Raw genomic sequence first — 230686 nt, forward strand, 5'->3', positions numbered from 1 at the left:
ATTAATCCAAAAGATCCAACAGATTTCGCATTTACAAAAGATGAGAGTTCAATCAGAATTTCTTGGCGTTGGGGAAGCTATGATGATGGTGGAGGATTGTTATATGGTAGTTCATCAGCAGTAGCACTTCCGTGCAGCGGTTTTTGCAATTCAGAAACGACTTTTTCGGTAGAAGTATCTGAGGATGGCAGTTCTTTTAGGATGGTAGCTGAAGGATTAAGCTACAATAGTTATTATTTTTCATTGGCAGGATATAGCAAACACATATTTAGGGTTCGAGCTGTAAAAAAAATTAATGGCGAAAATAAGTACAGTGATTATTTAGTTGGCCCTCCCATAATAGTTCACGAAGTAAAAAAACTACCCCCACACTCGACACTTACTACACAAACCCCAGATGATACAAGTAACTTTATTGACACAGTTGCTCCTAGTAGCCAATTAATAGGTACCTTGGAGGGGCAAGCTGGTGTAAGTGGTGGCGCCTCAACGTATCATATTCCAATTCAATTACCGCCGGGCAGAGCTGGCATGCAGCCTGAAGTATCACTTAATTATTCATCTCGCAGTGGTAATGGTATTGCCGGAATGGGATGGTCGCTATCTGCTAGCTCAAGTATTACAAGGTGCGCAGCTACGTATGCACAAGATGGCTTCATGCAAAACCCACAATATAATAGTAATGACAGGCTGTGCTTAGATGGTCAGCGTTTAATTAATACATCAGGTAGCTATGGAAGCTCAGGGACTGAATATCGTACTGAAATAGATAGCTTTGTGCGTGTAACACAAAGTGGTTCACTAAATGGCTCATCTACATGGTTCAGAGTTGAATATAAAAACGGCCGAGTAGCTTATTTTGGTAAAACAACTAATTCGAGGCTAATACATGGAAGTAAAGTGGCGGCTTATTCCTGGTTACTCGAGTATCAACATGATGTTATGGAAAAAAACTATATACATTATGAGTATGAAGAATTTGGTCTAGGTCAGTTAATGCTGAAAAAAATTCTTTATTCTGGTAAGAGCAGAACGGATAAAGGCGACAGGATAGTTGAGTTTAATTATTTTACTGATAGAACTGATACTTCGTTAAACTACTTAAATGGAGGGGTAAGCTACACAACAGTTTTGCTCAAAAGTATTAAAACATATATGGGAAATACTTTAGTAAAAAGGTATGGATTAAGTTACGGCGAGAGTCAAAGTACAGCGCGTTCCCATATAAAAACAATTGAGTTATGTGATTATAGTGGTTCATATCATTGCACTCCTAAAACTCACTTTAGCATGTCGGACCCGGCCCTGAGTTGGGAGGGCGTAAATATCAACTCACTTGCAGATAGTGTATTTTCTAATGTTGGAGGCCTGAATTCTTCATCAAAAGGTGAGTTAAGCCAAAAAAATCGTGTTATTTATAAAGACTTAAATGGTGATGGTATAGCTGAGTTGCTAAAGATTGTTAGAAATGGAGGAGTATCTATTAATGTTGATGTATATACGTTACTGAATGGCAGTTACACCTATTTAAAAACCTTAGATGATAATATAAGCCACTTAATTTTCACTGCTGTAGAGGGTGACATTAATAATGATGGAATAGCTGATTTTACAACTTCTGAAAATGGTTATTTAGTTTATATACAGTATGATGATCATTTTAATGCCACAAGGGTAACTACAAACTTTCAACTAAATCACGGTTATGAAAATATACGATCAACAAATGCACGGATTTTCGATATCGATGGGGATGGTTTGCAGGATATTGTTTTAACAAATTACTTTAATAATGATGAAAGCTATGTAGGGTATTACAAGAGCCGTGGTGAAGGGCAAATTAACTTTTATAGCTTTATTGAATTATATAAATTAAAAAAAAGAAGTTTCAATGCAGGTCAAAGTTTATTTCAACAAGCTAGTTGGGATGATATGAATGGCGATGGATTACTTGATTTAATGCTTACATATCAAGCCGATGATAACATTAAAGAAATTTCAATTGCATTTACAGAAGTAATCAATGGTCAAGTTCAATTAAATGAATACTTCTCTGAAGAGTTAGGTCTACCTATTAACAACTTTTACAACCAGTTTGTATTTGCTGACCTAAATGGTGATGGGCTGAAAGATTTTGTGAGAGCTGCAAAATCTGGAAATTCTTATGAATGGCAAGTGCAACTCAATAATGGTAATTATAGTTTTTTGCCTCTTAGCAGCTTGGGAACTGGTATAGGTATACATGAATGGCAAATCAATAGCCTCTTATATACAAATAACTCGTTGCAATATCGTGTTCAAGCGAAATTTGGTGGGCTACAGGTAGGAGATTTAGACTCAGATGGAAAGGATGAATTACTTGTTGCAACTAATAGTGAAGATGATTATTGCGTCAATATTTTAGGAAGGATTGTACAGCGTGATTATTATATAGAAAGTTGTAACGATGACATACAAATGCACGAGCATCGCAATACAGAAAGCTCAGCCGAAAAATTAGAAATAGACTTAAGCAACCTTGATTTACGTCGTTTTAACTGGACGATGATCGATTTTGAAAATAATAGTAACAGTACAGAAATTAGGCGTAGCTTTGCAAATATAGTTAAAGCTCCAATAGGGCGTACTTCTATTTATGGCAATGAGGTGTTCCAACCTTTAGAAATTACAGACTATAACAATGATGGGTATTTAGATTTTTCTTTTTCAACATTTAAAAATATTACTTTTGCCAATGGCAACTTCACTATAAATGGTTATTCCTTTGAGCAAGGAGGTATGTCAGGTAACCTTCGCTCAACTGGCGTTAATGGTTTTTTTATTAAGACAAATAAGCTAACTGATAACAATGAGCTACCAGAAATTTTGCATAAGGTTACTGACGGATTAAAGCGAGAGTCAACATGGGAATATGCAAATTTATCTACGCCGATGCATGAAAATAACTTATCGCTTTATGATACTCCAGATAATAGAGCAGAGCGTTATTTGAGCGGCGATATTGCTCAAGGGTATATATATTTTACTTCGAGTATGCCTATTGTTTCATCTTTTATAGATTTTGATGGCACCGATATTGCGCAGCATAAAGAGTACTTTTATAGGGAAGCGGTCTATAGCAGGCAAGGCCGTGGTTTTATGGGTTTTAAATCAATTATAGAAAAAGATGTAGATCGTACTTTAGTCACTCAAACTGATTTTGAGCAAATATTTCCGTATCAAGGTAAGCTAAAGCGACAAGCTACATTTACCGAAGATGATTATGCAACAAGGGGAAGCGGGCATCTAGATATTGGTGATAATGAAACCAATGCGATAAGTTATTCAAATACTGAGTGGCAAGAGAACCTAGCTCACAGTGTAACTGACGTTTATAATTTATACCCAAATGAAACTACACAAATTACTCGAGATTTAGTTACTAAACAAGATCTAACACGCATCGATAAAAATATTACTAGGTTAGATCAATATGGCAATGTAACTGCATCATCTACGCAAGTTGAAGACGCTTGGGGTACGTATACCACAAGTGAAACACGCGAGTATGAGGGTAACGAAAGTAACTGGTGGTTAAATAAACTTAATACTAAAATACAAACTAAAGCTCGTGTAGCTGGGCGCAGTACAAACGACCCAATAACGGATGCAGACTTAGATCAAGAAACGAGCATTAGAAGTGAATACAGTAATTACCATGGTAGTAGACAGCCACAAACAATAACAACTACAGCAACACTTGGTGGCTCATCATCTGGTTATGGGAGTGAAATAGATACTATCTATAATGCCTACGGCCTTCCATTATCTGTTAGTCAAACCACAAAAGTGCGTAATAGTAGTGGTAGTTGGATCGACCAAACACGTACAACTTCAACCACCTACAGTAAAGACGGAACTGTTGAAGCTACTGACGGTTATTTCCCATATAAACAAACTAATGCTAAAGGGCATATTAGCTACACCGAAGTAAACCCTGCAACAGGGCAGATAACCCAAACTCGTCAGCAGCTTAGTAGCAATAGCTATCAAGTGACAAACTTTGGTTACGATGATTATAACCGCCCTTACAGTATTCAGACTGATGGCAGTCCGGCCCGTTACAGTGCAATGCAAACACCTGACGCACAAGCACCAGCTAATGCAATAATACAAGTGTTAAATGTCTCAGCAGGGCAGCCTATGCAAAAAATCTATCAAGATGCGCTGGGACGAACATTACGTACAGCTGTGCAGAATTTCGATGGTGACTGGGTGTTTAGTGACGTTAATTATAACAGCCTTGGCTATAAAACGTTTGAATCTATGCCCTATAAAGAAGGAGGTGCAGTTTATGGTACGTCATACACCGAACACGATGCACTTGGCCGCGTAATCGAAAAAGTAACCAATCAACATTGCGGTAACATGACTACTAATTACAGCTACAGTGGACTTAAGACAGATATTGAGGTCTATGATAGTTGTTATGGCATCACCTTGGATATGTCGCGTACCTACAATAGCCTTAAACAGCTTATGCAAACGGTGGATGCTGATAATGGTGTTACTCGTTACAGCTATAATAACCAAGGCTTACCTATTGTTATTCAAGATGCTAATGGCAATAACATAGAGGCAACCTACAACGGCTTAGGCCAAAAAACACAGGTGAATGATCCTAACCAAGGCGTTACTAATTTTGAGTACAACGGCTTTGGAGAGTTACAGCGAGAAGTACGCGTAGGTAGTAAAACATTGACCTATGTTACCGATGTACTTGGCCGCGTAACACGGCGCACCGCCACAGGTGAAAATACGTTAACGTATACCTATGACGGCGCAACGAATGGCTTTGGGCAATTAAACCAAGCCGTAGGCAATGGCGTAACAAAAACCTACACTTACGACAATCGCGGTCGTCCAAGCGGTCAAACCGTTGCAGGCAGTGGTAAAAGCTACACCACAACCACCTTCTACGACAATAATTATGGCCGTGTAAAAGGGCTGCGTTACCCTAACAACCTCACACTCGAATACCGTTACAATGACGTAGGCTATCAAACGCAGGTAAAAAATGCGGCTAGTGGTTATGTGTATAAAAATATAACTGAATTCGACATATTTGGTAACGGCTCTCAAAATACGCTAGGTAATGGACTCACTGAAAATACTGCTTACAGTAACAAAAGTGGGCAAATGCTCCTAAAAACAATAGCTAAAAATAATAGCAACATTATGAACATCGATTACTCCGCGTACGATGGTTTTGGTAATTTAAAAGCAGTTGATATTACGACAGGTAATATTGGCAATCAGCATAGCTTTAGTGAAACATACGATTATGACGCACTACACCGTTTAGAGAGTAATGCCGTTAATGGTATCAGCACCATCAACTATAGCTATGATGCGGTGGGTAATTTGTTATCAAAATCAGACTATGCAACGCAGTATGATTATGAAAACGGCGCAACAGGCGGGCCCAATGCAGTAAAACGTGTTTATCGCGGTGGTTGGAAGTCGTTTGGTTATGATACGAGAGGCAACATGACCAGTGGTGATGGTTTAACCAGCGCTACCTATAACGCTATGGACAAACCCACGCAAATTATAAAAAGTGGTAAAACTCTCAATTTTACTTATGGCCCGCAGCATATGCGCTTTAAACAAGTAAATGGCAGCGTGACCACGTACTATAGTGACAAGCTCTATGAAGAAGAAATAAACGGCACCAAAACCACCTGGCGGGCTTATATAGACGACATTGCCGTGATAAGCCAAGCCACTGGCGAAGGTGCTACCATCCGCTACACCCACCGTGACCGCCTCGGCAGCGCGCGGGTATTTACCGACCACAACGGCCAAGTAGAAGCCGAGCGAAACTTCGACCCATTTGGCAAACCACGTTTAGCCAGTGGTGGCTTAAAATCATTTGGCAATTCAAAACTTGATGATTTAGAGGATGCAAAAACGAATCGTGGCTTTACTGACCACGAACATTTAGGTAGTGTAGAGTTAATCCATATGAACGGTCGGGTGTACGATTATAACCTTGGTCGGTTTATGAGTGTGGACCCTGTGATCCAGTTCGTTGGTAATAGCCAAGGCATTAATCCATACAGCTACATCATGAACAACCCAATGGCCGGAACAGACCCAACAGGGTATGTGATCGACACAATTTGGGATGTGGGTAATGTTATTTTTGATGTTGGTAAAGTCGCATACGGTGCTATTACTGGTGACAGTGATATGGTCAGTGAGGGTTTGACTGACTTGGCAGTGGATGCCGCAGCAACAATGGTTCCATTTGTGCCAGCGGGAGCCAGTAAAGCTGCAAGGGCCGGAGCTGAAAAGGTTGCTGATGCACGTCAGGCATCTAAAAAGTCAGATACAACGCCAACCACTCAAAAGAGTGAAAGTAGTTCAAATACTGATGGCGGCACTAAGACAACTAACGGTGCGGATAACACTCAAAGCGCTAATAGTGCAGGTCAAAAAACAACTGATATTGGAAGTCAGAGTCAAATATCCAAAAAGGATCAACTGGCACAAAATAAAGCTCAAGGTAAAGCAGGTGAAGCCAAAGTTCGTCAGGAGTTAGGGGATGCTAACCGTGGTGAACAAGTTACAGTGGAAACACTTGATGGTGATAGGGCTAGAGTGGACTTTGTAACGACTAAAGATGGGCAGCCAAACCTTGTTGAGGTGAAAACAGGGAATGCTTCACTTTCTAAAGGGCAGCAAGCAGTTAAAGATGCAATTGGTAGAGGAGAACCGGTCATACCTCGGGGAGCTAATGCGGAGAAAGCTGGCTTACCTGTAGGTGAAAAGATTGCGTGTTCGTTTGAAGAGAAAAGGTGTTAGGTGATGTCCGGTAAATTAGTACCTATGGGAAAATTACTAAGCGATACATGTATTTCTCTTTTTAAAGAAATAGGCTTTAAAAAGAAGAAAGAAGGTATTTTTTATAAACAATATGGTGATGATCTGTATCTGAGAATCGGATTTAACGAATCAGACAAGTCAGCTAATTCACTTGTTATAAATCCAATGTTTGGTGTCGGTTGGAGGAAGTTAGAGTCATTTTTGACTGAGTGCAATAAGGGAAAATACTCTCCATACTTGTATGCTAGTTTTTCGTCTAATATTGGAGGATTTGATGATAATAATGATGTCGTTAAATTTACCTTTGAGAGGGATAACATCATCGAAGATGCACAGTCGTTTCAGGAGTATTTGAATTTTATATCTCTTAAAACAGAAGAGCGTTTTGCCAATCATTCTGATTTATTAGACGGGCTTCTGAGGTATACCTCTGTAAGGCAGCAACAAGAAAAATTAGCCTGTTATCATTTCTTACTTGGTGATAAATCAAAGGCTCTTAATATTCTTGACAAAGAGAGGGTACGCTTGAGTTCAGCTCACCCCGTTATGCAAGAAGAGTTTGAAATGTTTGCTAATGAGTTTAAGTCTAAAGTAACCAGTTGATTCTTGTTAATAATTAATGAACAAAGCCCACACTCGTGGGCTTTATTGTTTCTGGGGCTAGGCAGCCAGCTCGTTATCGTTGGTGATCTGCTGTGTGGCCTCCTGCTCTGCTTGTTGCTCAGCAATGTACTCACTGGCCATAGCCTTGTGTTTATTGATGCTCATGCAGCGGGCTAGGGTTTTCAGCCGTGTGGCCATATCGGGCGTTTGGCCTTTATCGGCTTGACCGCTTTGGGCATCCAGCTCTTGGCCATTGACGAACCAATAGCAGCTGTCCTTGTGACGGCTTCCGGCCACGTAGGATGCGACCCTGTCCATGGCGGTGGTATACAGCACAAAGGTATCGCCATCAATCGTGGCACCTTGGCTTGAATAAACGGTACAGGCATAGGCTTGCACCAGTTGCAGCCGGCCTTGCTCATCGGAGTAATCCGATTGATAAAAGCTGACGGTACGACCGCTATCGAGCTTAACAGTAAAGCGAATATCATCCCCTTGTTGCAGCACTTGGGTAATGGTGCCTTGCTCACCGTTGGTGAAATCACGCTTATAGTCGTTCTTGGTAAAGCGTACCCGCTCACCCTTTGAGAACGGAGCCCTTATGGGGTCAGGTCTTGTTTTTTGCTTTTTAGCCGATTAGTGCTTAATCTTTAGTTATTAATTTACTAACATAGATAGGTGAAAAGGTGGCTAGGCCACAAAAAACTTATGGGGTCAGGTCTTGTTTTTTGCTTTTTAGCCGATTAGTGCTTAATCTTTAGTTATTAATTTACTAACATAGATAGGTGAAAAGGTGGCTAGGCCACTAAGATTAGAGTTCGAAGGTGCTTTGTATCATGTTACGTCGCGAGGGAATGAGCGAAAATCGATTTACTTAGATGAGTCTGATTTTGAAGGGTTCTTAAAAGTATTGGGCGACGTGTGCGAGCGTTATAACTGACTATCCACTCTTGCTTAATGCATAACCATTACCAACTCACTAGTTGAAACCCAGACGCTAATTTAAGTAAAAGGTATGCGTCAACTAAATGGTGTTTACACACAATGGTTTAATAGGAAACATCAACGTGTAGGGCATTTATTTCAAGGGCGCTATAAGGCTATTTTGGTTGATAAGGATGCGTACTTATTAGAATTAAATAGGTATATTGTTTTAAACCCAATAAGAGCGAAAATGGTCAAAAGCTTGTCGAAATGGCCTTGGAGTAGTTGGCACTTTATGATGGGGCTAGGGACAAGTTCCAGAATGGTTTGAAATCGACAAAATGTTACTTCAATTTGGAAAATATAAAGGATAGCAAGGCGAAAATTCGCCCAATTTGTTGAGCAAGGAGAGGGTGTGGATCCTTGACTAATATTCGAATCAGGTTTTTTGGGTGATGATGAATTTGTTAAAGAGCATTTAGCATTACTTCAAGAGCAAGAAAGTGACTTATCTGAAGTGCCACATAAACAAATACAAAAACAGGTATTATCACTAGAAGAATATGCTCAAAAATTTGATAATCGAAATGATGCGATAAAAGCGGCTTATGCATCTGGCGGATATATACTAAAAGAAGTGGGTGGTTATTTTAAGTTACACTACTCACGCGTGAGTAGGATAGTGGCAAAAAACAAGACCTGACCCCATGTATTTCTAGTTCAACCTCCAACGCTATGGACAAACCCACGCAAATTATAAAAAGGCGCCAATGGGGTCGCGTCTTGCCTTTTGCCTGTCAATGATTTTAACGCTGAAGGTAGAGTAAAGCGGGTCTACCGCAGCGGTAGTTGGAAAACGTTTAGCTACGATGCACGTGGTAATATGACCCAAGGCGACGGGCTAACAAGCGTCAGCTATAACGCTATGGACAAACCCACGCAAATTATAAAAAGCGGTAAAACTCTCAATTTTACTTATGGCCCGCAGCATATGCGCTTTAAACAAGTAAATGGCAGCGTGACCACGTACTATAGTGACAAGCTCTATGAAGAAGAAGTTACTGGCACAAAAACCACCTGGCGGGCTTATATAGACGACATAGCCGTAATAAGCCAAACCACTAATGAGGGCGCAACCATCCGCTACACCCACCGTGACCGCCTAGGCAGCGCGCGGGTATTTACCGACCACAACGGGCAAGTAGAGGCAGAGCGAAACTTCGACCCATTTGGCAAACCACGCCTTGCCAGTGGTGGCTTAAAATCATTTGGCAATTCAAAACTTGATGATTTGGCGGATGCAAAAACGAATCGTGGCTTTACTGACCATGAGCATTTAGATAGTGTAGAGTTAATCCATATGAACGGTCTGGTGTACGATTATAACCTTGGTCGGTTTATGAGTGTTGATCCTTTGATTCAAAGCCCAACGAATAGTCAGAGCATTAACCCTTATTCTTATATTATGAATAATCCTCTATCAGGTGCAGATCCCACGGGCTACTGTTCGACAGATGACTCATTGAAAGATTGTGCTGGAGGGCTTGAAGAAGGCAAAACGCAAGCGATCACCAACGCTGATGGAAAAACGGTTGGACATGTAGGTAAAGATAGCCAAGGCAATGTGCATATAACCAACAATGGTTCAAGTAAAGGACAGGCCGCTATTGCTGGAAGCCTTAAGTCAATGGATATTGGCAGCCAGAAAAAGGTAGCTCAACAACCTCTTTCAGGAGGTGTTGGAAGGCGCTCGGAAGCTTCGCAGATAATAGCGAACAGTGGAATAGACTTTGAGGCTGAGAAAGAAGCGATTGATAGTGGTGGTCTAGTAGGGGTGCCTGCTGGAGAAATGTTAGCATCAAGATCAAGAAGAACTAGCTCGTCGACGGATTATTTTCAGCCTTTGATTAATGGACAAGTGCAAATGTTAATTAATCAAATTCAATCAATTAATCCAAGTTACCGATATCAAACGGTTAGACCTACCAGTGGTCGAGGGAGTCAGTACAACAGAGGTGATATAACATATTTGCAAGGTGTATTAGCAGGTATGAGGCAGCCTATTGCATGGCCACCTAATAGTGGCTTTCAAGGCCCTGTACAAAATATGACTTTACCAGTTGGAACAAGAATTGATAGGTATGGATCAAATGGTGGTTTTTTTATCTCACCAATTGGTACTCCTTTTGGGCAGAGGTCACTCCCTGAGTTCTCAAGAGGTACACCATATCGTATATTTGAAGTTCTTAAACCTATAAATGTTCGAGGTGGGGCTATAGCTCCTGCATTTGGACAACCAGGCGGCGGTGTTCAATATATACTGCCTCAGAGAGTCGGTGGCTTAGTGCAAAGCGGTCATTTAAGAGTTGTGGAAAAATAATTATTATGAATAAAAAAGAGTTATTGCATCTTTTAAAGTCTGAGGGCTTTAAGAAAGAAGGGTATAGTTTGGAAGGAAGCTCTCTGTTCGAAGGCCATTGTCTCGACTATCGAGATGGTTTGTGGGCTGTATATTACTTTGAAAGAGGAATAGAGTTTGAGCTTGAAGAATTTGATATTGAAGAGCAAGCTTGTCAAAGAATATACGAAAAGATAAAAACAGATCCATTTATGAAGCGTTAAAAAATAAAAAACTTATGGGGTCAGGTCTTGTTTTTTGCTTTTTAGCCGATTAGTGCTTAATCTTTAGTTATTAATTTACTAACATAGATAGGTGAAAAGGTGGCTAGGCCGCTAAGATTAGAGTTCGAAGGTGCTTTGTATCATGTTACGTCGCGAGGGAATGAGCGAAAATCGATTTACTTAGATGAGTCTGATTTTGAAGGGTTCTTAAAAGTATTGGGCGACGTGTGCGAGCGTTATAACTGGACTATCCACTTTTTGCTTAATGCATAACCATTACCACCTACTAGTTGAAACTCCAGACGCTAATTTAAGTAAAGGTATGCGTCAACTAAATGGTGTTTACACAATGGTTTAATAGGAAACATCAACGTGTAGGGCATTTATTTCAAGGGCGCTATAAGGCTATTTTGCTGATAAGGATGCGTACTTATTAGAATTAAATAGGTATATTGTTTTAAACCCAATAAGAGCGAAAATGGTCAAAAGCTTGTCGAAATGGCCTTGGAGTAGTTGGCACTTTATGATGGGGCTAGGACAAGTTCCAGAATGGTTTGAAATCGACAAAATGTTACTTCAATTTGGAAAATATAAAGCGATAGCAAGGCGAAAATTCGCCCAATTTGTTGAGCAAGGAGAGGGTGTGGATCCTTGGACTAATATTTCGAATCAGGTTTTTTTGGGCGATGATGAATTTGTTAAAGAGCATTTAGCATTACTTCAAGAACAAGAAGGTGACTTATCTGAAGTGCCACATAAACAAATACAAAAACAGGTATTATCACTAGAAGAATATGCTCAAAAATTTGATAATCGAAATGATGCGATAAAAGCGGCTTATTCATCTGGCGGATATACACTAAAAGAAGTGGGTGGTTATTTTAAGTTACACTACTCACGCGTGAGTAGGATAGTGGCAAAAAACAAGACCTGACCCCATGTATTTGCTGACCTAATGTATTTGACCCCATGTATTCAAAACTCTGCACAGTAACCTGTGCAGAGTTTGCTATTTGTATAACTTAAATATTTGTACAACTGATATAACCGTGAAGCTTAAAGTGCTTTAAAGCGAATGGCGGTGCCGCCGCTGGTGGCTAATTTTAAGGTTAGCTTGTCATTTGCACTAACCTTACGTTTTTCGATGGTTAAATCGTAAGGGTTATTTTTCCATTCTGCGTTTTTACCATCTTTGTAAATGTGCGCTTCAAACTGTTTACCTTTATCTAAAAAGTCGAGTTTCACCTCTATAGTGCGCGCGTTTTCGTCAGTAACAGCGCCTAAGTACCAGTCATTACCTGTATATTGGTCGCGTTTACGCTCTTTACGAGCAAATACAATAAAGTCGCCTACTTCACCATCAAGCGCAATACTTTGTTGCCAATCGGTTGGTACATCTTGAATAAACTGAAACGCATCGGGCTTAGCTAAATAATTTTTAGGTAAATCAGCCGCCATTTGAATTGGGCTGTACAGCACAACATAAAGTGCAAGTTGCTTGGCTAGGGTGGTTTGTGGGCGGTTTGTATTAGCGCCTAAGCCATTAAAACCCATATCAAAAATCCCCGGCGTAAAGTCCATAGGTCCTGCTAACATTCTGGTAAAAGCAAGCATTGGGATATGCTCTGGCGGATTGGGTGGTGTGCCCCATGCGTTAAACTCTTGGCCACGCGCACCTTCACGGGTGGTCCAATTAGGGTAGGTGCGGCGAAGGCCGGTGTCTTTTATTGGCTCATGAGTATTAATACTTATTTGATGTTTTGCAGCTAGCTTAACGTTGTATAAGTACTCATTAACCATAAATTGGCCGTCATGCCATTCAAAACGAGCAATACCGTTTTCGTCTATGCGTTTTATATTGCCACCATCGGCCACGTAACCGGTTTTAATTTGGCTTACATTTGATTTTTCGTAAAGCGCAAAAGCGTCTTCCATTTGATTGCGATAGTTAGTCACATTACCTGATGTTTCGTGGTGCCCAATTAACTGCACACCTTTTTGTTTTGAGTATTGGGTAAGGGCGTCTAAATCAAAGTCATCATAAGGCTGAGTAAAGCTAAATACATCGCCATTATAAAACCAATCACCATCCCAGCCGATATTCCAACCTTCAACTAATACACCATCAAAGCCATATTTTGCGGCAAAGTCCATGTAGTATTTAGTATTTTTTGTGGTGGCACCGTGTTTTTCGCCACTGCCCCAAGTATTCTCATTGATGTGCATGCCCCACCAAATACCTACGTATTTGCCTGGTTTAACCCACGATACATCACCGAGCTTATTTGGTTCATTCAGATTTAAAATAATATCTGAATTAACTAAGTCTACTGCCTGTTCGCCAATTTGAATGGTGCGCCAAGGTGTATTGAATGCACCGTGCTTTTTGACCGCAATACCATCTGACCATGGCGTTAAATCGGCGCTAAAAGTGCCTGGGCGACGCTGGTTAAGCACCATGCCCGCATAATCTATTAGTGCTGCTTCATGAATGCTGACATGTACGCCGTTGTCATTTTTAAAAGTAAAAGGGGTATGACCAAGTGCGGCATCTTGTAAGGCTGTGGTGTTGTAGACATATTCGTAACGGTTCCAACCACGAGCGGGTATCCACCATGCGGTGGCTTTATCGGCACCGGCGATGGCAAACTCGGTCAGCTCTTTAGTAATTTCTGTTTTTTCAAAACCGGCTTGTTTAGGGACTTCATAGCGAAATCCTACACCGCTATCAAAGGCTTTAAATCGCACTGTGTATGTGCCACCGTGGGGGGCGGGTTTATTAAAGGTAACGGCAATTTCATTGTGTTTATCGACAACAGTTTGGCGCTCTCCCCAAGGCTGTTGCCATTGGCTATCAGTTTGTGAGTGGGTTACCTTATTAATAACAAAGCCTTCGTCAAATGGCGGTTGGCTTTTAAATCTAAAGCCTAAACGTGATTGCTCAATAACAGGCTTGCCATTAAAACTAATAGAGTAGCTAGGAGATGTGGAGTGATCAGAAATAGTGACTTTAATTTTTTGATCAGGCGATTCCAGCATGGCTTCTTTTGCAAAAGCGCTGCTTGAAACTAAAGCAACTAGCAGTAAAGGTAATCTCATTGTGTGTCCTTTATGTCAAAGCGTAAGTAATGAGCATAGAGTGAAGGGCGTGTGATTACGAGATGACTGCAAACGTATTCAATGTAATTAAACACATAAAAAAGGGCTCTAGCGAGCCCTGTTTTGTATTTATAACTTATTATTTTTTATCAAAAGCGCGTTTCATGTAATTAGGTGTTGCGAGTGCACCGTGATGAATGCCGCTATTGTAGTACTCACTGTGCTGTGCAATTTGTGCCGCGGCATCTTCTCTGAAGCCATTAAATGCCTCAGACTTGCGTGCCAGAGTGACAGACCATAGTCCACTTGGGTAAATAGGCTGTGGAAATGGAAGTGTTTGTAAATCGTTAAAACCAACACTTAACATGGCTTCACGCATTTCAACTAACAAAGGCATGTGCATAAGTGGTGATTCGCTTTGTTGCACTAAAATACCACCAGGACGAAGTGCATTTAAACAGCTAGTATAAAATGCATGGTTAAATAATCCTTCACCTGGACCTACCGGATCAGTACCATCAACAATCACGATATCAATAGACTCACCAGCCGCTTCGCGCATATATTTAATGCCATCGTCAAACATCACAGTAGCACGTGGATCGTTATTTGATTCACATAACTCTGGGAAGTACTTTAACGACATTTGGGTAACCACTTCGTCAATATCTATTTGGGTTACGGTTTCTACACTTGGGTGCTTGAGCACTTCACGTAACGTACCGCAGTCGCCGCCACCAATAATAACTACATTTTTTGGGTTTGGGTGCGCTAGTAATGCTGGGTGACTGATCATTTCATGGTAAAAAAAGTTTTCACGGCTACTCACCATAGTACAACCATCAATGATCATTAAATTACCAAAGTCTGTGGTTTCAAACATTTCTACTTTTTGAAAAGGAGACTGTTTTTCATCTAACTTTTTGTTAATACGTAATGAAAATGCGCTGCCATCGCGGTCGCTAATTTCAGTAAACCACTTACTTTGATCTAAATTTGCCATAGTTGTTGTTACACTTTTGGTTGAGTATGAAAAAAAGGAGGCAATTCTGCCAGTGCTTGGCCTATTGCTCAATCAAATTTTACTCTCTTTAGCGAATAAAGTTAGCTATAAAGAGGGGAAAGTTCAATTTTTGTTAGCTTAGCAGATAGTGACGTATTAAAATGCCCCTTTACACCTAATTTAATAAAGAAGAGTTGCCATGACTTGGGGTTTAGAAACAGCACGTGCTACATACAATGTTGCTCATTGGAGCGATGGTTATTTTGATATTAACGCACAAGGTGAGTTGATAGCCTATCCTGATGGCGACCAAACAAAACCTGCCATTTCTTTAAGTCAGCTTACTGAGCAATTTAAGCAGCAAGGGTTAACATTGCCCGTACTGGTGCGCTTTACTGATATTTTAAAAAATCGTGTAGATACGCTCACCAATGCCTTTACTCAAGCGCGCACTAACCGCGAATATAACGGCAAATACACCTGTGTTTATCCTATTAAAGTAAACCAGCAGCGCTCTGTTGTGAGTAAGTTATTAGCTCACCCAAGTGGCCTAGTGGGGCTTGAAGCCGGTTCTAAACCTGAGCTAATGGCTATTTTAGGGGTGGCGAAAGAGCCTATTACTATTGTATGTAACGGCTACAAAGACAGCGAGTTTTTACGTTTAGCCTGCATTGGTCAAGCAATGGGACACAGCGTTAAAATTGTGGTTGAAAAACTCTCCGAGCTAACCACATTGCTTGAAGAAATTGATAATTTAGGCATTGAACCGGCTATTGGCATTCGTATTCGCTTAAATTCGGTTGGCAAAGGTAAATGGCAAAATACCGGTGGTGAAAAAGGTAAGTTTGGTTTAACCGCAGGGCAAGTACTCAGTGCAGTGGAAGTACTTAAGCAACATAATAAGTTGCATTTAATGCAAATGGTGCATTTTCATATTGGTTCTCAAATCGCCAATATTCGTGATATTCATCGTGCCTTGCGCGAATGCGCTCGCCATTTTGCTGAATTAACTCAATACGGTGTACCGCTAAATACGGTTGATGTAGGTGGCGGGCTTGGCGTTGACTATGAAGGCTCAGGCTCACGTAGTGCCTGCTCAATGAACTATACGGTAGAAGAATATGCACGTAATGTAGTGAATGCATTTGCTGAAGTGTGCGAACAGCAGAACTTAACGCATCCTGCGATTATTACTGAATCTGGCCGCGCGTTAACGGCTCACCATGCGGTATTGATCACCGATGTCATTGATGTAGAAAAAGCGCCAAATCATTTAAACCCAGAACCGCCACTGGAAAACAGCGCGTTAGTGCTAGATGAAATGTGGCAATGCTTACAACGTTTAAACCCGCGTATGGCACTTGAAATATACCATGATGCGATGCACTTATTTAGCGAAGCACACGATCAGTACGTGCATGGCTTAGTAAGCATGCTAGAGTGGGCGAAAATAGAGCAGCTTTACTTTACTATTTTACATCGAGTTCGTGCATCGTTAAGCGTTAACGCACGGGCTCACCGTGAAGTGCTGGATGATTTAAATGAAAAGTTAGCCGATAAACTATTTGTGAATTTTTCATTGTTTCAGTCATTACCAGATGTATGGGGTATTCAGCAGTTATTTCCAGTGATGCCTATCGAAAACCTAACGCAGCCACTGACTCAGCGCGCGATTATTCAAGATATTACTTGTGACTCAGACGGGCAAATACGTGAGTACGTAGAAGGTGCGGGTATTGAAACTAGCTTACCTATCCCTGAATATACACAAGGTCAGCAGTATCATATTGCCATGTTCATGGTGGGGGCATACCAAGAAATTTTAGGCGATTTACATAATTTATTTGGTGATACCGACTCAGTTCATGTTGAGCTTAATGAGCAAGGGTATGTATTAACCAATGCTATTAAAGGTGATAGCGTTAAGGATGTATTAAAGTTTGTTGATTATGATAGCGAGTTATTAGCTGATAACTTTGCCACTCAAATTAATAAACTTGATGTATCAGAACACTGTAAAGAAGGGTACCTAGCCGAGCTCAATGCAGGGCTTGAGGGCTACACCTATTTTGAAGATTAATTTAGTTGCATAGTTAAGCGCGGTCACTAGTGGCTGCGCGATGTTTAAAGGAATAGAAGTAATGTCAGTTATTCGCAGTGTATTTAGTATTTTCTTTTACACAATAAACACACTTTTTTGGTTTGTGCCTATTTTTATTTGTGGGATTGTTAAGTTAATCCCAATCAAACCACTACAAAAATTGATGAGCTGGACTGCTAAGCAATGTGCCTCTATTTGGGTGACGTTTAACACGTTAAATCAAACCGTATTTACTCCAACTAAGCTTGAGGTGACAGGTCTTGAAGACTTGAAACTAAAAGATTGGTATTTAGTTATTGCAAACCATCAAAGTTGGGTAGATATTTTAGTGCTGCAGCGAGTATTTAACCGCAAAATACCTTTTTTAAACTTCTTTTTGAAAAAAGAGTTAATTTACGTGCCCGTTTTAGGTTTATGCTGGTGGGCGCTTGATTTTCCATTTATGACTCGCACCAGTAAAAGCCAGTTAAAAAAGAATCCTAAATTGCGTGGTAAAGATTTAGAAACTACTCGTAAAGCCTGTGAAAAGTTTAAAGAAATGCCGGTTAGTGTGGTTAACTTTGTAGAAGGCACGCGCTTTACAGCGCAAAAACATGCGCGTCAAAATAGCCCGTTTCCTCATTTACTCAAGCCCAAAGCAGGGGGGATTGCATTTGTAATGCAAGCCATGGGTGAGCAAATTTCTAAAGTGGTCAATGTCACTATTCATTACCCTGAGGGCATTCCTACTTTTATGGATTTTGCGGCTGGCAAAGTAAATCAGATTAACGTGCATGTTGAAGTAAAAGGAGTCAGTGACGACTTAATTGGTGATTACACTCATGATCCCGATTTTAGAGTACGTTTTCAAAGCGAGTTAAATCGCCTTTGGGAAGAAAAAAATCAAACACTGGCTAATTTAGAACAAAAATAATAAACAGGCTGATAGTTATGCTAAAAAAATGGTTACCTAACTGGTTAAATGGCTTAATTGTTGGCTGTGTTCTATTTACTAATTTAATAATATTTGGCGCATTAGTGCTTACCTTAGGGTTGATTAAATGTGTACTGCCTTTGCCGATAGTGAGTCAACTTTTACACAGTGCTTATAAGGGCTGGTGTAAAGGTAACCGCTTAGGGCTGTGGTTAGGTTGTAATAATATTGAAGTGAATATTAGTGGTGAGGTCAATGCTAACAGTTGGTACTTATTGATCAGTAATCACATTAGCTGGCTTGATATTGCGGTATTGAGCTCGTTGGATGCATTGCCAGCCCCTAAGTTCTTTTTAAAAGATGAGCTAAAGTACGTGCCTTTTATAGGTACTGGTGCGTGGGCGATGGGTATGCCGTTTATGAAACGAGTCACCAAAGCGCAATTGGCAAAAAATCCTAATTTAAAAGGCTTAGATGTCGAGCGTACCAAGCGCAGTTGTCGTCACTTTCGCCATCACCCTACAACCATAGTTAATTTTGTAGAGGGCACTCGTTTTACTGCGCAAAAGCATCAGCATCAACAAAGCCCTTTTCAACATTTATTAAGGCCTAAAGCCGGTGGAACGGCTTTTGCCTTAGAGGTTTTAAACGATCAATTTGACGCTATGCTTAATACCAGTTTAGTGTATAGCGGTAAGTCAAATCATATATGTCGTAACGTTTTAAAGGGCGAGTTAGATTCTATTTATATTACAATTGAAGTGATGCCAATTAATGAACAGATGATTGGTAGCTATCAAACCGACAAAGTATTCAGGATTGAGTTTCAGCAGTACCTAAATAATTTATGGGCAATAAAAGATAAGCAATTAAGCGCTCTTCACATTCAGCAAACTAATACTGAATTAACACCGAGTAAGGAAATTGAAATACCATGACCAAAACACACCTGCAGGAGCTAATTACTCCGTGGTTTGAAAAAGTTCCTGATGCTTTTTTTCTCAGTGCCATTACGAGTTCATCGATAGGCGTTATTTCATTATTATTTGTTTACTTATTTACTCGTCGCTTAATGTTACCGGGTATTCAAAAGGTGGTCACTAAACTCTCGCCTGAACGTATTGGCTCATTGTCACCTATGTTGACTAAATTAAATAAGCGAGTAGCCAGCATGTTGTGCTGTGTATTTTTTTTAGCCACTTTTGATAGTGTTTACCCGGTAAATGCTATTGCTAAAGAAATTCTTACAACGATAGGTCAAGCGTTATTAATCATCTATGTTGGCTTTATTATTAGTAGTATTGTGAGCATTGCAGGGGCTATTTATAACCAATTAGACTTTGCCCGAGAAGTACCTATTCAAGGGTTAATTCAAGTAGTTAAGCTCATAACCTTTATTGTGTGTTCAATATTAATCGTTAGTATTGTGCTTGAAAAATCGCCCACATATATTCTCTCTGGTTTTGGTGCAATTGCCGCCGTTACTTTATTGGTATTTAAAGACACCATATTAGGTTTTGTGGCCAGTATTCAAATTGCTGCTAATCGCTTAGTCACCTACGGCGATTGGATCCAAGTAGATAACTATGGTGCCGACGGTGAAGTGATTGATTTAGGGTTAAATACCGTTAAAGTACGCAATTGGGACAACACCATTACTACCATCCCGACATATATGCTTGTGGCCGGTTCATTTAAAAACTGGCGTGGTATGCAAGAATCTGGCGGGCGTCGCATTAAGCGTTCTTTAAATATAGATATGAATAGCATTTTCTTGGTTGATGATGACTTTAAAGCACAAATAGAAGCGGCTATACCACTGCAAGAATTTATTCGACTAGGAACATTACCTGATCCGGTATCTAATTTAGGGCTGTTTCGCCGATATGCAGAGGGGTATTTAAAACAGCACAGTAAAATTAACACCTCACTCACGCTTATGGTGCGCGAGCTACAACCACTTAATCATGGTTTACCAATTGAGTTTTACTGCTTTAGTGAAGATAAACGTTGGGTATCGTACGAACATTTGCAAGCTGAAATTATGGATCATTTATTGGCTGTGTTACCGGTGTTTGGGCTGCGCGCTTACCAAAGTGTCAGTGGGCAATTAAGCCCAGCTGACAGTAATAAGATGTCAAACAAACCCATTATTAAAGTGTCCAATAATGTTGCCCAAGGGCAATCCCAATAAAGAGTAATAATAGCCACCAAATAGGTGGCTTTTTAATGCGTAACCATGCAAACGCAGCAACTACTAGCGCAATCTGCCACATATTGCTTATCGCCGAGCTCCAAATAGGCGAATATAATGCGGCCGCCAAAAAGCCAACTACAGCAGCATTAAGCGCGGCAATTGAGCTGGCAAAACGAGGCTTGTTGGCTAAGTTAATCCAGCTTTTTTGAAATGCCAGCATCAGTAAAAATCCAGGAGTAAATACCAATAATGTTGCGATTAGCGCACCCACCAATGGCTGAGCAGAGTCTAATTTTGCCCCCAAGAAGGTGGCTATAGTAAACATAGGGCCAGGAACGGCTTGGGCACTGGCATACGCAGTTAAGAATTGATCATCAGTCAACGTAGGCAGACCCGCTTGCAAAACAGGTAATACAACGTGCCCACCACCAAATACCATGGCACCGGCTTGGTAAAAAGGTGCGAATAAAGCAATGCTTTCGCCAAGTGGGATAAAGCTTATGGCAAGCAGTAGTGCAAATAAGCCAAGAGCAATCCAATTGATATTGGTTTTTTCCCTGCTAACATTGTCTGTCGATTTAGTTAAGTTAAGTAAAGGCCATACAGCACCAATAATGGCAGCGGTTACTAAAACGGCGATTTGAGTGCCTAACATAGGAAATAAAATCAGTGCCAAAGTACTCATTATCGCCAGAAGTTTAAGTACCGCACTGGTGCAAAAGCTTTTCGCCATACTGAGCGTAGCATCAGCAACAATAACCACAGCAAATAGTTTCAAACCTGCAATAATAGCAAAATAAACAGCATCAAACTGATGTGCACTTATTGCAATTAGCACCATGATCAAAAACGAAGGTAGAGTAAAGCCTATAAACGCAGCGATACCACCGAGTACACCCGCACGCTCTACGCCAATCGCAAAGCTAACCTGGCTTGATCCCGGGCCTGGTAGGGCTTGACTTAAGCTAATGAGCTGCGCGTAACGCGCTGTGCTTAACCAGCGAAGCGAATCAACAAAGTGGTGCTTAAAATAACCTAAATGTGCGGCAGGGCCGCCAAAGCTCATGCAGCCAAGTAAAAAAAACTGTCTAAAAATCGCAATTAGCATAATGGCAATCGCCTTTTGATAAACCATAAAGTGTTACAAACAAGTATGACATTTTTATGAAACGCTATCACTACTTCCTTATTTGATAGGCAATATCAACGCTTATACGTTATTCTTCATTGTTGGTTCATACATATATTTGCATAATCGCAATAATAAATTCTAAATGAATAGGAAATCACCATGACGTTAACTAAATCACTTTTAAGTGTCACTGTCGTTGCTGTATTACTTTCTGGCTGTGAAATGAATAACACAGGTAAAGGCGCCGCTATAGGTGCTGCAGCGGGTGGTATTTTAGGTAAAGCTACAGGTAACCATAAAGATAAGCGTATTTTTATTGGTGCTGCGATTGGTGCACTAGCGGGGGCCGCTGTAGGTGATTACATGGATAAACAAGAAGCTGCTTTTCGTGATGAACTAGCGGGTTCGGGAGTAGAAGTAGTACGTGAAGGCGATAACTTACGCTTAGTGATGCCCTCTAATATTACGTTTGCGACTGATCAATCTTATATTTCATCAGGCTTTCACGACACTCTAAATGCGATTGCGAAAGTGATGAATAAATACGAAAAAACCTATTTAAGTGTTGAAGGCCACACCGATAGCACAGGTAAAGATAGCTACAATATGACGTTATCAGAGCAGCGCGCGCAAAGTGTCAAAAACTACTTAGTGAACCAGCAAATTATGGCTGCACGAGTAAGCACTAGCGGCTATGGCGAATCACGCCCAATAGCGACTAACGATACCGCCAATGGCCGTGCGCAAAATCGCCGAGTAGAAATTCAAATTGTACCAAACACTCAAAGTTAGCTTTTGTAGTTACAAACCGCGTTTGCGCGCGGTTTGTGTATTTATTTAAAGGAAACTTTTAAGTCAGTTAGTTGTCATAACGAGTTCTTTATAGGGACATGTTTATGACAAAGTGGCGTACGGCAATTATTTTATCGGTATGTTTACATGGGCTAGTTTTGCTTTTTTTAACTACCTTAAAAGCACCTAAAATTAAACAGCCGCAATTAACGCCAATTAAAGCGTATATGGTGAATGTGCCTGCCAAAACTAAAGTAACGCTACAAGCCCCTCAACAAAGCGCTAATAAAAATATTAATACAGAAATAAGCCCAACTAAGCCTGCTCATGCAACCCACTCAAAACCACTAAATGCGACTAATAAAAAAACACAGAAGACGACTGAGCCGGTAAATTTCGCCACTAAAAATACCCACCCTGTAACCGCAAAGCCTTATAAAAAGATAGATCTGAAAAAAGGGCTCAATAGTATTTTGCAGCAACAAACTGGCTATTCTGATACTGCAAAGAATGATCCTCAGAAAAAGCGTATTACCGTGCCAAAAGAGCATGCAGGGAAGGTGAAGCCACTATTAAAAATAGAGCAGCAAAATATGCAATTTACCACTTACCGACGAGGTGATAGCTGTTTTAAAAAGGTATTCGTTGGTGCTGGAGTTATACCAAAAAATGACTTGCCAGATAGTTATTTTGTTGGTGTACAGTGCGATAAAACTAAGCTAACTGAGGCTTACGATACCGCAATGAATAAATGGCTTGATAAAAAGTAACTACTAAAGTGCAATCAATCTAGATTAAACTGTAATTCACATAACTTTTGATACAAAGGGTTACTTGCCATTAATTGCTGATGAGTACCTGTGGCTTTTATTTCGCCATTTTCCATCACCACAATCATATCGGCGTGTTTTACCGTGGCTAGTCTATGGGCAATAATCAGCGTTGTTCTATTTTGCATTAAGTGCTCAAGTGCGGCCTGAACATGATGCTCACTTTGCGCATCAAGCGCGCTGGTAGCCTCATCGAGTAGCAGTATTTCAGGGTCTTTTAAAATGGCGCGGGCAAGTACAATACGCTGCTTTTGTCCGCCCGATAGTCTTACGCCTTGCTCACCTAAGAAGCTGTTATAGCCTTGTGGTAATTGCTTAATAAATTCATCGGCATGGGCATGTTTAGCAGCTGTATAAACTTGCTCGTCACTGGCGCTTGGGTTGCCATAGCGAATGTTATGCATGACATCAGAGCTAAATAAAATCGGGTTTTGTGCCACCATGCCCATTTTGTTGCGTAAGGTGTTTAACGACAATTCTTTAATATCTATATTATGAAACTTAATCGCTCCGCTGGCTGGATCGTAAAAGCGCTGTAACAGTTCAAATAAGGTGGTTTTACCCGCACCGGAAGGGCCAACAATAGCCACAGTTTTACCTGTTTCAATATTTAAGCTGATATTATTTAATGCACTTACATCTGGGCGAGAAGGGTAATTAAAACTAATACCTTCAAGTGAAATTGCACTGTTGCTGGTTGTTGCATGTAACTGTTCATCTTGTGGAATTTCGGGGTTTTGTATTTTACTTTTAACGGCGAGCAGTTCGAGCAATCTTGCTGCGGCTCCTGCGGCGCGTTGTAATTCACCGTAAACCTCTGCAACGGTGGCAACCGACATGGCCACCATAATGGCATAAAATACAAACGCGCCAAGTTCACCGCCCGTCATAGTGCCAGCTAGCACATCACTACCGCCTACCCAGAGCATGGCACTAATAGCACTAAAGGTAAGAAAAATAACAGCTGCAATTAAAAACGAACGTTGTTTAATTCGGCTTTTAGCCACATTAAAGGCCTTTTCGGTTTCAAGCGCAAAAGCAGATTGCTCTTGCTGTTCATGGCTATAACTTTGTACCACTTTTATGTTTTGAATAATCTCACCCGCGTAGGTGCTTATATCGGCAATCGCATCTTGGCTAGAACTGGCGAGTTTGCGCACCTTTTTACCAAACACTATCATAGGCACCAGTACTAAAGGCACACAGGCAACCACCACCAAGGTGAGCTTTAAATTAGTTACAAGCAGCATAATTAAACCACCCACTAACATTAGCGCGCTTCGCAGCGCCATAGAAAATGACGAGCCGATAATAGATTGTAGTAATGTGGTGTCGGTGGTGAGTCGCGACATCAGCTCGCCGCTGCGATTTTCTTCAAAGTAACTCGGGTGCAAGGTAACAATACGATTGAATACAGCTTTTCTAATATCGTTACTGACTCGCTCGCCAATCCACGACATTAAATAAAACCGGCTGAATGTACCCACCGCCAATAAACTTATCAAGCCAATTAATACCAAAACAGCTTGTTGTAATTGCGCTTGAGAACCGGCAATAAAGCCATGATCAATCACAAATTTAACGCCTTGGCCTAGCGATAAATTAACCCCTGCGGTGGCAAGTAATGCCACTAGAGCCCCTAAAACCACCCATTTATAAGGCTTAATAAAATTGAATATAGGGAATAAAGCGCTAAAGGCGGCTTTATCTGAAGCAGACTTGTCTGTAGGCATAGTAGATTCTTATTGATGATTAAGGTATAGATATGGCATCAATAGATTAAAAAGCAATAGTATTAAAAATCAATTGTATTAAAAGCCATCAACAGGAAAAATTATGACAACTAAACAGATAACAGGCGAGTTTACCGTTACATTAGCGCCTTTAGAAGGGTATGCACACGGGCAGCAAGGCGTTAATTTAGGTCGTATGTCGATTGATAAACAATTTACTGGTGGCCTAACCGCAACTAGCCAGGGTGAAATGCTCAGCGCTATGACTCCGACTCAAGGCAGTGCCGGTTATGTAGCTATTGAGCAAGTAATAGGTGAGCTTGATGGTTTGCAAGGCGGTTTTGTATTACAGCATTTTGGCACTATGGATAAAGGCCAAGACAGCTTAATTTTAAATGTAGTGCCCGACTCAGGAACGGCTGAGTTGCAAGGATTAACAGGCAGTATGAAAATACGGATTGAGCAAGGGATTCACCATTACGATTTTGAATACATGTTATAAGGTACACAAGGATTAAAAATGCAAAAAGTAATCGAATTCAGAAAGGCCCGTTTTTTGGGTGGGGTAGATATAGTCGCACTAAATGATCGCATACAGGAATTAAACCAAGACGGCTGGAAAGTAATAAACGCAGTGCCATTGACAGGCTTTTATGGGCAAGTGCATGGTTATGCATTACTTATTGAAAATGAAGAAATATAAGGGTTACTAATGGCATTATCATTATGGTTTAGCTTAGCTCTGGTATGCATGATGGGCGCAATGTCGCCAGGGCCTAGTTTAGCTGTGGTATTAAAGCATAGCTTAAATGGCGGGATGAAAAATGGCATGTTGGCAGCATTAAGCCATGGTTTTGGGGTTGGCTTATATGCTGCGGCCTCATTATTGGGATTAGGCGCATTGATGTTGCAGTTTCCTACTGTGTATCAATTTTTAGTGTACTTAGGGGCAGCCTATTTAGCGTATTTAGGTTTGAAAATACTATTTTCAAAACCTAACGACAGCGAGCTGCAAGTTCAAAAAAGTGCAGTGAGCAGTTCTAAGGCGTTACAAGATGGCTTTGCGATTGCATTTTTAAACCCTAAGTTGGCAATTTTCTTTCTGGCGTTATTTTCGCAGTTTATCGATCCAGAAAACCTTACATTAAACATCGGTATTATTATGTGCTTAACCGTTTTTGTAATAGATACTGGGTGGTATTTATTGGTGGCTTTACTTACTGAGGTGTCTAAAAAGCGCTTTGGCTTTACCAAACAAAATGTGTGGTTAGATAGACTATTAGGTATGGTATTTATAGCTTTAGCAATTAGGGTAATAGTAAGTGTATAGTTTTAGGAAAAAGCGCTGCTGAGCATTTGTTAATACTTAGCATTTTGCACCTATTGCATTCAATTTTTTATTCACGTATTTTGGTTATTCATTTTCATAACAAATAAAATACCATGACCGCACTCATATTAAAAAGCGCATCGTTCGACCCTAAAGTAAAACAATATTGGATGGCGATAGCTGCATTATTTAGTTTATTAGCACTGGTTACTATTCCCTTACTACCCGCTGTATTACTTTTAGTGTGGCTAGTCGCAGGGCGAGTATTAGCGGCTATGTCGGCCGATTTACTAGAACGAAAGCTGGTGGTCAAACGCGGTATTTTTTTTAAAGAAGAAAAATCAATCCCACTTGAAAAAATAACTGACGTCGGGTTAAGCCAAGGCCCGCTGATGCGTTTATTTGGTTTGTACCGTTTAAGCTTTGAAACAGCAGGGCAGTCTGGCAACGGTGCGTTGGTATCTTTATTGGGGGTCGTTAATGCCAGTAAGTTTCGTGAAGCCATTTTAACTCAAAAAGATAACCTAACTGCAGATCAGCCAACACAATCTAATAACGCTGAACCACAAAGCCAAGTAGAGCTTATCCGCTCGCTTACCTATAGCGTAAAAAATATCGAGCAAATGTTAGTCACGTTGTTAAACGAGAGGAAGTAAGATGCAGGTATAGATTAATTCTCAGCGATCATTTGACCGCCGAGTAATCTAATCTTTTTTGCCTTTAAAATACCTGACAAACCTCTTCTGCTTTACAGGTAATTACAGTGACGTTTTCGTAGCCTACGCGTGTCAGTGCCTCAGCGCTTAATGTTGCACGCGCACCGCTGGCACAATGTAAGTAAATAGGGCGTGCTGCGTCTTTTTCTATTTCCATTAGCTTCATTTCAAGTAAGCCGCGCGGAATGTTAATTGCGCCGCTTGCTGCTTTGGTTGCATGTTCAGCCGGTTCACGCACATCAATGAGTAACCCTTTGTTTTCACTGATCTCCTGTTTAGCTTGTTCTGCGTCGATACGACGTTGATTAGGCGTAATAATTTTTAGTAAATCGGGGATAGGTGTAAGCATCGTTTTATTCCTTAAAGCCAAATTTGCGTAAAATTGTGATCATTGGGCACCAGCTAGTAAACGCTGATTGGATTAAATTTACTGCGATAAAGGCAGTAAAATAAATCCTCTTAGGATCGTGATAGATTTGCAATAAAAGTGACATAACAATCATTATGCCGGCGATCAGTCTAAGCGCGTTGTTTAGTTTCATTATAGTAGGCCAATTCTTTAATTCAGTACAGTCAATACATTAGAAAACACTATATTAGAAGGTTCTAATGTTAGACTTTTTTAATCTAACGTCATATACTCAGACTCTATTTTAGAATAAGAGCTTAGTATGAATATTGACTTTACAGCGATGGCAACTAATGTAAACCAAGCCGAACGGCTACTAAAAATATTAGCAAATAAAAACCGGCTAATGATTTTGTGCTCATTACAAGATACCGAAATGAGCGTGTCGCAGCTCAACGAAGCCGTACCGCTAGCGCAGTCGGCGTTATCACAACACTTAGCGACACTGCGAAAAGCTAATATAGTAGCTACTCGTCGCGAAAGCCAGACCATTTATTATCGTGTGATTGATCAAAATGCCGTGCATTTGTTAGGCACATTATATGGACTGTTTTGCAAGGGCTAAAAGTTATGAGCATGATTGATAACGCAGTAAAAAGTAGTTTAAACGGCCGTATTCCGGTTATTATTTTTGTGTTATCAATTTTGTTTGGCTTATTTGCTTTACAACAAACAGCGCGAGAAGAAGAACCACAAATAGTGGTGCCTATGCTCGATATATACGTATCGGCACCCAACGTAGAAGCACCAGAGGTAGCCAGATTGGTTACCCAACCACTGGAAAAGCTACTTGCCCAACTTGGTGGTGTGGAACATATTTATTCCACTACACAAACGAATGCCGCAGTGGTTACGCTCCGCTTTGAGGTAGGCCATGATCGCGAACAAGCAATTTTAGATACCTATGCAAAACTTAATAGTTATCAACATACTATGGCTTCCGTTATCAAAAGTTGGCAAATACGGCCCGTTGAAGTAGATGATGTCCCTATTGTTATGCTTGGGCTATACAGTAAAGACCCACAACTTTATGGTGATTACGAGTTAACCCGCTTTGCTAACGAAATTGCCAACAGTTTACAGCGTATTGAACACACCAGTGAAGTAAAAGTCATTGCTGGTCGTAAACGCACACTCACCATTAATTTAAATGCCAGCGCATTGGCTGCTCACCAAACAACCGTCAATGACGTTTTTTACGCATTAAGTGTCTCTAATCAACTAACGCAAGTAGGTAGTGTGGTTGATGGCCAGCAGCAAATTGAATTGCAAGCAGGTGATGTACTACGAAGTCAATCTGCTGTAGAGCAGCTGGTAGTGAATGTTGTTAATGGCAAAAGTGTGTACTTGCTAGATGTTGCAAACGTGATTGATGGCCCAAGTGAAGCTAAGCATTACCAATGGCTTGCTCAATCGGCAAACCAGCAGCATTTACCCATGGTAACATTAAGTGTTGCAAAACAAACCGGCACGAACGCTGTTGCAGTTGCCAACGATGTTCATCAAATGATGACGCAGCTAACACGCACGCTATTACCCCCTGAGGTGAGCTATGCAGTATTAAGAGATTATGGCCAAACTGCCGATGAAAAAGTAAATAACCTTACTTCAAGTTTAGTATTTGCGGTCTTTACTGTGGTGATATTTGTGGGGGTGTTTTTAGGTTGGCGTCCTGCCGTGGTGGTAGGGCTGGCTGTGCCTATTTGTTATGGCATTACACTGGCTCTGGATTTTGCATTTGGCTATACCATTAACCGAGTGACGTTGTTTGCGCTTATTTTATCTTTGGGCTTATTGGTGGATGACCCAATTACAGGTATTGATAACATTAGCCGCTTTTTGAATAAAAAAGGCGATAAAAAACAGCAAATTGTTGGTGCAATGAGCGAAATTCGAAGTGCCTTACTTATGTCTACACTCACCATTATGGTGGCGTTTATTCCACTGGCGTTTATCACCGGAATGATGGGGCCGTACATGGCACCTATGGCATTTAATGTGCCGGTTAGCGTGATGGTTTCTACCATTGTTGCATTTTTTGTAACCCCTTGGCTTGCGATGAAGTTACTCAAGCCTGATAACGAACAACCGTCCGAGCTTGCTCCTAAAGTTGGTGCATATCAAAGACTATTAAGCCCATTATTGGCTTCTAAGGGGCGAGCTAAACTTGTTTTGTGGCTAACTTTAGTGTTATTTATTATTAGCGCCATGTTACCCGTGATGCGTTTGGTGCCTTTAAAGCTACTCCCTTTTGATAATAAAAATGAGCTGCAAGTACTGATAGATATGCCAGAGGGTACTAATCTAGAGCGCACAGCTGCATTTACTAAACAAATCCAAACACTCACATGGCAATTAAACGAAGTAAGTGAAATAGCGGCCTATGTTGGCCAACCTTCAAGTATGGACTTTAATGGTATGGTGCGCGGTTATTATCGCCGTGAGGCAGCGAATCTCGCCGAGCTTAGAGTATTGTTAGTGGATAAGTCTGAGCGCGATCATCAATCCCATGGGGTGGTTATGCGCCTTCGCGAACAGCTCGCGACGCTAGCAACCGATGGCATTGTAATAAAAGTGGTTGAAGTACCACCAGGGCCACCGGTACTTAGTACTTTGGTTGCTGAGGTTTACCGAGATGCTTTTGTTGATGAGCAAACACATTTTCACGCTGCCCAGCAGTTAGCTGCGCGTTTAAAACAAGAACCTCATGTAGTTGAAGTAGACACCTCAATGGTGTCACCTTCGCCATTACAACGCTTTGTTACCAATAAAACCAAGGCCGCACTCAGTGCGGTTTCAACTCAAAATATTGCACAAACACTCAGTATTGCCTCTCAAGGTGAAAACGTGGGTGTACTTTATGTGAGCAATGAAACAGAGCCCGTTGATATTAAATTACAGCTACCTTATAGCGAGCGAAATCAGCTTTCGCAATTACTTGCACTTCAGGTAAGGGGCGACAGAGATTTAGCTAAAACTAGCAACGAGTTTGGTTTAAGCAGTGCGCCAAGGCCGTTAGTATCGCTTTCAGAGCTCGGTGAATTTACACAGCATCAGGTTGCTAAAACGATTGTACGTAAAGATCAGCGCGACGTGATTTATGTTATGGCTGAGCTTAATGGACGCACACCAGCGGAAGTGATTGCTGATGTGAATGCTGATTTAAATGCATCAAACGATGAGTTTGTTAAAACATCTTGGGTCAGTCGTCACTTTTTTAATAATGGCGGAACTGCTCCATGGCAATTACCACAAGGAACCCATGTCAGCTTTAGCGGCGAGGGAGAATGGCGTATTACTATTGATGTGTTTAGAGATATGGGTATTGCCTTTGTGTTTGCGCTCAGTGCCATTTTTATTATTTTACGCATACAAACCCAGTCGGCGAGTTTATCGCTGATTATCATGTCGGCTATTCCGTTAACAGTGATAGGCATAATGCCAGGTTTTTGGCTGTTAAATCAGTTTGGTGAGCGCGCTATAGCCGATGCCCCAGAGCCGGTATTATTTACTGCCACAGCGATGATAGGCATGATTGCCCTTGCAGGTATCGTGGTGCGTAACTCACTTATTTTGGTTGAGTTTATTAATCAAGCTCGCGGCCAAGGCATGGCAATTAAAGAGGCGCTTGTTGCAGCTGGGGCAGTACGAATGCGCCCTGTGCTCCTAACCGCTGGCACCACTTTATTGGGTAATTTAGTGATCACACTCGATCCGGTATTTAGCGGGCTCGCGATTGCAATTATTTTTGGCATTGTGGCGTCTACATTATTTTCATTATTTGTAGTACCGCTTGTTTATTATTTAGTGTTTGCAAGCACAGAGGATAAAGCGCATGCAGGGTAAATCAAGACTTATAGGCACATTTGCCGCGTTATTTGTCATTATTATGGCTGTACTTTATATGGCAGGCAGCTTTTCTGACAAGCAAACTGCTGGCTTAAAAGAATCACAAACAACGAACTATCACGGTGAGCGAGTAACGGTAACGCTGCAAAGTATTGCAGGCACTGAGCAGGTACCAGGTAGTGTAATAGCAAAACAAAATACGCAAATCTCATCGCATGTTATGGCGCAGGTTGAGCAATTAAAAGTACGTGCTGGCGATAAAGTCGCTAAGGGCGATTTACTTATTATGCTCAAGCAAGATGATTTTAAAGCGGCGTTAGCGCAAAGTAGTGCAAATATTAATGCGGTGCAAGCGTCGTTAACGCAAGCTAAAAAGCAACTAGCCAGAATGATTGATTTAAATGCGCAAGGATTAGTGTCTGTTAGTGAATTAGATGACGCCAAAGCAAAGTTTGAAAACTTAACCGCTAATTTAGCGGTTGCTAAACAACAGCAAACGCAAGCTCAGGTATCGCTTAATTATACGCATATTACTGCTCCTATTTCGGGCGTGGTCGTTGAGCGCCTAACCGAGCCAGGCGATACTGCAACACCCGGTAAACCGCTGATTACTTTGTATAACCCATTACAGTTACAGCTTGAATTTAATGTACGAGAACAACAAGCAGTAAAATTAAGAGTAGGGAATAGTTTAAATGTGGTACTACCTTCTCTTGATATAACAACACCCGCAACGGTGAGCGAAATTGTACCAGTGGCAGATAACGCGGCGCGCAGTCTGCTTATTCGTCTAGAAGCCGATGCGCAACTTGGTTTAATGCCAGGCCTTTATGCTCAACTACAGTTACCCATAAAAAGTACCCAAGGCGTATTAATTGATCCACGTTGGGTGCATGAGTTTGGCCAGCTCAATATGGTGTATGTACTTGAAAACGAAACGCTGGTTAAACGTTTCGTGCGTTTAGGCCGTATTATAAATAATCAGCAACACGTAATAGCAGGTCTAAAAGCGGGTGATGTACTTGCTGTTGACTATATGCCAAGTCAAAGCGACTAAATAAACGAGGCTATTTCATCCAGCGATTTTTTATCTAGGGCGTGCAGCGGCACTGTTGCATGCTCATCTGGGTAACCAGTAATAAGTAACATATAAGGGCGTTCATTGTCTTTATCACGTCCACAAATATCGGTTAGAAAGCTCATTGGTTTTGGTGTGTGGGTAAGTGTTGCAAGACCTGCGCGGTGTAAGGCTTGAATTAAAAAACCAGTGGCCAGTCCTACTGATTCATGCACATAGTAATTCGTGTTTTTATCGTCCGTATTTACACCCCCCTTTTTTGACTAAACACCGCGATTAACCATGGCGCGTGCTCTAAATAGGGTTTGTTAGCATCGGTGCCTAAGGGTTTTAATGCATCAAGCCATTCCTCACCGGCTCTGCCTTCATAAAATGAGCGTTCTAATTTCTCGGCTGCTTCACGAATTTGCTTTTTAACATCACTACTATTAATTGCTACAAAATGCCAAGGCTGGTGGTTTGCGCCACTAGGCGCTGTACCTGCCGCTTTTATACAGGTTTCGATGATTTCTTTTGGCACAGGGCGGTCATTAAAGCTGCGAATACTATGACGGCGTTGACTCGTTTGTAAAAACTCATTCGCACGCGTCAGCATTTCCTCTGGCGGGTATTCTATAAAATCGGCTAATGGTTGGCTTTTATGATTTTGCATGGCTGTTCGCTTCTTATTTTTAGAGTGTTTGGTTTTTATACCCAGAGGCTCATTTCTACGCAAGTGTTATTAGAAGAATTTCTGTTTATTTATTGTTACAAAGTTAACTCATTACTAACTTATGTTCCCGTTTTTAATATGGTATAAAGCAGTACAAAAATAATACTTACAATTCAAGGAAGTAAAAATGCTATCAATAACAGGGTTATCAAAAACCTACGATAACGGGGTGCACGCACTACAAGGGGTTGATTTATCAATAGGAAAAGGTCTGTTTGGATTACTTGGACCAAATGGCGCCGGTAAATCATCGTTAATGCGTACTGTTGCCACTTTGCAGTCAGCCGATGCAGGTTCTGTGATCTTTGACGGTATTGATGCATTTAAAGACCCACAAGCGCTTCGTCAGCGTTTAGGCTACCTACCACAAGATTTTGGTGTTTATCCGCGAGTTTCAGCTTATGACTTACTTGATCATATGGCTGTTTTAAAAGGGCTCGATAATAAAGCACTGCGTAAAGAGTCGGTTGAAGGCTTGTTGGCACATACAAATTTGTATCAGCATCGTAATAAAGCCGTGAGTGGTTTTTCTGGTGGTATGCGCCAGCGTTTTGGTATCGCACAAGCATTACTTGGTGACCCTGATTTACTGATTGTTGATGAGCCAACAGCAGGTCTTGATCCTGAAGAGCGTAATCGTTTTCATAATTTATTAGTAAGCCTTGGCGAGAAAAAAGTGGTCATTTTATCAACTCACATTGTTGAAGATGTCGCGGAGCTTTGCCCTAATATGGCGGTATTAGCCAGTGGCAAAATTTTACTTGAAGGTAACCCAATAGCACTTACTGATAAACTCCAAGGTAAAATTTGGCAAAAAACAACCAACCAAACTGAAGCGCAAGAGCTTGAACAGCATCTACCAGTGATTTCAAAGCGTTTATTCGCTGGGCAGACAATTTTAAATGTGTATGGTGAGCAAGCGCCTGAAGGGTTTACTGCTAGTCATGCTAACTTAGAAGATGTGTATTTTTCTACTTTGCATCAGCATCGTAATATCAGTGCAGCGTAGGGGAGGATATCATGTTTTTAAATATGCTTACCTTTGAGCTGCGTTATTTTATACGTCAGCCTTCATTTTATGTAACCGCTTTAATCTTTTTTTTAGTGGCTTTTTTTGCAAGTAGCAGTGACAACGTCTTACTTGGTGGCAGCAACGTTAATGTGAATTCACCATTTAGTATCTTGATGCTAGTTAGTATTTTGCTTCAGTTTGCTATTTTTTTAGTGGTAAATTTTGTTGCTGGTTCTGCGATTCGTAATGATGAAACGAATATGTCAGAGCTGGTTTTTAGCAAGCCATTCAAGCCATTAATGTATCAATTAGGGCGCTTTTTAGGTTCGTACTGTGTTGTTGCGCTTATTTTTGCGTTTGTACCGCTGGGAATATATTTAGGATCTGGTTTTGGTTTGCTAGTTGGTTGGCTTGATCCTGAGTTGGTAGGAGATAACAAGTTAGGCTATTACTTAACGGCCTATTTTTATATGGCAGTGCCTAGCTTGTTTGTTTTAGCGGCTATATTTAATGGTGTGGCAACGTATTTTCGCTCAATGATGGCAGTATATCTTACCGCGGTTGCATTTTTAATCGCCTACTCTACCGTATCTGTTTACTTTGATGATTTAGCGTTTCGATGGATAGTGGGTTATGCCGATCCTTTTGCAAGTGGCTCATTACTTGATATTACTCGTTATTGGACTGCGAGTGATAAAAATACTCAAACGTTAGAGCTAACAGGGGTTTTACTATTTAATCGTATATTATGGGTTATATTGGCAGCTGTTATATTTTTTGCCTCAGGCAAGCTGTCATCTCGCATTGTTATCAAGCGCGAAAAGAAGAAACTCGCTGCCTCTAATTTAACTAAACAAAAAGAGGCGGCTCTCATTGCTTCTTCGGTAAATCACAAAGCGAGCGCAAGTTCTTTCAAACAACAGCTATTATTGCGCTGTGCTTTTGAGTTTAAACAAGTTGTTATCAGTGCGCCATTTTTGATTTTAGGTATTATTACTTTAGCTGTACTTATGGTGCCATTACTAGCTCCAGTTGGTTGGTATGGCACAGTTAATTGGCCTGTTACTCAAAACATGGTTGGTATCATTCAAAATGCAATAGGACTATTAATTACTATTGTTATTGTGTACTACAGCGCTGAGCTAGTATGGCGTGAACGTAATAGCGGCATGGGTGATATTGTCGATAGCTTTCCGGTGCATAATAGTGTGTTTTGGGTGTCTAAGTTGTTGGCTTTAGTAAGTGTTATAGGCTTGCTTTATGTTTTTAGTATGGTGCTTACAATTACTGTACAGCTAATTAAAGGGCAGTTTAACTTAGAGCTTGGACAATACCTATTTAGGTTGGGTTATTTTTCTTTTTTACCTTTTGTGATGCTCGCTATTTTGGCCTTTTTTCTGCAAATAGTGAGTGCAAATAAATATATCGGTATGGGATTATTTGGCCTGTATTATTTAGTTTCAATGGTGCTGAGTAGTTATGGATTTAGTCATAAGATGTATCATTTTGCGCAGTCAAGTCCTGCCCCCTATTCAGATATTAACGGTTATGGTCATTACTTAACTGGAGTGGCATGGTACACACTTTATTGGGGAGGGTTAAGTGTGGTGCTAGCCGTTATTGGGCTTGCATTGTGGCACCGTGGCCCGTCGCAAAGCTTACGCAATCGTTTTGCGCAGTTAAAATATAACTTAGGTCGAAAAGGGCAAGCGGCGGCAGTACTTGGGTTAGTGGTATTTATCGCTGCGGGCGCACAAATTTATTATAATACAAGAGTGCTGAATGATTTTTATACTAAAGATCAACTTGAAAACTTGCAAGTTGAATACGAGCAACAGTTTGTGCAGTATAAAGATGACCCACTACCGATAATCACTGACGTTGATCTTAATGTTGCGATATATCCACAGCAGCGCAAAATACTCGCCACTGCCAATGTGCTTATTACCAATACTAGTGATCAAGCGATTAAGCGATTTTTGGTGAGTAAACCGGATAACAGCCCACAGTGGAGTGTTAAAATTGCCGGAGGCGACATTACTGAACAATTGCCTGACTATAACTCAGCGTGGTTTGAATTTACTCAGCCATTAATGCCTGGTGAAGTGCGCAAAGGTGAGATTTCAGTCGAGCGCAGCCACCAAGGTTTTGTCGATAGCAACACCGATACTAAGCTTGTTGCTAATGGCACATTTATTGATAATTGGCGCTTATTCCCGCGCTTTGGTTATAACGACAGTTATCAATTAACGGATAAACATGAGCGTCGTAAACGTGGCTTACCTGAGCTACAGCGTGCTAATAAACTTGAAGACACTCAGTATTACAAACAAAGCATGTTTGGCGCGAATGGTGGTTTTATCAACTTTGCTGCAACCATTACTACTGATGAGTCGCAATTTGCAATTGCACCAGGTTATTTAAAAAGTGAAACAGTGACTGACGGACGACGCACGTTCCGTTATGAAATGGATTCACCAATAATAAACTTTTATGCCATTTTATCCGCTCGTTTAGAGTCTAAAAAAATAACGCATAATGGAGTAAATGTTGAAGTCTATTACCATCAAGACCATACGTGGAACGTTGATCGTATGATTGAGTCGGTTACTGATTCAATAGATTATTTTTCTGCGCAGTTTGGCCCTTATCAACATAAACAAATGCGTATTATTGAGTTCCCGGGTTATGAATCATTTGCGCAAAGTTTTGCAAATACCGTACCTTATTCAGAGCAAATCGGTTTTATTACAGACAATCGCGATAGTAGTAAAATTGATGTGCCTTACTATGTTACTGCTCATGAGGTCGCACACCAATGGTGGGGGCATCAGATAATAGGTGCTAATGTGCAGGGTGCTGCAGTATTGTCAGAAAGTTTATCGCAATACAGCGCAATTATGGTACTTAAGAAAAAATACGGTGAGCAAAAGCTACGTAAATTCTTAAAGTATGAACTTGATAAGTATTTGCAAGGTCGCTCGGTTGAAGCGTATCAAGAAATGCCGCTGTATAAAGTAGAAAGCCAAGCGCATATTTATTACCAAAAAGGTTCAGTGGTGATGATGGCCATGCATGATTTGTTTGGGGAGGAGCGTTTAAACAGCATTTTAAAAGAGTTTGTTAGTGACTTTAAATATCAAAGTAATCCTTACCCGACCACGTTAGATTTACTTAGTTATTTGAAACGTGACGCGACTTCCGCAGAGCAAGCGTTCATTGATGATCAGTTTATGTATATCACTTTATATGAGCTGACAATGAAAGAAGCGAAAGTGTCTGATGAGGCTGATAGTGATGGCTTGTACACGGTCACTCTAACGGTTAATGCCGCTAAAAAGCGTGCCGATGGTCAAGGTGAAGAAGCAGAGCAACCACTTGATGAAATGATTGATATCGCATTGTTTAATGATGACCCTGAAAACCTACTCGCAGAAGATTTTGTGATTTACTCACAAAAGCATCGGTTAGTAACAGGCATTAACACCATTGAATTAAAAGTGAAAGAAAAGCCGCTTTTCGCGGGTGTTGACCCATATATTAAGTTAATAGACAAAGACAGCGTCGATAATCTCGCTAAGTTTTAATCCTTTTTTACCTTCGCGTTTTTAAGGCCGCATTTATGCGGCCTTTATTATTAATAGTGAAAATATAAAATGAGAAAAGGGCCTTTCGGCCCTTAGTGTTGCAGCAAGTAACACATTCTTTTATAAGCTAAAGTCTACAGCGTATGCTACATAAGCTTTAACATCTGAGCCGTCCATGTCGTTATCAGATAGACCAAAGGTAAAACCATCCTTAGAAACTGATACGCCATAATCAATAATATTGTCATCACCGATGAAATCACCCGAGTAATGACCTATGTGTAGCGCCATTTCAGTGCCATTGCTACCAATGGCAAAACTGTAATCGGCGTTTAAATACAATGAATCACCAAAATCAGTTCCGTCGCCACTGGCAGCAGATGTTGCAAGTACGGCTGCACCAAATGTAAAACCTTGCACACTAATACTGCCGTACACTTCTGAAAAATCAGCATCGGCACCCGATGCAGCATCCGGATAAGCATAGTAAATATAACCTACGTCGTAACTTACGTTTTCAGTGATTGCGCCACTAAACCCAGCGTAAAAATCAAGTTCATAGGTCATTTCATCGGCCCAAGATGCATTTGACGCCCAAGTTCCGGCATAAAAGCCAGACTCATGAGCGTAATCAATACCGCCAGATACAGCCGCATCGCCCCCAGTTTGCTCTTGTCCGCGCCATAAGTAGTTAGAAGTAGCGGCTGCATTAGCCGTTACTTCGGCAAAGGCCGTTGTTGATGTCATTCCTGTTAATGCCAATGCACTGATGAGTATTGTTTTTTGTAGTTTTAGCATGTTTCATTTCCCATTGTATGATTTTGCACGCCAAGGTTTTTATTATAAACGACTACAACCTTTTGAATGGCGGCGTATTATTAGGTTACTGCAGGGGGAATTGCACTGTATGTGCCAGCTTCCATTTATTTAATAAAAAATAAATTTTATATTATAAAACAAAGTGTTGAAATTATGCGCAAAGACGCTTTGTGAAAAGTATGTAAGGAAAGAACGCACTGCTGGTGCAAAAAAAAGCCTGGCTGCACCATTGGAGCGCTACCAGGCTACCTATATTAGGGTCTTATATGGACTCCCCGAAAATGTCAAAAAGAAAAAGTTAAAATAAATTTAGATGCTAGCTTATATACGGGCTCAAATTGAGGAGCTACCTCTGGCCTCTTATGTATTCGCACCTTCATGACTTTTCTGTTGAGCAGTTTATGAAACTTCAGACCCTAACAGTCTATTGAAGGTTGGTCTTACCTATTTTAAGCGCTCTTTTTTGACAAATTTTAAAGCCGCAAGTAATTTCGGCTGATATTCTTTATTATGCTTTTGCATTGCAAAAGCCGTTCTTATCGTTTTATTCGCTAAAGCAATCGCTGCTACTTTTTCCTCGACGTTCGGTTAATGCTTTTAACCATACATCTTTTCACTGCGACTTTCTCTTTTTCCTAGTTGGGAAACAACAGCTAATGCACCTTTAAACAAAGCACTTCACGCAGCTTCTTATTTCCTATCACTTTAGATATCGAGCCTATTTTTCTTTACCACCACTGCTATGTTGTACAGGTGTCAAACCAAAGCAAGCGGCGGCTTCTCGACCACTTTTGAAATGTGTCGCATCACCTAGTGCTATTTTTATCAAGACTGCACAGACTGGACCGACTCCCTCCAAGGCTTTGTAAGCGATTACAGGTTTTATCTTCTTTAACTATTTCATGCAGTTGTTTTTCAATCTGCTTTGCTTCTTCAATTGTCTCACTTAAAGCGTTGAAAAAGGAGGTCAATTGAAAAGCGAAAATGAGGATGTTAAACTATTTTCTGCGTCTTCTAGTATCTCTGGTATAGCGCAGATTAATGGGGTATCACCTTGAGGCTATTGGGTACCCTAACTCCAAAAGCAAACCTCTGAGTTGGTTGCCAAACTTACTTTTTGTTTGACCAATAAATCACGCATACATTCAATGCCTTGCAGGCATTGCTCCTGCACTGAAAGTAATCGGCTTTCTTTAATATGAGGCTGGAGGCAGTAACAGAAATCCAGCGCATCATTAGCATCTGTTTTTGTCCTTGACGAAACGCTTTTACTTGTCGTGCATTAACTGCTTTTACTTGGTGACCAGCTTGTTTAGCAAAGCGTGCCCAATAATGTGTTCCGCCACACGACTCCATAGCAACTAAAGATTGCTTCTCTTTAATTAATAATTCTTTAAGTTTAGCTCTTGTGATTGCTTTGTTATAAATAACGTTTCCATTTTTATCTGTTTTACAAACCTGGAATAAATTTTTGCTAAATCAATTGCGATTACATTACAATCAAACATGTATGGGCTCCTTGGTAAAAGTTTAGTTGCTTATTACGTTACTCCTGAGGGAAGTGGGAGTCCATACATCTGTTGACCTTTGCAAATTTAACCTTGAAAGGTCAATAGACCCTAACGTTAAGCTAGTTTATTAAAGCTAATTGCGTTTGATATACGTTTTATCCAAAAATGGTACGCATAAGTGTAATTGTTTCGTTTACACCACGGCCTTTTTGTACTTCGCTAATAATAGAATCACGCTTAGCACGAATATGCTCTGGGATATCATCAGCAGCAAGTGCGCGGTCTACTAATATTTCAGCCGATTCTTTTCCTCGGCGTGGCGCTTTACTGCTGCTCGAAGTGCTACGTGTAGGTTTATTAAGTAGCTTAATGTAGTTTGAGTTATTAGCGGTGTTTGTATCTGCGTAATAAAAAAAGCAAGGTATTAGCGCTTTAATACTAACTAGTTTCTCTTCCAATTCATTACCAGCGTTAGCCATTTTAAACCACGACATAGCATGAATACTTTGTACTACATCTTGCCAGTAACGCTCAAAGTCGCGGTTATTTAGTTTGGTGATACCTAAAGCGGAGCACAATGCATCTAGGCGACTATTGCTAATCGGTGTAAATACATCAGGGCGGCGCATTGCTAATAAACGGGTTGCAGGCGCTAGTGTTGGTTTTTCATCACTGCCATTAAATGCACTCAAGTAAGCAATTACAAATTGTTGGTAATTACTTTGCGCTACATCACCCTCAAGTGGGATATTGCTAAGGGCATCGTCAAATGCACCTGGCAAGTCAGCCAGCATCTGGTGAAAGCCTTTAGCACTTTTTGTAGAGGCAAACCATTCTACATCAAAGGTATAAGTACTCGGGTCGAGTGACGCCATGTGCTTACCGCTAAAAGCGAGTAAGTCTTCAGGGATCATATCTTTTAACGGCTTTTCACGCAGGCCTGCAATATAAGTAGTTAAACGTAGCTGCTCATCAAGTGCCACCAGTTCTTTATGTTGTTCTACAAACATACTCACTACTGGCCAAGGCGCTACCCGTAATGTTTTTAACTGTAAAAAGCTAATGGCTGAAATAAGTTGGTCATGCAGCTTTTTTAATAATGGTAATTGTGAGGTTTCGAGTAAGTCGTAATTAATACGATCACGGCTTGCGCTTAATAGCTCGTAACACCAACCTAAAAAATCTTCTGGATGGTTTTCCACTTTCACGGCCATTAGGTTTAGGCTTAGCTCTGAAGATTGCTTCAGAATGTTTTGATAAATTTGACTTTCTTGTTCGCCTAATGCCATTTTTGACGGTGAAATTAGCAGTTTCTTCATGCCTTGTAGACTCTCCGGTTAGATATATTTTTTAGTCGCTACATTTTAGCTTATTTAGGCTAAATACAACAGGGGCGCGCATCATACCGAACAATTGCAGTAATGTAATCAGGATGCGTAATACATGCATCATGATTACATTGCTTTAATCATGATCTTCAATTTCAAATAAGCTTTCAACAGAGGTATTAAAGTGCCTAGCTATTTTAAGCGCAATAATTACCGATGGCGTAAATCGGTTTGTTTCTACAGTGCTTATTGTTTTGCGTGATACATTAATAGCATCAGCGAGCTCTTGTTGTGAAAGCCCTGCCTCTTTACGAAATTTTGCTATGTTATTTTGCACTTTGACTCCTAGTCACGACTTTGCCAAAAAATAGAAATTCCGTACACCAAACACATAATAGCAAGGTAAAAAGTAGCCATCATACTATGAGATATATGTAAAGTTAGGCCTTCAGAGAATAAATAAACCGTGCCCATACTAAATAACAATGCTAATACAACATGTTTATAAGCAATTGTATCTATTGTATTTAAGTATTCATCTTTATAAGTAAGGTGGTATTTCATTCTCCATGTAAAGCCACCTCTAATTACAAACATAAGGAAAGAACCAAGAAATGCGGTGCTTCCTAAAATCAGCAACGGCGCTGATGTGTTTCCGATAATGGGGTAGCCACTGATTATTAGTAAAGTAATACCCATAAATATCGAAAACCATGCGTTGTGACTCATAAATTTTTCTTCAGTTTTAATATCTTGTTGTTTCATAAAGTCCATCCTGTGAAAGTGTTAATTTATATTTTATAACCTACAGGTATCAATGTAACCTTGGGGTATCATTTTGTCAATTATTTCTTGTAACCTAAAGGTATCAAAATGTTTCAGTTACAATTCATATACCCACGTTAGAATGTAGGAAAGTAGCTTTTTAGTTATTGGGCAATGCTTTTAGTGTTAACTCCCGCTATGATAAGAACATTATTTGCACGTTTGAAAGGATGATCATGAAGACCTTATTTAAAATTATTGGTGTCATATTATTGCTATGCATAGCGTTAATTGTTGCTGCACCATTTTTAATTCCTACCGATACCATTTTTAATAAAGTGTCTGAGCAGGTAGAAAAAACAACTGGGCGCACATTAACGATAAAGGGAGATAAAACCCTCAGTGTATTCCCTGCATTAAAATTAGAGCTTAATGATGTACATTTTGCCAATATGTCCAGTGGCTCTCGCGCTGATATGGCAAGTATGCAGCAACTTGCCGTTCATATTCCTTGGCTTTCATTACTCGGTGGCGAGGTAAAGCTAGAAAAGTTTGTCATTAATGAGCCTGATATTTTGCTAGAAACCGATAAAAGCGGCAGAGCAAACTGGCAGTTATTTGATGCAGTGGCTAAACAGCCAGAGCAGCAAACTCAATCGGGTGAGGCAGTCAAATTACCTGAAAACTTTGATATTCAGTTAGGCGAGGTCGCTATTTATGGCGGGTCGTTTACTTATTTAGATGGTCAAACGGGCGCTAAACAGCAAGTTAGCGATTTAGAACTGGCTATATTACTGCCTTCACTGCGCAAACAGCTCGAAGTCAAAGGAGCTATAACTTACATGCAAGAGCGCTTTGTGCTTGATGTAAAACTCGATACACCAGCAAAAGTAATTGAAGGCGCCACATTTAATGTAAAGCAAGCGCTTAACTCACGCTTAGTAGATTTAACGTTTGATGGCAGCATAGCCAAACAAGGCAAAGACATTAAAGGACTTTTAACACTTAACGGTGATTCGGTTAAAAATATTGCTAACTGGCAAGGGGTTGATTTAAACGCGAAAGACAATGCGTTTAACACCTTTAGCATCAAAGCCGAAATGCACCTGCTCGGTGAAGAGTTTAACCTAACCGAATTGGTAGCAACACTCGATGCACTCGAGATTAAAGGTAAAAGTAAGTTAAATTTAGGCAGTCGTTTAGCGGTTAATGCTGATATTGACCTAGGAATGCTTGATTTAAATCCTTACTTACCAGAAACCGTAGCTAAGAAAGAAGCCCCAGTAAAAGACGAGTCTAAGCCGGCAGAGCCGATTGTATGGGATGATACTCAAATTGATTTAAGTGGCTTAAGTGCATTAGATGCAAATGTGATTGTTCGTTCAAGTGGTTTAAAAGCTAACGACATTAAACTAGGCGCTAACCAGTTTACTGTGGCACTTAAAAATAGCATTGCTAAATTAAACCTAGACAGCTTTGCCGCTTACGAAGGAACAGGTAAAGGCGAGCTCACCCTTAATGCCCAAAGTACTCCTTATAAAATAGCAACCAACTTTGATTTAGATAAGATAGAAGCGCAGCCGCTGCTTACTGATGCGGCTGGTTTTGATAAATTAATGGGTAAGGGCTCTCTAAACTGGAGTTTAACTACAAAAGGGCAAAGCCAAAAAACGTTCATTAACGCACTTAATGGTAAATTAGGCTTTAAGTTTGCTGACGGGGCAGTGAAAGGTGCGAACGTAGCGGAAATGGTACGTAAGGGCAAAGAGGTTATTAAAGGTAACTTTAATGCAGTCTCTGAGGGGTTAGATACAGGGTTTGAAGAGTCTGAACAAACTGACTTCTCTGCACTTTCGGGGAGTTTTAATTTTACCAATGGCGTAGGTAAAAACACCGACTTATCGCTGATCAGCCCTTTAATACGTATTTCAGGTGAGGGAGATGTGGATTTACCGCAAACGCACGTTAATTATCGATTGGTAACTGGTGTGGTTGGTTCTATTGAAGGACAAGGCACTACAGATGACAGTACAGGCTTTAAAATTCCTTTGCGAATAAAAGGCCCATTTCATGATGTTGGAATAAAGCTTGATGTTGGCAGTGCGCTTAAAGAGGAAGCAAAAGAAAAAGCCAAAGATAAAATTAAAGATAAGCTAAAAGGCTTGTTTGGCTAATTTTAACGGCAAATAACAAACAAGGCATCGCTAAGATGCCTTGTTTGTTTTATAATCAGCTAAAATTTATATAGATAGCATAAACAACCAAGTTTTAATTTAGCACTTGCAGTAAATTAATTAAAAAATAACCTACCACTCACCCTTCAATGCTGATACAATTGCCCGCCCTTAAGAGACATATAGTATGTTTTTTGAGTGGGATTCAATCGAAATGTCTTGTTTTTAAACAAATTTAAGACAAGTTGTAATTACTACACCGGAGGTCATTAACATGATCCAAATGCAAACTCAGCTGGAAGTTGCTGATAACAGCGGCGCTCGCAAAGTGCAGTGTATAAAAGTCCTTGGTGGTTCACACCGTCGCTATGCAGCGATTGGCGATATCATTAAAGTTTCTGTAAAAGAAGCGATTCCTCGCGGTAAAGTGAAGAAAGGTGATGTTAAAAACGCGGTAGTTGTGCGTACCAAAAAAGGCGTTCGTCGTCCAGACGGTTCATTGATCCGTTTCGACAGCAATGCGGCTGTTATCTTAAACGATAACTTGCAGCCTATTGGTACTCGTATTTTCGGCCCTGTGACTCGCGAACTTCGTAATGAAAAGTTCATGAAAATCGTTTCACTAGCCCCAGAAGTACTGTAAGGAGTCTATCATGGCAGCAAAAATCCGTCGTGATGACGAAGTAATCGTACTAGCAGGTAAAGACAAAGGTAAGCGCGGCAAAGTGCTTTCAGTTGTAACCGAGTCTGGTCGAGTATTTGTCGAAGGCATTAACTTAATCAAGAAACACCAAAAGCCGGTTCCACAGTTGAACCAAGCTGGTGGTATTGTTGAGAAAGAAGCGTCTATCGACGTATCAAACGTTGCGATCTACAACTCGGAAACGAGCAAAGCAGATCGTGTAGGTTTCAAGATTGAAGATGGTAAGAAATTACGTATCTTTAAATCTACTGGTAAAACTATCTAATAGTTGGAGTAGAATGATGGCGAAACTGCATGAAGTATATAAAGACAAAGTAGTTGCTGAACTTCAAGAGAAGTTTGGTTTCAGCTCTGTCATGCAAGTCCCTCAGATCGAGAAGATCACATTAAATATGGGTGTGGGCGAAGCCTTAGCTGACAAAAAGATTTTAGATAACGCTGTTGCGGATCTAGAAGCTATCTCTGGTCAGAAACCTTTAATCACTAAAGCACGCAAATCTGTTGCTGGCTTCAAAGTGCGTGAAGGTTACCCGATTGGTTGTAAAGTAACCCTACGCGGCGAGCGTATGTGGGACTTTTTTGAGCGTTTGGTTTCAATCGCTATCCCACGTATCCGTGACTTCCGTGGTGTGAGTGCTAAGTCTTTTGATGGACGCGGTAACTACAGCATGGGCGTACGTGAACAAATCATCTTCCCAGAAATTGATTATGATAAAGTAGACCGTGTACGCGGTATGGATATCACAATCACTACATCTGCGAAATCAGATGAGGAAGGCCGTGCGTTGTTAGAAGCGTTTAACTTCCCATTCAAGAAATAAGGGTAGGGTTATGGCAAAGAATTCTATGAAAGCGCGCGAAGCAAAGCGCACTAAACTAGTTGCTCAGTACGCTGAAAAGCGTGCAGCACTAAAAGCTATCATCAGTGATGTTAATACATCTGAAGATGATCGTTGGGACGCGGTACTTAAGCTACAAGCTTTACCTCGTGATTCTAGCCCTGCACGTCAACGTAATCGTTGTAACATTACGGGCCGCCCACATGGTTTCCTTCGCAAATTCGGCATGAGCCGTATTAAAGTTCGCGAAGCAGCTATGCGCGGTGAAATTCCTGGCCTTAAAAAGGCTAGCTGGTAATAGAATCATGGGAGTAAGACTATGAGCTTGCAAGATCCTATCGCGGATTTATTTACACGAATCCGTAACGGTCAGTCAGCGAAGAAAGTATCTGTAACGATGCCTAATTCGAAACTGAAAGTAGCAGTAGCTAATGTATTAAAAAATGAAGGTTACATCGCAGACTTTACAGTAAGTGGTGATGTAAAACCTGAGCTTTCTATCGAGTTAAAATACTTCGAAGGCAAAGCTGTTATTGAAAATATCCAGCGTGTTAGCCGTCCTGGTTTACGTATCTATAAGAGACGTGACGAATTACCAAAGGTAATGGGTGGTCTAGGTATCGCTATCGTATCAACTTCTAAAGGCCTAATGACAGACCGCGCAGCACGTAGTGCAGGCGTTGGTGGTGAAATCATTGGTTTTGTAGCTTAAACGGAGGGGAACTATGTCTCGCATAGCAAAGGCACCAATAAACGTTCCTGCCGGTGTAGAAGTTACATTAAAAGGCCAGGAAATCACAGTTAAAGGCAAAAACGGTGAACTTAATCGTACTATCAACGATGCAGTTGAAGTACAAGTTAACGACAACGTTATTACAACTTTACCTCGTGAAGGCGTAGCTAATGCATGGGCACAAGCAGGTACTGCTCGCGCTCTAATCAACAACATGATTGTTGGTACGCATGAAGGTTACGAGAAGAAACTTCAGTTAGTAGGTGTTGGTTACCGTGCTGCAGCTAAGGGCAAAGTTTTAGACTTAACTCTTGGTTTCTCGCACCCAGTTAATTTCGCAGTTCCTGAAGGAATTACGATTGAAACTCCAAGCCAAACAGAAGTTCTAGTTAAGGGCGTAGATAAGCAGTTAGTTGGTCAAACAGCTGCTAACATTCGTGCATACCGTAAACCTGAGCCTTACAAAGGTAAAGGTGTTCGTTATTCAGATGAGAATGTACGCCGTAAAGAGGCTAAGAAGAAGTAAGGTAAGACGATGGATAAAAAAACAGCTCGTCTACGTCGTGCTAAACGCACTCGTAGAAATTATATTGAACAAGGCACAACGCGTCTTGTTATCCACCGCACGCCACGTCACATTTACGCTCAAGTTGTAAACGCTGAGGGTAATGTACTGGCTGCTGCTTCTACTGTTGAGAAAGCTATTAGCGAAACAGTTAAAGGCACAGGCAACGTTGCAGCTGCACAAGCAGTTGGTAAAGCGGTTGCTGAACGTGCGGCTGACAAAGGCATCGAAAAACTTGCTTTTGATCGCAGTGGCTTTAAATATCACGGCCGTGTGAAGGCGCTAGCTGATGCTGCGCGTGAAGCCGGTTTGCAATTCTAGGAGTAGACAATGGCTAACGTAGAAGCAAAGCAACAACAGCCTGATTTAGCTGAAAAGCTAATCGCGGTGAACCGTGTGTCTAAAGTAGTTAAAGGTGGTCGTATCTTTAGCTTTACTGCACTAACTGTAGTTGGTGATGGCGCAGGTAAAGTAGGTTTTGGTTATGGTAAAGCACGTGAAGTTCCAGCTGCTATTCAAAAAGCAATGGAAAAAGCACGTCGTAACATGATCAACGTAGACCTAAATGGCAACACATTACAGCATCCTGTTAAAGGACGTCATGCTGGCTCACAAGTGTTTATGAAACCAGCCTCTGAAGGTACTGGTATCATTGCAGGTGGTGCTATGCGTGCAGTACTTGAAGTGACTGGTGTGCAGAACGTACTTTCTAAATGTTACGGTTCTACTAACCCGATCAACGTTGTACGTGCAACGATCTCAGCTCTTGAGAACATGAATTCTCCTCAGTCGATCGCTGCAAAACGTGGTCTTCCAGTAGATGAGATTTTGGGGTAAACCATGGCTAATAAAACTGTAAAAGTAACACAAGTAAAGAGCTCTATCGGTCGTTTACCGAAGCATAAAGCTACATTACGCGGTCTTGGTTTACGTCGTATTAACCACACTGTTGAGTTAGAAGACACAGCATGTGTGCGTGGTATGATTAACCAGGTTTATTACATGGTTAAGGTAGAGGGGTAATTCGATGCATTTGAATACACTTTCACCTGCTGCAGGTTCAAAAACTGCTCCAAAACGTGTTGGTCGTGGTATCGGTTCTGGTCTTGGTAAGACTGGTGGCCGTGGTCACAAAGGTCAAAAATCACGTTCTGGCGGTAAAGTACGCGTTGGTTTCGAAGGCGGTCAAATGCCTATGCAACGTCGTCTACCTAAGTTCGGTTTCACTTCTCGCAAATCATTAGTATCTGCAGAAATTAACCTATACGAAATCGCTAAAGTTGAAGGCGATGTGGTAGACCTAAGCGCGTTACAAGCAGCTGGTCTAGTTAAAAAGAACGTTCAGTTCGTTAAAGTTGTTAAATCTGGCGAAGTTTCACGCGCTGTTACCGTTAAAGGCCTTAAGGCTACTAAAGGTGCACGCGAAGCTATCGAAGCTGCCGGAGGCAAGGTAGAAGACTAAGGAAGTACTAATGGCTAAACCAGGTCAAGATACACAAAGTGCACAAGGTGGACTTTCGGAATTGAAGCGCCGATTACTCTTCGTATTGGGTGCTATCATCATTTACCGTCTAGGTTCATTTGTGCCGATCCCTGGGATTGACGCCGCTGTACTTGCCGATTTCTTCGAGCAACAAAAGGGCACCATTGTTGAGATGTTCAACATGTTTAGCGGTGGTGCGCTTGAGCGAGCTTCAGTGTTAGCACTGGGTATCATGCCGTATATCTCGGCTTCGATTATTACGCAACTATTAACGCATATGTATGGTCCGTTTATAGAGCTTAAGAAAGAAGGTGAGCAAGGGCGTAAAAAGATAAGCCAGTACACACGCTATGGCACGCTTGTGCTTGCTACTATCCAATCAATCGGTATTGCCACAAGCTTACCGGGCATGATGAACGGGTTAGTTGTTAATCCAGGTATGGGATTCTACTTCACCGCAGTGGTGAGTTTAGTAACCGGTACTATGTTCCTTATGTGGTTGGGCGAACAGATAACAGAACGCGGTATCGGTAACGGTATCTCAGTTCTAATATTTGTTGGTATTGTAGCTAACCTGCCGTCTGCTATTGGTTCGACAGCCGAAATGGCGCGCCAAGGTGATTTGAATGTTTTTGTACTGTTGATGGTTGCGGTTATCGTATTCGCTGTTACTTATCTTGTTGTGTTTTTTGAACGTGGCCAACGACGTATCGTTGTTAACTACGCCAAACGCCAACAAGGTCGTCAGGTATTTGCTGCTCAAAGCACGCACTTACCGTTGAAAGTAAATATGGCGGGTGTTATTCCACCAATCTTTGCTAGCAGTATAATTCTGTTCCCTGGTACAATTGCAAGCTGGTTCGGCCAGGGTGAAGGTCCGGTCGCTGATGTGCTACAAGCAATTGCTACAACGTTGACTCCAGGTCAGCCTTTGTATGCAATGGTTTTAGCTGCGGCTATTATCTTCTTCTGCTTTTTCTACACAGCGTTGGTGTTTAACCCACGTGAAACAGCAGACAACCTGAAAAAATCTGGCGCATTTATCCCAGGTATTCGTCCAGGTGAGCAGACATCTAAATACATTGATAAAGTGATGACACGCCTGACATTGGCAGGTGCTTTGTATATAACCTTTATCTGTCTGGTGCCCGAATTCATGACTATGGCATGGCAAACGCCATTCTATTTTGGCGGTACATCAATTTTGATTATCGTTATTGTAATCATGGACTTTATGGCACAAGTACAGACCCATCTGATGTCACATCAGTATGATTCTGTGCTGAAAAAAGCGAATCTTAAAGGCTACGGTCGTTAAGGTCAGTTTACGGAGTTGAGCAATGAAAGTACGTGCTTCCGTTAAGAAAATATGCCGTAACTGTAAAGTTATTAAACGTGCTGGTGTAGTACGCGTAATTTGCAGTGAGCCTAAGCATAAGCAAAGGCAAGGCTAAGTAAACAGTCGTGCAGGCTGAGGTTTCTCGGCCTGTGTTTTTAGTTGTGATTTGGTCTTCGTTTGAGTATCCTTACGGGCTTTTCAAACAGATGATTACCAAATTCAAATATAGGAGATGTGTTAGTGGCCCGTATCGCTGGCATTAACGTCCCTGATCATAAACATGCAGTTATTGGTTTAACAGCTATTTATGGCATAGGTAAGACTCGCTCTAAGGCTATCTTAGAAGCGACTGGTATCGCCGAGACCACAAAAATCGGTGAACTTTCAGACGAAACACTTGACGTATTGCGTGAAGCAGTTGGCAAGTACACTGTAGAAGGTGACCTTCGTCGTGAAGTTACTTTGAATATCAAGCGCCTTATGGACCTTGGTTGTTTCCGTGGCCTACGTCACCGTCGCTCTTTACCACTTCGTGGTCAAAGAACAAAGACTAACGCGCGTACCCGTAAGGGTCCTCGTAAGCCTATTAAGCGATAAGGGGATAGTAAAATGGCTAAGACACCAATTCGTCGTAAAAAGGTTAAAAAGCAAGTTGCTGATGGTATGGCTCATGTTCATGCGTCTTTCAACAACACTATTGTAACGATTACCGACCGTCAAGGTAATGCACTATCATGGGCTACTGCCGGTGGTTCAGGTTTCCGTGGTTCACGTAAATCTACTCCATTTGCTGCTCAGGTTGCTGCAGAGCGTGCAGGTACTGCTGCTCAAGAATACGGTTTAAAAAATCTAGAAGTTTTCATCAAAGGTCCAGGTCCAGGTCGTGAATCTGCTGTACGTGCTTTGAATGCTGCTGGTTACCGTATCACCAACATTACTGACGTGACGCCAATACCACACAATGGTTGTCGTCCACCGAAGAAACGTCGCGTTTAACAATAGGTTAGGAGAAATAACATGGCAAGATATTTGGGCCCTAAGCTCAAGCTGAGTCGTCGTGAAGGTACTGACCTGTTCCTTAAGAGCGGCGTAAGAGCTATCGACTCTAAGTGTAAACTTGAGACTGCACCTGGTCAGCACGGCGCTCGTAAAGGACGCTTATCTGATTACGGTTTACAATTACGTGAAAAGCAAAAAGTACGTCGTATCTACGGTGTGTTAGAAAAGCAATTCCGTAACTACTACAAAGAAGCTGCTCGCCTTAAAGGTAATACAGGTGAAAACTTGTTACAGCTTTTAGAGCAACGTTTAGACAATGTTGTATATCGCATGGGTTTTGCTAGCACACGCGCTGAAGCACGTCAGTTAGTAAGCCACAAAGCGATTCTAGTTAATGGTCGTGTTGTGAACATTCCTTCATACGTAATTACTCCAGAAGATACTGTTGTAATCCGTGAGAAGTCTAAGACACAAGCACGTATCATCGCTGCTCTAGAGTTGGCTGAGCAACGTGAAAAGCCGACTTGGGTTGAAGTTGACGGTAAGAAATTGGAAGGTAGCTTCAAGCGCCTACCTGAGCGTTCAGATCTGTCTGCGGACATCAATGAACAACTAATCGTCGAACTTTACTCTAAGTAAAGTTAAGAGTTAAGAGAGGATAAAATGCAGGGTTCTGTTACAGAATTTCTAAAACCAAGGTTAGTCGATATCGACGCTATAAACCCAACGCGTTCTAAAGTAGTTTTAGAACCACTCGAGCGTGGCTTTGGTCACACTTTGGGTAATGCCTTACGCCGTATACTGTTATCATCTATGCCTGGATGTGCAGTAACTGAAGTTGAAATCGACGGTGTATTGCATGAGTACAGCGCGAAAGAAGGCGTACAAGAAGACATCATTGAAATACTACTAAACCTTAAAGGTCTAGCGGTAACGTTAGAAGGCAAAGATGAAGTTTTTCTGACCCTGACTAAATCTGGTGTAGGCCCTGTGACTGCGGCAGATATTCAGCACGATGGCGATGTAACAATTGCTAACCCAGATCATGTTATTTGTAATTTAACTACAAATAACAGCGAGATCAGCATGCGTATTCGTGTTGAGCGTGGTCGTGGTTATGTGCCGGCATCTAGTCGTTTATCCTCTGATGACGATGAGCGTCCAATTGGTCGATTGCTGCTTGATGCATCATTCAGCCCAGTTGAACGTATTGCGTACTCGGTTGAATCAGCCCGTGTTGAGCAACGTACAGACTTAGACAAGTTAATCATTGATATGGAAACAAACGGCACTTTAGATCCTGAAGAAGCGATCCGCCGTGCGTCTACTATCTTAGCTGAGCAACTAGATGCATTCGTAGATTTACGCGATGTAACTGAGCCAGAAGAGAAAGAAGAGAAGCCAGAATTCGATCCTATTCTACTTCGTCCAGTTGATGATCTTGAACTAACAGTACGTTCAGCAAACTGTTTGAAAGCCGAGCAAATTCAATATATCGGTGATTTAGTTCAGCGCACTGAAGTTGAGCTTCTTAAAACGCCTAATTTAGGTAAGAAGTCTCTAACTGAAATAAAAGACGTGCTAGCTTCACGTGGTCTTTCTCTAGGTATGCGCCTAGAAAATTGGCCGCCTGCAAGCCTAGCTGAATAATCTAAATCACTATATTAGTTTAGTTAGAAGGATAGGGTCATGCGCCATCGTAAGAGTGGTCGTCAATTAAACCGTAACAGTAGCCATCGTAAAGCGATGTTCAGCAATATGGCAGGTTCTTTGGTGAAACATGAAATCATCAAAACTACTTTGCCTAAAGCGAAAGAGTTACGCCGTGTAATTGAACCTTTAATCACACTGGCTAAGACTGACAGCGTAGCAAATCGCCGTTTAGCATTTGCCCGCACGCGTGATAATGAAGTAGTTGGTAAATTGTTCAGCGAAATCGGTCCTCGTAATACAGACCGTCCAGGTGGTTACACTCGTATTCTTAAGTGTGGCTTCCGTGCTGGTGATAATGCACCAATGGCTTATATTGAACTAGTTGGTCGCCCAGCGGCGAGCGAAGAAGTTCAAGAAGACGCACAGTCTGCAGAGTAAGTCTTTAAAGAGACACCAAAAAGCCGAGCTTATGCTCGGCTTTTTAATACCTAAAATTTATCACACGGTAATAGGGTCGCGTAAAGTCCTCTCCAATTTTTTTATCAATAATAAACAACAGCCCCATATCAATAAAGGCAGTCTATTTGCTACTAACAGAAATATAGTTCGCTTATTTAAATACTTTCTTCATGTTACCCCTGACCTATATATTCTATTTAGCTATGATTGGTAAAAATAAGCTAATTATATAACTTAAGGTTGTGATTAACGTCATAGGTTGAAACAGTAAATACATAAGTAAAGAAAGCCTTAACTATATGCTATGTTTTTTGCCAAATGCTCTTAGTGGTTCTACTAGCTTAAATAGTTATAGCAAGAAATCGGATATTATTTACAAGCGATTTAAACATCAACCTGCAACGCGTTATCATTAAAAAATAACTTATAACCACATTTGAAGCTAAATATGCTTGAGTTTAGTTGTCTTTTTAAGCGTTTAGTTGTAATTTTGTTCGAACAGTCATTTATTTCAAGTTTTCTTCAAAAAAGGGTTGATCTGTTTTCGGATCTCCCTATAATGCGACCCCACTGAGACGGCAGAGCGCAACGCATAGCGAGGCACGAGCTAATCAGAGAGTCGAGTAAAACTTAGTTTCGAAAACTTTCAAGTTTAACAAAATTAAGTGTTGACAAAAAAATAGGAAAGCGTAATATGCGCAGCCCTAGCGAGATAAAGTTTAACACTTTAATCGCAACCGGATAACCGGTATAGCTCTTTAACAATATAAAGCAATCATCTGTGTGGGCACTCGTACAGATTGAGTTCTAACAGCCAAGCTACTTCGTTCTTTATTGAGCAAGTAGCGAGGCAAAAAATTTAGAGTCTCAATGTGATTTCTCGAAAGAGAAACTGAGTGACCAACAGCAATAACTACTTCGGTAGTAATTGCAGCACAGTCAATTCAATATCGAAAGATATTAAATAAATTCAGAATTCATTGAGCTGTCGAAAGACATAAAACTTTTTAATTGAAGAGTTTGATCATGGCTCAGATTGAACGCTGGCGGCAGGCCTAACACATGCAAGTCGAGCGGTAACAGAGAGGTGCTTGCACCTTTGCTGACGAGCGGCGGACGGGTGAGTAATGCTTGGGAACATGCCTTGAGGTGGGGGACAACAGTTGGAAACGACTGCTAATACCGCATAATGTCTACGGACCAAAGGGGGCTTCGGCTCTCGCCTTTAGATTGGCCCAAGTGGGATTAGCTAGTTGGTGAGGTAATGGCTCACCAAGGCGACGATCCCTAGCTGGTTTGAGAGGATGATCAGCCACACTGGGACTGAGACACGGCCCAGACTCCTACGGGAGGCAGCAGTGGGGAATATTGCACAATGGGCGCAAGCCTGATGCAGCCATGCCGCGTGTGTGAAGAAGGCCTTCGGGTTGTAAAGCACTTTCAGTCAGGAGGAAAGGTTAGTCGTTAATACCGGCTAGCTGTGACGTTACTGACAGAAGAAGCACCGGCTAACTCCGTGCCAGCAGCCGCGGTAATACGGAGGGTGCGAGCGTTAATCGGAATTACTGGGCGTAAAGCGTACGCAGGCGGTTTGTTAAGCGAGATGTGAAAGCCCCGGGCTCAACCTGGGAACTGCATTTCGAACTGGCAAACTAGAGTGTGATAGAGGGTGGTAGAATTTCAGGTGTAGCGGTGAAATGCGTAGAGATCTGAAGGAATACCGATGGCGAAGGCAGCCACCTGGGTCAACACTGACGCTCATGTACGAAAGCGTGGGGAGCAAACAGGATTAGATACCCTGGTAGTCCACGCCGTAAACGATGTCTACTAGAAGCTCGGAACCTCGGTTCTGTTTTTCAAAGCTAACGCATTAAGTAGACCGCCTGGGGAGTACGGCCGCAAGGTTAAAACTCAAATGAATTGACGGGGGCCCGCACAAGCGGTGGAGCATGTGGTTTAATTCGATGCAACGCGAAGAACCTTACCTACACTTGACATACAGAGAACTTACCAGAGATGGTTTGGTGCCTTCGGGAACTCTGATACAGGTGCTGCATGGCTGTCGTCAGCTCGTGTTGTGAGATGTTGGGTTAAGTCCCGCAACGAGCGCAACCCCTATCCTTAGTTGCTAGCAGGTAATGCTGAGAACTCTAAGGAGACTGCCGGTGATAAACCGGAGGAAGGTGGGGACGACGTCAAGTCATCATGGCCCTTACGTGTAGGGCTACACACGTGCTACAATGGCGCATACAGAGTGCTGCGAACTCGCGAGAGTAAGCGAATCACTTAAAGTGCGTCGTAGTCCGGATTGGAGTCTGCAACTCGACTCCATGAAGTCGGAATCGCTAGTAATCGCGTATCAGAATGACGCGGTGAATACGTTCCCGGGCCTTGTACACACCGCCCGTCACACCATGGGAGTGGGTTGCTCCAGAAGTAGATAGTCTAACCCTCGGGAGGACGTTTACCACGGAGTGATTCATGACTGGGGTGAAGTCGTAACAAGGTAGCCCTAGGGGAACCTGGGGCTGGATCACCTCCTTATACGATTTAGAACTTATTTGTTCGTAGTGTCCACACAGATGATTGTTAGTTAGTAAGCCGAAAGGTTTATTAATTAATATGCTCTTTAAAAATTTGGAAAAGCTGATAATAAAATTCGTATGAATAACAATGTTATTTGTACAGAGTTTTCAAAAGTAAAAAAGAATGATAGCAGTATCATTCAGTGCCATTTAATGAACGTTTCGTTTGTTGATTGGTATCTACTTTAGTATTCAATATTAACTTCTGGCGAAGTTAAACTGTCACGAAACAAAGACCCGTTTGGGTTGTATGGTTAAGTGACTAAGCGTACACGGTGGATGCCTTGGCAGTTGGAGGCGATGAAGGACGTATTAACTTGCGATAAGCCTAGTCAAGCTAGTAAAAAGCGCTTGAGACTAGGATTTCCGAATGGGGAAACCCACCTGCTTGCAGGTATCGTTAACTGAATACATAGGTTAACGAGGCGAACGCGGAGAACTGAAACATCTAAGTACCCGTAGGAAAAGAAATCAACCGAGATTCCGATAGTAGCGGCGAGCGAAATCGGAACAGCCCTTAAGCTTATTATGTGTTAATGGAAGGCGCTGGAAAGCGCCACGATACAGGGTGATAGTCCCGTACATGAAAACGCATTTTAAGTGAAATCGAGTAGGTCGGAGCACGTGAAACTTTGACTGAATATAGGTGGACCATCATCTAAGGCTAAATACTCCCAACTGACCGATAGTGAACCAGTACCGTGAGGGAAAGGCGAAAAGAACCCCTGTGAGGGGAGTGAAATAGAACCTGAAACCGTGTACGTACAAGCAGTAGGAGCCCACTTGTTGGGTGACTGCGTACCTTTTGTATAATGGGTCAGCGACTTATATTTTGTAGCGAGGTTAACCGATTAGGGTAGCCGTAGGGAAACCGAGTCTTAACTGGGCGAATAGTTGCAAGGTATAGACCCGAAACCCGGTGATCTAGCCATGGGCAGGTTGAAGGTTGAGTAACATCAACTGGAGGACCGAACCCACTAACGTTGAAAAGTTAGGGGATGACCTGTGGTTAGGAGTGAAAGGCTAATCAAACCGGGAGATAGCTGGTTCTCCCCGAAATCTATTTAGGTAGAGCCTCGGACGAATACTTACGGGGGTAGAGCACTGTTAAGGCTAGGGGGTCATCCCGACTTACCAACCCTTTGCAAACTCCGAATACCGTAAAGTACTATCCGGGAGACACACGGCGGGTGCTAACGTCCGTCGTGAAGAGGGAAACAACCCAGACCGCCAGCTAAGGTCCCAAAGTCATAGTTAAGTGGGAAACGATGTGGAAAGGCCCAGACAGCCAGGAGGTTGGCTTAGAAGCAGCCATCCTTTAAAGAAAGCGTAATAGCTCACTGGTCGAGTCGGTCTGCGCGGAAGATGTAACGGGGCTAAACTATGCACCGAAGCTGCGGATTCAAAATTTATTTTGAGTGGTAGGGGAGCGTTCTGTAAGCGGTTGAAGGTGTACCGGGAGGTATGCTGGACGTATCAGAAGTGCGAATGCTGACATGAGTAACGATAATGCGGGTGAAAAACCCGCACGCCGGAAGACCAAGGGTTCCTATCCCATGTTAATCAGGGTAGGGTAAGTCGACCCCTAAGGCGAGGCCGAAAGGCGTAGTCGATGGGAAACGGATTAATATTTCCGTACTTGGTATAATTGCGATGGGGGGACGGAGCAGGCTAAGCAAGCATGGCGTTGGTAGTCCATGTGAAAGTGTGTAGGCTAGTGACTTAGGTAAATCCGGGTTGCTGTTAGGCTGAGACACGAGACGAGTCACCAAGGTGATGAAGTTGCTGATGCCATACTTCCAGGAAAAGCCTCTAAGCTTCAGATTATACCGAATCGTACCCCAAACCGACACAGGTGGTCAGGTAGAGAATACTAAGGCGCTTGAGAGAACTCGGGTGAAGGAACTAGGCAAAATCGTACCGTAACTTCGGGAGAAGGTACGCTCCGATTGGTGATGGGACTTGCTCCCTAAGCTGATTGGAGCCGCAGTGACCAGGTGGCTGGGACTGTTTATTAAAAACACAGCACTGTGCAAAATCGCAAGATGACGTATACGGTGTGACACCTGCCCGGTGCCGGAAGGTTAATTGATGGGGTTATCTTCGGAGAAGCTCTTGATCGAAGCCCCGGTAAACGGCGGCCGTAACTATAACGGTCCTAAGGTAGCGAAATTCCTTGTCGGGTAAGTTCCGACCTGCACGAATGGTGTAACCATGGCCACGCTGTCTCCACCCGAGACTCAGTGAAATTGAAATCGCAGTGAAGATGCTGTGTACCCGCGGCTAGACGGAAAGACCCCGTGAACCTTTACTACAGCTTGGCACTGAACATTGAACCTACATGTGTAGGATAGGTGGGAGACTTAGAAGCAGAGACGCTAGTTTTTGTGGAGTCGTCCTTGAAATACCACCCTTGTAGTTTTGATGTTCTAACGTTGGCCCCTGAATCGGGGTTACGGACAGTGCCTGGTGGGTAGTTTGACTGGGGCGGTCTCCTCCCAAAGAGTAACGGAGGAGCACGAAGGTTGGCTAAGTACGGTCGGACATCGTACGGTTAGTGTAATGGTAGAAGCCAGCTTAACTGCGAGACAGACACGTCGAGCAGGTACGAAAGTAGGTCATAGTGATCCGGTGGTTCTGAATGGAAGGGCCATCGCTCAACGGATAAAAGGTACTCCGGGGATAACAGGCTGATACCGCCCAAGAGTTCATATCGACGGCGGTGTTTGGCACCTCGATGTCGGCTCATCACATCCTGGGGCTGAAGTCGGTCCCAAGGGTATGGCTGTTCGCCATTTAAAGTGGTACGCGAGCTGGGTTTAGAACGTCGTGAGACAGTTCGGTCCCTATCTGCCGTGGGCGTTTGAGAATTGAGAGGGGTTGCTCCTAGTACGAGAGGACCGGAGTGAACGAACCGCTGGTGTTCGGGTTGTCATGCCAATGGCATTGCCCGGTAGCTACGTTCGGAACTGATAAGCGCTGAAAGCATCTAAGCGCGAAGCAGGCCTCGAGATGAGTTCTCACTAGACTTTTAAAGTCTCTGAAGGGCCGTTGAAGACTACAACGTTGATAGGCAAGATGTGGAAGTGGTGTGAGCCATTAAGCTAACTTGTACTAATTACCCGTGAGGCTTAACCATACAACGCCAAACGCGTTTTATGTGATAGTTTAAGCGAAGAAGTTAATAGACTAAAGTAGATTACTTGATTACTCTTTATTATCAGAAATTCCAAATTTTAGTAAGTTCGATTAAATCGACCTTACACCATATTTGCTTGGTGACAATAGCGTTTTGGACCCACCTGACCCCATGCCGAACTCAGTAGTGAAACGAAACAGCGCCGATGATAGTGTAGCATTTGCTATGTGAAAGTAGGACATTACCAGGATCCTAATTAAATAAACCCGCATTAGAAATGATGCGGGTTTTTTATTATTTGAAATAAATCGGCACCAATTCATAGTAACCTGCATAAATATTTGTAACCGTCCGGCTAACCACACCTAGCAACAATGTTTTTTGTATTTGAAAATACCGCCAATCTTTTATTGGAGGTCATTATGTATTCACCCTGCATAAAGATTAAGTCAATTTTATCCAGTCTCTAGCGCATATGCTTTTAACCGTATCAGGAACTGAGATGAATTTATTCCACGCTTGCGATACCTGTTCGACTATTTCTTCATAACCACTAAATACACGATTTGATAGATAGTGTTGCCGTAGTCAACGCCATGCTTGCTCCATTGGGTTTAACTCTGGGGAGTAAGGTGGAAGCTTTATCAACGTTACATTATTAAATGGTTGTACAGTATCAATAGGATGCCAACTAGCACCATCAACGATCACAACCGCATGACGTCTTTATTAATGATAGGGCTGATCAGTTGGGGCACTATCAATATTAATGAGCACGCCAATGAAAATTGATATTCATTATAAAGTGAAAGCAGAAGGAAGGTTTTCTATTAATTTAATTTCCCTAATTGCTGTAGCCCAATTGGTTATAAGTTTAATAGGTTAATTGTTAGGTAGGGGGTATCGCAGGTCAAAGTGTGATACCCCATTATTTTAGCCGCTAAAATTAAAGTTTCACCGGTGAAACTCAATTGTTGGATGAAGGTCTTGTGTTTGATTTTCTGCTATCAGTTAACAAATATAAAAATTAATTATTTATCATTATATTTTAATTTTTTGACAATGCTAAAGGCGTGAGCGATAAATGCCTTTCAATTGATATTAAAAGGAAAATTAAATGACTTTAAAAACAACACTTCTTTCAACCATTATTTTATCTACGTCTACCTTCTCATGCCTCGCTTTAGTCGCTGACGTTGAAGCCGGTGTAGTTAAAAATGTAGTGAACATTAGTGAGTATGATTCATTTGCTGCTGATTATCCTATTGATTATTCATTAATGAACGATCAAATAAATTCAAAAAAGAAAATCTATAGCAAGCCTATATCGACAGATATTTCAGCAAGAGCTCCTGCAACTGGCATTCAATATTTTGAAATATATGGTGTTGGTTCTACTACTCAAGGTTTTGAATATCCACAGCCATCAGCTTCAATCACCACACTAGATCATGGTAGTAGTCAAATTAGAGTTGCGGTTTTGCAATATGGGTATGGCAATGTTAATGATGCCACTTTAAGTGGGCAAACTAAATCCCCTACAGAAACTGAAAATATTTGTGGTACTTTAAACGTTGATGTACATATATGTACTCCTGGAGAGACAGTAACTGGATTACTTTGATTTCTATGGTCCTTAAAGTGGTCAATTTACAGTATCTTCACGTTCAATAGCCTCACCTTTTGGCTATTGGAGTGACTCTATATATATCCAGTGACATTAAGCCTTAATGTTTATTTTGGGGGGTAATTCATACCCCTGATACTCAGCTAAAACGTTCAAAAAATCTTCATATTTTTTACCTGATTCAGTATTCCCTAAACTGTATTCAAAATTAGATATGTTCTTTATTTGTTCTATAAAGTTAATTTTTTTAGTGTACGGGTCTCCTGAACTATGTGGATTTTGGCCTAAAAACGGCATTGAAAATAATAGACGCTCATCTCCAGTTTCCCGTATAAGTGTATTTAGTTCATTCACATCAATATTATTCATATCTATCGTTCTTGATTTTGTATTTCCCTCTGTTACATCAGGCAATTCATTGCCGCTTTTTTGGGGGGCTTTAGGTTGTTGAGCTGACTGGTATTGACTGTAGGTAGCAGTTTGATTGCCGATAATCATGAGGAACATCCTTATTGCTGGTTTTAAGTATATAAAACTAGCAATAAAGATGCTGTTTTTAAGAGAAGATGGCTCTAAAGTAGAGCTTTTATAATTATCCGAAGTTAAAACATAGCTTTTAAATAAGTAATATTAAAGTGAAATATTGGGATCGAGATTGATACAAAGATGAGGGATATAGAAATCAACATCCATTTCAATTTTTTGATTTCTTTTAAGTGATTTGCATTCTTAAGCGATTCATTTAGCCGCTGAATATTTAGTTCAATTTCGTGTACAGTCTCCTGAGAGACGAGCGCTAAATCTTTAATACTATCAACTGTAATGGTCAACTAATTTAGTAAAAGTAGATAAGGATCGGTGTGCGAATTAGATCACATAATTTAGCAGATTGGTATTAGTTAATTTTAAGCGTATGCTTTAATCGTATCACTTTTATAACGATTAAATATACGATTTGCTAGACAGCGTTGCCATATCCAGCTTCATGCATGCTCAATGCTATTAATTGGAAAATAGATCCAGCACAAAATCTACTTAATCAATATTTATTTTAATAGAGGTCCTAATGTCGTATTTATGTTTATCTTCCAAAATTAGGCAATTCGTATATTTAGCTCAGGAAATAAAAGAGCACGAAGGCAACGCTGCCAAAGCCGGTGGTTGCAATTTGTTTAACCTGATGGAGCGAGCAGGGCAGGCCGCCTTTGTAAGTTGGAACTCATTTAATGCACAGCAAACTTTAGTACTAGTAGGAAGTGGCAATAACGCTGGAGATGGTTATATTACGGCTAGTCTTATCAAGCAAGCAGATAGACACGTAGTGGTGTGTGCCGTTGATGAAAATAAAGAATTAAAAGGTGATGCGGCAAAAGCACAAAGACGTTGGATTGATGCCGGTGGTGAAATTTGTAACTTTAGCGTTGATATGCTGGCTGAATGTGACGTTATAATTGATGCATTACTCGGCACGGGTCTTAAAGATATGGTACGCAGTCATGTTGCCACTATAATTAAAACGGCAAATGAAAGCGCTAAACCAATACTGAGCATTGATGTACCATCAGGTATAAATGCAGATACAGGTCACCCTTTAGGTATTGCAATTAAAGCTACTAAAACAATTACTTTTGTAGGGATAAAACAAGGATTAACAACTGCGACGGGTAAACAGTATGTTGGTAAATTGATCTTTGATGACTTAGCAATTGGTGAGCAATTTATTGAACTAGCAAGCCCATCAGGTACGATAATCAATATTAATAGTTTTAAAGGGTTGGGTCCACGCGCTATAAATAGCCATAAAGGAAGCTATGGTAAATTACTTTGTATTGGTGGGAATCAAGGAATGGCAGGCGCTATCAGATTAACCAGCGAGGCAGCGCTTAGAGCTGGTGCTGGAATGGTCAGAGTGTACACCCATGAAAGCTCAATTATGCCAGTCAGTTTTGGCCGACCAGAGCTCATGGTAAGCAGTAACAACTTGCAACACGCATTGGAGTGGGCAAGCTGTGCTGTTATTGGCCCAGGCCTTGGACAAAACGAGTGGGCACAAAATACCTTTAATAAAGTTATTGAGTATTGTACACATAATAATATGCCATTAGTAATTGATGCTGATGCACTTAACTTACTTGCTAAAGACACTTTATTGCATCTACCCAAATACTCTATTCTTACCCCACATTCAAGCGAAGCCTCTAGATTATTAAATGTGACTACAGCAAAAATAGAATCTGATCGGTTCAGCCATGTTCAGCTGTGTGCCAAACGTTATTCAGCGATTTGCGTTTTAAAAGGGGCTGGAACTTTAATCAGTAATGGTGACTCTATCTGGATTTGTGAAGAGGGAGGCCCTGTATTGGCTGTTGGCGGCAGTGGTGATGTTCTTACTGGTATAATAGGTGCGCTGGTTGCACAGGGTATAGGCTGTGAGGAGGCAGCTTGCTACGGTGTAACCTTACATGCTAAAGCCGGTGATATAGCCTGTGAAAAAGCGGGAGAGAGGGGGATGCTACCTAGCGATCTTTTTTATATAGTTAGGCGGCTAATCAATAATCTAAAACCGAAATAAACTTATAGACTGTTTTAGTTATGAAATGGTAAATAAGTTTACTTATTTTTTGATAAATTAATTATTCTTCATATACTCTGTAGAAGCAGTTTATTTGTAATTGAGGTTAAAGATGTTAATACAGAAGAAAATGTACGTAGGAAGCTTTTTACTTATAGTTTTCTCTTTAGTTGTTTTAACCGCAATCATGCAATGGGTAATTACACCAATTATAAAAAATGAGGCTGTTTCTGCAGCACAATTGCAAGCTAAAGTTATTGGTGAATCCTTTGCTAAGGAGCTAGGTAAAAGTGCTGCTTTGACTAAAAGCTTATCTGTTGTTGCGCAAACACTTCCACTTGATAAAAATGAGTTTATTAAGAATTTGGCGCCGCTAATTGCTAGTGGTTCAGGCATTGCGGGTGGAGGAATATGGCCTGAGCCTAATGTGTTAGTGCCATCAGAACAAAAAGCCTCTCTTTTTTGGGCTAAAGGTGATAATGGTCAATACACATTATTAGATGATTATAATCAGTCCAATAGTAGCCCTTATCAACAAGAAAGTTGGTACACAAGTGCAATAAATGCAAAAGCAGGAGAGTGCGTATGGTCTGAAGCTTATGTTGATGCGGTTTCTAATGTACCTATGGTAACTTGCTCAGTTAAAATTGAGCGAAATAATCAGTTTTGGGGGGTGGCTACCCTAGATATAGAGCTCGCTCATATTGAAAAGTCACTACTTGCTGAAAATCAAGCTACAGGTACTTTTAGCTTTATTGTCGATAGTGCGCAGCAATTTGTTTCGATTCCAGGTTTTAGAGATGTTGAATTAGCTATGCTTAATTTCTCACAAGCAGTCAGTAAAGATTCTTCTTTAGCGCCTTTAGTAAATGCTTTGAAAAATAATAATAACTCTGTGACTGAATTTAACACAGGGGTTATAAAAGGCGATAGTTCTATTTTAGTGACATTTTCACTACCGGAACAAAAGTGGCGCTCTGGTGTTATTATTCCAACTGCTATCGCACAAAAAGCAGCTAATACACTTACTTATTACTTATATGGCTCATTTATTTTACTTATCGTAATCTTTATATCAGCGCTACTTGTGTTTGGTAGACGTTTGGTTGAGCAGATAGAGCAAACTACAGTTCAAGTTAGATCATTGATACAGCGTCAAACAGACTCTAAATTACCTGTGTCGGGGGATGATGAAATGAGCCATCTTTGCGAGGCTATTAATGACTATGGCGATCACCTTATTAAAATTCTCGAGTTGATCAAACAAGAGGCAACCTCTGTTAAAAATAATGCCCAATCTATAGATAGCTTAAGTAATAATAGCCAGCAACGCGCACACGAGTTAATGCAAGAAAATGAGTTATTAGCTACTGCTATTAATGAAATGTCGTTAGCAGCTTCATCGGTATCTGAAGATATTGGTGGCGTTGCTGATATCACAGCTAAGTCGTCAGACCTTGTAAATTCAGGATTTAATGTTATTGAGCAAAACGCAGAATCTATTCAGTTATTATTTAATAAATTAGCTGAGTCTGCTAATGCAATATCACAAATATCTGAAGATTCTCAACAGGTAGGTTCGGTACTTGATGTGATCATGAATATCTCTGAACAAACTAATTTACTTGCGCTTAATGCTGCCATTGAAGCTGCTCGCGCCGGTGATTCTGGTCGAGGATTTGCTGTAGTGGCCGATGAAGTAAGAACTTTAGCACAAAGAACACAACAGTCAGCTGGTGAAATTGAAACCATGATAAGCCAGTTACAACAGGCTGCTGCAAAAGGTGTCAGTGTTATCCAAGAGTGTCAAGAGTTCTCAGAGGTGGTTAATGAGCGTTCAAACACTACACGCGCACAATATGAAAATATAGTTGATGCATTTAATGATATTAAAGGGCGCTCAGCGAGTATCGCTGTTGCTACAGAAGAACAAGCGCAAGTAACCGTGGATGTTAAAAATTTAGCTGAACGAATTAGAGAGATATCGGGACAAAACGCTGCAGATGCAGAAGATTTCAGAGAAGTAAGTAAAGCTTCTAATAGCCAAGCGCAAAGGCTATATGATATTAGCAAGCAATAATTAACAGTGAAAACTATTGGGATGATCGGGCAGTAAGTTATTTAGCTGCCTGACCCTCTTTTCTTTAGAGCTATTTATCTACTGAAATGACATTAAGAGACATGAGCCTAGAAAACAGTTCAAACGGCTATTAAGCTTAGCCAATTGTATAAAATCCGTTGTAACACCTCTGTTAGGGCAATTAACGCCTATTTTAACTTGTTACCTGCATACACCTTAATAATTTACGCGTTTTATATTAAAAGTTACAGTTCAAAATGTTAATCTAATTAGTATATTAGTAACGATACGCTCTGCTTACGGATAACAGAATGCTTGAATTAGGTCAGCGTCAAACGATCATAGTAGCAATATTGGTTCTATTTTTGGGTAAGGCACTTAATAAGCAGCTTACCTTTTTACGTGAATATAATATTCCGGAGCCGGTAACCGGAGGGATGTTAGCTTCTATTTTTATTGGTGTAATTTATGCTTCCTCGGGGATAACAATTGATTTTGAGCTTGCAGGACGCGATCAATTTTTGATTATATTTTTTACTTGTGTAGGCTTAAATGCGCGATTTGCTAGTTTACTAAAAGGTGGTTATGCGCTTGTTATTTTGTTAGTGCTGGCAATTGTATATTTGGTGTTGCAAAACACAACGGGCCTTTTAGTGGGGCAGTTATCATCATCAGGCTCTGCGGTTGGGCTATTGGGCGGCTCTGTTTCTTTAAGTGGTGGACACGGCACAGCTATTGCTTGGGCTGATATTTTTGAGAGTAAGTTTTCTATTACTAATGCAATAGAAATTGGCATTGCATGCGCTACGTTTGGGCTCATTTTTGGTGGCATTATTGGCGGGCCTATTGCTAAATTTTTAATTAAACGCTACCAGCTTAATCCTGCAGACAGCGCCGTCGTTTCTCTTGGTGGTGAGTATAGTCAAGGTGAGAGAATTCATATTGATACGGTATTACATTGTATTTTAGTCATTAGTATAGCTATTGGAATTGGGCTACAGCTAAATCAAATTTTATTGTCTTTTGGTTTAATCTTACCTGAGTTTGTCACTTCCTTGTTTGCAGGCATTATATTAACGAATACAGTTCCTTATGTTTTTAATAAATGGAGTTGGCCATCAGGTACACGCTCTTTAAGCCTAGTTAGCGAGTTAAGTTTAGGGTTATTTTTAGCAATGTCGTTAATGAGTTTACAGTTATGGTCACTACTAGAACTAGCTGTCCCTATATTAGTAATACTTTTAGCGCAGGTATTTGTTATAACGATTTTTGTTATCTTTGTGGTATTTAAGTTATTAGGTAAAGATTATGATGCAGCAGTTATTGCTGCAGGTTATGCGGGGTTAGGTTTAGGTGCCACGCCGACGGCTATCGCCAATATGAATGCGGTCACGGAGCGATTTGGTCCATCTGAGAAAGCATTTATCGTTGTCCCTTTGGTAGGAGCTTTTTTTATTGATATAGCCAATACATTTGTGATTCAGTTCTTCATAAGTGTGCTATGAAAGGTATACCAATTCGGTTAATTAAGTGAGTTATTTTAAGGTAGGAAAACTGTGTCAATAGAAAGGCAAACGTTTAGTTGCTCTGATCGGAAAAATCTTAATGTGGCTAGCTGCCCCTTAAAAATGATGGAGTGTGATTGCGAATTGGTATGATACCTGGACTATTGTAAATACTAATACCAATCTTATTAAAAACATGGCCATTCTAGCGTATTAAATAATCTCCCACCTGCGTTAAAAATTATTTATATAGAACAATACTATGTCATAATTTTTTTCCTTGTTATCTACTTATTTCTTTGTCGCTATAATAGTTCACTAATTTAATGCAATGGGTATAAAATTACCCATTTAGAGAGCCTTATATGTAGAGTAGGGATTTTTAACAAGCTAGAGAGTCAAAAAGTGATTTGTACTGTGTTATTGACTTTTCATTGCGCCAATATGCTTTAAACGCGAATATTTTAGATAATATTGATAGCAGGTTAACTGCAGGCCAGCTATCAATATTAACCTATGAGCTTTATTGCTCTTGGTATAAATCGTTTTTAGCGATATAGCATTCCTGCTCGCTCAGGCTGGTAAGTAACTTCCTTTATTTTCACTTTAAGTACACCTCCGCCAGGCTTAGGCCACTCAATTTCTTCACCCTGAGATAGGCCAAGTAAGGCGCTACCAATTGGCGCTAAAATAGATATTTTATCTCCAGTTGTATCAATGTCCTTAGGGTACACCAGTGTTAATGTGAATTCTTCTTGGGTAGATTCAACGATAAAATTCACTGTTGAATTCATGGTTACCACGGTTGAGGGAACTTCGTGTGGCTCAACGATGTTAGCTCTACCAAGTTCTGCTTCAAGTTCTTTCTCACCCGCAAAACTGTTTGCAGGTAACGATTCCATCAGCGCATACAATCTATCTGCATCCAGTGATGAAATGATTATTTCAGGTTTTGTATTCAACTTAATATCCTTAATCATGTTAAATAAAATTTACTCTGGGTATAGCTTGCAGGAACTCAGTTGCATTGGAATACACTGAGGTAATTTTATTGTTGTCTTAGTGAATTTATTTTATCTCTATTGCTAAAAACCCAGCCGAAGCTGGGTTTTTATTTGAGCTAGGTGTGTGAGGGGATGATTACATCATGCCGCCCATACCGCCCATGCCACCCATATCGGCGCCACCAGCTTCTTCTTTAGGGATTTCAGCGACCATTGCTTCTGTGGTGATCATTAGACCGGCAATCGATCCTGCAAATTGTAATGCAGAACGCGTTACTTTAGTTGGATCTAGGATACCCATTTCAATCATGTCGTTGTATTCGCCAGTGGCTGCGTTGTAACCGTAGTTACCTTCGCCGCCTTTCACTGCGTTAATAACAACAGATGCTTCGTCGCCTGCGTTTGTAACGATTTGACGAAGTGGTGCTTCCATCGCACGAAGTGCCACTTTAATACCGTGGTTTTGGTCTTCGTTATCGCCTAGTAAGTCTACTAATTTGCTAGCAGCACGTACTAAGGCAACACCGCCACCTGGTACCACACCTTCTTCAACCGCTGCGCGAGTTGCATGTAATGCATCTTCAACACGGTCTTTTTTCTCTTTCATTTCCATCTCAGTAGCGGCACCTACTTTGATTACTGCAACACCGCCAGCTAATTTAGCCATGCGCTCTTGTAGCTTTTCTTTATCGTAGTCTGAAGTCGCTTCTTCAATTTGTGCTTTGATTTGTGCAACACGGCCGTTGATACCGTCTTCTTCACCAGCACCATCAATGATTGTTGTATCGTCTTTAGTGATTACTACACGTTTAGCTGTACCTAAGTCTTCAACTGTTGCTTTTTCAAGCTCAAGGCCGATTTCTTCAGAAATCACAGTACCGCCAGTTAATACCGCGATATCTTGTAGCATTGCTTTACGACGATCGCCAAAACCAGGTGCTTTAACCGCTGATACTTTTACAATACCACGCATGTTATTAACGACCAGTGTCGCTAACGCTTCACCTTCAAGGTCTTCTGCGATGATTAGTAGAGGTTTACTTGCTTTAGCAACCGCTTCTAATGTTGGTAATAATTCACGGATGTTAGATATTTTTTTATCTACAAGTAAGATAAATGGGTTATCTAGTTCAACCGCGCCTTTTTCAGCGTTGTTGATAAAGTATGGAGATAAGTAACCACGGTCAAACTGCATGCCTTCTACAACATCTAGCTCGTTTTCCAGTGATTGACCTTCTTCAACCGTAATAACACCTGTGTTACGGCCTACTTTTTCCATTGCATCAGCAATGATTTCACCAATTTCTTTATCAGAGTTAGCTGAAATAGTGCCTACTTGTGCAATCGCTTTAGTATCAGCACATGGAACAGAAAGCGCTTTAAGTTCTGCAACTGCAGCAATGATTGCTTTATCAATACCGCGCTTAAGATCCATTGGGTTCATACCCGCAGCAACCGCTTTAAGACCTTCGTTTACAATAGACTGAGCAAGCACAGTTGCGGTAGTGGTACCGTCACCAGCAGCATCATTTGCTTTAGACGCTACTTCTTTAACCATTTGTGCGCCCATATTTTCAAACTTGTCTTCAAGTTCGATTTCTTTTGCTACAGATACACCATCTTTGGTGATCACTGGAGAGCCAAATGATTTGTCTAATACAACGTTACGACCTTTAGGGCCTAATGTTACTTTTACTGCATTTGCTAGAATATTTACGCCAGTTAGCATTTTTGCACGTGCGTCGCCTGCAAACAGTACTTCTTTTGCTGCCATGTTTAATTTCCTCTAAATTCTTAAAATGTGTGTTAAACGAAAAGTAGGTTTAGCCTACAATGCCTAAAATATTGTCTTCACGCATGATCAGGTACTCTTGACCTTCGATCTTTTCTGTTTTTTCAACATATGAGCCAAATAACACAGTGTCACCGGCTTTCACTTCTAATGCTCGAACGTCACCGTTTTCTAAAACGCGACCATTACCTACGGCAACAACTTCTCCGCGAGTTGATTTTTCAGCTGCAGAGCCAGTTAATACAATACCGCCAGCAGACTTGGTTTCTTCTTCTAGACGCTTGATGATTACGCGATCTTGCAAAGGACGAATGTTCATGTTTTTAGTTCTCCTAACAGTTTCTGAACAGTACAGAAAAAAGTGTATCTAATTTGCTTTCATTAATGGGGGTGGAGTGAAAAATTCCAAGAGAAAAAATGATAAATTTTTAATCTTTTCGCTCGTATTCACCATCTATGGTTTTAGGGCGGTTTTCATCTTGCTCGTGATGCATTGATTGATGAGTTTGCGAAAACCCTGAAGTGCCAGTTTGATGCATGCTAGCGCTCATTCTTACAGTTGCTTGACTAGCAAGTCCTGCAGCTAATTTGTTACGAATAGCAGGGGTAAGGAGTAGTAAGCCAAATACATCAGTCATAATGCCGGGTGTTAATAAAAGTACCCCTGCAATAATTACGCAAATACCGGTAAACAATTCTTTAGCAGGCATTTGTCCTTGAGCCATTTGCACTTGTACGTTTTGTAGTGCGCCCATTCCTTGCTGTTTCACCATTTTCGCACCCACAATCGCGGTTAGTACCACTAAAGCGATTGTTGCGAAGCCACCTATCACGTCACTAACCTGAATTAGTAAGGCAATTTCAATAATAGGGATGATGATAAACAGCAAAAATAAAATTCTAAACATAAGACTCTCTAAAAAAATGACACTTATTAAGGTGCTAATGAAATATAAGTGAGGGTTGTCGGGTCTATTTTCAAGCTAATACAAGCAAGTTCCAAACTTTAATGTTAGTTAGGTTATAAATAGTGGGTTTAAATTAATACTCAAAATGTCGATATTGCGAGTGTCTACACATTATACCCGCTATCAGCTACTATGGGGCTAGACCCCCGCAAACAAGTAAAGGTTCATTATGACAACGCAATTTAAACTTATTTTTACCACTTGCAAAGATAACGATGAAGCTCGTTTATTGGCAATGGCGCTAATTGAAAAGAAACTAGCTGCATGTGTAAATATTTTACCAGCCATGACTTCTATTTATATATGGGAAGGTGAGGTAGCGGAAGCAACAGAGGTAAAGCTACTAATTAAAACCAAGTCTGACAAAATGAACGATGTATTTTTAACGTTAAAAGATCTGCACAGCTATGAGGTACCAGAGATACAAGTTGTTGATGTGACAACTGGTAACTTGGCCTATTTTAATTGGATGGATGAGGTGCTTAATTAATGCGCTTTATTTTATTTTTTTTATTAAGTATTTTAATGACGCCGGTGTTGGCGACGCAAAATACACTTAATGATTTTCTAAAGCCAACTCAACACACTTTTTTACCGGTAGATGAAGCATTTGTATTTGACTTTGACCAGCAAGGCAGTACGTTATTTATCGGTTGGGATATCGCTGATGACTATTACTTATATAAAGACAAAATAGAAATTATTGCCAAAGGTGCCAATATTGAGGTACCTAAGTTGGGCTCTGGTGAAATAATTGAAGATGAATTTTTTGGCAAAACTGAGGTGTTTTTTAATTCTCTTAGCGTTATCAGCAAACTAAGTAATGTGAGTGAAGATGGCGTTGTGAAGGTGCGTTATCAAGGCTGTGCAAAAGCAGGGCTGTGTTATCCACCTGAAATCATCAGCATTCCATTAAGTGTACTGGCAAGTGAAACTAATACTAATGACAATACCGCAGCAAGCAGTGCATTTGCGGCACTTAGCCAATCTGCAGAAAAACCAGCAACTGCACCAATACCCGATAAAGATCTGACATTTACAGAGCAGTTAGCCAGCCAAAGCTTAATGGTCAATTTAGCTATATTTTTTGCCGTGGGCGTGGGTTTGGCATTTACACCGTGTGTATTTCCGATGTTTCCTATTTTATCTAGCTTAATTGCAGGTCAAAAGAACCTGTCTACCAAAAAAGCATTTGCCCTATCATTTGTTTATATTCAAGGTATGGCGGTGACTTATGCCGCATTAGGATTAGTGGTTGCTGCATTAGGTGGCCAAGTGCAAGGCTACTTACAGCATCCATATGTGTTAATAAGTTTTAGCTTACTGTTTGTATTGTTGGCTATGTCGATGTTCGGTTGGTACGAAATAAAACTACCCAGTAGTATGATGAACAAACTAACCCAAGTGAGCAACAACCAAAAAGGGGGCAACTATATTGGGGTGTTCTTGATGGGGGTTTTATCAGGGCTTATTGCATCTCCTTGCACTACAGCGCCTTTATCAGCCGCATTATTATTTGTGGCACAAAGCGGCGATTACCTAGTAGGCGGGCTAACACTTTACGTACTGAGTTTAGGTATGGGGCTACCGCTGTTATTATTAGGTACATCGGGAGGTAAGCTATTACCGAAAGCTGGCGGCTGGATGGAACAAGTTAAAACCTTATTTGGTTTTATTATGTTAGTTGTGCCACTTATTTTGCTAGAGCGCATTATAGATATTGAAATTATTATGCTTATGGCAGGCTTATTAGCTATCGCCACAGCGCTTTATTTCCATTATTGGCAAAGCGCCCAAACTCAAGGCAAATTAAAAACCTTATTGTGGTTTATGGCTGTTTTATTGGTGTTTTTAGGATTTAACTTAACCAAAAATTATTTTTGGCCAACGCAAACAGTAAGCTTACAAGCGACTACACAAAGTAATGAGTTTAAGCTCGTTGCCAACTTAACCCAGTTGAAGCAAGCAGTATCGCAAGCAAATAGCGAAGATCGTATGGTCATGGTCGATTTATACGCTGATTGGTGTGTGGCGTGTAAAGAGTTTGAGCGTTACACGTTTCCTGATCCAAAAGTACAAAGCGAGTTTAGCCACTATCAGTTAATTAAAGTTGATTTAACCCAAAGCGATGATGACACAATTGAGGTGATGGAAGAATACTCTGTGTTTGGTTTACCGAGTATTTTGTTTTTTAATACCCAAGGTAAAGAGTTAAGTACACAACGTGTTACTGGCTTTTTAAATGCGGATGATTTCGCTAAGCACCTTGCTACAGTGCGTAGCAGCGCTGAATAACCATTCAGTATGGCGCAACATGATTGTTAATGTTGTGCCATTATACTTCCTTAAGCATGTTCCCATAATAGAGATTAGACCAGTATTTTGCTGCTATTTACTTCGAAATCACTATAATAGTTGGTTAACGTGAGAAAATGTTGCTATCTTAGTTTTTTCTGTATACTTTTTAGAAAAAACTAGTTAATAACTGCTTAACTCATTACTTATAGGATATATCGCGTATTATGGCTGCAAAATTAAAGATTTTAGTTATAAATGGCCCAAATTTAAACATGCTAGGAAAGCGTGAGCCTGATAAGTACGGTTCACACTCTTTAGAGCATATTATGAGCGATTTAAACAACGCTGCTAATAGTTTAGATGTGGCGTTAACGCATTTTCAAAGTAATAGTGAGCAAGCACTCATTGAACGCATTCATGATGCTTGGCAAGCGGTTGATTTCATTATTATTAACCCTGCAGCATTTACGCACACAAGCGTCGCATTACGTGATGCATTGCTAAGCGTTGATATTCCGTTTTTTGAAGTGCACTTAAGTAATGTGCATGCACGTGAAGCGTTTCGCCATCACTCTTATTTTTCTGATGTGGCGCAAGGCGTTATTTGTGGATTAGGTGCAATGGGCTACCACGCTGCGTTACATGCAGCGGTGAGTCGACTGCAAAACTCAAACTAAATTTAAACTAACAAACTAATAGGCGGGTCGTTTATGGATATTCGCAAGATCAAAAAACTAATTGAATTAGTCGAAGAATCAGGTATTGCAGAACTAGAAATCACTGAAGGTGAAGAATCAGTACGTATTAACCGTAATAATATGAGTGCCGGTCCAGCTTACGCACAATTTGCACCACAGCAATACGCTCCAGCACCTGCTCCAGCAGCGCCTGCACCATCAGCACCTGTAGAGTCAGAAGTAGCAGCAGGTCCTACAGGTCACCAAGTTAAGTCACCTATGGTGGGTTCTTTTTATGCAGCGGCTTCTCCAGAAGCGCCAGCATACGTTGAAGTTGGTTCACAGGTTAACGTTGGTGATACATTATGTATTGTTGAAGCGATGAAAATGATGAACCAAATTGAGTCAGATAAAGCCGGTACAGTTAAAGCTATTTTAGTAGAAAACGGCGAGCCAGTAGAATTTGATCAACCTTTATTCATCATTGAATAATAGCGCAACGTAAAAGGCCAACTCTTATGTTAGATAAAGTAGTCATTGCAAACCGAGGTGAAATTGCACTTCGTATATTGCGCGCCTGCAAAGAGCTTGGGATCAAAACGGTTGCTGTTCATTCAACGGCGGATCGTGATCTTAAGCATGTATTGCTAGCAGATGAAACCATCTGTATTGGCAAACCGGCAGCAACTGAAAGTTACTTAGACATTCCACGCATTATTGCCGCAGCGGAAATTACTGATGCGGTTGCTATTCACCCAGGGTATGGTTTTCTTGCTGAAAATGCTGACTTTGCCGATCAAGTTGAACAAAGCGGTTTTGTATTTATCGGTCCTCGTGGCGACACCATTCGGTTAATGGGCGATAAGGTATCGGCAATCGAAGCTATGCGTAAAGCGGGTGTTCCATGTGTACCGGGTTCTGATGGACCGGTATCGGATGATAAAGAACGCAACATGCAAATTGCTAAACGTATTGGTTATCCGGTTATTATTAAAGCAGCTGGCGGCGGTGGTGGTCGTGGTATGCGTGTTGTACGCAATGAAGGTGAATTAATTAATTCGATTGCGCTTACGCAGCAAGAAGCAAAGCAGTTCTTTGGCAATAGCATGGTTTACATGGAAAAGTACCTTGAAAACCCTCGCCATATAGAGGTACAAGTACTTGCCGATGGTCAAGGTAATGCAGTTCACTTAGGTGAACGTGATTGTTCAATGCAACGTCGCCATCAGAAAGTAGTTGAAGAAGCCCCCGCACCAGGAATTACTGCAGAAGTGCGTAAGTTCATTGGTGAGCGTTGTACACGTGCATGTATTGAAATTGGTTATCGTGGCGCGGGCACGTTTGAGTTTTTATACGAAAATGGTGAGTTTTACTTCATTGAGATGAATACCCGTATTCAGGTTGAACACCCAGTAACTGAAATGGTTACCGGTGTTGATTTAATTAAAGAGCAATTAAAAATTGCTGCGGGTCAACCTTTATCTTTCACGCAGGAAGATGTTGTAATTCGTGGTCACGCCATTGAATGTCGCATTAACGCTGAAGATCCAGAAACCTTTATTCCATCGCCAGGTAAAATTACTCGTTTTCATCCAGCTGGTGGTTTAGGTATTCGTTGGGATAGCCATATTTACGCTGACTACACGGTACCCCCACATTACGACTCTATGATTGGTAAGCTTATTACTTACGGTGAAAATCGTGATGTCGCTATTGCTCGTGCGCGTAATGCATTGAATGAACTGGTAATCGACGGAATTAAAACAAATACCCCACTGCATAAACGTATTCTTGCAGATGAAAACTTTAAAAATGGTGGCACTAATATCCACTACCTTGAAAAAAAGCTAGGGTTATAATTACTTCGATTTCACAAACCGGCCTAGGCCGGTTTTTTTATCTTTAAAAACGAGGCAGTATCGTCTTAAATAAATAATCTGGTATGATTAACCAATATGCGCTTTTTGTTAATTTTGAGGTAATCATGTCGTGTAGTTTTGATTTTCATTTAGTCGATGAACATGCCACAGTTGCTATGGGTAATAAATTAGCTGCCATAATAGAGCAAGGCGCAGTTATTTATTTACATGGTGATTTGGGGGCAGGTAAAACGACATTTACCCGTGGCATAGTGCAAGGCTTTGGCCATACAGGTAAGGTTAAAAGTCCAACGTATACGCTAGTAGAGCCTTACGAGCTTGTGCGCGGTAATGTTTATCACTTTGATTTATACCGGCTGGGCGACCCTGAAGAGCTTGAATTTATGGGGATCCGTGATTATTTTTCGGCAACGGCAATTTGTATTGTTGAGTGGCCGCAGAAGGGTGGAGAATTTATTCCTGTTCCTGATTTAAATGTTACGCTAAGTTATGTAGGTGACGAGCGTAAAATTGTTATTAACAGTGCCAGTGAGCGCGGCGTAGCAATTGTCGAAAAACTAACAAATTAATAATAAAATAGTTAAGGCAGTGATTATCAAAATGAGTCGTGGTTTAGTTAAACTTTTTATTTACTGCATGGTTTTTACAGTGAGCTTACCATTGTGGGCGCAAAACACCATTAATAGTGTGCGTGTCTGGCCATCACCTGATAGTACACGGGTGGTATTTGACCTTGATGATAAGCCCGACTTTAGTTATTTTATGTTGAAAAACCCGAGTCGTTTGGTGGTTGATTTGGAAGGTACAAATAAGTTAGAAACCTTGCCAAAAGTACCCTCAAAACATCAGCTTGTTAGTAAGTTGCGTTATTCAAAACCAAAAAATAAACATAGCGTACGCTTAGTATTTGAATTAACAGGGGCAATTAAGCCCGTTATATTTTCACTCGCCCCCACAGGTCCATATAAAAATAGGTTGGTCGTTGATTTATATGATAGAAGCCAACCTTCACAGGTGGTTACTCCAGCGCAAACTGCGGCTAAAAAACGTCAATTAAACCAAGAACGCGACATTGTAATTGCAATAGATGCAGGCCATGGTGGAGAAGATCCTGGTTCAATCGGCCCTTCAGGTACATATGAAAAAGACATTACATTACAAATAGCGAAGCGTTTAGAGCGCATGATTGATGCTGAGCGCGGTATGATATCTCGTATGGTTCGTAGTGGCGACTATTTTGTAAAACTTGACACGCGCACTAATCGTGCTCGTCAAAAAAAAGCTGACTTTCTTGTCTCGATTCATGCAGATGCCTTTACTAGCCCGGGGCCAAATGGTGCTTCTGTATGGGTGTTATCGCTTCGACGCGCTAACTCAGAAATTGGTAAATGGATTGAGGATAAAGAAAAACACTCAGAGTTACTCGGTGGTGCTGCCGATGTAATTAAAGATGCTGCTAATGAAAAGTACCTAGCGCAAGCTTTACTCGATATGTCTATGGATCACTCAATGAAAACAGGGCTAAGTGTTGCAGACGAAGTGGTCAAAGAATTAAGAAAAGTCGCTAAAATGCATAAAAAACATCCACAACATGCAAGTTTAGCCGTATTGAAGTCGCCAGATATTCCGTCTATTTTAGTTGAAACTGGGTTTATTTCTAATCCACGTGAAGAGCAATTACTAAAAAGTGCTAACTATCAAGAGCGTCTTGCTAAAGCTATGTTTACCTCCATTAAGAATTATTATTTACGTAACCCACCGGATGATTCGTTATTTGCTAAATTAAAATCACAATACCCTACAAAACATAAAGTTCGTCCAGGTGAGTCTTTAAGTATGCTTTCAGGGCGTTATGGGGTAAGTATTAGTAAAATAAAACAAGTTAACAAGCTCAGTTCAAATACGTTATTTATTGGCCAGGAACTTGATATTCCACAAGGTTAATTTAAAAGCGCATAACATTTAAGGTTTTTATGAGTATTGAAATATTACCTGCGCGCTTAGCAAACCAAATTGCCGCAGGTGAAGTCGTTGAACGGCCAGCCTCGGTAGTTAAAGAATTAGTAGAAAATAGCCTTGACGCCGGTGCTACACGTATTCAGATTGACATTGAACGTGGCGGTCACAAACTCATTCGTATTCGTGATAATGGAGTGGGAATTGCAAAAGCTGAGCTTACTTTAGCGCTTTCTCGTCACGCGACCAGTAAATTAAAATCACTGGATGATTTAGAAAATATTTGTTCTCTTGGCTTCAGAGGTGAAGCCTTAGCTTCTATTAGCTCGGTATCTCGCTTAACTTTGAGTTCAAAACCTAGAGATCAAGAAGCCGCATGGCAAGCCTATGCACAAGGCCGCGATATGGCGGTAGAAGTAAAGCCAATAGCGCACCCTGATGGCACAACAATTGAAGTTAAAGATTTATTTTTTAACACCCCAGCGAGACGTAAGTTTTTACGCACCGAAAAAACCGAATTTAGTCATATTGATGAGCTTATTAAGCGTATTGCGCTGAGCCGTTTTGATGTATCAATTACATTGACCCATAATGAAAAAGTGGTGCGCCAGTATCGCGCTAAAACTGATCCCGCTCAAGCGATTACGCGAGTCGCACAAGTGGCGGGTAAAGCGTTTGCCGAGCAAGGATTGCATATTCAATCGGGTGAGGCTGGGTTGCAACTACACGGTTGGGTATTGCCAGTTGGATCGGCTAATACTACTCAGTATACCTATGTGAATAATCGCATGATGCGCGACAAACTTATTTTGCATGCTATTCGTCAAGCATTTGAAGAGGTCAGTGGCGAGCAAGAACTTCCTGGATTTGTGATTTACATTGATATAGACCCACGCCAAGTGGATGTTAATGTGCACCCGGCAAAGCATGAGGTACGTTTTCATCAAGGTCGTTTGGTACATGACTTTATTTTACAAGCTATTAAACAAGTTGTGGTGCCACTTCAAGCTGAGTTTGTTAATTCGCCAGCCGCTCACGCTCATCATTCACCAGTTACATCGTTTAACCAAGAACACACTTGCAGTAGTGAACTTTTTGATTATCCTAAGTCGTCATTACAACCAAGTCATTCGCCATCTACAAGTAGTGCCTCTTATGGTGGCAGTCGTCAAGGTGGGGGTAGACAGGTGCGTACTGAAAGCCAAAATTACCATGATGTGAATGCGTTTTATCAGGGCGTGAATGAGCAACAAGCGCAGCACTTTGATACTGCGGCAGCATTTGTACAATCTAATGAGACGCAAGTATCAGATACAGCACTGCGTACTGTCGATATAATAAGCATTGAACAGGGCGTTTGCGTGTTCAATGATGAAAATCAACTTTATTGTTCACACTTTAAATACGCATTAGCGGATGATTGGCATACACAAATAAAAGAGCACGGCAGCCTTGAAGGTAAAGCACTCCTATTGCCAGTGCGTGTTAACGTATCAAAACAAGACACGGAGCTTCTTGCTGCTCAGCAGTCTTGGTTTACCTTACTAGGTTTTGAGTTATTAATAGAAAAGCAGTTTGTTATGGTAAAGAAGCTGCCTACAAGTCTGTACTTATTAGATGTAAGTGCTGCAATAGATGCATTGCTTGAGGGATGTAAGGCTCAGTTAGAAAGTATTGAGCAGTGGCTACAATGGCTGGTGAGTATCATTCCCGCTCGGTTTTATGCAAGTAATGCCTTTTTAGCTCAGCAAGCGCGCTTGCAAAATAATCCGCAAACAATTGAACGCTTGCGAGAAAAAGCAGTTAAAATAGATCTAAATTCTTATCTAACGCAATTTTAATTAAGGTATTCGTGTTGAGTAATTTACCGGTCATATTTTTAATGGGCCCGACCGCCGCTGGTAAAACAGCATTGGCAATTTCATTGTGTGAGCATTTAAATACTGAAATAATTAGTGTTGATTCTGCGCTTATTTATAAAGGTATGGATATTGGTACTGCCAAGCCTGATGCAGAAGAGTTGCGACGTGCTCCACATCATTTAATTGACTTACTTGATCCGAGTGAAACGTATTCGGTTGCTGACTTTAGACGTGATGCCATCGAAAAAATTGATAAATTTCATCAACAAGGTAAAGTACCTGTATTAGTTGGAGGTACAATGATGTACTTCAAAGCACTTATTGATGGGTTGTCGCCTTTACCTGAAGCGGATGAAAAAATTAGAACACAGCTTGAAAAACAAGCTAAACAACATGGCTGGCCTTATTTATATAAAGAGCTAGTTGAAGTTGATCCTCAAGCCGCACAAAAGATAAGTGAAAATGATTCTCAGCGAATTAATCGTGCGTTGGAAGTATACCGTATAACAGGTAAAACGATGACTGAATTGCAAAAGCAAAAACAGCCAGTATTACCCTATACTTTTCATCAATTTGCTATCGCACCTGATGAGCGCAGTGAATTACATCGTCGAATTGAAGAAAGGTTTAAAATAATGATTGCACAGGGGTTTGAAAAAGAAGTTTCGACCCTATATCTACGTGAGGATTTACATCCCAATATGCCTTCTATTCGTTGTGTAGGTTATAGACAGATGTGGGATTACCTTGCGGGTGAAATTACGCATGATGAAATGATTTTTCGCGGCATCGCAGCCACACGTCAACTGGCTAAACGTCAATTAACGTGGTTAAGAAGCTGGCCTGACGTTACATGGTTAACAACAGGCGATGAAGAAAACTTGCATCGTGTAGTAAGTTCGCTAAGCTAGTAGTAGTTGGACAAAATTTAGTTTTACTAAATCGGTTCAGCCACTTAATTATAATAACACCTAGAACGAAGGAATAATAACATGGCAAAAGGCCAATCGTTACAAGACCCATTTTTAAATGCACTACGCCGTGAGCGCATTCCAGTATCAATTTTTTTGGTAAATGGCATAAAGTTACAAGGTAAGATTCAGTCATTTGACCAATTTGTAATTTTACTGGAAAACACTGTTAACCAAATGGTGTATAAACATGCAATTTCAACAGTTGTACCTGCACGCGCAGTCAACTTCCAAGGTGTACAAGGAAATGAAGACACTGAAGAACCTGAAGCTGGAAACTTTTAAATTAGGAGCGTAATGCTTGTTTGACCGCTATGAATCTGGCGAACAGGCAATTTTAGTCCATATCGACTTACCTAAAGAAGGGGATCGTGAAGATCTCCACGAATTAGAAATGTTGGTATCTTCTGCTGGTGTTAGCAGTTTGGCGGTTGTGCAAGGCAGCCGTCAAGCGCCACATCCTAAGCTATTTGTCGGTACCGGCAAAGCAGAAGAAATAGCTGAAATTGTCAAAATCCACAATGCCGATGTTGTCATTTTTAACCATCAGTTAAGTCCGTCTCAAGAACGTAATTTAGAGCGTGTTTGCCAATGTCGGGTGCTTGATAGAACCACACTTATTCTTGATATTTTTGCTCAACGCGCACGTACTCATGAAGGTAAACTTCAAGTTGAGTTAGCGCAGCTTCGTCATATGTCTACACGTTTGATCCGCGGCTGGACTCACCTTGAACGCCAAAAGGGCGGAATTGGTTTACGTGGCCCTGGTGAGACGCAGTTAGAAACCGATCGGCGCTTGTTACGCGCACGTATTAAAAATATTCGTGCACGCTTGGCTAAAGTTGCCGTTCAGCGCGAGCAAGGTAGACGTGCCCGTACGCGCAACGAAATACCCACGGTGTCTTTAGTTGGTTATACAAATGCGGGTAAATCAACCTTATTTAACCGCATTACAAATTCTGATGTGTATGCTGCTGATCAGTTGTTTGCAACACTAGACCCAACCTTACGCAAATTAGATATTGGCGATGTTGGTTCGGTTATTTTAGCGGATACTGTAGGGTTTATTCGCCACTTACCGCATGACTTAGTGGCTGCATTTAAAGCAACGCTGACAGAAACGCGAGAGGCTGATTTACAATTACACGTGATAGATGTAGCCGACCCTCGTCGAAAAGAAAATATTGAACAGGTACAAGAAGTACTCAAAGAAATTGAAGCTGACGATGTACCGCAATTACTTGTATACAACAAAATTGATGCGCTGGATGATGTAACCCCACGTATTGATCGCGATGACGAAGGTCAACCTATAAGGGTATGGTTATCAGCAAAAACAGGTGAAGGTTGCGAGCTGTTAAGTGAGGCTATTAGTGACCTACTAGTTAAAAAGATGTTGAGCGAAACTTTACTACTGGCACCTCAGTATGGACGTTTAAGAGCATCGTTATTTAATTTAAGTGCAGTACACAATGAACGCTTCGATGAACAAGGTAATTGGCTGTTGGATGTACGGTTACCTATGGTTGAGTGGAACCGATTACTTAAAGATTTTGGTCCTGAAATTAATAGTTTTATTAACAGTGACTAAAAAATAAAAGATTAATGTCGGTTTTAGTATAAGAAATGCGGAAGATTTGTTAGATTTGACACAATTTCTTAATTTATTTAGATAACAATGGAGTATAGCTATGGCCTGGAATGAACCGGGTAATAATGGCAATGATAAAGATCCGTGGAATAATAAAGGCGGACGTGATCAGGGCCCACCAGATTTAGACGAGGTGTTCCGTAAATTTAGTAACAAGTTCAACGGACTATTTGGCGGTAAAAAATCCGGCAATAGTAGCGGCGGTGGACTTGGTGGAGCCGGTATTTCATTTATACTTGTTATTGCCTTTATTGTATGGGCATTAAGTGGTATTTACACTGTTAAAGAATCTGAGCGAGGAATTGTATTGCAATTTGGCCAGTACGATCGTATCGCAGATCCTGGTTTACGTTGGAAAATGACCTTTATTGAAACGGTTGTACCGATAGATATTGAAGCAGTGCGTTCTTTATCTACCTCTGGTTTTATGCTTACTGAGGATGAAAATCTTGTAAGTGTTGAATTTGAAGTGCAATACCGCGTTATTGACCCATTTACTTATAAATATAGTGTAACAAATGCTGATAGCAGCTTAGCTGAAGCTCTAGATAGTGCGCTTCGTTACGTTGTAGGCCATTCTAAAATGGACCAAGTGTTAACGGATGGCAGGGAAGTTGTGCGTCAAAATACCTGGGATGAACTCAATAAAATTATTGAACCATATAGCCTAGGATTAATTGTTACCGATGTTAACTTTAAAGATTCTCGTCCTCCTTCTCAGGTAAAAGATGCGTTTGATGATGCCATAGCAGCTCAAGAAGATGAGCAACGCTTTATTCGTGAAGCAGAAGCATATGCACGTGAAATTGAGCCTAGAGCACGCGGTCAAGTAAGCCGTATGACGCAAGAAGCTGAAGGTTACCAAGAGCGTATAACGCTTGAGGCACAAGGTGAAATTGCTCGTTTTGAGAAACTTCTACCTGAATACCAACTTGCTAAGCAAGTAACACGTGAGCGCTTATACATTGACACTATGCAAGAAGTACTGAGCAATAGCTCAAAAGTGTTAGTTGATGTTAAAGGTGGCAATAATATGATGTACTTACCGCTTGACAAAATTATGGAAAAGCAAGGTACAGCAACACGCGTAGCTCTACCAAGTTCAAGCGATATTAATGATTTACGTAATAAAGCAGATACGTCGCGCAACAGCAATGTTAACAGTGGTGGTGACCGCTTTAACAACGACCGCTTTAATGATGGGAGATAAGCATAATGAAAAACTTTAGTTTAGTCGTCTTAGTAGTTGCTATTGTTATGTCATTCTCATCAGTATTTGTTGTATCTGAAGGGGAAAGAGCAATTGTACTGCTGTTTAGCAAGGTACAAAAAGGTAGTAATGATGAGGCGGTTGTTTATGAACCGGGTTTAAACTTTAAAGTTCCGTTTTTTAGCCAAGTTAAAATTATAGATGCACGTATTCAAACCCTTGATGGTGCACCTGATCGATTTGTAACGAGTGAGAAAAAAGACTTAATTGTAGATTCGTTTGTGAAATGGCGCGTTGTCGATTTTAGTACCTTTTATTTACGTGCTCGTGGTGACAAGCAATACGCTGAAACATTACTTAAGCAAAAAGTAAACAATGGTTTACGTACCAACTTTGGTTCACGTACTATTCGTGAGATTGTCTCTGGTGAGCGTAGTGAGCTGATGGAAGAGGCGCTAGTGCAAGCATCGGAAAGTGCTGGCGAGTTAGGTATTGAAGTGCTTGATGTGCGCGTGAAGCAAATTAATTTACCACAAGAAGTCAGTGAGTCTATTTATCAACGTATGCGCGCTGAGCGAGACGCGGTAGCTAAAGAGCATCGCTCTGAAGGTAGAGAGCAGGCTGAAATTATTCGTGCGAACATCGATCGTCGTGTAACTGTTATGCTTGCTGATGCTGAGCGAAATGCACGCTCTGTACGTGGTCAAGGTGATGCTGATGCTGCAGCAATTTATGCAGGTGCTTACAATAAAGATCCTGAATTCTTTAGCTTTGTTCGCTCTTTAGAGGCTTACAAGCAAACTTTCAAAGGCAAGCAAGACGTGATGGTGTTATCACCTGATAGCGATTTCTTCCAATATATGAAAGGCGCTAAAGTACAGTAAATTCTACTTTGCATGATTTTGAAAAGCCCTGCAATTGTAGGGCTTTTTGTTATCTGATTTTAGGATTATAAATGACTGTTATTTATGTGGTTATTAGCTAAACATCGATGTTTACTCAATGCACGAGGAAAAAATAAGCTAAACGGGGTGAACATTGCTTTAGTTTTCTGGTAAAATCTCGTCCTAATTTTCTACAAGTGAATTTGCAATGGGTAAAAACGTTGTTGTACTAGGCACCCAATGGGGTGACGAAGGTAAGGGTAAGGTAGTTGACCTCCTTACAGATAAAGCATCTTTAGTAGTTCGTTATCAAGGTGGTCATAATGCTGGCCATACCTTAGTGATCGACGGTGAAAAGACAGTTCTACACCTTATTCCATCGGGTGTATTACGTGACAATGTTAAATGTGTGATTGGTAATGGTGTTGTTTTATCACCAGAAGCGCTAATGAAAGAAATTGGTATGCTTGAAGAGCGTGGCGTCCCTGTACGCGAACGTCTTTTGATCAGTGAAGCATGTCCGCTAATATTGCCTTTCCATGTTGCATTAGATGTAGCTCGCGAAACAGCGCGAGGCGATAAGCCAATCGGTACAACGGGTCGTGGTATCGGTCCAGCGTATGAAGATAAAGTAGCACGTCGTGGTTTACGTGTTGGCGATTTATTTAATCCTGAATTATTTGCGGCTAAGTTAAAAGAAGTATTGGAATACCACAACTTCACATTAGTGAACTACTACAAAGTAGATGCAGTAGATTTTCAAAAAACGTTTGATGACGCAATGGCTGTTGCTGACATCTTAAAAGCAATGGTGGTTGATGTAACTGAGCTTCTAGATCAAACGCGTAAAGCCGGTGACAACATCTTATTTGAAGGTGCACAAGGTACATTACTTGATATCGATCACGGTACTTACCCTTATGTTACATCTTCAAACACTACTGCTGGTGGCGTTGCTACAGGTGCGGGTTTTGGTCCATTACACCTTGATTATGTATTAGGTATCATTAAGGCATACACAACACGTGTAGGCTCAGGTCCTTTCCCTACAGAGCTATACGACGGTCTTGAAAAACAAGATCCAGTAGGTAAGCATTTAGGTGATAAAGGTCATGAGTTTGGCGCTACTACTGGTCGTTTACGTCGTACTGGCTGGTTAGATGCAGTGGCTATGCGCCGCGCAGTTCAAATCAATAGCATTTCAGGATTTTGTTTAACTAAACTTGACGTTTTAGATGGTTTAGAAACACTTAAAATTTGTACTGGTTATAAGCTTGAAGATGGTACAGTGACTAATGTAACGCCATTGGCTGCTGAAGGTTACGATAAAGTGACGCCAGTATACGAAGAAATGCCTGGTTGGTCTGAAAATACAGTGGGTGTAACAACGCTTGAGGGCTTACCAAAAGCTGCGATTGACTACATTAAACGTATTGAAGAAATTACGGGTGTACCTGTTGATATTATTTCTACAGGCCCAGACCGTGTTGAAACCATGATACTTCGTAGCCCATTTGCATAATTGGGTTTATGTTGAAAAGAAGCTGCCATGTGCAGCTTTTTTTATGTCTATAAAAAAGCATACCTATTAATAGTGGAACGATCTTTGTATATTATTTGGTAAGTTTATTTTTAAAGTGGTTAATATGCGTTTATCTTCTCGTTGCTCAGTGTGGTCATTATCACTACTTACACTGTCTTTATTTAATATAAGCAATAGCTTAGCTGAAGAAAGCCCTGCAGCTGTGCCGCTGTATACTGAATCTGAGTTAATCGCTCTAATTAATGAGAATACTCATTTGGCCCGCGTAAAGGCAGATGATTGCCAGTTAGTACAAGACATAGAAGCGCGAGCCAATAAAATGGCATTACCGTCCTACCAATTTTTATACGGTGATATGCTCGCTTATAAGGTCTGTGTTGAACGTGATGTAGCGCTAGGTGTGTATTACATGAAAAAAGCGGCTGAGCAGGGCTTAGCGGCGGCATTAGAGCAGTTAGGGCGCTACTATGATGTAGGGCAGCTGGTACAAAAAGATAAAGCGATGGCAATTACTTACTTACGTGAGGCATCAGCACAAGGTAATTTAAAAGCGCAATTACGATTAGTCGGCTTGTTTAATCAAGGCTATGGTAGTCCAAGGGACTTTGAAGATGCTTATCGTTGGCTGTTTAACACCACGGTAGCCGATAAAGCGACACATAATAAAATAGAGCGAGCATTAACTAAACTTGCTGAAAAAATGCCAGCTAGTGTCGTAACCCGAGCGCGCTTACCTAGGTAACCTAAACTCTAAATAATAAACCTATTTCAAGCGGCTATTTTGAGTACTAACTGCGTTGAATTTACTTGCAATAGGCCAGCTATTGACGCGAAAATTCGCTTTTTTCACTGAAAATCTCTGGCTAGAGAAAATAAACCTAATTATGACTATGATTTAGTATGTTAGTAAATCCTTAACCAGAGTTCAGTCTATGTAAATAAAAAAGCGAGAGTGCTTTTTTAGCACTCTCGCTTTTTAGTTATTACTCGTCTTTTTTATTGTCTTTGGCTTTGTTATTGACCGGATCTTTTAATAGCGATATTTTAGGCGGTTGCAATGCAACTACTCGTTCACCCTCTTGTGGTGGCTTTTCCATATCACTGGTAAAAGGCCTCATTTTCACTGGTGCGTCTTCATCACTGTCTTTATCCCCTTTGAGAATAAACAGCGGGATCGCTTCAGCATTCATTTCTAAATACTGCTGCCAGCTAAACTCTTCCGATATTCGGGTTGCACTCACCTTGCCGCCTTTGGCAATAACGCTACTTAAACGGGCGTATGATCCGTTTTCACCAAACAGAATTTGCCGTGATAAAAAGGTCGCGCTGTCTTTATTTGCTTTGGCATGCGAAGAAGATGAGCGTAGTGAAAATACATTCTTTTCATTTAATAAATGAGAAAAATACTGCACACCTAGTGCGTTGTGGTGGCGATTAGGTGAAAGCGCTAAAACACTGCGAATAGTGGTTAAAGGTAAATAACGTTCAGCATGCTCCGATTGCGGGTTACCGTAATAACAAGGCAGGCCATCCATACGCGCCATTCTGCAGTTCTCCCAAGCAGGATCTGATAGATGAACAGGAATATTTTGCTCTTTTAAGCCACGTGCAATTGCACGCGATACATGGTTGGCACCAATGATTAAAATAGTATTAGGAGAGGGTTGACGCACTCCGAGCAATTTAGCAACAGGGATAGCCGTTAAGCTTTGCAGTACCACAGTAACAATAATGACGGTAAATATAAGTGGCACCATTTTTTCGGCATCGGCCACACCTGCTTCCATCATACTCAGTGCAAATACAGAACCAACGGCTGCTGCAACAATACCGCGAGGCGCAATCCAAGCAAGTACTAAGCGCGATTTCATCGGTAAATCTGTGCCGAATGTTGAAATGGCAATACACAACGGGCGGGCAATAAATAATACGATAGCTAAAAATATAAACACATCACTGTCGAGCATCATTAAGTCAGAGAGTTGTAATCTTGCGGCTAATAAAATAAATAAAGTCGAGATTAAAATCATCGACAAATCTTCTTTAAACTCGAGTACCGAATCTATTTCCAAGTCATCTTGATTAGCTAACCAAATGCCAAACACCGTCACAGCCAGTAAGCCTGACTCATGGCTTATGTAGTTTGAAATAGAAAAGCTAATTAATACCAACGCTAAAATACCAAACTTATGGAGCTCAAATGGCAACCATTCGCGGCGCATTAATTGCGTTGTGATCCAGCCCGACACCACACCAATACTCAAACCAACACCCACAGTTTTAACGAGTGCAATTATAGTGTGGCTAAATACTTCACCTTGACCAACCAACATGACGGCTTCAAACACTAATACTGCAAATAAAGCGCCTATAGGGTCAATTACTATGCCTTCCCAGCGTAAAATACGATCGATATCCTGGGTAGGTCGCATCGAGTTAAGTAATGGCGCAATAACCGTTGGCCCAGTCACTACCAGCACAGCGCCAAGCACTGCAGCTACTCGCCAATTTAACTCCAATAACCAATAAGCACTTAAGCTGATAACAACGCAGGTGGTGAGCATGCCAATGGAGCAAAGATTTCTTACGACCTTACTGATCCCTTTAAGCTCTCTAAAGTGTAAGGTTAATGATCCTTCAAATAAAATAACAGCGACGCTTAAAGACACGACAGGGAAAAGTAAATCACCTAATAAGGCATCTGGATCTAATACGCCACTAAATGGCCCTAATAAAAGCCCAGTAAGCAATAAAAACAGAATAGCGGGTACTTTGAATGCCCAAGCGACCCATTGGGCTAGCACTGAACACAGTGCAATACCGGCTAAATAAATTGCTGACATAGAGTAAAAACTCCTTAATATTAATAATGTTTGAAAGTATAACGATTAGTCCGCACTAATACAGTGGGTATACGCATGTAAATTAAATTTAGCTAATAAATATTAATTATTTATTTAGTGTTAATGCTGTTTTTAGCGGTGTTATCAAATTTATAGTCTGTATAACTACTATTTATAATGGTCTAACTTTATGATATTAAATGTAAAATATACTCACCTTACCAATGTCAACTTCATTAGCTTGAATTTTAGCCTTGATCTAAACCGCTATTTTAGCGTATTATATTTCGTGTTCTAACAATTTGTTATCTAATAAATTTTATTGTCTAATTAAATAAATATGTTAGATACACATATCTAAATACACTTAGTGGTTGTTTAGACTATGTTTTATAATGTTTGAACATAAGATATCATTTACCGAACTCTTTGGTATGGTTTTGCTTAAGGTGTTTATTTGCGTAATGCAGATAAATAAATGTTTGAGTTGAACTATTACCTTTCAATATTTAATCCCCATCGTGGCGGTTAAATCTCGGTCCTTAAGTCATCACCCTATCTGTTGGTGTACCAGACTTAAGAGGCTCTATGTATGTTGTTAATAAAAAAGCCGCACACAGCTTCTTACAGCGATACATAAACAACACTTTATATTCTTTTAGTTAGTACGAGCCAATTTTTTATTGGGTTAATGCTATTTATTTTTTGCATTGAATTTAAAACAATGGTTTTAGAGGCGGTGTACGTGTGTATAAAAAGTGTGGGCAATGATAAACAAATTCGACGCTGTGTTTTACACATAGCGACCTGGTTTCATTCATCTGTGGGATGAATATAAATAAAATGGAAAGTTGAGCATTTATGCAAAAGTTAAATTGGCGACGTATCGTACTTAAAGTGGGCAGCGCCTTAATCGCACCTGATCAAGATGGCTGTCGTTCACGTTACTTATTAACCATCGCACAGTTTATTGTTCACTGTCGCGCACGTGGTATTGAAGTTATTTTAGTTTCATCAGGCTCTGTGGCGGCAGGCTCACATTTATTTCCATCAGAGAAGCCGCGTTCAGTGGTAATGAAAAAAGCCATGGCGGCAGCAGGTCAAACTGAAATGATGGCGATGTGGGATCGTTTTTTTGATTTTCCTTCAGCGCAATTATTATTAACCCATGGTGATTTACGTGACCGCGAGCGTTACCAAAGTATTCGTGAAACAGTATTTACATTGCTAGAGCACGGTGTACTGCCTATCATTAATGAAAATGATGCGGTGACAACAGATGATTTAAAAGTAGGTGATAACGATAACTTATCAGCCATGGTTGCTGCCGCTGCGGATGCGGACGCATTAATGATTTTTTCAGATGTAGATGGCTTGTATGATAAAAATCCAAATTTACATGATGACGCTGTGTTACTGCCTGAAATAAAATCAATTGATGATTCTATTTATGCTATGGCAGGATGTGCTACCAGCGCTGTGGGAACCGGTGGCATGAAAACTAAAATTGAGGCAGCAGAAAAAGCCACCTCACATGGTATTGCAACCTACATTATTAATGGTTTTAAAGAAGAAACCTTTACTCGCTTATTAGCAGGTGAAAACCCAGGGAGTGTGTTCTTGCCTTATGAAAAACCAATGCAAGACTCTATCCACTGGATGACACATACTGCCAATGAGCAAGGTGAAGTGGTTGTTGATGGATCGTTTGATGATTCATTAGAAGGTGAAAGTGGCTGTTTACGTGGTGATGAAATTAGGGAAGTACATGGCGAATTTGCTGTGGGCGATACTATTTTAGTGCGAAGTGAAGATGGTACGCGTTTAGCTAAAGCCACAGCAAATTATAGTAGTTGCTTGTTAAACTTTATCGCAGATAACGAGCAGAGTGAATTCAGCGAAAAAATGCAGGATTCAATTGGACCAATTATTTCAGAAAAAGATATCGCATTATTGGAGAAGTCATGAGTTTAATTACGGACATATCACGCCAAGCAGCAAAAGCTGCACATACACTTGCTTTACTCGATACCGAGACTAAAAACAACGTGTTAACCGATATGGCAGCGGCATTAAGAGATCAAAAAGAATTTATAATCAAAGAAAACGAAAGTGACCTAAGCGCAGCCCGCGACAATAATTTAGCGGCATCAATGATAGATCGCCTAACGCTTAATGATGAACGCATTGAAGCGATGGCTGAAGGAATCGAAGTGATTGTTTCGCTGGATGATCCTGTTGGCCAGTTACGCGATATCACTGAACGGCCAAATGGCATTAAAATTCGTAAAATGCGTGTGCCACTTGGTGTGGTATGCATGATTTATGAAGCACGCCCTAATGTAACGGCTGATGCGGGTGCATTGTGCTTTAAATCAGGGAATGGGGTTATTTTACGCGGTGGTAAAGAAGCACTTAAAAGCTCGCAGGCGATTGCCAGTGTAATGCACAGCGTGCTTACTAAACATGGTTTGCCAACGGCGCTAATTTCAGTTATTCCAGATCCTGACCGTGCTTTACTAATGGAATTAATGCAGCAACGCGACAGTATTGATTTAATTATTCCACGTGGCGGTGAAGGGCTTATTAACTATGTAACAGAAAACAGCACAATTCCTGTTATTCAGCACTTTAAAGGCGTGTGTCATTTATACGTAGATAAAGATGCAGACTTAGAAGTGGCACTTAATCTACTACTTAACGGTAAAACTCAACGTACTGGCGTATGTAATGCCTTAGAAGGGTTAGTAGTACACCAAGATGTTGCTGATGAGTTTTTAAACCTGTGCGCGGTAGTGCTTCGCCAAGAAGGCGTAAAAATAAATGCTGATGCCAAAGCGGCTGAGTATTTTGATAATGCCACTGTGCTTGCAGATAACGAATTTGGTGAAGAATATTTAGATTTAGAAATTGCTATTCGTATAGTGCCAAGCTTTGATGCAGCCGTTGAGCACATTGCTCAATTTGGCTCAAATCATACCGAAGTTATCTGTACTAAAAACGATGCTGCGGCAGAGTTATTCCAACGTAGTGTGGATGCATCGGTTGTTATGGTTAATGCGTCATCACGTTTCTCTGATGGCTCACAACTAGGTTTAGGCGCCGAGATTGGTATTGCAACGACTAAGCTGCATGCTTATGGTCCTATGGGGCTTGAGTCACTAACGACTGAAAAGTATTTAGTCAATGGTGTTGGTCAAGTTCGCGAATAACTTACCCAACCTAATAAACGATAAAAATGCCGAGCTTTTGCTCGGCATTTTTGATCTCGATTTAGCAAAATCAAACAACTAAGCAAACATAAAGATTAAAACAGGGCAAAAAATTATTAACAGAGAAATTTATTTAGAATATAAAAATAAGGATATTACTTAAAGGAGAGAGTAGGAAAGTGGTGGAGCTAAGCAGGATCGAACTGCTGACCTCCTGCGTGCAAGGCAGGCGCTCTCCCAGCTGAGCTATAGCCCCACATTCCAAATTTACATGCTATGTAAATGCTTAAGTGCTGAGTCTTAAGCGGGATGAACTTTAAATATTTTTGCGTTTTTGGTCAAGTATTTTTTCACAAATTTGTCCGTTTTAACTAATTTTTGTTAAACTCAACCTCACTACTTAATAAAAACGACAATCAATAATGAAAAAATACGCGTTAATTTTCATGGTTTTTCTTTTTGGCTGTACCAGCTCGATTAATGAGCCGCCTTACGAAATTAATCAAAAACAGTTTTATGATGCTCTTGATGAACAAGGTAATAAGCTTTTTGCTTATGTGGTTTCTGTGAAGGCGAAGACGCGCGAGCAAATTAATCTCAATAAAAAGCTAACCCGAAGTGATATTGAGCGTTTTGCGGAGCAAGAGCATTTTGAAGAGTCGACTGTTTTAAAATTACAATTAGAAGATCAAGCCGTAGAGTTTCTTAGTAAAGAACTTGCACAGCGTAATTATTGTGAAGACAAGTATAAAATAAACGAGGTGTTATGGCGTGATTTAAGTGTGCAATTAAGAGGGCGTTGTTTGTAGTATGTTGGCGGATAAAGAAAAACTAGCGGCAGTGTTAACCCAGCTAAATATAGAGTATGACGTAATAGAGCATCCGGCGCTACATAGTAGTTTAGACGCCGATGAACTGATGGTGAATCGCCCTGGAACACGTTTAAAAAACCTATTTTTGCGTGACAACGAAGGTAAACGTCACTTTTTAGTGATCACCGCCCACGATAAACAGCTCGACTTAAAATTGCTCTCTAAGCAACAAGGGTTATCGCGCTTGGGGTTTGCCTCTAATGAGCGTTTAGCTAAGTATCTTAAAGTGGCGCCAGGGTGTGTGTCTATGCTCAGCTTAATGAACGATAAGCAATGCGATGTAACGCTCTGGCTTGACCAAGATATTTGGTTTGGTGAGTTATTCCATTGCCATCCGTTTGAAAACACTCAAACATGGCTATTAACTAAGCCTGATTTACTGCGCTTTTTTGATTTTACAGAGCATCAGCCACGGGTGATGTTTTTGCCATCGTGCTGAGCCCACATAATTAGGGCTAGTCCACACAAGCAAACCGCCAGTAATGTTGCCATAAATTCGGTTTGTCCATAGTGTTGATAAATCACCCCTGGTAATAATGAGCCTAGTGCACCGCCGCTGTAATAAAATGATACATAGCACCCATTGGTAACGCTTGGCGGTGCGTGACTGATTTTATTAACCAGTGGGGCCGCTGTGGAATGAATGACAAACATAGCGCCACAAAATAGCGTAAATGCAATTAAAAACAACAACAGAGAATGACTCATCAATAGCCCAATACTTAGGTTGTAAACGACGAATGCAGCGATAAGTAAACGCCATGCAGAGGTTACCTTTTTTAATAACCATGGGGTGAAAAAAGAAGCTAAAGCGCCAATTAAATAACCACTATAAACAATACCAATATCGCGCGTGTTATTAATTAAAAAGGTATTTTTTAAAATAAAGGGCAAGTAGTTTAATAGTGCGGCAAAACAAAAAAACATACAAAATATGGCTCCATAAAGTTTAATTGCAGAACCTTTTTTAAGTTGTTTAATATAATCTATCGGCGATAAAGCCTCGGTTGATTTAGTGCGATTAAAGCGTTTATGGGGAATACTTAATGCTAGAATTATCAGCATAGTAGCTATTAGGTAATAAAAACTCTGCCACGACCAAACATCACTAAAGAGCGCAGCCAATACTCGACCCAAATAGCCACCAACAATGGTACTGCCTATGTAAAGCGTCATCTTTTTTTGCAAGGTATCGGCTTGATAGTTCATACCAATAAAGCTGGTCATGGCGGTCAATGCGGCAGGCAAAGTCAGCCCTTGCAAAAATCGAACGAGTAACAGTAACTCAAAGCTAGGTGCATAAATAAATAATAAACAACTGATGCCGAGAAACAACATCGCAATGCGTAATATTAGTAACGGGTTTCGCTTAGCTAAAAATAGCCCGTACACCAAAGGAGCAATAGCTAGAGGCAACATAGTGGCTGTCATTAAGCTGCCTGCAACAGCGGGGGTAACATTAAATTCACTAGCAAATAAACTTAATAATGGCTGTGGTGCGTATAAAACAAAAAAAATAAAAACAGAACATATGAGTAAATGAGGAAAACGCATTAGCTACCATTTATATCGCTTAATAGTTATGTCGCATTATATGTAAAACTAACAGGGGTTTCATAAATTAATCTTTATTGCGCTAAATCATGCTTTGTTTTCAGGAGTTTGTTAGATTAATACCGATAGCGCTGTTATTTACGCTCGTTGGTGATTAAAATAACATTAATATTCGTTTTTAGTAGGAACACGCCATGGGGTCACTACAAGAGCAATTGCTCCAAGCTGGTTTAACAACATCACACAAAGCTAAAGTTGCTAAAACAGAAAAGCGCAAACAACAGAAAAAGCAAAAGAAGGGAGCGACGAGCAACCCGAACGATTTGCAAAAGCATATTCAGCAAACCAAGCTAGAGCAGCAACAAAAAGCAGAAGAACTTAATAAAGCGCGTCAAGAAGAGCTTAAGCAACGCGAGCAAGTTGCTCGTGTTAAGCAAATTTTAGAGCATCATAATCAAGAGTCGATTCGCGGTGAGCGCACCTTTAACTTCACTTATGAAAATAAAGTGAAAGGACTTGATGTGAATGAACAAACACAAAAATCGTTATCTGGCGGGCGTTTAGCTATTTGTGTATTAGAAGGTCAGTTTTACGTATTAGAAGACGAGCCTGCACGCAAAGTGGCTGAGGTTGATGAAAAGTATATTGTGTTTCATGTCGAACCTGAGAACAAAGCCAAGGACGAGGACGATCCGTACGCTGATTTTGAAGTACCAGACGATCTTATTTGGTAAGGTGTTATTAAGTATCTGCTCAGCTAAGGCAAGCTAGTATTTGTTTTATGAGGGATACACGTATTTGTTCTGATTGATCGTCAAACCTTACCAAGGACGTATGCTTTTTAAAGATTTATTGACTACAATAATCACAACCGTTTTTTTAACCGAAAAAAGAAGAGTAAATACAATGAGCAAGATAAAAATACTTTTATTAGGCGCGGGTATTAGTTTAGCCGCAAGTTTTTCATTTTCAGCAGTTGCTGCAGATGGCGCGGCACTGTACACAGCTAAAAATTGTCAAACATGTCATGGTGCAGAAGGTAAAGCACCTATTATGGCGATGTACCCTAAACTAAATGGTCAAAACAAAGAATATTTAGTAGCGCAAATGAAAGACATCAAGTCAGGCGCGCGTAATAACGGTATGTCTATGGCAATGAAAGCGATGACCGCCACTGTAACAGATGAAGAATTTGAAGCGATTGCCGATTACCTATCAAAAGTACAATAATCGCGAATGCAAATTAAAAAGAGCCACACCTTTGTGTGGCTTTTTTATTTGGTGATTGCCATCATGCTAATACTAATTTAGACTTCTAAACATCTACAATCACTAGCGCTATGCTGTGTTTTAAAAGGCTTGTTATGTTTGATTTACCCCAGTTCGATTTAAAAAATAAAGTATCAGAACAAGAGTGGCAACTACGTGTTGATTTAGCCGCATGTTATCGATTAGTTGACCATTTTCGCTGGGGGGATTTAATTTATACGCACCTTTCTGCTCGCCTACCGGGCACTGATCATTATTTAGTGAATGCCTTTGGTTTAACGTTTGATGAGATCACTGCATCTAACTTAGTCAAAGTAGATTTAAATGGCCGCATTATTGACGATACACCCTTTAATATTAACCCTGCAGGATTCACTATTCACAGTGCCATTCACGAAGTACGTGAGGATGCACATTGTGTTATACACCTGCACACCAAAGAAACCATTGCGGTTGCAACACAAAAAGAAGGGCTGTTACCGCTAAGTCAGTATGCAATGTTTTCATTGCCGTCTTTGTCTTACCATGGCTATGAAGGTTTGGCGGTAAATGACGATGAACGTAAACGCCTGCAAACAGATTTAGGCACTACCAACCATATGTTATTAGTGAACCATGGAGGCTTGACTGTTGGGTCTACAGTAGGCGATGCGTTTATGCACTTTTATGACCTTCAGCGTGCATGTGAAATACAGTTAGCCATTCAATCAAGTGCGCAAGAAGCGATTGCTGTGCCTCAAGCTATTATTGATAACATTTATAACCAAGCGAACGTTGTTCACAGCGGCAGTACGGGGGGGCAATTAGCATGGCCTGCCATGTTACGAAAAGCGTATCGTCTTGATCCTAGTTTTGCAAAATAACCCACTGAAGGTTAATAAGGAATTTTTATGAAAGTAAATCGCGTTGAGGTTTTTGATATTCATTGCCCTGATCGTCCTGCATGGACGCCGGTATTTGTTCGAATTCATACCGATGAAGGTATTAGCGGTGTGGGTGAAGCAGGCCTTGCGTACGACCTAGGACACAGTGCTGCAGCGGCAATGATTAAAGAAATGGCCGACGCCTTTTTGATTGGCCATGACCCGTTTCAAACTGAAAAGCTGTGGTCGCGTATGTTGCGCGAAAGTTTTTGGGGGTTAGGTGGTGGACCTGTGGTTTATGCAGCAATGAGTGCGATTGATACAGCGCTTTGGGATATAAAAGGTAAAGCATTGGGTTTACCGGTTTACCAATTGCTTGGCGGCAAAGTTAACGACAAATTACGTACTTATGCATCACAGCTACAGTTTGATTGGGACAGTGAATTTAAAGCCTTGGTGCAGCCACAAGAATATGCAGAAGCGGCACTTAAAGCGATTGCTGAAGGCTATGATGCGGTAAAGGTCGATCCAATTCAATATGATAAAGACGGCAACACCTATTACGATCGTACCAACATCATTTCTCGCCCAGAGATGAAGCTATACCGCGCACGCATGCAAGCTATCCGCGAAGCAGTGGGTGACGAAGTGGATATTATTTTTGAGTGTCATAGCTTACCAGGCGCGACATCGGCAATTCAAATTGGTGAAATTGCAGAAGAATTCGATTGTATGTATTTTGAAGAGCCAGTGAATTATTTAAATCACTCTCTACATGCAAAAGTGGCTGACAAAGTGGCTGTGCCTATTGCAGGCGGCGAGCGCTTGTATAATCGTTGGGGTGTGCGCCCGTATCTAGAAGATCAAAGTATTGACGTACTGCAGCCAGACATCGGCTTATGTGGTGGCTTTACCGAAACTAAAAAAGTATGCGATTACGCTGATATTTTTGATGTGCGTATTCAGGCGCACGTATGTGGTGGGCCGGTTGCAACTGCAGCATCATTGCATTTAGAGACCGCAATCCCTAACTTTTTAATTCACGAGCATCATACTTATGCGATTAAAAAGTGGAATAGAGAGCTATGCTTACAAGATCCACAACCTAAAAATGGCTTTTTTGAAGTATCAGAAGAGCCAGGTTTGGGAATTGAACTTAATGATGACATTGTCATGCGCTCACAACGCGTTGAGATAAAATAGTAATGAAGACCAATAAAAAGCCCAAAAGGGCTTTTTATTGGTTTAATTTGCATTTCACATTGGGTAGTGGTTCAGTGGCTTTACTATCTAAATGGCGTAAAAAACACAGATTTTTTTTGATTAGCAACTCAAAGCGATCGGGTCTATTGAGTTGCTTGCCCATAATTGGGTTACCATGTCCATCCCGCTGCTCCATTGCATCAGTCACTAAAAGGCTCCGCTGCATAAATACATCATTGTCTACAGCAATCGCATCACTATGCATCAACCGCGCAAGTCCCTGAGCGATGAGTTCGCTTTGTGGCTCAGTGAGTAAAGCATGTTGTAGTTTCGGTGTTAATTCTGAATTTGGAGCATTACAAGCTACTAGCAGCCATAAGAGACTAATACACATTAATTGCTGATAGAGGCTACGGTTTTTCATTGGCCTAAAATCCGATTATTATTAAATATATTATTAGCCCTATCATCTTCTATATGTGCTGAATCATTAGTTAAAGCTGGCACAAAGCCTTGTTTCCCGATAGTTGAGGATGCTGTAGGGCACAGGCCTGTACTTCGATAATTAAGCGCCGCGGCAAGCATGGCCTCGTTTGGATCACCAAGTTTATGAGTAAAGTCATCTGCCACAGCGCAGCCTGGAATCATCACAGGTTGAAATTCACTTTGAGTACTATTTTTTGGTGCAAAACCATCCGAGTATTCACCAAAGCCTTTATTATTTACACCGGTAAACTGAATGGTGAAATAGGTAGTACCGCAATTATCAGCTGGGTAAAAACCGTAAGGCTTACCGCAGGTATTACCACCAATTTGTATTACCTCTACTTCAGCGCCGCGTAAGCCATTAATAACAGCTTCACTTGCTGAACAGGTATTATCTGTGGTTAATACAAAAACCCGATCTAGATTTAAGCTTGGTAGAGGGGTACCCGGCGTTAAAGCTGGGTTATCTGCAAAACCGACAAATTCATCAGTAAATAGCAGTGGCTTTAAGCGCTCCCCTGTAATAGGGTTAAAATTAGGGTGTTGGTCGTTAAAAATCGTTTGCTCGAATATTTTACCTTGAGTATTAGTACGTCCTGCAACCATATAGGCCACCTGACTGGCCATTTGTAAAAAACCACCACCATTGTAGCGCATATCTATTATTAGCTCTTTCACTTCGCTGGCTACTAAGTTATTAAAGGTATCGAAAAGTTGCTTTTCAGCTACAGCATTATGGCTATTAAATAAAAAATAACCTACTTCACCATTGGCAAAAGTTGTCAGTTTTTTTACCGGTTGAGCGGAAATACTTTGCGATGTAAACGTTACATCAAATACATCACCAGTGTTTATATCACGAAATACAAACTGAGTTTGTTTACCATTTTCACGAGGAAATAAACCGGCATTAATAGTGTCTACTTCAGCTTGCGAATTAGCGTTTATAAAATCGATGCCATCAACTTCTAACAGCTCATAACCGCGGCTTAAACCAAAGTTACTGGCAGGAGTATCAGACTCTGTATCGCTAATTATTGCCTGACGAGGTGCACTGGGACTAAGCAGCTTTATTTTAAAGCCATAACCAAAACTCACTCCTGACTGACTCTGTGCTTTCCATTGTTCAGTTGGTAGGTTGGAATGAAAATTATCTTTCTTAGCACCTGAATCTGTAAGTTGCTCAGTTTTTAAAAGATCAAAGTAATTGATAACACCGGTTGTTTTTGCAGGGTCGCGATCAATTATTTCATCATACCATAAATACGTTTCGTTGCTCCAAGAGCGTAACCAGTGCTTTTCGTTTAATGCTTGGCATTGTTGATAAAAGTTACTGGAGGGTTGAAATACACCTTGAGTCCAATTGATACTTTTTCCGTTCTCTGGGGTATTATCGGTCATTGAGCTGCCGCCACAGCCGGCGAGTATAGCTAGAAAGGAGAAACTAGTAAGTCTTAACGCAAATTTTTTTGTTGATGAAGTAGCCATATTGATATTATATTTTTATACAACATAGACTAAATATAGCGGGTTTTAATTAAACTTGATAGCAATCCTGAGCGTTTTTGTAGCTAAGTTGTGACCACATGTTATCATCGTTACATAGTTGCAAGTAGCTTTGCCAGCATTGCTGATAGCTTGCATTTATTTGGCATACAGGAAAGTTGCTTGCAAACATTACTCGTTGTATACCAAAGTGCTTAATAATAAAATCAAAGCACTGTTTTTGCTGGGTTTTAACTAGATCAGAAAATAATTCAAACCCTGAAAACTTGATCCTACAATTGGTTATTTGCGCTAATTGGCTTATACCCTGTTGCCAATTGGGTAAGCAATTAGGTAGGCCAATATGATTTATAACGACCTGCAAATGTGGAAGCTGGCGGCAATAAGTTATCATTTGCTGGGTAATTGCTAGATTTTCAATTGCAAATTGAGCTTCAAAAACTAACTGCTGACTGCTTAATAACGCTAAGTTTTCTAGGCAATAACTATTACATAAGCGCATTATGTCAGTGCCTTCTGTTATATCTCTAATCCCAACTAAGCTTGGGTGTGATAACGCAATAATGGCAGCATCAAAATCCGCAGGATGATTATCAATATGTGCAAAGCTGATGGCTTTATAATTTTGCCCCGCTAAATGTTCAGCCAACCAATGCAACTCTTTGATTGGTTTTTGATTATCATAGCCTGCTTCAATATGCACAAGCCCGGCAAGTTCAAACTGTGTTTGTTGTTGTAGTTGAGCTGCGGTTATATAGGCTTTAATCGTCTCTAAATTTGGCCATGCGGGTGGGTTAGCACCTTGCAGCCAGGTATATTGCCCCTTCTGCAAATTAAAAAAGTGTACATGTGGGTCAATAATTTTAGTACTCATTGCGCTGTGTAGCCGCCATCAATGCGTTGCAAACTGCCGGTAATAAAGCTGGCGTCTGGACTTACTAAAAAGTTTACCAGTGCAGCAATTTCATCGGCTTGGCCTAAACGATTAAGTGGTTGTAAAGCGGCTTCTTCGGCAACAATATCTGCTTTATTTGCGCCACTTTTTTTGCAGTATGCATCAATCGCATTATGAAATAACGGCGTTTCTATGGTGCCAGGGCACACGGCATTAGCGCGAATATTAAAGCTTGCGTAATCTAAGGCGGTGGTTTTAGCCATTGAAGCTAATGCATGTTTAGTCAGGTTATAAGCAAATGAGTTTTGTTTGCCAATAATGGCCTGATCTGAGGCAATTAACACAATAGCGCCATCTTGCTGTGCTTTCATGGCGGGCAATACGCTTTGTATAGCTGCGTATGCACCTTTAACATTAAGAGCCATTAACGCATCTAATGTCTGTTCGTCGGTTTGCTCAATTGTGGCACTTAAGTGCTTGCCAGCGTTTGAAACAAGTACATCAATTCGTTGTATTTTTTCAATAATAGCCTGTATACACTGGCGTACTGCAGTTACATTGCTAACATCACATTGATGAAAAACACCACATTCACTGGGTTCTATATCTAAGTTATGAACCTGATAGCCGCTTGCTAATAATCGCTTTACCACAGCAAAGCCAATACCCTTAGAACCACCCGTTACTATTGCAACTTTTGACATACTTGTTCCTCTAATTAGCAATTAATGTGCGTGGCCGCAACCACCTTCAGCATGAACATGGCCGTGAGAAATCTCTTCGTTTGTGGCTTCACGAACTGAGACAACCTCAACATTAAAGGTCAGTGTTTTACCAGCAAATGGGTGGTTTAAATCACAATCGGCATTAAAGCGGCCTACTTTTACAATGGTAACTTGGTGGCGACCTTGGTTTGATTGCACCATGGCAGTCATGCCTGGTTTCCATACTTTTACATTACCTTGAAGGTGCTTAAGGGGAATGCGCTGAATTAAGTCATCAACACGCTCACCGTATGATTCACTTGGAGATAACGTAACGCTAAATTTATCACCAGCAGTTTTACCTTCAAGTGCGGTTTCTAAACCTGTAAGCATGCCTTCGCTGCCGTGAATATAACTTAATGGCGCGTCATTTAGGCTGCTTTCTATTTGTTCACCCGCTTCGCTAAGGGTGTAATGAAATTCAACGGCCGAATTTTTACTGATTTGCATGCTTGTCTCTTTGAGTTTTAAATGAATTAAAAGCAATTTTACGCGAAATACTGCGCTTTAGAAACTTAACGTGGATGATTTAATGTATTTTGTAAGTCGAGTAACAGGTCTTTTTTATCCGGTGTAGTTTTTGGCGTAGCCGCTTGAGGGATAAATAAAACTAACTGAGTACCAGGTTTTAATACGCTTGAGGCCGATAATTTATTCCAACGCGCTAAGTCGCTATGAGCAACGCCGTATAGCTGACTTATATTCCACAGGTTGTCACCGGGTTTTACGTGATAACCCACTTCAATGGTTGGGGTCACTGACGCTTTTTGTTCTAGATAAGGGCTTATTTTATAGTTAATAGTGAGCGACTCAGGCAGCGTTTTTGGCTCTCCTAAAATAAGTTTTTCACCAACACCAATAAAGTTATTTTGCTTATTATTAAGCTGTTTTAATACTTTTAAAGGCAAGCCAAAGTTCTTGGCAATACCGTACAAAGTGTCATTTTTTTTAACGATGTATTCGCCTGAAAAGTTTGCTTTGAACAATCGGTTTTTTAGTAAGGCTTGCTGCTCTATTGGCAGTAACAAAGTGTGCGGCCCATTAGGAGAGCTCTGATTTTTTAAGTAACCTCTATTGAGTGAATGTAGCTGTTTAACGCCAATACCAGAGAGCTTGGCCATAACTGAAAAGTCAAACTGTTTTGCCACATTTAGCGAGGTAGTCAGTGCTTTATAAGGAAGCTTTGGCCGTTTAAAATTTGCCTTAGGGTGTTTCACTAAATAGCTCAATGCCAACAGTTTAGGTACATAATCTGCGGTTTCTTTAGGTAGCGTTAGCGCCCAAAAGTCAGTTGATTTACCTCGTTTTTGGTTGCGTTTTATAGCGCGCTTAACTCGGCCTTCACCGGTATTATAGGCCGCAAGTGCATGTAGCCAATTACCATCAAAACGTTTATGTAAATAGCTTAAATAATCAAGTGCCGCATCGGTTGAGGCTAATACATCCTGGCGTCCGTCGTACCATGGATCTGATTTAACCCCAAAATGATGTGCGGTTGCTGCAACGAGTTGCCATACACCCACAGCGTGTTCGCTTGAGCGCGCGGTAGGCCTAAAACCACTTTCTACAAACGGTAACAAGGTGAGCTCCATCGGCAGGCGCTTTTGCTCAACTTTTTTTACGATATGATATAAAAAAGGCTCTGCACGCCGAGATACTATTTTTAAATAATTAGGCTGTTTTAAATACCAGTTAATGCGTTTTTTTAACGCCTGATTTTGCTCAACAGGTAAATGTAAGTTGTTAGCGATATGTGCCCATAACTCTGTAGGTTGAGCCATTTCAGGGGCTTTGGGTGTGGCTTTTTTATTAATGACTTTGTAAGTGTTTTTAGAGGTCGGCGTGTTTGATAATGCCGGTTTTGACTCTACGGGTGTGGGAACTGCAGGCGCAATGATCTCTGGCTGGATGGTTTTACAGCTGCATAGCAATACAATGGCAAAGCATAAGATCAAGTAACGCATTTTATTCCTTTTTAAAAAATATATTTCCATATTTTAACACAATCCATTGTGTTCAATTATTGACTGTTTTTAGCGCGAAGTAATCCCGATTGCAAAAATAAGTGGCTTGATTTTATATCAAGTGGTTCTTGTTGATAAGGTTTTAGTGCCTCACGTGGAAAGCTTTTTTGTAATTGCTCAATACTGGCTTCAGGATTATTTTTAGCATGCTCCGTAATTGCTTCTAAAAACGTGAGTGATTGTTTTAGCTTAACTTTATCGACTAAATCGCCATGGCCAGGAATAAAAAGTGACAGCGCATTATTATTTATATATTTTTTTAATAAACTTTGCCATTGCTTCAGCTCGCCATGCCCAGGGTAGGGTAGCCAGTCAATGATATCTCCACCAATTAAGGTTTTACCCTTGTCGGCAAGTAATGTTAAGTCGCCATTGGTATGTGCCTGATGCGGGTTTATAGTGAGTTTATAACCACCTAAATCTAACGTTTTAGGTTCACTAATACTGATTTTGGGTGGGGTTAGTCGATAGTTTTGCCAACGAAATAAGCGTTTTTTAGCAAGGGTAAGCTTTTCTCGCCATTGGGCTTGCTCAGCATCGGGTAAGGTAGCCAATCGTTGATAGCTCAGTTCAATGCTTTTCTCGAACCCCTCTAGCTTGTCTGCTAATGCTTGCTGATAACGCGAAAAATCGTTAGCGACTTGTTGGTGAGTAATCAGTTTTGCGTCTGGGAAGTCATGCTGCATAACCGCCATGCCCAGCAAGTGATCGTCATGAAAATGAGTTGCAACCAAGTAACATAAAGGCGTCTTTAGCTGTTGTTTTAGTTCGGTAACCAGTTGCTCTACTGCTGCAAAGTTACCACTGGCATCTACCAGTAAGGCACATTCACTGCCCTGAATTAACACTTGATTAGAGTCGTAAAAACGTAACCTATCTGGCTGCTGGATAAATTGAATATTAGCTGATAACGATTGCCACTCAACTGCTGCATTGCTTTTTGTATGTATAAATAGGCCGATTAAAGGCAGTAAGCACTTACCTATTTTTTGCGCTTTATTTAAAAATAATTGCATCTTTTTCTCTGGGCGATAAAAACAATAAAAGCGCAAAATGCGCTTTTATTTAGTGTGCTCAGGGTTCGAGCTTAAGTACTGACTCAGCTTATCAATCAGTTGATCTTGATGTTCAAGTTCAACTGATTTTTGAGTTTTTGCTTCAAGCAATTCGTGGCTTAAGTTCAACGCAGCCATAAGTAATGCTTTATAATCGTTTCTGACCGTTGAGCGTTGTTTCATTTTTTCAACTAAATCATTTAGATTTTTAGCGGCCGCTTTTAGTGCCTCTTCTTGTCCATCAGGACAAGCAAATTGCTGCTCTTTACCAAGCAATTCAACAGTGACTCGCTGGTTTTGCAGCTCAGACATTAGCTTGCCTGTTGTGCGCTTTGAAGCTTATCTAGTAGTGAAGATAATGTTGTGCTTGCATCTTTTTGCTTTTCTTCATTTTCAAGTGCCTCTAGCTGTAATAGCTCATTTTCATCAAGTAATTTGCTATTTTGCTCTTTAAGCTCTGAAATATCAGCTTTTAACTGATTATTATGAGTAATTAGTTGATCGATCAGTTGTTCGAGTTGTTGAAGAGTGTTGTTGTTCATAAATGCGCTCATAAAACTGTAATTAATGTCATGCAAATGTAAAGCAAAGTGTGCTTATTTGCCAGCATTTACGCTGGTTTTAGGTGATTTTTATTCTATGTTAAGGGATAATTCATGCTATTGGCTTTTTCATTCAGAAATTGTTCACGTAAACACCCGCTTTTGCTGCTATCGGTTGTCAAGGCAGTGTGCTTATGGTTCACTAATTTTATTAAATAGCGTATGGCGAATATAAATAATGCTTAGTTACAGACACTCATTTCACGCAGGTAATCCTGCCGATGTACTTAAACATTTAGTGCTTGCGCAGGTGTTGGGTTACCAAACAATTAAAGATAAACCGCTTGACTATATAGACACGCATTCTGGTGCTGGTTTTTTTGAACTTGCCGCCCCAGATGCGCAAAAAACGCAAGAGTATCAAGATGGCATTGAAAAACTGTGGCAACATACGAGTCAATATAGCGCTTTAAATGAGTATATTGAGTTAATAAAATTATTTAATGAGAGCGCATCACTGGCGTTTTACCCAGGCTCTCCAAAAATAGCGGAACACTTTTTACGCCGTCAAGATAAGGGGTGGTTTTTTGAGCTGCATCCGCGAGATTTAGTCTTACTTGAAGAAAACATGCAAGGTAGGCGTTCTATTCGTGTACGCGGCGAAAATGGATTTGCGGGCTTAATTGGCTTGTTACCGCCGGCTTCACGCAGAGCCTGTGTATTAATCGATCCGCCATATGAAATAAAAGACGATTACAATACGGTGCTACAAACCATTGTTAAAGCGCATCAACGCTTTGCGACGGGGACATACATGATCTGGTATCCGGTTGTAGATAGAGAACGTATTGATAATATGGAGCAGGGCTTAATAGATTCGGGAATTAGAAACATTCAATTATTCGAATTAGCAACCGAAGCTGACACTGATGTACATGGTATGACTGCCTCTGGAATGATAGTGATTAACCCACCCTGGAAATTAAAACAGGCAATGGATGACGTGTTGCCTGAACTAGTGAGCTTGTTGAGCAAGCCTACTGGCTTTTATCGCAGCGAACAGTTAGTTGCCGAATAAAAATAAATAAGCCTAGGGTCTGTTGACCTTTGCGGATTAAAATTTGTTCAAACTAGGGGCGGTTTAATCGCGGCGCGAGGTTTGTAACCTAGTGGGCTAAGTAAAAACCGAGGAACAAAGAGTAAATCGCCCTTAGGCAGAACCCTTCGGGCAGCGCCTGTTTGGCATTGATGCTGCGTTATCGCCTATTTATGGGGAATAACCACACCACATAGGCTCTGCCTTGCCTAAATACCAAACAGACTGCTGCAAATTTAACCTTGAAAGATCAACAGACCCTAGTTTAACTGGGCTTTATATTGATCTGCTTCGATGCGGAGTATTATTACGCTTAATTAAAAGTAAACAGCGCTAAAGGTTGCAAGTTGTTCGCCGGCCTCATTTTGTAATACTAATTTTTCACCGTTAATTTGCCATTGCGATGCTGCTTGCAGCACACCCGCCATTGCGCTTTCTTGTTTCATATTGTCATGACACATTTTTTGTGTGGTTGCTAACTGCGTAAACGTAACCATTTGCCTCGATACTTCATAACCGCCATGAAAGTTATTACATCCTAAAAAGCCATGCACAGTGTTGTCACTATTAAATTGAATAAAGGGTTCTTTGGTATTTACAACAACAGGCTCGCCATCGATTGAAACGGCTTTGAAATAGGTATTGACTAAATCGATGTTTGGCTTTTGAGCTACTTTTGAAACAATAATTTCTAAAGGCTCTGATGAGGCTGTATCAGCAAAAGGCGAGTTACTTGTGGTACTGGTGTACAGTAATTCTCCTTGATTAGTTATTGTTGCGCGCACGTTATAGCGGTGTGCCGTATCAATTTTTTCCTTATTGTACTCAAGCTCTACTTTATAAGGCGGTGCACCTGCTAAATCAATTACCTGCTCAGAGATAACGGTGGCTGCCACATCCATTTTTGACACATCAACCAAGGAGACGGTTAGCTGTGAATTAGGCGCTAACATACTGCGATCTAAGTAGCTAACCTGCACCGGTAGGGCGGCCGTGGTCTGTTCTACAGCATTAGTCTGCTTTGCTGTATTGTCGTTACAGGCGCTAAGCATAAACGAGCCACTTGCTAAAAAGCACAGGCCTGCAACCGACTTTAATATGGAGTTTGGCTTTGGTGTGGACATAACAGTTCCTTGGTATAATGGGGGATATACGCAATAGCATACGGCTAATTTACTTAATCATCGCTTAATTAGGGTCTGTAGACCTTTCAAGGTTAAATTTGCAGCAGTCTGTTTGGTATTTAGGCAAGGCAGAGCCTATGTGGTGTGGTTATTCCCCATAAATAGGCGATAACGCAGCATCAATGCCAAACAGGCGCTGCCCGAAGGGTTCTGCCTAGGGGCGATTTACTCTTTGTTGCTCGGTTTTGACTTAGCCCACTAGGTTACAAACCTCGCGCCGCGATTAAACCACCCCTAGTTTGAACAAATTGTAATCCGCAAAGGTCAACAGACCCCAGTAAATACTGCAAATAAAGAAAATTGAGATATAAAAAAAGGCGCTAGGCGCCTTGATCAGTTATTTATTTTTTAACGTATTTGGTTAAAATAACAATACGTTGGCCATCAACACGCCCTTCAATATGTTCTGGGTTGCTGGTTAAGCCAATATTGCGCACAGCAGTACCGCGCTTTGCCGTTAAGCTGCTACCTTTCACATCTAAGTCTTTTATTAAGGTGACGGTATCGCCAGCTTGTAGCACTACGCCATTACTATCAATGTGTTTAATATCATCATCTTCAGCAAGCGCTTGCTGAGCCCATGTTAATGTGTCTTCTTCAAGGTAAATCATATCAAGTGCTTCTTGTGCCCAGCCATTATCGGCTGCTAGTCGTGTCAGCATGCGATAAGCAACAACTTGTACCGCCGGTGTTTGGCTCCACATGCTGTCATTTAAACAATGCCAATGAGTAGGAGTTAAATCGCGGGTGCCTTCAATTTGATCTTTACATATTTGACAGGTGTAAATGCATTTATCTGAATGAGCTTCGGTAACTGGAGGTACTTCGTATACAGTTAAGTTATCTGTTGCTGCGCAGAGTTCACATTGGTTGTTGCTACGCTCTATTAAGGCTTGTTCAATGCTCATATTAGGTGGCTCTTGTGAGTTTATATAAAAATTATATATATTATACGTTATAACCATTGCCTTTGGGTATGTTCGGGGGGATGTAAGCGACAGACTCTACAAAAAGTTTGAAGTTAATAAGCTTAGGCTAACTTAAAAATTGCGTTAAGTGTTTAAAGTTTCACTATACTGGTTAGGTATAACAATAAAAATAACGTTCACATCACTGCAAAACAGGAAGGGTAATGCCAAATAATCCAGACGTAAAAAATTCATCTATTTTGGTCACTCAATATATTGCTAGGCAACCCATTTTTCATGCTGATAGAAGCATTTTTGCCTTTGAATTACTTTATCGCGATTCAGTTAATAATGCCTTTCCTGCGGGAACAACCGACGGGCAGGCCACTGGGCGACTTTTTTTTAATGCGTTAATGCTGGTTGGGGTGGAAAAGCTGGCGCTTAATCAGACCGTGTTTATTAATTTATCGAGCGAAGGGCTTTTAGAGGATTTACCTACATTATTACAGCCTGAAAATACTGTAATTGAAATTGTTGAGCGTACTGAAAATATCGAGCTTGTTACTCAACGAGTAACTGAGCTAAAAAAAGCAGGGTATGTATTTGCGTTAGATGATTATGACGCGCATGAAAAATGGCAACCTTTGCTCAGTTTGGTTGATTATATAAAGCTTGAAGTAGAAGCGCCTATAATAAAAACCACCATGCTACTTAAAAAGCTCAAACGCAATCACCCTGAGGTTAAAATAGTGGTAGAGCGAATTGAAAACTATGACGAATTTAGGCAGCTTAAAGAAGCTGGATGCGATTACTTTCAAGGATTCTTTTTTGCACGGCCAGAAATGCTCAGTTACGGTAATGTTGAGCCATTGAAAATGGCGGTTTTTGATTTATTGCGCTGCACATCTCGGCCCGACTTAGATTTTAACGAAATTAATCAACGTATTTCTAAAGATGTGGGTTTAACCGCACGTGTTCTCAAACTAGTTAATGCTCGCTCTGCTAATAAAAATTTAGTGATTACGTCTATTCCACAAGCGGTTGTGTATTTAGGGGAAGATTCTATTAGAAAGTTTGTACGAGTACTGGCGCTGAGCGAACTTGGCTCAGACAAGCCTAGTGAACTTACTCGTTTAGGTTTATGTAGAGCGCAGTTTATGCAATTGATTTTAGAGCCTGGCGGAAAGATTATTGCAGAGCAAGGCTATTTAGTCGGCTTGATGTCGGTGCTTGATGCTATTTTAGATATGGAACTGGAAGCTATTGCCAAAGAGTTTAGTTTAGGGGCTGAGTTATCTGGTGCACTTTTAAGTTTTGATGGCATGATGGGGAACTCATTACATTTAATAAAAGCAGTAGAAGAAGATAACTGGCAATTGGCTAAAAAGTTGCTAGAGACTATTCGCCCTGCATCAGATATAGAGCTGGTGTATACAGCCATGTTAGATGCGCGCCAATATGCGGATGAGTTATTAGCCACCATTATTGAACAAGACTAACGCAAAGCGTTTGGGTATGATTGGCACATATTGATTTTACTTAGTACAACAGCATGCGTTTATTTTTACCTATCACGACTATTTTAATAGCCTTAGCTTTATTAATCCCCGGGGTGACACAGCCGGTGTTGAGTATGGAAGGCAAAATTGATAAATCTAAACTTGCTCAAGCCGGTATTGAAATGCTGGCAGATGAAGGAAATCAAAACACCCGTAATATGCTAATGATGATCTCGAGTATGTTGGGATTAGACAAACTTGAAGGCGAGATCAGCGCTTATCAAAAAACGCGTAGTATTTGGGGCACCGTTAACGAACTGGCCGATAACAAAAACTACTTAGTGGCGATATTAGTGGCGTTTTTTTCAATAGTGATCCCAACAATTAAGCTGCTGCTTCAATTGTTTTATTGTGCACTGAAGGAGACTTCGTTTAAGTACAATCTTGGTAAGGTCATTATTAGTTTGAGCAAATGGAGTATGGTGGATGTGTTTGTTATTGCATTAATCGTAGCTTACATGGCTGGTAATGCAAACGCGAACTCAGAAGACTTACTTAATATGCATGCTGAGTTTGGTACTGGTTTTTGGTATTTTACCGGATATTGCCTATTCGCCATTGCGGCCAGTAGTTTGATAAAGCCAGTGGTAAAAACCAGTTAATTATTGAGTTTTAAAGCCAGTTACCATAAACTTTTAGCGTCTATTTACTTTTAGGTTATTTCATTGCAACGTATTTACTGTATTTTACTCACGCTGACCTTGCTACTCACTTTTGTGGGTCAAGCTGTTGCGTCTGTATCTATGGTATGTGATATGCCGCATATGAACATGGCAACTCATGCATCCATGCAACATACCCAGATGGCAATGAGCGACGACGCGCATACATCAATGATGGGCATGGACTGTTGCAGCGATGAGAACGCGGTAGCTCAAGATTGCAGTTGCCCAATGAGTGCTTGTAATTCGCATTCGTTCTTGAGTGTAAACTCGCTATTTAGTGCCTCTAAATTACCCGATGAAAAAGTACATCTTATTGTAACACAGCCCCCACCTAACTTTGTACGCTCCCTTTATCGTCCTCCTATGTCTGTATAACCGCAGGATAGGTGTATTCAAAATCTAGTCATTTAGCTTTTTTCATCTATCTGCTTATAAATTTAATTGTTTTTATTCATTATTTTTAAATTTAAGTGGAGCAAGTGATGAATCACTTCGCAGTATTAAAAGCCGTTTGTGTGAGCAGCTTGTTGAGCATTAGCCTTACTGTACACAGTACTGAACTGAGTTTAGATGAGGCCATTAACTATGCCTTAAATCATGAGCCTTGGCTTAAAGCCAGCAAACAAAAACAAGCATCAATTGAAGCGCAAAGCATTGCCGCAGGTACTCTACCTGATCCGGTACTTACTTTAGGGTTGATGAACTTACCAACCAATGGTTTTGCTTTTGACCAAGAAAATATGACCCAATTTAAAGTGGGAATTAGTCAATCTTTAAGCCGAGGTGACAGTTTAGCATTGCAGCAAAAAGCACTGTCTCAGTCAGCTGCATCCGAGCCTTGGCTACGTAAAGATAGGCTCGCGCAGGTAAAAACCACAGTGACTGAGTCGTGGCTCAATGCATACAGAGCACAGCGAACTATTGAACTTATTGAGCAAGACAAAGCCCTGTTTACTCAGCTAATCGATATTACCGAATCAAGTTATGTAAGCGCGGTAGGCAAAACACGCCAACAAGATATTATTCGTGCGCAATTAGAGCTAACCCGTCTTGAAGATAAACTAATGCAACTTGAACAACAACTTCAAGGTGCTAAAAAGCGGCTAACACAATGGTTGCCTATTGATATGCTAAGCCAACCTGTTGGTGATGATTTTTCAGCGCTTGTAGCATTAAAAAACTACACCGAGTTAGAGTTTCAGCAATTAATGGCACTGCTATTAAAGCATCCCGCTATTATGGCAATTGATAATGCAATAGAGGCAAAGCAAACTCAAATCAATGTGGCTGAGCAAGGTTATAAACCACAAATAGGCGTGAACATGGAATATGGTTATCGCGATGATATGCCAATGGGGGGCTCGCGAGCAGATCTGTTCTCTGTGGGAGTGAGTATAGATTTACCGCTATTTACCGATAATCGCCAAGATCAACTCGTTAATGCTGCGATTGCTAATAGCGAAGAAGCAAAAACACAAAAATTAATTGCCCTTAAAAAGCTACAAGGGATGTACTTTAAGGAAGTTAGTCAGCTAACACGATTGAGCCAGCGATCGGTGCTTTACCAAACTAAGTTACTGCCGCAAATGGCCGAACAAGCACAAGCGACCCTTAATGCTTATACTCGCGATGATGGTAATTTTTCGGATGTGATGCAAGCGCGGATCAGCGAATTAAATGCCAAAATAGACGCACTTAATATTCATGTTGATCAAAAAATTATTATTGCACGGTTAAATTATTACGCCAGTGCTGATGACGCCAGCTTAAAAAACTTACCACAGCAGGAGCTAACCTATGAATACTAATTTAAAATTGTTATTGGTGGCTCTATGCAGTGCAGCGCTGACTGCCGGGGTGTTATTGAGCTTGCCAGCTGAGCACACTATGCCAAGCGATAACAAAACTAGTAGTAAAAAAGAGCCGCTTTACTGGGTGGCGCCAATGGACAGTAATTATCGCCGTGATGAACCGGGTTTGTCACCTATGGGTATGGATTTAGTGCCTGTTTATGAAGAGTCAGACAGTGGCGCCAATGAAGGCCCCGGCAGTGTTAAAATTTCACCTACCGTGATCAATAACTTAGGTGTACGCAAGGCTCCTGTAGAGTTTGCGGCGCTGGAAAATGAAGTCAACACAGTAGGCTATGTACAGTATAACCAAGATCAGCTCATTCATATTCACCCGCGGGTAGAGGGCTGGGTAGAGACGTTATATGTGAAAGCCGCGGGCGATCAGGTTAAACAAGATGCGCCACTTTATACTTTGTATTCGCCGCAGTTAGTCAATGCCCAAGAAGAGTTTGTTTTAGCGTTAAAACGCAATAATCCGGTGTTAATTCGTGCAGCCAAAGCGCGTTTAAAATCGCTTAATGTGTCAGAGGATTTTATTTCACGCCTGCAAAAAAGCCAGCAAGTGCTGCAAAACATTACTTTTTATTCCCGCCAAGGTGGTGTTGTCGATGAGCTTAATATTCGTGAAGGGTTTTACGTTAAACCAGATACATCAATGATGAGTATTGCACAGCTTGACGAAGTGTGGGTTGAGGCTGAAGTATTTGAACGCCAAGCTGAGCTGATCCGTGTTGGCTTACCGGTAACCATGACTCTTGATTATATAAGTGGCAAAAGTTGGCAGGGGCAGGTGGATTATATTTATCCTACCCTAGATGCTAAAAATCGGACTTTAAGAGTGCGTTTGCGTTTTGATAACCAAGGTTATCAATTAAAACCAAATATGTTTGCGCAAGTGAGTATTCATAGCCAAAAAGCTGAAAAGCAGCTCATTGTGCCTAAAGAGGCGGTTATTCGCACTGGTAGCCAAAACCGCGTTGTAGTTGCACTTGGAGAAGGACGTTTTAAGTCGGTTGAAGTAACCTTAGGGCGAAGCGATGCGATTCATACTGAGATTTTATCCGGTGTTATGGCAGAAGATGAAGTGGTTACTTCTGCGCAGTTTTTAATTGATTCAGAGTCGAGTAAGAGCTCAGACTTTAAGCGTATGCAAGTGCCCTCGCATAGCAGTATGCAAATGAGTGATACCGATCCAAGTATGGCTACTGTGAATGGAGTGATTAATAGCATTGACCCTAGCACGCGGGTTATGAATATTAGCCGTGAGGCGATTGAGAAGTGGGGGCGAGAACCTGCAACCATGGACTTTGTGCTAGGCGAAACGATAGATATTGAAATATTTGAGCCAAATGCTGAAGTGACCTTTACTTTTAGTGTTGATGATGGCGAGTTTATAATTCATACCATGACTTCTGTGCATGCTGCGCACAGTCATCATTAGGAGCTGTTATGATTACTGCAATTATTCGCTGGTCAGTTGTTAATCGCTTTTTTGTGTTGCTGCTTAGCGCCATATTGATTGGTGGTGGTTTGTATGCTGTAAAAAATACGCCTATAGACGCTTTGCCCGATCTATCTGATGTACAGGTTATTGTTAAAACATCCTACCCTGGGCAAGCACCGCAAGTGGTACAAGATCAGGTTACATTTCCTATAACCACGGCGATGTTATCGGTACCTGGGGCGCAAACAGTACGTGGTTTTTCGTTTTTTGGTGACTCTTACGTGTACGTTATTTTTGACGAAGACACCGATTTATACTGGGCGCGAAGTCGTGTTCAGGAATATTTAAGTCAAGTATCTGCGCGTTTACCCAGTACGGCAATTGCAGAGCTGGGCCCCGATGCCACAGGAGTGGGGTGGGTGTATTTATATGCACTCACTGATACCACAGGTAAGCATGATATTAGCCAGTTACGCAGTTTACAAGATTGGTTTTTAAAGTTTGAACTGCAAACAGTGCCCGGTGTATCTGAAGTGGCATCGGTAGGTGGCATGGTCAAGCAATATCAAGTCAACGTTCAGCCTGATAAGTTGCGCGCCTATGGTATTCCGTTAAGCCTTATTCAGACTGCCATTAAGCAAGGTAATCAAGAAATGGGGGCATCAGTTGTTGAAATGGCAGAAGCCGAATACATGGTGACAAGTACAGGCTATATAAAAAGTATTGCTGATTTAGAGGCGATCCCTTTGGGCCTTAACGCCAATGGCACCCCATTACAGCTTCGTGATGTTGCTAATGTGCGTTTAGGCCCACAAATGCGCCGTGGGGTTGCCGAGCTTAACGGTGAAGGCGAGGTGGCTGGTGGCGTAGTCGTGATGCGCTTTGGTGAAAACGCGCAAAAAACCATAGAGCTCGTTAAAGCTAAATTGGAGTCACTTAAAAAAGGCCTGCCTGAGGGGGTTGAAATTGTACCTGTGTACGATCGCTCTCACTTAATAAAGGACGCAGTTGATAACCTCACCTCTAAATTGATGGAAGAGCTGATTGTAGTGGCTTTAGTGTGTGTGGTGTTTTTATTCCATGTACGCTCATCGCTGGTGGCTATTATTACCTTACCGTTAGGCATACTCACCGCTTTTATTATTATGCATTGGCAGGGGATTAACGCCAATATCATGTCGTTAGGGGGCATTGCTATAGCGATAGGTGCCATGACAGATGGTGCGATTGTGATGATTGAAAACATGCACAAACACATGGAGAAAAAGCCACTAACAGATGAAAACCGCTGGCAAGTGGTGATTGATTCTGCCAGTGAAGTAGGGCCTGCATTATTTTTTAGCTTATTAATTATTACAGTCAGCTTTATGCCCGTGTTTATTTTAGAAGCTCAAGAGGGGCGAATGTTTGCACCATTGGCGTACACAAAAACGTATGCAATGGCGGCTTCTGCCGGCTTAGCAATTACCTTAGTACCCGTACTAATGGGCTATTTTATTCGCGGTAAGGTGATATCTGAAAATAAAAATCCGGTAAACCGTTTACTGGTAAATAGTTATAAACCACTGTTAAACACGGTGTTAAAGTTTCCAAAAAGTACGTTACTGGTGGCACTAGTAATTACTTTAGTAGGCTTTTATCCGATAAATAAAATAGGCAGTGAGTTTATTCCACCTCTTGATGAGGGGGATTTAATGTATATGCCGACGACTTACCCTGGGATTTCGATTGGTAAAGCGCGCGAGCTATTACAGCAAACCGATAAGCTGATTGCCACTGTGCCTGAGGTAAAAACCGTATTTGGTAAAATTGGACGAGCGGAAACGGCAACTGATCCGGCCCCACTCACCATGATTGAAACCTTCATACAGTTTAAGCCTAAAGATCAGTGGCGCGAGGGCATGACCACCGAAAAGCTTAAACAAGAGCTGGATGCTTTAGTAAAGTTCCCAGGGCTCACTAACGCTTGGGTCATGCCAATAAAAACACGAATAGATATGCTAGCTACAGGGATTAAAACACCTGTGGGTATAAAAGTCGCGGGGCCAAATTTGAATGAAATTCAAAAAATAGGCCAGCAAATAGAGGTACTACTTAAAGATCTTCCCGATACAGCCTCGGTTTACTCAGAGCGAGTTGCGGGTGGGCGTTATATTAAGGTTGATATTAACCGTGAAAAAGCAGCGCGTTACAGTTTAAATATTGCAGATGTGCAACAAGTGGTCGCAACCGCCATTGGGGGGATGAACGTAACTGAAACGGTGGAAGGACAAGAGCGCTACCCGGTAAATATTCGTTATCCGCAAGCGTATCGTGACTCACCTGAAGAACTGATGCTATTACCCATTGTCACCCCAACTGGGCAGCGTATTGCGCTTGCTGATGTGGCTGATGTATTTATTGAAAATGGCCCGCCAGGAATAAAAAGTGAAAATGCGCGGTTAAATGGGTGGATCTTTATTGATATTAAAGATACTGACATTGGCAGCTATGTAGAAAATGCTCAGCAGTTACTAAACGAGCAGCTAATTTTACCCGCAGGGTATTCTATAACTTGGGCAGGGCAATACGAATACATGGAGCGCGCGAAAGAAAAGCTCGCCTATGTATTGCCGCTCACTTTAGCGATTATTGTGGTGTTACTGTACTTGAATTTTAGAAGCTTTGTTGAAGTGGCGGTTATCATGGCCACCTTACCACTGGCGATGATAGGTGGCATCTGGCTAATGTACTTAGAAGGCTTTAATTTCTCTGTTGCTGTGGGGGTTGGCTTTATTGCCCTTGCTGGGGTGGCCGTAGAAATAGGCGTTATTATGTTGGTGTATTTAAATCAAGCGTATAAAGCGCAGATAGAGGTGGCCTCTCAATTAGGAAAAACTATGAGTATTGAGCAGCTTAAGCACGCCATATTAGAAGGTGCTGGTTTGCGCGTTCGCCCGGTAATGATGACGGTAGCCACCATAGTGATTGGCCTGTTACCAGTGTTATATGGCACAGGTACGGGAAGTGAAGTAATGAGCCGAATAGCCGCCCCTATGGTTGGTGGTATGTTTAGCGCCCTTGTTTTAACATTGTTGGTATTACCTGCAGTGTATTTATTATGGCGAAAGCGAAACCTATAATTTTTACATTAGTTGTGTAACTTGTACTGAAAAAATCAGTGCATGTTACACACCTTTAACTTAGTTACTGATTTTATTGTGTTTTTTACTGGCACGATTTGCGCATCTAATTAATTATTAGGGTTAAATAGTGAGGAACGCACATGCAAGTTAAAACAATCCAAGAAGTGTTCGATTGGACCGTTCAGTTTCATACACAAATGGCGGCTAACTTTTTCAGTGTTAGAGAGTTATTAGGTGAGCATAATAGGCAGCTAGTTGACTACTGTGTTGAATATGAAAAAAAACTCGCGGAAGATTTAATTGGCTTTAAAGCTATTATCCAAATAAACACTTTAGATACGTATTGTTATGAATATTTTTCAGAGAACTCAGAAGTCATTAACTTTACTGATTTAGATCGCAGTAATCAGCTAGATGAGCAAGTGATTCAGGAATATTTATCACAACAACATCAAAAAGTATTGAATGCATATAGTTATTTGGCAGAAAAAGCGCAGTCACCTGAGGCTCAAGAAAAACTAGGTGAGCTGTTACAACTCGAAGAGCAAGGATTAAGGCAAATGATGCAAAGCATTAACCGCCACGCCGACATGTAGTACGATTTTTTATTGATACTTGTCAGCAATAAAGCTTTCTACAACATTCAATTAGTAAAAATTAAAGCTTAAAAAGCGCAATTAGATTAGGGTCTGTTTATCTTTCAAGGTTAAATTTGCAGCAGTCTGTTTGGTATTGAGGCAAGGCAGAGCCTATGTGGTGTGGTTACTTCCCATAAATAGGCGATAACGCAGTATCAATGCCAAATAGGCGCAGCCCGAAGGGTTTTATCTAGGAGTATACCTTCATGGGTAGTAGTAAGAGGTGGTCAGGACGCGGGAACTTAGCTTCTTTTGTAATAGCCTGGGAAGCGCTTGTTTGGCGAGTTTTTTATGATCACACACATTCAAATTGGATCCCCACTTTTTTAAGATAGAGCTGTTCTTGGTCTAAGTCAGCTTGAAGTAGAGTATGCTCTTGTAAGTAGTTATCACTAAAATTAATAAATAAACCCAAATTGCTCGCGCTTATTTCCATATCCGGCTTTAAACTCACTTGGCGTTTTTGATTAAATAAAATTGCCAAGCGTAAGATAACAATAAGCTTGAGCACATGTTTTTGAGAAATTGTTAAAAACTCAGGCAGCTCTGCCAGTTTAATTTTTTTCCGATAAAATCGTATAAGTGAGCTTAAAATAAGTTGCTCTTGTTGTGTAAAGCCGGGTAATTGACTATGTGCAACTATGTAAGCACTGTGTTTATTAATCCCCGAAGAGTTAATAGACAAGCCAATTTCGTGTAACTTTGCAGCCCAAGTTAATAAAGCTAAATCGTCGTTGTTATCTAAATACCACACATCTTTTAACTGTTTATAGAGCCAAGTTGCAGTATCGGCAACACGTGTAGCATGCAATTTATCTGCGGTATAACGTTCACTTAAATTATTAATGGTGTTTGAGCGAATATCTTTATCTGCTAGTTTTTGTTGCATTTCATGCAGTAACCCTTCACGCAATGAAAAGTCACTGTAGGTGAGCTCTTTGATAGTAAACTCAGTAAATATAGTAATTAAAATAGCCAAACCACCGCATATGCTTTGTTTGCGCTCTGGTGTGAGTCCTGCAATATTTAAATTATTAATATGTTTAGCATTAATAAATTGCTGTTTTAACGAGAGTAGATCATTGTAGGTCAGATTATGTTGCTGCTGGGTAGTCGCGCTTATCATCGCTAATATTGACTTAATAGTACCCGAGGTGCCAATAACCATTTGCCAGTTTTCAGTGACATAATTAGAAAAAATAGCCTCGAGTTCTTGTTCGGCTCTTATTTGAGCGTTGTTAAATCGTTTTGCGGTTATTTTACCATCGGTAAAAAACTGTTTGGTAAAGCTAACACAGCCCATATTTCGACTGGATAAAAGTTTATGCTCAAAATGTTTACCTATTATCAGCTCAGTACTGCCACCACCAATATCGATAACTAAGCGGTTTTCTTCATTGTGGATATAATGAGCGACACCTTGATAAATAAGACGTGCTTCTTCTTGCCCTGATATAACGTTAATGTGAAAAGGAAATACAGCGCTGGCTTGGGCTAAAAAAGCATTAATATTTTTAGCGCGACGAAAAGTATAAGTAGCCGCAACTTTTACATTGCAGGCAGGAAAGTCGTGCAAGGTTTTAGCAAATTGCTTTAGTACTAGCAGTGCGCGGTCTATTGCAGCTTGGCTTAAGCGAAATTTATCATCTAACCCATCGGCTAAATAAACGCGTTGTTTTTCTTTGTGTAAAATTTGCAAAGTGCCGTTTACTTCTCGGGCAACCACTAAATGAAAGCTGTTTGAGCCTAAGTCAACGGCGGCAATTGAAGAATGATCATTCATTATAGTAAGTGTGTTCCCATTTTTTTAGGTAGTCGTAAGTCGCAATTTGTGAACGAATTTTTTTACGGTTACCACGTCTTACGTAGGTATTTTTTTGCTCTCTATCGATAATGCGTGCTTTAGTGCGATCTTTAAATTGCAGCTCTAATATGTCAATAATAAGACGTTTTAGTTTAAAGTTTAAAATAGGAACGCCGACCTCAACACGATGATCTAGATTACGTGTCATCCAATCAGCAGATGAAATAAACACTTTTTCATCGCCATCATTACCAAATACCATCACCCGAGGGTGCTCCAAAAAGCGGTCAACAATGCTTATTATCTTAATATTGTCGCTAAGATTAGGTATCCCGGGGATTAGTGAGCACATCCCACGAACTATAATTCTAATTTTAACGCCCATTTGTCCAGCAAGATAAAGCCTATCGATTAGCTCTTTATCGACAAGATTATTCACTTTTACGTCAATTTTGCCGGGCCTTCCTTTTTCAACATGCTTAATCTCGTTAGTGATTAAATAAAGAAGCGTGTTGCGGGCATTGATAGGCGAAAGCATTAAATAGTCAAACTTAAATGACTTGTAGCTGCTTTGTATAAATCTGAATACGTTATCACTCTCCTCACAGATGCCAGGATGGCGAGTAAATAAACTAAAGTCTGTATAAATTTTGGCTGTTTTTTCGTTGAAATTACCTGTACCAATATGGGCATATTTTACTATCTGACCTTTTTCTTTTCGATGCACAATACATAATTTACTATGAACTTTGAGTGCAGGAATGCCAAAAATAACTTTAATACCTGCGCTGCTTAACACCTTTGCCCATTCAATATTATTTTGCTCGTCAAAACGTGCTTTTAGCTCAACCATTACTGTTACTAATTTACCGTTTTTAGCGGCATTAATAAGTGAAGAAATAAGCCTAGATTTGCTTGCTACTCGATAAATATTAACTTTTATTTGCGTGACTTTAGGATCGAAGGCGGCTTGGCGAACATATTCAAGTAGGTGGTTAAAAGTATGATAGGGGTAATATAGTAAAATATCTTGTGCGCTAATGGCGTCAAATACGCTGGTATGTTTGTTAAACGCACTGCTTTGTAATGCTGGCAGTGGTTTGTTTTCCAGGTATTGGCGTCCTACATTAGGAAAGGTAATAAAATCTCGAAAGTTGCGATAACGTCCACCTGGAATTAACGCATCATGATGTGTAACACCTAGGCGCTTTTTCATTACTTTTAGCATGCTCTCTGGCATGGCATGATCGTAAACCAAGCGAACTGGCTCGGCATAAATACGCTGCTTTAACCCTTTAGACATTTGATCAAGCAAGCCGGCTTCTAGTTCATCATCTAAATTGTATTGTGCATCTCGGGTTAACTTTATTGCATAACCTTCAATGTTTTTGTACGAAAAAAAGCTACTAAATACATCATTTAAAAAGTAAGTGATTAGATCATCAAGCATGACAATCGTTTTATGTCGGCGTGTTTTTTCTGGTGGCAAGTTTATAAATCGCTCAACTCTGTCTGTTGGCACCTCGAGCATTGCATAATGACTTTTTTCATCACTCATCTCTACAAATAAGTAAGTCATGGTGTCATTTATATAGTCGGAGTAATCTTTGTTTTCATTGAGTAAAATTGGCGAAATATGTTGTAAAACATGGTCATGAAAGTAATTTTTTAACCAATTTAAATGAAATTCACTCAACTCTTCGGGGTGGCAAACGTGAATATTATGGTTATGTAAGTCGTTTAATACTTGCTGGTGGACGTGGTTAAATTTTTTACCTAATTGCAGTACTTTTTTTTGTATTTCGCTAAGTAATATTTCATCTTCTTCAAAGTGAGCATCCGGGAGCTTATTTAATAAAATTCGGCGCTTAACATCGGCAACACGGACTCTAAAAAACTCATCTAAATTATTCGAAAAAATACCTAAAAAACGCATACGCTCAATAATGGGGTTACTTTTATCTTTTGCTTCTTGCAATACACGCTCGTTGAATGACAGCCAGCTTAGTTCTTTTGCAAAATATTTAGTTGTTTGAGGAGGATCTATATGGGCGTTCATATCTATTCCGTTATTAGAATATGTTTAATAATTTACTTTTGGGCTGAGAATACGATCATGACGTTATCGAATAAAAAGAAATAAAAGCAGTGAACGAAGCGGCCCTTTCATACTTAAAAATACGCCATTTAGATGACATAAAAATGACTACCGTGTCATTTTTATGCCAATGACAGTGATAGTTTATGCTTTTTCAATATCTACAATGAGATCATTTGTAATTGACTCAAGTGCATTAATAACTTCATCTTTGTTGAGCCCATTAGGTAGGCTAACAGTGGCAACAGCGCTAAAAATTGGCACTCCCCAGTTTGGCGCACTTTGTTGCTTTGAATTTAAGTTTGTAATATTGGCGCCTTTATGGCGAATAACACTTGCTAGCTCTTGCACTATACCAGGGCGATCGTTGCCGGTGATCACAAAATTAAGCTGCTCGAGTTCAACCGGTTCAATTTCAGTATTGCCTTTTTCGATGCGCACGTCTAATTTCGGAAGCCCATTAAGTGCATCTTGAAATGCTTGCAAATGCTCTTCGGCCACTTCAACTTGTATAATGCCTGCAAAGTGCCCAAGTAAGTGACTTAAATTACTGCTTAGCCAATTACCGTGGTTTTCTAATATAACGGATGAAATACTTTCTACTAAACCGGGGCGATCTTCCCCTAAAATGGTTATTACCAACTGCTTCATAATCGTTCTCTTTATTCAGCCCAAATGAAAAATAAATGCACAGGCATTAAGTGATGCGATCTAATGTATTTAATTCTAAATGTATGTAAAAACTAACCACAAAAGGATTGTTATATCTTAAAAGGTTACTTTATTGTTGTTATATTAGACGCCTATTGAGTATTGTCTTGGATAAATAATTTGTCCAATTAATTTATTAATAAAGCAAAAATAAATATAAGCATAACTTTACGCTAAGGGTGTACAGACCTTATTGTTATTTTTTAGTTCCCGTAAGGAATTATTACGACTGTAACATTACTGTCACGTTGATGAAATATAATGCGCCCAACGTTAAAATTTAAGGGTGTTTTGATGACTTCAAATCCGAATAAACCGACTTTTAATACGGATCGAAGCCGTCTATTTAAAGATCGGTTTGCCCAATTTGGCATAACCGCAGGCGGTATAATGGTATTAATAGCATTGCTATTAATCTTTTTTTACCTTCTTTATGTAGTGCAGCCTATTTTCGAGTCAGCAAAAGTTGAAAAGCGCGCCAGCTTTAATGTCGCTAATGCGGATCAAATAGTTGGGCTTGGTGTTGAAGAGCAAACTGAGGTTGCTTATTTGCTTGATAAACAAGGTCAAGTTAACTTTTATAGTGTTGATAAGGCGAACTTTGGTAAAAAGCTCGAAACACTTAATGCTGCGTTATCAGGGCAAGTAACTAGCTTTGCAAACAGCGCTCCGTTTCAAGGTCACTATGCATATGGTCTCGAAAATGGCACTGTAACTATTGTTAAGCCTAAGTTTTTGGTAACTTTTCCCAATAATGAGCGAAAATTATCCCCGCGTTTAGGCTACCCTCTAGGTGAGATGGCTCTCGAGGTTGATGAGCAAGGTGTAGCTATTAAGCGTTTTGCCTTTAGCCATTACGAAGATAAAACAGCCGTGATTGCCCTCACTGCCGATAAACGTGTGGTGTTTAGTAGTTTTGTTGCACAAGAAAATATGTTTACCGGTGAAGTCGAATGGCAAGTTGAGCGAACAGAGCTTAACATTGATGGTCGTATAGATGAGCTATTAATATCGCCGGATACCACCCGCACATTTGTGCGTTCTGCTAATCAAATTTATGTATTTGATACTCGCTACCCAAGTGAGGTTGAGCAAATTCAATTATTATCTGCCAATGAAGAAAACGCGAATATTGTATCATCGCAATTATTAGCTGGCGCAAATTCACTTATGCTTGCAAATGATAATGGTGAAATATCGCAATGGTTTGAAGTAAATACTGATTCAGGGCGCGAGTTTCAAAAAATTCGTTCATTTGAAACGACTAAGCAAAGCAAGTTAAATATTTTTACAGAATTCTATCGTCGCACCTTTTTTACAACCGGTCAAAATGGTGAATTAGGGCTTTATTACACAACCAGTGAAGCAAAGTTATGGCAAGGTAAAGTCAGTGATGGTGCAATTGAGCAGTTTGCCATTGCTCCGCGTTCAAATGCGGCACTCATTTTGGCTGATAACAAGCTTACTGTTCTAGATGTTTATAACGAACATCCAGAGGTAACGTGGTCAGCGCTTTGGCAAGAAGTGTGGTACGAAGGTTACCCTGAACCGGGTTATATTTGGCAATCAACTTCAGCTAGTGATGATTTTGAATCTAAGTTTTCATTGGTACCTATTTCATTTGGTACATTAAAAGCTGCTATGTACGCAATGTTATTTGCTGTGCCAATCGCTATTTCAGCGGCCATTTATACCGCTTATTTTATGTCGAGTGAGCTACGTCGCGTTGTTAAGCCGACGGTTGAAATAATGGAAGCACTGCCTACGGTAATACTCGGCTTTTTAGCAGGCCTGTGGTTAGCACCTCTAATTGAAGAGCATTTACCAGCTATTGTCGGTTTACTCGTATTACTGCCATTAGGCATTTTAGCAACCGCTTTAGGCTGGACTAAATTACCTGCAGCTATTCGTCATAAAATTCCTGAAGGGTCTCACTCCATTTTATTAATTCCAGTGGTACTGTTTATAGGATGGTTATCGTTTGCGATGAGTGAAAGTGTTGAATTGTGGATGTTTGATGGCAATGTGCGTCAATACTTAACCAATGAATTGGGCTTGACGTTCGATCAGCGTAACTCGCTTGTGGTTGGTATTGCAATGGGCTTTGCGGTTATTCCGACTATATATTCAATTGCCGAAGATGCGGTATTTAGTGTTCCTAAACATTTATCGAATGGTTCTTTAGCACTGGGTGCTACGCAGTGGCAAACGCTGATTAGTGTTGTGTTACTAACAGCAAGTCCAGGTATTTTTTCTGCGGTAATGATGGGATTAGGTCGTGCCGTAGGTGAAACTATGATTGTACTGATGGCAACCGGTAATACCCCTATTATGGACTGGAGTATTTTCCAAGGTATGCGTACGTTAGCCGCCAATATTGCCGTTGAAATGCCTGAGTCGGAAGTGGGCAGTTCGCATTATCGAATTCTGTTCTTGGCGGCGTTTGTATTGTTCATATTTACCTTTATTTTTAACACGCTAGCTGAGTTTGTTCGTCAGCGATTACGTGAAAAATATAGCTCAATGTAAGTGGAGAAACACGACATGGTAAAGCAGTGGTTTAAGTCTGGTTCTCCTTGGATTTGGATGACCGGTGGTGCTGTTAGCATCAGTTTAATTTCAGTTATTGGTTTGTTAGCCATGATTGCATGGAAAGGGTTAAGCTTTTTTTGGCCTTCTCAAGTGGTGCAGTTTGAGCTTGAAGGTTCAATTGCTAAGCAAACCGTCATTGGTGAAATTTACGACCGAGAATTAGTACCAAAGTCGCGTTTAGCGGCAACGGGTATTGATGTGAGTCAATTTGAAAAAGACGAGATTGAGCGTTTTTTGATTAAAACCGGTAACCGTGAATATGTTAATTTAGATTTTCGATGGATACTCGAGACCGATATCAAGCAAAGATCTGCACCTAAAGCGTTGGCGGTATTTGAGCGCAATAAAAACGGTAATTTTTATGGCTATGTGCAAAGCGTAATTAAAGATGGGGAAACGGTAAAAACAGATAAAGTTGAAACCTTATATGAGCTTGTGGATCGTGCTGTTGAGTTAAATGACCAAGCACTGGATTTACAAAATGGTGATATTGGTCGGATAAACTACGAACTAGAACGTTTACGGTTACAAGAAAAAGCGTACCTGCTTGATAACGAACTGACCGATGAGCGTGTTGCAGAACTTGCTCAAGCCCGTGCTGATTTACGTGCTCAATATGGCGAATTAGAAAAAGAGTTATTTGCTCTGCGTAAACTGGCTAAACGTGATCAGGTTACAGTTAAAGACATGCGCGGTGAAGTGGTTACTATTCCTATTTATCAAGTGTTAGATGTGTGGTTTCCAAACGATATGGGCTTTTTCGCCAAGTTAGGTCACTACTTTGTTCAGCTTGGTAAGTTTGTTTCTGATGATCCACGTGAAGCTAATACCGAAGGCGGTGTATTTCCTGCTATATTTGGTACGGTGTTTATGGTGATGCTTATGGCGGTAATAGTGACACCGTTTGGTGTGGTTGCTGCGATTTATTTGCATGAATATGCAGCCAAAAATGCAATTACCAAGATGATTCGTATTGCGGTTATTAATTTAGCCGGTGTTCCGTCAATTGTTTATGGGGTATTTGGTTTAGGGTTTTTCGTGTATGTACTGGGTGGGAGTTTAGATCAGCTCTTTTATCCAGAAGCATCGCCTTCACCAGTATTTGGTACTCCGGGGGTTTTATGGTCGGCACTCACCTTGGCTATATTAACTCTGCCTGTGGTAATTGTGTCAACCGAGGAAGGTTTATCTCGTATTCCAAGCACAGTACGTGATGGTTCATTAGCACTGGGCGCGACTAAGGTAGAAACGCTGTGGCGAATCATTATTCCTATGGCCAGCCCTGCTATTATGACGGGGTTAATTTTAGCGGTTGCTCGTGCTGCGGGTGAAGTTGCACCGCTTATGTTGGTAGGTGTGGTGAAAATGGCACCAACGCTGCCGCTTGATGGTAACTTCCCTTATATACACTTAGATAGAAAGTTCATGCACTTAGGTTTTCATATTTACGATGTTGGTTTTCAAAGTCCGAACGTTGAGGCTGCACGTCCGCTGGTATATGCAACAGCCTTTTTGTTAGTGTCGGTTATTATTACCCTTAACATCACAGCCATTGGTATACGTAATCACTTACGTGAAAAATTCAGATCGCTTGAGCATTAATTTAGTATAGGTAACAAACATGATTACAGTCGCTCCACAAGTAAACCAAGCAAAGCCAAGCTTGAAGTTAGATTTAAATAATTTAACTGACGAACAAAAAGCGCTAGAAATTAAAGATCTCGACCTTTACTACGGTGATAAACAAGCGCTGAGTAAAGTGAATATGAATATCCCTAAAGGCCAAGTAACGGCGTTTATTGGGCCATCGGGTTGTGGTAAATCAACCTTGTTGCGTTGTATTAACCGCATGAACGACTTAGTTGATATTTGTCGTATTGAGGGTGAAATAATTCTGCATGGGCAAAATATTTACGATAAAAGTGTTGATGTTGCTGCGCTTCGTCGTAATGTTGGTATGGTGTTCCAGCGCCCAAATCCGTTTCCAAAATCAATTTATGAAAATGTGGTATATGGTCTTCGCTTGCAAGGGATTAAAGAAAAGCGCAAGCTGGATGAAGTGGTTGAGCAATCATTACGCGGTGCAGCACTTTGGGATGAAGTAAAAGACAGGCTTCACGATAGCGCATTTGGTTTATCGGGCGGTCAGCAACAACGCTTAGTGATAGCTCGCTCTATTGCGATAGAACCTGAGGTATTACTACTTGATGAGCCAACATCAGCACTTGACCCTATTTCCACGTTGGTAATTGAAGAGTTAATTAATGATCTAAAGAATAAATTTACCGTGGTTATTGTTACGCACAACATGCAACAAGCAGCGCGTGTATCTGATCAAACCGCATTTATGTATATGGGTGAATTAATCGAGTATTCAGATACCAATACATTATTTACCACACCTGCGAAGAAAAAAACAGAAGATTATATTACCGGACGCTACGGTTAGTCGGTTTAAAACGCTAAGGCAATAAATTATTAAAGAGAGTTACTATGGAACACAACATTAATAAACATATTTCTGGCCGTTTTAACCAAGAGCTAGAAAACGTTCGTAATCATGTATTGAGTATGGGCGGACTCGTTGAGCAGCAACTTAATAGTGCGCTTGATGCAGTAAGTCAAAATGATGCTGCGCTTGCACAAAAAGTACGTGAAAACGACTACAAAGTAAACGCTATGGAGGTCAGCATTGATGAGGACTGTACCCGAATTATTGCTAAACGCCAACCAGCAGCAAGTGACTTACGTTTGGTCATTGCAATTGCGAAAACAATTGCTGATTTAGAAAGAATTGGTGATGAAGCTAAGCGAATTGCTAAAGTTGCACTAGACTCATTTACGAAAGATCAGCAAGACTTACTCGTAAATATTGAAAACATGGGTCGCCAAGTATCTAAAATGTTGCATGACGTGTTAGATGCATTTGCACGAATGGACGTGCAACGTGCATTTGAAGTGCATAAAGAGGATGCTAAAGTGGATAGGGAATATGAAGCAATCACCCGTCAAATAATGACTTATATGATGGAAGATCCACGCTCAATTCCTAAAATTATGGATTTAGTGTGGTCTGTACGGTCATTAGAACGCATCGGCGATCGCTGCCAAAATATTGCCGAATATGTCATCTATTTTGTAAACGGCAAAGATATTCGTCATATATCTCAAGAAGATATTGAAAAATCGCTGTAGTGATACAAATAACTAGCAAATAAGAAAGGCAGTAATACACTGCCTTTTTTATTTTTTGTAAATAATTGAATGAGAAAAAGCGTTCACAATCTAGCTTAATGCTGTAAAATTCACACTGAACAGCATATTGAATTGATTAAAGGGTCAGTTATGCCAACAAATTTTTTAGGTGTTTTTGCTAAATCCCCTATAAAACCAATAGAAGAGCACATCAGAAAAGCGCATCAAGCGAGTGAAAGTTTGATACCTTTTTTTAATCATGTCTTTAAAGAAGAGTGGCAACAAGCTGAAGAGCTACGTTTAACTATTCGTAATTTAGAACGTGAAGCCGATGAAATGAAAAGAACTATACGCTTACAACTACCTGGCGGATTATTCATGCCGGTAGAGCGTACAGACCTTCTCGAATTAGTAACCCAACAAGACAAAATTGCCAATAAAGCAAAAGACATTGCTGGGCGCGTAATTGGTCGTGAGATGATTATACCAAAAGAGATTCAAGAAGATTTTTTGGCATATGTAACTCGTTGTGTTGATGCAACAAAACAAGCATCTAAAGCGATTAATGAATTAGAAGAATTGTTAGAAACGGGCTTTAAAGGCAGAGAAGTTACTCTGGTTGAAAAAATGCTCGTAGAATTGGATGCCATAGAACAAGACACGGATGAAATGCAAATTAGAATACGCCGCCAGCTACGACAAGTAGAAAGTGAGCTAAATCCAGTAGATGTGATGTTTTTATACAAAATCATTGAATGGGTTGGCGAGCTTGCAGATATTGCAGAGCGCGTAGGATCACGTCTTGAGCTGATGTTAGCTCGTTAATTTAAAATCAGTTCAAACACGAAAGATTAAGGTTATACAATGGATATCATTGCATCTTACGGCACGGCATTAATTTTAATTGCCGCGGCCGTCGGCTTTTTTATGGCTTATGGTATTGGCGCAAACGATGTTGCTAATGCAATGGGTACATCCGTCGGTTCAAAAGCACTTACTATTAAACAAGCGATTTTTATCGCGATGATCTTTGAATTTGCAGGTGCTTATTTAGCCGGTGGTGAGGTTACATCAACAATCCGCAAAGGCATTATTGAAGCAGCCCCATTTGCTGATATTCCGGAGCTTATGGTTCTAGGAATGATCGCTTCTTTATTTGCTGCAGGTAGTTGGTTATTAATAGCCTCATTTTTAGGTTGGCCAGTTTCAACGACTCATTCAATTATTGGCGCTATAATCGGTTTTGCCTTGGTTGCTGTTGGCTCTGAAGCTATTCAGTGGGGAAAGGTTGCTGGCATTGTGGGTAGTTGGGTTGTGACTCCTGCCATTTCTGGCTTTATTGCTTATTTAATATTTATGAGTGCGCAAAAGCTGATTTTTGATACGGATGCTCCACTTAAAAATGCAAAACGCTTTGTGCCAATATACATGGGTTTAGCTGGCTTTATTATGGCGCTTGTGACCATTACAAAAGGCTTAAAGCACATAGGTATTAATTTAGGTACCTTTGAAGGTTTTGCTATTTCTATTGGTATAGCGCTACTCGTTGCTGTTATTGGTAAAATTGCAATTGCACGTTTAAACATCGACCCTCAAGCGGATCGAGAAATGCAATTTAACAATGTAGAGAAAGTGTTTGCAGTACTTATGGTACTAACCGCATGTTGTATGGCATTTGCTCATGGTTCTAACGACGTTGCTAACGCAATTGGGCCGCTAGCTGCGGTTGTAAATATTGTTGAAAATAATGGTGAAATTGCTAAACAGGCAGCTATTGCTTGGTGGATACTGCCACTGGGTGGTTTAGGTATTGTTGCCGGTCTGGCTATTTTGGGTAAAAAAGTAATTAAAACTATTGGTGAAGGTATTACACATTTAACACCTAGTCGTGGTTTTGCTGCTGAATTAGCTGCTGCATCTACCGTTGTTATTGCATCAGGTACAGGTTTGCCTATTTCAACTACACAAACCCTAGTAGGTGCTGTGTTGGGTGTTGGTATGGCACGTGGTATTGCTGCACTTAATATGGGTGTAATAAGAAATATTGTTGTTTCTTGGGTAATTACATTGCCAGTTGGTGCTGCCCTTGCTATTGTTATTTTCTACGTACTGAGAACCGCTTTTGGGGTTTAACAAAAAGTACTTAAAAGACTTTTAGCTTGAAAAGATCTCAATACCCTTGGTGTTGGGGTCTTTTTATTTGTGGAAAGAAAAATGACTAATCTCCCTAGTATAAAGCAGCTACAGTATTTACTAGCTGTACATCAACATCAACACTTTGGCCGAGCAGCAAGTGCCTGTTTTATCGGTCAATCAACGCTGAGCACCGCGATTCAAAATTTAGAAGAAACGTTAGGGTGTCAGCTTATTGAGCGAGAAAACCGTAGTCTTATGTTTACCACCATAGGTGAAGAGGTGGTTGAGCGCTCAAGAAAAATTATTAACGACACTATTAGTTTAAAAGAGCTCACTAAAAGCTTTTTAACACCGCTTAGCGGCACATTAACGTTAGGTGTTATCCCCACTATTGCCAGCTTTATTGCGGCGCCTTTGTATCACTTTTGTCAGCAAACATTTGCTGATTTAGAGTTGGTTTTAGTTGAGGACACCAGTGACAAATTACTCGATAAGTTAGAGCATGGGCAAATTGACTTAGCGTTATTGGCTTTGCCGTACGCAACTGATAAGTTCCATACTCAAGTACTTGCACAAGATCATTTTAGCTTAGTACACCACAAAGACTACACACCAGCCAAGGACATTAAAGACTTCAATTTATTACCTGAAGCCAGTGTTTTTTTACTTGAGCGAGAACACTGTATGACTGGGCATGCGCTCAGTGCGTGCCACTTAAATCGCTCCAGTTGTATAAATCCCTTTGAGGCGGCTAGCTTACATACTTTATTGAGTATGGTTGAGTATAAACTTGGCGTGACTTTTTTACCGCAAATGGCCATTAACGCCGGTATTTTAGAAAATAAAGACATGCTTGCTACGCCATCGCAAGGCGATGCCTATCGTGATATTGGTGTACTGTGGCGCAAAACAACTGGGCGTATTCGTGACTTTAAATTGTTTAGCCAACAGTTAGAAATATTTTTGAAAAAGCAATGCAGCGTAGATTTTAAGTAGTGTAAATTAGGTAAAAAAAGCCTATTAACTAATCGATTAATAGGCTCAATAACATAGGGAACTAAAGTGGTTGTTTGTGCTGGTTGTGGTAGTTATTAAGCGGCGGTAAAAACAGTAAGTAAACCCATACTACAATGTTAAAGTAAGGTACCAGTCCAAGCACTGTAAAAGTTTTTACAGGATACCCTTTAAGCTGAGCGTATTTGTAACATTGAATCGCAATAGCAAAGTGTATAAACAACAATAACGTGATTAATTGCGTCATAAACATCCTCCTTATGGTCAAATGCCTACCCTTAATAGCTTAGACATCTAGACGACAGCAAATAAAGATGTCATGTAAAATTAAGTTAGTTACTTAATTTCCATGACATTGTGCTATCAATGAGCAAAGTATAGTTTAGAAAGACGATTTTGGAAGTAATAAATTGCTTAAATTTGTTTATTAATGTTTATACAGATGTGAGAGTATCTTGATAAAAAATAGGGTTACTTTTAATTTTTTCTAACTCAATCAGTACATTGTCAATTGGTACCGGGCGAGCAATAAAGTAGCCTTGCCCATAGTCTACGCCTATTTCTTTAAGTGCAAAAAACACTTCTGCTGTTTCTACATATTCTGCTACAGAGCGTTTATCCAGCGAGCAACTAATGTCATTTATGGCTTTTACTAACGCTAAATCAATGGAATCGTTAAGCATATCGCGTACAAACGAGCCGTCAATTTTTACATGCTGAGCTGGAAGTTGCTTTAAGTAATTAAAGGTACTAAATCCGGTGCCAAAATCATCAATTGAAAAATGACAGCCTAAATCATTTAACCGTTCAATCATTTTGCGCGTCGCTGTTAAATTATTAATACTGGCTGACTCGGTTATTTCAAAAATAATTTTTGAAGGAGGCACTTGGTATTGTTCGAGGCTTGACTCTATCAACGGAAGTAAACGTTCATCTAAAAATGATTGTGCCGATAAGTTAATTGCCACTTGAAGAAGCTCTGGATGCGCAGCAACACTCGCAATACTGTTACGAATAACACATTGATCCATTAAAAAGGTGTCATTGAGCATTTCCAATGAGGGAATAAATTGATTTGGGTAAATAAGCTCGTCGTCGAGTTTTAATCGCAGTAGCACTTCAAAGTAAGCAACCTGGTTCGTTTTAAAATTCCAAATGGGTTGGTAGTGAAGTTCTATACTGTCTTGCTGTAGTGCTTGGCGTACTCCATGACCCCACTCTAAGCCAGTTTGCAGGGCATTATTTTCACCGTCTTGTTTTGAATAACAATGTACTAAGTTTCGGCCTAAGTTTTTAGCAATATATAACGCAATATCTGATTGCTTTAAACATTCATTTGGGTCGCAGTTATCAGCAGTAATTTGAGTTAAGCCAATAGAGCAGCTAATTGAATACACTTGTTCTTCTGATTTAAATTGGTTGCCTTCAATGGCACTACAAATCCCCTCTGCAATTAAATGTGCATCTAATAAATTGGTGTTTTTAAGGATCACCGCAAATTCATCGCCACCAACGCGGCAGATCAGGTGCTCATTACTAATATTGGCAATAAACAGTTGTGCCACTTCTTTTAAAACAATATCGCCTTGTTGGTGACCTTTACTGTCGTTGATTATTTTAAAGTGATCAAGGTCGATATAAATAAGCGCATGCTCAATATTTGCATAGGTATTGTCGCTCTGGCAAATATAATTAAGTTGTTGGTCAAAGTAATAACGATTATGTAGGCCAGTTAAGGTGTCATGCAGTGCTAAGTGGCGTAATTGCAGCTCTGCTTGTTTACGCTCGTGAATGTTATCGAGTGTGGCGGTGATAGTGGCATTGCTACTGCTATTTTTAATGAGTTGAAGGCGACATTCAACCCACACCGAATTACCACTTTTTTGACGTAGTTTAACTTCTATTTTTTGTTTATTTGCGCCACCTTGTAAAATATCATCAATAGTGGATTGTAACGGCTGCTGATAATCTGAGGTACAAAATGAAGTGAGTGGCTGTTTTAAGGTTGATTTAACTCCAAAGCCGCTCAAAGATTCCCATGCAGGGTTTATAAAGCGAATATTGCCTTGCTGGTCTAGCTCAAGCACCACGGTGTTTAGGTGTAATAAAATACGTTGATGCGCTGAAAACAGGTCGCGATATTTTACTTCACTAATACTTAGCTGCTGTACCTTATTAGCAAATTCAGCATAGCTCACCATAAAGTCTTCACGACGAGCAGCGTGGTCACAGACTTTATTTAAAAATGAGGGGTCGTAAGGAGCGCGAATAAAGTCGGTAACGCCTGAAAGTAATAACTGCTCGGCGTAATCGGCATCGTTTTTATCAATAATAGTAACAATGGCTTGCTGAGGGTTATGCTGCAGAATTTTTTCGACTAATTGATTTGAGCTTTCTGCTTGTGCCGCTGTGGCATCAAGTAGCACGATGGCAAAAGGCTGCTGATTATAAGCACTTAGCGCCGCTTTCTCAGTTGTAACATGGGTGATAGCAAAGTTAAGTTTTAATTGCTCACTCATATCGTTCGCCCTGCTGGTAAAGGGTTCTAATAACAACAGGTTTAAGCGACTGCTTTTTTCTAAATGGCTCGATAGTACATTCGCTAGTATTTGCGGCAGTATATCTTGGCGCTCAAAAGGGAGCACAGCATCTATGCCATAGCTGCGCGCAGTAGTTTCCGCGATACGCTCACAATAAATAGGCGGAATAAGTAAAATAGGTGTATTTTTAGGTGTGTTTAGTAGCCCTGAACGGATCATGCGTGAAAAGCGCCAGCCATCAATCTTACCTACATCTAGGCCCGTGATGATTATATTTACACTTTTATTTTTTAATATTTTTAAGGCGTCTTGGCTATCTGATGCTTCAATGAACTCAAACACATTAAGCCTCTCTAACGTGGCACGAATAGTTTGGCGCTCATCATCACTTGCATTCAATATTAGCAATTTAAGCTGTTTTGCCACGTAGGTACCACTCCGAGAGATGCAGATAATAAAACAATAAGAGTAATGATATTTAGCGATAAGAACAAGCGTAATTAGCCGCTATTTTAAATGTAGTTAATTGGTGGCGAATTAGGGAGAATATAGGGGGTATCTTGAGGTTCATTACTAATAGCTAAATACCCAAACCACCTCAAAATGCAGAATTCAGCGCTTCACAGGGGCTTAATATCAAGGCGATACTTTGCAGTAACGGTCGTCCCTTTCAAGAAGTAGCAACGATGAGAGTATGCCCCTGTGAAACGCCCATGGGTTGGCTTAAAAGCGATTTATACTGCGTTATTGATATTAATAATAGAACCACTATTATTTGCAATCAATGCCTTGCCTAAATCGCTTTTAATTCCAACGATACTCGCATTTTGAGGTGGTTTGGGTATACACTTGGCGCGATTTTAAATGATGTGGAATTCTAACAATGCGCGTAGCTGATTTTAGCTTTGACTTACCTGATGAATTAATTGCTCGTTTTCCAAAAGCAGATAGAACGAGTAGCCGTTTATTGAGCCTAAACGGGCCAACTGGTGAGATTGAGCATAAGATATTTAGTGACATACTTGAGCTTGTAAACGAAAACGATTTACTGGTTTTTAATAATACCAAGGTTATACCTGCGCGTATGTTTGGTCAAAAAGAGTCTGGTGGTAAAGTTGAGGTACTCGTTGAACGCGTATTAGACGAACACCGCGTACTTGCGCATATTCGTGCGAGTAAATCCCCAAAGCCAGGTAATGTACTCATTTTAGAGGGCAAAGCAAAAGCTATTATGGTGGCACGCCACGATACTTTATTTGAGCTTGAGTTTGACCGCAGTGAAAATGTGCTCGACATTTTAAATGATGTGGGCCATATGCCGCTTCCTCCTTACATAGACCGCCCAGATAACGAAGCGGATCGTGAGCGATACCAAACAGTATATGGCGAAAAGCCAGGCGCTGTTGCTGCACCTACGGCAGGTCTTCATTTTGACGATAAACTCATGGCTGCGCTTAAAGATAAAGGCGTGCAAATGGCGTTTGTAACCTTGCACGTTGGTGCTGGCACCTTTCAGCCTGTAAGAGTTGAGAGTGTTGATGAGCACATTATGCACTCTGAATATATTGAAGTGCCGCAAGATGTGGTTGATGCGGTTGCAAGCACCAAAGCTAAAGGCGGGCGAGTGATTGCAGTAGGTACAACTTCAGTGCGATCACTAGAGTCGGCAGCAAAAATACATGACGGCAAGTTAGATACTTACTTTGGTGATACCGATATCTTTATTTTTCCGGGTTATCAATTTAACGTTGTTGATGCCATGGTCACCAACTTCCATTTACCTGAATCAACTCTAATTATGCTGGTCAGTGCCTTTGCAGGGCAAGACAATATTATGGGCGCATATAATACCGCGATTGAGCAACAGTATCGCTTTTTTAGTTATGGCGATGCGATGTTTTTAACCCGTAAATAATTTATAGCGCCCCCTTTTTATTTTACTCGAAGGGGCAGTGAATTTATCTATGGTAATAGTAATGATGGGGTAAAAAGGGTAGAATCGAGCGGTTAAATTATAGCTTGTTGGACTGTTTTTCCGACACAGAGGATATTATGAAATTTGAATTAGACTGCACTGATGGTAAAGCGCGCCGCGGCCGCTTGATTTTTGACCGAGGTGTAATAGAAACACCGGCGTTTATGCCAGTAGGCACTTACGGCACGGTTAAAGGTATGACACCTGATGAAGTAAAGGCAACCGGCGCACAAATTTGTTTAGGCAATACGTTTCATTTAATGCTGCGCCCAGGCACTGAAATCATTAAACAGCATGGTGATTTACACGATTTTATGAATTGGGATTTTCCAATTCTTACTGACTCAGGTGGTTTCCAAGTATTTAGCCTTGGCGCAATGCGTAAAATCACTGAAGAAGGCGTGATGTTCCAATCGCCTGTAAATGGTGACCAAATTATGATGTCGCCAGAAAAGTCAATGGAAGTGCAGCGTGATCTTGGCTCAGATATCGTGATGATATTTGACGAATGCACGCCATATCCTGCCACCGAAAAAGAAGCAAAAGACTCTATGGAGCTTTCTCTTCGTTGGGCTAAGCGTTCAAAAGAAGGGCATGGAGACAACCCATCAGCGTTGTTTGGTATTATTCAAGGCGGTATGTATCCTGAGCTTCGTGCACAATCACAAGCGGGCCTTGAAGAAATTGGTTTTGATGGTTATGCACTCGGTGGTTTATCGGTGGGTGAGCCTAAACATGAAATGATTAATATTCTTGATCATTGTGCTTATAAAATGCCAGAAAATAAACCGCGTTACCTAATGGGTGTAGGCAAGCCAGAAGACCTAGTTGAGTCGGTTCGCCGTGGTATAGATATGTTTGACTGTGTAATGCCAACGCGTAATGCACGTAACGGTCATTTATTCATTACTACTGGCATCATAAAAATTCGTAACGCAGTGCATAAAACAGATACTGGTCCACTTGATCCCGAGTGTGATTGCCATACCTGTAATCATTATTCGCGCGCCTATTTGCATCATTTAGACAAATGTAACGAAATTTTGGGCGCACGACTAAACACCATCCATAACTTACGATACTATCAACGTGTTATGGAAGGTTTACGCAATGCTATCAGCGAAGGTCAATTAGAAGCATTCGTTCACGATTTTTACGCTCGCCGAGGCCAAGAAGTGCCAGAGCTTGCGGATACTACAAATTAAAATTTAAAAATTAAAGAGGAAGTCTTATGAGTTTATTTATTTCAAACGCGCATGCAAGCGCTGGTGCACCTGCAGCAGGCGGCGGTATGGAAATGCTAATTATGTTAGCGATTTTTGGTTTGGTTTTTTACTTTTTAATTTACCGTCCGCAAGCTAAGCGCGTTAAAGAGCATAAAAGCTTAATGAGCGCGATGGCAAAAGGCGATGAAGTACTCACCCAAGGTGGTTTAGTGGGTAAAATCGTAAAAATTGCTGAAGATAAAGACTTCATCGTTATCTCATTAAATGAGCAAGCGGAAGTGACAGTACAAAAATCAGCAGTTTCTGCTGTACTGCCTAAAGGCACAATGAAGTCGCTATAAAAATAATAAGGATAGCCCCGTGTTAAACAAGTTTCCAATTTGGAAGTATTTACTTGTTTTAGCTGTGTTAGCCATTGGCCTTTTATATGCTTCACCAAACTTGTATGGCCGTGATCCGGCCATACAAGTTTCTGGCGCTAAAGGCACCGATGTTGACCTCAGTGTAGTAGACAAAGTAAACGCAATCCTTAAAAAAGATAACGTCAGTGCTAAATCGACGAAATTAGAAGGCGGACAAATTCTTGTTCGCTTTAAAAACGTTGAAGACCAACTAAAAGCGCAAGACTTACTGCGTAACTCGCTTAGTAACGATTATATTTCAGCCATTAATATGGCACCGGCACAGCCGGCTTGGTTAAAGTCGCTTGGCGGTGAACCTATGAAATTAGGTCTAGATTTAAGTGGTGGTGTGCATTTTACCATGGAAATTGACATGGTGACTGCAGTTGATAATCAGCTTGAACAAATGGAGCAAGATTTCCGTAGCGACCTGCGTGAAGAAAAACTACGTTATCGTAGTGTGCGCCGTGTAGCGGGCACTGAGCGTATGCGTGTGGAAATGCGTAACGAAGAAGACAAAGAAGCCGCAGAGCGCTTTTTAGAAAGCCGTTACCCATTAAACGTTTATATTGATGATAGCAGTAACGATAATGCTTTTTATGCCACGATGAGTGAGCAAAAGCTAAAAGAAATTCGTGATTATGCTATCAAGCAAAACGAAACCATTATTCGTAACCGTATCAACCAAATTGGGGTTGCAGAGCCAAACGTACAGCGTCAAGGGGCTGAACGTATTATTGTGCAATTACCGGGTATTCAAGATACAGCACGTGCTAAAGAAATTTTAGGTGCAACGGCTACGCTTGAGTTTCGTGAAGTTGATGAAAATGCCGATCCAAGTGCCGCTGCCCAAGGTCGCATTCCACCTGGTACTGAAATGATCATGAGTCGTGATGGTTACCCTGTGGTACTAAAAAAACGCATTATTCTTGAAGGTAGCCATATTACTGGCGCGCAGTCGGGTATGGATGAATACCAGCGTCCACAAGTAAGCATTAAACTCGATAGCAAAGGCGGGGCAAAAATGAATGCCTTCACCAAACGTGCTATTGGTAAACGTATGGCTACCGTGTTTATTGAGTACAAGCCATCGGGTAAAAAAGACAGCGACGGTAAAGCACTTCCGCCGATTAAAGTGGAAGAAGTGATTAACGTAGCAACCATTCAAGCGCGTCTTGACCGATCATTTCGTATTACCGGCATTGATAACCCTGCTGAAGCGCATAACTTAAGTTTACTATTACGTGCAGGTGCACTAGTTGCGCCTATTCAAATAGTAGAAGAACGTACGGTTGGGCCAAGCCTAGGTCAAGAAAACATTGAAGCAGGTATGACCGCTGTAGCCTTAGGTTTTGCGTTTGTGCTGGCCTTTATGCTTATTTACTACAAAGGTTTTGGTCTTGTTGCGAATATTGCATTGGCTGCCAACTTAGTACTTATTATTGGTGTAATGTCGTTAATTCCAGGCGCAACACTCACTCTGCCAGGTATCGCGGGTATTGTATTAACTGTGGGTATGGCTGTTGATGCGAACGTACTTATTTTTGAACGTATCCGTGAAGAGCTCGCAGATGGCCGTAGCCCTCAACAAGCCGTTCATTTTGGCTATGATAGTGCCTTTAGTACTATTTTTGATGCCAATATTACCACATTAATTGCAGCGATTATCTTGTTTGCAGTAGGAACTGGTCCTGTTGCAGGCTTTGCGGTAACCCTAGCAATTGGTATTTTAACCTCTATGTTTACAGCAATTATAGGTACCCGTGCGGTGATCAACCTATTTATTGGTGGTAAACGTATAGATAAACTTTCAATTTAAGGAGCAGGCATGCAAATTTTAAGATTGGGCGGAAAAACCCTTCGTTTCATGTCTCTTCGAAAAGTGGCAATGGGTTTTTCTACGTTATTAATTTTAGCGTCGCTTACGTCACTTTTTGTTAAAGGCTTAAACTTTGGTTTAGATTTTACCGGTGGTACAGCGGTTGAGGTGGGTTTTTCACAACCTGCTGACTTACAAAAAGTACGTAGCGTGCTTGCTGAAAACGATTTTGCTGATGCCTCGGTACAGCTCTTTGGTTCAAGCCAAGACATATTGGTACGTTTAGCTCCTCGCGGTGATGATGTAAAAGCAGAGGTGATTGGTAACCAAGTTATTGAGGCGCTCCAAAAAGCCGATGACAGCGTAGTAATGCGCCGAATTGAGTTTGTAGGCCCAAGCGTAGGTGAAGACTTAAAAGAGCAGGGTGGCTTGGCCATGTTAACTGCGCTTATATGTATTTTAATTTATGTGGCATTTCGCTTTGAGTGGCGCTTTGCTGTGGGTGCAGTTGGCGCATTATTACACGATGTGATTATCACTATTGGTTTGTTCTCAGCCCTTGGTTTAGAGTTTGACCTAACGATTTTGGCTGCAATACTCGCTGTGATAGGTTATTCATTAAACGATACCATTGTTGTATCAGACCGTATTCGTGAAAACTTTCGTAAAGTACGTATTGATGACACCATTGAAATTATCGATATGTCACTTACGCAAACACTTAACCGTACCTTAGTAACCTCAATCACCACTATTTTAGTATTGATTGCACTCTTTGTATGGGGCGGCCAAACTATTCATGGCTTTGCTACCGCACTGTTGTTTGGTGTATTTATTGGTACTTATTCTTCAGTTTACGTTTCAAGTTCATTAGCTATTACTATGGGCGTAAGTAAAGAAGATTTAATACCTGAAGTGGTTGAAAAAGAAGGGGCTGATTTAGACTCAATGCCTTAATTGAGATTAAATTATCTTTTAATAAAACCGCTCCTTGTGAGCGGTTTTTTATTGGCTGTGGCTACCTGCAACACAATTGTCATATTCAATTGATATTTTACTGCTCTTATTTAATTTTGATCAGAGCTAATAGTGACTGAGCAGCGTAAAGCCTTAGAATCAATTTTACAACAAGGCGCAATAAAAACCTTGTTTCAACCTATTTTTGATATTGCTAAGCAATCTATTATTGGTTACGAAGCGCTTAGTCGCGGCCCTGAAAATAGTCAGCTAGCTATGCCAAATAAGCTATTTGAAACAGCTCAAAAATATCAATTGATTTCGGAGCTTGAGCTTTTATGCCGTTCTCGCGCGATTGAAAACTTTGTAAAACTAAATCTACAAGGGAAGTTGTTTTTAAATGTTAGTCCTAATATTCTACTCGATCCCAGCCATCCTAAAGGCGAAACCCTACATTTAATTGAACAGTTTGGTCTTGCAGCTAATCGTGTGGTGATTGAAGTGACCGAACAAGAAAAAGTAGATGACGGGTCTTTATTATTAAAAACCATTGCGCACTATCGGGAGTTAGGCTTTACCATTGCTATTGACGACCTTGGTGCAGGTTATTCAGGGTTAAAACAATGGTCTCAATTATGCCCAGACATGGTAAAAATTGATCGCTACTTTATTGACCATTGCGATCAAAGCGAAGTAAAAAAAGAGTTTCTAAAATCAATCATGGTACTCGCGCGGGCAACAAATACAGCGGTGATTGCTGAAGGGGTTGAACGTACTGAAGAGCTAGATTTAATCAAAAATATAGGCATAAGCAATGTGCAGGGTTTTTTGTTAGAAAGACCCAGTCAACAACCAAGCTATGACTATAGCTGTAAGCAGTTACAGGCACTAACAGTTAAACAAGCTGTTGCAAAATTTGAACAGTCAATGGCAATAGGTGTGCTTGCTATTGCTCAACCTGCAATTAGTAGCGACACGCGCTGTAAAGAAGCTCATATACTTTTTGAACAAGACAAGCGTATAATCAGCTTACCGGTTTTGAATAGCCAGCAGCAGCCAATAGGGCTATTACACAAAGATCAGCTAACAGAAGTGTTTGCCGCGCCTTATGGGCATGCGCTTTATGATAAGTGTGAAGTGACAGAATTGATGGATAAGCAGCCTCTGGTGGTTGATGAAAACCAGATGCTCGATATTGTGTCTCAACAAATAACAGAGCAAGACTTTGATATTCGTCGCCATATTATTATCACACGTAATAACACATATTTAGGTTTGGCACCGCTCAGAGATATATTAAAGCACATTACAGCAGAAAAAATCCGCCACGCCCAACACGCTAATCCTCTTACCATGTTACCGGGTAATGTTGCAATTAGTGAGGTAATAGAGCAGCGGCTACAAAATAAACAACCATTTTCACTAGCCTATATTGATTTAAATCATTTTAAACAATTTAATGATTTGTATGGTTATGCCAGTGGTGACAGCGTGATTAAACTATTGGCCGACGTGACTGTAAAAGCCTGTGCCAATAGTGCCAACTTTGTTGGGCATATTGGTGGCGATGACTTTATGGTGGTGTTTGAAAAAAAAGACGCGGTAGAGGTGTGTAATACCATTATCACGCAATTTGAATCACAGTCGCGGGTATTTTTTACGCCAGAGCACATTGCTGAAAAAGGGTATTGGGCCACTAATCGAGAGGGCGAAAAGCAGTTTGTACCTTTACTGACATTGTCGATAGGTTTAGTTGAGCCGGATCTGCAGCAGTGTAAAAATAGCCATCAAGTGGCGGCATTAGCAACCGATGCTAAAAAAGAAGCAAAGCGTTATCGTCATAGTTACTTATTTATTTGTAATCGAAGAAGGCCTGCCCCCGCCGTTGTGCGTTTATCTAATAACCCCAGTGAACAACTTAAAAAAAGAGGTTAACAAAAAAGGAGCCGAAGCTCCTTTTTACTGTACGATTAACGTAATAACGACTCAGATAATACTGGGCGCATTTCACGAACAATCGCTTGTGTTAGCTTAGGTGCACCACAAATAACGTTACCGCTCACGTTGTAGTTATTACCGCCAGCAAAATCAACAACCATGCCGCCAGCTTCTTTAACTAATAGCTCGCCTGCTGCTGTATCCCACGGTTTTAAACCAATTTCAAAGAAACCATCAACACGACCCGCTGCAACATACGCCATATCAAGTGCTGCAGAACCTGCACGACGAATATCAGCCGTATGCAAGAATAATGCTTTAAACGCTTCAGAATATGCATCTAAGTGGTGTTTTTGTTTGAAAGGAAAACCTGTTGCAAGAATAGAACCGGCAAGTTCAACCGTTTTAGATACACGTAAACGTTTGCTGTTTAACTGTGCGCCTTGACCGCGAGAAGCGGTGAAAAGCTCGCCACGAATTGGATCGTAAATCACGGCTTGGTCTAAACGACCTTTAACTTTAAGTGCAATAGATACTGCGAAATGAGGGATACCCTTTATGAAGTTAGTTGTGCCATCAAGTGGGTCAACAATCCATTGGTAATCAGCATCCTTACCTTTGTGTTCGCCTAACTCTTCACCAACGATGCAGTGATCAGGGTAAGAACGTAAAATAGTGTCACGAATTACGGCTTCGGCTTCTTTATCAATGTTCGTAACTAAATCATTAGTGCCTTTTTGTTGCACTTCAACTTTTGATAAGTCTTCACTTGCACGAAGAATAAGCTTGCCTGCGTTACGCGCAGCGCGAACCGCAATGTTTAACATTGGATGCATGGTATTACCTTTGGGTTGTAAAAGAACGTTTATATATTTAAGCCGGCGTATTTTAGCGGTTTTTGCCATAATGTAAACCATAAAGCCTAAATACTTGTGAGTGTTTTTTGTACAGGCATGATCTTTCAATATATTTATCGGAATAAAAACAGACAATAAATTTGTAAATTAGCGCTTTACCTAAAGTTAACTTGAGGTTTTATGATGTTCTATATTCAATTAACAGGAAGAAAGTTATGAAATTAGAACACGTAAATTTAGTTGTTAGTGACATAAACGCCATGCTTAAGTTTTACCAAGCAGCGTTTCCCTATTGGTCAATTAGAAGTGAGGGAGAAGGAACCTGGTATGGTAAAGCAAGGCGCTGGGTACATTTTGGTGATAACGAGCAATATATTGCTATAAGCGATCATGGGGAAGGGGAAAACCGCGACCTATCAGGACATCAAATTGGTTTGGCACACTTTGCCTATGTAACCAATAACTTAAATGCAGTAATAGCGCGCCTAAAACATGCGGGCTTTGCAATAAGTAAAGAAGGTGCTGTAAATCCATTTAGAAAAAACATTTATTATATTGACCCTGCAGGGTTTGAAGTTGAGTTTGTAGAGTACATGAGTGATGTACCTAGTGAGCGAAATAACGACTTATAATATGAATGAAGCCAACTATTATGGCTTCATTCAATGTTTAGCATATTTAATAATGTTTACCATTCATGCCAAGTTGAGTTTTTAGATCATTTGCAAAACTAATAAATTTTTCTTTAATAGTGCGCTTAACTTTAACTTCCACAGAGCCTAAAACAGTTTTTCCTTCAATGTGAATCGTTGGCCCTTGGCGCTTATTAAGTGAAACTGTTTTATTTTCAAAACTGCCTAAAATACAAAACATTTTAGAAACTACATTAACGTGTTCTGGTACGTATATTTCCTCGCTGCCAAAGTAACAGTTTACATAAATAGTGACATGTTGATGGGTAAAAATCGCATCTGTAAAATCAAGATTAATTGATCCCATGTAGTTTTCTATATAAATGTTTTGAGGAACCACCCATTGGCCGCTTCGTTCGCTTGAGCCAAGAATACTTCTTAGTTTAAGTGGCTCCGCATCACCTCCATGTTGTGCACCATAGTGAGGTGTAAACTGCGAGTGCTTTTGGGCTTTATATTGCTGATCAGTATCTAAGGTTAAATCTTCAACTAAGGCCATAAGTGCTTTATTGTCATTAGTTGCCATAGCATCGTCTAAGCGCCTTTCAAATGCTTCTACAGATATGACACCATGGCTGTAATTATAAATGAGCTGATCAATCACTTGCTCACGAACTTGCTCAATAGGGCGGTCTTCAATTTTAACAGACATTTAAATTATCCTTTTATGGTTGCTGGTTATTTCAAAGCAAGCCTCATACCAAATATTAAATTATTTAAAATCAGTAATTTATAATTTTTTGTTTTCTGCGCTTTAGTATATTAACGACAGATTAACCAAATATACAATTATTTAGTAAGTTTCGCTATTCGAGAAACTTTTACGCAATAGTCTGTAAATGTTTACTTAGTAGGTTTAAGCCAATATCTACTATTTTAAATTAACCTATTGAAATTAAAGGTTAAAAATGTTGGCCCGATGCTCGCATTAGCTTAAGTGTCTTTAATCAAAAGGAGAACGATTATGAAAACATTTAATAAGTCTATGATTGCAGCCCTAGTATTAGGAACAACCGCAATGGGCGCTCAGGCAAGCAGTTGGGAAAACGAAAGCAAAGATGCTTGGATTGATGGGAAAGCAGAAACCGTATTGCTTATGAACACTAATCTAAATAACTTTGATATCAACACGGACGTAAAAAACGGCAAGGTAATGCTAACAGGTAAAGTAAACAGCGAAGTAGATAAAGAGCTTGCTGAAGAACTCGTGCTAAGCCTAGATGGTGTAACTGACGTTGAAAACAGTCTAACTGTGGTAAAAAACACCGACATGAAGAAGCATGATTCTGAAATGATGGGTAACGACACTGAAAGTGATTTAACAGATGCTAAAATCACTACAGTGATCACAACACGTTACTTATTTGATTCTGAAGTAGGTGGTACAGACATTGATGTTGATACCGATAATGGTGTGGTAACTCTTAAAGGTACAGTTGAGTCTGATGCTGAAAAGCAATTAGCGATGGAAATTGCTAAAAACGCTGAAGATGTTCGCAAGGTAGTTGATGAATTAACTGTTATTGCAGAATAATACACTATACTAAAGCCCAGCCCTGCTGGGCTTTTTGCTTTGCTAACATTATAAGGATTAAATTATGGATATCATTAGAATTATTTTTTCTATTTTATTACCACCACTGGGTGTGTTTTTACAGGTAGGACTAGGGATGCATTTTTGGTTAAATATTTTGCTAACTTTGCTCGGCTATTTCCCTGGATTAATTCATGCGATTTACATTATTGCCAAAAAATAATGTAGCAGCATAGCAGGACATTTAATACTGAGTTGCTAAGTGCTCCCAAAGGTATGTGTATTAGTTACTCAGGCTGCTATTAATAAATGGATTTGTTTTACAAAACTCATCACTAACAAAACCTCAAAGCCTACTATTTGAGCAGTTAGCCCCTTGATTGTTAAAATAAAGCTTTTTGCTAGTGACAAGCCCCTAAAAACTTTTTATACTGCAACCCGCTTTAGTCGCTCTGTGGCTAAACGCTTCAAAAATTAACTGTTTACAGTTATACAAAGATGGCCCCTTAGCTCAGTTGGTTAGAGCACACGACTCATAATCGTTAGGTCCCCAGTTCGAGTCTGGGAGGGGCCACCACTTTTCAAAGCTTTCCAAGTAAATACCTTTAAAACTTTTTACCCTAATATGTACGAAATTGCTACGGATCGGAATTTGTGTGATTGTTAATATATACCTCACTTATTTGGTTTAGTTATTTTTTACTTTTCCCTAACTCTGATTTTGATTCACCTCTAGCAAGTCTAAATGTGCATTATTATAGGTTTAGTGTGATGTAGGGTTAGAAAAAGAATAAAAAGGACAGGCATATAAAAGTATAGAATAAAAAGGACAGGCATATAAAAGTATTAAACGTGGTCATCATAAAGCTATGCACCAACTACAGGTTAAAATTTATTGTATAATAAGCAGGGTGAATCAGCACACTATTACAGATTATTCAGGTGAATTGGGCGAGGTATTTTTTGAATATTATAGACAACTTTATCGCACCGGTTTGTCACGAGTTTGTGCAGATATTATATCAAGACCAAGATATCTTATTGATAAACAAGCCTTCAGGCTTGTTGAGTTTATCTGGTAAAAACCCACTGAACCGTGACTCAGTTCACCACAGATTAGTGCATGGCCAGCCAGGAGTGACTCCAGCGTTTTCGCAGGCGAAATTACCACATCGCTTAGATTTTGGCACCTCGGGTATTATGGTAGTGGCACTAACACCAACTGCCACAGTACATCTTAATAAACAATTTCAAGAAGGTACGATAAAAAAGCACTATAACGCCATATTAGAAGGCTGGGTTAGCGCCAACGAAGGGGTAATTACGGCACCTATTGCCAAAGATAAAAGCCAGTTTCCACTGGTGAAAATTTGCAGTATTACCGGCAAGTCTGCCACTAGTCATTTTAAGGTATTACATCGGTTTAACCAGCCTCGGCGCAGTCTGGTACAATTTACCCCTATTAGCGGGCGCACTCACCAGTTGCGAATTCATAGCCTTAGCATTGGACACCCAATCCTAGGATGCGATTTGTACCACAGTGAGAGTAGTCAACAGCTGTCAAGACGATTATTGCTGCATGCCCGTGACATTTATTTTGAACATCCACTCACCTGTGAACCTTGCCACGGACATTGTGCCAGTCCTTTTTAGGCGGTTAAAAACTAAATACACAGCTGCACTTTAACCTCTAAAAGCCATTGCATCCTAATATCCCCAGCGAACTTTGAAATGCTTGTTTTTGATGATTGGCTCAAAAGTAACTTATTTTTATACAGAGATTATATACATGTCCTATATATCCTTAAATAGCGGTTGTGTTACATTTTATTAAAAGAATCCAGGGAATTAGTATTATGTATCATTTTACTTTATTGACAGCTCTTATTGTAACGCCACCTGTATCAGTGCAATCAGAAAGTAATGCAGCAACCCAGTTTTGGCAGCATCTCAATCAGCATTGTGGGCAAGCATATAGAGGAAAACGTATTATTGCTCGAGATGATCGTCCTGATTTACTGCAAGGAAATGAGCACTTGATTGTACATTTTCGAGAGTGTGGTAAAGATTTGTTAGCTTTACCTTTTCATATAGGTTTGGCTGATGGTAGCTGGGATCGTTCCCGCACTTGGCGCTTCAGCCGAAAAGGTGAGCAGTTAGAGCTTCGCCACGATCATCGCTTGCACTCTGGTGAACCAGATGAAACCAATACTATGTATGGTGGCTTATCTATAGGTAAAGGGAGTGCAATGCAGCAACAGTTTTTATTTACTGAACGCACAGCTGATAATGGTGCTGAACTAGGTTGGCGTATTGAAATTGAGCCAGGAAAACGCTATACCTACGGTACATTTAGTGGAGATAGCTGGACTTGGCGCCTCGATTTTGACCTTACTCGACCGTTGGATAAATTGCCACCTGCGCCTTGGGGGCACAAGTGATGAATATACAACTAAGGAAGATAAAAAAGATAAAAAGGACAGGCATAAAAAATTTGTAAAACCCCCAAACCAAATAAAACAAATAAAAAATAAAATGGGACAGGCATAAAATAATAAGGTAAGACAGTCATAAAAAATTTGTAAAACACCCAAACTAAACTACTGTTATTATATCCAGTTAAAATAATGGTTATTAGCATGACAAGAGCGAGAAAATGCCTGATTGATTTGGCCTCAACATCTTACTATCACTTAATTGCTCGATGTGTAAGGCAAGCCTACTTATGTGGTGACGACCCTTATTCGGGTAAAAACTTTGACCACCGCAGAACATGGCTTATTGAGCGGATTAAGCATTTAAGTACCATATTTGCCATAGACATTGCCGCCTACGCTGTAATGAGTAACCACTACCACCTTGTTGTAAAAGTTAATCGTGCACATGCACTGAATTGGAGTGACGATGAGGTTATTACTCGCTGGTATAAGTTGTACCGCGGCCACTTACTTGTAGACCAACATACACAAGGCCAACAGTTAGATGCCATAAGCAGGCGTCATTTTGATGAAATCATTGCAACATGGCGAGCACGGCTGTACGACATTAGCTGGTACATGAAAAACCTAAATGAGCATATTGCGCGTGAAGCAAATAAAGAAGATAACTGCACAGGTAAATACTGGGAAGGGCGCTATCAATCGCAAGGACTTTTAGACCATGCATCAATTATACGCTGCATGGCGTACGTAGACCTAAACCCTATCAGAGCAAAAGCTGCCGATAGCCTTGAACACAGCGACTTCACCTCAATACAAGAGCGCATTCTTCATTTTCAAGCACTACAGAACAACAGCAATAACAACAGCAATAACAACACGTTTAACGTTAATAAAAAACAAGATGACTCCCAACACTTAGCTCAGCCTGCACAATTAAAGCCATTTGCAGGTAACCATGTTGAACACGCAATCCCCTTTGCCTTAAGTGATTATTTAGCATTAGTCGATTGGAGTGGCAGGCAAATAAACCCACAAAAAGCAGGGCATATTGATAACAGTACTCCCAAAATACTCACAACCTTAGGCGTGGACGAAGCGGTATGGATGGATTCAATAAAACATTTTAGACGCCAATATTCACATTTTGCCGGCGCCCCGCAGCGCTTAAAACTGCACGCTGCAAAAAACGACATGAAGTGGTACAAAGGCACCGGTTAAAAACAACGAGTCTGAGTCTGTTTATTATTTAAACGCGCATGCTGAGCGTTTAATTTCACCTGCCTGTAATTTCACTTTAGCGCAGTAATACCTCAATAACTTAGCGAATATTTAATAAATCATGTGATTTTTGACATGCAAACATGTTTATATTATCAATGAAATTAAAGATGGCTGATTTTGAGCAGTAAATTTATGCCTGTCCCATAATAAAATCCACGCCTGTCCCTTTTTTATTTTTTAGTTTTTACGGTAAATCTCGTGATCCATTTCGTAAATATTTACACTTAAGCTGTCAGAAGCTCTGCAATACGTTTTCAAGCACGTTAGTAACTGCTCACTCAGTAGTTGCTTTTGCTCAATAGATCGCCCAGCCATAATATGTACCGCAATATGAATAAACCCATCTTTGCCCAAACCTAATTGATAATGTTGATAAGCAATAGCGCGAGTTTTTATTGTTTCTAAATCAAATAAGCCACTTTCAAATGTTGTAGTATGAATTTTTTCCACAAGAACTTGAGGCAACAAAGGTAGATCTTCTGAGTGTTCAATAATAATGTGTGGCATTTAGCGTATCCTCTTCAAATTGGTTGACTTAATTATACCAAACGGGTTTGTACACGCTAACCCCATGGTTCTTAGTTTTTAAAATTATATTTATTACTTGTTTGCGCGCCCTAGTGCTAAAAAGTCTTTAATACATTGTAGTATGTAGTTGGTGGATAAAATTTGTTTTATCGCGGTGAAAGCGTTTAGTATAAAGCATAACGTAACATTTAATTTAAAGAGAAGGCTATGAAGTATCTCAAAATAGGTGGCTTAATTGTAATTTTAGCTGGGCTTACAGGGTGTTCTGATGATGTGGCTTCAGTAAGCCTAGGGCTATTTACTACTAAGGATGTGGTGGTTAATTCACAGCAAGATCCATTAGTGACCGGGGTAACTTGTCATATTAGCCATGTTGAGGCAGATTTAGATTTTTCAGACCCTTCAGATATGTCAATTGCGTGCCGTCAAACGGGGCCAATAACACCAGAACAATTGCAAGCAATCGACCGCAGTAAATCAGGGGAGGTGGTGTTTAAGTCCTCAAAGAGTATTTTGTTTAAGTCTTTAAAAGTGCGTCGTATTTATGATGCTAAAGCACATACGTTACTGTATTTATCGTATTCAACAAAAGAGTCCTCAGGTAGTCATCATCACGCGCTCTCCACGGTGCCTTTATATAATACACAAGCATGGCAATGGGCGCAGGGGCAAGAGTGATTTATGTTGACCTTATTTAAAGCAAAACCTCTACTCGCACAGCAAGAGCAGCAATGGCTGGTTGATACTTTTATATGGGCAGCAGAAAACTTTGATGTAGATTTTTTTACTAAGCACAGCCAAATTATTTTGCCAACGGTTGAGTTTTTTCCTGATTCGGTTTCAAGTGTTGAGGAAATGGCCAGTAAAGTGTTTGCGCGTGTTAAACAGTATGCTGGTATGAATGAATGGCCCCTAACCCTGGTTGCCCCACAACAATTGCAACCACAGGTGTTTCCACATTTTAAATTTAACGCGCATTTACGTGGTGAGCAGTGCCATTTAATCGTGCCGCCGAGCCATACTATTAATGTGTCGTTTAACCCCAATCAAATTAATCAACCGCAAGACTTAGTGGCGAGTTTTGCCGGTACCTTGGCTACGGTATTAATTCATCATGTGGGTGTATTACCCCCAGGTGGTAAAGAATACTTAGCGCAAGCGAGTGATGCCTTGGCGTGTTTTTTAGGTTTTGGCGTAATGATGAGCAATACCGTGTACCAGTTTAAAGGTGGCTGTGGCTCATGTTATAACCCGTATGCAAATCGCGAAGCCGCACTTAGTGAAACGCAGACCGTATTTATGCATGCATTGGTGAGCTACTTTAAGCAAGACAAGCACTCTAAAAAGCATTTAAAACCGCATTTACGAGGCCAATTTAAAAAAGCGCAAAAAGAAATAAAAACGTTGGTAAATCAATCCGCCAATCCATTATTGCTGGCTTTTTCGCCAGAGCAAGCCCGTTAATTATGAACTACTTAGATGAATTTTTATTAATAGCTGCGGCTCATTTTTTTGCCGTAGCAAGCCCCGGTCCTGATTTTGCAATTGTACTTAAACAAAGTGTACAGTTTGGCAGGCGCAATGCGTTATGGACAAGCGCCGGTGTTGGCGCGGCTATTTTGTTACATATAGCCTATTGTGTATTGGGTGTCGCGCTTATTTTAACTCAATCTCCTGCTCTATTCATGGCGCTTAAATATGTGGCCGGTGCGTACTTAGCGTATTTAGGTGTACAGGCGCTGCGCACTGCTAAACCTACAAATACCTCATTTGATGAAAAGCTAAAACCCAGTTTTGCATCTGAGTCATCATGGCGTGCGTTTCGTCGTGGCTTTTTTACCAATGCACTGAACCCTAAAGCAACACTGTTTTTTATGTCGCTGTTTACTTTGGTTATTAGCCCAACTACGCCGGTAATAGTACAAATGGGATACGGCGTTTATATGGCACTTGCCACCTGGGCTTGGTTTTCTATTTTGTCGTTATTATTATCCAAAGCCCGTGTACGCGATTTTTTTAAGCAAAGTGGTTATTGGTTTGATCGTGGTATAGGCATTATTTTAATCGCACTGGCTGTGCGCATTATTATTTAACTAAGGAATAGCATGGCGTTATATAATTTTTCTTTTGGTTCTAATATGTCATCTAATCGTTTGTTGGCGCGTTTACCTAACGCAAAACGCGTGGGTACCGCGCAGCTAAAAGGCTACACATTAACGTTTAATATGGCTTTTTCAGATGGTTCAGGTAAATGCACGATTGTACCTACTAATGAGCCTGATGCGGTTGTATACGGGGTGGTGTATCAGCTAAGTGAAGACGAAAAACGAATTTTAGATGCCATAGAAGGCCCTAATTACGATTGTGTTGATTTAACGGTGAGTCTTTTAGATGATGATGACATTACTGTGCATTGTTACATAGCAAACACACACGATGACACGCTGCTTCCTTACGATTGGTACGTACAGCACGTATACCGGGGCGCGATTGAGGCTGGCGTGCCTGAATATTATAGCGAACGCATTTTAGCTTACCCGAGCAAGCAAGATACAAATAAAGCGCGCGCCGAAATAGAATTTGCGGTTCATCAACACGCTGAGTGTGAGAAAAATATTAATAATAATATAAAGGAATAACTATGAAACTAACAAAATTAGCCACAGCCGCATTATTGGCAGGCTGGGCGTTCGCAAGCTCTGCAGCGGTTGATACCGATAAGATTTCAGAGGTGATCAATACCTCAATGGCGCGTTTTGATGTACCGGGAATGGCCGTTGCTGTCGTTGAAAATGATCAAGTTGTATTCGCTAAAGGGTTTGGTGTGGCAAACTTAAATACGAATAGTAAGGTTAATAAAGATACCTTATTTGGTATTGCTTCAAATACTAAAGCGTTTACTAGTGCGGCACTGGCAAAGCTGGTGGATGAAGGGAAACTAAGCTGGGATGACCGCGTAATTGACCATCTCCCCGAGTTTAGATTGTATGACCCTTACGTTACCCGTGAAATGCGAATACGCGATCTACTGAGTCATCGTAGCGGTTTAGGGCTAGGTCAAGGCGATTTAATGATTTGGCCAAGTACAGATAAATCGGTAGCCGATATTTTATCGGGGCTGAAATATTTAAAACCAGCTAGCAGCTTTCGCAGCCAATATGCTTATAACAACCTAATGTTTGTTACCGCCGGTGAAGTTGTTGCGCGTGTATCGGGGATGAGCTGGAGCGATTACATTGAAAAAAATATTCTCCAGCCACTAAATATGACCAATTCGCGCGCTGGCTTTTCACGTATTGCAAAAAACAACAAAAACTGGGCCATTGGGCACATTCCAATGAACGACAAACTGCATCCCTTTTTTGTTAATTACCTTGAAGACTTTAGAGGAGCAGGGGCGATTGCATCAAGTGTCAACGATATGAGTCAATGGTTACGTACTCAGTTGGCTGGCGGTAAAATGCCTAATGGTGAGCAGCTATTTAGTGAGAAACAACAAATACAAATGTGGCATCCACATATTACATCACTGGCATCAAAGAGTGCTTATGAGGCGTACCATCAGCAATTTAGAGGCTATGGATTAGGTTGGAGCATAGAAGATTATCATGGCGTTAAAAAGCTCTCCCATGGTGGAGGGATTTTAGGCATGGTATCGCAGGTAACGCTAGTGCCTGAAAAAAAACTAGGCATTGTTATTTTATCTAATCAGCAAGCATTTAGTGCACTTTCTGCAGTGACTCATGAAATACTAGAAGACGCACTCGAACTTGAAGATAAAGACTGGGTAGAAGAGTTAGCTAACAAGCACTTTACTAGCAAGAAAAAAGCTTATGAAAATGCAGCACCCAAAATCCTAAAAGATACGCAACCGCAGCTAGCCAATATTCACTATACTGGCACGTTACATGATAACTGGTATGGCGATGTCGTTGTTGAAGAGCTTGATGGTAAATTACGTATTGATTTTACCCATACAAAACGCCTTAAAGGTGAGCTGGCGCATTACACAGGGAATACCTTTATTGTTAAGTGGGATGAAAAGTTATTGGAGGCTGATGCATTTATTCATTTTTCAATGAATGCAGATAATCGCGTGGAATCGGCAAAAATGCATGCAGTTTCAACCCAAGTAACCGATTTTAGCTTTGACTTTAGAAACCTAGATTTAACAGCAAAATAGTTAGCTAAAGCTGAGTTTAGTATCAACCAAAGTCGCAAAGCCACCAAAAGGTGGCTTTGTTATACTTAACGGGCAACTTAATTTTGGAGTTAGCTATGCGCACTGCGATTATTTCTCATCCTCACTGTCGTAAACATAAAATGATTGACGATCATCCCGAATGCCCAGAGCGTTTAGATGCAATTAACGACCGCTTACTTGCCAGTGGATTAAATGTTGCTATTGAGCAAAAACAAGCGCCTAAGGCATTACGCGAGCATTATTTGCTTGCGCACAGTGAGCAACACATTAAACATGTAGAAAGTATGATCCCAACCGAAGGGCTCAGCGATTTAGATGGTGATACCTGGTTATGCCCCGATTCATTCAAAGCGATTGAACGCGCTGTAGGGGCTGGCTTACTCGCTGTTGATGATATTTTAGCGGGTAAGTTAGACGCTGCGTTTTGTTCGGTACGCCCGCCAGGGCATCACGCTAATCGAGATAGTTCCTCAGGGTTTTGTGTGTTCAACAATATAGCCATAGCCGTTAAATATGCACAAAGCAAAGGGATAAAACGCATTGCCATTATTGATTTCGACGTACATCACGGCAATGGCACACAAGACATTTTTATGGATGACGACAACGTATTATTGTGCTCGTTATTTCAGCATCCGTTTTACCCAAATACTGCGGTAAAAAATAATGCCACCTTAGTTAACTCGCCGCTCCCTATTGCGAGTGACGGCAACGATTTAAAAGCAGTATATGAGCAACAATGGCTACCAAAGCTCATAGAATTTAAGCCTGAACTACTTTTTATCAGTGCAGGTTTTGACGCGCATCTTGAAGATGACATGGCCAGTCTCAAATTTGTTGAAAGTGATTATATATGGCTTACCGAGCAGTTAGCGCAATTTAGCCAACAGCATCATTGTTTAGGCATTATTTCTTACCTAGAGGGAGGATACTCACTGTCGGCCCTCGGGCGCAGCGCGATTGCACACGTTAAAGCGTTAGTTGATTTCGGCGAGTAACGCAAACGCTTGGCTTGGTGTGAGTTGCTCTATTTTACTTAAGCAGCATTGCCCCTCTTTTGCTAAATATTCTTTTACTAGCTCTGCTAATTGGCTTGCACTAAGCGCCGTGAGCGAATGGCCGCTTAAGCTTTGATAGCCACTAATCTTATCTAAAATAATGACTTTTTGCTGTTCACTAGCTTCCATAGTGTAAATAAAGTCTTGTAAATCATTGGCGTGCTCCATTAGCTCAATTTCATCATTATAAATAATAATTTGTGGGTAACTGATGCTCATCTATTGTCCTAAATCAAATTGTTTTTTACTGAATAATTTATAATCATTAATTGGTTTAATTTTGGATGTAGAAGTAATGCCTCACACAAGCCGCTATCAAAAAGTATGCGATGTATTTACTAATAAAGTGATCGCTTGCGCTAAGGATACCCCTTTAATTGAAGCGGTGAAACTAATGAGTGCGCACAATGTTAGTGCTATTTTTATTAAACAACAGCAACAAATAGTAGGCGTATGGACTGAAACAGATTGTTTAAGACTTAATTTTTCTAATCGGGCACTTAGGCAAGTGGCAATTGAAAATGTCATGTCGAGCCCAGTATTAAGCGTGCCTAGCCAGCAATTATTAACCGAGACGGCCATGGTGTTTAATAATCATGGTGTAAGGCATTTATTAGTCACTGATACGAATGAAACTCCCTGCGGTGTGATCAGTATTACGGATATTGTAAACAATCAAGGGTTAGAACATTACTTACAATTTAGGCCAATAAATGATCAATATAATAAAAACATTAGAATAGTACCGAGTTCATTAACTATCCATGATGCGCTAAGCATGATGCGTGAACACGCTGAAAAAGTGATTTTGGTGTTTAATGAAGCTGAAAATACGCATGGTATTATTACTCACCGAGATTTACTAAAGCTTATCACTGAGCAACACAATCATTATATTTGTTGGGACCTAGCTAGTCGACCACTGCATAAAATAAGCCCTAAAGACAGCCTTTTTGATGCTTACAAGTTAATGTCACAAAGCAATATTCGGCATTTGGTGGTTAGCGAAAACGATCAAATTAATGGCGTGTTGTCGCTTGAAAACTTAATTAATGAAATTGAAACGGCTTATTGTTGTGAGCTTGAAAAAGTACTTCAGCAGCGTGATATTGCATTGCAGCATTCGCAGCGTAACTTATTTTTAGCCAATAAAATTATCGACTCCTCCTTAGATGGCATAATGATCACCGATTCAAATGGGGTCATTATGCAAGTAAATCCTGCATTTACCCACTTAACGGGCTACAAAGAATATGAAGTGATTGGTAAGCGACCCAATATGTTAAGTTCAGGGCGCCATGATAAAAACTTTTATACAAAAATGTGGAATTCATTGGCCAAAACCGGAGTATGGCAAGGGGAGATCCATAACCGCAAAAAGTGTGGCGATATTTATATTGAATGGCTCAGTATTATAGAAATAAAAGAGCCTGGTAATAGTGATGTGATTTATGCAGCTATTTTTAGTGATATAACAGAGCGAAAAAGCGCCGAAGAAAAAGTGGTGCAGTTAGCATATTTTGATGAGCTAACTGGTTTACCAAATCGGCGCTTATTTAACGATAGACTCTCTATGGCGCTTGCCTCAGCACACAGAGATAGACAGATGTTAGCAGTGATGTTTATTGATCTAGATCGCTTTAAAGAGGTTAATGATAGCTTAGGGCATAATGCAGGGGATACGCTATTAAAATTAGTGTCAAAGCGCATTATTAACACGTTAAATGAGGGCGATACACTAGCCCGCTTAGGCGGTGATGAGTTTGTTGTATTGTGTGAGATAAATAAAGTAGAAGCAGTTATTAATCTAGCAGAGAGTATTTTAAACCACTTAAATGCACCGTTTAAATTAGAAGGCTTTGAAGTCGGTGTTACTGCTTCAATAGGCGCGGCTGTTTATCCTGATGATGGCTTAGAGAGTGAAACATTATTAAAGCACGCCGATATTGCTATGTACCGCTCAAAAGATGTCGGTCGTAATTCATTTCAATTATTTCAACCTTCGATGAATGCGCGGTCGTTAGAGCGTTTAGCCATGATGAGCCGATTTCAACATGCACTCGAAAATAATGAGTTTGAGCTTTATTTTCAGCCTAAACAATGTTTAAAAACAGGTGTAATTATGGGGGCTGAAGCACTTTTGCGCTGGCGTGATCCCGACTTAGGAGTTATTTCGCCGGCGCAGTTTATTCCGCTTGCGGAAGAGTTAGGTTTGGTTGTACGTTTAGATTTATGGGTTATAAATCAAGCCGGTAAAGAGTTAACTCTTTGGCAAACGCACGGGATTAACGCCGGACGTTTAGCGATTAATGTCTCTGCCTGTCATTTAAGCCAAGGTAAATTGGCCGATAGTATTCAAACCATGTTAACGCGCTATCAACTACCCGGTAGCTTACTTGAAATTGAGCTCACTGAAAGCAGTTTTATTAGTTCGTTTTCACAGGCTAAAAAGCAGCTGCAACAGCTCAAAGCGTTGGGGGTTCATATAGCACTGGATGATTTTGGCACAGGCTATTCTGCATTAAGTTATTTAACTAAGCTTCCTTTTGATACTTTGAAAATAGACGCGAGTTTTATCGCTAAAATTCCGGATGAGTATGGTAATAGTCAAATTGTAGCAGCAATCATTGCCATGGCAGCAAGCTTAGGGCTGGTGGTGGTTGCAGAGGGGGTTGAGCATGCCTCGCAAGAGGTACACTTAGCTGAAATAGGCTGTAATATTATTCAAGGGTATTATTATTGCCGCCCGTTAACGCAGCTGCAATGGCTTGATTTTTATCATCAAGCCATTACAAAACACCCTGATCAGCCTACGGTTATTTCATAAGAGGTGAACTTACGAATATTAATTACGCCAGTATCGAATAGTAAATATTGGCCTTTAATACCTTGTAACACCCCACTAACAACGGGGTTTTTATCAAAGTTAAATGAGCTAATTTTACTTGGGTATTCGATGACAGGAAAATCAAGATTCACGACATCTTCGTCAAGCTGTTCAATGGCGGTTGCACCAAATAACTCACTGAGCTCTGTTAATTTTTCACTAATTTGTGGAATAAGCTCAGCGGCCGCGGCTTTTAAGTCAATAGTATCGTTTTGCCCTTTAAGCATATTCCGCCAATTAGTTTTATCAGCAATAAACTGTGCGAGCGCTACTTCAACGAGGCCAGATTGCAAACGCGTTTGCACTTTAAAAATAGGCAGCGCCTGAGTTGCTCCTTGATCAATCCAGCGGGTAGGAATTTGAGTGTGGCGAGTAATACCTACTTTTAACCCTGAAGTATTAGCTAAGTAAACATAATGCGGGATCATGCAGTTTTGTTCGCCCCACTGCGGCTCACGACACGTACCTTGATCGTAGTGGCAGGTTTCAGGTTTCATAATACACATATCGCAACTAGCAAGCTTGCGCATACATACAAAGCAATGCCCTTGAGAGTAACTTTTTTTAGTTTTTTTACCACAGTTAGCACACAAAATTGTGCCACTAAAAGTAAGCGTGAGTTGCTTACCCATCAAGGCATTTAAATCAACTAGCTTATCACCCACAGGTAGGTGATATTGAACGGGATTTGTTAAACTCGACTTTAATTTACGCAGTGTACCTTGCATCTTTACTTGGCCCCAAAGATGTTAAAAAGGGGAGTTTAACATTTTTAGACTGTATTGGCTGTTTAAGAAGTTTAAATATTTATCATATGGGAGCGCTTTTGCGTATAAATAACCTTGAGTACGATCGGCTTTCATTGTGCTGAGTAACTCATGAACCTCTTGAGTTTCTACGCCCTCAATAGTGATTGTTAGTCCTAGGTTATGTGCCATATCTATGGCTGTTTGCACAATGACCTGATGTGCTCGATTATTCGTTAAATCAAACACAAACGACTTATCTACTTTAAGTTCACTAAAGTGATAATCAACTAAATAGCTAAGTGATGAATAACCAGTACCAAAGTCGTCTAACACCACCTTAACGCCAAGTGTGGTAAGTTCAGCAACTAAGGTCACTAATGCATCTTGATTTTCAACAAAGGCAGATTCAGTTAGCTCAAATTTTAATAAATGCGCCGCAACGTGATGCTTAATTAAAAGGTTTTCTACTTTTTCGGTTAAATTGGCAATCGCTAAATTTTTTGCACTTAAATTAACGCTAATACTATGATCAGTTACGCCCTCGTTTGCGAGCTTTGCAATGTCTTTGCAGGCTTGCTCAATAACCCAAAGAGTTAACTCATTAATAATACCGGTGTGCTCGGCGAGTATAATGAGTTTTTCTATCGAAATATTTTTAAATTCAGCATTAGGCCAGCGAAGTAAGGCTTCAGCCCCATTTACACTGTTACTCTGTAAGCAGACTTGTGGCTGATAAAAAAGCGCAAGCTGATCATTTCTTATTGCTTGCTGTAGCTTAGCTGCAAGCGCAACGTCCATGGTTAAATTATTATGCACAGGCGATGAACTCACTTTAGTAAGACTATGCTTAGCGTCATGTAATGCTAAATAGCCTCGTTTTAACCAAAACTCAAAATCATCACGCTTACCGTAGGCGCTAATCCCCACACTGTAATTAAGTTGCAGGTCTAAACCTTTTATTTGATATATTTTTGGTAACTTACTGACTACTTTTTTTAACAACGTCTCAAGCGTATGTTGGCTCTGATTTTTAGTAGAAATACAGGCAAATACACCACTGCCCAAATCAGCAATTTTAGCAGGTTGATTAACCTCACTATTTAAATTAAAAAACTCTCGCTCAAAGCTCAATTGGCACTCGAGTTCGTGAGCAACATGTTTAATTAATTCATATCCTTGGGAGGGAGTAATAATTGTATTTAGCGAGTTAAAATGGCGTATCTTAACCAAACATAAAGTGGTGGAGCGTTGCTGAGTTTTTAGTGCTATAAAAGCATATTTTAGTTTTGCGCTATTGAGCAGTTTTGTTTGCTGAGTATGTGTTGCATGATACAAAGCGCGTTCTCGCTGATAGCGAACCCGATCAGCCAGTGCCATAGCCATTAGGACAATTTCACACAAAATAGCCATTAAAAAAGCGTGGCGTATAAAAAAGCTATAGGAGATAACGCCCGTGAGTTCTAAAGGTTGTATGGCCGCACCAATAATCAGGGGTATCCACGAAAATACGTAAAATTTAGCCCAACGAAACCCATATTTTAACTTGTTATAAATTAAAATAAAGCAGACGATATAAAGCAAGCCTAAAATGACAAAAAATAAAGGGGCCGCTATATTTTCAGGAATAAAAAAGCTTAGCATACCAAGAACTAGCATCAGCTTTAGCAACCCAATACTTAATTTATAACGCCAGCAGCAGTCTTTATGATAGCGTAAAAAAAGTGTGCAAAAGGCGAGCGTAAAAAACGCAATGGTGTAATTTACCACTACTATTTTTTCGTGAATAAATAACTGCCATTCTAGCGGCCATAAATAAAAACCAAACCCAAGCACGGTACCCATTAGTGCAATGGCGCTAATAATGTAGCCAATATAGACCAAATATACGCGGTCTTTAATGCCAAAATACAACAATAGGTTATACAGTGAGGCCATTAACAACACGCCAACAAAAATTCCCCAAATACCCGTTTGTGAGCGCACCAATTCAACAAATTCTTTATGCCGATACAAATGAACTGGGGTTTTACTGATCCCCACAGTATCTATTTTTATAATGAAGCGCTGTGAAGATTGTCCCTCAAGATTAAAACGAATATGAGGCACACTGTATTTAAACAAAGTAAGGCGTGGCTCTTTATCGCCAAGTTTATAAGTGTCGAGTAGTTGGTTGTTATTATTGAGCCGATATATAGTAAGATAATCCACCATGGGGTTATCAAAATGTACTACCACATCTTCTAATCGACTGCTTTTGTTTTCTAAATCAAGGCGTAACCAGTAATTTTGCTGTTTAAAACTCCAAGGGATAGTGTCAAACGCTTGCTGTATAAACTGGCCCTGTTTGTTCATTATGTCTTCAAAGCTCTGCGCTTTAGTTTCATCAATGTAGTAGGCATGATCGAGGTAAACAGGGGTTATTTTATCTATGGTATAGCGTGAGGGCATTACAAAGTTTGTAGACAATGTACTGATAATAAAAAAGATAAAAATAAGTATCACGACCGCTATGGCATGATAGCGCAAGGTTTTAAATTCCAATATTAATCTATGCTCTGATTGTTTTTTTATAGTGTAGCAGTAAAAAGCGCAGATAATCTGCGCTTTTATAAAATTTACTCGTTAGTTATCAATCGTTATGATTGCTCTCTAGCTATTGCGCGATAAGCAATGTCTGTACGGTATTCCATGCCATCCCAGCTGATTTCATCAACCAGTTTATAGGCACGCTGCTGCGCTTGTGTAACGGTATTACCCAGTGCAGTAGCACACAGTACACGACCACCGGCAGTTACTACGTTATCGCCGTCTTGCTTAGTCCCTGCATGAAAAACTTTTTCGCCTTCAGGGTAAGTTACTTTCAGGCCACAAATGGCATCGCCTTTCGGGTAGCTATCTGGGTAGCCTTTAGCGGCTAAAACAACACCTACAGCAGCGCGTGAATCAAACTCAATGGTGGTTTTATCAAGCTCTACACGGTTAGCAGCTTCAATCAGTTCAACTAAGTCTGATTGCAAGCGTAGCATCATAGGTTGTGTTTCAGGGTCGCCAAAACGACAGTTATATTCAATAACCTTGGGTGTACCTGTATCATCTATCATTAAGCCTGCATATAAAAAGCCAGTGTAAGGATGGCCTTCGCTAGCCATACCTTCTACCGTTGGGTAGATCACTTCGTTCATAATACGTTGATGAATTTCATCGGTTACTACAGGCGCTGGTGAGTATGCACCCATACCGCCAGTGTTAGGACCTTGATCGCCATTGTAAGCGCGTTTATGGTCTTGGCTGGTTGCAAACGGCAATACGTTTTTACCATCAACCATGACAATAAACGACGCTTCTTCACCCTCTAAAAACTCTTCAATTACTACACGACTACCAGCGTCACCAAAGGCATTACCCGCAAGCATATCGCGAATCGCATCTTCAGCATCGCGCTCGTCCATAGCAACAATCACGCCTTTACCAGCCGCTAAACCATCGGCTTTAATAACAATCGGTGCGCCTTTTTCTTTTAAATAAGCAAGCGCAGGGTCGATTTGTTCAAACGTTTGGTAATCAGCGGTCGGAATAGCATGACGTGCTAAAAAGTCCTTAGTAAACGATTTAGAACCTTCAAGCTGTGCCGCCCCAGCGGTTGGGCCGAAAATAGCTAAGCCGTGTTCACGGAACTTATCAACAACACCCAATACTAGTGGCACTTCAGGGCCAACAATGGTTAGCTCAACATTATTTTGTTGTGCAAAGCTAAGTAGCCCATCAAGGTCTTCAACGTTAATCGCAACGTTTTCAAGTTTTGACTCAAGAGCTGTGCCCGCATTACCTGGAGCAACATAAACAGTGTTTACTTTTGTATTTTGAGCGGCTTTGAACGCAAGTGCGTGTTCGCGGCCGCCGCTGCCAATGACTAATACATTCATGGCGAATATCCTATTTAAAGCGGTTTTTTAAATTTCAGCGTCATACGGTCGCTTTCACCTATGGCTTTATATTTCGCGGCATCTTGCTCGCCAAGTCTAAGGCTAGGTGGAAGAGTCCATACCCCTTTAGGGTGATCGGCTGTATCAAGAGGGTTTGCATTAATATCACTGCTTGCTTCAAGTTCAAAACCTGCTTGTTCAGCAAGTGCGATAACCACACTTTGCTTCATATAACCTGATGATTTTTGCATCTCATCATCTTGCTCTTCTGGTAGGCGGTGTTCAACCACACCTAAAGTGCCGCCTGGTTTAAGTGCTTTGTAAAAAGACTTAAACGCATTGCTTGCAGCTTCTTTATCTTTGCTCATGTACCAGTTATGGACATTACGAAAAGTCAGTACCATATCGGCGCTAGCCGCAGGCGCAATATCTAAATGTGTAGAAGGGGCAAACTCAGTGAGTTTAATGTGACTAAAGCGGGCATCTTCAGCGATTTTAGCTTTAAAGCCCGCAAGGGAACGTTGGTAATAACCAACCGATGAATCAGCAGGGAAGTGCGCAGCATAATAGGTGCCTTGCTCTTTCAGCGCTGGCGCTAAAATTTCACTGTACCAACCACCGCCTGGGGCAATTTCTACCACGGTCATGGTTGGTTTAAAGCCAAAAAATTCGAGTGTTTCTACAGGATTGCGGTATTGATCTCGCTCATTGCTGCGCTCGCTTGCTTTAACTGCATTAGTTAATGCTGAGTCGTGGCCATGATTGTGTGCCAATGCCATTGTTGAGCTTAATGACAGTGTGGCAACCAGTAGAGATTTTAGTGCAAATTTCATCGTCTAATCCTTCACATTATAATTGTTAGTCATGGTTATAGAATAAGCAGAATACGTGAATTTGGTGCAAACAAAAAGAGCTAACTGAACCCGTTAGCTCTTTATGCGATTAATGACGGAAGTGGCGCATACCGGTAAACACCATTGCCATTCCAGCTTCGTCAGCGGCAGCAATCACTTCTTCATCGCGCATTGAACCACCTGGTTGGATAACAGCAGTAATGCCAGCCTCTGCAGCTGCATCAATACCATCGCGGAATGGGAAGAATGCATCTGATGCCATCACTGAGCCTTTTACTTCAAGGTTTTCATCAGCGGCTTTAATACCGGCAATTTTAGCTGAGTAAACACGACTCATTTGGCCTGCACCTACACCTATAGTCATACCGTCGCGGGCATAAACAATGGCGTTTGATTTAACAAATTTAGCCACTTTCCAGCAGAATAATAAATCTTTAAGCTCTTGCTCAGAAGGTTGGCGCTTAGAGACAACCGTTAAGTCGCCTTGCGTTACCATGCCTAAATCACGGTCTTGAATAAGTACACCGCCATTTACACGCTTAATGTCGTGACCTGTGCCTTTAGCAGAGAATTCACCACACTCTAATAAGCGAACGTTTTGCTTAGCAGAGACTATTTGAGCCGCTTCAGGGCTTACGCTTGGTGCAATAATAACTTCAACAAATTGACGTTCAACAATCGCTTGTGCAGTCTTAGTATCAAGTTCTTGGTTAAAGGCAATAATGCCGCCAAATGCTGACGTTGGGTCAGTTTTAAAGGCGCGCTCGTACGCTTCTAGGATATTGTTGCCAATTGAAACACCACATGGGTTAGCGTGTTTAACAATTACACACGCAGGTACATCAAATTCTTTTACGCACTCAAGTGCAGCATCGGTGTCGGCAATATTGTTAAACGATAATGCTTTACCTTGCAGTTGAGTCGCTGTTGCCACAGACGCTTCAGTGATGTCGTTTTCAACATAAAACGCGGCATCTTGATGCGAATTTTCACCGTAGCGCATATCTTGCTTTTTAGTAAATTGCATATTGATAGTACGCGGGAACTTAGTATCTTCAGCGGCATCGACTGTGTAATCAGGCACCATTTTACCGAAGTAGTTAGCAATCATGCCATCGTACTGCGCAGTGTGCTCATACGCTGCAATAGCTAAATCAAAGCGAGTTTTGTAAGTTGTTGAGCCGTTGTTATTTTGCATTTCGCTAATAACGCGGTCGTAATCGCTTGCGTTAACAACAATCGTCACATCTTTGTGATTTTTAGCTGCCGCACGCACCATAGTTGGACCGCCAATATCAATATTTTCAATGGCATCTTCAAGACTGCAGTTTTCTTGAGCGACTGTATTCGCAAAGGGGTATAAGTTAACTACAACGATATCGATTGCAGAGATATTGTTATCTGCCATTACGTCTTCATCTTGGCCACGACGGGCTAAAATGCCGCCATGAATTTTTGGGTGAAGGGTTTTTACGCGACCATCCATGATCTCAGGGTGACCGGTGTGATCTGATACTTCAGTTACTTTAATTGCATTATCAGCAAGCAATTTACACGTGCCGCCAGTTGAAAGTATTTCAACACCTTGCGCTTCTAGTGCACGGGCAAATTCAACAATACCGGTTTTGTCTGACACACTTAAAAGTGCGCGACGTATAGGACGATGTGTATCCATTGTAGTTTGATTTCCTCAGTTAATGAGCTAGCTTAGAAGCGCGTATTTTAACTGATTACGACTCAAAAAACGACTTATAACGACCCATAAAGCGTGAGCATTTTGCAATTTCGTTAATAAATTTTACAGATAAAAAAAGCACCCTAAGGTGCTTTTTACTCAAAATACTTTATACCAGCTGTATTGGATTAGTAAGCAATTATAACGACAGAGAAATAAGTCAATAACAAGGCAAAAATTTTGCTGTGTAGTTATTCTACATAAAAAATTTTTAACGCAGTTAGGGGCTTATTTAGCTCGTTAGAATGATTACGGTTTCAATATAGCTGGTATCAGTTCATACCGTATTTTTTAAGCTTTTTACGTAAAGTACCACGGTTGATACCTAGTAAAATTGCCGCACGAGTTTGATTGCCACGTGTGTAAGTCATTACTTCTTCAAGCAATGGCGCTTCTAGCTCAGAAAGAACAAGGTCGTAAACGTCTTGCACATCTTGACCGTTAAGCTGCTTTAAGTAGTGGTGAACAGCTTTTTTCACTGCATCACGCAATGGCTGCGGTTTCTCGTGTGACTGAACATGAGGGTTAGTGATAAATGGAGAAGTCACGTTTTGTTCGAACATTATAAAGTCTCTTTCTTTCTTAGTTAGCTGCTAGTGTTTTAAAGTATTGCTCTAATGCGACGACCTGTGCCTCTGAATTGTCGAGCGCATTAAATACTCGCCTAAACTGACCGTCACTGTCATGGGTTTGCAAATACCAAGATACATGTTTGCGAGCGATTCGTGCTCCCATTGGCTCACCGTAAAACACATGGAGGTTGGTTAAATGCTCCATTAAAATACTGCGCACCTCTGCAATAGCAGGTGGCTGCATATGTTCACCAGTTCGCAAATAGTGGTCTATCTCCCTAAATATCCAAGGGCGACCTTGGGCGGCTCGACCAATCATAATGGCATCTGCACCCGTATAGTCCAAAACCTGTTTTGCTTTTTCAGGTGATGTAATATCACCATTAGCAACGACGGGTATCGACACTGAACGTTTTATATCCCTAATTGTGGCGTACTCAGCATCACCTTTATACATACATGCGCGCGTGCGCCCATGTACAGCCAGTGATGCAATGCCATAACGTTCAGCTATTCTTGCAATCTCTACACCATTACGGTTGTCCTGATCCCATCCGGTACGGATTTTAAGTGTCACAGGTATATCAACCGCATTTACTACGGCATCAATAATCTCTTCCACGAGTTCTGGAAACTGTAATAAGGCTGAGCCTGCAAGTTTCTTGTTCACTTTTTTTGCTGGGCACCCCATATTGATATCTATGATCTGTGCACCGTTTGCAACATTGAATTGTGCGGCCTGTGCCATAAGCTCAGGGTCTGCTCCTGCAATTTGCACCGCACGTATACCCGACTCACCAGAATGATCCATTCGGTTCATCGACTTTTCGGTTTTCCAAACCTTCGGATTAGACGACAGCATTTCAGACACAGCAAGGCCAGCGCCTAAACGACGACATAGCTGTCTAAATGGTCTGTCCGTTATGCCCGCCATAGGCGCGACAATGACATTATTCTCAAGTTGGTATGAACCGATACGCACGATATTCAATAGGCCTCTTTTCAAGGGGCGCTAAGTTTACGGCTTTTTACGCAAAAATCAAAGGCTATAAATTGAACAAAAGTGACTTTTTTTTGCTCTTTTCGTATTGACATTTGATAACCGTATGACGAAGCGGTTTATTTGTGTGAATTTTGAACGGCTGTTACTTTTATAATAAAAAATCTTTATTTTTTATTATGTAAAAAAATAGTAAAGCCTGTTAAATACAGGCTTTAGATACGACTTTTGAGTTAATACTCTAAATTTTTTAATAACGCACTATTACGCTTTTTTAATGCCACTTACTCGGGTCCAATCGCCTTCAATGGCAATTTCATCGAGCTCAATAAAGGGCACGTATATGTCAGCAACCGATTGTGCTTGTTCTTCTAAAATTCCCGACATCGCAATTTTACCGCCTGGCTTTAATAAGCCTAAAATAACACTATGAAGCTCACGCAGTGGTTGCGCTAAAATATTTGCCACTACAATGTCAGCAGTAAACTCAGGTTGATTTTCTGGCAGGTACACTTCAAGCTTGTCAGCAACACCATTGCGATTAGCGTTATCTAGGCTTGCTTCCAGCGCTTGTGGGTCAATGTCTATCCCTATCATGCGCTCAGCACCCAATTTTATTGCTGCAATGCCTAATATGCCTGAGCCACAGCCAAAATCGACCACGGTTTTACCAGTTAAGTCTTGGCTTTCTAACCATTTTAAACATAGTGCTGTGGTGGCGTGTGTGCCAGTACCAAAAGCAAGACCAGGATCAAGTAGTACATTGACTGCGTCTGGGTCTGGAATGTCGCGCCAGCTTGGACAAATCCAGAATTTTTCGCCAAATTGAATAGGGTGAAAGTTATCCATCCACTCACGTTCCCAGTCTTTATCTTCGAGTTGCTCAATTTTGTAAACTAAATTGTCTTTTAGCTCATCATGGCGTTTTAATAATGCAACCACTGCGTTCATATCGTGATTAGCTTCGAACAAGCCAATTACTGTGGTGTCAGCCCAAAATACAACAGTGCCAATTTTAGGCTCATAGATAGGCGTATCTTTAGCATCAATAAAAGTAACAGAAGCACTGCCTGCTTCCATTAATAGGTCACTGACTGCATCAGCAGTTGCAGCATTGGCATTGATACGGATTTGGATCCAAGCCATGTTTATTTCCTTGAAATAGAAAAAAGGCCGCTACAGCGGCCTTTTAAATTAACTTATAATGTGACGCAAGATTATTTAGCGTCTAAAAAGCTTTTCAGTAAATCAGAGCGAGAAGGGTGACGTAATTTACGCAGTGCCTTCGCCTCAATTTGACGAATACGTTCACGTGTTACGTCAAACTGTTTACCTACTTCTTCTAACGTGTGGTCGGTATTCATATCAATACCAAAACGCATACGTAGTACTTTCGCTTCACGGGCTGTTAAGCCAGCGAGCACGTCGTTAGTTGCGCCACGAAGAGACTCCATTGTTGCCGAATCGATTGGCGAATCAATAGTGGTATCTTCGATGAAGTCGCCTAAGTGCGAATCTTCATCATCACCAATGGGTGTCTCCATTGAAATTGGCTCTTTTGCAATCTTAAGTACCTTACGGATTTTATCCTCAGGCATCATCATGCGTTCAGCTAATTCTTCTGGATTTGGCTCACGACCCATTTCTTGTAACATTTGACGTGAAATACGGTTCAATTTATTGATCGTTTCAATCATATGTACTGGAATACGGATGGTTCTTGCTTGGTCAGCAATAGAGCGCGTAATTGCTTGACGGATCCACCACGTAGCATAAGTTGAAAACTTATAACCACGACGGTATTCAAACTTATCAACCGCTTTCATCAGACCAATGTTACCTTCTTGGATTAAATCTAAGAACTGTAAACCACGGTTGGTGTATTTTTTAGCGATTGAAATTACAAGACGTAAGTTTGCTTCTACCATCTCTTTTTTAGCACGGCGCGCTTTCGCTTCACCAATACTCATGCGACGGTTTATATCTTTAATCCGCTCAATGCTTAAGCCAGTGCTTTCTTCCATTGAAGTAAGTTTGCTAATACAACGAAGTATTTCAGGCTTCACTTCTTCAAGTTTAGCTGAATGCTTTTCGTTTGCTGCAATTTCAATGTCAAGCCATGCTGTGTCAGTTTCGTTGTTTGCAAAATGCTTAACAAAGGTTTTCTTTGGCAGCTTTGAAACTTGTACTGCATGCTTCATGATAAGACGTTCTTGAACGCGGACTCTGTCCATCATTTCACGCATGTTATTAACCATGCGATCAAACTGTTTAGGCACGAGTTTAAAGGTTCTGAACAGCTCACCAATTTCTAAAATAGCGGCTTGAGACTCTGGGTGAGAGCGACCTTTTTTATCGAATGTTTCACGTGCTTTAGTGTATAAATCACGTAAATTTTCGAAATGGATGCGCGCTTCTTCAGGATCTGGACCTGTATCTACTTCTTCTTCGTCTTCATCATCGCTGTCATCGTCATCATCGTCGCTGTCATCAAGCTGTTTTTCACTTAATTCAGAACCAATGTTGGTGGCAGCAATAGGTGGTGCTTCTTCTGCATCAGGATCGAAAAAGCCAGAGATAATATCGCTAAGACGCATCTCTTCTGCTTCAAACTTATCCCACTGTTCAAGTAGGTAAGTGATCGCTTCTGGGTATTCAGCAACCGAAATTTGAACTTGGTTAATGCCTTCTTCAATACGTTTAGCGATGACAATTTCGCCTTCACGAGTAAGAAGCTCAACAGTACCCATTTCACGCATATACATGCGAACAGGGTCAGTTGTACGGCCAATTTCTTTTTCTACAGTAGCAAGGGCTGCAGCGGCAGCTTCCGCTGCGTCTTCGTCTGTCGTGGTTTCTTGCATCATTAATTCATCGGCATCAGGCGCGTTTTCGCTAACCTTGATACCCATGTCATTAATCATGCTAATGATATCTTCTACTTGATCTGAGTCGATAATATCTTGTGGAAGGTGATCATTAACTTCTGCAAAAGTTAAGTAACCTTGCTCTTTACCTTTTTGAATCAGAAGTTTTAATTGTGACTGAGGAGTTGGATCCATAGAGATTGTTTCTTCCACTCTGATAAGTTGATACAACAGGCGCCATCATGGAGTTTGCTCAAAGGCTAACCAGAATAATGTGACGCAGTGAATAGCACAGTATAACAGCCTAAATCAAATCTGACTAGCTGTTCGTTGCTTTTAACGCTGTCATTAGTAAATGACATTCTAGTCGTTCGTCGCTATTTAGGCCCTGTGTCTTGTCTTTTATTAATAGGGTCTCTAGTCGATAATTTAAACACTGATCTTCAATAAATTTGAAAGTATTTTGAAAAACAGTCTCTAAACGCTCTTCATTTATTTGATGTTGCCATGTCGCTAACTTAGTTAATGGCTCGTAGTCATCGGTATCTCGAAATGATTCAAGAATTTGTGCGGTGGTAATGCCATCTTTTTGTAATGCTTGATGTTGTAGTCGCAATAATAAGCCAATACCCGCAATATTCATTTGTGCTAAATCGGGCAAATAGGGCACGCTTTTAGCCAAATTAGGGTGCTGAATTAAAATGCCTATCGCTTGGCGCATGGGAGTAATTTTAAATTTCCGTTCAATTGCCTGCTGCTGTTTTGGCGTTTTTAAGTGGTTATTGAGTTGTTCACGGGTGCGACCAATTAATCGCCCAAGTTGCTCTAGGATATTTTCTTGATAAAACTCACTTGGGATCTTTTCAATCAGGGGCAGTGCCGCACTGAGTAACTTAGCTTTACCGGAATCAAGTGTTAAATCAATCTCTTTACTTAGTTTATTAAACAGTACTTTAGTGAAGTCATCTGCGTTTTCAAGGCGTTGCTCAAAAGCTTCTTTACCTTCTTGTTGTACGAGTGAATCAGGGTCTTCACCATCAGGTAAAAATACAAAATGCAGTGCTTTGCCATCGTTTAAGTAAGGCAGCGCATTTTCTAGTGCGCGCCACGCAGCATCTTTACCTGCACGGTCACCATCGTAACAACAAATAACTTTATCTGTGGTTCTAAATAAAGTGTGCATATGCTCGTTAGTTGTCGCTGTACCAAGGGCTGCTACGGCATATTCAATACCTTGTTCTGCCAGCGCTACTACGTCCATGTAACCTTCTACAATCAGTACATGGTCAAGCTTTTTGTGTGCTTGTTTAGCTTCATAAAGGCCATAGAGTTCAAAGCCCTTATGAAATATGCGCGTCTCCGGAGAGTTTAAATATTTAGGCCCTTGATCGGCTTGCATTACTCGCCCACCAAAAGCAATAACGCGGCCGCGTTTATCACGAATTGGAAACATTAAGCGATCACGAAAAAAGTCGAACTGTTTGCCTGGGGTTTTCTCAGATGCGAGTTTAAGTTCAACTAATTGTTCTTTTTGTTCTTGGTTTCGCCCAAGTTGTTGGCACAGACCTTCCCATTCGCTGGGCGCATAACCTATCATAAACTTTTTAACGGTTGCACCGCTTAAGCCGCGACCTTTAACGTAATCGATTACCGCTTCAGAGTTACTGTGATGTTTTAGCTGATGCTGATAAAAGCGTGCTGCATGCAGCATTAGATCATAGTCTGAACGTTTTTGTGCCGCTGTGCGCTCTGGTCCACTACTGCCCCCTTGTTCGCGAGGAACATCAAGGTTAAGTAAACTGGCTAGCTCTTCAATTGCATCAACAAACTCGAGTTTGTCATACTCCATTACAAAAGAAATAGCATTACCGTTAGCGCCACAGCCAAAGCAATGATAAAACTGTTTATCTTGCGATACAGTAAATGAAGGCGACTTTTCATTATGAAAAGGACAGCAAGCTTGATAGTCTTTGCCCGCTTTTTTCAACCCTACCTTTGAGTCAATCAGGTCGACAATATCGGTTCGTGCCAATAAATCATCGATAAAGTTGCGTGGGATCTTTCCAGCCATTGTTTAAAGTACAGCCCTAAGATAAATAGAAAAGTGATGAAAACGAATTATAATACGCAAAGATTTGAACACAAATGCATAATTTTTTGAAGTACTAAATATCTAAACAAAGAAACCGAGCTCAAGGCTCGGTTTACTTCAATCATACTAAATGTATGTGGGGGTATTAGGCAGTTAATCGTTGCTTGATTAAACCTGAGATTTTGCCCATGTCGGCACGACCTTCAGCTTTGCTTTTGATTATACCCATTACTTTACCCATGTCTTGCATACCTGCTGCGTTAGTATCAGCAATAGCCGCGTCAATGAGAGCAATAATTTCTTCTTCACTCAATTGTTGAGGTAAAAAAGCTTCAAGTGCTGTAATTTCATTGGCTTCAATATCAGCTAAATCATCACGCCCAGCATCTTTGTACTGAGTGTAAGAGTCGCGACGTTGTTTAACAAGCTTCACTATAACGGAGGTAATACCTGCGTCGTCTAGTGTTATTTGCTCGTCAATTTCACGTTGCTTGATTGCAGCAAGCACCATACGAATAGGGTTAAGACGTTGTTTGTCTTTGGCTCTCATCGCATCTTTTTGCGCATCTTTTAGCGTTATTAAAAGGCTCATTTATACAAGACCTAATATATTAGTATAATTTAACGCGACGAGCGTTATCACGAGAAAGTTTTTTCATGTGACGCTTAACAGCAGCTGCTTTTTTACGCTTACGCTCAGCTGTTGGTTTTTCATAGTGCTCGCGACGACGAACTTCTGAAAGGATACCTGCTTTTTCACATGAACGCTTGAAGCGACGAAGTGCTACGTCAAACGGTTCGTTCTCTCTTACTTTAATTACTGGCATTAAAAATTCACCTACCTAAATTATGAGCGTTGCTCAAGTTGATCAAACATTGATCAAGTGGTTCAAAAATGGTGCGGTATTGTAATCCGAAGCAACACCACATGTAAAGGATAATATTAACAGAAACGCATCAGCTAAAACAGTGTTAATTTATATGGCGTTGGTACAGCCGACAAAAAACTTGTCCTGCCTTTTTTTCTTTAATTAACAACCAGTTGTTTGGTGCTTTAAACGAGGTTAGCTCAGTTTCTACTTCAACATATATCAATGCTTCGGGGTCGAGCCATTGATTATTTTCCAATAAATCACAGCATGATTGAGCTAAATTTTTGCGAAATGGCGGGTCAATAAAAACCAAATTAAATGTGTCACTGGTGTTTTTTCTCTCTAAGAACGTCAGTGTATTAGTATTAATAACGTGCGCGTTTTGTGCATTAAGCGTCGCAATGTTTTGCTCTAATTGTTTTGCTGCTTGTGAGTCAAGCTCTATAAATGTGGTGTGTTTTGCAAAACGTGACAATGCTTCAAATCCCAATCCACCGGAACCGGCAAAGCAATCGAGAGTGTGCGCATCGCGGGTATCGTGCATCAACCAATTAAACACCGTTTCTTTAATTCGGTCAGTTGTGGGACGCAGACCTTGAACATCTTTTACTGGCAGTTTTCGACCGCGAAATTGGCCGCTAATGATTCTAATAACCCCATCAGCTGATTTATGAGTGGTGTTATTTTGTGTGGTTTTTTTTCTCATTTAACTCACTAAAAATTGGTATCTATGATCTAGCTCAGATAATATTGCAATCATATCATGGCGTGTCATTTTTCAACTGCGCTAAAAGTGTTACTATTATGCACCCTCGAGGATAACGTGTTGCTAAAAGCAATTATTTAGGCTTAAAAGCACGCTATCATTATCGTTAGTTTATCAGATTTTTATAAGTGGTTATTAGCAAGTATGGCAAAAAAAAGTAAATTCATGTCGTGGCTCGGTTTTGGCAAGTCAGATAAAAAACAAGCAGAAGCTGATAAACAACAAGCATTAGCAAAAGAGCAGGCAGAAAAAGCCGAACAAGAACGTTTAGCTGCAGAGCAAGCTGAGGCAGAGCGCTTACAAGCTGAAGCAAAAGCCGAGCGTATAGAACAAGCCCGAATTGCTGCTGAACAAGATCGTTTAGCACAAGAGCAGGCAGAAAAAGCCGAGCAAGAACGTTTAGCTGCAGAGCAAGCTGAGACAGAGCGTTTACAAGCTGAAGCAGAGGCCGAGCGTTTAGAGCAAGAAAAACAGGCACAAGCACAGCGCGCAGCGGCAGAAGAAAAACAAGCGATTGAACACGCTAACGCAGAGCTATTAGCTAAAGAACAGGCCGATGCAGAGCAACAAAGACAAGAGCAAGCCAAACGTTTAGCAGAACAAGAAGCGCAAATGCAGTTAGAGCAAGAGCGCATTGCAGCAGAAAAAGCTGAGAATGAACGTTTAGAGCAACAGCGCATTGCAGCAGAACAAGCTGAGAACGAGCGTTTAGAACAACAGCGTATTGCAGAAGAACAAGCTGAGAATGAACGTTTAGAACAACAGCGTATTGCTGCAGAGCAAGCTGAAAATGCGCGTTTAGAACAACAGCGTATTGCAGCAGAACAAGCTGAGAACGAGCGTTTAGAGCAAGAGCGTATTGCAGCAGAGCAAGCTGAGAACGAGCGTTTAGAACAAGAGCGACTGACCGCAGAGCTTGCAAAGGAAGAAGCTATAAAAGCGGAAAAACCTAAAAAAGAAGGTTTTTTCTCTCGCCTCAAAAAGGGCTTACTGAAAACACGCGTTAATATTGGTTCTGGCTTTGCCTCAATCTTCAGCGGTAAAAAAATTGACGATGAATTATTTGAAGAATTAGAGACTCAGTTACTTACTGCCGATCTTGGTGTTGATACCACCATGAAGCTAATCGATAGCCTGACCGACGCCGCTGATCGCAAGCAGCTAAAAGATGGTGATGCGCTTTATGAATTAATGAAGCAAGAAATGGCAACTATGCTGAAAACAGCAGAGCAGCCTTTAGAAATACCAGCAGACAAAAAACCTTTCGTTATCCTTATGGTAGGTGTAAACGGCGTAGGTAAAACCACCACCATTGGTAAAATGGCGAAACAATTTCAAAACCAAGGTAAATCGGTAATGCTTGCTGCTGGTGATACATTTAGAGCCGCAGCAGTAGAGCAGCTTCAAGTTTGGGGTGAGCGTAATAGTATTCCTGTTATAGCTCAGCACACTGGTGCTGATAGCGCCTCAGTGGTATTTGATGCCTTTCAAGCCGCTAAAGCGCGTAATGTTGATGTGTTAATTGCTGATACAGCTGGGCGCTTGCAAAATAAAGATAACTTAATGCAAGAGCTTGAAAAAATAGCCCGTGTGATGAAAAAAGTAGACCCAGATGCACCGCATGAAGTGATGCTAACTATTGATGCTGGCACAGGCCAAAATGCTATTAGCCAAGTAAACTTATTTAACCAATGTGTAGGTTTAACGGGTATCACACTATCAAAGCTTGATGGCACCGCTAAAGGCGGGGTTATTTTTGCTGTTGCTGATAAGTTTAATATTCCTATTCGTTACATTGGTGTAGGTGAAAGTATTGATGATTTACGCACCTTCAAGAGCGATGACTTTATTGACGCACTATTTAGCCAAGATGAGGACGACGTTTAATTTACCAAAAGGGAGCCTGCTCCCTTTTTAATTGCAAGGAATACCAATTGCGTTAGGACGTTTAATGAGGTTGGCATAATAAAAAATGATAAATTTTCAGCAAGTAAGTAAAACCTATGCCGGTGGGCATCGCGCGCTTGAAAAAGTGAGTTTTCATATAAAACCAGGCGAACTGGCTTTTTTAACGGGCCACAGTGGTGCCGGTAAAAGTACACTTTTAAAGCTTATTAGCTTGATGGAACGTCCTTCTGCGGGCAACGTGTTTATCAATGGCGTGGATTTAAATAAGTTAAATTCGCGACAAATTCCGTATGCACGCCGCGACATTGGTATTATTTTTCAAAATCATCGTCTATTAGAACGATACACGGTATTCGATAACGTTGCTTTGCCCTTAATTATTGAAGGGACTCACCACAAGCAAATTGCCAAGCGTGTGCATGGTGCGCTCGATAAAGTGGGCTTGTTAGATAAAGTACGCTGTCATCCCTCCACACTCTCTGGCGGTGAGCAGCAACGTGTAGGGATTGCACGAGCCATTGTTAATTCTCCTCCTATACTATTAGCTGATGAACCTACCGGTAACCTTGATCCTGAGTTATCGATGGAAATATTACGCCTGTTCGAAGATTTTAATAAGCATGGCACCACGGTTTTAATTGCCACCCATGACTTAGGGTTAGTATCACGAATGAAGTATCGTAGCTTAACGCTTCATGATGGGCGGATGAGCCAAGATCCACTGGCTGAGGGTGTATTATGAGTTTACTGTTCAAAAGCCGTCAAAATAGTAATGATAAACAAAAAAAATCCGTATTCTCTGGCGGTTACTTTTTCATTATTAATATTTTTCGCCAAGGTGTGTACAGTCTTGGGGAAATGTGGCGCACGCCATTAGCCTCTATGATGACCATTGCTGTACTGGGTTTGAGTTTAACCTTGCCCGCAACGTTATACTTAGTGGTTAAAAATGTGCAGCAAGTGAGCAGTGGTTTTGAGCAAGCCAGCGAAATATCCTTGTTTGTAAAAGAGGATATGAGCGAGCAAGAAACACAAACTTTAGTTAAACGCTTAGCGCTATATCCTGAAATACAAAGTGTGACTTTTATTTCTCGCACTGAGGCTTTGGATGAATTCAAAGAAATGTCTGGGTTTGGTCAGGCTTTAGAATACCTAGATAGTAACCCATTACCGAATGTGGTTTTAGTTACACCAACCCAGCGACATAGCCAACCTAATGCGGCTAAGCTATTGCTTAAAAAACTTGAAGGTGAACGCGAAGTTGATTTTGGTAAGCTTGATATTGCTTGGCTTGAACGTTTAAATGCATTACTCAGTTTGCTAAAAGAAAGTGTAATTACGATTGCGCTATTATTACTTACCTCAGTGACGCTTATTATAGGCAACACAATTCGTTTATCTATTATGGATAAAAAAGAAGAAATACAGGTAATGAAGCTCGTAGGGGCAACTAATACCTTTATTCATGCCCCCTTTTTATGGACTGGCATTTGGTATGGCGTGATTGGCGGATTGTTTGCTTTTATTTGCGTAGCATTAATGATGTGGTGGCTATCTGCTGCGGTAAGCAGTGTTGCAGGGGTATATCAAACCAGCTTTACGCTAATAGGGCTTAGCCTTAATGAATTTGGCGCGTTGGTATTGTTGGCCACTAGCTTAGGCTTTATTGGTTCTTACTTATCGGTTAACCGTTACATCTCAGAAATAGAACCCGATAAGGTTTAGGGCCCTAATATAATTCTTAAAACTGTCATGTTTTAAGTTTAAAATTATAAAAAAGCCAAAGCAAAAAGATTAATCTTTGCTTTGGCTAAACCAATTCATAGGTTATTCAGTCGCCTAGTGTAGACTGACTTAACACTAAAAAAACCACTTGATTTATGATTCAAAAAAGTTTTAAATTCAAGTTAGCACTCTTACTAAAAGAGTGCTAAGATGGTTTCAAATGTTTATCACCGAGGTGAAAAATGAGTAAAGATTTATACGCAATGGCACTTACAGTTGGGCAACAAAGCGCAAGTATGGATGGCTATCTTCAAGCTGTTAGTACTATTCCTATGCTTAAAGTTGAGCAAGAGCAGGAACTTGCAAAAAAACTTCAGGAAGAAGGCGATCTTAGTGCTGCAAAGCAACTCATTATGTCGCATTTGCGCTTTGTAGCGCACATAGCTAAAAGCTACTCGGGTTACGGGTTACCACAAGCTGATTTGATTCAAGAGGGTAACATTGGACTGATGAAGGCAGTAAAACGTTTTGACCCATCAGTGGGTGTACGTTTGGTTTCATTTGCGGTTCATTGGATCAAAGCCGAAATTCATGAGTTTGTGCTTAAGAACTGGCGCATCGTTAAAGTTGCGACAACCAAAGCGCAACGTAAACTGTTTTTTAATCTTCGTAAAAACAAAAAACGTTTAGGCTGGTTTAACCAAGCGGAAGTGAGCACAGTAGCGAGCGAGCTAGGTGTGAGTGAAAAAGAAGTACGTGAAATGGAGTCGCGTATGAGCGGTCAAGACATGGGTTTTGACTTAACAGGCGACGATAACGACGATGCACCAACGAGTACTTACTCACCCGTACAATATTTAACAGATGGTTCTACTGACTTAGCTGACGACATTGAGCAGCAACAATGGCAAGAGCAGTCGCATACGCGATTATTTAGCGCTTTGAAAACACTTGATGAGCGTTCGCAAGATATTGTTAGCGCACGTTGGTTGTCAGATGATAAAGCAACACTGCAAGAATTGGCTGAAAAATACAGCGTATCTGCAGAGCGTGTTCGCCAGCTGGAAAAAACAGCGATGAAAAAATTACAAGCTGCGATGAGCTAATCGCACTTATTAGACAATAAAGCCCTGCATTAAAATGCGGGGCTTTTTTATGCTTTAAAAAAGTTAATAAAAAGCAGACTTTCAACTTTTTTGCTTACCTGTTGTTACATCTTAATATCTTTTAATTAAAAAGAGTCTCATTGAAATTAGTGAATAAGTTTGGTTTTTAACTAAATTAATGATTTATATTTGTTTTTTTTAGCATGTATGTGAAGATGCATCGCGTTTGAGCTTAAATAAGTTTCAACAATAGTCTAAATTCAGCCATTCAATCGCTGTATTTAAAATCACTTTCTAATTTTTATTAACACGAGTATTTGCACTCACTATGAACTCATATTCACTAAAGAAAAAGATCTTACTATCGGTGGTTCTTGCCCTAGCCGTTATTATTATTTTGCTATCGTGGTATAGCTACTCCTCTCAAAAAGCCCTGTTATTTAAGACCAGTATTGATAATGTAAGTCAATCGGGTAAACAGCAAGCAATGCGTATCGAAGAATGGTTAGCTGATCGACAGCGAATTATAGAATCAGTGGCTAGCAAAGTTGAGGACAATATGTTAAACGCATTGCAGCAAGCAAAGTTTTCTGGTGATTTTGAGTTGACATATTTTGGTGATAACCAAGGGAAAATGACTGACTCTGATCCAAGTATTGATCGAACCGGCTACGACCCGCGCACTCGTCCATGGTATAAACAAGCTCAGCTGAAAAATGGCACCGTAATTACCAAACCTTATTTAGATACATCATTTAACGTTCTGGTTGTCTCTGTTGCTAAAACTATACAAAACGGCGTGGTAGCGGGTGATTTATCGATTGAGTCTTTAGTTAATGATGTTAATACTATGTCTTTACCGGCAAATGGGTATGCCATCATGATGCATCAAGATGGCACTGTGATTGCCTATAAAGATACTAAAAAAGTAATGGCGGATATTACGCATATTGACTCGAAAATAAATCACCAATTCATTTTATCTAATAGTCAAAACGGTGAATTTACTCCCCTTTACTTTAAAGATGAAGGGCGCGAGAAGCTAATCTGGGGTGAAAATATAAATAATACCGATTGGCAGTTGCTATTTGTACTGGATAAAGAAACCTTAGAGGCACCGTTAATTAGTTTATTGATCACTCAATTAGTAATAGTCACAGTGGCACTTTTACTGAGCGTATTAGCTATTTCATGGTTATTAAGTGTGTTGCTTGCTCCGCTGAGTCGAGTATCACAAGCTTTATCAACAATTGCTGATGGTAACGGTGATTTAACCCAGCGTATTAGTGTTGATACGCAAGATGAAGTTGGGGTACTGGCTGATAGTTTTAATCGCTTTGTAAGCAGCCAGCATGAACTGATCAGCCATATTCGCCAATTAGCTACTGACTTAGATTTTGATGCAGAGAAAAGCTTGGTTACTAATCAAAACAGTGTAAGTGAGTTGCAGCGCCAGCAGCAGGAAGTGGCGATGGTTGCCACTGCGGTTACAGAAATGTCTAGTGCAACCCATGAAATTGCAGCCAATGCTGAAAATACCGCTGCCGCATCGCAGCAGTCTGCGCAAAGTAGCCGTGAAGGTAAAATGTTAGTTGATAAAACCAGAAGTACAATCAACTCACTGGCAGGTGAAATAGATGAAACAACAGCAGTTATTAGTGAGTTAAACTTACACGCTCAAGCTATTTCGAGTATTTTAACCACCATTCAAGAAATTGCTGAGCAAACAAACCTGTTAGCGCTCAATGCGGCAATAGAGGCGGCTCGAGCAGGTGAGCAAGGGCGTGGCTTTGCAGTAGTTGCCGATGAGGTGCGTGTGCTATCAAGACGAACGCAAAACTCTACAGCCGAAATTTATACAACCATTGAAACGTTACAAAATACCACTAAAAAAGCAGTGAGCTTAATGGACAGTAGTAAAGGTTATGCCAACAATAGTGTTGATGATGTCAATGCAGCTGCTAATGCACTTGAAGAAATCACTCTAGCGGTTAACGAAATTTCTGATATGGCAGGTCAAATAGCCGTTGCTGCAGAAGAGCAAACGCAAGTGACCAATGAAATTACTAAAAATACTGTAGCGATTAAGGATGTAACCGATGAAATTACAACCTCCGCAACAACACACCTAAGCCAAGCTAAAACACTTAAAGATCGCGCCACAGATCTAAATGAAAAAGTGGCCACTTTTATCCTATGATTTATTGCTAGTGGGGTTTTTATAGCCCTGCTAGCGACGGGCCTCGGGTTACGGGTAACGAGCTGCGGGCTGCGGGTTACGGGCCTCAGGCGACGAGCTGCGGGCCTCAAACCTAGAACCTCAAACATGCGCGCGGTAAACTCCCGCCTACGGTTAACCACAGTGTTTAATTTTTTTGTAGGCGGGGCTTTATGCCGCGTTTTTTAAAGGTTCTAGGCGCGAGGCGCTAAGCAGAGATTAAGCCAAGCACGGTGTTTGGGTTAAGCGTAGGCGGGGCTCGAGCTTCGGGCCTTGAGCTTCGAACCTAGAACCTGCGGGATTTTTACTCAGCCTGTGCTAGTTGCACATATTTACGCTTAACTAATTGTGAAACAGGCACTAGTTCAAACCCTTGCTCAGCTAATTGTGGCAAAGCTTGGCGCAAAAAATCGATGGTTTCGGGGTAGGGGTGGGCTATGGCAATGGCAAACTGATACTTAGTTGCTTTTAACTTTAGCTCTTCTAATCGTAATTGTAGCTGCTCTTTGGTGGTTATGTTATCTAAAAATATATGTCGGCTAATATTTTCCACTCCCAAAAAGTTGGCTGCATTTTGAGCTTGGCTTAAATCAGTTGTACGGCTATCAAGAAAATACAACTGACGTTTTTTGAGCACTTCCATGGTCCACTTCATTGCTTGACTTTGCTGTGTTAGCGCCGAGCCCATATGATTATTAACCCCTTTAACCTGCGGCAAACTGGCCAGCGCATTGCCGAGTGTTTGTTGTAGCTGTGCTTTATCCATATTTAACGTCAGTGCTCCAGGGCCAAGCTTTTTGCCATTTAAAGCCTGCATAGGAATATGCAATAGGAGCTCTTTATTTGACTGACTGGCAAGACTCGCAAATATTTGAGAGTAGGGAGTATGGGGCAGAATTGAATAAGACAACTGCCCAGGTAAACTCAGGAACTCTAAATCACGCTGATGATAACCTATGTCATCAATCACTATGGCTATTTGTTTGGCTTTAACACCAGTCGATGTCGCAAATAACGCTAAAAAAAGCCCTGCTAACATCATTAAGTTTATAGTTTTCACGTTTTATAATTTTTATTATCTTTGTCGTGGTTTAAAATAATTTACTGATTTTATTGCATGCTAAGTAGTTGTTTAGCTTTAGCCAATTGAATATCAGCTAATTCTTCAGTACTAAAAGCAGTGCTTTGTTCTAATTGTTCATTTTTTATTATAACGGCTTTATTTGTTTGTGGAAGCGTTGTTTGATTAATCGCCACATTTGGGGTCACACCAACCCCTTCGATTGACTCACCCAAAGGCGTAAAGTAACGAGCGGTGGTGAGTTTTAAGGCGGTATCACCATCACCTAATGGGATTAGCGATTGCACCGAACCTTTGCCAAAGGATTGGCTGCCGACTATTGTTGCGCGTAGATTTTCTTTCAAAGCGGCCGCTAATATTTCTGCCGCTGAGGCTGAATTTTCGTTAATAAGCACAACAATGGGGGCACCTTTTAAAATATCGCCGCGTTTAGCGTAGAACGTTTGATTAGAATCATAAAAGCGTCCTTTGGTTGTCACGATTAAACCATCTTGTAAAAACAGATCAGCCACAGCAACTGCGCTTGTTAATGTGCCGCCTGGGTTGTCTCGTAAATCAATAATCAGCCCTTGTAATGAATGGCCGTAAGAGCTTTGCATAGCCGTTATGTGTAACGTAACTTCATGCAAAGTCTGATTTGAAAAGTTATTTATAGCAATATAACCACTCCCAGCACCAAGTAATTGCTTAGTAACACTAGTCAATTTTATTTGTTTTCTACTGACGTTAAACGTGAGTGGCGTTTGCTTGTTATTACGGATAATACTGAGCTGTACTTTATTGTTAGGGCTGTTTTTAATTTGTTGCGCAACAAAGTCGATAGCGCTATTTTCAAGCTGCTGATTATTGACTGCTGTAATAATATCGCCAGCTCGCAAGCCGGCTTGTTTAGCTGGGGAGTTATTAATTACTCTTACAATAGTAATGTGTTGATCAATACTATCTACTTCAATACCTAGGCCTGTATAGCGGCCATTGGTGTTCTCAAATAACGCATTGAGCTCATTTTTATCTAAATATTTAGAATAGGGGTCGAGTTTAGAATATAAGCGCTCAAACTGAGAAACGTTGTACTCAATGTACTTACTATTTTGTAGTGCTAAATCGTCAACATAGTAGGTATGAATGTTAAACAGTATTTCATTTATTTTTTGACTTTCTAATTCTTTAACCGAGCTTGCTTGGGTATTGTTTATAAAACCAAAAAGCACAAATAAAACAAATAAAAAAAAGCGAACACTTTGCTTTGGTTGCAGTGTTTTTTGTTGGCAAATGTGTGTTTCTATCATAACTGCCTCCAATGAGGTGCAGCTATTTCGAGATTAAATTCGTCTGCACCATTTGATGGGATTAACAGCACGTCCTTTGTGGCGTATTTCAAAGTATAGACCAGAATCGGTTTGTCCACCGCTTTGTCCAACTAAAGCCACACTTTCACCTTCTCTGACCATGTCACCTACATCTTTAAGCAAAGTTTGTGCATGTCCGTATAAGCTCATGAAGCCTTCACCATGATCCACAACAATAACCCAGCCGTAACCTTTTAGCCAATCAGCAAATACCACCTGACCGTTATGAATGCTGTTTATTGACGTGCCTTCTGAGGCAGAGATTAATACGCCTTTCCAGTTAATTCCACCATGCTTTCGTTGGCCAAACCTGTGCGCTAGCTTACCTTTACTGGGCCAGTTTAGCTTGCCTTTACTTTTGTTTAGGCCTAACAGCTCAATTTTTGTGGTTTTTTCTTCTTCGAGCTCTTTAATTGTTGCAATTAAAGTTTGTTCATTTTCTTCTAAGTAACTAATTGAATTTTTTGTTTTATTTAACTGCTGTTTTAGATTTTTTAGGCTGGCTTGGCGCTCAGCTTTTGCGTTCACCAGTGCTGCTTGTCGTCTTTTTTGTTCATCAAATAAGGCAACAAGTTTGTCCTTTGTTTTAGCTAGTTCAACTTGGTTTTCGGCAATTTCAACTTGGAGCTCTTTGATTTCTTCGAGCTGTTTTATGCGAGCTTTATTTAGGTAGTTATAGTAACTAAGTGTACGTTCAAATTTAGCGGTGTCTTCTTGATTGAGTAGCATTTTTGAATAGTCGTCACCCCCCGCCATATAAGCACTTTTTAACTGTGCGGCTAAAATACGTTGAAATTGCGCTTGTTTTTTTTCAAGCTCAGCCGCGCGTTGCTGCTGCACCGCTTGCTGTTGTTGCGCTTTTTTAACTGATTGCTCAGCCATATTGAGTGCCTTTGCATTTTCGGCGATGGCAAGCTCATGAGCTTTTAGCTTTTGCTGTTGTGTTGCTATTTGTTTTTGTTGCTGTTTATATTCGGCATGGCTTTGCTCTAAGGCCACTTGAACTTGAGATAGATCTTTTTTGGTACGATCTTCATTAGCCACTGCAACGCCAGTGACTAATGAGTGCAGTACACATAAACACGTAATGACGCGGTATGCGCTTTTTTTCATAAGTTATTTCAACACCATGATAGGTGATCCTGTCATTTCTGTAGGTTGTTCTAACCCCATTAAATGCAGCATAGTGGGAGCAACATCACTTAAGGTTTTACCTGTATGAGCGTGTGCGTCGCGTCCTACATAAATAAACGGCACTGGCTCACTGGTATGTGCTGTGTGTGCTTGGCCCGTTTTAAGATTAGCCATCTGTTCTGCATTGCCATGATCAGCTGTAATAAGTGCTTCGCCACCATGCTCTTTTAAAGCGTCTATTACACGGCCAATACAGCTATCTACTGCTTCACAGGCTTTAACAGCCGCCTCAAATACTCCTGAGTGACCCACCATATCGCCATTTGGATAGTTACAAATAATGGCATCATATTTTCCACTTTTTATTGCCTCAACCAGCTTATCGGTGAGCATTTCTGAATTCATTTCAGGTTGTAAGTCGTAGGTGGCAACCTGTGGTGATGGGATCAGCTCACGGGTTTCACCGTTAAACTCGCCTTCTCGTCCGCCACTAAAGAAAAAGGTAACGTGGGCATATTTTTCAGTTTCTGAAATACGCAGCTGAGTTTTGCCTTGTTTTTCAAGCCATTCGCCAAGTACGTTATTAAGGGGAGTAGGGCCAAAAGCCACTGGCGCATCTATATCGGCGGCGTATTCAGTCATCATTACAAAGCCGCTAAGTGCTGGCGATTTTTTCTTGTCAAAACCGTTAAAATTGGGCTCAACAAAAGCACGGGTTATTTCGCGAGCGCGGTCTGCTCTAAAGTTAGCAAATATAATGGTGTCGCCATCATTTACTTTTACAGGCTCGCCGCCTTTAGGAGTGATGGTGCTGGCTGCTACAAATTCGTCGTTTTCATCGCGCTCATAGGCTGCATTGAGTGCGCTTACGCCTTCTTCATAATCAAAATCACCCTCACCAAGCGTCATTAAATTATATGCTTTTTCAACGCGGTTCCAGCGGTTGTCTCTGTCCATGGCGTAATAACGGCCTATTAATGAGGCTAAACGGCCACATTTTAGATCGCTAAACAAGGCTTCAATACGCTCAATAGATGCTTCAGCACTGCGTGGTGGGGTGTCACGGCCATCTAAAAAGGCATGAAAATAAACGTCTTTGGCACCGCGTTTTGCAGCCAGTTTAATGCAGGCGACAATATGATCTTCGTGGCTATGGACACCGCCTGGGCTTAATAATCCCATAATGTGTACAGCTTTGTTGGCATGAACAGCTTTATCAATATTTTCAACAAGGGCGGGGTTTGAATCAAACTCACCATCATCAATCGCTTTTGTAATGCGAGTAAAGTCTTGATAAACCACACGACCGGCACCTAAATTAACATGGCCAACTTCAGAGTTACCCATTTGGCCATTAGGAAGACCCACATCTAAACCCGAGGCTGAAATTAATGTATGAGGACGTGTAGCCCATAGCTCATCTAATACTGGAGTATTGGCAGCTAAAATGGCATTACTTTGCTCATCTTCTCTGTATCCCCAGCCATCTAAAATCATTAATACCAGCGGTTTTTTATGCTCTGTCATAATCACTCCTGAAAATTTAGCGTTGCTATAATACACGCTAACATTAATGCCAACATGCCAAGCCTTAGCATACCGCGTTTTATAGCAAGGATCAGCAATGAAAAGAAGATATTAAAAATTTTCAATCGGATTGACCTAATTTCAGAATTTTACAGGGTTAAGTTATTTTTCAATTATAAATAGCGGTATAATGTGGCTTTTAAGCTAGCTTATAACCTTACCTAAACTCGCATTTTTAGCTGATTTGGGTATACTTGCGCGGCTAATCCCTATTTTATTCAGGTATTGAATAGGCGTGTGGGTTTAGTTAAGCCTATATTTTAGGCGAAAATTCAGGGCCGCCTAACAGCGTTCTAAATTGACTTGTAATGAGTGATTGCTCATTGTGCAAGTGCAATTAGTATGAATTAAAATATCTAAAACACTTGTTTTAGCATGTAACTTTATAGTGGAAGTCGAATGGATCAATATATTGAATTTGTCTCAAACCATCCAATTTTAAGCCTAGCTTGGGTTGCGATTGCATTTCTTATTATTAGTGGCGCAATAAAAAGTAAATTTTCAGCAATTCGTCAAATCAATCCTCAGCAATTAACCTTACTTATTAACCGTGAAGACGGTCAGGTTGTTGATATGCGTGGGCAAAAAGAGTTCAAAACAGGCCACATTGCCGGTGCTGTGCACTTAAATCCCGAAAAAGCTAAAGAATCTGATTTTTCAACCCTTGAAAAGCACAAGAGCAAACCCATTATAGTGGTATGTGCTGCTGGTATGACTGCCTCAGGTGTTGCAACGGCAATGCATAAAGCAGGATTTGAACAGGTTTATGTTTTATCAGGCGGTATGGGTGCGTGGCAATCAGCAAGCTTGCCAACAACAAGCAGTCGCTAATACGCCTTAGCTAAACCGATTAATACCAATTGCATTAAATTAGTGATCTACTATAGCGACAAAGAAATAAGTCGATAACAAGGCGAAAATTATGATACATAGTTGTTCTATATAAATAATTTTTAACGCAGATAGCGGATTATTTAATACGCTAGAATGGTCATGTTTTTAATAAAATTGGTATAAGGATTAATTATGAGTAACGTTGTTTTATACACCAAAGGGTACTGCCCTTTTTGCCATCGCGCATTAGCGCTGTTAGACAGCAAAGGTGTAAAATACACAAATATTGATATTGGCGTACAGCCGGAGCTTCGCGACGAAATGATAGCCAAAGCAGGTGGCGCAAGCACGGTTCCACAAATTTTTATTAACGATGAACATATCGGTGGCTGTGACGACATGATGGCTCTTGAGGCACAAGGTCAGCTTGATACTAAGCTCAGTGCTTAATTTAATTAATTATAATAAATAACAGGTTAGGAATAATAATGAACGAACAAAATCAAAACGCAGCAGCAGAAGCCGATTCAGGTGCACAGTTTACTATTCAACGTATTTACACTAAAGATGTGTCATTTGAAACGCCAAACTCGCCAGCTATTTTCCAAAAAGAATGGGCGCCTGAAGTAAAATTAGATTTAGATACACGCTCTAATAAGTTAGACGAAGGTGTTTACGAAGTCGTTTTAGCGTTAACGGTAACAGCCTCTATTGGTGAAGAAACTGCGTTTTTATGTGAAATTCAACAAGCTGGTATTTTTACAATTGCTGACGTTGAAGAAATGCAATTAGCACATATGCTTGGTGCATTTTGCCCTAACGTGTTATTCCCATATGCACGTGAAGCGGTATCTAATTTAGTAAACCGTGGTACGTTCCCGCAGCTTAATCTTGCACCTGTTAATTTTGATGCATTATTTGCACAATACATGCAGCAACGCACAGCGCAAGCTGAGCAGGCTACAGCAGACGCTTAATTTATGAATACAGCCACTTCAGCTGTTACTGTTTTAGGGGCGGGGTCTTATGGCACCGCCCTTGCTATTTGTTTAGCCCGAAATGGTCACAAAGTGACTCTATGGGGACGCAATAGCCAAGACGTTGCAACGCTTACAGCTGAGCGAAAAAATCAACGTTACTTACCTGATGTTCCTTTTCCTGACACCCTAACACTTGAAGCTAATTTACAGCGAGCAACGCAAAGTAGCGATATAGTGTTGGTAGTTGTGCCAAGCCACGCTTTTGCTGATACGTTAAAGCAAATTAAACCTGCTTTACGACAAAATGCAAAAATAGCATGGGCCACCAAAGGACTTGAGCCAAATACAGGGCGTTTACTGCAAGAAGTTGCAGTGCAAGAGTTAGGTGAAGATGTGCCATTAGCGGTACTTTCAGGTCCCACCTTTGCCAAAGAAATGGCGATGGGCTCACCGACCGCCATTTCGGTATCATCAACCTCCTCAGCATTTGCCAAACAAATAGCCGATTTACTGCATTGTGGGCGCTCGTTTAGGGTGTATAACAATGATGACTTTATTGGTATTCAACTTGGCGGTGCGGTTAAAAATGTCATTGCCATTGGCGCAGGGATTTCTGATGGTGTAGGTTTTGGTGCCAATGCACGTACAGCACTAATTACACGTGGTTTGGCCGAGTTATCCCGTTTAGGATGTGCACTGGGTGCAAAGCCTGAAACCTTTATGGGCATGGCTGGTTTAGGCGATTTAATTTTAACCTGTACCGATAATCAATCGCGCAACCGTCGTTTTGGTTTGGCCTTAGGTAAAGGCGAAAGTGTTGATGACGCCATTGCATCAATTGGCCAAGTGGTTGAAGGTTTTAGAAATACCAAAGAAGTGTATTTACTAGCACAACGCGCGGGTGTAGAAATGCCTATCACTGAGCAAATATACAAAGTACTTTACGAAAATAAAGATATGAAAGCAGCGGCTATGGCGTTACTCGGCAGAGAGCAAAAATCTGAGTAATACTCGAATTATAAAACAACCTTAAGATCAAAACGAAGCTTCTTATCTTAAGGTTATTTCAATAGCAATTGCATTAAACGAGTGATTAATTATAACAATATGAGTGAGTTAACGCAGCATCAATGCCAAACAGGCGCTGTCCTTCGGGTTCTGCCTAGGAGCGATTTACTCTTTGTTGCCTACATAGATGGTGGTAGGGGGCGTGAGCAGGACGCACACGCTTTGCTCGGTTTTTTACCTATTCTTACATGGATGTAAGCCAGTAGAATAACGCAGGAGCAGTTATCGAGCCCACTCGATTACAAACCTCTTGGGGCGATTAAACCGCCCCTGGTTTGAACGAATTTTAATCCGCAAAGGTCAACAGGCTCTAGTTTTTGGGTTAGGTTTTAAAAACACTGGCAGAGTTTTTTAATTGTGCAGCTAGTTCTTTCATATCCCGAGAGTAAGTTTGAACCTGTTCAATTTTAGCCATACTATTTTGTCCGGCCGATACCACTTCATTAATATTTTTGCTTAAATCTTCTGCAACAGTACTTTGCTCTGTAACTGCGCTCGATATATGGCTCGACATTTGGGTAATAGATCCAATAGCGTCAGAAATATTTGCAATAAGCTCGCTCGCTGCACTTGCTGCATTCATACTGTCTTGACTCATATTTTTGCTAAGCTGCATTACATTCACTGCAGACTGAGAGCCTTCTTGTAGCTTTTCAATAGTGGCATGAATTTCAGCGGTGCTTTTTTGCGTTCGGCTTGCTAAAGAACGAACTTCATCAGCAACTACGGCAAATCCTCGGCCTTGCTCACCCGCACGAGCGGCTTCAATAGCGGCGTTTAATGCCAGCAAATTTGTTTGCTCTGCAATAGCTTGAATAACGTCAAGTACCGACACAATTCCCTGAACTGACTCTTCAAGTTTACTAATAACTCTGGATGATTCATCAAGTTGACCGACTAAACTTTCAATGGAGTTGATAGAGCTTAAAAACGCCTCATGTACTTTTTGTGCATCTATATTAGCGGTTTCTGCAGAGCTTAAGGTGTGCTTGGCGTTGTTTTTTATTTCGGTTGCTGAGGATGCCATTTGCGTTATAGCTGTGGCTATTTGATCTGTTTCTGCTTGTTGAGAGGTTAAATAGTGCACCCCTTCTGCACTTAAAGTTGAAATGTTGCCAGCAACACTCAGTGAATCATCTACCGATAATTTAAAACCGTTTATTAGCGCTGCTATTTTATGCTCAAACTTATTAAACGAGGCGGCAAGTTGACCTATTTCGTCATCGCGTCTGACTATAATTTCTTGTGTTAAATCGCCATCACCACTGGCTATTGTTGCCATTTTCTCTGCTACTTCAGATAGCGGCTGTGCAACCAGTTTTTTAAAAATATAAACTAAAACAGCCCCTAAAATACTGGCAAGTAATACAACCTCAATAGCTGAAAATATTGCCAATTCGCTGAGTACTTTATCAATATGGCTATATTCAACGTAAAGACTAACAGAGCCTACTTTATTGGGCGTACCTGAATCATCAAAAATAAGCTCACTTTTTATAACAGACGGCGTTTTTGCACCGTCTGTTTCTGCAAAAACTTGTTCATTTGTATCATAGATTGTTATTTTTGAAATGTTTTCAGAAGCTACCTCAGCATTTATTAGCTTATTAGCGAGCTCTTCTTGAAAATTCCACATGGCATTGGGTAACGATAAACCAATACGTTCCTTAGCTAAGCTAATTTCAGTATCAAGTTTTTGCTTCAGTTGTGTGCTTTGGGTGGTGTAATCGTAAACTCCAAAGCATAACAGCACCAGTACCATAGCACTCAACGTGGTAACAACAAGCCTGAATAAAATTGAACGAGTCAAAGGATACCCTTACTTTAAATAGTTAGACATAATTGCATCAACATCTATTTTCTTTAATCCTTTATTGTAAATTTGTTGCCATTTTTGTCCTTCGGCATCATTTCTAAATGCAATATGTAAAGTTTTGGTTTCTAGCAAATTTGCATTCATCGCAATTTTGTCTTTTACGCCAGCCAACGAACTATCGGTATTAAGTAAATAATTTAATACGTTAGCATCAATAACGGCTGCATCTATTCTGCCAGCGGCCACTTTTTTAATATTTAGCACATCTGAAGGCACAGCATCACCTTTAATAGCGCCAGAGGCAATCATATCGTCAAGCTCTTTGGTGTTTACATAATCTTGTACTACACCAATGCGTTTACCTGCTAAATCGCTCACAGCTGAAAAGCTAACAGGTTTTGAATTATTTTGTACTAATCCGAGAGGGCCTGTTCCGGTTGGATCTGAAAACACAAAGTCAGATGTGTCGTGCATGTATTCAGGAAAGTAACCTACGTATTTAGAACCCGCTTGTGAGGCTGAGTTAACCGCTCGCGACCAAGGGAAAAAATCAACAACCAGTTCATGGCCTTCAGCTTTAAAGGCGGCTTTTGCGACCGCAACCGATGCGCCTTGCTGATCCAATGATTTAGCAGAGTAAGGTGGCCAATCTAGCGACGTTAGGTAAACCGTGTCGGCGGTGACTAGGTTCGAAAAACTAAGCAGTATAAATAAAAGTAATGTTTTCATATTTCGCCTTTAAAAGTTGAATGTTCCAAAGTGATTTCATGCATGCTAGACGTTTAAGTTGGTATTGCCATAATTAAATTTAGCGTAAGCTTCAGTTTAGTTATAGCCTGAGCTAACATCTTCGCCATGGAAGGTAAAGTGAGCTACACCTAGATTTATAGAATCGGTTTGATTAGTGAAATAACCTACATAACCCTCTGCTGTTATATTTTTACCTTCGCTAAAATCGATATTAGCCTCCCAAACAACAGCATTAAAACCTGTACTGTCAGTCCAATCAAAACTTGCGTGTAGTGTAGGGGCCGTTTGTGTTTGGTTAACGCTGTTAAATAGGTGAGCAGGTAAGAGAGTTGCCGTTGCTGAGGCAAATGTTGAGATAGAACATAGTAATAGAAAGCTAGGTATAAATTTCGTCATAACGTTTCAATACCGTTATTGTAATTAAACTTAGCTTAGTACAATATTTTTACTTTTGAAAAGTTGTTAGATGTTTTTATTTATAAAGGGTTAAGTGTTAGCGGTTGATCGTAGGCGCGAGGGGAGAGGCGCGAGGTGCGAGGCGCGAGGTGCGGGGTGCGAGGCGCGAGGCGCGAGGCGCGAGGCGCGAGGTCTAGGCCCGAAGCCCGACGCTCGTAACCCGCAACCCGAAGCCCGTAACATAAAGTGCGCGGCATAAAGCCCCGCCTACGCTTAACCCAAACACCGTGCTTGGCTTAATCCCTGCCTAGAACCTAGAACCTAGAACCTAGAACCTAGAACCTAGAACCTCGATGCCCGCCGCCCGAACTCTATTGCGCGTTTGGAAAACCAAGTTGACGCCAAGACTCATACACAAACACGGCAACAGCGTTAGATAAATTCATACTGCGGCTGTCGGCTTGCATAGGAATGCGTACGCGTTGTTCGTTAGGTAATGCTTGAATCATGTCATCTGGTAGGCCGCGTGTTTCAGGGCCAAACACTAAGCAGTCACCGGCTTGATACTGTGCTTGATGATGAAATTGGCTGCCTTTAGTCGTACATGCATACACTTTTTTAGGCTGGCATTTTTCCAGGTAAGCTTCAAATGAGGCATGGCGTTGAACATGGCTAAATTCATGGTAATCAAGGCCGGCACGTTTTACACGTTTATCATCCCATTCAAATCCTAGCGGTTCAATTAAGTGCAGTGCATAGCCTGTATTAGCACATAAACGAATGATATTTCCGGTGTTAGGTGGAATTTCAGGTTGGTATAAAACAATATCCAGCACAATAAGCCCTATAAAATCTTTAATTTAACAAGCGCAGTATACACGAACAATAAATAAAAACTGATATACTAAAAATATTAAATACACCATACAGCGAACAAAAACGTGCACAATCGCAGTTATGAATTTTGGGTTAAAGCCTCTAGCATAGTCACCATGCTCATGGTGAGTTTAATGATAGCGACCAAAGCATGGGCATGGCTTGCGTCGGGATCGGCCTCAATGCTCGGCTCACTGACTGATTCATTAATGGATATTACTGCAACGCTTATGAGTTTTTTAGTTTTATCGTATGCACTGCGCCCCGCAGATGACGACCACCGATTTGGTCACGGTAAAGCAGAGGCACTTGCAGGGCTTGCTCAAGCGGCGTTTATTGCAGGTTCGGGGTGTTTATTGGCATTTCATGGCATTGAGCGATTAATTAATCCAGTAGCGCTTAGCCACTCACTATTAGGCGTGTGGGTAAGTATTTTTGCCATAGCTTGTACATTAGTTGTTGTATTTTTTCAAAATAAAGTTATTAAACACACAGAATCAATTGCCATAAAAGCCGACTCAGTACACTACAAGGGCGATTTAATTTTAAACGCAGCGGTACTGCTTGCTATTTTACTGGCCTATTATGGTGTGCTATATGCCGATCCATTATTTGCCATTGGGGTCGCGGGTTATTTATTGTATAACAGCTGGGATATTGCCACCGAGAGTGCTTCGCATTTAATGGATAAAGAGCTGCCAGATGAAGAAAAACAAAGCATTTTTAAAATAGCTCAAGCACACGAAGATGTCCATGGCGTGCATGGTGTACGTACTCGACAGGGTGGTAAAGTTAAGTTTATTCAACTGCATTTAGAGCTTGATGACAACTTACCACTGATTCGCGCCCACAAAGTAGCAGACGAAGTAGAGTTGATGATTACTCAGCAATTTGAATCACAAGTTGATATTTTGATTCACCTCGATCCACTATCGGCTGGTCGTTAGCGACTCGCAAAATTTATACAGGCTAGTTAGCACGGGTTGGCGAATAGCATCGCGCTCAAAAAACAGCTCGTGTTTAGCTCCTTTAAACTCTTTTATTAGTGTATTTTTATGTCGGCTTGCTAGCTTATGCTGGGCTTGGTTATCGACCACCTGATCGTTTTCTGCACTGGCTATAAATAATGGGGTGGTGACAGAGAGTGTATCGAGTGCTTTAATAAATTGAAAGCTTGCATGTAACCAACCATAAGTTACACCACCTAATTGCAACAGTGGGGTGTGCTGATAAGTTGACCTAAACTGCTCATAGCGTATTTGGCTACCTGTTAAGGTATTTAGGGCAAACTCCTCAGGTAAGTAATCGCTTTGTCCTAGCGCATAACACCCAGAGAACCCCAGTAATGAAGCACCTGCCGCAATAAAGCGTGCCACAGGTTTAGGTATTCCATTTGTGTAAATATCAAACATAGGGGCTGATAAAAACGCACCACTAAAACTATGTTCATAACGGGCTAGGTAATCAACGGCAATCGCGCCGCCCATTGAGTGGCTAAGTAGCACTTTTTTACCCTGCCAGTGCTTATTAACCACCTCACTATTAAATTGATTAAGATCGCAGCTATAATCTTCAAACTGTTTTACATAGCCTTTGTGTGGGTTTTTTAATAATCGGTAAGAGCGCCCTTGCCCTTGGTGATCAACAATAAAAACTGCAAAATTATTACAGTAAAGCTCCCAAAGCAGCTCTTTGTATTTGTCGAGCCCTTCAATGCGTCCAGAGCTAATAACAATAGCGGTGTGGGCTTGTTGAGGTTTTGCATAAGCATAAAATAATTTACCGGCAGCCGTGTTTAAGTAAGCTTTTTTTAGCGTATTAATATAAAAATCGTTAATGGCTGATAAATTATTTTCAAGCTCGCTTTCTGTACTATAAAACATGGTTTCTCTTTTGTATTGGCAAGCTGACCTCAACGCATAGTCCGCCCAAGTCTTTATTTGATAAAGCTAAATCTCCGCCATGGGCAATCACCGCATTTTTTGCAATGGCTAATCCCAATCCTGTGCCGCCACTAACACGATCGCGAGCATCTGATTGCCTAAAAAATGGCTCACACAGTTTATCTAGTTGCGCTGCGGGAACGCCAGGGCCGTCATCACAAATTTGTATAGTGATAGTATCACTGTGTTTTAGGGTGATACTAATAGTATGTTGTGCATATTTAATTGCATTACGTAAAATATTTTCAAGTGCGCTGGCAATCAACATCTCGTCGCACTCTATATTTACCTGTGCATCACCTTGTATAAGTAACATTTTATTATGTTGTTTTGCTTCAAACTGAGCATCATTAATCACATGGTCAACAATTACTTGTAGCGACTGTGTTTGCAGCGATAAAGGCTGACTGTTAGCCTCTAAACGCGATACCTGCAACACATCTGCTATCATTTTATCTAGCTGATTGGCTTCTTTTTCAATGCGCAGTAAATAAGATTGACTGGCCTCACTCGCTTGCATTTGCGCCAGCCCTGTCGCCATTTTTAAACGTGTTAAAGGCGAGCGTAACTCATGAGATATATCGGCCAATAAACGTTTTTGAGCGCTTAGTAATTGCTCTAATTGGTCAGCCATACGATTAAAGTCGCGCCCTAAAATACCTAGTTCATCTTTGCGCTGACTGCTTATTGCTGCTCGCGCACTTAAGTCGCCACTAGAGAGCCTAATAGCCGCTTGTTTTAGGCTATTAATAGGAGCAATCAGATTACGACTAAATAAAAAACTCAAAGCAAGCGAAGCGATAACCGCGATAGAAATTTTTAGCCATGCAGGCAGTAATTTTAAGCGAATAAAAAGTGGACGCTTATGATTTATATCGATTTCATATAACTCAAACTCCCCTTGGGGCACACTAACGCGTACGGGGCCAAAAGCTTGATAGTATTCAGTAAAAATAACTTGTGGTGGCATGCCTTTAGTAAAGTTAAGTAAGCTTAAATCAATTGTATTGTCGATAGATTTACTTATAAACGTCGTATCCGAATTTTGCGAATTTAGATAAAGCATCTTACGCTTAGATAAGCGCGGGTGAGTAATAATATCGTTAATAGAGAGAGCGTGTTTATGTGCGCTACGCTCGATAACGCGCGAAAGGTATTCTAGGTTTTTAGCCATAGGCCCTTGCAATGGCTCATGACTAATAGCATTGATAAGCGAAATATTACTTAAAAAAAACAGCGCCGTGAAAGTACCAATAATAGTTAACCAAAACCAAGCAAATACTTTAAAAAACAAATAATGCTTTGGGTGCCTTAGCCAGCTAAAACGAGGTAATTTACTCTCCTTGGATAAAGACATACCCTGCACCTCGAATCGTTTTAATTTTTTCTCCTGCGCTGTGCTCAGCTATTTTTTTACGGATATTGCTTACATGCATATCAATAGAGCGGTCAAAAGACGCTAAACGTCTGCCTAGTACGTCTTCGCTTATTTGTTCTTTGCTTATAACATCAGGGGCATGTTTTACCAATAAAGCCAATATTTCGTATTCTGTGCCGGTTAATGTCAACGTGGTGTCATTGACACTCGCTTCACGCGCCGAAAAGTTAATGGTAATACCATTTAAACAGCGCTTTTTATTGCTATTGCTTACACTGTTAATATGTTCAATGCGGCGGGTAATAGCCTTAACGCGGGCAAGAAGTTCACGGTGGTTAAACGGTTTTGCAATATAATCATCAGCGCCAAGCTCTAAACCAAAAATACGATCAAAGTCTTCGCCTTTAGCGGTAAGCATAATCACCGGCGTTAATTTACTTTGCCTAAGCTGTTTGAGTACCTCAAAACCGTCTATAGAGGGCAGCATAACGTCTAGCAGTATAAGCGCATAATCGTTTTGTAAGGCAAGCTCTAAACCTTGTTGGCCATCATGTGCGGTTTGTATACTAAAGCCTTGTGCGCTTAGGTACTCGCTTAATAACTCACATAAACCAGTGTCATCATCAATCATTAATAATTTCATACATAAAGCCTTACCCGCTGTTTTATAGCTTTATTTTACGCGTTAAATGCATCAAAAGTGAATCTTTACATAACCTTTACACTGCTTTGCGTTACTTTGCATTGAGCCAGTTATAGTGAACTTACTGGCTTAACAGCCACAACCAACCCAAAATTAAGGTAATCATTATGACTAAAATAAACACGCTATCAAAATTAGTACTTATTTGTGGCTTAACAGTAGCAACGCTCAGTGCGGGCAGCGCACTTGCAAAAGGTGATGGCCATAAACAAGGCTACTCTCAAGCACGCTTTTTACTCTCTGAGCGAGCTGCAGATAAACTGGCGCTTACGCAAGATCAACAAACACAATTAAAAGCGATTTTTACAGCGCAAAAAATGCAAGTTAAAGCGCTAAGAAGCCAAGACAAAGACGCGCGTAAGGCACAGCGCCAAGCTTATAAAGCGCAGATGGATACGTTATTGTCAGCGCCAAACTTTGACGAAAATGCAGCAAAAGAGTTATTAACCGCGCGCCAAGATAAGAAGCAGCAATTGGGGTTAATTAAATTGAAAACCCAGCATCAAGTAATGCAACTGCTTAACGCTGAGCAAAAAGAAAAGTTAGCTAAAATACAGCATCGCCGCAGGTAGAGGTTCGAGGTTCTAGGTTCGAGGTGCTAGGCTCGAGGTGCGAGGTCCGCAACCCGAAGCCCGCTGATCGAAGCTAGTCGCCCGAAGCCCCGCCTTGTATCTACAGAATATTTTGAACCACAGAGGGAGCAGAGGCGCTTTGCGCTCCACAGAGAGAAGAGCATTTATTGTCACTTTCTCTGTGTGCTCTGCGCCTCTGTGGTAGATAAATTACCTAAAACCTAATACTGACGCGGGGTAAACCCGCTGCTACAGGTATAAAAAACCTTGCTATGTTAACTGCAAGGTTTTTAAATTTCTCGAACCTCGAACCTCGAACCTCGAACCTCGAACCTCGAACCTCGAACCTCGAACCCTTAAAAATCACTTAAAAAAGTCATCTTCATTTTTTGCCAGCATGGCTTCAATGTCTTCAATCATATCTTGATTGAACTCATCGGCCGAGGTGAGTGGTGCTGAAATTTTATTATTTTCAAACGACCATTCACCTAAATCAATAAGTTGGCAACGCTTTGAACAAAAAGGGCGGTGCGGGCTTTGTGCTGACCATTCTACTTTTGCTTTGCAGGTTGGACAGTTTACAATTGTTGGCATATGCATCTCTTAAAAAATGGGGTAAATTAGATTAACTAAAAACTAGTAACACGATTAATTTCAGCAAGCGAGGTCACACCTTCTGCGGCTTTACGAATACCCGATAAGCGTAAATTGTTATACCCAGCTTTAAGTGCCACATCAGCAATTTCTAATGAGTTACCACCGCGCATTATAATTTGCGCAATGTCAGGCGTAATTTTCATTACTTCGTAAATACCAACCCGACCTTTGTAGCCATCGGTACAGTTTTCACAGCCTTTAGGTGCGTATAAAACCATGTCTTGAATTTGTTGTTCGTTAAAGCCTTGGCGTATCAGCTCTTCGCGAGGTAACTGCTCTGGCGTTTTGCATTTAGAGCATAATCTTCGGGCTAAACGCTGAGCTATAATTAAACTAATAGAACTGGCAACATTGTATGCGGGCACACCCATATTTAACAAACGGGTAATGGTTTCAGGGGCGGAGTTAGTATGCAGTGTCGATAACACCAAGTGACCCGTTTGCGCCGCTTTAATTGATATTTCTGCGGTTTCTAAATCACGTATTTCACCTACCATCACCACATCGGGGTCTTGACGTAAAAACGCCCGAAGTGCATTGGCAAAGGTCATGTCGGCTTTAGTATTTATTTGTACTTGGTTAATCCCTTCAAGGTTAATTTCTACCGGATCTTCAGCGGTACTAATATTACGCTCGGGCTGATTAAGTATATTTAAACCGGTATACAAAGAGACCGTTTTACCCGAGCCAGTTGGGCCGGTAACGAGTATCATGCCTTGAGGTTGCTCTAGCGCATCAAGGTAGAGTTTTTTCTGTTCGGGTTCATAACCTAAAACATCAATGCCCAACATCGCACTGGATGAATCCAGAATACGCATTACAATTTTTTCGCCCCACAGAGTCGGCATAGTACTTACACGAAAATCAATACTTTTACGCTCAGTCACCTTAAGCTTTATCCGGCCATCTTGTGGTTTACGTTTTTCTGCAATATCAAGGCGCGACATAACTTTTATTCGCGCCGATAGCTTAGTGGCCAATGTATTGGGTGGGCTAGCAACTTCGTGCAAAATACCGTCTATTCGAAACCGAATACGGTATTTGTGTTCATAGGGCTCAAAGTGCAAATCTGAAGCGCCTTTTTTTATTGCATCCATTAAAATTTTATTAATGTAGACAATAATAGGAGCGTCGTCTTTATCGTCGTCTTTGGGAGTGTGCTCTTTGTGTTGTTCAGAATCAAGCTCAGCAAATTCTTTAAATTCATCGTCGCTTAAATTTAAACTGCCTGCGGCATCAAGTAACTGCTCAATTTTATGGTCAAGCTGTAGGTAGTCAACCACCACCACTTCGCATGATAAACCGGTGCTAAATTCAAAGTTCTCAAAAGCACCAAAATCGGTAGGATCTGAGGCCGCAATATACACTTTTCTGCCTTTTTGTACTAATGGCAAAATATGGTGTTTGCGGATCAGTTTTTCTTTAACCAGCTCAGCGGGTATTTGTGCAACATTAAAATCTTTTAAATCAAAAAAAGGCACTCTAAACAGGTCAATACATTGCTGTGCTAAGTCTTTACTGTCTATTTTACCGCATTTAGCAATGAGCTCAGCGGTTGAGCTAAACTCTTGTTGCCTCGTTTTTATGGTGTCGGTATCAAGCCGGCCGAGGGTAATAAATTTTCTTAATAACGGTGAGTTAATATTCATTGCGCACCTGGTTCAGTCCTTTATTAGTCAGTAATTTATCAGAAAAAAGAAAGGAATACATTAATAGTCATAGTGAAGACTTTGCTAGCTGCAAATAATACTGGTGTAGCTTTAATAAGTCTTGCTTTACATCATTTAACTGGCGATTATTATTTAAAATATCATCCGCTTTTTGTTGCTTATTCTCACGCGCCATTTGTGCGCTAATAATCTGTTTTGCTTGTTCAATGCTAATATTGTCGCGCTTTATTGTTCGTGCTATTTGCACTTCTTTAGGAACGTCTATTAATAAAGTACGATGGCAATAGCCATCAAGCCCATTTTCAAATAATAAGGGCGCCACTAATACCACATAGTCGCTTTGCGCACGTTTTAAATCGTCAATAAGTTGTGTGCGTATTAAAGGGTGCAGCAGGGCATTAAGCCATGATTTTTGCTCAGTGTTACTAAAAATGCGTGCTCGCAACTCGCTGCGGTTTAAAGCGCCATGTTGATCGAGTATTTCACTGCCAAAATGCGCAATAATCGCCTTTAGGCCAACAGTGCCGGGCTCAACCACCTGGCGAGCAACAATGTCAGCGTCTACAATTGTAATACCCAGCTCAGCGAGCATATCACTTACTGCGGTTTTACCACAGCCAATGCCCCCTGTGAGCCCCAGTACCCAATTAGTTTTAGGGTGTTGTGTATTACTCATAATTAATAGCCAATAAAGTTAAAATAGCTGTTTTGCAACTGAGTGCCCCACAGCATAGTGATCCAACCGGCTATTGCTAAATAAGGGCCAAACGGAATCGGGGTGGCTTTATCTTTACCTTGAATGCTCAGCAGAGTAATGCCAATTACAGCGCCCACTACGCTTGAGAGTAAAATAATAGTTAATAGCGACTGCCAACCCAGCAAAGCACCAAATACGGCAAGTAATTTAAAGTCGCCATAACCCATGCCTTCTTTACCAGTGAGTAATTTAAACAGCCAATACACACTCCATAAGCTTAAATAACCACACGCCGCGCCAACAATGGCATCGCTAGGGGCAATAGTGTAACCCATTACCGAGGCAATAAGCGCTAACCACACAAGCGGTAAAGTGAGCTGATCGGGCAGTAGCATATGGTCAATATCAATAAAAGTGAGCGCCACTAATACCCAAGTAATAGCAACATATAATAAAGCCTGCTCTGTTGCGCCAAAGGTATAAGCAACCACTAAACTTAAAATAGCGGTAATGGCCTCAACAAGGGGGTAGCGCACTGATATTGGGTTATCGCAGGTTGCGCATTTACCTTTTAAAAACAGCCAACTAATAATAGGGATGTTTTGCCATGGTTTAATTGCCGCTTTGCACTTAGGGCAGCATGAGTTGGGTTTAACTAAGTTAAACGTATCTGTAGTGTGTGCCGGTGCGTGTTTGTTTTTTTCGCTGTTTAGTTCATCGGCTAATAATAAGCGGCATTCAGTTTGCCATTGTTGTTGCATCATCAGCGGCAAGCGGTATATCACTACATTTAAAAAACTTCCCACACAGAGGCTGACCAGCCCTATAGTTAATAAATAAAACCACGACTGGCTTTGCATTACATCTATTACAGTTTGCATTAAATGACCTAAAAATAATTATTCCACCTTGATAATACAGTGGTTTTAGACAAGAACCAAAAAATGAGCTGATAAATAGAGTAATGTTAAGTTGATTGATCGGTATAGGAAAAACCATTTTGCATAAAGAGAAGCGAATGAGAAGTAAATGAGCAGGCATTAAATAACATAATATTTTAGTAATTAAATATTACTCCTCTAAAGCGCAGCGTACTCTTAACCTCTTTGTGAATAACTTACTAGGTATTGTATTGACTAGTGTTTAATACTATTTTGCCGAAGCCCGAAGCCCGAAGCCCGAAGCCCGAAGCCCGAAGCCCGAAGCCCGAAGCTAAATAACCGAACCTAGTTGGAATATAGGTAAGTACATGGCTACAATTAATCCACCCACTAATACACCGAGTACCGCCATTATTAACGGCTCTAATAGGCTTGATAAGCCATCTACGGCGTCATCCACCTCTTGCTCGTAAATGGTGGCAACTTTTGCCAGCATGCCATCAAGGGATCCTGACTCTTCACCAATGGCAACCATTTGTATTACCATATCGGGGAATATTTTAGAGTTGCGCATTGCCCAGTTCATTTGGTTACCTGAACTTACCTCGGCTTTTATTTCTAAAATAGCGTAACGGTAAACCGCGTTACCAGAGGCACCGGCAGCAGAGTCTAGCGCATCCACCAATGGTACACCCGCAGCAAAAGTGGTGGATAAAGTACGGGCATAACGTGCCACCGCTGCTTTATTGAGTATCATGCCAATAACTGGGAGCTTGAGTATAGCGCGGTCAGTGGCATCACGAAGTTTTAAGCTTCTTAAATGGGCTTCTTTAAATAAATAACCAAACGCAACAATACCAATAAGTGCTATCCACCAGTTTGCTTGCATAAACTCAGAAATAGCAATAACAAACAAAGTAAAAGCAGGGAGCTCGGCGCCAAAGCCGGCAAAAATATCCTGAAATTGCGGAACTACAAAAATAAGTAAAATAGAGGTTACAATCAGCGCGACTACCAATACCGCAATCGGGTAAAACATGGCTTTTTTAATTTTAGACTTTAACGCTTCTGACTTTTCTTTATAAAGGGCTACGCGGTCAAATATTTTATCTAAAGCGCCTGATTGCTCGCCCGAGGCGACTAAGTCGCAATATAAATCATCAAAATAGCGGGGGTATTTTCTAAGAGCGGTTGATAGCGGCTGCCCGGCTTTTACTTCATCACCAATAGCGCCCATTAACTTACTCACGCTTTTATTGGTAGAGCCTGAACCTATCATCTCAATTGATTGAATTAGCGGCACACCCGCCATCAGCATAGTCGCAATTTGCCGAGTAACTAACGCAATATCTTTTGGGGTGATTTTTTGTGTACTTTGTATGCCAAACAAAGGCTTAGCTTTACGCTTTACTTTAGAGGGAGTAATACCTTGTTTACGTAATTGCGCTTTAACCAGCGAAATACTTGAGCCCGATAATTCGCCTTCAAGCTTTTTGCCGCGGGCACTCACACCAACCCATTGAAAGGTATCTAAGCTTTTATCTTGTTGTTTTTTAGCCATAGGTGCTCTCAAGCCAATTAAAAAGGTAGCAAAAAAGCTACCTTTTTTATTACGTGATATTAAACTTAACTGCCAGTTTCATTGTGACAAGAGCTAGGTACGTACTTATTTTTTGTCGCAGCATCAATAGAACATGTCCAATTGATTTCACCTGCAGGAATAGTTCCGCTTTCAAGTGCTGTAGTGCCTGTTTTAGGTGTCATTGTTAATGCTACTGAACCTGCTTTTGCAGTTGATGTCACTGTTATGACACCTGTATCACTAGCAACTTCAACGATACCACAGTTGTCTGTAGCTGCGTTTGCGTTAAAGCCAGAATTAAATGCAGCACCTTCAGAAGCATTCATTGCTACTGTAGTTTTAGCGGCACTTGCGAGATTCACACATTCTGATACTCGAGCTTTAACGGTATAATCCTGATAAGCAGGTAGTGCTACTGCTGCTAAAATACCGATGATTGCTACTACAATCATTAATTCGATTAGGGTAAAACCCTTTTGACTTTGTTGTGTCATTTTTTCCATGTTCCTCTCCTAAAGGATAATGTTGTGGTAAGCCAAACGGGTATAAGTTTTTAAATTATAACTTATGTGTTCACTTAACCGGTTACTACAAAAAATTATGTTGCCACAATGTGCGTTAACACTATGGGTAGCCGTTACTTTAAAACTTTAAAGCTATGACCCAAAAAAAGTTATGACCCAAAAATAACGCACTGCATGGCGGTTATTCGTTAATTTATCACTTAATAAGTATAAACCTAACTATTACACATTAGTTATAACTCATGTAAGTGACAAACTGATTATAAAAATAAACTTAATTGCTTATTTAAATTCTGTATTATTTTAAGCAAACTGGTTATATCTCGCTATCTGAAATTAGTCTGCTTAAATAAGTTTACCACCGTTTATAGCACTTTTGTATGTTAAAACCAGATAAACTTTGGATTAATTTAATAATTTGTTGCAAATACTTACACTGAATTATTTAATGCTGTTTTTTAAAGTCTGTCAACTAATTAGCGCAAAGAATAGCTAAAGAATACATATGTTATTTACTCAAATCGCATTGATAAATCGATTGATTGTAAATTTTTTGTAAGCGCGCCGCTTGATATAAAATCAACCCCTGCTTGCGAATAGGCTTTAAGTGTTTCTAAGGTCATATTGCCCGACACCTCAAGCTTTGCGCGTTTATTAGTTAAAACCACGGCTTGGCGTATTTGTTCAACACTAAAGTTGTCGAGCATTATAATGTCGGCACCGGCACTAATAGCTTGATCTAGCTCAATAAGTGATTCAACTTCAACTTCTATGGGTTTATCGGCATGATTAAGTTTAGCTTGCGCTACCGCGTTATTAATTCCACCACAGGCGGCTATGTGGTTTTCTTTAATTAAGAATGCGTCAAACAAACCAATACGGTGGTTAGCACCGCCGCCACATTTAACCGCGTATTTTTGCAGCGCCCTAAGCCCAGGAATGGTTTTACGGGTATCGAGTAGTTGCGTGGTGGTGCCGCTAAGCTCTTTTACATAATGGGCGGTGGTAGTGGCTGTGCCAGAAAGTGTTTGCACAAAGTTAAGTGCAGTACGCTCGGCGGTTAAAATAGCACGAGCAGAGCCCGAGGCAGTAAATAAGGTGCTATTGGCGCTAACATGGTCGCCATCGTTTACGCATACAGTAACCACTACATTGGGGTCAACTTGTTTAAACACTTCAATAATAAGATCTTTACCACAAAAAACGCAGTCTTCACGGGTGATCACCTTAGCGTTAGCTTGCTCTGTTTCAGGAATAAGCTGTGCGGTGATATCGCCCTGCGCAGCACTTTGATAATTTAGGTCTTCATCGAGGGCAAGTTTAACCAGTTGGCTTAAAAGGCTGTGTGGGATAGACATTATAAAAGCTCATTATAATTAGGAAATTGCACAAATTTTACATGGTTTGAAAGTGAAAGAGAAGGCTGAAGCTATAAGTTTGATTAGGTTCTAGAGCGTGAGGTTCGGGCGACGGGCTTCGGGGGCGGGTTACGAGCTGCGGGCTTCGAGCAACGGGCTTCGAGCTACGAGCGAGCGACGGGCCTAGAGACTCGAATTAATCACTCGGGCTCATGGTTATTGTTTTCTCATTTACTCCTCATTCACTTCTCTTTGTGCGAAAAGATCTTGAAGAGATTTTATTTACCACAGAGGGGGCAGAGCACACAGAGAAAATGATTAAAGACATGTTTTATTTGCTTTGTCTTCTCTGTGTAGCGCGAAGCGCCTCGGTGTACTCTGTGGTTCAAAATTATTTTGTAGGCGGGGCTTTATGCCGCGTTTTTTTAAAGGTGCGAGGTTTTAGGTGCGAGGCAGAGATTAAGCCAAGCGCGGTGTTTGGGTTAAGTCAATTCTGCGCGAGGTAAACTCCCGCCTACGGTTAACCACGGTGTTTAATTATTTTGTAGGCGGGGCTTTATGCCGCGCACTTTTGTTTTGGGTTACGGGCGACGAACCCCGAACCTAAAGCCTAGAACCTCGCCCCTACCATTTTACACAAAGATCAATTAGCATCGGGTTATGTGACTTTTAAATGATACAGTATGAACATAGATTCTTCTGGGGTTATAAGTACTATGGTGCAGCGCGCATGTAACCATTTTGACGAGCGACCCGCTCACAGTGATATTTCGCTGTTGGTTATTCATAATATTTCGTTACCGGCAGGGCAGTTTAATACCCCGTATGTTGATGATTTATTTATGGGAAATATTGATTGTAATGCGCACCCTAGCTTTACTGATTTAGCGGGGCTTAGGGTGTCGGCGCATTGCTTTATTAAACGCTGCGGTGAGATTATTCAATATGTGCCTTTTGAAAAACGCGCATGGCATGCGGGGCGTTCTAGCTTTGCTGGGCAACAAAATTGTAATGATTTTAGTATAGGTATAGAGCTTGAGGGTACAGATACAACCCATTACACCGATGCGCAATATCAAAGTTTGGCGACACTGGCGCATGCTATTATGCAGCGCTATCCAAAAATAACAGCCAGTAATATAGTCGGGCATTGCGATATAGCCCCTGGGCGAAAAACCGACCCTGGCGCAAGTTTTAACTGGCAAGCGTTTTTTAAATTCATTGAGCAACTAAGTTAAGCGAGTAACAACATGATTTTGGTTTCAATAATAATTGCATTAATACTTGAGCGTTTAGGTGCTCGCTCTGCCCATTGGCAAATTAGCTATTACGCGAACGGCTATTTAACGCGCTCTGTTAATTTATTAACTAATAAAGGTTTATTTGGCACCGCAACAGGGTTTTTAATTTGGTTATTACTACCGGTTGTTGCTGTTGGGGGGATATATTTTTTATCTGACTTTGCACTGTGGCAGCTTATTTTTAATGTGGCGGTGTTACTGGCCTGTTTTGGGTGTGCTAAACAACGTGCTTTGTATAAGTCGTACTTAAACGCTGTAACCCGAGGGGATCAAACCGCGGCCTCTTTATATGCGCTGCAATTAGGGCAAAAACGCACCGAGGAACAACAAGGCGGCGAAACCTTTGGACAAACGTTGGCTTGGGTTAACTTTAGATTTTATTGTGCGGTTATATTTTGGTTTGTGGTAATGGGCGTTGCTGGAGCTGTTTTTTATGCATTGGTGCGCACTTTTGCTGACTTAGTAAGTGATAATCGTGACGAAGTAATAGCCAAACACTTTAAGCTTATTCACCGTTTATTGTTTTGGCTTGATTGGCTCCCAGCGCGTATAACCAGCTTTGGCTATTTAGTTATTGGTAACTTTAATAAAGGTACGAGTTGTTGGCTGCAATATGTATTTGATTTTAAAAGTCCTAATCGAAAGGTGGTTACTTACACAGCTCTAGCCGCTGAACAAGTTGAAGAGCGCTACTATGGTTGCACCTTTGAAGCCACCTGTATGATAAAACTGGTTAAGCGAAATGTACTTTTTTACTTAGTATTAATTGCCTTGATGACTTTATTTGGTGGATTAAGTTAAAGGGCTGGGGTTAGGTTTTAGGTTCTAGGCACTAGGGTTTACTTTTGCTTCTCATTTACTCTCATTGTCTCCTCTTTGTGTAAAAAGATCTAAGTGATTTATTCACAAAGAGGTTAAGAGGCGCTCCGCTTTAGAGGTAAAGACAGGTATTAGGAAATAAAGATTCTAGAATTAGGGCTTACTTCATTTTGGCTTCTCATTTACCCTCATTATTTTCTCTTTGTGTAATAGTTTTTAAGTAATTTATTTACCACAGAGAATGCAGAGCACACAGAGTAAGTGACAATCAATGGTTGTTCCCTCTGTGTAGCGCGAAGCGCCTCTGTGCCCTCTGTGGTTCAAAAAATAAATATTAGATCTCTGGCTTTAGGTTCTAGGTTCAGGGATCACTTCATTTTGGCTTCTCATTTACCCCCATTATTTTCTCTTTGTGTAATAGTTTTTAAGTAATTTATTTACCACAGAGAATGCTGAGTACACAGAGGAAGTGACAATCAATGGTTGTTCCCTCTTTGGTTCAGAAATAAATATATTTGGTGTTTGGTTTTAGGTTCTAGGCAAAGATTAAACTAAGCATAGTGTTGGGTTAATCGTAGGCGGGCTTTATGCCGCGCACTTTACGCTTTTTGTGACGGGCTAAGAGCTGCGGGCTTAAAACCTTTAACCTTTAACCTTTAACCTAAACATGCGCGAGGTAAACTCCCGCCTACAATGTAAAAACATGTTTGCAAAAGGCACTACGTTTTATCCTATTGCCGAACCCCGAACCCCGAACCCCGAACCCCGAACCCCGAACCCCGAACCCCGAACCCCGAACCCCGAACATGACTGGTCTGACCATTTATTTTTAATATTATTCTCCTTTCATTCTTTGTCACTATCTGTGTATTATTTGAACTTTGTTTAAATTACGTTACGCTGGCTTTAGGGCTTTAAAACTGCTGTAAATTGACAGCAATTACGGTTTTTGATAACGTATGGCAAAATTTGGTATGACCAATTTACCTTTTGGTCAGGTCATTCAGTTAAAAGCCTTATTTAATGGGCTGCTAGCACTTATACAACGCGGACGTTGATTGATGTCTTTAAAAATTAAAGCGGCAAAATTATCTGATGTTATTTTACAACAACTTGAGAACATGATTCTTGAGGGGTCGTTAGCACCAGGAGAAAAGTTACCACCGGAGCGTGAACTCGCTAAGCAATTTGAAGTGTCGCGTCCGTCGTTGCGTGAAGCCATTCAAAAGCTAGAGGCAAAAGGGCTCGTAACCCGTCGTCAAGGTGGTGGAACGTATGTAAAAAATCAACTCGAAGAAGGGCTCACTGATCCGTTGTTTGATTTGATCAGTAAACACCCCGAATCGCAATTTGATTTATTAGAATTTCGTCATGCGCTAGAGGGAATTGCGGCTTATTACGCAGCACTTCGCGGAACAAGCAATGATTTTGCAAAAGTAAAACAAAGCTTTGATCAGATTGCATTAGCTAAAGATGAATTAAAGCAAAAAGCCAAAGCGATTAATGACTTTCACTTTTGCATCGCTGAGGCGTCTCACAACGTAGTGTTACTGCATTTAGTAAGAGGGATGCAAAGCTTACTTGAGCAGAATGTTTTACAAAATTTAACGGTGTTACTTAAAAAGTCAGATATAAGCAGCCAATTAGCCGAGCACAGGCGTTTATTAATGGATGCGGTTATTGACGGTAATCCTGAACAAGCTCGCTTAGCGAGTAATGCGCATTTAGCCTATATTGAAGAAGCATTGCTTGAAGCGGGTAAAGAGCATTCGCGAATTGAACGTAGTTTAAGGCGCACCAAACAAAATTAAGCAAGTACATTCACTGTTAACTTTATTTAACAGTGAAGTATTCAATACATAAAATTAGTATTTTAAACATAAGGAAACCTCCATATGTCTGAAGTCAATAAAATTGACGTAGACGCGCTAGAAACACAAGAGTGGTTACAAGCTCTTGAATCGGTTGTGCGCGAAGAAGGTGTTGAACGAGCTCAGTTTTTACTTGAGCAAGTGTTAGAGCAAGCCCGCTTAGACGGTGTTGATATGCCAACAGGCATTAACACAAACTACGTTAATACGATCCCGGTTGATCAAGAGCCTGCTTACCCAGGTGATGTAAATCTTGAGCGCCGTATTCGTTCAATTATTCGTTGGAACGCGATTATGATTGTATTGCGTGCATCGAAAAAAGATCTCGACTTAGGCGGCCATATGGCGTCTTACCAATCGTCTGCTGCATTTTATGAAGTGTGTTTTAACCATTTCTTTAAAGCGCCAAATGACGTTGATGGTGGCGATTTAGTTTATTACCAAGGTCATATTTCTCCGGGGATTTATGCCCGCGCATTTGTTGAGGGGCGTTTAAGCGCTGAGCAACTTGATAATTTCCGTCAGGAAGTAGATGGTAAAGGCTTACCTTCTTACCCTCACCCTAAATTAATGCCTGAGTTTTGGCAGTTCCCAACGGTATCTATGGGCTTAGGTCCAATTTCTTCAATTTACCAAGCACGATTCTTAAAATACTTAGATGGCCGTGGCTTAAAAGACACTAAAAACCAACGTGTATACGCGTTTTTAGGTGACGGTGAAATGGATGAGCCAGAATCACGTGGTGCTATCTCTTTCGCTGCCCGTGAAAAGCTAGACAACCTATGCTACCTAATTAACTGTAACTTACAGCGCCTAGACGGCCCAGTAATGGGTAACGGTAAAATCATTCAAGAGCTAGAGGGCTTATTTAAAGGTGCTGGCTGGAATGTTATTAAACTTGTTTGGGGTAGCGGTTGGGATATTCTGCTTGCTAAAGACACCACAGGTAAATTACTACAGTTAATGAACGAAACTGTTGATGGCGATTACCAAACATATAAAGCGAAAGATGGCGCGTACGTACGTGAGCATTTCTTTGGTCGTTACCCAGAAACAGCGGCACTTGTTGCTGATATGACCGATGAAGAAATTTTTGCGCTCAAACGCGGCGGTCATGAGCCTTCAAAACTGTTTGCTGCATTTAAAAAGGCAGAAGAGACGAAAGGTCGTCCAACGGTGATCTTAGCTAAAACAGTAAAAGGTTACGGCATGGGTGAAGCGGCTGAAGGTAAAAACATTGCGCACCAAGTTAAGAAAATGGATATGTCGCATGTGGCTCACTTACGCTCACGCTTGGGCTTAGATGATTTAGTATCAGAAGAGCAATTAAAAGAGCTACCTTACTTAGAGCTTGAAAAAGACTCACCTGAGTACAAGTACCTGCATGCTCGTCGTGAGGCGCTACAAGGTTACACGCCAACACGTATTGCTAAGTTCTCTGAAAAATTACAGTTACCAGAAGTCGATGCATTTAAGCCATTACTTGAAGAGCAAAAGCGTGATATTTCTACCACTATGGGCTTTGTACGTGCGCTTAATATCTTATTAAAAGATAAAGGCATTGGTAAAAACATTGTGCCAATTATTGCCGATGAAGCACGTACCTTTGGTATGGAAGGTTTATTCCGTCAAATCGGTATTTACAACCCACATGGCCAAAACTACACCCCTCAAGACCGTGATATTGTTTCTTACTACAAAGAAGCAACCTCAGGACAAGTACTACAAGAAGGGATTAACGAGCTAGGTGCAATGTCGTCATGGGTTGCTGCTGCAACATCTTACAGCACCAACGACTTACCGATGATCCCATTCTACATTTACTACTCTATGTTTGGTTTCCAACGTGTTGGTGACATGGCGTGGATGGCAGGGGATCAACAAGCACGTGGCTTCTTATTAGGTGCTACGGCGGGTCGTACAACGCTAAATGGCGAAGGCTTACAGCACGAAGATGGCCATAGCCACATTCTTGCAAACACGGTACCTAACTGTATTTCTTACGATCCTACTTATGCATTTGAAGTAGCGGTTATTGTGCAAGACGGTATTCGTCGTATGTACGGTGAAGATCAAGAAAACATTTACTACTACCTAACGTTAATGAACGAAAACTACCATCAGCCAGCAATGCCTGAAGGTGCTGAAGAAGGTATTCGTAAAGGTATCTATAAGCTAGAAAGCTACGAAGGTAAAAAAGCCAACGTACAGCTATTAAGCTCAGGTACTATCATGACTGAAGTGCGTAAAGCGGCGACAATTTTAAGTGAAGAGTTTGGTATTGCGTCTGATGTTTACTCAGTAACATCATTCAATGAACTTACCCGTGATGGACAAGATGTTGAACGTTTCAACATGCTTAATCCACAAAGCGAGCAAAAAACGCCGTACATTACTAGCGTATTAAACGACTCAGTAACCGTTGCTGCAACGGATTACATGAAAAACTACGCAGAACAAGCGCGTTCATTTATCCCAAGCAGTAACTACAAAGTATTGGGTACAGATGGTTACGGTCGTTCTGACAGCCGTGAAAACCTTCGTCGTCACTTTGAAGTTAACGCAAGTTACGTGGTAGTTGCGACATTATCTGAACTTGCTAAACGTGGTGAAGTTGAAAAGTCAGTGGTTGTTGAAGCAATTAAAAAGTTCAACATCGACACAAACAAACTAAATCCACTGTACGCATAAGAGGTTTGCAATGAGTATTGAAATTAAAGTCCCCGATATTGGCGGTGATGACGTTGAAGTAACCGAAATTTTAGTAAGTGTTGGCGACAAAGTTGAAGTTGATCAATCATTACTAACGGTCGAAGGCGATAAAGCATCAATGGAAGTACCTGCTGAGCAAGCGGGTACGGTAAAAGAAATTAAAGTAAATGTGGGTGATACAGTGACCACAGGTACTTTAGTATTCCTATTTGAAGGTGAAGCACAAGACGCGGGCGCTGATTCTAAAAAAGCGCAAAAAACCGAAGAAGCAGCACCTGCTGCATCATCGGGCTCGTCAACGAAAGAAGTGACTGTGCCAGATATTGGCGATGACGAAGTTGAAGTGACTGAAGTGATGGTTGCGGTTGGCGATAGCGTAGAAGAAGAGCAATCTATCTTAAACGTTGAAGGCGATAAAGCCGCCATGGAAGTACCAGCACCCTTTGCTGGCACCGTAAAAGAAATTAAAGTAAATACTGGTGACAAAGTGAAAACGGGCTCATTAGTGTTTGTTTTTGAAGTCGCTGGTGGTGATACAGCCAGTGCACCTGCAAGTGATTCAAAAACGCAAGAAAAGCCTGCTGAAAAAGCTGCTTCATCTAAAGCGTCAGAATCAAGCACAAAAGAAGTTAGCGTACCGGATATTGGTGATGACGAAGTTGAAGTAACCGAAGTCATGGTTGCGGTTGGCGATAGCGTAGAAGAAGAGCAATCTATCTTAAACGTTGAAGGCGATAAAGCTGCTATGGAAGTACCAGCACCGTTTGCAGGTACTGTAAAAGAAATTAAAGTGGCAACAGGCGATAAAGTTAAAACGGGTTCCCTGATTTTTGTATTTGAAGTGGCGGGTAGCACGCCAAGTGACGCGCCTGCAAAACAAGACGAGTCAAAAGCTGAGTCTAAAGCAGAATCTAAGCCAGCAGCTCAAGCAGAGTCAAAACCAACTGCTGCGCCTGAAAAAGCAAGTGCTGAGAGCTTTGAAAACAATAGCGCTTATGCGCATGCATCGCCAGTTGTTCGTCGTTTAGCACGTGAGTTTGGTATTAATCTTGCGAACGTAAAAGGCACGGGCCGTAAAAACCGTGTTGTTAAAGAAGACGTGCAAAACTATGTTAAGCAACTGGTTAAGCAAGTTGAGTCTGGTCAAGTACCAGCAGCTAAAGGCAATGCGGGTGGCGGTGAGCTTGGTTTAATTCCATGGCCAAAAGTTGATTTTGCTAAGTTTGGTGAAATAGAAGAGAAAAAACTCTCTCGTATTCAAAAGCTATCAGGTAAAAACTTACACCGTAACTGGGTACAAATCCCACATGTTACGCAGTTTGATGAAGCGGATATCACGAGCCTTGAGCAGTTCCGTAAAGAGCAAAACGCGCTTAACGAGAAGAAAAAGCTCGGTGTTAAAATTACGCCATTGGTGTTTGTAATGAAAGCAGCAGCTAAAGCGCTTGCTGAGTTTCCTACATTTAACTCGTCGCTTTCTGAGGATGGCGAAAGCTTAATTCTTAAAAAGTACATCAACATTGGTGTAGCGGTTGATACCCCGAATGGTTTAGTTGTGCCAGTGTTCAAAGATGTTGATAAAAAAGGCATTATTGAACTCTCTCGTGAACTAATGGAAGTATCTGTTAAAGCGCGTGATGGCAAGTTAAGTTCATCAGATATGCAAGGTGGTTGTTTTACTATTTCAAGCCTAGGTGGTATTGGCGGTACGGCATTTACGCCGATTGTTAATGCGCCTGAGGTGGCTATTTTAGGTGTGTCTAAATCTGAAATGAAGCCTAAGTGGAATGGTAAAGAGTTTGAGCCTAAGCTAATGGTTCCACTTTCAATGTCTTACGACCATAGAGTGATTGACGGTGCACTTGCTGCACGCTTTACTGTTACTCTTGCAAGTTACATGAGTGATATACGTCAGTTAGTGATGTGATCACTTCAGAGTGAATAAAATCAAATCCCAGCCAGTTGTTTTTTGCTGGGATTTTTATCATTTGCAATGATACACTATTTGCACAAATGCCCTTTTCTGCCTTGCAGAAACATGGCAGTAATATTTTGGGGCTGTGTCCCGTTCAAACAATAAAGGTATTAGCATGAGCAACGAATTAAAAACTCAAGTTGTTGTACTAGGCGGTGGTCCTGGTGGTTACTCTGCGGCTTTTCGCGCTGCTGACTTGGGCTTAGAAGTTACATTAGTAGAATCTCGCGAGACATTAGGCGGTGTATGTCTTAATGTTGGTTGTATTCCTTCTAAAGCACTTTTACACGTAGCTAAAGTAATTGATGATGCTGCAGAAATGTCATCTCACGGTGTTACTTTTGGTGCCCCAAAAATCGACTTAGATGAAGTTCGCTCTTGGAAAGAGTCTGTTGTTGGCCAACTTACGAGTGGCTTAGACGGCATGGCTAAAATGCGTAAAGTAAAAGTTGTATCTGGTTACGGTAAATTTACTGGTAGCAACACCTTAGACGTTGAAGGTGCTGATGGCAAAACAACCATTACCTTTGATAACGCAATTATTGCTGCAGGTTCTAAGCCTGTAAACTTACCTTTCATCCCAGAAGATGACCGCGTAATTGATTCAACCGGTGCGCTAGAGCTTAAAGATGTGCCTGAAAAACTACTTGTTTTAGGTGGTGGTATCATCGGTTTAGAAATGGGTACAGTTTACCGCGCACTAGGTTCTGCAATTGACGTTGTAGAATTTGCTGACCAGTTAGTACCTGCTGCTGATAAAGACATCATGAAAGTTTACCAAAAGCATGTTAAAGACAAATTTAACGTGATGCTTTCAACTAAAGTAACAGGCGTTGAAGCAAAAGACGACGGTTTATACGTGACGTTTGAAGGCAAAAATGCGCCAGCAGAGCCAGTACGTTACGACAAAGTACTTGTTGCAGTAGGTCGTACGCCTAACGGTAACTTGTTAGACGCTGACAAAGCCGGTGTTAATGTTGATGAGCGTGGCTTTATTAACGTTGATAAGCAACTTAAAACAAACGTAGATCACATTTATGCAATTGGTGATTTAATTGGCCAGCCTATGCTTGCGCATAAAGCGGTTCATGAAGGCCATGTTGCTGCTGAAGTTATTTCTGGTAAAAAGCATTACTTTGATCCTAAGTGTATTCCTTCGGTCGCTTACACTGACCCAGAAATTGCTTGGGCAGGTGTAACTGAGAAAGAAGCCAAAGAGCAAGGTTTAAGCATTGAGACAGCGGTATTCCCTTGGGCTGCGTCTGGTCGTGCAATTGCCTCTTCACGTACTGAAGGTTCTACTAAGCTTATTTTTGATAAAGAAAGCGGCCGTATCATCGGTGGCGCTATGATTGGTATTAACGCCGGTGAAATGCTGGGCGAAATTGGTTTAGGTATTGAAATGGGTGCAGATGGTGAAGACCTAGCATTAACTATTCATGCTCACCCAACACTGAACGAATCAATCGGCCTTGCAGCTGAAATTTTTGAAGGTTCAATCACTGATTTACCAAACAAAAAAGCAGTTAAAAAGAAGAAGTAATCGCTTTTAATTAACCGCAATAAAAAACCCAAGTCTCGGCTTGGGTTTTTTGTTTTTATAGCTATCAGGTTTTAGATGTTAGATATCAGAAATCAGATATTAGAAATTAGATATTAGATATTAGATATTAGAAATTAGAAATTAGATATTAGAAATCAGATATTAGATATTAGAAATCAGAAATTAGAAATCAGATATTAGAAATCAGATATTAGAAATCAGATATTAGAAATCAGATATTAGAAATCAGATATTAGAAATTAGATATTAGATATTAGATATTAGAAATCAGATATTAGGAATTAGATATTAGATATTAGAAATTAGGTATTAGAAATTAGGTATTAGAAATTAGAAATCAGCGCGCAGCGCCTCGGTGTTCTGTGTGGGTTAAAATACTTGTAGACGAAGAGCTTGCTCACGTTAGCCGCGCAGCGGCTCATGGTTTTGTGGCTCAAGGCCAAACCTGCGCGAGGTAAACTCCCGCCTACAAATATAAAAAACATCTAACGTCTGTTGTCTGATATCTAACACTCAACCCTTAACCCTTAACTCTTAACTCTTAACCATCCATACCTGGGCGCTGATATCTATTCCTTTTGATTTTAGCTACAATATGCGCAGTTCAGTTTATAGGTAATAACTCATAGTGACTCAAGGTTTCAAAAATTCAGTTTTAGCATTACGTGCCCAGCAAATAAGTGAGTCTCGACGAGAGTTTAATGCTCGGGGCGGCAAAATGAACCGCTGTGAGCAATGCTTAATAGCCAAGCATTACTGTATTTGTGAAGGCGCTCAGTACGCAAGCTGTGACGCTGCGGTTTGTTTACTAATGTATCATAATGAAAGTTTTAAACCGTCTAATACAGGGCGTTTAATTGCACAAATAGTCCCTGACAATTATGCGTTTCGCTGGGATAGAACCTCCCCAGATCCTGCTTTATTAGCACTGTTGAGTAATGAAGAGTATCAACCTTTTGTGATTTTTCCTGCAGAAGATGTTGAAACAGATAGAGTAGTAACGCAAGTGGAGCCTGTTGCAGGTAAAACGCCTTTATTTATATTTTTAGATGGTACATGGCGTGAAGCTAAAAAAATGATCCGTAAGAGTCCATATTTAGACAACTTGCCCGTGCTTTCTATTAGTGCACAAAAGCTCTCAGATTACCGATTACGTGTAGCACCCCATGCTCACCAGTTAGGTACGGCAGAAGTGGCTATTATGGTATTGGCATTAGCGAATGAGGTTGATGCAAGCACTAAATTAGAACAGCATTTTATTAAGTTTCGCGACGCCTATTTACTCGGTAAGCGTAACAAAGGCAGACCCGAATAAAAAGCAGGGCACGAACATTCAAAAAACTGAGTTTAATGCTTGTTCATAGTTTGAATGTATATAATCTTGGCTGACCGCTGACCGCTGACCGCTGACCGCTGACCGCTGACCGCTGACCGCTGACCGCTGACCGCTGATTTTCAGGCAAAAGAAAAGCGCGAACCATCTCTAGTCGCGCTTGCGGAATCTTCTAACTTTGCTGCATCCTGCAATTGAACCTAATCAACTCCAATTTTTACGTTCCGTGTTATTACAATATTACTTTCTAGTTCTATGTAATATAGGCTATCCGGGCCTGTCTCCCTAAATCCTTGAAACATCCTGTACGGTAAAATCTATTACCTATCCTTATTGCACATCCGAGTACATTCCGTTTTTACAATTCCGTTGTGCTGCCTTAAAGGCCTGTCCGTTTTATTCCCTACCCTTTAGCAACAACTTTTCCGTGTTGTTATCCATTACGCATCATCCTGATGCTATCCTTTGTGCAACAATCCATTGCGATACTCATCCTGAGTCTGTCCTTAAATCCTTGTTATCCTAAAAACCAAACCTTGGTACTAGAGTAGTTAATCCGTTTCCATTTACTCGGTAAGCGTCGTTGCTTATTTATAGGCTAATTATAGAGAGTGATTTGCAGTAAATGTAGGATAAAACCGTTTATGGTTTATATTCTTACAAATGAAATATTTTAAAATTCCATAAAATACAAAAGCTTATTGTGTTTTTGGGGTGTTGTGCAGGGTGTTTTTACTCATTAGCTGTCATAAGCGTAAGAGATATCTTACAAGGGTTTTCTTTTTTGGGCGTATTTATCACGAAGTTATTATATAAAGTGTGCACTTTTTGGTTCATCACGGTAAAATTAATGATAATAATTATTAATCAGGTAAGAAAATATGAAAAAAACGCTCGCGCTAGTTGTTGGGTTAATTGCTTCAGCACCGGCTGTTGCAACAGATGTTGTGAATATTTACTCATTTAGACAACCTTTTTTAATTAAACCTATTTTAGATGATTTTACACAGCAAACAGGCATCAAAACTAACGTGGTGTTTGCTAAGAACGGTTTAATAGAGCGTGTTAAGCGTGAAGGCAAACACAGCAGAGCTGATTTAGTGCTGACTTCTAATTTTAGCGCGTTAATTGAGTTAGAAGAACTAAACCTTACGCAAACCATAAAAAGTGAACAAGTTAATAATAATGTACCGGCTGCATTTCGTGATGGCGATGGTCAGTGGGTGGCGCTTACTAAGCGCGTACGTAATGTTTACTCTTCAAAAGAGCGTTTAGGCGCATTGCCTAATTTAACCTACGAAGATTTAGCAAAGCCGCAATACAAAGGGCAAATTTGTACCCGCTCTGGTAAACATCCTTATAACCTGGGGCTTGTCGCTTCTATGATTGCTCATCATGGCGAAGCACAGACAAAAACATGGCTTGAGGGCGTTAAAGCAAATTTAGCGCGTAAACCGCAAGGCAACGACCGCGCACAAGTTAAAGCTGTTAAAGAAGGTTTATGTAATTTGGCCTTAGGTAACAGTTATTACTTGGGCAAAATGCTGCAAGATGAAGCACAAAAGGCATGGGCTGAAGCCGTACATATTAATTTTCCAAATCAAACTGATCGTGGTTCACACATAAACGTATCGGGTGCGATTATTACAAAGTATGCTAAAAATCCCGAAAATGCCTTGAAACTTATAGAGTATATGACAGACAATAAGGCGCAAAATATGTATGCCTCGCTCAATATGGAGTATCCGGTTAAGCCAGGTGTGAAACTTTCTAGTTTGGTTTCATCGTGGGGGAGCTTTAAGGAAGACAGCTTACCGCTTGATGAAATTAGCAAATATCGTCCGTTAGCACTTAAGCTAATTGATGAGGTGAAGTTCGATCTTTAATGACTTATAAATTTCAGTTGTCTAAATGGCAGCTAATTGCATGGTCGACAGGGTTATTACTGTCGACCCCGTTGTTTTTCCTACTATTAGAATCTTTACAAGGCGACTCAGAGGTATTTACCCACCTGTGGAATACTGTATTGTGGGATTATATAAGTAATACCGTATTGCTTATTTTAGGTGTGGGATTACTTAGTTGTGCCATTGCACTGCCGCTTGGTTGGTTAACCGCTTATTGTCGCTTTCCAGGTAAAAAACAATTTGAATGGGCACTGATGTTGCCCCTTGCCATGCCAACCTACATTATTGCCTATGTTTACACTGACTTACTTGACTACGCAGGGCCGGTGCAAATAACCCTAAGAGAGTGGTTTGGTTGGCAATCCCCAAGTGATTATTGGTTTTTTGATATACGTACTTTGCCAGGAGCTATTGTTATGATTGCGCTGGTACTTTACCCCTATTTATATTTAATTTTTAAAACCGCTCTGCGTGAACAATCATTTAAATTAGTTCAAGCTAGCCAATTAATGGGATTAAATGCGTGGCAAAGCTTTTTTAAAGTTAGCCTTGTGTTATCGCGTGGCGCCATTGTTGCGGCACTTGCGTTAATAAGTATGGAAACCATGGCTGATTTTGCTACCGTCAGCTATTTTGCTGTGAGTACTTTAACCACCGCCGTATACGATACTTGGTTTGGCTATTATTCATTAACTGCGGCGGCAAAAATCTCTGGAGTCATGTTATTACTGTTATTTTTAGCCTTGATCACTGAGCGTTTTAGTCGTCGAAACCAAGCGGTGTTTGAGCGTCAATCGAGTGTTAATAGTGAGGCGCTCTATATTCTCAAAGGCAAATCAGCGTGGTTAGCAACGGGGTTTTGCAGTTTTATTTTAATTATTTCATTTATTATTCCCATGGTTGTATTGCTCAACTATGCGGTTATGTACTTTGATCAGGCGTGGAATAGTGAATTCTTTAGCTATGCGTGGCAAAGTTTAAAAGTGGCGGCTGTAGTGAGTGTGGTTACTATTATACTGAGTGTTTTAGTGGTGTTTTATCAGCGCATTGCTAAACAAGCTAATCCACTCATACCTGGGCGTTTGGCCAGTACAGGCTATGCGTTACCGGGCACAGTATTAGCGATTGCGGTATTGTTGCCGCTAACCTTATTAGAAAATACCATTAACCGTATTTTGACGCCTTATGACTTAGATATTGGTTTATTACTGACCGGCAGCCTACTCACTATTATTTTTGCTTATATAGTGCGGTTTTACGCTGTTGCACACGGCGCTATAGAATCGAGTTTCTCACGTATTAGCCCCTCGCTCGATATGGCAAGTCAATCGATGGGAAAAAGCCCAGGTAACACGCTTAGGTTAGTGCATTTGCCTTTACTACGCCGTGGCTTGTTAACTGCTGGTTTATTGGTTTTTATTGAGTGTATGAAAGAGCTCCCCGCCGCTTTACTGTTAAGGCCTTTTAACTTTGAAAGCTTAGCAACTCATGTGTTTCAATATGTAAGCGATGAACAATTAGAGCTGGCTTCTATATCGGCTTTGTTTATTGTGGTGGTTGGATTTATTCCGTTATATTTTATTAATCGTTCTATGGAGCAACGTAGTTAAATGAGTAGTTTGATTTTACAAGGCGTGAGCTATGCATATAACGGGACTAAGGTGATAGACGGTTTAGATTTAACCTTAGGTAAAGACGAAATAGTGTGTTTACTCGGTGCCAGTGGTTGCGGTAAAACGACCACACTAAAAGCGATTGCAGGTTTAATTGAAGCTAAACAAGGGCAGGTATTTATTGATGGTAAGCTCGTCAGTGATACGCATACTTTTGTTGCGCCAGAGCATCGTAATATTGGCATGATGTTTCAAGATTATGCGTTATTTCCACACTTAACGGTGGCTAATAATATTGCGTTTGGCTTAAGCAATATGAGTAAAGCAGACAAACAATCACGTGTAGATGAAATGCTAAAGTTGGTACATTTAGTTGGTTGTGCCAATAGGTACCCCCATCAGCTCTCTGGTGGGCAACAGCAACGAGTGGCTATTGCACGCGCATTAGCATATAAACCAAGCTTACTGTTACTCGACGAGCCTTTTTCTAATATTGATACTCAAGTCCGATTTGAGTTAATTGCCGATATAAGGCGTATTATTAAAGCCCAGCAAGTATCTGCTGTGTTTGTTACTCACTCAAAAGAAGAGGCGTTTGCATTTTCAGATACGCTTGCGGTTATGCATCAAGGTAAAATTGCGCAGCAAGGGACACCAGAGCAGCTTTTTGCACAGCCAAGCTCAAAGGAGGTTGCAGAATTTCTGGGTCAGGGCATATACTTAGGCGCAACGGTATTAACCGACACTGAATATCAAACGCAGTTTGGGGTGGTTGAATCAATACTGCCACAACAACACGCGGTGGCTGAAAAGGGTGTTATTTATGTGCGTCCACATCAGCTTGAGCTTGTTAGTAATAACGATGCTCAGCAGCAATGTGAGCCGGTTAGTATACTAAGTAGCCGTTTTATTGGTTCGGCTTACGTATACACTGTGGTTATTGCTGATCAAGAAATAGAAGTTGCAGCTCAGTATGGCCAGTCATTTAAAATTAATGAACCGGTTATAATAAAAATAAAACCGCACACGGTGAATTTTTTCAAGCAATAGCTAATTGTTCTTCGCTGTGTTTTGCTCTAAAAGTAAGGAATAACAATGGCGCAAGCGCAATCAGGGATTTGTGCTGAAGCAAACTTACACGGTTTGCACTTATTTTTTAATGTACTTGATGGCCACGACGAGTCACTTCGCGCTAAGCTTAAAAAAGTGAGCGATATTGAAGATGAGTTTAGTGATCAGTTCTCTGAATCTATGCTTTCTTGCATGGTGGCTATTGGCGCGCAATACTGGCCGCATATTTTACCTGACTTTATACCCAGCGAACTACAGAGCTTTCCTAATATTACCCATAGTGATTTTGTTATGAGTGCGAGGCCATGTGATTTGTTTGTACAAGTTCGTTCCGATAGAGAAGATGTGAACCACTTATTTGCATTGCAAATATTAAAACTTTTTACTCCTGATGTTGAGCTAGTGGAGCAAATTCGTAATTTTCGCTTTTTAGATGGTCGTGATTTTAATGGCTTTATTTATGCCGGAGATACTCCGCATGGTCGTCAAAAGCGGGTAACGGCACTTGTTAATAAACCTGAGAGTTTTGAAGATCAAGGCAGCTATATTCATGTACAGCGTTATAAGCATGACTTAACGTTATGGCAGCACTTGTCGTTACAAGAACAAGAGCAAATAATGGGGCGCACCCGTCTCGACAATATCCTGATCAGCCCGCCACTTGAAAACAGCCATGCAACCCGAAGTGAATTAAAAGATGAGCAGGGGCAAGCATTGTTACTAAATCAAAGTATGCCGTATGGCGACGTTTATGAGCAGGGAATGTTAATGATTACGTGTTCGGCTAAAGGGGATGCATTCGAGAAAGTGCTTAACAGCCGTTTAGGGCAGGGAGAGATTTACGACCATTGGCTTGATTTTACTCAAGCAGATATGGGCTCTGCGTTTTTTGCACCCTCAGTGCGATTTTTAAAGCAGTTATAAAACAAACCAGTAACGGCTACGTATTAGTATAGCCGTAACAATGATAGCCAAACGTGTTTAAACCGTATCAAATAAAATACGCACACGCTCTAATGTTAAGTCTATTTCTGATACTTTTGCTGGCGCGATAAAAATAGTGTCATCACCGGCAATGGTTCCTAGTACGCCATCCGCCTTGCCTAATGAGTCGAGCAAGCGGGCTATTAACTGCGCAGCGCCTGGGCTGGTGCGAATAATGATCATCATTTCGTTATGCATAATATCAATAACCAGCTGGCGTAACGGGCTTTTAGCTGTAGGTACACCCATTTCAGCGGGTAAACAGTACACCATTTCTTGTTTTGCATTACGAGTACGCACTGCGCCAAATTTACTTAACATTCGCGACACTTTACTCTGGCTAATATTATCAAAGCCTTGCTCTTTTAGTGCATCAACTATTTCGCCTTGTGAACCAAAATTTTCTTCTTTTAAAAGTGCTTTAAAGGCTTTTACCAATGCTTCTTGTTTGTCTTGTGGTTGCATAGTGTCTAATTAGTTATGTAATCAATACTGCAAATTCTACACAAAAATGCATAATTATGCAGCAGTTGTTTAGCTAAGTTGCCATTTTGCTGCGTTTAAACAACAAAGTTTACAACTATGGTCGAAAATATAGCTAAAATAGGCAGGATAAATTTGTTTTTAGCCGTTAATTTCTTTATCTTATAAACCACAAATATTTCCTTCCTCAAATTACGGAGAATTCCAATGAAAGTTGCTGTATTAGGTGCTGCAGGCGGTATCGGTCAAGCGTTGTCTTTATTATTAAAAACAGGCTTACCAGCTGGTTCTGAATTATCACTATATGATGTTGCGCCAGTAGTTCCTGGTGTTGCTGTTGACCTTTCTCATATCCCAACAGATGTAAAAGTTGAAGGTTTTGGTGCTGATGCACTAGATAAAGCATTAACAGGTTGTGATATCGTTTTAATCCCTGCAGGTATGCCACGTAAGCCGGGTATGGATCGTGCTGATTTATTTAATGTTAACGCTGGTATTATCAAAACATTAGCAGAAGGCATTGTTGCTAACTGTCCAAAAGCACTGGTAGGTATTATCACTAACCCAGTAAACGGCACTGTACCTATTGTTGCTGAAGTATTTAAAAAAGCGGGTACATATGACGCTAAGCGTGTATTTGGTATTACAACGTTAGATGTGATCCGTTCTGAAGCGTTTATTGCTGAACTTAAAGGTGTTGATGTAGCAAGCGTTAAAGTACCAGTCATTGGTGGTCACTCAGGTACAACCATTTTACCGTTACTTTCTCAAGTTGAAGGCGTTACTTTCACTGATGAAGAAGTGGCTACACTGACTCCACGTATTCAAAACGCAGGGACTGAAGTAGTTAATGCTAAAGCAGGCGGTGGTTCTGCAACATTATCTATGGGTGCTGCTGCGGCACGTTTTTGTATGTCTTTAGTTAAAGGTCTACAAGGTGAAGAGGTTGTAGACTACGCATACGTTGCTGTTGAAAATGGCGATGCAGAGTACTTTGCACACCCAGTACGTTTAGGTAAAAATGGTGTGGAAGAAATTCTTTCTTACGGCACCCTAAGCGCATTTGAAGAGCAAGCTAAAAATGACATGCTTGAAACGCTAAGAAAAGATATTAAAGAAGGTGTTGATTTTATGGCGTAATAGCCAAAATTAACTAATAAAAAAGCCTGCATTTGCAGGCTTTTTTATTGCTCGAAATTTTACGTTCACTAATAGGCTCACTAATATTAATGGTCGCGGTCAACCGCTATGCGGGCTAAGCTGATTAATGCCTGCTTGTAACTCGACTCAGCTAAGCATTCTAAACAAGCGATTGCTTTTTCTGCCTCTTGCTCGGCTTTTTGCATAGTGAACTCAAGAGCATTGGTATATTTGAGTGCAGCAAGGATCTCATCAAGGTGTTCCATGCCATTACAGTGCTCGATAGCGTCTCTTATTAACTGTGTTTGCTGCTCATTGCCGTGTTGCATGGCATAAATTAACGGCAGTGTTGGTTTACCTTCCGCTAAGTCGTCGCCAATATTTTTACCTAGTTGGTCGGCATCAGCGTTGTAATCTAAAACATCATCCACTAACTGAAAAGCGGTGCCTAAATGCATACCATACAAATTAAGTGCTTCTAATACATTATCATTTTGTTCAGTAATAATAGCTGCCAGTCCGGTTGCCGCTTCAAATAACTTAGCGGTTTTAGAATAAATAACCTGCATATAACTGGCTTCAGTGGTATCGGGGTCATTGCAGTTCATTAATTGCAGTACTTCACCTTCAGCAATAATGTTAGTTGCATCAGCCAGTATTTGCATTATTTGCATTTTGCCAAGACCCACCATTAACTGAAACGAGCGGGTGTAAATAAAATCACCCACCAGTACGCTAGCAGCATTACCAAACTCGGCATTTGCTGTCGGTGTGCCACGGCGCAAGTTAGATTCATCGACCACATCATCATGTAAAAGCGTTGCGGTGTGGATAAATTCAATGATAGTTGCTAGCGTAATGTGATCTTTGCCTTGGTAACCTAGCGCTTTTGCCGCCAAAATAGCCAACATAGGGCGAACACGTTTGCCACCGCTGTTAACTATGTACAAACCAAGTTGATTAACTAACGCCACATCTGAGCGCATTTGCGCATGTATTAGTTGATTGACGTCATTCATATCGCTTTCGATTAACGCCTGGATAGATTTTATATCCATTGATCTCCGAGCCAATTTAAATATGTGAACGGCGCAGATTGTACAACAAAAAATGCCTTAGCTCGATATTTTGTGACGATTCCTTAAAAAAACACCCTTAAGTAGGTTAAATGAACGCTTAACTTTGTGAATGATAGCTTAACCCGCGTGGTTTAATTTTAAGTAATACTTGATGGTTAATTGAACTGTATAGGCTGGCTTTGTTATTGCTAATTTATTTTCTGTATCCGTTAAAAAGCGCTTGGCAAAGGGGGATTTTAATATAAAATAGGGGAAATATTGAATTGCTCTCAATGCAGCTACTTTTTATTCATTTAATTACAAAAAGAGGCTTGCTAGTTTTTGCGCATTAGCGTAAACTTCGCGCCCTATTGAAGAATATTTTAGTTGCGTCGATTTGAGGGCGCACAGACGGAGTTAATTATGTACGCGGTTTTCCAAAGTGGTGGTAAACAGCACCGTGTGACTGAAGGTCAAACAATTCGTCTTGAGAAATTAGACGTTGAAACTGGTGCAGCAGTTGAATTTGATTCAGTACTTTTAGTTGCTGATGGTGAGAAGATCGAGATTGGTGTACCGTTCGTAAACGGTGGTAAAGTAACAGCTGAGGTTGTTTCACACGGTCGCGGTGAGAAGATTAAGGTTGTTAAATTTAGACGCCGTAAGCATTCTCGTAAGCAAATGGGCCATCGTCAATGGTTCACAGAAGTTAAAATCACTGGCATTAGCGCTTAATTAGAGGTACTTAGAAATGGCACATAAAAAAGCAGCTGGTAGTACTCGTAACGGACGCGATTCAGAAAGCAAACGCCTAGGTGTTAAGCGTTTTGGTGGCGAATCAGTTCTAGCGGGTAGCATCATTGTTCGTCAGCGTGGAACTCGTTTTCACCCAGGCGCAAACGTAGGTATCGGTAAAGACCACACTATCTTCGCAAAAGCAGATGGTAAAGTTCAGTTTGAACAAAAAGGTCCTTTAAACCGTAAATACGTAACTATCGTAGCTGAGTAATCAGTAAGGTAGTTAAAAAACCCCGCCTTTGCGGGGTTTTTTGTTTTAAGCATGTTTAAATATATACCCAAGTGTTTTTATGCTCAGTGTGCTCTATGGGCCACTTAGGTATATAATAGAGTTATTAACAAGCCAATCCCTAAAGTGAGTAATCATGAAGTTTGTAGATGAAGTAGAAATTCGCGCAGAAGCTGGTGACGGTGGCAGCGGCATCGTGTCTTTTCGTCGTGAGAAATATGTTCCAGATGGTGGACCTGATGGCGGTGACGGTGGAGACGGTGGTAGTGTTTATCTACAAGCTGATGAAAACTTAAATACCCTAATTGACTATCAATTTGAGCGCTTCCACAGAGCAGAGCGCGGTACAAACGGTCAAAGCCGTAATTGTACGGGTAAGAAAGGTGAAGACCTGATCGTTAAAGTGCCTGTTGGTACACGTATTATTGATGTTGATACACAAGAATCATTAGGGGATTTAACCCAAGATGGTCAACGAATTGTGGTTGCAAAAGGCGGTTTCCATGGCTTGGGGAATGCGCGTTTTAAATCAAGTACTAATCGTGCCCCTCGTCAAAAAACGCTCGGCACACCGGGTGAGGTACGTAACCTTAAATTAGAGCTAATGCTATTGGCTGATGTAGGCTTGCTAGGGTTGCCAAATGCAGGTAAGTCTACGTTTATTCGTAGCGTGTCTGCGGCTAAGCCAAAAGTAGCCGATTATCCGTTTACTACGCTTATTCCAAATTTAGGTGTAGTACGTCCTGAGGCAAACAAGTCATTTGTTATTGCTGATATTCCGGGTTTGATTGAAGGGGCATCAGACGGTGCTGGCCTCGGTATTCGCTTCTTAAAGCATTTAGAGCGTTGTCGTGTGTTATTACATATTATTGATGTGATGCCAGTTGATGGGTCTAACCCTGTTGATAATGCGTTTGCAATCATTAATGAGCTTCATCAGTACAGCCCTAAGCTTGCTGAAAAGCCACGTTGGTTAGTATTTAACAAAATAGATTTATTGCCTGAAGATGAAGTTAAAGCATTGTGTGATCAAATTGCACAGGAGTTAGGCGAGTCTGAGAATGTTTATAGCATTGCAGCTATTAACAAATTAAATACGCAGTCGTTAATTCATGACATCATGACCCTGCTTGACAGTATGCCTAAAGAAACATTTGTTGAAGTTGCGGACGAAGAAGTTGAATTTAAGTGGGATACCTACCATCAAAAAGCGACTAAAGGCGATGATGATGACTGGGATGATTGGGATGAAGATGATTACGACGTAGAAGTTATCTACGAGCGTTAATGATCATTATGTGTATTTAAAAGGAGCTAATGCTCCTTTTTATTTGATTAATAATAAAGTTTTGGGTGTTTAGTGTGATAATTTCAATGATTGCAGCAATGGCAAATAACCGTGTCATTGGCCTAGATAATAAAATGCCATGGCATTTGCCTGGTGATCTTCAGCACTTTAAAAAAGTAACCTCTGGTAAGCCTGTTATCATGGGACGCAAAACATTTGAATCGATAGGGCGGCCTTTACCTGGGCGTCGTAATATTATTATTACTCGCAATACTGAATATCAAGCACCTGGAATTGAAACTGTGGCAACACCAGCAGCGGCACTTGAGCTTGTTAATGATGTTGCAGAGGTGATGATTATTGGTGGCGGAAACATCTATCAGCAGTTTTTAGCGCAGGCACAGCGCCTGTATTTAACCTTTATTGACCTAGATGTTGAGGGGGATACACAATTTCCTGATTACCTAAGTGTCGCAAATTGGCAAGTTGACAATGAAATGTTGATGATGCCTGATGAAAAAAATAAATATAGTTATAAATTCGTAACTTTGAATAAAGTTTATTAACATTATTGCGAAAATCTGAGCATGTTGGTAGAATATTAAACATTGAATTACGAAAAAAGTACCAATACAGGGTGTCCAATCAATGATTAAATTACCGAAGCTAGTTGTAATTGCTGCTATTGCAGCGGGTTCGTTTGCTTATACTGCGCCTGCAAACGCTAATGAGCAGTTAGCTATTTCTATCTGTGAATATACTGCTGCAGACGATAAAAGTCGTTTACGAAATACCTTAAAAAGTTCACGTGTGAAATTACGTAATATTTACGATGCAATTCTTTGTAATGGTAACAACTTATTACGTCATGCTGTTGCAAGTAATGCGGTTGATACTGGTGAGTTCATTGTTAAAAACTTATCAAAAAGCTCACTTGAAGATGGCGCAGATATCGCATGGGCTGAGGCAAATCATGCCGGTTCTGCTTTAATCCCTATTATTAAAGATCGCGCAGGCCTGTAAATAAAAGCCTAATTAAAAAACCGCGTTTAAACGCGGTTTTTTGCTATATAAAACGGCCTTTTATCTGGCTCTTAACCACTTCTAAATACACCTGAGTATTTCCTCTAATTAAATCTTTCACATAAAAATGTCATAAAAATTCAATATTATATAAGCAATGTTATTTTTTGAGATATGTTTATGCGTGTATCATTCTTTACCCGTCTTTTAGCAATTTTATTAACCTTAGCCAGTGTGCTGTTAGCCGCTACTTTATTATGGGCAAGCCATACATTGCTAAAAATTCAACAACAAGACATTGCTTATAGCCAATTAAAAAATACTATCATGGTTGATCTTGCAGGGCTATTAGAGGACTATTTAGCGCAGGGCGATAGCCAATACTTAACACAATCGTCAACCTTGATTGAGAAACTTAAAACGCAACAGTTAAATGTGCTTCCTTCTGAATTAGAAACTCAACTTTCAACACAGTTACTTTTATTAAATAAAGACATCAACGGTAAATACCGAGCACTAGGCAAACTCGCAGGTAACGAAACTGCGCTATTAGATAATGCGCTTAGGCAAATGGCGGGCTCAGCGTCATCGCTTATCAATTATGTACAAAAAGCATCAACTCAAGGTAGCCATGCTCTAAGCTACAACAAGTTGGCGAGTGACTATTACAGTGAAGTGGTTAATTTATCTTTATCGACCTATCAACTGCTAAATGATTACCAGCCTGAAGTTGAAAAAAATTTACAACAAAGCGTAAAAAATCTTAATTTACTTGCAACAAAAATTGAACAGCTGCCTAATTTAGGAGTTATGACAGAAGTTGATGAATTTGCGTTATTTGCAGATGAGGAGCCAGAAGATCTTGCAACTGATATAAAGGCGGAGTTAATTAGTTGGCCTAACCGTTATTTACGTGATTTAAGCAGTACGTTATCGCAAGCTAAGCAGCGTCGCTCAGGAACGAATGATTTACGTGAACAAATTAGTCTTTTATCTAAAACAGTGATTAAGGCGGAGCAAACATTAAAAGCGCAACAAGATACGGTAAAGCAACAAGTATTTTGGTTATTTGGAATTGCAATAGGTGGTTTAGTAATATTAGCTTTTGGTGTTTATTGGGCTCAACGTAAACAGGTTTTACAGCCTTTACGGGGTCTGCGAGACGGGTTTGCATTTTTAATCGAAAGTAATGAGTTAAAAAATATTACAGTAAACAACCCTAAAACAGAGGTTGGTGAAATAGCGCAGTATTTTAACCAGTTAATTGAGCGTCAACGTTTAGAGGCGCAAGAAAGAGCAAATATGCTTAGTGTTGTTAGTGATTTTATGCAGCAAATGAGTGGGCACTTAGAAGAAATAGGTGCAAAGAGCACAACTAGCTACGAGCAAGTTGTTAAAAACGAAAGCTTACTAGTAAACATTCAACAAATAGGTGAGCAAGTTAATCATGTTAACTCTCAAGCTGCTAATAATGCTCAAAATACCTATGAAGCAATGCAGCAAAGTGTGGGTTTTGCTAAAAGTATGCTTAATGCGAGTTCTGATACGCAACAACGTATTGAACAAGGGATGCACAGTGTTCAAGAATTGCTCAGCGGCGTACAAGGGGTGAGCAATATAATAACGGTTATTCGCACTATTGCCGAGCAAACTAATTTATTAGCACTCAATGCCGCAATTGAATCTGCAAGAGCTGGTGAGCAAGGACGAGGTTTTGCTGTGGTTGCGGATGAAGTACGACAATTAGCTATGCAAACTCAAGGGTCATTAAAAGAGATAAACGAACAGTTGGCTCTATTAAGTGAAAATTCTCAAGTTGTGTACTCACAAATTAACGCGCTGACTGAAGACGCTCAGTTACAAACCGACAATGCTCAAGAACTTCAAGCAAACTCTGAAGGGGTGGCTAGTAATGCTCAGCAGGCAAATAAAGTGGCTGTTGAAGCGATGGAGCTTGCAAAGCAGCAAAGCGACTTACTGAATAACTTTACTCAATCAATGCATAATATGAAAAACCAAGTAAATGAATCGAGCGAGCTGGTTTCAGATATACGTTCGCAATTAGCACTGCAGATGATATCAATTAAAGAAGGTTTAGGTTTAAATAACAATAATGATTAAGACGAATGAAATATTTATCTGTATGCTAAAAGGCAACCTAATTACCTAAGGAATTAATATGATAGAACAAGGTCATACATTACCCGCTATTAGTTTGACTCAGCTGACTGATGACGGCATGAAAACACTAAAAAATGATGTGCTATTTGCGAATAAAAAAATTGTTTTATTTGCAGTCCCAGGGGCATTTACACCCACGTGCTCTAACGCTCATTTACCTGGGTATATTAGCTTGGCTGATAAAATTAAAGCCAAGGGGGTTGACGCTATTTACTGTGTTTCGGTCAATGATGCATTTGTTATGAAAGCATGGGGTGAGTCACAAAATGCAGAGCATATAGACATGCTTGCAGATGGCGATGCTAGTTTTACCTGTGCTTTAGGGCTTGAAAAAGATACTGCAGGCTTTGGGGGAGTACGCTCGAAACGTTACGCTATGGTTGTTGATAATGGTGTTGTTACAGATCTGTTTATAGAACAAGATAAAGAATTTGTTATAAGTAGTGCTGAGGCTGTATTAGCAAAGCTTTAACAGTATGCTTTTTAATTAAGAAGAATAAAAAAGCCGATACAAATGTATCGGCTTTATATAAAGAGAGATCGTATTATGGCTGGTATTGAGCGCTTAGAGTTAAACCAGAAAAGGTCTGATACGCATTAACACTTAAGTGCCATATTCCTGCTTGAGGATTGCTAAACGTACAGGTTTCGGCATTACCATTTTTGTATGGACGGCAGTCATAGCTTGAGCTTGTTGGCTGACTACCAAATTTCACAAATAAGTCTGCATCCCCAGAACCACCTGAAGTCGTTACAGTAAAGCTTGCCATACCTGCAGGTACATCTAATGTGAAATGTTTCCACTGGCCAGCACTTGCTGAAATATCAGACACAGTACCACCACCTGCTTGCGGTGTGCCATCACCTGCTCCACCTCCTGTGATGTTACCGACTAAACTAACCCCACTATAGGCTGAATAACCGCGTAGCATGACATGATAAGTACCTGCCGCTGGGTTATCGATAGAACACTCTTCACTGTTACCGCCTTTATATGGACGACAATCATATGTGTTTGTGGTTGGTTTACTGCCTGCACGTACATACAAGTCAGCATCACCTGTGCCCCCACTCATTGTGAAAGTAACATTTGTTGCACCACTGGGTACTGTCATAGTGTAAAAATCTTGTGCACTTGCCGCACCGCTTAATCCTGTTTTAGCTTGTCCATCAACAAGCTCATTATCACCGGTTGTGGGTGGTGTACCACCAGATGCTGCAGCAACAGCAGCTGCGGCATCAACAATGCCTGTTCCACAATTATTACACGTTGCTGGAAATGAGCGAGTGGTTGTTTTTAAAATACTTTCTATTTCATCAGGGGTTGCATTTGGTTTTGCTTGCTTGATCAGTGCTGCTACACCTGCAACGTGAGGAGCCGCCATTGAAGTGCCTTGTGAAAAGCCATAGCTATCACTTGATGGCGTTGTTGAACCTGCATTATAAGTTGATAAAACACCCTCAGAATCATTGGCAAAACTTTGTGCACCCCCGGGTGCAGCTACATCAATATTATTACCATAGTTTGAGTAATAAGCACGGCCACCGTCACGGCCTACGGAGGCAACATTTATCACGCCATTACAATTACCAGGGTTATAATTTGCAGAGTTATCATTACTATTGCCTGCTGCAATCACAATAGCAGCCCCATTATTACGTGCTTGATTTATAGCGTTTTGTGTCGTTGAGCTGCATGATCCGCTCCCCCCTAAACTCATATTAATCACATCAGCAGGATTTGGGTTGCTCGGTACACCTGATACATTACCACCTGCAGCCCAAATAATACCGTCAGCAATATCTGAGGTTAAACCGCCACATTTACCCAATACACGTACAGGTACTACTTTGGCGTCATAAGCAACACCAGCAACGCCTTCGCCATTGTTTGTTACGGCAGCGATAGTGCCCGCAACGTGAGTGCCATGCCAACTAGAGCCTTGTGCAGGGTTATTACCACATTCACCGGCTGCAACCGCATCGCCAGGATCGCGAGCATCGCTGTCGCGTCCATCGCCGTCATTAGCAACGGATAGATTAGAGATCATATCGTAGCCTGGTAAAATATTAGCATTTAAATCAACGTGCGGGCGGTAGCCTGTATCAAGCACCGCAACAACGACACCGTTGCCTGTTGCCGTATCCCACGCAGTGGGTAAATTAAGTCCACCCGCTTGCTCATAGTAATGCCACTGGTCGCCATAACGCGGATCATTTGGTGTGGCAAATGGCTTTAACATTTGATCGACTTCAATATATTCAACATTGCCTGAATTAACTATATCTTGCATAAACTGTTGAGCTTCTTCAGCGCTAAGTTTTTTGTCGGCACGCATTACGTGGTGATTATTTAATGCCATAGCACGCACATATTTTGCTTTCACTTTTCCTTTTTTTGAGGTGAAGTTTTTTACGAAGTTTTGTGCTTTTTTATTCATCACTGCCGGTGACACATCAGCAGTAGAAGTGCTCATGGTCGCGTTATTATTTTTATATTTGATAATAAATTGAGTTTCAAAGCCACCTTGATTTTGTAACTTAGCTGAGGTTTCTGCCATTGAAGGAGCAATTGCTTG

The 230686-nt window shown here is 40.7% G+C and carries 206 protein-coding genes, 2 tRNA genes, 3 rRNA genes and 2 pseudogenes (1 of these 213 cut by a window edge); 137 read left to right on the forward strand and 76 right to left on the reverse strand.

What is annotated here, in order from left to right; all coding sequences use genetic code 11:
* The first annotated feature begins 96 nt into the window (after nt 1–96).
* Nucleotides 97–6849 carry a SpvB/TcaC N-terminal domain-containing protein gene (locus KG708_RS12355; protein ID WP_213610238.1) on the forward strand — a complete coding sequence of 2251 codons (6753 nt, stop codon included), beginning with the start codon at nt 97–99 and terminating at the stop codon, nt 6847–6849.
* A 3-nt stretch (nt 6850–6852) separates the two neighbouring features.
* On the forward strand, nt 6853–7473 hold the full coding sequence (locus KG708_RS12360) for a hypothetical protein (RefSeq protein ID WP_213610240.1): 621 nt from the start codon (nt 6853–6855) through the stop codon (nt 7471–7473).
* Nucleotides 7474–7530: 57 nt separating this feature from the next.
* Here the strand turns inward: KG708_RS12360 and KG708_RS12365 are convergent, their stop codons facing one another.
* Complete coding sequence (locus KG708_RS12365; protein ID WP_213611085.1) at nt 7531–8076, reverse strand: TOBE domain-containing protein; 546 nt, start codon at nt 8074–8076, stop codon at nt 7531–7533.
* A gap of 190 nt (nt 8077–8266) precedes the next feature.
* Between KG708_RS12365 and KG708_RS12370 the strand changes: the two genes are divergently transcribed.
* The 7 genes from KG708_RS12370 (at nt 8267) to KG708_RS12395 (ending at nt 11953) form a co-directional block, all read left to right on the forward strand.
* Nucleotides 8267–8413 carry a hypothetical protein gene (locus KG708_RS12370; RefSeq protein WP_213610242.1) on the forward strand — a complete coding sequence of 49 codons (147 nt, stop codon included), beginning with the start codon at nt 8267–8269 and terminating at the stop codon, nt 8411–8413.
* Between the two features lie 432 nt (nt 8414–8845).
* Nucleotides 8846–9100, forward strand: coding sequence for a hypothetical protein (locus tag KG708_RS12375; RefSeq protein WP_213610244.1), 255 nt, complete (start codon nt 8846–8848; stop codon nt 9098–9100).
* Between the two features lie 180 nt (nt 9101–9280).
* On the forward strand, nt 9281–10777 hold the full coding sequence (locus KG708_RS12380; protein ID WP_213610246.1) for a glycohydrolase toxin TNT-related protein: 1497 nt from the start codon (nt 9281–9283) through the stop codon (nt 10775–10777).
* A gap of 5 nt (nt 10778–10782) precedes the next feature.
* Nucleotides 10783–11019: a hypothetical protein gene (locus tag KG708_RS12385; RefSeq protein WP_213610248.1), complete on the forward strand. Its 237-nt coding sequence runs from the start codon at nt 10783–10785 to the stop codon at nt 11017–11019.
* A 99-nt stretch (nt 11020–11118) separates the two neighbouring features.
* The gene (locus KG708_RS12390; protein WP_213610250.1) at nt 11119–11292 is read left to right on the forward strand and encodes a hypothetical protein; all 174 of its coding nucleotides are present in this window, start codon (nt 11119–11121) and stop codon (nt 11290–11292) included.
* Entirely contained in the window at nt 11285–11377 is a 93-nt protein-coding gene (locus KG708_RS17690) for a hypothetical protein (protein WP_301003424.1), read from the forward strand. The genes KG708_RS12390 and KG708_RS17690 overlap by 8 nt, the downstream gene beginning before the upstream one ends.
* Before the next feature lie 120 nt (nt 11378–11497).
* Nucleotides 11498–11953 carry a hypothetical protein gene (locus KG708_RS12395; RefSeq protein ID WP_301003425.1) on the forward strand — a complete coding sequence of 152 codons (456 nt, stop codon included), beginning with the start codon at nt 11498–11500 and terminating at the stop codon, nt 11951–11953.
* A 122-nt stretch (nt 11954–12075) separates the two neighbouring features.
* Here KG708_RS12395 and KG708_RS12400 read toward each other — a convergent pair whose 3' ends face one another.
* Together KG708_RS12400 and speE are read right to left on the reverse strand one after the other, a co-directional pair.
* Nucleotides 12076–14118, reverse strand: a complete 2043-nt coding sequence (locus KG708_RS12400) for a glycoside hydrolase family 97 protein (RefSeq protein ID WP_213610252.1) — start codon at nt 14116–14118, stop codon at nt 12076–12078.
* Nucleotides 14119–14257: 139 nt separating this feature from the next.
* Nucleotides 14258–15121 (reverse strand): polyamine aminopropyltransferase, encoded by an 864-nt coding sequence (gene speE, locus KG708_RS12405; protein WP_213610254.1) that lies wholly within the window; start codon nt 15119–15121, stop codon nt 14258–14260.
* A 199-nt stretch (nt 15122–15320) separates the two neighbouring features.
* On the opposite strand from speE, the gene speA reads away from it, so the two are divergent.
* From speA to KG708_RS12425, 4 genes are all read left to right on the forward strand, one after another.
* Nucleotides 15321–17201: a biosynthetic arginine decarboxylase gene (speA, locus tag KG708_RS12410; protein ID WP_213610256.1), complete on the forward strand. Its 1881-nt coding sequence runs from the start codon at nt 15321–15323 to the stop codon at nt 17199–17201.
* Between the two features lie 61 nt (nt 17202–17262).
* Nucleotides 17263–18135, forward strand: a complete 873-nt coding sequence (locus tag KG708_RS12415) for an acyltransferase (protein ID WP_213610258.1) — start codon at nt 17263–17265, stop codon at nt 18133–18135.
* Between the two features lie 17 nt (nt 18136–18152).
* Nucleotides 18153–19073: an acetyltransferase gene (locus KG708_RS12420; protein WP_213610260.1), complete on the forward strand. Its 921-nt coding sequence runs from the start codon at nt 18153–18155 to the stop codon at nt 19071–19073.
* Complete coding sequence (locus tag KG708_RS12425; protein ID WP_213610262.1) at nt 19070–20329, forward strand: mechanosensitive ion channel family protein; 1260 nt, start codon at nt 19070–19072, stop codon at nt 20327–20329. The genes KG708_RS12420 and KG708_RS12425 overlap by 4 nt, the downstream gene beginning before the upstream one ends.
* On the opposite strand, the gene chrA is transcribed toward KG708_RS12425, so the two are convergent.
* Entirely contained in the window at nt 20289–21440 is a 1152-nt protein-coding gene (chrA, locus tag KG708_RS12430) for a chromate efflux transporter (RefSeq protein WP_213610264.1), read from the reverse strand. The two genes, KG708_RS12425 and chrA, sit on opposite strands and share 41 nt — an antisense overlap.
* Nucleotides 21441–21623: 183 nt before the next feature.
* On the opposite strand from chrA, the gene KG708_RS12435 reads away from it, so the two are divergent.
* Entirely contained in the window at nt 21624–22256 is a 633-nt protein-coding gene (locus KG708_RS12435) for an OmpA family protein (protein ID WP_213610266.1), read from the forward strand.
* A gap of 104 nt (nt 22257–22360) precedes the next feature.
* A complete protein-coding gene (locus tag KG708_RS12440) occupies nt 22361–23026 on the forward strand; it encodes a hypothetical protein (RefSeq protein ID WP_213610268.1) in 666 nt (221 codons plus the stop codon).
* 14 nt (nt 23027–23040) lie between these two features.
* On the opposite strand, the gene KG708_RS12445 is transcribed toward KG708_RS12440, so the two are convergent.
* Nucleotides 23041–24819 carry an ABC transporter transmembrane domain-containing protein gene (locus tag KG708_RS12445; protein WP_213610269.1) on the reverse strand — a complete coding sequence of 593 codons (1779 nt, stop codon included), beginning with the start codon at nt 24817–24819 and terminating at the stop codon, nt 23041–23043.
* A 103-nt stretch (nt 24820–24922) separates the two neighbouring features.
* On the opposite strand from KG708_RS12445, the gene KG708_RS12450 reads away from it, so the two are divergent.
* The 4 genes from KG708_RS12450 to KG708_RS12465 all read left to right on the forward strand — a co-directional run bounded on the left by KG708_RS12450 (nt 24923) and on the right by KG708_RS12465 (nt 26805).
* Nucleotides 24923–25321 carry a DUF3224 domain-containing protein gene (locus tag KG708_RS12450; RefSeq protein WP_213610270.1) on the forward strand — a complete coding sequence of 133 codons (399 nt, stop codon included), beginning with the start codon at nt 24923–24925 and terminating at the stop codon, nt 25319–25321.
* An 18-nt stretch (nt 25322–25339) separates the two neighbouring features.
* Entirely contained in the window at nt 25340–25522 is a 183-nt protein-coding gene (locus tag KG708_RS12455) for a hypothetical protein (RefSeq protein WP_008109493.1), read from the forward strand.
* 9 nt (nt 25523–25531) lie between these two features.
* Nucleotides 25532–26149 carry a LysE family translocator gene (locus KG708_RS12460; RefSeq protein WP_213610271.1) on the forward strand — a complete coding sequence of 206 codons (618 nt, stop codon included), beginning with the start codon at nt 25532–25534 and terminating at the stop codon, nt 26147–26149.
* Nucleotides 26150–26262: 113 nt separating this feature from the next.
* Complete coding sequence (locus KG708_RS12465) at nt 26263–26805, forward strand: PH domain-containing protein (protein WP_213610272.1); 543 nt, start codon at nt 26263–26265, stop codon at nt 26803–26805.
* Nucleotides 26806–26869: 64 nt separating this feature from the next.
* Here the strand turns inward: KG708_RS12465 and KG708_RS12470 are convergent, their stop codons facing one another.
* Together KG708_RS12470 and KG708_RS12475 are read right to left on the reverse strand one after the other, a co-directional pair.
* Nucleotides 26870–27214 carry a rhodanese-like domain-containing protein gene (locus KG708_RS12470; protein ID WP_213610273.1) on the reverse strand — a complete coding sequence of 115 codons (345 nt, stop codon included), beginning with the start codon at nt 27212–27214 and terminating at the stop codon, nt 26870–26872.
* A 4-nt stretch (nt 27215–27218) separates the two neighbouring features.
* A complete protein-coding gene (locus KG708_RS12475) occupies nt 27219–27407 on the reverse strand; it encodes a DUF2892 domain-containing protein (protein WP_213610274.1) in 189 nt (62 codons plus the stop codon).
* Between the two features lie 129 nt (nt 27408–27536).
* Between KG708_RS12475 and KG708_RS12480 the strand changes: the two genes are divergently transcribed.
* Genes KG708_RS12480 through KG708_RS12490 form a run of 3 tightly spaced genes read left to right on the forward strand, consistent with a single transcriptional unit; the run spans nt 27537 to nt 32180 of the window.
* Nucleotides 27537–27839 carry a metalloregulator ArsR/SmtB family transcription factor gene (locus KG708_RS12480; RefSeq protein WP_213610275.1) on the forward strand — a complete coding sequence of 101 codons (303 nt, stop codon included), beginning with the start codon at nt 27537–27539 and terminating at the stop codon, nt 27837–27839.
* A gap of 5 nt (nt 27840–27844) precedes the next feature.
* Nucleotides 27845–31120 carry an efflux RND transporter permease subunit gene (locus KG708_RS12485; RefSeq protein WP_213610277.1) on the forward strand — a complete coding sequence of 1092 codons (3276 nt, stop codon included), beginning with the start codon at nt 27845–27847 and terminating at the stop codon, nt 31118–31120.
* Nucleotides 31110–32180 (forward strand): efflux RND transporter periplasmic adaptor subunit, encoded by a 1071-nt coding sequence (locus KG708_RS12490; protein ID WP_213610279.1) that lies wholly within the window; start codon nt 31110–31112, stop codon nt 32178–32180. The genes KG708_RS12485 and KG708_RS12490 overlap by 11 nt, the downstream gene beginning before the upstream one ends.
* On the opposite strand, the pseudogene KG708_RS12495 reads toward KG708_RS12490, so the two are convergent.
* Nucleotides 32177–32853: pseudogene (locus tag KG708_RS12495) on the reverse strand (nitroreductase family protein). The gene KG708_RS12490 and the pseudogene KG708_RS12495 sit on opposite strands and share 4 nt — an antisense overlap.
* A 187-nt stretch (nt 32854–33040) precedes the next feature.
* Between KG708_RS12495 and KG708_RS12500 the strand changes: the two are divergent.
* On the forward strand, nt 33041–33922 hold the full coding sequence (locus tag KG708_RS12500; RefSeq protein ID WP_182732365.1) for an ABC transporter ATP-binding protein: 882 nt from the start codon (nt 33041–33043) through the stop codon (nt 33920–33922).
* An 11-nt stretch (nt 33923–33933) separates the two neighbouring features.
* Nucleotides 33934–37512, forward strand: coding sequence for a M1 family aminopeptidase (locus KG708_RS12505; protein ID WP_213610281.1), 3579 nt, complete (start codon nt 33934–33936; stop codon nt 37510–37512).
* A gap of 120 nt (nt 37513–37632) precedes the next feature.
* On the opposite strand, the gene KG708_RS12510 is transcribed toward KG708_RS12505, so the two are convergent.
* The 5 genes from KG708_RS12510 to KG708_RS12535 form a co-directional block, all read right to left on the reverse strand.
* Nucleotides 37633–38310: a TorF family putative porin gene (locus KG708_RS12510; RefSeq protein WP_213610283.1), complete on the reverse strand. Its 678-nt coding sequence runs from the start codon at nt 38308–38310 to the stop codon at nt 37633–37635.
* 739 nt (nt 38311–39049) lie between these two features.
* On the reverse strand, nt 39050–39190 hold the full coding sequence (locus KG708_RS17850) for a transposase (protein WP_366513613.1): 141 nt from the start codon (nt 39188–39190) through the stop codon (nt 39050–39052).
* A gap of 807 nt (nt 39191–39997) precedes the next feature.
* A complete protein-coding gene (locus KG708_RS12525; RefSeq protein WP_213610287.1) occupies nt 39998–41161 on the reverse strand; it encodes a hypothetical protein in 1164 nt (387 codons plus the stop codon).
* Nucleotides 41162–41306: 145 nt separating this feature from the next.
* Entirely contained in the window at nt 41307–41507 is a 201-nt protein-coding gene (locus KG708_RS12530) for a helix-turn-helix transcriptional regulator (protein ID WP_213610289.1), read from the reverse strand.
* Nucleotides 41508–41515: 8 nt separating this feature from the next.
* Entirely contained in the window at nt 41516–41935 is a 420-nt protein-coding gene (locus KG708_RS12535) for a hypothetical protein (protein ID WP_076922729.1), read from the reverse strand.
* Nucleotides 41936–42171: 236 nt separating this feature from the next.
* Here KG708_RS12535 and KG708_RS12540 point away from each other — a divergent pair, with 236 nt between their 5' ends.
* From KG708_RS12540 to rrf, 21 genes are all read left to right on the forward strand, one after another.
* Nucleotides 42172–44109, forward strand: a complete 1938-nt coding sequence (locus tag KG708_RS12540; protein ID WP_213610291.1) for an AsmA family protein — start codon at nt 42172–42174, stop codon at nt 44107–44109.
* A 274-nt stretch (nt 44110–44383) separates the two neighbouring features.
* Nucleotides 44384–44752 carry a 50S ribosomal protein L14 gene (rplN, locus tag KG708_RS12545; protein WP_008115397.1) on the forward strand — a complete coding sequence of 123 codons (369 nt, stop codon included), beginning with the start codon at nt 44384–44386 and terminating at the stop codon, nt 44750–44752.
* 10 nt (nt 44753–44762) lie between these two features.
* On the forward strand, nt 44763–45077 hold the full coding sequence (rplX, locus tag KG708_RS12550) for a 50S ribosomal protein L24 (protein ID WP_004589210.1): 315 nt from the start codon (nt 44763–44765) through the stop codon (nt 45075–45077).
* 16 nt (nt 45078–45093) lie between these two features.
* Nucleotides 45094–45633 (forward strand): 50S ribosomal protein L5, encoded by a 540-nt coding sequence (gene rplE, locus KG708_RS12555; protein WP_010392500.1) that lies wholly within the window; start codon nt 45094–45096, stop codon nt 45631–45633.
* Between the two features lie 10 nt (nt 45634–45643).
* Nucleotides 45644–45949: a 30S ribosomal protein S14 gene (gene rpsN, locus KG708_RS12560; protein WP_006794245.1), complete on the forward strand. Its 306-nt coding sequence runs from the start codon at nt 45644–45646 to the stop codon at nt 45947–45949.
* A gap of 21 nt (nt 45950–45970) precedes the next feature.
* Nucleotides 45971–46363, forward strand: coding sequence for a 30S ribosomal protein S8 (gene rpsH / locus KG708_RS12565; RefSeq protein ID WP_213610293.1), 393 nt, complete (start codon nt 45971–45973; stop codon nt 46361–46363).
* A gap of 13 nt (nt 46364–46376) precedes the next feature.
* Nucleotides 46377–46910: a 50S ribosomal protein L6 gene (gene rplF / locus KG708_RS12570; protein ID WP_213610295.1), complete on the forward strand. Its 534-nt coding sequence runs from the start codon at nt 46377–46379 to the stop codon at nt 46908–46910.
* Nucleotides 46911–46919: 9 nt separating this feature from the next.
* Nucleotides 46920–47270 carry a 50S ribosomal protein L18 gene (rplR, locus tag KG708_RS12575; RefSeq protein WP_213610296.1) on the forward strand — a complete coding sequence of 117 codons (351 nt, stop codon included), beginning with the start codon at nt 46920–46922 and terminating at the stop codon, nt 47268–47270.
* A 9-nt stretch (nt 47271–47279) separates the two neighbouring features.
* Nucleotides 47280–47786, forward strand: coding sequence for a 30S ribosomal protein S5 (gene rpsE / locus KG708_RS12580; RefSeq protein WP_213610297.1), 507 nt, complete (start codon nt 47280–47282; stop codon nt 47784–47786).
* Nucleotides 47787–47789: 3 nt separating this feature from the next.
* Nucleotides 47790–47972 (forward strand): 50S ribosomal protein L30, encoded by a 183-nt coding sequence (gene rpmD / locus KG708_RS12585; protein WP_008115384.1) that lies wholly within the window; start codon nt 47790–47792, stop codon nt 47970–47972.
* Between the two features lie 4 nt (nt 47973–47976).
* Nucleotides 47977–48411, forward strand: coding sequence for a 50S ribosomal protein L15 (gene rplO, locus KG708_RS12590; protein ID WP_013466073.1), 435 nt, complete (start codon nt 47977–47979; stop codon nt 48409–48411).
* Between the two features lie 10 nt (nt 48412–48421).
* Nucleotides 48422–49750: a preprotein translocase subunit SecY gene (secY, locus tag KG708_RS12595; protein ID WP_213610298.1), complete on the forward strand. Its 1329-nt coding sequence runs from the start codon at nt 48422–48424 to the stop codon at nt 49748–49750.
* A 22-nt stretch (nt 49751–49772) separates the two neighbouring features.
* Nucleotides 49773–49886 carry a 50S ribosomal protein L36 gene (gene rpmJ, locus KG708_RS12600; protein ID WP_002959476.1) on the forward strand — a complete coding sequence of 38 codons (114 nt, stop codon included), beginning with the start codon at nt 49773–49775 and terminating at the stop codon, nt 49884–49886.
* A gap of 125 nt (nt 49887–50011) precedes the next feature.
* On the forward strand, nt 50012–50368 hold the full coding sequence (gene rpsM / locus KG708_RS12605; RefSeq protein ID WP_008115377.1) for a 30S ribosomal protein S13: 357 nt from the start codon (nt 50012–50014) through the stop codon (nt 50366–50368).
* Between the two features lie 12 nt (nt 50369–50380).
* Complete coding sequence (rpsK, locus tag KG708_RS12610) at nt 50381–50767, forward strand: 30S ribosomal protein S11 (protein WP_002959471.1); 387 nt, start codon at nt 50381–50383, stop codon at nt 50765–50767.
* A gap of 21 nt (nt 50768–50788) precedes the next feature.
* Nucleotides 50789–51409: a 30S ribosomal protein S4 gene (gene rpsD / locus KG708_RS12615; protein ID WP_002959461.1), complete on the forward strand. Its 621-nt coding sequence runs from the start codon at nt 50789–50791 to the stop codon at nt 51407–51409.
* A gap of 24 nt (nt 51410–51433) precedes the next feature.
* On the forward strand, nt 51434–52420 hold the full coding sequence (gene rpoA / locus KG708_RS12620) for a DNA-directed RNA polymerase subunit alpha (protein WP_008115371.1): 987 nt from the start codon (nt 51434–51436) through the stop codon (nt 52418–52420).
* Nucleotides 52421–52459: 39 nt separating this feature from the next.
* Nucleotides 52460–52861 (forward strand): 50S ribosomal protein L17, encoded by a 402-nt coding sequence (rplQ, locus tag KG708_RS12625; protein ID WP_013466072.1) that lies wholly within the window; start codon nt 52460–52462, stop codon nt 52859–52861.
* Nucleotides 52862–53890: 1029 nt separating this feature from the next.
* Nucleotides 53891–55426 (forward strand): 16S ribosomal RNA (locus KG708_RS12630).
* 293 nt (nt 55427–55719) lie between these two features.
* A 23S ribosomal RNA gene (locus KG708_RS12635) occupies nt 55720–58606 on the forward strand.
* Between the two features lie 135 nt (nt 58607–58741).
* Nucleotides 58742–58856: ribosomal RNA gene (gene rrf / locus KG708_RS12640) — 5S ribosomal RNA — on the forward strand.
* Together the 16S, 23S and 5S rRNA genes form the textbook arrangement of a ribosomal RNA operon.
* A gap of 194 nt (nt 58857–59050) precedes the next feature.
* Here rrf and KG708_RS17695 read toward each other — a convergent pair.
* Nucleotides 59051–59329: pseudogene (locus KG708_RS17695) on the reverse strand (transposase); the annotation flags it as partial.
* A 394-nt stretch (nt 59330–59723) separates the two neighbouring features.
* On the opposite strand from KG708_RS17695, the gene KG708_RS12650 reads away from it, so the two are divergent.
* The gene (locus KG708_RS12650) at nt 59724–60230 is read left to right on the forward strand and encodes a DUF4879 domain-containing protein (RefSeq protein ID WP_213610300.1); all 507 of its coding nucleotides are present in this window, start codon (nt 59724–59726) and stop codon (nt 60228–60230) included.
* A 96-nt stretch (nt 60231–60326) separates the two neighbouring features.
* Here the strand turns inward: KG708_RS12650 and KG708_RS12655 are convergent, their stop codons facing one another.
* Entirely contained in the window at nt 60327–60731 is a 405-nt protein-coding gene (locus KG708_RS12655) for a hypothetical protein (protein ID WP_213610301.1), read from the reverse strand.
* A gap of 568 nt (nt 60732–61299) precedes the next feature.
* Here KG708_RS12655 and KG708_RS12660 point away from each other — a divergent pair.
* The 3 genes from KG708_RS12660 (at nt 61300) to gltS (ending at nt 66390) form a co-directional block, all read left to right on the forward strand.
* On the forward strand, nt 61300–62805 hold the full coding sequence (locus KG708_RS12660) for an NAD(P)H-hydrate dehydratase (protein WP_213610303.1): 1506 nt from the start codon (nt 61300–61302) through the stop codon (nt 62803–62805).
* Nucleotides 62806–62917: 112 nt separating this feature from the next.
* Nucleotides 62918–64885 carry a methyl-accepting chemotaxis protein gene (locus KG708_RS12665; protein ID WP_213610305.1) on the forward strand — a complete coding sequence of 656 codons (1968 nt, stop codon included), beginning with the start codon at nt 62918–62920 and terminating at the stop codon, nt 64883–64885.
* Nucleotides 64886–65196: 311 nt separating this feature from the next.
* Nucleotides 65197–66390 carry a sodium/glutamate symporter gene (gltS, locus tag KG708_RS12670; RefSeq protein ID WP_213610307.1) on the forward strand — a complete coding sequence of 398 codons (1194 nt, stop codon included), beginning with the start codon at nt 65197–65199 and terminating at the stop codon, nt 66388–66390.
* Nucleotides 66391–66938: 548 nt separating this feature from the next.
* On the opposite strand, the gene rnk is transcribed toward gltS, so the two are convergent.
* The 4 genes from rnk to KG708_RS12690 form a co-directional block, all read right to left on the reverse strand.
* Entirely contained in the window at nt 66939–67352 is a 414-nt protein-coding gene (rnk, locus tag KG708_RS12675) for a nucleoside diphosphate kinase regulator (RefSeq protein ID WP_213610309.1), read from the reverse strand.
* A 178-nt stretch (nt 67353–67530) separates the two neighbouring features.
* On the reverse strand, nt 67531–69168 hold the full coding sequence (groL, locus tag KG708_RS12680; RefSeq protein ID WP_213610311.1) for a chaperonin GroEL: 1638 nt from the start codon (nt 69166–69168) through the stop codon (nt 67531–67533).
* 49 nt (nt 69169–69217) lie between these two features.
* Complete coding sequence (locus KG708_RS12685; RefSeq protein ID WP_008113511.1) at nt 69218–69505, reverse strand: co-chaperone GroES; 288 nt, start codon at nt 69503–69505, stop codon at nt 69218–69220.
* A 109-nt stretch (nt 69506–69614) separates the two neighbouring features.
* Entirely contained in the window at nt 69615–70094 is a 480-nt protein-coding gene (locus KG708_RS12690) for an FxsA family protein (protein ID WP_064664113.1), read from the reverse strand.
* Nucleotides 70095–70323: 229 nt separating this feature from the next.
* On the opposite strand from KG708_RS12690, the gene cutA reads away from it, so the two are divergent.
* The 15 genes from cutA (at nt 70324) to KG708_RS12765 (ending at nt 85828) form a co-directional block, all read left to right on the forward strand.
* Entirely contained in the window at nt 70324–70644 is a 321-nt protein-coding gene (cutA, locus tag KG708_RS12695; protein WP_213610312.1) for a divalent-cation tolerance protein CutA, read from the forward strand.
* A complete protein-coding gene (locus tag KG708_RS12700; protein ID WP_213610313.1) occupies nt 70644–72449 on the forward strand; it encodes a protein-disulfide reductase DsbD in 1806 nt (601 codons plus the stop codon). Before cutA ends, KG708_RS12700 begins: the two co-directional genes overlap by 1 nt.
* Before the next feature lie 227 nt (nt 72450–72676).
* Nucleotides 72677–73129, forward strand: coding sequence for a type II 3-dehydroquinate dehydratase (aroQ, locus tag KG708_RS12705; protein WP_213610314.1), 453 nt, complete (start codon nt 72677–72679; stop codon nt 73127–73129).
* A 33-nt stretch (nt 73130–73162) separates the two neighbouring features.
* Complete coding sequence (gene accB, locus KG708_RS12710) at nt 73163–73621, forward strand: acetyl-CoA carboxylase biotin carboxyl carrier protein (protein ID WP_213610315.1); 459 nt, start codon at nt 73163–73165, stop codon at nt 73619–73621.
* A gap of 26 nt (nt 73622–73647) precedes the next feature.
* Nucleotides 73648–74988: an acetyl-CoA carboxylase biotin carboxylase subunit gene (gene accC, locus KG708_RS12715; protein WP_213610316.1), complete on the forward strand. Its 1341-nt coding sequence runs from the start codon at nt 73648–73650 to the stop codon at nt 74986–74988.
* Between the two features lie 125 nt (nt 74989–75113).
* On the forward strand, nt 75114–75578 hold the full coding sequence (gene tsaE / locus KG708_RS12720) for a tRNA (adenosine(37)-N6)-threonylcarbamoyltransferase complex ATPase subunit type 1 TsaE (protein WP_213611087.1): 465 nt from the start codon (nt 75114–75116) through the stop codon (nt 75576–75578).
* A gap of 31 nt (nt 75579–75609) precedes the next feature.
* Nucleotides 75610–76953, forward strand: a complete 1344-nt coding sequence (locus tag KG708_RS12725) for an N-acetylmuramoyl-L-alanine amidase (protein WP_213610318.1) — start codon at nt 75610–75612, stop codon at nt 76951–76953.
* Between the two features lie 29 nt (nt 76954–76982).
* Nucleotides 76983–78806: a DNA mismatch repair endonuclease MutL gene (mutL, locus tag KG708_RS12730; protein WP_213610320.1), complete on the forward strand. Its 1824-nt coding sequence runs from the start codon at nt 76983–76985 to the stop codon at nt 78804–78806.
* A gap of 14 nt (nt 78807–78820) precedes the next feature.
* Entirely contained in the window at nt 78821–79738 is a 918-nt protein-coding gene (gene miaA, locus KG708_RS12735; RefSeq protein WP_213610322.1) for a tRNA (adenosine(37)-N6)-dimethylallyltransferase MiaA, read from the forward strand.
* An 81-nt stretch (nt 79739–79819) separates the two neighbouring features.
* On the forward strand, nt 79820–80083 hold the full coding sequence (gene hfq, locus KG708_RS12740) for an RNA chaperone Hfq (protein WP_013466026.1): 264 nt from the start codon (nt 79820–79822) through the stop codon (nt 80081–80083).
* A 16-nt stretch (nt 80084–80099) separates the two neighbouring features.
* The gene (hflX, locus tag KG708_RS12745; protein WP_213610324.1) at nt 80100–81389 is read left to right on the forward strand and encodes a ribosome rescue GTPase HflX; all 1290 of its coding nucleotides are present in this window, start codon (nt 80100–80102) and stop codon (nt 81387–81389) included.
* Between the two features lie 100 nt (nt 81390–81489).
* On the forward strand, nt 81490–82659 hold the full coding sequence (hflK, locus tag KG708_RS12750) for an FtsH protease activity modulator HflK (RefSeq protein ID WP_213610326.1): 1170 nt from the start codon (nt 81490–81492) through the stop codon (nt 82657–82659).
* Nucleotides 82660–82664: 5 nt separating this feature from the next.
* On the forward strand, nt 82665–83543 hold the full coding sequence (hflC, locus tag KG708_RS12755) for a protease modulator HflC (protein WP_213610328.1): 879 nt from the start codon (nt 82665–82667) through the stop codon (nt 83541–83543).
* 208 nt (nt 83544–83751) lie between these two features.
* Complete coding sequence (locus KG708_RS12760; RefSeq protein ID WP_213610330.1) at nt 83752–85065, forward strand: adenylosuccinate synthase; 1314 nt, start codon at nt 83752–83754, stop codon at nt 85063–85065.
* Nucleotides 85066–85189: 124 nt separating this feature from the next.
* A complete protein-coding gene (locus KG708_RS12765; protein WP_213610332.1) occupies nt 85190–85828 on the forward strand; it encodes an SEL1-like repeat protein in 639 nt (212 codons plus the stop codon).
* Between the two features lie 241 nt (nt 85829–86069).
* On the opposite strand, the gene KG708_RS12770 is transcribed toward KG708_RS12765, so the two are convergent.
* On the reverse strand, nt 86070–87929 hold the full coding sequence (locus KG708_RS12770; protein WP_213610334.1) for a sodium:proton antiporter: 1860 nt from the start codon (nt 87927–87929) through the stop codon (nt 86070–86072).
* Between the two features lie 861 nt (nt 87930–88790).
* Here KG708_RS12770 and proB point away from each other — a divergent pair.
* Together proB and KG708_RS12780 are read left to right on the forward strand one after the other, a co-directional pair.
* A complete protein-coding gene (gene proB, locus KG708_RS12775) occupies nt 88791–89897 on the forward strand; it encodes a glutamate 5-kinase (RefSeq protein WP_213610336.1) in 1107 nt (368 codons plus the stop codon).
* Complete coding sequence (locus KG708_RS12780) at nt 89894–91141, forward strand: glutamate-5-semialdehyde dehydrogenase (RefSeq protein WP_024601938.1); 1248 nt, start codon at nt 89894–89896, stop codon at nt 91139–91141. The genes proB and KG708_RS12780 overlap by 4 nt, the downstream gene beginning before the upstream one ends.
* Before the next feature lie 180 nt (nt 91142–91321).
* On the opposite strand, the gene KG708_RS12785 is transcribed toward KG708_RS12780, so the two are convergent.
* Nucleotides 91322–91397: transfer RNA gene (locus KG708_RS12785), tRNA-Ala, on the reverse strand.
* A gap of 166 nt (nt 91398–91563) precedes the next feature.
* Between KG708_RS12785 and KG708_RS12790 the strand changes: the two genes are divergently transcribed.
* The gene (locus KG708_RS12790) at nt 91564–91950 is read left to right on the forward strand and encodes a hypothetical protein (protein ID WP_213610337.1); all 387 of its coding nucleotides are present in this window, start codon (nt 91564–91566) and stop codon (nt 91948–91950) included.
* Between the two features lies 1 nt (nt 91951).
* Nucleotides 91952–92452 carry a prolyl-tRNA synthetase associated domain-containing protein gene (locus KG708_RS12795; protein ID WP_213610338.1) on the forward strand — a complete coding sequence of 167 codons (501 nt, stop codon included), beginning with the start codon at nt 91952–91954 and terminating at the stop codon, nt 92450–92452.
* Here the strand turns inward: KG708_RS12795 and KG708_RS12800 are convergent.
* Nucleotides 92419–93567, reverse strand: a complete 1149-nt coding sequence (locus KG708_RS12800; protein WP_213610339.1) for an MFS transporter — start codon at nt 93565–93567, stop codon at nt 92419–92421. The two genes, KG708_RS12795 and KG708_RS12800, sit on opposite strands and share 34 nt — an antisense overlap.
* A gap of 194 nt (nt 93568–93761) precedes the next feature.
* On the opposite strand from KG708_RS12800, the gene KG708_RS12805 reads away from it, so the two are divergent.
* The 4 genes from KG708_RS12805 (at nt 93762) to KG708_RS12820 (ending at nt 96902) form a co-directional block, all read left to right on the forward strand.
* Complete coding sequence (locus KG708_RS12805; protein ID WP_213610340.1) at nt 93762–94301, forward strand: DUF2058 domain-containing protein; 540 nt, start codon at nt 93762–93764, stop codon at nt 94299–94301.
* A 172-nt stretch (nt 94302–94473) separates the two neighbouring features.
* The gene (locus KG708_RS12810; RefSeq protein WP_213610341.1) at nt 94474–94797 is read left to right on the forward strand and encodes a c-type cytochrome; all 324 of its coding nucleotides are present in this window, start codon (nt 94474–94476) and stop codon (nt 94795–94797) included.
* A 134-nt stretch (nt 94798–94931) separates the two neighbouring features.
* The gene (locus KG708_RS12815) at nt 94932–95699 is read left to right on the forward strand and encodes a class II aldolase/adducin family protein (protein ID WP_213610342.1); all 768 of its coding nucleotides are present in this window, start codon (nt 94932–94934) and stop codon (nt 95697–95699) included.
* Nucleotides 95700–95726: 27 nt separating this feature from the next.
* On the forward strand, nt 95727–96902 hold the full coding sequence (locus tag KG708_RS12820) for a mandelate racemase/muconate lactonizing enzyme family protein (protein ID WP_213610344.1): 1176 nt from the start codon (nt 95727–95729) through the stop codon (nt 96900–96902).
* A gap of 34 nt (nt 96903–96936) precedes the next feature.
* On the opposite strand, the gene KG708_RS12825 is transcribed toward KG708_RS12820, so the two are convergent.
* The 9 genes from KG708_RS12825 to KG708_RS12865 all read right to left on the reverse strand — a co-directional run bounded on the left by KG708_RS12825 (nt 96937) and on the right by KG708_RS12865 (nt 104174).
* Nucleotides 96937–97326 carry a hypothetical protein gene (locus KG708_RS12825; RefSeq protein ID WP_301003427.1) on the reverse strand — a complete coding sequence of 130 codons (390 nt, stop codon included), beginning with the start codon at nt 97324–97326 and terminating at the stop codon, nt 96937–96939.
* Entirely contained in the window at nt 97323–98789 is a 1467-nt protein-coding gene (locus KG708_RS12830) for a S41 family peptidase (protein WP_301003428.1), read from the reverse strand. Before KG708_RS12830 ends, KG708_RS12825 begins: the two co-directional genes overlap by 4 nt.
* Nucleotides 98790–98925: 136 nt before the next feature.
* Complete coding sequence (locus KG708_RS12835; protein ID WP_213610348.1) at nt 98926–99768, reverse strand: amidohydrolase family protein; 843 nt, start codon at nt 99766–99768, stop codon at nt 98926–98928.
* Nucleotides 99765–100493 carry an SDR family oxidoreductase gene (locus tag KG708_RS12840; protein WP_213610349.1) on the reverse strand — a complete coding sequence of 243 codons (729 nt, stop codon included), beginning with the start codon at nt 100491–100493 and terminating at the stop codon, nt 99765–99767. The genes KG708_RS12835 and KG708_RS12840 overlap by 4 nt, the downstream gene beginning before the upstream one ends.
* A gap of 21 nt (nt 100494–100514) precedes the next feature.
* Nucleotides 100515–101003 carry a peptidylprolyl isomerase gene (locus KG708_RS12845; RefSeq protein ID WP_213610350.1) on the reverse strand — a complete coding sequence of 163 codons (489 nt, stop codon included), beginning with the start codon at nt 101001–101003 and terminating at the stop codon, nt 100515–100517.
* 65 nt (nt 101004–101068) lie between these two features.
* On the reverse strand, nt 101069–102517 hold the full coding sequence (locus KG708_RS12850; RefSeq protein WP_213610351.1) for a transglycosylase SLT domain-containing protein: 1449 nt from the start codon (nt 102515–102517) through the stop codon (nt 101069–101071).
* 56 nt (nt 102518–102573) lie between these two features.
* Nucleotides 102574–103593 (reverse strand): MBL fold metallo-hydrolase, encoded by a 1020-nt coding sequence (locus KG708_RS12855; RefSeq protein WP_213610352.1) that lies wholly within the window; start codon nt 103591–103593, stop codon nt 102574–102576.
* Nucleotides 103594–103638: 45 nt separating this feature from the next.
* On the reverse strand, nt 103639–103944 hold the full coding sequence (locus KG708_RS12860; protein WP_213610353.1) for a cell division protein ZapA: 306 nt from the start codon (nt 103942–103944) through the stop codon (nt 103639–103641).
* Nucleotides 103944–104174, reverse strand: coding sequence for a DUF904 domain-containing protein (locus KG708_RS12865; RefSeq protein ID WP_213610354.1), 231 nt, complete (start codon nt 104172–104174; stop codon nt 103944–103946). Before KG708_RS12865 ends, KG708_RS12860 begins: the two co-directional genes overlap by 1 nt.
* 238 nt (nt 104175–104412) lie before the next feature.
* Here KG708_RS12865 and rlmJ point away from each other — a divergent pair, with 238 nt between their 5' ends.
* Complete coding sequence (rlmJ, locus tag KG708_RS12870) at nt 104413–105252, forward strand: 23S rRNA (adenine(2030)-N(6))-methyltransferase RlmJ (RefSeq protein WP_213610356.1); 840 nt, start codon at nt 104413–104415, stop codon at nt 105250–105252.
* Between the two features lie 335 nt (nt 105253–105587).
* Here rlmJ and KG708_RS12875 read toward each other — a convergent pair whose 3' ends face one another.
* The gene (locus KG708_RS12875; RefSeq protein ID WP_213610358.1) at nt 105588–106394 is read right to left on the reverse strand and encodes an META domain-containing protein; all 807 of its coding nucleotides are present in this window, start codon (nt 106392–106394) and stop codon (nt 105588–105590) included.
* Nucleotides 106395–106795: 401 nt separating this feature from the next.
* Nucleotides 106796–107362 carry an alkylphosphonate utilization protein gene (locus KG708_RS12880; RefSeq protein WP_213610360.1) on the reverse strand — a complete coding sequence of 189 codons (567 nt, stop codon included), beginning with the start codon at nt 107360–107362 and terminating at the stop codon, nt 106796–106798.
* Nucleotides 107363–107586: 224 nt separating this feature from the next.
* On the opposite strand from KG708_RS12880, the gene KG708_RS12885 reads away from it, so the two are divergent.
* From KG708_RS12885 to KG708_RS12915, 7 genes are all read left to right on the forward strand, one after another.
* The gene (locus KG708_RS12885) at nt 107587–108861 is read left to right on the forward strand and encodes an HDOD domain-containing protein (RefSeq protein WP_213610362.1); all 1275 of its coding nucleotides are present in this window, start codon (nt 107587–107589) and stop codon (nt 108859–108861) included.
* 53 nt (nt 108862–108914) lie between these two features.
* A complete protein-coding gene (locus KG708_RS12890; RefSeq protein ID WP_213610364.1) occupies nt 108915–109523 on the forward strand; it encodes a paraquat-inducible protein A in 609 nt (202 codons plus the stop codon).
* Between the two features lie 63 nt (nt 109524–109586).
* On the forward strand, nt 109587–109961 hold the full coding sequence (locus KG708_RS12895; protein WP_213610366.1) for a hypothetical protein: 375 nt from the start codon (nt 109587–109589) through the stop codon (nt 109959–109961).
* A gap of 107 nt (nt 109962–110068) precedes the next feature.
* The gene (locus KG708_RS12900) at nt 110069–111394 is read left to right on the forward strand and encodes a TolC family protein (RefSeq protein WP_213610368.1); all 1326 of its coding nucleotides are present in this window, start codon (nt 110069–110071) and stop codon (nt 111392–111394) included.
* The gene (locus KG708_RS12905; protein ID WP_213610370.1) at nt 111384–112880 is read left to right on the forward strand and encodes an efflux RND transporter periplasmic adaptor subunit; all 1497 of its coding nucleotides are present in this window, start codon (nt 111384–111386) and stop codon (nt 112878–112880) included. The genes KG708_RS12900 and KG708_RS12905 overlap by 11 nt, the downstream gene beginning before the upstream one ends.
* An 8-nt stretch (nt 112881–112888) precedes the next feature.
* On the forward strand, nt 112889–116005 hold the full coding sequence (locus KG708_RS12910; protein WP_213610372.1) for an efflux RND transporter permease subunit: 3117 nt from the start codon (nt 112889–112891) through the stop codon (nt 116003–116005).
* Between the two features lie 143 nt (nt 116006–116148).
* A complete protein-coding gene (locus KG708_RS12915) occupies nt 116149–116604 on the forward strand; it encodes a hypothetical protein (RefSeq protein WP_213610374.1) in 456 nt (151 codons plus the stop codon).
* Nucleotides 116605–116941: 337 nt separating this feature from the next.
* Here KG708_RS12915 and ppx read toward each other — a convergent pair whose 3' ends face one another.
* The 3 genes from ppx to KG708_RS12930 form a co-directional block, all read right to left on the reverse strand.
* Complete coding sequence (ppx, locus tag KG708_RS12920; RefSeq protein WP_213610376.1) at nt 116942–118429, reverse strand: exopolyphosphatase; 1488 nt, start codon at nt 118427–118429, stop codon at nt 116942–116944.
* A complete protein-coding gene (ppk1, locus tag KG708_RS12925) occupies nt 118422–120509 on the reverse strand; it encodes a polyphosphate kinase 1 (RefSeq protein WP_213610378.1) in 2088 nt (695 codons plus the stop codon). Before ppk1 ends, ppx begins: the two co-directional genes overlap by 8 nt.
* A 183-nt stretch (nt 120510–120692) precedes the next feature.
* A complete protein-coding gene (locus KG708_RS12930; RefSeq protein ID WP_213610380.1) occupies nt 120693–121199 on the reverse strand; it encodes an ACT domain-containing protein in 507 nt (168 codons plus the stop codon).
* A gap of 354 nt (nt 121200–121553) precedes the next feature.
* Between KG708_RS12930 and KG708_RS12935 the strand changes: the two genes are divergently transcribed.
* The 7 genes from KG708_RS12935 to KG708_RS12965 all read left to right on the forward strand — a co-directional run bounded on the left by KG708_RS12935 (nt 121554) and on the right by KG708_RS12965 (nt 130178).
* Nucleotides 121554–123788 (forward strand): ABC transporter permease subunit, encoded by a 2235-nt coding sequence (locus KG708_RS12935; protein WP_213610382.1) that lies wholly within the window; start codon nt 121554–121556, stop codon nt 123786–123788.
* A 15-nt stretch (nt 123789–123803) separates the two neighbouring features.
* Nucleotides 123804–125453: a phosphate ABC transporter permease PstA gene (pstA, locus tag KG708_RS12940; protein ID WP_213610384.1), complete on the forward strand. Its 1650-nt coding sequence runs from the start codon at nt 123804–123806 to the stop codon at nt 125451–125453.
* Nucleotides 125454–125472: 19 nt separating this feature from the next.
* Entirely contained in the window at nt 125473–126300 is an 828-nt protein-coding gene (gene pstB, locus KG708_RS12945) for a phosphate ABC transporter ATP-binding protein PstB (RefSeq protein WP_213610386.1), read from the forward strand.
* Between the two features lie 44 nt (nt 126301–126344).
* Nucleotides 126345–127046 (forward strand): phosphate signaling complex protein PhoU, encoded by a 702-nt coding sequence (gene phoU / locus KG708_RS12950; protein ID WP_213610388.1) that lies wholly within the window; start codon nt 126345–126347, stop codon nt 127044–127046.
* A 150-nt stretch (nt 127047–127196) separates the two neighbouring features.
* A complete protein-coding gene (locus KG708_RS12955; RefSeq protein WP_213610390.1) occupies nt 127197–127871 on the forward strand; it encodes a TIGR00153 family protein in 675 nt (224 codons plus the stop codon).
* Between the two features lie 39 nt (nt 127872–127910).
* A complete protein-coding gene (locus KG708_RS12960; protein ID WP_213610392.1) occupies nt 127911–129179 on the forward strand; it encodes an inorganic phosphate transporter in 1269 nt (422 codons plus the stop codon).
* Nucleotides 129180–129260: 81 nt separating this feature from the next.
* Complete coding sequence (locus tag KG708_RS12965; RefSeq protein WP_213610394.1) at nt 129261–130178, forward strand: hydrogen peroxide-inducible genes activator; 918 nt, start codon at nt 129261–129263, stop codon at nt 130176–130178.
* Between the two features lie 61 nt (nt 130179–130239).
* Here the strand turns inward: KG708_RS12965 and KG708_RS12970 are convergent, their stop codons facing one another.
* Together KG708_RS12970 and KG708_RS12975 are read right to left on the reverse strand one after the other, a co-directional pair.
* The gene (locus KG708_RS12970) at nt 130240–130443 is read right to left on the reverse strand and encodes a hypothetical protein (RefSeq protein WP_213610396.1); all 204 of its coding nucleotides are present in this window, start codon (nt 130441–130443) and stop codon (nt 130240–130242) included.
* Nucleotides 130444–130630: 187 nt separating this feature from the next.
* Entirely contained in the window at nt 130631–133162 is a 2532-nt protein-coding gene (locus KG708_RS12975) for an EAL domain-containing protein (protein ID WP_213610398.1), read from the reverse strand.
* Nucleotides 133163–133619: 457 nt separating this feature from the next.
* On the opposite strand from KG708_RS12975, the gene queA reads away from it, so the two are divergent.
* The 6 genes from queA (at nt 133620) to KG708_RS13005 (ending at nt 141049) form a co-directional block, all read left to right on the forward strand.
* Nucleotides 133620–134651, forward strand: a complete 1032-nt coding sequence (gene queA, locus KG708_RS12980) for a tRNA preQ1(34) S-adenosylmethionine ribosyltransferase-isomerase QueA (RefSeq protein ID WP_213610400.1) — start codon at nt 133620–133622, stop codon at nt 134649–134651.
* A gap of 137 nt (nt 134652–134788) precedes the next feature.
* Nucleotides 134789–135916: a tRNA guanosine(34) transglycosylase Tgt gene (gene tgt, locus KG708_RS12985; protein ID WP_213610402.1), complete on the forward strand. Its 1128-nt coding sequence runs from the start codon at nt 134789–134791 to the stop codon at nt 135914–135916.
* A gap of 26 nt (nt 135917–135942) precedes the next feature.
* On the forward strand, nt 135943–136278 hold the full coding sequence (yajC, locus tag KG708_RS12990; RefSeq protein WP_010391747.1) for a preprotein translocase subunit YajC: 336 nt from the start codon (nt 135943–135945) through the stop codon (nt 136276–136278).
* A gap of 19 nt (nt 136279–136297) precedes the next feature.
* A complete protein-coding gene (gene secD, locus KG708_RS12995; RefSeq protein WP_213610404.1) occupies nt 136298–138157 on the forward strand; it encodes a protein translocase subunit SecD in 1860 nt (619 codons plus the stop codon).
* A 9-nt stretch (nt 138158–138166) separates the two neighbouring features.
* Complete coding sequence (gene secF / locus KG708_RS13000) at nt 138167–139114, forward strand: protein translocase subunit SecF (protein WP_213610406.1); 948 nt, start codon at nt 138167–138169, stop codon at nt 139112–139114.
* Between the two features lie 132 nt (nt 139115–139246).
* Nucleotides 139247–141049 (forward strand): EAL domain-containing protein, encoded by a 1803-nt coding sequence (locus KG708_RS13005; RefSeq protein ID WP_213610408.1) that lies wholly within the window; start codon nt 139247–139249, stop codon nt 141047–141049.
* A gap of 35 nt (nt 141050–141084) precedes the next feature.
* Here the strand turns inward: KG708_RS13005 and suhB are convergent, their stop codons facing one another.
* Nucleotides 141085–141888: an inositol-1-monophosphatase gene (gene suhB, locus KG708_RS13010; RefSeq protein ID WP_213610410.1), complete on the reverse strand. Its 804-nt coding sequence runs from the start codon at nt 141886–141888 to the stop codon at nt 141085–141087.
* 236 nt (nt 141889–142124) lie between these two features.
* Between suhB and KG708_RS13015 the strand changes: the two genes are divergently transcribed.
* Nucleotides 142125–142541 (forward strand): VOC family protein, encoded by a 417-nt coding sequence (locus KG708_RS13015; protein WP_013465985.1) that lies wholly within the window; start codon nt 142125–142127, stop codon nt 142539–142541.
* Nucleotides 142542–142587: 46 nt separating this feature from the next.
* Here the strand turns inward: KG708_RS13015 and KG708_RS13020 are convergent, their stop codons facing one another.
* Nucleotides 142588–143253, reverse strand: coding sequence for a LiaF domain-containing protein (locus KG708_RS13020; protein WP_213610412.1), 666 nt, complete (start codon nt 143251–143253; stop codon nt 142588–142590).
* A 312-nt stretch (nt 143254–143565) separates the two neighbouring features.
* Here KG708_RS13020 and KG708_RS13025 point away from each other — a divergent pair, with 312 nt between their 5' ends.
* The 6 genes from KG708_RS13025 to KG708_RS13050 all read left to right on the forward strand — a co-directional run bounded on the left by KG708_RS13025 (nt 143566) and on the right by KG708_RS13050 (nt 147794).
* Nucleotides 143566–144135 (forward strand): BON domain-containing protein, encoded by a 570-nt coding sequence (locus KG708_RS13025; RefSeq protein ID WP_013465983.1) that lies wholly within the window; start codon nt 143566–143568, stop codon nt 144133–144135.
* A gap of 64 nt (nt 144136–144199) precedes the next feature.
* Nucleotides 144200–144358: a YqaE/Pmp3 family membrane protein gene (locus KG708_RS13030; protein WP_008466367.1), complete on the forward strand. Its 159-nt coding sequence runs from the start codon at nt 144200–144202 to the stop codon at nt 144356–144358.
* Nucleotides 144359–144635: 277 nt separating this feature from the next.
* Nucleotides 144636–144712, forward strand: a tRNA-Ile gene (locus KG708_RS13035).
* Nucleotides 144713–145098: 386 nt separating this feature from the next.
* The gene (locus tag KG708_RS13040) at nt 145099–145788 is read left to right on the forward strand and encodes an RluA family pseudouridine synthase (protein WP_301003429.1); all 690 of its coding nucleotides are present in this window, start codon (nt 145099–145101) and stop codon (nt 145786–145788) included.
* Between the two features lie 203 nt (nt 145789–145991).
* Nucleotides 145992–146576: a hypothetical protein gene (locus KG708_RS13045; RefSeq protein ID WP_213610416.1), complete on the forward strand. Its 585-nt coding sequence runs from the start codon at nt 145992–145994 to the stop codon at nt 146574–146576.
* 198 nt (nt 146577–146774) lie between these two features.
* Nucleotides 146775–147794, forward strand: a complete 1020-nt coding sequence (locus tag KG708_RS13050; RefSeq protein ID WP_213610418.1) for a transposase — start codon at nt 146775–146777, stop codon at nt 147792–147794.
* Nucleotides 147795–148034: 240 nt separating this feature from the next.
* Here KG708_RS13050 and KG708_RS13055 read toward each other — a convergent pair whose 3' ends face one another.
* On the reverse strand, nt 148035–148364 hold the full coding sequence (locus tag KG708_RS13055; protein WP_213610420.1) for a 5-carboxymethyl-2-hydroxymuconate Delta-isomerase: 330 nt from the start codon (nt 148362–148364) through the stop codon (nt 148035–148037).
* A 228-nt stretch (nt 148365–148592) separates the two neighbouring features.
* On the opposite strand from KG708_RS13055, the gene KG708_RS13060 reads away from it, so the two are divergent.
* The 6 genes from KG708_RS13060 to KG708_RS13085 all read left to right on the forward strand — a co-directional run bounded on the left by KG708_RS13060 (nt 148593) and on the right by KG708_RS13085 (nt 153587).
* The gene (locus tag KG708_RS13060) at nt 148593–149063 is read left to right on the forward strand and encodes a CreA family protein (RefSeq protein WP_213610422.1); all 471 of its coding nucleotides are present in this window, start codon (nt 148593–148595) and stop codon (nt 149061–149063) included.
* A 3-nt stretch (nt 149064–149066) separates the two neighbouring features.
* Nucleotides 149067–149849, forward strand: a complete 783-nt coding sequence (locus KG708_RS13065; protein ID WP_213610424.1) for a hypothetical protein — start codon at nt 149067–149069, stop codon at nt 149847–149849.
* A 2-nt stretch (nt 149850–149851) separates the two neighbouring features.
* On the forward strand, nt 149852–150478 hold the full coding sequence (locus KG708_RS13070; protein ID WP_213610426.1) for a LysE family transporter: 627 nt from the start codon (nt 149852–149854) through the stop codon (nt 150476–150478).
* 12 nt (nt 150479–150490) lie between these two features.
* Entirely contained in the window at nt 150491–151024 is a 534-nt protein-coding gene (locus KG708_RS13075) for a gamma-glutamylcyclotransferase family protein (RefSeq protein WP_213610428.1), read from the forward strand.
* A gap of 2 nt (nt 151025–151026) precedes the next feature.
* Nucleotides 151027–152568: a serine hydrolase gene (locus KG708_RS13080; protein ID WP_213610430.1), complete on the forward strand. Its 1542-nt coding sequence runs from the start codon at nt 151027–151029 to the stop codon at nt 152566–152568.
* A gap of 95 nt (nt 152569–152663) precedes the next feature.
* Nucleotides 152664–153587, forward strand: a complete 924-nt coding sequence (locus KG708_RS13085) for a histone deacetylase family protein (RefSeq protein WP_213610432.1) — start codon at nt 152664–152666, stop codon at nt 153585–153587.
* Here KG708_RS13085 and KG708_RS13090 read toward each other — a convergent pair.
* Nucleotides 153567–153866, reverse strand: coding sequence for a DUF4144 family protein (locus KG708_RS13090; RefSeq protein ID WP_213610434.1), 300 nt, complete (start codon nt 153864–153866; stop codon nt 153567–153569). The two genes, KG708_RS13085 and KG708_RS13090, sit on opposite strands and share 21 nt — an antisense overlap.
* 76 nt (nt 153867–153942) lie before the next feature.
* Here KG708_RS13090 and KG708_RS13095 point away from each other — a divergent pair, with 76 nt between their 5' ends.
* The gene (locus KG708_RS13095) at nt 153943–156474 is read left to right on the forward strand and encodes an EAL domain-containing protein (RefSeq protein WP_213610436.1); all 2532 of its coding nucleotides are present in this window, start codon (nt 153943–153945) and stop codon (nt 156472–156474) included.
* Here the strand turns inward: KG708_RS13095 and KG708_RS13100 are convergent.
* The 13 genes from KG708_RS13100 to rsmD form a co-directional block, all read right to left on the reverse strand.
* A complete protein-coding gene (locus KG708_RS13100) occupies nt 156453–157262 on the reverse strand; it encodes a DUF2797 domain-containing protein (protein WP_213610438.1) in 810 nt (269 codons plus the stop codon). The genes KG708_RS13095 and KG708_RS13100 overlap by 22 nt on opposite strands.
* A 21-nt stretch (nt 157263–157283) precedes the next feature.
* The gene (locus KG708_RS13105) at nt 157284–159824 is read right to left on the reverse strand and encodes an EAL domain-containing protein (RefSeq protein WP_213610440.1); all 2541 of its coding nucleotides are present in this window, start codon (nt 159822–159824) and stop codon (nt 157284–157286) included.
* Between the two features lie 95 nt (nt 159825–159919).
* Entirely contained in the window at nt 159920–161206 is a 1287-nt protein-coding gene (gene purD / locus KG708_RS13110) for a phosphoribosylamine--glycine ligase (protein WP_213610442.1), read from the reverse strand.
* Between the two features lie 14 nt (nt 161207–161220).
* The gene (locus KG708_RS13115) at nt 161221–162039 is read right to left on the reverse strand and encodes a methyltransferase (protein ID WP_213610444.1); all 819 of its coding nucleotides are present in this window, start codon (nt 162037–162039) and stop codon (nt 161221–161223) included.
* Nucleotides 162040–162148: 109 nt separating this feature from the next.
* The gene (gene purH, locus KG708_RS13120) at nt 162149–163735 is read right to left on the reverse strand and encodes a bifunctional phosphoribosylaminoimidazolecarboxamide formyltransferase/IMP cyclohydrolase (RefSeq protein ID WP_213610446.1); all 1587 of its coding nucleotides are present in this window, start codon (nt 163733–163735) and stop codon (nt 162149–162151) included.
* A gap of 332 nt (nt 163736–164067) precedes the next feature.
* On the reverse strand, nt 164068–164358 hold the full coding sequence (gene fis, locus KG708_RS13125) for a DNA-binding transcriptional regulator Fis (RefSeq protein ID WP_002957804.1): 291 nt from the start codon (nt 164356–164358) through the stop codon (nt 164068–164070).
* A 19-nt stretch (nt 164359–164377) separates the two neighbouring features.
* On the reverse strand, nt 164378–165349 hold the full coding sequence (gene dusB, locus KG708_RS13130) for a tRNA dihydrouridine synthase DusB (RefSeq protein WP_024601713.1): 972 nt from the start codon (nt 165347–165349) through the stop codon (nt 164378–164380).
* Nucleotides 165350–165631: 282 nt separating this feature from the next.
* Nucleotides 165632–166513, reverse strand: a complete 882-nt coding sequence (gene prmA, locus KG708_RS13135; RefSeq protein WP_213610448.1) for a 50S ribosomal protein L11 methyltransferase — start codon at nt 166511–166513, stop codon at nt 165632–165634.
* A gap of 71 nt (nt 166514–166584) precedes the next feature.
* A complete protein-coding gene (gene rpoD, locus KG708_RS13140; protein WP_028835594.1) occupies nt 166585–168429 on the reverse strand; it encodes an RNA polymerase sigma factor RpoD in 1845 nt (614 codons plus the stop codon).
* Nucleotides 168430–168553: 124 nt separating this feature from the next.
* A complete protein-coding gene (gene dnaG / locus KG708_RS13145; protein ID WP_213610450.1) occupies nt 168554–170305 on the reverse strand; it encodes a DNA primase in 1752 nt (583 codons plus the stop codon).
* 166 nt (nt 170306–170471) lie between these two features.
* Nucleotides 170472–170918, reverse strand: a complete 447-nt coding sequence (locus KG708_RS13150; protein WP_016899740.1) for a GatB/YqeY domain-containing protein — start codon at nt 170916–170918, stop codon at nt 170472–170474.
* Between the two features lie 19 nt (nt 170919–170937).
* The gene (gene rpsU, locus KG708_RS13155; RefSeq protein WP_002957797.1) at nt 170938–171153 is read right to left on the reverse strand and encodes a 30S ribosomal protein S21; all 216 of its coding nucleotides are present in this window, start codon (nt 171151–171153) and stop codon (nt 170938–170940) included.
* A 145-nt stretch (nt 171154–171298) separates the two neighbouring features.
* Complete coding sequence (gene rsmD / locus KG708_RS13160; RefSeq protein WP_213610452.1) at nt 171299–171904, reverse strand: 16S rRNA (guanine(966)-N(2))-methyltransferase RsmD; 606 nt, start codon at nt 171902–171904, stop codon at nt 171299–171301.
* A 204-nt stretch (nt 171905–172108) separates the two neighbouring features.
* Between rsmD and ftsY the strand changes: the two genes are divergently transcribed.
* From ftsY to KG708_RS13185, 5 genes are all read left to right on the forward strand, one after another.
* Entirely contained in the window at nt 172109–173851 is a 1743-nt protein-coding gene (gene ftsY, locus KG708_RS13165) for a signal recognition particle-docking protein FtsY (protein WP_213610454.1), read from the forward strand.
* Nucleotides 173852–173936: 85 nt separating this feature from the next.
* Nucleotides 173937–174614: a cell division ATP-binding protein FtsE gene (gene ftsE / locus KG708_RS13170; RefSeq protein WP_013465956.1), complete on the forward strand. Its 678-nt coding sequence runs from the start codon at nt 173937–173939 to the stop codon at nt 174612–174614.
* Nucleotides 174611–175597: a permease-like cell division protein FtsX gene (ftsX, locus tag KG708_RS13175; protein WP_028835596.1), complete on the forward strand. Its 987-nt coding sequence runs from the start codon at nt 174611–174613 to the stop codon at nt 175595–175597. Before ftsE ends, ftsX begins: the two co-directional genes overlap by 4 nt.
* A gap of 242 nt (nt 175598–175839) precedes the next feature.
* Nucleotides 175840–176703 carry an RNA polymerase sigma factor RpoH gene (gene rpoH / locus KG708_RS13180; protein WP_213610456.1) on the forward strand — a complete coding sequence of 288 codons (864 nt, stop codon included), beginning with the start codon at nt 175840–175842 and terminating at the stop codon, nt 176701–176703.
* A gap of 328 nt (nt 176704–177031) precedes the next feature.
* Nucleotides 177032–178903 carry a methyl-accepting chemotaxis protein gene (locus KG708_RS13185; RefSeq protein ID WP_213610458.1) on the forward strand — a complete coding sequence of 624 codons (1872 nt, stop codon included), beginning with the start codon at nt 177032–177034 and terminating at the stop codon, nt 178901–178903.
* 322 nt (nt 178904–179225) lie between these two features.
* On the opposite strand, the gene KG708_RS13190 is transcribed toward KG708_RS13185, so the two are convergent.
* From KG708_RS13190 to gpmM, 4 genes are all read right to left on the reverse strand, one after another.
* A complete protein-coding gene (locus tag KG708_RS13190; RefSeq protein WP_213611091.1) occupies nt 179226–179963 on the reverse strand; it encodes a divergent polysaccharide deacetylase family protein in 738 nt (245 codons plus the stop codon).
* 68 nt (nt 179964–180031) lie between these two features.
* Nucleotides 180032–181291 (reverse strand): S41 family peptidase, encoded by a 1260-nt coding sequence (locus KG708_RS13195; RefSeq protein WP_213610460.1) that lies wholly within the window; start codon nt 181289–181291, stop codon nt 180032–180034.
* A 33-nt stretch (nt 181292–181324) separates the two neighbouring features.
* On the reverse strand, nt 181325–182464 hold the full coding sequence (locus KG708_RS13200; protein WP_213610462.1) for a peptidoglycan DD-metalloendopeptidase family protein: 1140 nt from the start codon (nt 182462–182464) through the stop codon (nt 181325–181327).
* A gap of 3 nt (nt 182465–182467) precedes the next feature.
* Nucleotides 182468–184012, reverse strand: coding sequence for a 2,3-bisphosphoglycerate-independent phosphoglycerate mutase (gene gpmM / locus KG708_RS13205; protein WP_213610464.1), 1545 nt, complete (start codon nt 184010–184012; stop codon nt 182468–182470).
* Between the two features lie 459 nt (nt 184013–184471).
* Here gpmM and KG708_RS13210 point away from each other — a divergent pair, with 459 nt between their 5' ends.
* The 4 genes from KG708_RS13210 to gpsA all read left to right on the forward strand — a co-directional run bounded on the left by KG708_RS13210 (nt 184472) and on the right by gpsA (nt 186894).
* Nucleotides 184472–184903 (forward strand): rhodanese-like domain-containing protein, encoded by a 432-nt coding sequence (locus KG708_RS13210; protein WP_213610467.1) that lies wholly within the window; start codon nt 184472–184474, stop codon nt 184901–184903.
* 195 nt (nt 184904–185098) lie between these two features.
* Nucleotides 185099–185356 (forward strand): glutaredoxin 3, encoded by a 258-nt coding sequence (grxC, locus tag KG708_RS13215; RefSeq protein WP_213610469.1) that lies wholly within the window; start codon nt 185099–185101, stop codon nt 185354–185356.
* Between the two features lie 38 nt (nt 185357–185394).
* On the forward strand, nt 185395–185883 hold the full coding sequence (secB, locus tag KG708_RS13220) for a protein-export chaperone SecB (RefSeq protein ID WP_213610471.1): 489 nt from the start codon (nt 185395–185397) through the stop codon (nt 185881–185883).
* 3 nt (nt 185884–185886) lie between these two features.
* Nucleotides 185887–186894, forward strand: a complete 1008-nt coding sequence (gpsA, locus tag KG708_RS13225) for an NAD(P)H-dependent glycerol-3-phosphate dehydrogenase (protein WP_213610473.1) — start codon at nt 185887–185889, stop codon at nt 186892–186894.
* Between the two features lie 382 nt (nt 186895–187276).
* Here gpsA and KG708_RS13230 read toward each other — a convergent pair whose 3' ends face one another.
* The 4 genes from KG708_RS13230 to trmL all read right to left on the reverse strand — a co-directional run bounded on the left by KG708_RS13230 (nt 187277) and on the right by trmL (nt 190752).
* Nucleotides 187277–188764, reverse strand: a complete 1488-nt coding sequence (locus KG708_RS13230; protein WP_213610475.1) for a methyl-accepting chemotaxis protein — start codon at nt 188762–188764, stop codon at nt 187277–187279.
* 9 nt (nt 188765–188773) lie between these two features.
* Nucleotides 188774–189499, reverse strand: a complete 726-nt coding sequence (locus KG708_RS13235; protein ID WP_213610477.1) for an ABC transporter substrate-binding protein — start codon at nt 189497–189499, stop codon at nt 188774–188776.
* A gap of 96 nt (nt 189500–189595) precedes the next feature.
* The gene (locus KG708_RS13240; protein ID WP_213610479.1) at nt 189596–189916 is read right to left on the reverse strand and encodes a TorF family putative porin; all 321 of its coding nucleotides are present in this window, start codon (nt 189914–189916) and stop codon (nt 189596–189598) included.
* Between the two features lie 371 nt (nt 189917–190287).
* Entirely contained in the window at nt 190288–190752 is a 465-nt protein-coding gene (gene trmL / locus KG708_RS13245; RefSeq protein WP_213610481.1) for a tRNA (uridine(34)/cytosine(34)/5-carboxymethylaminomethyluridine(34)-2'-O)-methyltransferase TrmL, read from the reverse strand.
* A gap of 156 nt (nt 190753–190908) precedes the next feature.
* Between trmL and KG708_RS13250 the strand changes: the two genes are divergently transcribed.
* On the forward strand, nt 190909–191739 hold the full coding sequence (locus KG708_RS13250; protein ID WP_213611093.1) for a cation diffusion facilitator family transporter: 831 nt from the start codon (nt 190909–190911) through the stop codon (nt 191737–191739).
* Here the strand turns inward: KG708_RS13250 and KG708_RS13255 are convergent.
* The 3 genes from KG708_RS13255 to KG708_RS13265 are packed head-to-tail and all read right to left on the reverse strand — an operon-like array spanning nt 191722 to nt 194756.
* Complete coding sequence (locus KG708_RS13255; RefSeq protein WP_213610484.1) at nt 191722–192675, reverse strand: alpha/beta fold hydrolase; 954 nt, start codon at nt 192673–192675, stop codon at nt 191722–191724. The two genes, KG708_RS13250 and KG708_RS13255, sit on opposite strands and share 18 nt — an antisense overlap.
* Nucleotides 192665–194092, reverse strand: a complete 1428-nt coding sequence (locus KG708_RS13260) for an ATP-binding protein (RefSeq protein WP_213610486.1) — start codon at nt 194090–194092, stop codon at nt 192665–192667. The genes KG708_RS13255 and KG708_RS13260 overlap by 11 nt, the downstream gene beginning before the upstream one ends.
* Entirely contained in the window at nt 194070–194756 is a 687-nt protein-coding gene (locus tag KG708_RS13265; protein WP_213610488.1) for a response regulator transcription factor, read from the reverse strand. Before KG708_RS13265 ends, KG708_RS13260 begins: the two co-directional genes overlap by 23 nt.
* A gap of 167 nt (nt 194757–194923) precedes the next feature.
* Between KG708_RS13265 and KG708_RS13270 the strand changes: the two genes are divergently transcribed.
* Complete coding sequence (locus KG708_RS13270) at nt 194924–195388, forward strand: Spy/CpxP family protein refolding chaperone (RefSeq protein WP_213610490.1); 465 nt, start codon at nt 194924–194926, stop codon at nt 195386–195388.
* A 363-nt stretch (nt 195389–195751) separates the two neighbouring features.
* On the opposite strand, the gene yacG is transcribed toward KG708_RS13270, so the two are convergent.
* The 7 genes from yacG to nadC all read right to left on the reverse strand — a co-directional run bounded on the left by yacG (nt 195752) and on the right by nadC (nt 202757).
* The gene (gene yacG / locus KG708_RS13275) at nt 195752–195982 is read right to left on the reverse strand and encodes a DNA gyrase inhibitor YacG (RefSeq protein WP_213610492.1); all 231 of its coding nucleotides are present in this window, start codon (nt 195980–195982) and stop codon (nt 195752–195754) included.
* A gap of 35 nt (nt 195983–196017) precedes the next feature.
* Nucleotides 196018–197694 (reverse strand): type IV-A pilus assembly ATPase PilB, encoded by a 1677-nt coding sequence (gene pilB, locus KG708_RS13280; protein ID WP_213610494.1) that lies wholly within the window; start codon nt 197692–197694, stop codon nt 196018–196020.
* A 67-nt stretch (nt 197695–197761) separates the two neighbouring features.
* Entirely contained in the window at nt 197762–198391 is a 630-nt protein-coding gene (gene coaE, locus KG708_RS13285; RefSeq protein WP_213610496.1) for a dephospho-CoA kinase, read from the reverse strand.
* A gap of 2 nt (nt 198392–198393) precedes the next feature.
* Nucleotides 198394–199293 (reverse strand): A24 family peptidase, encoded by a 900-nt coding sequence (locus KG708_RS13290; RefSeq protein ID WP_213610498.1) that lies wholly within the window; start codon nt 199291–199293, stop codon nt 198394–198396.
* A gap of 331 nt (nt 199294–199624) precedes the next feature.
* Nucleotides 199625–200854 (reverse strand): type II secretion system F family protein, encoded by a 1230-nt coding sequence (locus tag KG708_RS13295; RefSeq protein ID WP_213610500.1) that lies wholly within the window; start codon nt 200852–200854, stop codon nt 199625–199627.
* Between the two features lie 65 nt (nt 200855–200919).
* Nucleotides 200920–201369 carry a pilin gene (locus KG708_RS13300; RefSeq protein ID WP_213611095.1) on the reverse strand — a complete coding sequence of 150 codons (450 nt, stop codon included), beginning with the start codon at nt 201367–201369 and terminating at the stop codon, nt 200920–200922.
* Nucleotides 201370–201911: 542 nt separating this feature from the next.
* Nucleotides 201912–202757, reverse strand: coding sequence for a carboxylating nicotinate-nucleotide diphosphorylase (gene nadC / locus KG708_RS13305; RefSeq protein ID WP_213610502.1), 846 nt, complete (start codon nt 202755–202757; stop codon nt 201912–201914).
* Nucleotides 202758–203440: 683 nt separating this feature from the next.
* Here nadC and ampD point away from each other — a divergent pair.
* The 11 genes from ampD (at nt 203441) to KG708_RS13360 (ending at nt 219847) form a co-directional block, all read left to right on the forward strand.
* Nucleotides 203441–203995 (forward strand): 1,6-anhydro-N-acetylmuramyl-L-alanine amidase AmpD, encoded by a 555-nt coding sequence (gene ampD, locus KG708_RS13310; protein ID WP_213610504.1) that lies wholly within the window; start codon nt 203441–203443, stop codon nt 203993–203995.
* 12 nt (nt 203996–204007) lie between these two features.
* A complete protein-coding gene (gene ampE / locus KG708_RS13315; protein ID WP_213610506.1) occupies nt 204008–204859 on the forward strand; it encodes a beta-lactamase regulator AmpE in 852 nt (283 codons plus the stop codon).
* A gap of 1079 nt (nt 204860–205938) precedes the next feature.
* The gene (pdhR, locus tag KG708_RS13320) at nt 205939–206688 is read left to right on the forward strand and encodes a pyruvate dehydrogenase complex transcriptional repressor PdhR (RefSeq protein WP_008114937.1); all 750 of its coding nucleotides are present in this window, start codon (nt 205939–205941) and stop codon (nt 206686–206688) included.
* A gap of 84 nt (nt 206689–206772) precedes the next feature.
* Entirely contained in the window at nt 206773–209439 is a 2667-nt protein-coding gene (aceE, locus tag KG708_RS13325) for a pyruvate dehydrogenase (acetyl-transferring), homodimeric type (protein WP_213610508.1), read from the forward strand.
* A gap of 10 nt (nt 209440–209449) precedes the next feature.
* The gene (gene aceF / locus KG708_RS13330) at nt 209450–211387 is read left to right on the forward strand and encodes a pyruvate dehydrogenase complex dihydrolipoyllysine-residue acetyltransferase (RefSeq protein WP_213610510.1); all 1938 of its coding nucleotides are present in this window, start codon (nt 209450–209452) and stop codon (nt 211385–211387) included.
* Nucleotides 211388–211550: 163 nt separating this feature from the next.
* The gene (gene lpdA / locus KG708_RS13335; protein ID WP_131691702.1) at nt 211551–212978 is read left to right on the forward strand and encodes a dihydrolipoyl dehydrogenase; all 1428 of its coding nucleotides are present in this window, start codon (nt 211551–211553) and stop codon (nt 212976–212978) included.
* A 649-nt stretch (nt 212979–213627) separates the two neighbouring features.
* Complete coding sequence (locus KG708_RS13340) at nt 213628–214314, forward strand: DTW domain-containing protein (RefSeq protein WP_213610512.1); 687 nt, start codon at nt 213628–213630, stop codon at nt 214312–214314.
* An 899-nt stretch (nt 214315–215213) separates the two neighbouring features.
* A complete protein-coding gene (locus KG708_RS13345; protein ID WP_213610514.1) occupies nt 215214–216218 on the forward strand; it encodes a Fe(3+) ABC transporter substrate-binding protein in 1005 nt (334 codons plus the stop codon).
* The gene (locus KG708_RS13350) at nt 216218–217849 is read left to right on the forward strand and encodes an iron ABC transporter permease (RefSeq protein WP_213610516.1); all 1632 of its coding nucleotides are present in this window, start codon (nt 216218–216220) and stop codon (nt 217847–217849) included. The genes KG708_RS13345 and KG708_RS13350 overlap by 1 nt, the downstream gene beginning before the upstream one ends.
* Nucleotides 217850–218902 carry an ABC transporter ATP-binding protein gene (locus tag KG708_RS13355; protein ID WP_213610518.1) on the forward strand — a complete coding sequence of 351 codons (1053 nt, stop codon included), beginning with the start codon at nt 217850–217852 and terminating at the stop codon, nt 218900–218902.
* Between the two features lie 45 nt (nt 218903–218947).
* A complete protein-coding gene (locus tag KG708_RS13360) occupies nt 218948–219847 on the forward strand; it encodes a Dyp-type peroxidase (protein ID WP_213610520.1) in 900 nt (299 codons plus the stop codon).
* Nucleotides 219848–219904: 57 nt separating this feature from the next.
* Here the strand turns inward: KG708_RS13360 and argR are convergent, their stop codons facing one another.
* Complete coding sequence (gene argR, locus KG708_RS13365; protein ID WP_008114955.1) at nt 219905–220372, reverse strand: transcriptional regulator ArgR; 468 nt, start codon at nt 220370–220372, stop codon at nt 219905–219907.
* Between the two features lie 225 nt (nt 220373–220597).
* On the opposite strand from argR, the gene mdh reads away from it, so the two are divergent.
* Nucleotides 220598–221530 (forward strand): malate dehydrogenase, encoded by a 933-nt coding sequence (mdh, locus tag KG708_RS13370; protein WP_213610522.1) that lies wholly within the window; start codon nt 220598–220600, stop codon nt 221528–221530.
* An 86-nt stretch (nt 221531–221616) separates the two neighbouring features.
* Here mdh and ispB read toward each other — a convergent pair whose 3' ends face one another.
* On the reverse strand, nt 221617–222588 hold the full coding sequence (gene ispB, locus KG708_RS13375; RefSeq protein ID WP_213610524.1) for an octaprenyl diphosphate synthase: 972 nt from the start codon (nt 222586–222588) through the stop codon (nt 221617–221619).
* A gap of 423 nt (nt 222589–223011) precedes the next feature.
* On the opposite strand from ispB, the gene rplU reads away from it, so the two are divergent.
* From rplU to KG708_RS13410, 7 genes are all read left to right on the forward strand, one after another.
* Nucleotides 223012–223323 carry a 50S ribosomal protein L21 gene (gene rplU / locus KG708_RS13380; protein ID WP_004587921.1) on the forward strand — a complete coding sequence of 104 codons (312 nt, stop codon included), beginning with the start codon at nt 223012–223014 and terminating at the stop codon, nt 223321–223323.
* A gap of 16 nt (nt 223324–223339) precedes the next feature.
* Complete coding sequence (gene rpmA, locus KG708_RS13385) at nt 223340–223597, forward strand: 50S ribosomal protein L27 (protein ID WP_008114963.1); 258 nt, start codon at nt 223340–223342, stop codon at nt 223595–223597.
* 154 nt (nt 223598–223751) lie between these two features.
* Nucleotides 223752–224903 carry an Obg family GTPase CgtA gene (gene cgtA, locus KG708_RS13390; protein WP_213610526.1) on the forward strand — a complete coding sequence of 384 codons (1152 nt, stop codon included), beginning with the start codon at nt 223752–223754 and terminating at the stop codon, nt 224901–224903.
* A 74-nt stretch (nt 224904–224977) separates the two neighbouring features.
* Entirely contained in the window at nt 224978–225469 is a 492-nt protein-coding gene (folA, locus tag KG708_RS13395) for a type 3 dihydrofolate reductase (RefSeq protein WP_213610528.1), read from the forward strand.
* Between the two features lie 82 nt (nt 225470–225551).
* Entirely contained in the window at nt 225552–225926 is a 375-nt protein-coding gene (locus tag KG708_RS13400; RefSeq protein ID WP_213610531.1) for a DUF3718 domain-containing protein, read from the forward strand.
* Nucleotides 225927–226106: 180 nt separating this feature from the next.
* Nucleotides 226107–228047: a methyl-accepting chemotaxis protein gene (locus KG708_RS13405; RefSeq protein WP_213610532.1), complete on the forward strand. Its 1941-nt coding sequence runs from the start codon at nt 226107–226109 to the stop codon at nt 228045–228047.
* Between the two features lie 58 nt (nt 228048–228105).
* Nucleotides 228106–228579: a peroxiredoxin gene (locus KG708_RS13410; RefSeq protein ID WP_213610533.1), complete on the forward strand. Its 474-nt coding sequence runs from the start codon at nt 228106–228108 to the stop codon at nt 228577–228579.
* A gap of 73 nt (nt 228580–228652) precedes the next feature.
* Here KG708_RS13410 and KG708_RS13415 read toward each other — a convergent pair whose 3' ends face one another.
* Nucleotides 228653–230686, reverse strand: the 3' portion of a protein-coding gene (locus tag KG708_RS13415) for a S8 family peptidase (protein ID WP_213610534.1). It continues 90 nt past the right edge of the window; the window shows 2034 of its 2124 coding nt (coding positions 91–2124); its start codon lies beyond the right edge, outside the window; its stop codon occupies nt 228653–228655.

The sequence above is a fragment of the Pseudoalteromonas sp. genome, from assembly GCF_018402495.1.
Lineage (GTDB): Bacteria > Pseudomonadota > Gammaproteobacteria > Enterobacterales > Alteromonadaceae > Pseudoalteromonas.

What these genes read in the sequence shown, in the direction of transcription:
- KG708_RS12360 (WP_213610240.1), top strand. Translation starts at nt 6,853, where the DNA reads ATGTCCGGTAAATTAGTACCTATGGGAAAATTACTAAGCGATACATGT.
- KG708_RS12380 (WP_213610246.1), top strand. Translation starts at nt 9,281, where the DNA reads ATGACCCAAGGCGACGGGCTAACAAGCGTCAGCTATAACGCTATGGAC.
- KG708_RS12385 (WP_213610248.1), top strand. Translation starts at nt 10,783, where the DNA reads ATGAATAAAAAAGAGTTATTGCATCTTTTAAAGTCTGAGGGCTTTAAG.
- KG708_RS17690 (WP_301003424.1), top strand. Translation starts at nt 11,285, where the DNA reads ATGCATAACCATTACCACCTACTAGTTGAAACTCCAGACGCTAATTTA.
- KG708_RS12395 (WP_301003425.1), top strand. Translation starts at nt 11,498, where the DNA reads ATGGTCAAAAGCTTGTCGAAATGGCCTTGGAGTAGTTGGCACTTTATG.
- KG708_RS12400 (WP_213610252.1), bottom strand. Translation starts at nt 14,118, where the DNA reads ATGAGATTACCTTTACTGCTAGTTGCTTTAGTTTCAAGCAGCGCTTTT.
- speE (WP_213610254.1), bottom strand. Translation starts at nt 15,121, where the DNA reads ATGGCAAATTTAGATCAAAGTAAGTGGTTTACTGAAATTAGCGACCGC.
- speA (WP_213610256.1), top strand. Translation starts at nt 15,321, where the DNA reads ATGACTTGGGGTTTAGAAACAGCACGTGCTACATACAATGTTGCTCAT.
- KG708_RS12415 (WP_213610258.1), top strand. Translation starts at nt 17,263, where the DNA reads ATGTCAGTTATTCGCAGTGTATTTAGTATTTTCTTTTACACAATAAAC.
- KG708_RS12420 (WP_213610260.1), top strand. Translation starts at nt 18,153, where the DNA reads ATGCTAAAAAAATGGTTACCTAACTGGTTAAATGGCTTAATTGTTGGC.
- KG708_RS12425 (WP_213610262.1), top strand. Translation starts at nt 19,070, where the DNA reads ATGACCAAAACACACCTGCAGGAGCTAATTACTCCGTGGTTTGAAAAA.
- chrA (WP_213610264.1), bottom strand. Translation starts at nt 21,440, where the DNA reads ATGCTAATTGCGATTTTTAGACAGTTTTTTTTACTTGGCTGCATGAGC.
- KG708_RS12435 (WP_213610266.1), top strand. Translation starts at nt 21,624, where the DNA reads ATGACGTTAACTAAATCACTTTTAAGTGTCACTGTCGTTGCTGTATTA.
- KG708_RS12440 (WP_213610268.1), top strand. Translation starts at nt 22,361, where the DNA reads ATGACAAAGTGGCGTACGGCAATTATTTTATCGGTATGTTTACATGGG.
- KG708_RS12445 (WP_213610269.1), bottom strand. Translation starts at nt 24,819, where the DNA reads ATGCCTACAGACAAGTCTGCTTCAGATAAAGCCGCCTTTAGCGCTTTA.
- KG708_RS12450 (WP_213610270.1), top strand. Translation starts at nt 24,923, where the DNA reads ATGACAACTAAACAGATAACAGGCGAGTTTACCGTTACATTAGCGCCT.
- KG708_RS12455 (WP_008109493.1), top strand. Translation starts at nt 25,340, where the DNA reads ATGCAAAAAGTAATCGAATTCAGAAAGGCCCGTTTTTTGGGTGGGGTA.
- KG708_RS12460 (WP_213610271.1), top strand. Translation starts at nt 25,532, where the DNA reads ATGGCATTATCATTATGGTTTAGCTTAGCTCTGGTATGCATGATGGGC.
- KG708_RS12465 (WP_213610272.1), top strand. Translation starts at nt 26,263, where the DNA reads ATGACCGCACTCATATTAAAAAGCGCATCGTTCGACCCTAAAGTAAAA.
- KG708_RS12470 (WP_213610273.1), bottom strand. Translation starts at nt 27,214, where the DNA reads ATGCTTACACCTATCCCCGATTTACTAAAAATTATTACGCCTAATCAA.
- KG708_RS12475 (WP_213610274.1), bottom strand. Translation starts at nt 27,407, where the DNA reads ATGAAACTAAACAACGCGCTTAGACTGATCGCCGGCATAATGATTGTT.
- KG708_RS12480 (WP_213610275.1), top strand. Translation starts at nt 27,537, where the DNA reads ATGAATATTGACTTTACAGCGATGGCAACTAATGTAAACCAAGCCGAA.
- KG708_RS12485 (WP_213610277.1), top strand. Translation starts at nt 27,845, where the DNA reads ATGAGCATGATTGATAACGCAGTAAAAAGTAGTTTAAACGGCCGTATT.
- KG708_RS12490 (WP_213610279.1), top strand. Translation starts at nt 31,110, where the DNA reads ATGCAGGGTAAATCAAGACTTATAGGCACATTTGCCGCGTTATTTGTC.
- KG708_RS12500 (WP_182732365.1), top strand. Translation starts at nt 33,041, where the DNA reads ATGCTATCAATAACAGGGTTATCAAAAACCTACGATAACGGGGTGCAC.
- KG708_RS12505 (WP_213610281.1), top strand. Translation starts at nt 33,934, where the DNA reads ATGTTTTTAAATATGCTTACCTTTGAGCTGCGTTATTTTATACGTCAG.
- KG708_RS12510 (WP_213610283.1), bottom strand. Translation starts at nt 38,310, where the DNA reads ATGCTAAAACTACAAAAAACAATACTCATCAGTGCATTGGCATTAACA.
- KG708_RS12525 (WP_213610287.1), bottom strand. Translation starts at nt 41,161, where the DNA reads ATGAAGAAACTGCTAATTTCACCGTCAAAAATGGCATTAGGCGAACAA.
- KG708_RS12535 (WP_076922729.1), bottom strand. Translation starts at nt 41,935, where the DNA reads ATGAAACAACAAGATATTAAAACTGAAGAAAAATTTATGAGTCACAAC.
- KG708_RS12540 (WP_213610291.1), top strand. Translation starts at nt 42,172, where the DNA reads ATGAAGACCTTATTTAAAATTATTGGTGTCATATTATTGCTATGCATA.
- rplN (WP_008115397.1), top strand. Translation starts at nt 44,384, where the DNA reads ATGATCCAAATGCAAACTCAGCTGGAAGTTGCTGATAACAGCGGCGCT.
- rplX (WP_004589210.1), top strand. Translation starts at nt 44,763, where the DNA reads ATGGCAGCAAAAATCCGTCGTGATGACGAAGTAATCGTACTAGCAGGT.
- rplE (WP_010392500.1), top strand. Translation starts at nt 45,094, where the DNA reads ATGGCGAAACTGCATGAAGTATATAAAGACAAAGTAGTTGCTGAACTT.
- rpsN (WP_006794245.1), top strand. Translation starts at nt 45,644, where the DNA reads ATGGCAAAGAATTCTATGAAAGCGCGCGAAGCAAAGCGCACTAAACTA.
- rpsH (WP_213610293.1), top strand. Translation starts at nt 45,971, where the DNA reads ATGAGCTTGCAAGATCCTATCGCGGATTTATTTACACGAATCCGTAAC.
- rplF (WP_213610295.1), top strand. Translation starts at nt 46,377, where the DNA reads ATGTCTCGCATAGCAAAGGCACCAATAAACGTTCCTGCCGGTGTAGAA.
- rplR (WP_213610296.1), top strand. Translation starts at nt 46,920, where the DNA reads ATGGATAAAAAAACAGCTCGTCTACGTCGTGCTAAACGCACTCGTAGA.
- rpsE (WP_213610297.1), top strand. Translation starts at nt 47,280, where the DNA reads ATGGCTAACGTAGAAGCAAAGCAACAACAGCCTGATTTAGCTGAAAAG.
- rpmD (WP_008115384.1), top strand. Translation starts at nt 47,790, where the DNA reads ATGGCTAATAAAACTGTAAAAGTAACACAAGTAAAGAGCTCTATCGGT.
- rplO (WP_013466073.1), top strand. Translation starts at nt 47,977, where the DNA reads ATGCATTTGAATACACTTTCACCTGCTGCAGGTTCAAAAACTGCTCCA.
- secY (WP_213610298.1), top strand. Translation starts at nt 48,422, where the DNA reads ATGGCTAAACCAGGTCAAGATACACAAAGTGCACAAGGTGGACTTTCG.
- rpmJ (WP_002959476.1), top strand. Translation starts at nt 49,773, where the DNA reads ATGAAAGTACGTGCTTCCGTTAAGAAAATATGCCGTAACTGTAAAGTT.
- rpsK (WP_002959471.1), top strand. Translation starts at nt 50,381, where the DNA reads ATGGCTAAGACACCAATTCGTCGTAAAAAGGTTAAAAAGCAAGTTGCT.
- rpsD (WP_002959461.1), top strand. Translation starts at nt 50,789, where the DNA reads ATGGCAAGATATTTGGGCCCTAAGCTCAAGCTGAGTCGTCGTGAAGGT.
- rpoA (WP_008115371.1), top strand. Translation starts at nt 51,434, where the DNA reads ATGCAGGGTTCTGTTACAGAATTTCTAAAACCAAGGTTAGTCGATATC.
- rplQ (WP_013466072.1), top strand. Translation starts at nt 52,460, where the DNA reads ATGCGCCATCGTAAGAGTGGTCGTCAATTAAACCGTAACAGTAGCCAT.
- KG708_RS12650 (WP_213610300.1), top strand. Translation starts at nt 59,724, where the DNA reads ATGACTTTAAAAACAACACTTCTTTCAACCATTATTTTATCTACGTCT.
- KG708_RS12655 (WP_213610301.1), bottom strand. Translation starts at nt 60,731, where the DNA reads ATGATTATCGGCAATCAAACTGCTACCTACAGTCAATACCAGTCAGCT.
- KG708_RS12660 (WP_213610303.1), top strand. Translation starts at nt 61,300, where the DNA reads ATGTCGTATTTATGTTTATCTTCCAAAATTAGGCAATTCGTATATTTA.
- KG708_RS12665 (WP_213610305.1), top strand. Translation starts at nt 62,918, where the DNA reads ATGTTAATACAGAAGAAAATGTACGTAGGAAGCTTTTTACTTATAGTT.
- gltS (WP_213610307.1), top strand. Translation starts at nt 65,197, where the DNA reads ATGCTTGAATTAGGTCAGCGTCAAACGATCATAGTAGCAATATTGGTT.
- groL (WP_213610311.1), bottom strand. Translation starts at nt 69,168, where the DNA reads ATGGCAGCAAAAGAAGTACTGTTTGCAGGCGACGCACGTGCAAAAATG.
- KG708_RS12685 (WP_008113511.1), bottom strand. Translation starts at nt 69,505, where the DNA reads ATGAACATTCGTCCTTTGCAAGATCGCGTAATCATCAAGCGTCTAGAA.
- KG708_RS12690 (WP_064664113.1), bottom strand. Translation starts at nt 70,094, where the DNA reads ATGTTTAGAATTTTATTTTTGCTGTTTATCATCATCCCTATTATTGAA.
- cutA (WP_213610312.1), top strand. Translation starts at nt 70,324, where the DNA reads ATGACAACGCAATTTAAACTTATTTTTACCACTTGCAAAGATAACGAT.
- KG708_RS12700 (WP_213610313.1), top strand. Translation starts at nt 70,644, where the DNA reads ATGCGCTTTATTTTATTTTTTTTATTAAGTATTTTAATGACGCCGGTG.
- aroQ (WP_213610314.1), top strand. Translation starts at nt 72,677, where the DNA reads ATGGCTGCAAAATTAAAGATTTTAGTTATAAATGGCCCAAATTTAAAC.
- accB (WP_213610315.1), top strand. Translation starts at nt 73,163, where the DNA reads ATGGATATTCGCAAGATCAAAAAACTAATTGAATTAGTCGAAGAATCA.
- accC (WP_213610316.1), top strand. Translation starts at nt 73,648, where the DNA reads ATGTTAGATAAAGTAGTCATTGCAAACCGAGGTGAAATTGCACTTCGT.
- tsaE (WP_213611087.1), top strand. Translation starts at nt 75,114, where the DNA reads ATGTCGTGTAGTTTTGATTTTCATTTAGTCGATGAACATGCCACAGTT.
- KG708_RS12725 (WP_213610318.1), top strand. Translation starts at nt 75,610, where the DNA reads ATGAGTCGTGGTTTAGTTAAACTTTTTATTTACTGCATGGTTTTTACA.
- mutL (WP_213610320.1), top strand. Translation starts at nt 76,983, where the DNA reads ATGAGTATTGAAATATTACCTGCGCGCTTAGCAAACCAAATTGCCGCA.
- hfq (WP_013466026.1), top strand. Translation starts at nt 79,820, where the DNA reads ATGGCAAAAGGCCAATCGTTACAAGACCCATTTTTAAATGCACTACGC.
- hflK (WP_213610326.1), top strand. Translation starts at nt 81,490, where the DNA reads ATGGCCTGGAATGAACCGGGTAATAATGGCAATGATAAAGATCCGTGG.
- hflC (WP_213610328.1), top strand. Translation starts at nt 82,665, where the DNA reads ATGAAAAACTTTAGTTTAGTCGTCTTAGTAGTTGCTATTGTTATGTCA.
- KG708_RS12760 (WP_213610330.1), top strand. Translation starts at nt 83,752, where the DNA reads ATGGGTAAAAACGTTGTTGTACTAGGCACCCAATGGGGTGACGAAGGT.
- KG708_RS12765 (WP_213610332.1), top strand. Translation starts at nt 85,190, where the DNA reads ATGCGTTTATCTTCTCGTTGCTCAGTGTGGTCATTATCACTACTTACA.
- KG708_RS12770 (WP_213610334.1), bottom strand. Translation starts at nt 87,929, where the DNA reads ATGTCAGCAATTTATTTAGCCGGTATTGCACTGTGTTCAGTGCTAGCC.
- proB (WP_213610336.1), top strand. Translation starts at nt 88,791, where the DNA reads ATGCAAAAGTTAAATTGGCGACGTATCGTACTTAAAGTGGGCAGCGCC.
- KG708_RS12780 (WP_024601938.1), top strand. Translation starts at nt 89,894, where the DNA reads ATGAGTTTAATTACGGACATATCACGCCAAGCAGCAAAAGCTGCACAT.
- KG708_RS12790 (WP_213610337.1), top strand. Translation starts at nt 91,564, where the DNA reads ATGAAAAAATACGCGTTAATTTTCATGGTTTTTCTTTTTGGCTGTACC.
- KG708_RS12795 (WP_213610338.1), top strand. Translation starts at nt 91,952, where the DNA reads ATGTTGGCGGATAAAGAAAAACTAGCGGCAGTGTTAACCCAGCTAAAT.
- KG708_RS12800 (WP_213610339.1), bottom strand. Translation starts at nt 93,567, where the DNA reads ATGCGTTTTCCTCATTTACTCATATGTTCTGTTTTTATTTTTTTTGTT.
- KG708_RS12805 (WP_213610340.1), top strand. Translation starts at nt 93,762, where the DNA reads ATGGGGTCACTACAAGAGCAATTGCTCCAAGCTGGTTTAACAACATCA.
- KG708_RS12810 (WP_213610341.1), top strand. Translation starts at nt 94,474, where the DNA reads ATGAGCAAGATAAAAATACTTTTATTAGGCGCGGGTATTAGTTTAGCC.
- KG708_RS12815 (WP_213610342.1), top strand. Translation starts at nt 94,932, where the DNA reads ATGTTTGATTTACCCCAGTTCGATTTAAAAAATAAAGTATCAGAACAA.
- KG708_RS12820 (WP_213610344.1), top strand. Translation starts at nt 95,727, where the DNA reads ATGAAAGTAAATCGCGTTGAGGTTTTTGATATTCATTGCCCTGATCGT.
- KG708_RS12825 (WP_301003427.1), bottom strand. Translation starts at nt 97,326, where the DNA reads ATGAAAAACCGTAGCCTCTATCAGCAATTAATGTGTATTAGTCTCTTA.
- KG708_RS12830 (WP_301003428.1), bottom strand. Translation starts at nt 98,789, where the DNA reads ATGACCGATAATACCCCAGAGAACGGAAAAAGTATCAATTGGACTCAA.
- KG708_RS12835 (WP_213610348.1), bottom strand. Translation starts at nt 99,768, where the DNA reads ATGAGTACTAAAATTATTGACCCACATGTACACTTTTTTAATTTGCAG.
- KG708_RS12840 (WP_213610349.1), bottom strand. Translation starts at nt 100,493, where the DNA reads ATGTCAAAAGTTGCAATAGTAACGGGTGGTTCTAAGGGTATTGGCTTT.
- KG708_RS12845 (WP_213610350.1), bottom strand. Translation starts at nt 101,003, where the DNA reads ATGCAAATCAGTAAAAATTCGGCCGTTGAATTTCATTACACCCTTAGC.
- KG708_RS12850 (WP_213610351.1), bottom strand. Translation starts at nt 102,517, where the DNA reads ATGCGTTACTTGATCTTATGCTTTGCCATTGTATTGCTATGCAGCTGT.
- KG708_RS12855 (WP_213610352.1), bottom strand. Translation starts at nt 103,593, where the DNA reads ATGCAATTATTTTTAAATAAAGCGCAAAAAATAGGTAAGTGCTTACTG.
- KG708_RS12860 (WP_213610353.1), bottom strand. Translation starts at nt 103,944, where the DNA reads ATGTCTGAGCTGCAAAACCAGCGAGTCACTGTTGAATTGCTTGGTAAA.
- KG708_RS12865 (WP_213610354.1), bottom strand. Translation starts at nt 104,174, where the DNA reads ATGAACAACAACACTCTTCAACAACTCGAACAACTGATCGATCAACTA.
- rlmJ (WP_213610356.1), top strand. Translation starts at nt 104,413, where the DNA reads ATGCTTAGTTACAGACACTCATTTCACGCAGGTAATCCTGCCGATGTA.
- KG708_RS12875 (WP_213610358.1), bottom strand. Translation starts at nt 106,394, where the DNA reads ATGTCCACACCAAAGCCAAACTCCATATTAAAGTCGGTTGCAGGCCTG.
- KG708_RS12880 (WP_213610360.1), bottom strand. Translation starts at nt 107,362, where the DNA reads ATGAGCATTGAACAAGCCTTAATAGAGCGTAGCAACAACCAATGTGAA.
- KG708_RS12885 (WP_213610362.1), top strand. Translation starts at nt 107,587, where the DNA reads ATGCCAAATAATCCAGACGTAAAAAATTCATCTATTTTGGTCACTCAA.
- KG708_RS12890 (WP_213610364.1), top strand. Translation starts at nt 108,915, where the DNA reads ATGCGTTTATTTTTACCTATCACGACTATTTTAATAGCCTTAGCTTTA.
- KG708_RS12900 (WP_213610368.1), top strand. Translation starts at nt 110,069, where the DNA reads ATGAATCACTTCGCAGTATTAAAAGCCGTTTGTGTGAGCAGCTTGTTG.
- KG708_RS12905 (WP_213610370.1), top strand. Translation starts at nt 111,384, where the DNA reads ATGAATACTAATTTAAAATTGTTATTGGTGGCTCTATGCAGTGCAGCG.
- KG708_RS12910 (WP_213610372.1), top strand. Translation starts at nt 112,889, where the DNA reads ATGATTACTGCAATTATTCGCTGGTCAGTTGTTAATCGCTTTTTTGTG.
- KG708_RS12915 (WP_213610374.1), top strand. Translation starts at nt 116,149, where the DNA reads ATGCAAGTTAAAACAATCCAAGAAGTGTTCGATTGGACCGTTCAGTTT.
- ppx (WP_213610376.1), bottom strand. Translation starts at nt 118,429, where the DNA reads ATGAATGATCATTCTTCAATTGCCGCCGTTGACTTAGGCTCAAACAGC.
- ppk1 (WP_213610378.1), bottom strand. Translation starts at nt 120,509, where the DNA reads ATGAACGCCCATATAGATCCTCCTCAAACAACTAAATATTTTGCAAAA.
- KG708_RS12930 (WP_213610380.1), bottom strand. Translation starts at nt 121,199, where the DNA reads ATGAAGCAGTTGGTAATAACCATTTTAGGGGAAGATCGCCCCGGTTTA.
- KG708_RS12935 (WP_213610382.1), top strand. Translation starts at nt 121,554, where the DNA reads ATGACTTCAAATCCGAATAAACCGACTTTTAATACGGATCGAAGCCGT.
- pstA (WP_213610384.1), top strand. Translation starts at nt 123,804, where the DNA reads ATGGTAAAGCAGTGGTTTAAGTCTGGTTCTCCTTGGATTTGGATGACC.
- pstB (WP_213610386.1), top strand. Translation starts at nt 125,473, where the DNA reads ATGATTACAGTCGCTCCACAAGTAAACCAAGCAAAGCCAAGCTTGAAG.
- phoU (WP_213610388.1), top strand. Translation starts at nt 126,345, where the DNA reads ATGGAACACAACATTAATAAACATATTTCTGGCCGTTTTAACCAAGAG.
- KG708_RS12955 (WP_213610390.1), top strand. Translation starts at nt 127,197, where the DNA reads ATGCCAACAAATTTTTTAGGTGTTTTTGCTAAATCCCCTATAAAACCA.
- KG708_RS12960 (WP_213610392.1), top strand. Translation starts at nt 127,911, where the DNA reads ATGGATATCATTGCATCTTACGGCACGGCATTAATTTTAATTGCCGCG.
- KG708_RS12965 (WP_213610394.1), top strand. Translation starts at nt 129,261, where the DNA reads ATGACTAATCTCCCTAGTATAAAGCAGCTACAGTATTTACTAGCTGTA.
- KG708_RS12970 (WP_213610396.1), bottom strand. Translation starts at nt 130,443, where the DNA reads ATGACGCAATTAATCACGTTATTGTTGTTTATACACTTTGCTATTGCG.
- queA (WP_213610400.1), top strand. Translation starts at nt 133,620, where the DNA reads ATGCGCGTAGCTGATTTTAGCTTTGACTTACCTGATGAATTAATTGCT.
- tgt (WP_213610402.1), top strand. Translation starts at nt 134,789, where the DNA reads ATGAAATTTGAATTAGACTGCACTGATGGTAAAGCGCGCCGCGGCCGC.
- yajC (WP_010391747.1), top strand. Translation starts at nt 135,943, where the DNA reads ATGAGTTTATTTATTTCAAACGCGCATGCAAGCGCTGGTGCACCTGCA.
- secF (WP_213610406.1), top strand. Translation starts at nt 138,167, where the DNA reads ATGCAAATTTTAAGATTGGGCGGAAAAACCCTTCGTTTCATGTCTCTT.
- suhB (WP_213610410.1), bottom strand. Translation starts at nt 141,888, where the DNA reads ATGCATCCAATGTTAAACATTGCGGTTCGCGCTGCGCGTAACGCAGGC.
- KG708_RS13015 (WP_013465985.1), top strand. Translation starts at nt 142,125, where the DNA reads ATGAAATTAGAACACGTAAATTTAGTTGTTAGTGACATAAACGCCATG.
- KG708_RS13020 (WP_213610412.1), bottom strand. Translation starts at nt 143,253, where the DNA reads ATGTCTGTTAAAATTGAAGACCGCCCTATTGAGCAAGTTCGTGAGCAA.
- KG708_RS13025 (WP_013465983.1), top strand. Translation starts at nt 143,566, where the DNA reads ATGAAAACATTTAATAAGTCTATGATTGCAGCCCTAGTATTAGGAACA.
- KG708_RS13030 (WP_008466367.1), top strand. Translation starts at nt 144,200, where the DNA reads ATGGATATCATTAGAATTATTTTTTCTATTTTATTACCACCACTGGGT.
- KG708_RS13045 (WP_213610416.1), top strand. Translation starts at nt 145,992, where the DNA reads ATGTATCATTTTACTTTATTGACAGCTCTTATTGTAACGCCACCTGTA.
- KG708_RS13050 (WP_213610418.1), top strand. Translation starts at nt 146,775, where the DNA reads ATGACAAGAGCGAGAAAATGCCTGATTGATTTGGCCTCAACATCTTAC.
- KG708_RS13055 (WP_213610420.1), bottom strand. Translation starts at nt 148,364, where the DNA reads ATGCCACACATTATTATTGAACACTCAGAAGATCTACCTTTGTTGCCT.
- KG708_RS13060 (WP_213610422.1), top strand. Translation starts at nt 148,593, where the DNA reads ATGAAGTATCTCAAAATAGGTGGCTTAATTGTAATTTTAGCTGGGCTT.
- KG708_RS13065 (WP_213610424.1), top strand. Translation starts at nt 149,067, where the DNA reads ATGTTGACCTTATTTAAAGCAAAACCTCTACTCGCACAGCAAGAGCAG.
- KG708_RS13070 (WP_213610426.1), top strand. Translation starts at nt 149,852, where the DNA reads ATGAACTACTTAGATGAATTTTTATTAATAGCTGCGGCTCATTTTTTT.
- KG708_RS13075 (WP_213610428.1), top strand. Translation starts at nt 150,491, where the DNA reads ATGGCGTTATATAATTTTTCTTTTGGTTCTAATATGTCATCTAATCGT.
- KG708_RS13080 (WP_213610430.1), top strand. Translation starts at nt 151,027, where the DNA reads ATGAAACTAACAAAATTAGCCACAGCCGCATTATTGGCAGGCTGGGCG.
- KG708_RS13085 (WP_213610432.1), top strand. Translation starts at nt 152,664, where the DNA reads ATGCGCACTGCGATTATTTCTCATCCTCACTGTCGTAAACATAAAATG.
- KG708_RS13090 (WP_213610434.1), bottom strand. Translation starts at nt 153,866, where the DNA reads ATGAGCATCAGTTACCCACAAATTATTATTTATAATGATGAAATTGAG.
- KG708_RS13095 (WP_213610436.1), top strand. Translation starts at nt 153,943, where the DNA reads ATGCCTCACACAAGCCGCTATCAAAAAGTATGCGATGTATTTACTAAT.
- KG708_RS13100 (WP_213610438.1), bottom strand. Translation starts at nt 157,262, where the DNA reads ATGCAAGGTACACTGCGTAAATTAAAGTCGAGTTTAACAAATCCCGTT.
- purD (WP_213610442.1), bottom strand. Translation starts at nt 161,206, where the DNA reads ATGAATGTATTAGTCATTGGCAGCGGCGGCCGCGAACACGCACTTGCG.
- KG708_RS13115 (WP_213610444.1), bottom strand. Translation starts at nt 162,039, where the DNA reads ATGAAATTTGCACTAAAATCTCTACTGGTTGCCACACTGTCATTAAGC.
- purH (WP_213610446.1), bottom strand. Translation starts at nt 163,735, where the DNA reads ATGGATACACATCGTCCTATACGTCGCGCACTTTTAAGTGTGTCAGAC.
- fis (WP_002957804.1), bottom strand. Translation starts at nt 164,358, where the DNA reads ATGTTCGAACAAAACGTGACTTCTCCATTTATCACTAACCCTCATGTT.
- prmA (WP_213610448.1), bottom strand. Translation starts at nt 166,513, where the DNA reads ATGGCTTGGATCCAAATCCGTATCAATGCCAATGCTGCAACTGCTGAT.
- rpoD (WP_028835594.1), bottom strand. Translation starts at nt 168,429, where the DNA reads ATGGATCCAACTCCTCAGTCACAATTAAAACTTCTGATTCAAAAAGGT.
- dnaG (WP_213610450.1), bottom strand. Translation starts at nt 170,305, where the DNA reads ATGGCTGGAAAGATCCCACGCAACTTTATCGATGATTTATTGGCACGA.
- KG708_RS13150 (WP_016899740.1), bottom strand. Translation starts at nt 170,918, where the DNA reads ATGAGCCTTTTAATAACGCTAAAAGATGCGCAAAAAGATGCGATGAGA.
- rpsU (WP_002957797.1), bottom strand. Translation starts at nt 171,153, where the DNA reads ATGCCAGTAATTAAAGTAAGAGAGAACGAACCGTTTGACGTAGCACTT.
- rsmD (WP_213610452.1), bottom strand. Translation starts at nt 171,904, where the DNA reads ATGAGAAAAAAAACCACACAAAATAACACCACTCATAAATCAGCTGAT.
- ftsY (WP_213610454.1), top strand. Translation starts at nt 172,109, where the DNA reads ATGGCAAAAAAAAGTAAATTCATGTCGTGGCTCGGTTTTGGCAAGTCA.
- ftsE (WP_013465956.1), top strand. Translation starts at nt 173,937, where the DNA reads ATGATAAATTTTCAGCAAGTAAGTAAAACCTATGCCGGTGGGCATCGC.
- ftsX (WP_028835596.1), top strand. Translation starts at nt 174,611, where the DNA reads ATGAGTTTACTGTTCAAAAGCCGTCAAAATAGTAATGATAAACAAAAA.
- rpoH (WP_213610456.1), top strand. Translation starts at nt 175,840, where the DNA reads ATGAGTAAAGATTTATACGCAATGGCACTTACAGTTGGGCAACAAAGC.
- KG708_RS13185 (WP_213610458.1), top strand. Translation starts at nt 177,032, where the DNA reads ATGAACTCATATTCACTAAAGAAAAAGATCTTACTATCGGTGGTTCTT.
- KG708_RS13190 (WP_213611091.1), bottom strand. Translation starts at nt 179,963, where the DNA reads ATGATGTTAGCAGGGCTTTTTTTAGCGTTATTTGCGACATCGACTGGT.
- KG708_RS13195 (WP_213610460.1), bottom strand. Translation starts at nt 181,291, where the DNA reads ATGATAGAAACACACATTTGCCAACAAAAAACACTGCAACCAAAGCAA.
- KG708_RS13200 (WP_213610462.1), bottom strand. Translation starts at nt 182,464, where the DNA reads ATGAAAAAAAGCGCATACCGCGTCATTACGTGTTTATGTGTACTGCAC.
- gpmM (WP_213610464.1), bottom strand. Translation starts at nt 184,012, where the DNA reads ATGACAGAGCATAAAAAACCGCTGGTATTAATGATTTTAGATGGCTGG.
- KG708_RS13210 (WP_213610467.1), top strand. Translation starts at nt 184,472, where the DNA reads ATGGATCAATATATTGAATTTGTCTCAAACCATCCAATTTTAAGCCTA.
- grxC (WP_213610469.1), top strand. Translation starts at nt 185,099, where the DNA reads ATGAGTAACGTTGTTTTATACACCAAAGGGTACTGCCCTTTTTGCCAT.
- secB (WP_213610471.1), top strand. Translation starts at nt 185,395, where the DNA reads ATGAACGAACAAAATCAAAACGCAGCAGCAGAAGCCGATTCAGGTGCA.
- gpsA (WP_213610473.1), top strand. Translation starts at nt 185,887, where the DNA reads ATGAATACAGCCACTTCAGCTGTTACTGTTTTAGGGGCGGGGTCTTAT.
- KG708_RS13235 (WP_213610477.1), bottom strand. Translation starts at nt 189,499, where the DNA reads ATGAAAACATTACTTTTATTTATACTGCTTAGTTTTTCGAACCTAGTC.
- KG708_RS13240 (WP_213610479.1), bottom strand. Translation starts at nt 189,916, where the DNA reads ATGACGAAATTTATACCTAGCTTTCTATTACTATGTTCTATCTCAACA.
- KG708_RS13250 (WP_213611093.1), top strand. Translation starts at nt 190,909, where the DNA reads ATGCTCATGGTGAGTTTAATGATAGCGACCAAAGCATGGGCATGGCTT.
- KG708_RS13255 (WP_213610484.1), bottom strand. Translation starts at nt 192,675, where the DNA reads ATGTTTTATAGTACAGAAAGCGAGCTTGAAAATAATTTATCAGCCATT.
- KG708_RS13260 (WP_213610486.1), bottom strand. Translation starts at nt 194,092, where the DNA reads ATGTCTTTATCCAAGGAGAGTAAATTACCTCGTTTTAGCTGGCTAAGG.
- KG708_RS13265 (WP_213610488.1), bottom strand. Translation starts at nt 194,756, where the DNA reads ATGAAATTATTAATGATTGATGATGACACTGGTTTATGTGAGTTATTA.
- KG708_RS13270 (WP_213610490.1), top strand. Translation starts at nt 194,924, where the DNA reads ATGACTAAAATAAACACGCTATCAAAATTAGTACTTATTTGTGGCTTA.
- yacG (WP_213610492.1), bottom strand. Translation starts at nt 195,982, where the DNA reads ATGCCAACAATTGTAAACTGTCCAACCTGCAAAGCAAAAGTAGAATGG.
- pilB (WP_213610494.1), bottom strand. Translation starts at nt 197,694, where the DNA reads ATGAATATTAACTCACCGTTATTAAGAAAATTTATTACCCTCGGCCGG.
- coaE (WP_213610496.1), bottom strand. Translation starts at nt 198,391, where the DNA reads ATGAGTAATACACAACACCCTAAAACTAATTGGGTACTGGGGCTCACA.
- KG708_RS13290 (WP_213610498.1), bottom strand. Translation starts at nt 199,293, where the DNA reads ATGCAAACTGTAATAGATGTAATGCAAAGCCAGTCGTGGTTTTATTTA.
- KG708_RS13295 (WP_213610500.1), bottom strand. Translation starts at nt 200,854, where the DNA reads ATGGCTAAAAAACAACAAGATAAAAGCTTAGATACCTTTCAATGGGTT.
- KG708_RS13300 (WP_213611095.1), bottom strand. Translation starts at nt 201,369, where the DNA reads ATGACACAACAAAGTCAAAAGGGTTTTACCCTAATCGAATTAATGATT.
- nadC (WP_213610502.1), bottom strand. Translation starts at nt 202,757, where the DNA reads ATGTCTATCCCACACAGCCTTTTAAGCCAACTGGTTAAACTTGCCCTC.
- ampD (WP_213610504.1), top strand. Translation starts at nt 203,441, where the DNA reads ATGAACATAGATTCTTCTGGGGTTATAAGTACTATGGTGCAGCGCGCA.
- ampE (WP_213610506.1), top strand. Translation starts at nt 204,008, where the DNA reads ATGATTTTGGTTTCAATAATAATTGCATTAATACTTGAGCGTTTAGGT.
- pdhR (WP_008114937.1), top strand. Translation starts at nt 205,939, where the DNA reads ATGTCTTTAAAAATTAAAGCGGCAAAATTATCTGATGTTATTTTACAA.
- aceE (WP_213610508.1), top strand. Translation starts at nt 206,773, where the DNA reads ATGTCTGAAGTCAATAAAATTGACGTAGACGCGCTAGAAACACAAGAG.
- aceF (WP_213610510.1), top strand. Translation starts at nt 209,450, where the DNA reads ATGAGTATTGAAATTAAAGTCCCCGATATTGGCGGTGATGACGTTGAA.
- lpdA (WP_131691702.1), top strand. Translation starts at nt 211,551, where the DNA reads ATGAGCAACGAATTAAAAACTCAAGTTGTTGTACTAGGCGGTGGTCCT.
- KG708_RS13345 (WP_213610514.1), top strand. Translation starts at nt 215,214, where the DNA reads ATGAAAAAAACGCTCGCGCTAGTTGTTGGGTTAATTGCTTCAGCACCG.
- KG708_RS13350 (WP_213610516.1), top strand. Translation starts at nt 216,218, where the DNA reads ATGACTTATAAATTTCAGTTGTCTAAATGGCAGCTAATTGCATGGTCG.
- KG708_RS13355 (WP_213610518.1), top strand. Translation starts at nt 217,850, where the DNA reads ATGAGTAGTTTGATTTTACAAGGCGTGAGCTATGCATATAACGGGACT.
- KG708_RS13360 (WP_213610520.1), top strand. Translation starts at nt 218,948, where the DNA reads ATGGCGCAAGCGCAATCAGGGATTTGTGCTGAAGCAAACTTACACGGT.
- argR (WP_008114955.1), bottom strand. Translation starts at nt 220,372, where the DNA reads ATGCAACCACAAGACAAACAAGAAGCATTGGTAAAAGCCTTTAAAGCA.
- mdh (WP_213610522.1), top strand. Translation starts at nt 220,598, where the DNA reads ATGAAAGTTGCTGTATTAGGTGCTGCAGGCGGTATCGGTCAAGCGTTG.
- ispB (WP_213610524.1), bottom strand. Translation starts at nt 222,588, where the DNA reads ATGGATATAAAATCTATCCAGGCGTTAATCGAAAGCGATATGAATGAC.
- rplU (WP_004587921.1), top strand. Translation starts at nt 223,012, where the DNA reads ATGTACGCGGTTTTCCAAAGTGGTGGTAAACAGCACCGTGTGACTGAA.
- rpmA (WP_008114963.1), top strand. Translation starts at nt 223,340, where the DNA reads ATGGCACATAAAAAAGCAGCTGGTAGTACTCGTAACGGACGCGATTCA.
- cgtA (WP_213610526.1), top strand. Translation starts at nt 223,752, where the DNA reads ATGAAGTTTGTAGATGAAGTAGAAATTCGCGCAGAAGCTGGTGACGGT.
- KG708_RS13400 (WP_213610531.1), top strand. Translation starts at nt 225,552, where the DNA reads ATGATTAAATTACCGAAGCTAGTTGTAATTGCTGCTATTGCAGCGGGT.
- KG708_RS13405 (WP_213610532.1), top strand. Translation starts at nt 226,107, where the DNA reads ATGCGTGTATCATTCTTTACCCGTCTTTTAGCAATTTTATTAACCTTA.
- KG708_RS13410 (WP_213610533.1), top strand. Translation starts at nt 228,106, where the DNA reads ATGATAGAACAAGGTCATACATTACCCGCTATTAGTTTGACTCAGCTG.